Genomic DNA, 230686 nt, shown 5'->3' with positions numbered 1-230686 from the left:
CGCCGTCTTTGTCGTCGGAACCTTTGTTGCCGTTCGCTTTGCGTTCGTCAGTGGCCGACGCGCCGGGTTCACCGTCGTGGCGGTGGGCGTGATGCTCGCGTTCGGGCTGCTGTTTGGTCGTACCTCGGTTTCTGCCCCGCTCGCGATCGGCCCGTTCACCATCAATGCGCCCGTCGAAACAGCGATCGGCATCGCCAGCGTGCTGGGAAGCATGTGGTGGCTGGCGTGGCGTGCGCGCGATGAACGTCGGCGCGCGATCGCCCGCGCTGCGGCCGCCACCGGCATGCGCGGAGCGAAACAGAACACCGCAGCCCACGCACGTCGTACCGCGCTGGCGGCCACCATGGTCATCGTCGCGGTCGGCGCCGGTGCCGTGGCGACGCCATGGATGACGCAGTCGCACACGCGCGACGTGATTCGCTCGACGGTCGGCCCCGAGGTCGATATTGCGCAGGCCGAGACTCCGCTTGCCGGGTATCGCACCAATTTCACCAACGCCAATGTGTCGTCGGTGCTGTTCAGCTACACCACGACGGGTGAGGTGCCCAGCCGCATTCGCCTTGCCACCCTCGGCGCCTACGACGGCGAGTCGTATCGCGTCGATATTGACACCACGAACCTCTACCAGCGCGTGCCCTCCACGCTTGAAGGCGTGAGCGGAACCACGTCGACGGTGCGGTTCGAGATTGACGCGTTGCAGGGCATTTGGTTGCCAACCTTCGGTCAGTTGGAGAGCGTGCAGTTTCAGGGCGCCGATGGCCCCAGCCTTGCCGATGGGTTCTACTACAACGCCGCAGCGGGCACGGGCATCGTGACCGGCGGCGTGGGCGAGGGCGATTCGTATGTGATTACCGCGGCCGAGCCGGCGACGATGTCGCTCGTTGACGCGCGTTCGCCGGGTGCCAGTGCACAGGTCACTCCGCCGGAGAGCCTCATTACGTGGCTCGATGCGCAGGCCGTGCCCTCGACCGGTGCGGGGCTTGCCGAGGTCATCGACACGTTGCGCGCTCGCGGCTACCTGAGCCACGCGCTGCAGCTGCCGGAGGGTGAGACTGCCGAGTGGATGGCACTGATTCCTGACTATGCCGGGTTCCAGTCCAGCGCTGCCGGCCATTCGCTCGCGCGCATCGACGCGCTCTTCACGCAGTTGTTGGAGCACGAGTCGCAGGTTCAGGGCGATGAAGGTGCATCGATGGTTTCGGCCATCGGTGACGATGAGCAGTTTGCCGTTGCCACGGCGCTCATCGCCCAGCAGCTGGGATTTCCGGCGCGCGTTGTGATTGGTGTGCGCACCGCGAGCGACACGCTGCCGGCGTGCGACGGCGAGTGCCTCGCCTCCGACCTGTCGGTGTGGACCGAGGTGCAGGACGCATCGGGCGTGTGGATCGCGATTGACGTCACCCCGCAGCACACCGATGCCGTTGAGGTGGAGTCTCGCACGCAGCGCGACCCGGAGAACATTACCGACGTGCGCCCCGACGAGGTCACCGAGGTTGCCCCACCTGACCCCGAACAGCACGAGTCTGATGACTCGCCCCCGCAGCAGAACGACACCGTCGACACCGCTGTGGTCGGATCAGTGCTGCGCTGGGTGGGTGTTGGCGGTCTCGGGCTCATTCTGCTGCTCGCGCCCTTCCTCACCGTGTTGATTGCAAAGACGGCTCGCCGCCGCGAACGCGCCACCGCCGAAGACGGTGCCGGGCGGATCGCGGGCGGCTGGGAAGAGTACGTCGACACCGCCGTTGATGCCGGAATGGTTCCGCCGACGACCCACACACGCCATGAGCTTGCTGAGGAGTATGCGACGCCAGCCGGTGTGCTGCTGGCGGCGCAGGCCGACCACGCCCAATTCTCCAACACCGTCATCAGCGAGAATGAGTCGAATGAGTTTTGGGAGATCGTGATGGCCGAGCGTCGCGCGATCACTCAGAAAATGGGATGGTGGCGTCGGGTCCGTGCGGCCCTATCGTTGAAGTCATTCGTTCGTCAATTGACGAAGCCAGCTCGTCCAACACGGTCGCGTTCTGCGGAAAGGGGGAAGCGCTCGAGTTCTCGCGCGCAAAGCACCTCATGATGACCATCGACTATGGAGCCATCGTCACGATCTACCTCGTGACGCTGCTCATCGCGCTGGCACTGTACGTCTGGATCGCGCTGGCACTGTCGGCGATGTTCCGCAAGGCTGGCCAGCCGGCGAGCCGCGCGTGGATTCCGATTGCCAACATCTTTACGCTCGCGAAGATCAGCGGACGCCCGGAGTCGCCGTGGTTGCTGTTCGTGCCGCTCTACAACATTTACATCCTGTGGCTCATCGTCACCGCGGTGTCGAACCGGTTTGGTCGTTCGAACGGCTTCGGCTTTGTCGGGCTGTTCTTCTTCCCGATCTGGGCCTCCATTTTGGGATGGGGCTCGGCGCGCTGGATGGGCGTGCACCGCGAAAGCGCTGCTCCCGTTGATGGCGGGTACGCCTGGACCAACCCGCACCAAACCGACCCCGCGGCTACCGGCCACGACGCCGCCTACGGTGCGGATGCGGCAGCAAGCGCGTACGCGCAACAGTCGCAACAGTCGCAACAGTCGCACCTGTCGTGGCTCGATCAGAACCCGCCCGCTCCCGCGCAGAACACGTGGGATCCGTTCGCCCCGCTCGGCGTCTCCACGCCGCAGGCTGCTGACACCCGCGCGATTCCGACCGTTCCGCCGGCGCCACCGGCACCCTCGGCCTATGTTTCGGCGCCCCCCGCGCCGCCGATGCCGCAGGATGATGACCCGTGGGCGCCGCGCGCGACGCCACCGGTACCGCCGGCGCCGTCATCCGACAACCCGTTTGCCCCCGCAACGTCCGACGCGAGCGCGTTTGCTCCGCCGAGTTTTGCGGCCCCGCCCGTGCCGCCGCTGCCAGCGCCGCCCGTGGTTCCGGCCGACGCGAGCGCACTGCCGACTTCGCTGGGTAACCCCGGATCTACCCGCATGCGCGAAGACTCTGAGGTGGTGGCGCAAGCACGACGCGCTCAGGCGATGACTCCGCCGCCGCCGCTGCCGCCGCTTCCGGTTGCCGACGATTCGCCGGCGACGCCGATCGTGGTTCCGGGCGCGCGCAGCACGATTCCTGCACCGCCCGTGCCGCTCAGCGGCTCCGTACCCATCGTTGAGGGTGTGGCGTTTGAAGACTCGGAGTGGATGCAAAACAGCTTGAGCACCGGAATCGCGAATGTCGCGACGCCGGTGAGCGCGAGCAGCAGCGTCAGCACACTCGTTCCCGATTCGGCGGCGGGCGATGACCCGTGGGCGCCGCGACTGCGTCGCAGCGGGGCAGAAGACGAGCCGTCAGATAAGCAGAGCTGGGATTCTGCCGAGGTGTCGGCCGTGTCGGCGAGGTCGGCGATCGAATCTTCCGTCGAAGTTTCGGCCGTGGCGCCCGCCACGGAGGCGCCGCGCTCGGCCCTGGCTTCGGTTTCGGCGCAGCGTGCCGACGCCGGTGTTCCGTCGGACGAAGGCTTTGACGACCAGACCGTGGTGGCCTCCCGCCGTCGCGTGTACTGGAACCTCAACCTGCCCATCGGCACCAGCATCGCGCTCACCAGCGACTATGTGATTCTCGGCCGCAAGCCCGACGACGAACCTGCTTTCCCCTCCGCCCAGCTCATTTCTGTTGCCGACGGCACCCGCACCATTTCGAAGACGCACGCGGTACTCGCCATGGTCGATGGCGAGTGGACGATCACCGATCTCGGCTCGACCAACGGCGTCGTGCTGATCGATGAGGCAGGTGCAGAAAGCGAACTCACACCGCACGAGCCAGCTCGACTGACGACGCGCTTCTTGCTGGGTGACGCTGAACTGACCATTGAGGCGGCCAGCGAGTAAATGTCAGATTCTGTCGGCCCCCGCCGTCGCTCAACGCACCTGCCTGGCGACGCGACGCCCCCCGAGGCGGAGACGTTCGGCGACGACGTTGATGAGTCGACCGTGATGTCGAGCCGTCGCGGAACTGCCGCGGCTGACGCGGATGAAGTTGATGAGTCGACGGTGATGTCTAGTCGCCGCGGAACTGCCGCGTCTGAGCCGGATGAGGTTGATGAGTCCACGGTGATGTCGAGCCGTCGCGGAACTGTTGCGGCTGACGCGGATGAGTTTGATGAGTCGACCGTGATGTCGCGTCGCCGCGGAAAGCGCGCGGCGGCTGCTGCGACTCACGAGGTCGATGAGGCCGATGAGGCCCACGAGGCCTACGACGTCGATGAGTCGACCGTCATGTCGAGCCGTCGCTCCGCACCTGCACCTGACGCACCGGCGGCGCCTGACGCACCGACTGCAGCAGACGCACCCTCAGCGCCGCACGTCGCGCACTCCGAGCCAGAGGTTCCGCCCGCGCAAACGGTGGCCGAAGATCTCGAACCCACCGATCCGGGGCAGCGTCGCCAGTCGCACGAGGTCGATGAGGCCACCGCGATCAGCCCGCGTCGCCAGCGCACCGCGCCGCCGGTCGATGAGGCGACCGCCGTCAGCAAGCGCAAGAGCGGGCTCGAAGCGACAATTAAGTCGTTGCGCAAGCCGAAGATCAATCCGCCTGCCACGATCGAGACACTGTCGCTCGCGAGTCGTCGCACGACGCAGATTCTGGACGACGGCGGCCAGCCGGTTTCTCGCGAGGCCTTCACGCCAGAAGAGGCGATTCTTAAGGCTCCATATCGGCCGCGCAAACAGAGCGTCATCCCGGTGGTGCACCTTGACCGGCAGCTCGACACGCGGCCCCCGAAGCCGTTCGAAGAGAGCATGACGGCTCTCGCGCGCCAGCGTTCCGCGGCACGACGCCGCGTGCTGATGATGGCGCTTGTCGGGGGCGGAACCATGGTGCTGTCGGCGAGCGGAATTGTTGCTCTCCTGTTGCTGGGTTAGAGCCCACCCATTCACCGGAGTTCGGCGATTTTGGGGTGCTAGGGTTTTTCTGTTGGGCGAACAGGACGGTTCGGCATCGCAGAGCGCATGCGCGCCGCCGAAACCCGTCGCATCCGTCATCAGGGGAGGGGGCTCGGTGTTTTTTGTGAATCACACAGCGCGCGCTGAGCTACGCCCATGACGACGTTGATTCCCGACTCTGAGCAGCGCCGCATCGGTATTCGTGTCGGTGAGCATCGGCGCGACATCATCGCACCAGAGTCGATGCCGCTCATCGACGTGTTGCGAGCCAGCGGCGCCACGATACGCACCTCACAGCGCATCTATCGCGAGCGTTCCGGCGAATTCGTCGATCCGCGCAGTGTGCTTGGCGACCTCGACGACGGCGACATTGTTGCCATCGTTGACACCCGTGTCGGGGCACCCGTGCGGCGCACCCGTGGCGCCGATGATGCCACCGCGCAGAGCAACGCGATCTTCGCCTGGTGGTTGATGGCCATCGCGGGTCTCGTCGCCACCGCCATCTTCTTTGTCGCGCCAATGACGCAACCCACCGGCTGGCACTACCCGGTGTTTGTCGCGCTGGTCGGTGCCAGCGTCATCAGCGCCGTGTTCTACGTGCGCCGACGGCGCGTCGACACCGTTGCCCGCGGGGCGTTTGCGCTCGGACCCGCCGCGCTCCTGGCCGCATGGGCTGTGACCGTGTCGTCGCCCGCCGAATTCAGCCCGATCGTCACGCTCATCACCATCGCCGTGGTGCAGGCCATCTTCTTTTCGGTGATCGCTGTGCTCGCCCGCTACTCCGCGGAACGCGCGCAGCTGAGTTCGCTGGGTGCCGTGGCGGTTGGTGTCGCGCTGGTGCTTGCCGCCGTGCTCGTGCTGAATCTGCCGGGTGCGGTCGCGGCGTGCGTGATTTTGGGGGCGGCGCCGTTGCTGATGCGGGCGATTCCGACCACCATGATGCACGTTCCGCCAGGAATCTTTATCGATTTTGCCGAGCACCAGCAGTCCCGCTTTGCGGTGCGTGAGGTGATTCCCGCCGCCATCACCACCGTTGATGTGAAGCGCGTCACCGACCTCGTGATTCGTTCGTCGGCTCGCATGCAGGTCATCACGATGGCCGCGTGCGCGCTCATCGTGATGAGTGTGCCGGTGGTGGTGTTGCCGCTGGCAAGTGTGCCGCTTATCGAGTTCATCGGTCGGCTCGTGCTGATTGGCTGCGTCGTGCTGACGCTGGCCCTGGGCGCCCGCAAGTTTTCGTCTCGGGCGTTGAAGGCCGTGATGCGCGGCACCGCGTTTGTGGTCGCGTTGTTGACGATCGTTGTGGTGTTTGCGGGGCTGCCCGATGTGGCGCGCTGGAGCATTGCCATCGGGTGTCTGCTCGGATGCCTCGCAATTGCTGCGTCTGTCATCTTGCTGGCCCGAGGTGCTCGCAGCGTTTACTGGTCGCGATTTGCCGACATTGTGGAGGGGATGGCGCTGGTCTTCGCGCTTCCCGCCGCCTTCGTCGGCGCCGGTCTTATTCATGCCGTGCAGGGGGCGATGAACTAATGCAAGCTCAGGTGTGTTGGCAGTGTGGCTCGATGCTGCAGGCCGGAACGACCGTGTGTCCGGTGTGTGGCGTGCAACAGCGTCAGGCAACGGGTGCGCCCCTCGACATGCACGGGGGATACCCGGGCTATGCGACGCCCGCGAGTGGCCCGCAAATCGGTCAGCTCGCACAGCAGCCGTTGCCGGTCGCGCAGAGCGCACCTGCCTACGCGGGTTATGGTTCCGCGCCCAGCAGTTCCGTCGCGCCCAGCGGTTCTTCCGCACCCGGCGCCAACTCCAAGCCCAGCGCGCCCCGCGGCGCTTCGCGCATCACCTCGATGTATGCGTTGGGTAACGCCTTTGTTGGCACGCCCGCGAGCGTCGGAACGCGCGTGCTGTCGTTGGTGATTGACCTTGCGGTGATTGCGGTGGCGGGTGTCGGCGCGTGGCTCCTGTCTTCGTCGTGGCTGCTTGGCGTCATCGTCGGCGTCGAGGTGGCGATCATTTTCATGGTGATGCAGGCGCATATGGGCGCGAGCCTGGGCAAGCTACTCACCCGCACGCGGGTTTCGCGTGTCGATGAGCCGCAGTCGCCGGGGCTGGTGCGTTCGGGCGTGCGCTCGGCCATCACCGGTGTCGGTGCGCTGTTCGCCGCCATCGGCGCCATTGCCGTTGAGCTGACGGCCGCCGGCGATTCGACGGGCAAGCGCCGCACGATTGCCGATCGCGCCGCACGCACCGTTGTGGTGTCGATCCCCTCTGAACAGGCGCGCATTGAGGCCGAAGAGGTTGCCCAGGAGGCCGCCCAGTCGGAGTACTTGGCCACGCTCTCCTCGGCAGACGTTGGCGTTGAGCTCACGGCGGAGGATTCTGGCTCGACGGGCCGCCGCCGGCCAGCGACGACGGAGCAGCCGGAACCATTGGCCGCCTACCTGCCGCAGCAGTCGAGTGCGCGCGCCGCGCAATCGTTGTCGCCCGCGACGAGCCTCACGCCCGCGCCGAGTGCCGCGCCCACGCCGAGCGTTGAACCTACGCCGGGCATTGCGCCGGCCACACCCGTCGTCCCGGTGGAGGCGTCGCAGGCACCCGTCGCGCCTGTGGCGGCGCCGCAGCCCGAGACCGTGGTTCCGCAGCCTGCTGTCGCTCCCGCGCAGCCCGGCACCGCTCCCGCGCAGCCCGGCACCGTGGTTCCGCAGCCGACTGCGCCTCCCGGTCCGCGGCGCACGCCAGCGGCGGAGGACGCTGCCGCGCCCGGCCCGCGCCGCACCCCTGCGACGCCGGAAATGCCCGCACCGCCCGAGCCGAATGGCGACCTGCGTCAGCGCACGCGCCGTGCGAGCTATGTCGAGGGTTCTGATGCACCACCAGCGCCCACCAGTGGCGGCACCGTGCTGACGTTCGATTCTGGTCAGCGCGAAGTTGTCGCGGCGTTTAGCTCTGCCGTGCTGGGCCGCGCCCCCAGCGCGTCTGCCGCACAGATGATTGTCGTCAACGACACCTCGACCACGATTTCGAAGAACCACGCGCGGTGGGAGCAAGACCGCACGGGCTTCTGGGTGACCGATTTGGGCTCGACCAACGGCACCGAACTGATTTACGCCGACGGCCGCACCCAGGTGCTGACGCCCGGCGTGCGCACGTCTGCCGACGGCGTCTTGCGCATTCGCTTGGGTGATCGCACCTTTACGATGAGCCCGCTATCCGGAGGTTCCGCATGAGTCGTCCCTCGCGCCTGGCCCCGCCCCGCGTGCCCTCAGGCAAGGTCACGCTGGAGGCGCCGCCGGAACTGCAAGAAAAAGAGGGCGCCAGCGGCCTGATGACGTCGCTGCTGCCGATGCTCGGTAGCCTCGGTGCCGTCGTGATGGTGGTCACGATGAACCCGAAACCAACCGGATTCTTGACGGCTGGCGTGTTCTTGATGTCGGCGCTCGGCTTTGTTGCCGTGAATGGATGGCGTCAGCGTTCGCAGCGCAACAGTGAGGTTTTGGCTGCTCGTCGCGAGTATCTTGCCTATCTCGGTGAGTTGCGTGAAACCGTCCGCACTGCGGCCGACCAGCAGCGCCGCAACGGCAACTGGGTGTCACCAGATCCGTCGACGCTGACCTTCTTGGTTGAAGAGGGCGCTCGAGTGTGGGAGCGCTCTGCCGGTGACGACGACTACCTGCTGACGCGCATCGGAACCAATGATCAGCCGCTGTGCTTGGCGCTGGAGGCGCCGCCTCTGCCGTCGCTCGCGCAGCTTGACCCGGTGGCCGCCTCTGCGGCTCACCGGTTGATGCTGACGCACGAGATGCAGAAAGATCTGCCGGCAACCATCTCCCTCACCGACTACGCGCGCGTTGAAATCGTCGGCAACGACGAGGAGGCGGTGCGTTCGCTCGCTCGCTCCATGGTGATGAGTGTGGCAACTTTTCACGCCCCGGAAGACGTGCTGATCGCGGTGGTGACCGACCCCGCATACGCCGACCAGTGGGAATGGGTGAAGTGGCTGCCCCACGCCGCGTCGCCGCGGGTGCGTGACAAGGTGGGCCCCGCGCGCATGATCGTGTCGTCATTCGACGAGCTGCGCGACCTGTTGCCGAGCGAGGTGTCAGAGGCGCCGCGCTTTTCTCCCGAGGTTCGCCAGGGCCGTCACGTAATTGTGCTGGTTGACGGCGTTGCCATTTCGCATTCTGAGCCGCTCATTGGTTCCGACCCTCTCGCCGGCTTCACCGTTATTGAGATGCCCGCGATGTGGGAGACGCTGGAAGACCCGCGTCGCATGCGCCTCGCGTTTGCTTCGACGGGCAAAGATCGCGGTGTTGAGCTGGTACGCGTGCGCACCCGCTCCGAATTCGTGAACCCCGACGCGATGTCGATCGCGGAGGCGGAGGCGACCGCTCGCCGACTGCTGCCGCTGTACTCGGCGGAACCCGTGGGTGCGGGCGATGATCAGCGCATCGTTGGGCAGGCGGAGCTGACCGACCTGCTGCACATGCCGGATGTGCGTGAGATTGACTTTGACAAGGCGTGGGCGCGGCGCCCCAAGCGCGACCGCCTGCGCGTGCCCATTGGCCAGACCACGGAGGGCGCGCCGATCTACCTTGACCTCAAGGAGGCGGCCGAGCAGGGCATGGGCCCGCACGGTGTGCTGATCGGTGCCACCGGTTCGGGTAAGTCTGAGGTGTTGCGCACGCTGCTGTTGTCGCTTGTGCTGACGCACTCGCCGGAACAACTGAACCTCGTGCTCGTGGACTTTAAGGGTGGCGCGACGTTCTCTGGCATGGCCGATATGCCGCATGTGTCGGCCGTGATCACTAACCTCGGTAGCGAGGTTGGTCTCGTCGATCGCTTCCAGGATGCGCTGACCGGTGAGGTGGTGCGGCGACAGGAGTTGCTGCGCGCTGCCGGCAACTTCGCCAACGTCAACGATTACGAAAAGGCGCGCCGCAATGGCCGCACGGATCTGGCGCCACTGCCCGCGCTGCTGATCATCGCCGATGAGTTCTCGGAGCTGCTCGCGGCGAAGCCCGAGTTCGTGGAGAGCTTTATCAACATCGGCCGCGTGGGTCGTTCGTTGCAGATTCACCTGTTGCTTGCCTCGCAGCGTTTGGAGGAGGGAAAGCTGCGCGGATTGGACACCTACCTGTCGTACCGCGTTGGTTTGCGTACCTTCTCGGCCGCCGAGTCGCGCACCGTGCTCGGTGTTCCCGACGCGTACACGTTGCCGCAGGAACCAGGTGTCGGCTATCTGAAGTCGGATACCGAAACGATGACGCAGTTCCGCGCCGCGTACGTTTCTGGCCCGCCGAAGACGATCATGAAGCACGGCAAGCAGGAAGAGGAGGTGGTGCGTGACTATTCGCGCGACATCGCCCTGTTCACCGCTGGTGCACAGCCGTTGGACATCGATGAAGACAGTGACGACGCCGCGGTAATCGTGCCGCAGGGGCCGGCTGAAGAGCGCGCCACCATTGACATCGCGGTGGAGCGCATGACCGGCCGCGGCCCGCTCGCCCACAAGGTGTGGTTGCCGCCGCTGAAGGTTCCGGCGACGCTTGATCACCTGATGAGCGACCTGGCTGTAGACCCCAAGCTTGGACTCATCTCCCCGACCTGGCGTTCGCGAGGCGGCCTGACGGTTCCGCTGGGCATCGTCGATATTCCGTTGGAACAGCGCCGCGAGCAGCTCACCGTTTCGCTCGCCGGCGCGGGCGGAAACATGCTCATTGTCGGCGGACCGCTGAGCGGAAAGTCGACGCTGCTACGCACCCTGGTGGCGTCGCTCTCGCTGACCGCAACGCCGCTTGAAGTGCAGTTCTACGTGCTCGACTTTGGTGGCGGTAGCTTCATCGGCATGCGGGATCTGCCGCACGTTTCTGGTGTTGCCATGCGCACCGAAGAAGAAGCCGTGCGACGCGTGGTCGCCGAGGTTGAGGGCGTGCTGAACGCGCGTGAAGTGTACTTCCGCGACAACGGCATTGACTCTATGGATACGTATCGTCGTCGCCGCGCCGAGGGGCGGGTGGACGATGGCTTTGGTGACGTGTTCTTGCTCGTTGACGGCTGGGGAACGCTGCGCCAGGAGTTTGAGATTCTGGAACAGCGTCTGCAGGCGATCGCCGCGCGCGGCCTCGGTTTCGGTGTGCACATTGTGGTCACCGCGAACCGCTGGATGGAGATTCGTGCGGCGTTGAAGGATTCGATCCAGACGCGCGTTGAGTTGCGTTTGGGTGACCCGACAGACAGCGAGATCGACCGCAAGATCGCGGTGAACGTGCCGGCGAACTCGCCCGGTCAGGCGCTCACCTCGGCCAAGCTTCACGCCCTTACGGCGCTGCCGCGAATTGATGGCGATCAGCAGCCGGAGACGTTGGCTGACGGCATCGAGAATCTTGTGGCGCGCATGTCTGAGGCCTGGCAGGGACCGCGTGGCCCGAAGCTGCGTCTGCTGCCGACGATGATTTCGCTCGACGAGGTGCGTGCTCTTGCCCCCGCAGACGACCCGCGCATCCTCCTCGGCGTGGAAGAGACGCAGCTGGCGCCGTTTGGCTTGGATTTGCGCAACGAATCGCACCTGTTCTTGTACGGTGACTCCGACTCGGGCAAGTCGTCGTTCTTGCGTGCGATTGCTCACGAGATCATGCGCCTGTATCCGTCGGATAAGGCGAAGATCTTCATGGTCGACTACCGCCGCGCAAACCTTGGCGAGGTTCCGCCCGAGTATCTCGGCGCGTACCTGACCTCGCACGATATGGCGACCAGTGGCCTGCAAGAGCTGACCGCGTTCTTCCAGACGCGTATGCCTGGCCCCAACGTCACGCCGGAGGAGTTGCGAAACCGTTCGTGGTGGACGGGAGCAGAGGGCTTCATTCTCATCGACGACTACGACCTTGTAGCGACCAGTCAGGGCAACCCAGCCGCTGTGTTGCAGGGGCTACTTGCGCAGGCGAGCGACCTCGGCTTGCACGTCGTCGTTGCGCGTCGCTCTGGTGGTGCTAGTCGTGCCGCGTTCGACCCGATTTTGCAGCGCTTCGCCGACCTGGGCGTCACGGGCATTCTGCTGAGCGGTTCGCCGGAAGAGGGTGGGCTGATTGGCCGTGTGAAGCCGGTTCCGAGTGAGCCGGGTCGCGCGCAGGTGGTCAGCCGCGATGCCGGGCATTTCGCCGCCCAGCTGGCCTACGTGCCTGGTCAGAACGGCTAGGAGAAACTCGGCGCGCGGTTGGGGTGCCTGGGCAGTACCATTGGCAAAAAACCAAAGGATGCCCGTGAAACGCACTGTCCTGAAAGCGCTCGTCACTCACCGTCCGGATGCTTGCTTCGTCGACAAGTGATTCGGCCGCGAGCCGCCACGCTTCAATCGCGCTTGCGTCGAATTCATCGGCTGCAGCAGCATTCATCTGCGTATCGGCGTCTTCGTCCGCGTCGGCGCCGCGTGCCCGCAATGGCTGGCCATCCTCGTCGATTGGCTGGCCATCAAGATCGCGTCGAAGTTGAGGTGGCTCTCCGAGGCCGCTCATGATGGCGTTGAACTGGGTTGTGCTGAGCTTCATTGCTCGCGCGGCCCGTGTCAGCGGTTCATGCCACGGTCGGGATGTCGTCGAAGCGCCGGACCGCCGGTCTTCGCTGTTGGGAGCGTCATCAACGGACGGCTCGTCGCCCTCAGCGATAGCCTGCGCCTGGGCTACACGGTCGGCGTCACAAGTTTCGCTATCGGGCACCCCGGCCACGCCAGGGGCATCGATTACGGCCTCGGCCACGCGCACGAGTCGCGCCGCTTCGGCCTTGCTCACTCCCAGGTCGTCTTGGAGCAGCGTGACTGCCGAGCGATGCCCCTCTTTCGCGGCGAACCCGCGGTGGCCAAACTCGCGGCGCGAACGCCGCGCAACCAGTCCGGTCATGGTCTGCATCATTGCGGCCCATCGACGCTGAACCGCCACCATCTCGTCTTTCAGCGCCCGCAACCGGGTATCGCTCAGCGCACCGAGCTCGGCTTCAAACGCTTTCGATGAGGCAATCTCCTCGGCTTCACTCACGACGACGCTCGCTTCGCGCCCACTCAGTGTGGGGAGAAGATCTCGAAGTTCGTCGGTCAATGCCATGTTTAATTATCTCACGGTGGGTAGACATTAGTACAAATGTTCTATGATTTTCTAATGTTGACGCCCGTCGGTCATCCCGCAAACGACCGAGCTCGACGCGCCCCGCAACACCCAGAGGTCCCGCGCCAGGCACCCCGGCAAAGGATCAGCACAACGAACCCCCGCAACCCCCTACCCGCACCCGCAACCCCTACCCGCGGGCGCAAACTCGCAACCCCTACCCGCGGGCGCGGGCCCCGCGATTGCGGAACGCCACAACAGAGCCCACGAGCGCCAGCGAACCGAACGCGCAGACGCCGATCAGCACAACCCGGTCAAGGTCTACAGCGTGCTGGTTGCCTGGAGGCTCGACGGCGATCGGCGGTGCCGGTTCTGCCTCGCCTGAGGTGTCAAAGAAGGGTGACGCTGGGCCGCGCGTATCGGGGCCCGGAACCATCGTCAGCGCCTGAAAAGGTTGCACGACTCCCCAGCCAGAGACGTCGGATCGCTGGTCGGGGTTGCCGCGCAGCGCGGTCGCTGTCAACCGGTACGCCCACTGTTCCGGCGTCTCCTTGGGAAACTCCGCCGCGACAAGCGCTGCCGCCGCGCTGATGTATCCGGTGGCATAGCTGGTTGCCGGCGCATCGGCCGCGTACACGCAGTCACCCGTGTTCAACCCGAGCGTGAGAATGCTCTGCCCCGGCGCCGCAATATCAACGTGAGCGCCATGCACGCTGGCGTCGGTGACGGTGTTTCCAGGCACGGACGACGCCGTAACCCCCAGCGCCCCGGGAGACGCAGCCGGATACCGCAACTGCGTGGTTCCGCCGCTCGTCACATCGAGCGCGCCCTGCACATTGCCTGCGCTCGCCACGACGAGGCTACCCTTGGACGTCGCATACGCCACAGCCTGATCGATTTCGTCTGACGCCGACTCGTTCGAGATCGACACGTTGATAATCTGCGCGCCCGCATCGGCCGCCGCTCGGATTCCCGCAACAAGGCGGTCGGTGGTGAGCCCGTGGCCGGCCTCGGCAGTTTGCTCGTCCGTTGCGGCATACACCCGCACGGGCAAGATCTTCACATTCGGCGCGAGACCCGTGAGCGTTGACGCATCGCTCGGTCGCGCCGCAATCTGCCCCGCAATCGCGGTGCCGTGGCCGTACAGATCGGTCCACCCGTTCGGGTCTGTGCCGTCGTTTACCAGGTTGATGCCGGGCAAAAGTGCGCGCTGCAGTCGGGGGTCGGAACCATTGACACCAGAGTCGACGATGGCGACGGTTACGCCGGAACCACGACTCACGTCCCACGCGGAGGCTACCTGCATCGCGTTGAAGGTGGGCATGCCGGAGTCCAACAAGATGTACGACGGATTGCCCTCATGACATGAGCCCGCCTCGGCCATATCGCGAATGTTCGCGCCCACGCCAGTCGCCCCAGAAACGCCAGTCGCCCCAGAAGCCCCCACCACCCCAGAAACCCCAGAAACCCCAGAAACCCCCACCGCCGCAGACGCAGGCAGCGACAGCAGGCACAGCACGCCGACGACCGCGCCAGCAAGCCCTGCGCGAACTTTACTGCTCAGCGACATCAGTGCCCCTACTTCGTCGAGCCATCGCTGCGCGCTCCGGCCGCCGCCTGGGTGAGGTCGGGGCCGCCGTTGAACAGCTGAAGCCAGGGCGCAAGAGCGGTACCTGCGTCGCTCGAGCTGTATCCGAGCTTGGCAAGAATGCTTTCGTCGGCACCGGGAATGGCGTAGCTCGTCGCGGTCGAGTCGATGAGCAACGTGACCGCGCCCTCGTCTTGACCGAAGCCTGCCACGTTCACCAGAGCGCCCATTGACGGCTCAACGATGGTTTGAGGCGCGAGCTCGTCAGTATCTGCCACCGATGCCAGCACCGATTGCGCGGTTCCGTCATTGTCTGTCGTCAATGCGCACGGCGCCTCTTGCGCGGGCATCATCGTGAATGTTGCGCGCGGCCAGTCGGCCGAGGTTACCGGAGTTGAGGTATTTGGCATCGACGCGATTGCGGGGCCGTCGACCTCAAAGGTGCGCTCTGCCGAGTACGACGAACCGTGCTGGTACAGCGCAAATGCCAGCGGCGAGAGTTCGGCGAGCGACCCGTCGCGCAGCACAAGGTATCGCACCGATGCATCGGTCGTGGTTGTGAAGATCACATCGCCGACGCGCAACTCCGAGTCGGCGAGCTTCTCACCCGCACCACCCACCGTCAGCGGCGCGAGCGCATCGCCCTCCTCGAAGAGGTTCAGCCAGTTGGTTGTCACCACGTGTTGCGGGGCGGAACCAAGACCAACGTCGCGAAGAATGGCGTCGGCACTCGAGGCAGGCACCTCCATGCGCAGTCCGCCTGAGATCACCCAGATGCGGTCTTCAAACGTGACGACGGTGGCTTCGTCGAGTGCGGTTTGGCTGGCGATCGGCTGGGAGAGGATGCGGGTGTCGATTTGACCCGTTTCGTTGGCAACGCACGCAGTCCAGCCCGTGTTGACGAGCTTGCCCGGTGCGGGGATCGTATCGGGTGCGCCGGGAATGCCGATCGTGTCGCGCACCGGAATGCCCGTCAGCAATCCACCGCTCACCACGATCGGTTTGGCCGATGCATCAGGCTCCAGCAGGAGTCGAGCGCTCGCGATGTTCAGAATCGGCCACAGCTCATCGTCGACGGTCACGTAGCGTGAGCCAGTCGACTGATCGATGATCAGCTTGCCGTTGCCCCAGTCGGAGGGCAGACCCTTTTGCATCAGGCTGATAAACAGGCCGATCAGCAGCACGACGATCGACAGCGAGATACCCGCAACCACACCTCGCAACGGCTTTGCTGGTTCCAGTTCGCGCCCGCCAGGCGCTCCGCTGACGAACGCGGTCAGCAGGCGACGCCGGGAGAATCCTTGGGCGTCAAGCAGGTCGCTTTTGCTTGCCACGCGCTTACACCAGCCCCGAGGCGATCATGCCGAGCGGAAGAATGCCGGCCAGCGCGAGCACCTCTGCGGTGTCGGCGAGTCGGGCGAGGCGAAGGCGCGCGCGCGGCGAAAGCACGGTGATCACGATGGTGGCGCCGGCAACGCTTGCCAGAACGATCAGCATCACCGGAACCAGGTTGGGCTGCGAAAGCGCCGCCACCACACTCGTGACCGCGATGCCGAGAGCGCCGAGAATCAGCAGCACCAGCACGTGTGAGCGCGCGAAGCTCATGCGTGCGGGGAACATCAGGCCGACGAATGCGAAGGCGCATAGCAACACTGACCAGCCGTTGCCGGTGGCAACCAGCGGCGTCGCAATCAGCATCGCGAGGCCAAGCGCGCAGCGCAACGCCGTGAGTGACTGGTGACCGGTCGCGGTCTTCTTGTAGACCGTTTCGGTGTTGATGGGCACCGGGTCGGCGAAAACTTCGGCGTCGGTGTGCGGCGAAATCACCCGAATCTGCGTGGAGCCGAGCGCGAGCCAGGGGAGGGCGTTGGCGAGCACCGCCGTCACCGCCAGCATCACCGTGTATGAGGCGAACGCCGATGACGGCCACATGGCGGCCGCGACTCCGGCGAGCCCGATGGCGCCGCCCGTGATGAGCGGAACATATTGCACGCTGGGTCGGCTCGGGTTTAGTGCCAGCGCGGCCGCGCCGCCAAGCACCGCGCCGCCTCCGGCTGCGGCCATCGGCCAGCCCCAGAAGCTGGCGGAATCCGGAACCGCGAGGTACGCCGTGAGCGCGCCAAACGCCGCGGCGGCCAAGCCTAGTGAGCTACCCGCTTCGCCTTCTCCCATGCGTGAAACGAAGGCGCTCACGGCGAGAAGCAGCACAAACCCGCTGCCGCCGATGATGATGGGCAGCAGCTCGCCGCGCCCGCCGGTGAGCAGCAGTACGGCGCACACGGCAACGAAACTCAGGCTGATGGCGAGCGCCGTGCGGGCGTTGTCTTTCGCGCTCCACGGATGCTGCGCACCGGTGACATCGAGCACCGCTTCGACAATGTCGTCATAGACGCGCGGGGTTGCGACGAGTCCGCCGCGGCTGAGAGTGAGAACGTCTCCGCTCTCTACATCTTGATCCCCAGCGCTCATTGCGGGCTTCAACGGGGTTCCGTCTACGCGCTGCAGCACATACCCGGTGGTGGTGATGCGGGCATCAAGCAGGCCGAGGTTTCGCGCGAAAGTGGGCATGACCTCGATCAGCGGAACCTGACGCGGAATGGCAACATCAAGTCGCCGACCTTCGCCCACGATCGAAATGCGCAACAGGTCGGTCGGTGCGGTTTGCGCCTTAGCCACGCGGAGTCCCCTCTTCCCACGGCAATTCGCGCCATGCTGCGTGCGCGCGAACGTACCCTGCACCACAATACCTATCGTCTGCGCGGATGGCACCTCGCTTTCCCTCAGCTTTCGCGCGCCTCGGTTCGGCCTTGTCTGGGTTTGGTCCAGCTGAGCCTGGCCTGGCTAGGCCTGGGTCTGCTTCGCCGTGCTGCGCCTGGCCTGGGTCTGCTTCGCCGTGCCCCGCCCGGCCTGCCCGGCGTGCCCGGCCGTGCTTCGCCGTGCCCCGCTCGACGCGCCTGGCGTGCCCGGCGCCACGTGGGGGCAGGAGATTCACGCCGGGGAAGGAGATTTTGGCCGTGGTTTCCTTGTGCGGCGTTGATCTCCTGCTCTCGCGTCGGTTCCTGCGGCGCGCGACACCGGAACCACGGACATCGGAACCATGAAACGGCACACGGAACCACGAAACGGCACACGGAACCAGGAAGCGGCACACTGCACCAGGCACACGGAACCACGTCTCAGGCCACGGAACCACGCCTCGCGTAGCTGAATGGGAGCCGTGAAAGACGCTAGATGAGTGAACTCTAAGCAATAGGACTTGTCGGTTGTGCGTCGAGCAACGTATCGTTTTGCCTGTCAGACGACAAACAGCAATCGCACGCTGTTTGCCCGGGGATATTGAGGGGATGATCAAATGGTTGATCGCATTTCTGCTGAGGCGGGAGCGCTTGTTGCTGGTGCACAGGCCGCCGTCGAAGCCAAGCAAGACATTACGCAGCGCGTGAACGCAGTTCAGGCCGCAGCAAGCGCTACACGTAGCGCTTGGACCGGACCGGCCGCTCAGCGTTACTACTCGCTGATCGACAACTGGGAGATGGAAGCGAAGAAGATCGCAAACATTCTCGACCAGCTCGAAGACTCGCTGCGCAAGACGGCGGGCGATCAGGCTGCATCGGACGAGTCCTTCCAGGGCACGATCGGCAACCTGAACTCGATGATGGGCGGCGCGTCCTAACGGGCGTCCGGAGAATTAAGGAGAGATTCTGATGGATTCATTTTCCGTAAACCCCGCTGCTCTTGAGACGCTCGCGTCGGAGATCCGCACCAACGACCGTCGCATCGACGCAGCTCTTGCCGAGCTGAAGAGCAAGGTCGACAAGCTCAGCGCTGCTTGGGATGGTGACGCAAAGGCTGCGTACGCCAACGCTCAGGCACAGTGGACCAAGTCGATCACGGCGATGAACGTGCTTCTCGCTCGCATCTCGACCGAGACCACGAACATCCAGCAGGGCTACATGCAGCAAGACAAGGCTTCGGCTGGCCGCTTCGGCGCCTGACTCGTTGAGTCACCTTTTATCGGTGGGGCGGGCGCTGTTGCGTCCGCCCCACCGTGCGTCAGAAAAGATTGAGGGGATCTAACATGGCACACCACATTTCGTTTAACTCTGAGTCGGTCAAGCTCGCTATGACCAACCTTCTCTTGGAGATGGAAAGCGGCGGCGAGGGATCGCTGACCAACATGCAGTCGAACGTGCGGCGCTTTGTCGTTAACGGGCAGGAACAACAGAACGGCGGCATCGGGTCGCTCACGCAGCTCACCTCGAATCTCCGAACGTCGCTTGCCGCTCGTTCCGGTGACGCACGTGTGCTGTACAACGAGCTCGTGGAGGCACTCGACACGCTAGAACTGGTGATCTCCGACCTCAATGCTCGTGAAGACGACCAGTCGCAGCGTTCCGCGGTCATGCTCGAGAACGTTCAAGAGCTCATGCAGAGCACGGTGACGCCGCCGCCAAACAGCACCACTCCCACGTCGCCTGCAGGCAGCGGAACCAGTGGGCCGTCCTCAGATCAGCTGAAGGATGCTGGCTTCGGCAACGGCAGCGGAGACGCGTCAGCTTAATGACCGCTCAGCCCCAGCGGCGCTCTCACCACACCTGGTTAAGTGCGCTCACTCTGACCGTGGCGTTTGCCGCGGCGCTTGTCGTGCCGTCGATCACGGTTCCGGCGGAGCCCGCGCATGCTGCGATCGATCCGACCGGCTGGTGGTATCCGGCAATGGGCATCGCTGACGCGCACGCGCAAGGCTGGACCGGTGAAGGCGTAAACATCGCCGTCATCGAGGGACAAATCAACCCTGACGCCCCCGCGCTCGCCGGTGCGAAGCTCACCGTCAACGAAGAGTTCGTGTGCGGTGATAGCGTCGGCGTCACTGCGGAGACGACCGATTCCGCGCGTCATGGCGTTGGGGTGGTTCAGTTACTGGTGCGCCCGTTCGGCATTGATGGTGACACAGGTGGAATCGCGCCGGGGGCGAATATTCAGGTCTACGTCACGGGTAATGAGGAAGATGAGTGCACGTTCGATAGCGTGGGTGCTGATCAGCGCTCTGCGGTTGGCCGTGCTATCGTCGCGGCGGTTGACGCAGGTAATGACATCATCTCTATTTCGCGAGGCTTGACGAGTCCTGCTGAGGACTACGAAGCGCTCGCGTATGCACTCGCAAACGATGTCATCGTCGTTTCGTCCTCACCGAACGATGAGAACCAAGTCGATCTGACGTTCCCGGTCGGCGCAAACGGTGTGGTTTCTGTCGCCGCGGTCTCTGAGACGCTTGATCTTATGGTGCGTGACGACAATAGTGGCCCCGTGGTCACGCCGGAGATCACTGTTGTCGCGCCCGGGATCAACATCGGCAAGGTTGGTGATGTCGGTGATTGGTCGGGTCTGTCAACGGGCAATGGCTCCTCGTCTAGCGCGCCGTTGGTTGCCGGCGTGTTGGCGTTGGCGAAGCAGAAGTTTCCGACGGCGACCGGTAATCAGCTGATTCAGGCGCTGATTCATACGACGGCGAGTGCGCAGAATGGTCTGGGTCGCGACACCACGAACGGGTATGGGTACGGTTTCGTTTCGCTTGCTGGGATCTTGTCGTCTGATCCGTTGTCGTATCCGGATGAGAATCCGTTGATGGATAAGTCGGGTGGCTTGCCGTCGGCTGAGGATGTTGCGGCGGTGAACGAGCCGACGCCGACTCCGGAACCAGAGGAGACGGCGTCGCCGAAGCCGACGAAGACGGCGGCGGAAGTAGAAGAATCGTCGGCGCCTGAAGCTGCCGAAAACGGTGGGCCGGGCGTGTTGCCGTGGTTGCTCGGCGGCGGCATCATGCTCGCCGGTATTGCAGTAGTTGTGGTTTCTGTCATAAAGTTCCGGCGTCAGCCCGGACAGTCTGAAGGGGGACTGTAATGTCACAGGCAGGTTATTGGGAGCAGAAGCTCAAGGAATTATCAACGTGGCAAGCGGACGTGCGTCTCACGCACAACGCGCGAATCACGATCGCGCTGGAGCAGTTGTCAAAGGCGCTAACGAATGCCATGCCAGACGATCTCCAGGGTGATGTGCGGGTGGCCGCAGACACCGCGATGGACAACGTCAAGCTCAAGGCGAGCCAACTCGCCACGAAGCTGACCGTGGTTGACACCACGGTTGACTTGGCCAACACCACTCGCCGCACCATGGCGCAGAACGGGATGAACACCCTCGACAGCTACCCGGCCAAGATGGAGTGGTGGCAAGAAGCAGCAGTGCGCGGCGCCGTGGCGGGCGCGACGATAACTTTCGGACCGCTGTCATGGATCGCGAGCGACTACACGGCAGACTCGATCAACAACTACCTCGCAAACGCCCGTGAGGCCGAGGCTCAGAAGCAGGTCAAGTCGATCAGTGATGCGATGGACGCGGTCACCTTCGACAGCAGCCGCGAGAAAAGGCAGGATGACGACGATTCCCGCACTCCCAACACGCCAGGCGCCCCGCCCAACCAATCGTCGTATGACTCGATTCCTGGCGCGGGTTACAACCCGATGAACAACTCGTTCAACGGGCAGCTTGCGCAGCAGCCACAGATCGGCATTGGCGGCCCGATCGATAACAACAACACGTTGCCCCCGGTTGGCCCGCCACACCCGCCGATTGCTCTGCCTCCGACCGATCCGCCCACGGTGATTAGTTGCGGTCCGTGGCCGAAAGACCCGTGGGATCCAACAAATCCCCCCGTCCCCCCGTTTACGACATTCGACCCCACCAACCCGCCGATCGGCTGGACGCCGGACGACCCGACGGGCAGCGGCTCAACAACGTGGCCTCGCCCGACTGGTCCGGTCGGTAGCTTCGGCCCCGGCACTGGCTTCGGTGGTGCTGGCGGTATCGGTGGCGGCGGTGGCGCGGCCCTCGTGGGCGGCGCCGGCGGTGGCGTAGCGCTCGGTGGCGCAAAGCTCATGGCCGGAACCCGCACGGGCGCTGGCCTCGCAGGCAACCTCGGCGGCTCCACCGGAATGATGGGCGGTACCGGCACGGCCGGCGGCGCTGCCGGTCGCGGCGGTGCGGCCGCCGCATCGGCCGGACGCTCGGGCGGCATGATGGGTTCATCTGGCGCTGCTGGCGGCGCCAGCAATGGTTCCGGAACCAAGGGCGGTGCCGGGCGCTCAGGCTCCGGCATGATGGGTGGCTCGGGCCAGGGCGGCAGCTCCGACAACAAGAAGCGCCGCAACGGCATGGGTGGCATTGTCGCACCATCACTTGATGGCGACGATGAGGTCGGTGCACGTTCGCGGGCGGCAGAAGCCGGCGGTCGGGCACGCATCGAAGATCTCGGCGAGTAATTGCGCTCCGCCCCACCAATACCAGCGTTGTCGACGCCGGTACTCGCCATCCTCATGGTGGCGTGTATCGGTGTCGGCATGGCGTTGATGGTAGGCGTGTGGGCTGGGCACCTGCCGGCGGTCATCGGTAGTGCGCTTGCGGGTTGCTTCGCTATTGCAGGGTTCTTGCTTGCTCGCTCGCTCAGCGCGCAGGCGGCGCGAGGATGGGGCGATCATTGGCCCGGTTTCCAGCGCCGATGGGCCCGATTTGATCCAGAAATCTCCGTCCCAGGAGAAGCAGATCGGGTCGATGGCATTATCTGCCAGCTGAGCGGTTCAAGATGAGTAATTTCTCAGAAGAGTCTTCTGGCCGCGGCAGGCTTTGAACCGTATCGTTTTGTTTAGCGTTGAGGCCGGGGAAGATTGCTTTGATGTTTTGGCGAAGTCGGCTTTCACCCCGGGGAGTATCTCGACGCGCTTTTCACGGTTAGTTTCTGAGGGGGAAACAAATGCGGGAAAGAACTTTCTCCGTGCCGCTGAGGCAGGCGCAGGCATGCCATCTATCGTCGCGTTCAAAGAGAAAGGTGACGGGCTGACGTCATGCGCGGAACCATCATCCTTAATGCAGACGTCTTGCGTAGCCAGGGCAAGTCGCTGGCAGCACACGCCAGCGACCTTTCGTCGGCCGCCTCGCAAGCGCAGGTCAACATGCCGGCTTCGGCGTTTGGCTATCTGAACGCCTACCTTCCCGGCCCCTGCAACGCGCTGGCGTCGCGATCGGCCGATTTGCTCAATGCTGCTAGCGACCTGCTCGATGCCATGGGCAAGGGTGTTGACGGCGTGTTGAAGTCTTTCGAAAACATCGAGGCCGAGGCGGTCGCGATTCTCGACGGGTACGAGCCGTGAGCTCGGCGGGCGCGATCGCAGCCAGCCTGCGAAGTGAAACCTGGGCGAGCGGTGCGCCGCGCTCCGGCGGAGACCCATGTGCCAGCATTCCGGGTTTCTTCGGTATGGCATTGCAATACATCCAGCCGCTCAACGATTGGTTTGATGACCTGTTAGGCGACCCCGCGGCAGTTGCGGGTTTTGCGGCCGGGTGGCGTTCCGTTGAGGCGAATGCGCGCGCGGTCGGCAACAAGCTTGAGGGTGATAAAGCCAAGCTCGCCGAGCTCGATGGCAAGTCGATCCGCAAGCTGCGTGAGCGCTATGACGACCTCGAACCGATCGTCACCGACACCGCAGAGTGGAGCGGCGCAGCTGCCGCGGCCCTGCAGCTCGCATCGACCATCGTCACGGCGGTGCGTCAGTTCATCTGCGACTTCTTGATTCAGCTTGACCGCTTCTGGGACGAGCTGTTCTCCTGGAGCTGGAACCCGCTCGACAAGCTTGACGACCTCGAAAAGTTTGCCGATGCCGCGTTCGATCTGGTGCAGTCAGGTAGGCGCCTCATCGAGACCATGTTCAACGCGCTGGAACAATTGGGCACGCTGTTGCAGAAGCTCGCGCCGCTGGTGATGGAGGCGGCGGAGAAGATTCGGCTCATCCTCGCCGGCATCATCTCGCACGTTCCGCTGCTTGGTGGTTCCATCAGCGACATGTTGCAGCGGGACCCCGATGTCGAAGAGCTTGACCCCGCCAGCCTCAGCAGGGAGGGGGCCGACGCCTATCAAGACATGATGGACCGTGGCGAGATCAGCTCCCTCACCGATCTGCTTGAGCAGAACGGTCTGATCGACCAAATCAGCGGTGGCGAGTCCACCGCCATCAGCGTGCAGACAATTCGCCGGCCCGATGGTTCCGTCTACTACCTTGTCAATCTGCCCTCGACCCTCGACTGGGCGGGCCTGGGCCTTCACCCCGGTTTCGACGGCGGCCCCATCAACGACTGGGACGGCAACGTCGCCCAGGTGCTGCTCGACAACCCGATCCTGCGCACGCAGTACGAGCGCGCGGTGATGGAGGCGATGCGTGACGCAGGTGTGCCTGCGGGCGCCGACGTGGTGTGGTCCGGCTTCAGCCAGGGCGGAATCATGGCTGGCAACATGGGCAGCGACTCCAGTCACGGCTACAACACAGTGGGCATCGTGACCAACGGTTCACCGATCGATCACTTCGACATTCCCAACCACATTCCGGTGCTCCAGGTGCAGCACGCCCTTGACCCGGTTCCGGCTCTCGACGGGCAGTACGTGCCCGACTACGGTCCGAACGTTGACTGGGTCTATGGCAATGTCGTCACGGCTGACGGTGTTGGCTTCGCGCCGCACAACGCCGGAACATACACCGACACGTTGCAGGACTACATTGATAACGGCGGTCAGTTTCACAACGACTGGTCTTTCCTTAATGGTTCCATCGAAGAGACCTACGTTGGTCACACCGGCGAGGGCAATCACACCCAGCCCACGAGGAAGTAGCGTCATGTGCGGGTTGATTCGTGAAGATTGTGTAGACGCCAATGATGGATGACATTACGGAACAAGTTGCCGCGGCCCGCGAGCGGGTATACGGGCAGGTGGAGGCGGCACGAGCACGCCACAACGCGTTGCGCACGGCGATTAGCGAGGTGCGCGGGCTCACAGCAACCGTGAAGTCGCCGCGTGGCGAGGTCTCGGTTACAGCGGCCATGAGCGGCGCGGTTACCGAAGTGCGCGTGTTGCACGAAGACCTTGACGCGCGCACACTGAGTGCGATTCTCACGCAGACGGTTGCGGCAGCACAACAGGCGGTGCGCGATCAAGCTGCCGACCGGATGACCGAGGTGGCGGGGGCAGACTCCAACATCATCGCCGATCTGCGCACGCCGCTGGCACGAAACGGGGAGAGCTGATGTTTGCCGATCTACACATTGAGACTGGCCCAATGATCGACCTTGCTGTCGAGCTTGAGGCGAGTGCGAAGCGCGTGAGTGATGTGGCAGACAAGCTGCAAGATCGGCGCACCGATTTTTTACAAAGCACCGCTGGCGCCGCATCTGACGCGGGTGTCGCGCAGATGCAGGTCATGATCGATCAACTCTATATTCGCTCGGGCAAGCTCACCCGCAATGCGAAGGTCATGCGCAAGCTCGTCGCGCTGTACGAACAGACCGACCTCGCCGGTGCCCGATCGTTCGGCGCGTGAAGCGAATGAAGCGACGTCTGGCGCTCGCGGCAGCCGCCGGTGCTGCGGTTCTTGCGCTGTCGGCGTGCGCAGCTGGTTCCGGAACCACCCAAGCGGCCGCCGCGGCACAGCAGCTGGTCGTTGATTCGGGGGAGTTCGTCGAGGTCGATATTGCGCCGTCGACTAAGAAGAACTCGCGCGAGATTTTCGCTTGGGTGAAGGTTGACACGGCCGAACTCACAGCCGCTCAGCTCTCGACCGTCGTAAAGGCGCTCGGTACGGCGACCCGCGAAACGACGAATTGCACCCTCGTGATCGTCGGAGTGGTCAATGACGCGTGGGGTACCGACGCGTTTCTTCGGCCAGCGGCCGCCGAGCTCGGCCTATCGCAATACCTGACTGAGGGTGACTACCAGCTCAACCTGGGCTGCGACGTCGCTAGCCAGTTTGCGACCACGCACCCCTAGTTGATTTTCGGCCGAGGCCGCGACGACCACCGGTCAACCACGGGTTTTGGAACCACGAATGCGGTTTTTGGGGGAGTGCGTGGGTGCGACACGCAGAAGCGCCCTAACCGGTATCGTCCCCGTTTGACCAGGCGGTTAAAACACGCGTATCATTGATTGGGTGTGCGCTCGCGCGTGCCGTGCGCTGTGTCTCGATACAGGCAGGGCAAATGCGAAACCACACATCTCTGGGAACGGCTTGCAAACAGGCCACCCCCACGGCATATCCACCATGAAGACCGTGCAGACATTCTGCCCGGTTGGCGGATTAGCGTGAACCCCCTCGACACGAAACGTAAAACTTTCTCACTGCGGGGATGAGAACACGACGCTGTCACCGTGCAGCAAACAAGGAGAAGAAGTGCCAACTATTCAGCAGTTGGTTCGCAAGGGACGTACGCCGAAGGTCACCAAGACCAAGGCTCCCGCCCTGAAGGCGAACCCGCAGCAGCGCGGCGTGTGCACCCGTGTGTACACCACCACCCCGAAGAAGCCGAACTCGGCGATGCGCAAGGTCGCTCGTGTGAAGCTCTCCAACGGTACGGAAGTTACCGCGTACATCCCCGGTGAGGGCCACAACCTCCAGGAGCACTCGATGGTGCTCGTTCGTGGTGGTCGTGTTAAGGACCTCCCCGGTGTCCGTTACAAGATCGTCCGCGGTGCACTCGACACCCAGGCAGTCAAGAACCGTAAGCAGGCTCGTAGCCGCTACGGCGCGAAGAAGGGCTAAGGAATATGCCTCGTAAAGGTCCCGCGCCCAAGCGCCCCGTAGTAAACGACCCGGTATACGGTGCTCCGATTGTCACGTCGCTCGTGAACAAGATCCTCGTCGACGGCAAGAAGTCGCTCGCTGAGGCTATTGTCTACGGCGCCCTCTCGGGTGTCGAAGAGAAGAGCGGCCAGGACGCCGTTGCAACCCTCAAGAAGGCGCTCGACAACGTGCGCCCCACGCTTGAGGTTCGTAGCCGCCGCGTTGGTGGCTCGACGTACCAGGTTCCGGTTGAGGTCAAGCCGCACCGTGCAAACACCCTTGCACTGCGCTGGTTGGTTTCGTACGCGAAGGGTCGTCGTGAAAAGACGATGACCGAGCGCCTGCGCAACGAGATCCTCGACGCTGCGAACGGTCTGGGCGCCGCTGTGAAGCGTCGCGAAGACACGCACAAGATGGCTGAGTCGAACCGCGCGTTCGCTCACTACCGCTGGTAACCAGCACCTTCGCTTCACCCCCGGCTTCGCGCCGGGGGTGGGGCGAACCACATACGAACCTGACGTAAGGAAGAACCCGTGGCACAAGAGGTGCTCACTGACCTCAAGAAGGTCCGCAACATCGGCATCATGGCGCACATTGATGCTGGCAAGACGACGACGACCGAGCGCATCCTGTTCTACACGGGCGTCAACCACAAGATCGGTGAAACCCACGATGGTGGCGCGACCACCGACTGGATGGAGCAGGAGCAGGAGCGTGGCATCACGATCACCTCTGCTGCTGTGACGTGCTTCTGGAACGGCACGCAGATCAACATCATCGACACCCCCGGCCACGTTGACTTCACGGTTGAGGTGGAGCGTTCGCTCCGCGTTCTCGACGGTGCTGTTGCCGTGTTCGACGGCAAGGAGGGTGTCGAGCCCCAGTCTGAGACCGTTTGGCGTCAGGCTGACAAGTACGACGTTCCGCGTATCTGCTTCGTCAACAAGATGGACAAGCTGGGTGCTGACTTCTACTTCACCGTAGACACCATCATCAACCGCCTGAAGGCTACGCCGCTGGTTATCCAGCTGCCGATCGGCTCGGAGAGCGACTTCGTTGGTGTTGTCGACCTGGTCGAAATGCGCGCGCTCGTTTGGGCCGGTGACTCCAAGGGTGACGTCACCATGGGCGCCAAGTACGACGTTCAGGAAATCCCGGCAGAGCTCGCAGAGAAGGCAGCGGAGTACCGCGCCAAGCTCCTCGAGACCGTTGCCGAGTCTGACGACGAGCTGCTCGAGAAGTACTTCGGTGGCGAAGAGCTCACGACCGCTGAGATCAAGGCTGCGATCCGCAAGCTGACGATCTCCTCGACCGTCTACCCGGTGCTCTGTGGTTCTGCATTCAAGAACCGCGGTGTTCAGCCGATGCTGGACGCTGTTGTTGACTACCTCCCCTCGCCCCTCGACGTGCCTGCTGTTGAAGCACACGACCCGAAGGACGAAGAGATCGTTATCGAGCGCAAGCCCTCGAAGGACGAGCCGTTCGCGGCTCTGGCCTTCAAGATTGCTGTGCACCCGTTCTTCGGTCGTCTTACCTACGTGCGCGTCTACTCGGGTCAGCTTGACTCGGGTGCCCAGGTCATTAACTCGACCAAGGGCAAGAAGGAGCGCATCGGCAAGATCTTCCAGATGCACGCCAACAAGGAAATGCCCGTCGAGTCGATGACGGCTGGTCACATCTACGCTGTGATCGGTCTGAAGGACACCACGACCGGTGACACCCTGAGCGACATCGCTAACCAGGTTGTTCTCGAGTCGATGACCTTCCCCGAGCCCGTCATCGAGGTTGCTATCGAGCCCAAGACGAAGGCTGACCAGGAGAAGCTGGGTACCGCTATCCAGAAGCTCGCTGAAGAAGACCCGACGTTCCGCGTCGAGCAGATTCAGGAGACCGGTCAGACGCTCATCAAGGGTATGGGTGAGCTTCACCTTGACATCCTTGTTGACCGCATGAAGCGCGAGTTCAAGGTCGAGGCAAACGTTGGTAAGCCGCAGGTTGCTTACCGCGAGACGATCAAGAAGGCCGTCGAGAAGCACGACTACACCCACAAGAAGCAGACGGGTGGATCGGGTCAGTTCGCAAAGATCCAGTTCACCATCGAGCCGCTTGAGGTTGAGGGCGACAAGACGTACGAATTCGTCAACGCCGTCACCGGTGGTCGTATCCCGCGTGAGTACATCTCGCCGACCGACCAGGGCTTCCAGGACGCAATGAACGTGGGTGTCCTCGCGGGCTACCCCATGGTCGGCGTCAAGGCAACCCTCGTTGACGGTGCGTCGCACGATGTTGACTCGTCTGAAATGGCGTTCAAGATCGCTGGTTCCATGGGCTTCAAGGAAGCAGCACGTCGCGCAAACCCGGTGATCCTCGAGCCGATCATGGCTGTTGAGGTTCGTACTCCTGAGGAGTACATGGGTGACGTCATCGGTGACATCAACTCCCGTCGTGGCCAGATCGCCTCGATGGAAGACGCACAGGGTGTCAAGGTCATCCGTGCGCAGGTTCCGCTGTCCGAAATGTTCGGCTACATCGGTGACCTTCGCTCGAAGACCTCGGGTCGCGCTGTGTACTCCATGGAGTTCGCAAGCTACGCAGAAGTTCCGCGTGCTGTCGCCGACGAAATCGTTCAGAAGGCAAAGGGCGAGTAATTGCTCTTCGGGGGCGCGCCGACACCGTCGCGCCCCCGGTGCCCCTGGCATTTATAACTTCACAGAATCAGTAGGAGCTTTCCTACTACACTGAAACCATCCCCTGTAGACAACCGGTCGCAATCCAGTGCCCGGAAGATCTACACGAATGTCCTTAGGAGGACCTAGTGGCTAAGGCCAAATTCGAGCGGACCAAGCCGCACGTAAACATCGGAACCATCGGTCACGTTGACCACGGTAAGACCACGCTTTCGGCTGCAATCTCGAAGGTTCTGGCTGACAAGTACCCGTCGGCAACGAACGTTCAGCGCGACTTCGCGTCGATTGACTCGGCTCCGGAAGAGCGTCAGCGCGGTATCACGATCAACATCTCGCACATCGAGTACGAGACCCCGAAGCGTCACTACGCACACGTTGACGCTCCTGGTCACGCCGACTACGTGAAGAACATGATCACCGGTGCTGCTCAGATGGACGGCGCAATCCTCGTGGTTGCTGCTACCGACGGCCCGATGGCTCAGACGCGTGAGCACGTTCTGCTCGCCAAGCAGGTCGGCGTGCCGTACCTGATGGTTGCACTGAACAAGTCGGACATGGTTGAGGACGAGGAAATCCTCGAGCTCGTTGAGCTTGAGGTTCGCGAGCTCCTCTCGAGCCAGGGCTTCGACGGCGACAACGCTCCCGTTATCCGCGTTTCGGCACTCAAGGCACTCGAGGGTGACGAGAAGTGGGCTGAGGCAATCGTCGAGCTCATGCAGGCTGCTGACGACAACATCCCCGACCCCGAGCGTGACCGCGACAAGCCGTTCCTCATGCCGATCGAGGACGTCTTCACGATCACCGGTCGTGGAACCGTTGTCACGGGCCGTGCAGAGCGCGGTACCCTCGCGATCAACTCCGAAGTTGAGATCGTTGGTATCCGTCCGACCCAGAAGACGACCGTCACGGGTATCGAGATGTTCCACAAGCAGCTCGACGAGGCTTGGGCCGGCGAGAACTGTGGTCTGCTCCTCCGTGGTCTCAAGCGCGACGACGTCGAGCGTGGCCAGGTTGTTGTGAAGCCGGGCTCGGTTCTGCCGCACACCAACTTCGAGGGCACCGCCTACATCCTTTCGAAGGAAGAGGGTGGCCGCCACAACCCGTTCTACACGAACTACCGCCCGCAGTTCTACTTCCGTACCACGGACGTGACCGGCGTCATCTCGCTGCCCGAAGGCACCGAAATGGTTATGCCCGGTGACACCACCGACATGACGGTCGAGCTGATCCAGCCGATCGCTATGGAAGAGGGCCTCGGCTTCGCTATCCGTGAGGGTGGCCGCACCGTTGGTGCTGGTACCGTCACCAAGATCAACGCGTAATTTCGCTTAACTGATCTGCGAGGGCCCCTGGGAAACCAGGGGCCCTCGTGCGTTCCCACCGCCCGTTGAGCGAGCGCAGCGAGTCGAAACGCACACCACCCGCGCACACAACTCCAGCGAACTCCCACCGCACCCCGCATACGATTGAATCTGGCTCATCGAGAGGATCCCCATGTCTGACGCCATGACACAGATCCTGCGAGAGCCGCGCAACACGTCGCCCAACGCGCCTCGACCGCCCAAGAGCCACCTGCGCGCCTGGATTGCATGGCTGGGCCTCCTAGCCTACGGCGTCGTCGTTGCCGCTGTCACGATGAGCCCGACGCCCCTCGACAGCGGGTACCGTGGCGCCATCGACAAGGTATTGGCCGTGTTACATCGCAACGGCCTTCCCGAGAGTTTCGGCTACGCCGAGGTCGAGTTCGCCGCGAACATTCTGATGTTCGTCCCCCTCGGTTTCTTCATCGGGCTCGTACTGCCCCGTGTGGCCCTGTGGGCCGCCATCTTCATCGTGCCAGCGCTGTCGGGCGCAGTCGAGTTCATCCAAGGCCAGCTGCTCGCTGAGCGCTTCTCTACGTTCAACGACGTGATCGCCAACACGCTTGGTGGTTGGCTCGGCCTCCTCGCCGCGGTCGTCATCCGTGCCATCGTCCACGCGCGTGACAAGAAAGTCGTCGCTGGCGCTTTGCGGTCGGCAGGGCGTTGGCTTTAGACGTAGCGACGTTCGGGGTCCCGCAAGTGCGCGGGATCGCGTCCCTTCAGACTGTGAAAGCACCGGATACATGTTAGAAGCTGAGCGAAACTCCGCTACCGATTCCGGAGCCCCGCCGCGGTCGCGCCTCCGGGTCGCTCTTGCCAGCAGCCTAACTGCCGGTTGTAGCGCTCTGATCCTTGCGGTCGCGATGTGGCCGAAACCGGTCACCGAAGGACCCAGCAAAACGATCATCGAAAAGGTGCTGGCCGCGAGTCACGACGCCGGTGTTCCTAGCGGCTTTGGCTTTCAATCGCTCCAGTTTCTCGCCAACATCGGAATGTTCATCCCCTTCGGTTTCTTCCTCGCGCTTGCACTCACGCGCGGTCGGGTCTGGGGCGCCGCCAGTGCAACGCTGGCGTTCTCTGGTGCGATTGAGCTCACGCAAGAGTTATTCTTGCCGGACCGCGCCAGCGACCCATGGGATGTGGTTGCTAATACGTGTGGAGGGCTTATCGGGCTCGGACTAGCAGTGGTGCTCTGCCATATGGTCAAAGTTCGAGATCGTTGGGTGGTCGCGCGTGCTTTGTATTTCGACGCGCGCGGTGCGTAGTAGCCTGCGCTAGTGCGCAGTCGTTCCCGGTCGCAATACTGCCTTGAAGGTGCGGAACAGGATCTGGATGTCTTGCGCAAACGACCAGTTCTCTACGTAGTAGAGGTCGAGACGTATCGAGTCCTCCGCAGACAACGATGATCGGCCAGATACTTGCCAGAGGCCGCTCATGCCAGGCTTCACGAGTAGGCGACGCTCGGTCCCGTTGTTGTAGAGCTTTACCTCGTCGGATCGCTGAGGGCGCGGCCCCACGAGACTCATTTCTCCACGGAGAACATTGATGAGCTGCGGTAGCTCATCAATGGAGTGGCGCCGCATGAACGCTCCGGACTTGGTAATGCGCGGGTCATCGTTGATCTTGTGAAACGGCCTATCGTGGGTGCCCTGCAGATCGAGCAAGCCTTTTAGCTGGTCATCCGCGCCCACAACCATGGAGCGAAACTTCAGCATCGAAAACGTCGTGCCATGGCGGCCGACGCGATCCTGGCAGTAGAGGATGGGGCCAGGGCCTTCGCGTCGAATACGGTAGGCCGCATAGAACAGGATCGGCGAAACGAGGATGAGTGCGAGCCCCCCGCCAACAATGTCGAATGTTCGCTTTACAACGCGGCGATAGCCTTCGAGGCGGGGGAAGTCAACGTGCACCAACGGCAGTCCCGCGACCGGACGCGCATGAATTCGTGGCCCCGCGACATCGGTGAGGGCGGGGGCGACAACCCAGTTCATATTGTGATCCGCAACCGACCAACCCAGCCGGCGCATCGTGGCTGGGTCGAGTTCGTCGCTACCGGCCAAGATCAGGGTGTCGGCACCCGCGGTCGCCATCGCTTTCATGGTGTTTTGGAGGTTGCCAAGCACGGGCACATCATCAATGGTCTCCGGCATGCCGTTGGGCGTAATAGCCCCTGTGATGACATATCCGTACTCGCGGGCTCGGCGCATCGCCCGAACAACGTGTGCCACTTTCGCGCGTTCGCCGACGACTACAGCGCGGTAAACGTACGCCCCTCGGCTTTGGCGTTTGCGCAGCCATTGGCGCCAACCCCAGCGCCCGAGCAACAGGAATAACAAACCTACGGGGATTGCCAACACGAAGATCAATCGTGAGATTTCGATCCTGAAGAAGAACGCGATGGAAATGACGAGGGCGAAAAGAAATCCCGTTGCGCTCATCACTCGTCGATACTCGAGCACGCCGTCACCCACGATGTGACGGTCGCGAGATTCGAAGCCATCGAGGCAAAGAAGCCACAGAATTCCGATTATCCCCAGCGGGATGGCATAGGGAAGATCGGGCCCTCCGGGCCACGACAGATGCGCGTTTGGGACGAATACAAGAGCAAACGTAACAAGTGTGACTGCGACTATTGCGATATCGCCGTAGATAAGCCTCCCGGCATATCGCTGCGTCCACGTCGAATGGCGACGTGGGTTCTCTCGTTCTCCGACGTGATCAGGCACATCTTCTGACGGTGAAGGGGGCAAACTCATCTTTGACTTGCAAATCGATTAGTCGCGGCCATAGATGTCGCGAGTGTAGATCTTGTCTACTACGTCGACAAGTTCGTCGCTCGACCGATTTGCGATGATAACGTCTGCGCGCGTCTTGAACTCATCCAGGTCAGAGACTACCTCGGAGTTGAAAAACTCCGATTGCTCAAGGGTGGGCTCGTAGACGATGACCTCGATTCCCTTTGCTTTGATGCGCTTCATGATGCCCTGAATCGAGGACGTACGGAAGTTGTCCGAACCCGCCTTCATAACGAGACGGTAGACGCCGACAGTTTTTGGGGAGCGCGACAGGATGTCGTTCGCGACGAAGTCCTTGCGGGTTCCGTTTGCGGCGACGATTGCACTGATGAGATTCTGCGGTACTTCTTGGTAATTCGCCAGCAGCTGCTTCGTGTCCTTCGGCAGGCAATAACCCCCGTAACCAAATGACGGGTTGTTGTAGTGGGACCCAATGCGGGGGTCGAGGCCGACGCCCTCGATGATCTGCTGGGTGGAGAGACCGTTCATAGCCGCATACGTGTCGAGCTCGTTGAAGTATGCGACGCGCAGAGCAAGGTAGGTATTCGCGAAAAGCTTGATCGCTTCGGCTTCGGTAACGCCGGTGAGCAACACATCGATGTCTTCCTTGAGCGCGCCTTCAACGAGGAGATCTGCAAAGCGCTGGCCAATGGGGCCACGGTCGCCGACAACAATGCGCGACGGGTGCAAGTTGTCGTACAGCGCACGTCCCTCGCGAAGGAATTCTGGGGAGAAGATGATCGTTGCGTCCGGGTGCTCGTTGCGCAGTCGTTGAGTGAAACCGACAGGAATCGTCGATTTGATGACGATCGCAGTGGTGGGGTTCACCCCCAAAACCTTGCTTACAACTGCCTCAACTGATGACGTGTCGAAGAACTGGGTGACCTCGTCGTAGTTCGTCGGAGTCGCGACGACAACATAGTCGGCATCCTTGTATGCCGCGTCCGAATCAAGGGTTGCAGTCAGATTGAGTTCACGGTTGGTGAGGTACTCGCTCAACTCGGAATCGGCGATCGGGGAGACGCCGTTGTTGATGAGCTCCACTTTGTTCGCGTCAATATCGACAGCCACAACTTCGTTGTGTTGCGCGAGCACCACGGCATTTGACAGTCCTACATAGCCCGTACCCGCGATGGCGATCTTCATATAGCAAGGATACCGGTTGAACGTTCGGTCCTGAATTGCACGATCGCGTAAGCTCAATCTGGTGAAGCTCGAGCCTGTTGTGACCATCGTGATGCCCATCTTCAATGATGCGACGACGCTCGAAGCATCGATTGGGTCAGCGCTGGCTCAGTCGTACGAGAACATTGAGATTATCTGTGTAGATGACGCTTCGACTGATCAAAGTGACCAAGTCGTCGAGCAAGTCGTGGTGCGCGACCCAAGAGTTCGCCTGATACGTCAAGAACGCAACCTTTCCGCTTTCCAAGCACGCCGCGTTGGAATTGAGGCTGCGCGAGGGGAATATGTCTTGTTCCTCGATGGCGATGACGAACTCGATTCGCATGCAGTCGAATCTGCCTTGGCCTGTGCGGTTTCCTCTGGAGCGGACTTAGTCGGATTCGGTGTTGTTGTTGTCGAGAAGAACGGTACGACGGGTGGAGCTTACGAGGCCCGACTGCAGCCCATCCATCGACAACTAACTGGCTCAGCAGAAGTCTTGGCCGGTCTTTTCCCGGCTGGCAAGCCCGCTCAAGGGCAGCTCTGGCGATACATGTATAGCACGAATGTGTTGCGGCACGCATACTCTCTTCTGCCGAAAAATGTTGTGCTGCCACGTATCAACGACCTACCGCTTCTCTTCTTGGTGGCCTGCCTCGCGACTAGTTATGTGTCATTGCCCGCGCGGCTGTACCGATACCATTTCGGCAGAGGCGGGAGCGGGCAAGACGTAACTACCGCTGAGATGGCGTCCTTCTATGCATCAGCGATCGAATCGGTCGACAGCATTCAGGAGGCGATCGACCGGCTCTCGCAGACGCACCAGCATGCTTCGTTGCTTCGAGAAACGTACGAATCCATGCGGCTTTCGATTATCGGATACGTGATCAAATATTTCGTGGATCACTGCTCGGACACGATGCTTCCAGTCGCGTTGCAAGAGGTCTACGCACGTGCCGTGCCGAGTGACGTACTAAGGGCGGTTCAGCGCTTCTATCCTGGGGTGTTGCCATCACTGGCGAAGCACGGTGCGCTTGTACCGCTACAGCATCGTGCCGTGCGCCGTGTCCTCATCGTAACGGGAAGACTGTCGACAGGGGGTGTATCCGGTGTGGTGCTCTCGCAGGCAGAGATGCTTCGAGACGCTGGCTTCAAAGTCGCGGTGCTTACGAAAATCTCTGGGGGTGAGACGCTACAACGCGACGGAATCCGATTTCTCAGTCTCACCAAACGTGGGGAGAAGGCTCGGCTAGGCGAGTGGGCAGCCACGATCGACCTCATCAACCCTGACGTGATACTCGACCACCATGTCATGTATAGCCGAGACTGGCCGATTCTTGCGCTGCTCGCGCGCGCAGGCGGAATCCCTACCATCGGTTGGCTACACAATTTTGCGGCGCGGCCGATCTTTGACGCGAGCGGGATGTTCTCGATTCTGAAACAGAATCTTCAGTTTCTCGCGCAGGTCGTCGTGCTGTCACCCTTGGACGTTGTCTTCTGGAAGCTACAAGGCGTGGAGCGGGCCGTCTATCTCCCCAACCCGCCGTCCCCGTTGCTCCTTGACAGACTTCTCGATCGCGGTCCCGCGAAGTTGCGCTCGAACGAGCCCATTCGGCTCATTTGGTGGGGTCGACTGGAACAACGGACCAAGCGAGTTCGCGAGCTCATCACGGTCGCGACTGAGCTGGCTCGACTCGGTGTCGATTTTCGACTGTCGGTTGTTGGGCCGGACTGGACGGATTTGACCGCAGCCGCGTTCAATGCGGAAGTCAAGAAACATCGCTTGGACGACTTTGTCCTTGCCTGCGGGCCCAGAACCGGGTCCGAGCTGGCCGATGAGATTCATCGATCCGACCTATTCATCAATACGAGTATCATTGAGGGCTACCCGCTGACGTTGGTCGAAGCTCAGTCCGCCGGGTTACCGGTCGTCATGTACGACTTACCCTGGCTTGCGATCGCAGAGAATAACGATGGTCTCATCTCGGTGCCACAGGGCGATGCAACAGCTATGGCCCGTGAGATTGCTTTGATTGCGGGCGATGCAGGCCTCTACAGCAGGCTGTCTACGGCCGCGGTTACGGCAGCAAGTCATGCTCGAGAGCATGACTTCGGCAAGCTCTACACGCAACTAATTAGCGGGGAACTGCCTTCAGAGTATTCGCCCGAACCTTCGCTAGCCGCCGCCGCCGATCTCCTCCGGTTGACCTTGTTCTTTGCGGAGGCGTCCTCAGGCGCCTACCCCGAAGACCGAGGCTCCTCCAGTCCGCTAGCACTCGCCCGCACTAGCAAGACTCGGAAAATGTGGCAAGCAAGCGCTCCAGCCGGGAGCGTGCTGTTGCGAATGTTTCCGAGGCTCCGGCCTGTCGCCCACCGCGTGAAGCGGTGGTTAAGGGCAGAGTAGATCACCACATTCCAATACGAACCCATTGGGTCAGATGATGAGGGTTTCGCACCGTGAGCGCACGTCTGGGGCCACCGGAATCACACATACTGCCAAGATGATGGGTCAATTCGGTGGCGACCTCGCCGTTCCCCGTACGGTCTTACGGCCCGCCGTCGGTTACTCCATCAGCGGGAGCGCCCGTGTGCGCGGAGTAAGCGGTGCCCCTGCCGCGCCCGGTCGAAACGTAAACGTTCAGAAATTTGGGTCGAGCGCGGTTGGTTCAGGCAACGGCTCTACCGGTTCAGTCGGCTCGGGCTCGGGCTCGGGCTCGGGCTCGGGTTCGGGCTCCGGCGGAGCCTCGGATTCAGTTGGCTCGGGTTCCGGTTCGGGGGTAGGCTCGGGCTCCGGCGGCGTCGGACTGGGCACGACGGGGTCGACAGGGGAGGGGTCAGATAGCTCTGGAATCGTTGGCGTGTCGGTCTCGGTTTCCGACGCAAGAATTCTGGCTACCGTGACCGTTGAGGTCACCTGCTGCCCCGAAGCATCCTCCGCCACAAGCGTGTATGTCTGCGCTTCGTCCGAACACGAGAATGGCACCAACTGGTCGGACGCTGTCAGCGGCAAGTCTGCCGTCAAGTACTGCCCGCTACCGTCCTCTGTCGGCTGCGCACTTACGATGCCGATGCGTGTTGCACCGCTCACCTCCCAGTGTAGGCCGACCTCTACGGTCAGGTTAGTCGCCGCGCATGACACCGAGGGGGTATTTGCGCCGAAACTTGCGATCACAGGCAGAGAAGACGGCAGTGCAGTGGGAGAAGGCGTGGGAGATTCGGTTGCGCTGTGACGCAATTCCGAGAGTTCTGTGCGGTCGGCCTGGCTTCCTACCAAAGCCGTGGCGACGCCAATACCAACGCCGGCCACAACTGCACCGCCTGTCAGAGCAAGAGCGATAAGCTTTCGGCGTCTTTGCGTCTGCTTTGCTGCAATGTATCGCTCTCGCCGCGCCCTGTGGCGAGAGCTTTCGGTCGTGGTGGGGGTTGCAACGGCTACGGCCGCAGTGGGGAGCGGGACGCCTGCCTGACGGGACGCTTCCTTCTCAGCAATCTTTGAGTTGGCCGAGCTGGGTGTGGGCTTCTTCGCAGCGCCAACGGCAACACTGGTAGGGTCCTTGCTCCACTTCGTGTATTCGTTAATCACGTCAGTGGCTGCACCATCCGCGCGCAACTCGCCCTTGTGTACCCAAAGAGCGCGTTCGCAGGTGTCCTTCAATGATCCGGCCGAATGGCTCACGATCATGACGAGGCCGGCTGCATCGCGCAACTCTCTGATGCGTTCTTCGCTCTTTAACCTGAACCGTCGGTCGCCCACGGCAAGCGCCTCGTCAAGGAGAAGGATTGAATGCGCCTTGGCAGAGGCGATGGCAAATCGGAGTCGGGCCCCCATGCCAGACGAGTAAGTCCGCATTGGGTGGCTAATAAACTCGTTGAGCTCAGCGAAACTCGCGATGTCATTGACCTGGGCCGCCGCTTCTTCTGGGGTGAACCCCATCGCGAGTAACCCCAGCTTGATGTTGCTTTCGCCTGAGAGAGAAGGCATTAGCGCCGCATTGACGCCCAGCAATACAGGGCGGTCAGCGGCCCAAATCGTTCCATCCGAGGTCGGGATCAGCCCGCTCAGCGCCCGGAACAACGTGGACTTGCCCGATCCGTTGTGGCCCACGACGCCGATTGTTTCGCCTTCGGACGCGGTGAATGAAATTCCTCGCAGCGCGTGGACGGCGTTTACGCCACTGGTTTTTTCGCCAAACAGTTTGCCGCGCGCGCCTACTGGCTTCCCTGAGGAGTAGACGTTGTACGTCACGTGAGCGTCCTCGGCGACTAACATCCGTCGGCGACTTTCCGAGATTTCGCGCGGTGGAACCGGCAGTGTTTTAGTCACTTAGGCCGTACCTTGCTTCTGCTCTCCAGAAATAAATAGTCCCGAACATCAGTGCGAGAACCGCCCATACGGGGGCTGCGATCCACGCCACGGCTGGCGCCGAGTATGTGGTGAGCAAAACATCGCGAGCAAGTGACACAAAGTCATACGTTGGCAACCACTGCACGATCCCTAGCAGGACGGGATGACCTTCAAGAGCGCCCTCGACATTAAAGAAGATGCCCGTCGCATAAAAGAGTACCCGGGTGATAATCGGCACCACTTGCTGAACGTCGCGCACGTGAGCCGAGAGCCGCGCGACGATAAGCGCAACGCCCAGGTTGAAAATGGCCATGAGTACGAGAATCGGAACAAGAAGCAACCACGTCCACATTATTGGCTGCCCTAGTGCGATCAGTAGCACGTAGAGCAGAACGATGATCGGAACCATCTTCAGCGACTGCTCTATGACGACTGCGATTGGGAGGAGGATGCGCGGGAACCCCAGGCTCTGTACGAGTTTTGAATTGGAGGTGATCGCTTTTGAGCCGCTTCCAAAGCACCCGGTAAAGAATTCGAAAACGAACACGCCTATGACTAAATAGGGGAGAAAGTTGACAGGGCGGGCAGCCCCCGAAAGTACAAAGGTAAATATTGTCCCGTAGACGAGGACCATGGACAGAGGCTTCAGAATAAGCCAGAGGATGCCAAGTCGGTTCTGCATCAAGTCCGACGTCATCCGGGACGAGGCTAACCAGAAAGCGAAGGCCCGTCGACGCCAAGTCTCAGCAAGATAGGTTCCGAAGGCCGGTCGTTGCCCCACCTGGAAGAGACCAGCGGGTGCATTACGAGTGCTCGGGTTCACCACGCGTTCACCCTCCCGGATTTCGAAGTCAGGCTGACGTACCGCACCAGTCCACGATACCAGCCCGTGCTTGTGGTCCCGCGCCGCCGTACGTGACCACACACGCGGGCCTGCGATTGCGCCGACCGCTGGCGGCTAGGCAGGAATACTAATGGGTATGATGCAGAGATGGACGTCGATGCGAATAGTGATTTACTCGGCCGCGAACTGAGCATTGAGGTCGATGGTACAACGTTACGGTGTGCCCTTTCTGGGGCTCCAGTGGATGACGACGCCGTCTCCTGGACCCTTCATCGAGGTGATTTTCACCCGAGCCGGGCTTCTCAGCCTGTCGTGGCCGGCGCCGGTTGGACTGTTAAACTTCCGGACCGTACCAACGGCTATGCCGTTCGCGCGGTCGTTGACGGAGTCGTCTACCAGAGCAAGTGGACACAACTGTTCGGCTCAGATGCCAAGCTCCGATACGACGAGTGGCGGAAGAGTGCGCCGACGCCTAGTGACGCGGCCCCTCGGCCAATTCCATTGTTTCGGTATGAAAAACCGTTCGAAAACATTGGATTTGTCTGTCACCGTGGTGATCAAAGCGGGGATCTTGCAGAAGTTGCCGAGACGAATGCACTCGTGATCGAACATCATCAGAGTTCGAATTGGGGCAACCTCGCGTTACTGAGCGGCAGTGGTTCGTCCCGCGACAAACGCGGAACGCATTTTGTGTTCAGCGGCATTACGCGCGATTCGGATCGTTTGATCTTTGGCTCCGAAGACGTGAAGTCACAGGTCCCGGATATTCGTACGCTGGCGGACGGGCTCGGCGAATTCCATCTGCTTACCTGGGATGACGAACAGATTTACTTCGGTCATGACTACATCGGTCAAGGACATCTGTTCATTTATGAAGACGACAATATTGTCGCTGGCGCGAACGGTATCCACCTGCTGGCGTTGATGCTGCGGGCAGTGGGCGTTCCTCTGCGGCTGAACGATGATGTGGTCAAGCTCAAGTTCTTTTCCACTTCATATCCGTTTGAGTTCCACCAAGGGCGAAGGACAGACTTCGCGGGTGTAGAACGAATCTCCGTATATGAAAGTGCTCGAGTGGACGCGGGAGGCTTGTCCCTATCGAAGACGGAGATGTGGACAGACAATGCCGACGGTGAACTCAGCGATGCTCTCTACGAGGATTTGCTGGCCAAAGCGGTCGAAGAAATTACGGATAACGTTGCAATCGCGCTAAAGCACCCGAAGTTCGAAAACGTCGTTGCCGAGCTGTCGGCGGGCTTGGATTCTCGAATTATCTATTGCGCTCTGTCGCGCCTGCCTCGATCGGAAAAGGTTCGGATTAGCACTCGCACTGGGAAGGAAGAGCCGACCGCAGCTGCGATTAACGCACAATACGGCTTCGCGTGGGATGATTTGCCCCGGCGTTACTCATTTCATGGCGCGCCCGAAGACGGCGATTTTCCGCTCACATCGCACTCAGTGTTCATGGACGGCTACTACATCGAGTCGATGTTTAAGGTCCGGGCGGAATATGAGAAACCGACCTTGGTACTTACAGGGCACGGTGGCGAGGCTTTCTCGCGGGTGATGAGCATCGAAGGCTTCTTCGCCCGAGACTTTTCAGGCGAGATTCCTGGTCCCGTCGAAACTGAAGCCGAAATCGAATCCAACGTGATTCGTTTCATCGGAAACCACCAGGTCTGGTATGCGGCGGGTGATAGGTATTTCTCGGAGAGCCTTTCTGAGATGCTCGCCGAGTCTCCATCCGGATCGCTTGCAAAACGGTTCGCGGATACGTATGTGAGTGAGCGCAATCCATTTGTCGGCGGATCTGTTTATCGGGGGGCCATGTCTGGGCCTCAGTGGAGGCCCCTGCATAGCAAATCGCTGTACCGACTCCGCGCGCTTTGGTTTCAACGCAAGCAAGATTACCGCCTGCAATACGACCTGATTCGTGCACTTAACCCGCTGATCAGTGAAGTTCCGTACATGAAGCCCGTGGAAGATGCATACAAGGCTGAATTCCACAAGTACAGGCCGCCCTTCAAGCTCACGGAGCCGATCCAATTCGATGAGGATGTTTCCTCCGTTAGGGCAGCGAGGCGTTCAAGCGAAAGCGGCTCGGTATGGCTCCCGTCGAGGGAAGACTTCGACGCGACGCGGCGAAGCGTCGACGAGTATCAAGAGAGCGCGGAGAGCTTTCTGGCGCCCTTGAGGTACATCCTGGACTCGCACCCGGAGTACGAGGACATGGGCTTGCCGCTGTTCAGCTATATCGAACGCGTCGTCAACCGTACGAACCCGCGGGCGTTCTCCAAGCGGCACAACATCCGCAACAAACTTCACATTCTTATGCAAGAAATTTTGCTGTCTTCCAAGATGCCATAGCATGGTTTGAGGGAGATTGACCGAGTTGCAGTAACGCAATCGGTTCGCACGCGCGCTCATCGGGTGAGGAGTGAGACGACATGCAATCCTTGCGTTTCGCTCAGATTGTCCTCATCCCTAGCGCTACGAATTGGCACGAGCCGACTTGAACATGTCACTCGTGGGCAATTCGGTCACTGAGGGAGAAGAATTCATGGCTAATGGCGTGCCCAACGTGTCGATCATCGTTCCGCTTTTCAACGACGCGCAATGGGTCGGTCAGGCGATTGAAAGTTGCCTTGCTCAGACATCGCAAGATTTTGAGGTCATTTGTGTTGACGACGCTTCCACGGACGCGACGGCCGCCATTGTGCAACGGTTTACTGAAAAGAGTCCCCGCGTTCGCCTGATTGAGCAAGGCGTGAATCAGTCCGCGTTCCAGGCGCGGAAGGTCGGTATCGCCGCAGCTTCAGGTGAGTACGTCCTCTTTCTTGACGGCGATGACGAATTAGCGCCGACCGCAGTGGAGACTAGCTTTTCCGCTGCAACTTTGAATGATGCGGACATTGTCGGGTTCGGCATCGATGTTCTCACGGACGGGCAGAAGGTCACGCCACGATTCGAACGATCCCTCCAGCCCCCGCGGGCACCGTTGCACGGTGAGGCGATTCTTTCGACAATCATGGAACCCGAAAAGCCCGCCCAGGGGCACTTGTGGCGCTACCTGTGGCGGACTGATCTTCTCCGCGCGGCTTATGCGGAAACTCCACCTGACGCCCAGTTTTGGCGAGCCAATGATCTACCCATTACCTTCCTTGGTCTGGCCGCCGCGAACAAGTACGTTGGCATTGGCGATAGGTTGTACCGATACAATTTCCGTCGGGGCACCAGCGGTCAGCTTGTTTCCGGAATGGACAAGGTAGCGTTCTTCTTGAGCGCAATCGATTCCCTCGATTCCATCTCTGAAGCGGTGAAGCTTCGAGCCTCGTTGCCGGGCGGCACCTCAACGGTGGAAGTGGTCTACGACTCGGCGCGCCGATCGATCGTCGGAAATATTCTGCGCACCATTCGGGAAAGCACCGTGCCCGATCTTCGGGAGCCCAGTCTCGACTTGCTGCGGGCTCGCGTTGCGGATGATATTCAGCTCCTAAAGGCGTGCGCATCCTTCTATCCGCGAATGCTGAGTTCCGTATCGACGCTGTTGAGCGCTGATCCGTTGGAAGCCCGTCACGTGCAGAACGTGCTGATTACCACCGGAAATTTGCGGGCCGGTGGGGTACAGGGGGTTGTGGTCGCTCAGGCACGACTGTTGGCGAAAGCCGGGTACCGCGTGACGCTCGCTGTATTCGATAACGCGAAATCCGTCTACGCGCTCCCCGACGAAGTCGAAATCATCCATGTGCACGGCGACGATGTTGAACGGATTAGTCATTGGGCCGAGCTAATTCGTGAACGTGCGATCGACATGGTCGTTGACCATCACATTCTCTATAACCGCCGCTGGCCATACCTCGTACTCACCGCGCGTGCGCTTGGCGTGCCGACCATTGGGTGGCTCCACAACTTTGCCTTGCGCCCTGTCGCAGACATGAATGATGGAACATCATTCCTCCTGCAGAACTTGCCGCTTCTGTTCCAGACCGTAGTTCTCTCGAATACGGACGTGGCGTTCTGGAAGTCACAGGGTGTGGCGAACGTCACTTACCTCCCGAATCCCGCGTCATTAGTCGACTTGCGCGCAGCGGGGGAGCCCAAAACGCTAGAAGGCGAGCGCATCGAAATCGCGTGGTGGGGGCGACTGCAACAGTCCACGAAGCAAGTTCGCGATCTCATTGAAATTGCGGCGGAACTACAGGCGCTTTCCGTCGACTTTCACATGCGAATTATCGGACCGGATAGTGCCGACATATCTGCAGATGATCTTCGCGCGTTGGCCCGCAAACACGGCGTGCGGAACTCGGTGACACTTGTCGGGCCGTGTCAAGGCGATGCACTCGAACGAGAGATTGCACGCGCGCATGTCTTCATCTCTACGAGCGTGATCGAAGGCTACCCGCTAACACTGGTGGAGGCTCAAGCCCACGGGCTTCCCGTCGTCATGTACGAGCTCCCGTGGTTGGCGGCAGCCGTCGGAAACCATGGGATTGTCTCAGTTCCGCAAGGTGACAAGCGCCAGGTAGCCAGTGCAATCGCTCGTATGGCATCCGACCCCCAAGCCTATTCAGCGCTGTCTGGGGAGTCGCTTGCAGCAGCCGAACGAGCCCTCGGGCATGACTTCACCGATCTATATCGCAAGCTCTTTGCGAACGAGCTTCCGGCACAATACTCGCCTGAGCCCACGACGGAGGATCTTGCGCTCATCGTTCGATTGGCCGTAGCGTTCTCCGAGCGCAATGCGCGCGCTATGCAACGCCATGAGGCTCGGACCGCGCGTCAGATGAAAGAGCACTCGGTCGCCGCCAAAGAGCTTTCGAAAGCAAATCGCGAGGCGCGGGCCGCGCGCCGTCGAGCAGACGCCATTACTTCTGGGGCTTCTTTCCGCATCGGTCGTGCAATTACCTTCCTTCCGCGCGTAGTTCATCGCGCCTTACGGCGCTGACAGAGAAACGTAGTGATTCGACGCACCGCCAAACCCACCCGCACGTTTGTGTCCCTGACGGGGCCGGCGGGGAATATTGGCGATGCGTTGATTCGGCGCGGCACGCTGGAGTGGGCGAAGGGCACGTCTGACGAGCTCATCGCGTACGTCGGCGAAGCGCCCGATGTGTGGCTGAAGCAATTGGGTGTGCCCGACGGAACCAGGGTGCTGCGTGGCAAGAAGAGCGTCGCGAAGTGGCTGTGGTTGCTTGCCACATCTCGCCGCCGGCCGGTGCTCGTGCTGGAGGCGGGGGAGGTTCCGCTGCACAAGGGCAACGGCCTGCGCGAACTCGTGTTTCTCGCCGAAACGCTCATCGTTCGGCTGAAGCGCGGTGTCGTGGTGCGCCCGCCCCGCGGCATCCGCGGCGCCACGCAACCCTCCCTCTGGTTCCACTCGCTCGCAGCCAAAGCCACGCAGGTTGCCCTGTGGCGAGACGCCGTCAGCGCACGCCTCGTTGGCAGCACCACGGTCGTGCCCGACATCGGCTTCGCTGACGTTCGCGACGGGCGGCCCTGGGCCGAGCGCCACGAACTCCTCGTGAGCCTGCGCGGGGCGCGGCCTCTGCCGAACGCGGAATGGGTTGCTGCGGTGAAGACATTCGCAGCGGAACAACGACTCACGATTCGCACGGTCGTGCAGGTCCGCGAAGACGAAGAACGCTCGCGCGAGCTGGCCGACGCTCTGGGCGCCACCTTCGAGCCGTGGGAAGCCGACGCGGTCACGCAAGAGGCGACGCTCTGCGACCGTTACGACGCTGCCAAGCTCGTCATCAGCGACCGCATGCACGTGCTCGTGCTTGCGGCACTCGGCGGCGCGGTTCCGGTCGAACTCGTGCCGAACCCCACCGCGAAGATCACCCAAGCCTTCGCCGCCGTCGGGCTACACGGCATCACCGGCGACGCGACGAAAGCCGACATGCTGGCCTTCCTGGCCGCCCAGATCGGCCGTGCCGACGAGGTGCGCGAACGCATGGTCGCCGCGGCCGCACGGCTCGCCGACATCGAATCCTCGGTGCGCGACACAATCCGCCAGGCCCGCGCATGACCGCCCGGCGCATCCTCTTTCTCTCCCACAGCCACGCCTTCGGGCCGTTCCGCGTGGGCAGCCACCACTACGCACGCGCGCTCGCGGCAGACGGCGCCGAGGTCGTGCACCTCTCCACGCCGATCTCCCTTGCCCACCGCCTCACCGGCCGCATCTCGCGGGAAGCGCTCGCCGCGGTTCCGCGCGGGCCGCACCGCGACGGCGGCGTCACCCACCTGGTTCCGCGCACCCTGCTGCCGGTACCGTACGCGCGCTTCAGTGTGCGCCGCGAACTCGAGCGCCACGCTCTGCCGACACAGTTCGACGCGATCGTGCTGGACCAGCCACTGCTGTGGAATGACGCGTTGCGCGGCATGACCACCAGGCTGATCTACCGCCCCACGGACCTCTACCCCGAGGGCATCAAGCACACGCTGCAGCAGCGCATCCTCGCGGCATCAGACGGCGTCATTGCAACGTCGACGGAGGTGCTGCGGGGGCTCGGAACCCTGACCATTCCGTCCATCGTCATCAGCAACGGTGTCGACGTGAGTCACTTCACCGCGGAGAACCCACAGCCGCGAGACGCGGTCGCCGTCTACGTTGGCGCCCTCGACAACCGGTTCGATTGGGCACAGCTCGCCGCCTGGGCAACGCAGCATCCGACGGTGCGGTTCGCGATTGCCGGGCCGAGCGGAACGCCTCCGCTCCCGTTATCAGCGAACGTCGACCTGCTCGGGGCGGTCGCCTATGACGAGTTGCCCGCGCTCCTGCACAGCGCTCGCGTCGGGCTCCTCCCGCTATCGGATGACCCGCTCAACGCCGGCCGTAGCCCGATGAAGCTCTACGAATACCTCGCCGCGGGGCTCGCGGTCGTCACGCGAGAAACCCCGGTGTTGCGCGCGGACCCCGGCATTGGGCAGTTCACCTACGCCGATGCCGCCGGCGCGCAGACGGCGTTGCAGCACGCCCTCGACTCCGCCACACCGAACGCCGCCGGCATCGAACGCGCGGCCGCCGAATCGTGGGGCGTCAAGGCCGGAGTGCTGGGCGCGTTTATTTTTGGGGTATAGGCGGGTGTGAAGCGTTTCGACTCGCTTCGCTCGCTCAACGGCCGGTGGGGGTGGGGCGTTTCGTCTCGCTTCGCTCGCTTAACGGCCGGGGCTACGTTCGCTCAACGACCGGTGGGGGTGGGGCGTTTCGTCTCGCTTCGCTCGCTCAACGGCCGGGGCTTCGCTCGCTCAACGACCGGAGGGGGTGAGGGCGCGCTCGAGCTCGTCGGAGATGATGGCGGCCGTGCGATCCCAGTTGTACCGCCCGGTCGGGGGAGTGACCGGGCGCCGCGAACTCAACGCGCTCGCCATGGCTTCACCCCACGCGTGTGCGTCGTGCGCGTCGTCGAGCGCCCACCCGCGGTCACCCACAATCTCGGCAACCGACTCGCACCCGCGCCAGTGAATCACCGGCACACCGCACGCAATCGACTCGAGCGCCGGCAACCCGAAGCCTTCATCGGTCGACGGCATCACGGTCGCCGAGGCGCCCCGATACAGCTCCGCAAGCTGGTCATCATCAACACCCGATAACCAGTCAACGCGCTCCGCCACCCCGGCCACTTCGGCGCGTTCCCTCGCCGTCGCAATTTCTGGTTCCGGAACCACGGCACGCAAGCGCGCATCCGGAACCGTGGCAAGCGCCCGCAGCACGACACCCAGGTTCTTGTGGTGGCGGGTGTTGCCGACGTACATCAGGTACGGGTCACCCGCGACGGCTGGCGGGCCATCCGGGTGAAACGCCGCCGAGCAGCCGTTGCCCGCGTTCACGACGCGCACCGCGTCATCGCGCACCCACGCGCGAATGTCGCGCGCTGAGGTTTCTGACACCGTCAGCACCACGCCCGCCTTGCGCACAACGTGACGCACCGGGCCCGCGTAATACGCGATGAACTTGGCGCGGCCGGGCCACGGCGAACGTAACTGAATCAGGTCGTGAATGGTGACGATCTGCCGCGGCGCCCGCGCGAGCGCGCCATAGCCGGGGGAGTACACCAGATCGGTGGCGTCAAGCTTCGGGAGCGAGCGGAACGCATCAACCGGCGAATAAGGGCTGCCATCGAGCGCGAGCGGCTGAGCCTCCGGACGGAGCCGCGCCAGCACCTCGCGCGCATAGCGGCCGATCCCGTGCTCGCCGCGGTACCGATCATCAACGAACAGCCGACTCATGACGCCGCACCCGTGGTTCCGGCCGTCGTGGTTCCGGTCTGCGCACCAACCCACGCGGTGATGCGGCGCGTGAAGACGGATGTGTCAAACTCCCGTGCCCGGGCAATGCACGCCTGCGGGTCGGCGGCGATCGCGCGCTCCACGGCGGAGGCAAGCTCGCTCTGGCTCCAGTCGTGCACGAGCGCGCCTGTGACGCCATCGACCACGGTCTCCGCCGTGCCGCCGATCGCATTGGCGACGACAGGCGTGCCAGTGGCCATCGCCTCGACCGGCATGATGCCGAAGTCTTCGATCGCCGGAAAGACCAGGGCGAGGCTGCGGCGGTAGAGCTCGCCCAGCAGGGCGGTCGACGGGTTGTGTACGAACGTCACCTGTGCGTTCTTCTCCGCGGCGATCGAACGCAGACGCTCCTCATCCGGGCCGCCGCCGGCGAGCACGACCGGTAGCCCCGCGGCGATACCCGCGTCGATCACCCGATCCAGACGCTTGTACGGCACAAACCGCGAGACGCCGAGAAGAAACTCGCTCGGCAGCGACGCCGCGAGGGCGGCATCTGCGGGCGTGAGCTCGCCGGTTGTCGTGAACGCGGTGACGTCAACGGGCGGGTAGATCACGGTCGCTTCGCGCTCCCACGTGTGCGCAATGCGGTCGGCAATGAAGGCACTGTTCGCGGCAATCGCCTGCGGCTCCTGCGCACGCTTGCGATCGAGCGGCTTGAGCACGCGAGAGACGGCGCGGGCGGCGAACCCGGAACCACGGCCGTCGAGTTCGGGAGTCCAGACGTACCGCGCGGGAGTGTGCGCGTACACGAGCTTCGGAACCTCGCGGGCGGGGCCGGCGAACCGCGCCTGGTGCGCGAAGAGGTGGCTGCTGGCGAGCACCCAGTCAGCGTCACGAGCGGGCAGATGGCGCCACGCGAACGGCATGAACGGGAGGGCGGCCGCCTTGCTGCGGCGCAGCGGGGTACGTGCGAGCATCGTCTCCTCGACACCCGTGAACCGGCCGTTGCTGTCATTCCACAGGCAGAAGCGCTCGGCGTCGGGGAAAGCGTCGGAGAGAACCTCGAAGACGTTCTCCGACCCCCCATGAGGGGCAAGCCATTCGTGCACCAGAATGCCGGCCACGTTTGTACCTCCGCGCTCGCGGCGTTCGCCGTCGCGGCGCCGATCGCCGCAGATGCCCGCGGCTTCACTGATGCTAGCAGGGCGATTCGCGGCTCCTGGGGCGGGAATACTCAGATCTGTCACACCCTCGACGGCTATGATCGGGGCTTGACCCGAGGAGTTTCTCATTTCTGATCAAACCCCCCGCAGCCGCCGCGAAGCCCGGGAACAAGCAGCGCAGGCAGGCGCGGCAAACGCAACACCCGACGCCACCCCACCGACGAGCGACCCCGCCGCTGCTGCGCCCGCCGCGGCCGAGCCTCGAGTCTCGTCGCAAGACACGGTGCGCGCCGCGTACGACGCGATGCTGCAGCGCGATGGGCAGCCGGTTGCGGCAACGGAAGAAGACGTAGACGACGTGACAAGGCCCCTGATGATTTCGGAACCATCGAAAAAGGACGCAAAGGTTAAGAAGCGTCGCCGTGTGTGGCCGTGGATCGTCTTCCCGCTTCTGATCGTGCTCATCGCGGCGGGCGTTGGCACCTGGTTCCTGTTCCAGCAGGCCATGCAGGTGCGTGATGACCTCACCGAGATGAAGTCGGAACTGAAGGTCGTCGTCGACCAGGTCAAGGACGGCGATGTTGAGGGCGTCGCTGTCACGGCGGACAAGATCAAATCGCTTTCTGCCAGCGCCAACGAGACGGTCGATACCCCGCTCTGGGATCTTGCAGCCAAGGTTCCGTTCGTCGGCGCCAACATCCAGGCCGTTGCCGAGACGACGAAGGCCACTGACATCATCGTCAGTGAAGCCCTGCCGTCTGTGCTTGAGCTTCTGAAGACGTTCGATCTTTCTGGACTCGCGGTTGACGGCGGCATTGATCTGCAGCCGTTCCGCGATGTGCAACCCCTGCTGCCTGCGCTGTCTGAGACGTTTGCGAAGGCACAGGGACACCTCGACAAGATCGACCGTGACGCGATTCTGCCGTTTGTTGAAGACAACATCGGTCAGGTCGTTGACATGGTTGGCGAAGCGACCCCGCTGATCGAAGTGGGCAACAAGTACCTGCCGACCATTCTTCCGATGCTTGGCGACGGTGGCACTCGCACGTACGCCGTGATGTTCCAGAACAACGCTGAGATTCGTTCGACGGGCGGCAACCCAGGCAATGCGGCGATCCTCTCGATCACCGACGGCAAGGTGACGATGCGTGAAGACTGGGCGGTCGTGTCGTTTGCAGCGCTCGGCTACGGTGGCACGGGTCTGCCGTACATCGAGCCTGCAGAAAAGGCTGCGCTGTTCGAAAACGACACCACGCAGTACGTGCAGAACTACACGCGGTTCCCCGAGTTTGCCGACACCTCCAGTTACGTGCAGCAACTCTGGACAGCCGCAACGGGCGAGAACCTTGATGGAGTGATATCGCTTGACCCGGTCATGCTCTCGTACATGCTCACGGTCGCAGGCCCTGTTGATGTACCGGGCTATGACCGCCAGGTCACCGGCGAAAACGCCGTGCAGACGCTCATGAGCGACGCCTACGAAGATTTCGGAACGGGCGCGGAAGCGCAACTGTTCTTCGACGCCGCGGCCGGTGCCATTTTCGCCAAGGTCATGTCAGGCGACTGGGAACCGATGCCGATGTTCGACGCGTTTGGGCGCGGCACCGCTGAGCAGCGCGTATACATGTCGTTCGTCAACCCGAACGAGCAGGCAATGGCCGTCGAGTTCGGCACCGACGGCAAGATCTACACCGACACCACCACCACCGCACAGGTCGGCATCTACCTCAACGACGCGGCCTACTCGAAGCTCGAGTACTACCTCTCGACGTCGATGGATGTCGCTTGCGATCCGACAGCGCGCACCGTGACGACTTCGATCACGATGACCAACAGCATTCCGCATGGCGACTTCTCGAACTACACGCTCGGCGCTCGCAACGGTAACTTCGGGTTGCCCCGCACGACCATGATGCTCGACGTGCTCTCCTTCGCGCTTCCGGGTGGGCAGATCACCGCGACGAGCCCCGAGGGTAGTGACTACCCCGACATGGATCGCACCGGCAACTACAACGGCCTCGACGCCCGCAACATTTTCGCCACGGTCGCCATGGGGGAGACCGAAACCGTCTCGTTCACGTCGACGGTTCCGGAGGGCGTCAATGTGCCGCTGTCGGTGCGGTACAGCCCGACGGTGACGCAGACTCCCGTCACCATCCAGGAGTCGTGCATGGCAATGTTCCCCGGCACCGAGGTTCCGGCGCCATAAACCGCAACCGGGTGTTTACTGCGCGCGATTGATGCGCAAGAATGCTGTGGGGCGCGCGGTACTCGACCAGCGCGCAGACAACGTGAGGGGAGTCCCTATGGGTCTCGACGACATCGTCAACAAGGGCAAGGACCTGTTCGAAGAGAACAAGGACAAGGTCACCGACGCTCTCAAGAGCGAGCAGGCCGAAGACGTCAGCGACAAGGTGCTCGACGGCGTATCAGGTTTCGCGAAGAAGGTTTTGCCGGACTCGGTCGACGAAAAGATCGACGACGTTCGTGACAACATCGACAAGAGCATCGGCAACGAGTAATCACGCTGATGTGAGGTGCCCCCGGAGCCAACTCCGGGGGCACCTCCTTTTTTGCCCGTCCGCAGCGCGCACCCCGCGCCGCAGACGGGCATTCTTCGTGTTGCCATAGAGCAGGTTTTCGGTTGGCTGTGAGTGTGTTTTTCGTTACGCAGACGACGGCCACTTTATGCGGAGAAGATCGCTTCTCGTTGCGGGGATTTTTCGTGTTCGTCCCGGGGTTTTGCTACATGAGAACGGCCTCATGTGCGTTCTCATGCGGAGATCATCGCCGACCCCTTGTCGCCTTATTAGCGCGCTCGTACGTTCTGGGTGTCGCATGGGAATCCTGTGCATCGTCCCGGCGACCGTCGGCGATCCCCCACGCTGGCGAGCGGCAAGCGAAGGAATCTCCTCATGTCGAACTTGCGATCCCGGTGGTCAAAGCAAACGCGCCGGGCGACACACATTCCACTGGAACAACCGGGTGTCATGGATGTGCATCGACGCTGGTATGGCGCCGTCATCTCCGTGTTGCTCGCCGGTGGTCTGGTCGTCAGCGGCTTGACACCCGCCGCGGCAGAGGAAGTGGCCCCGCCGCCAACCTCCGCGCCCGCGGTAGAGGAGACCCCCACACCTTCGCCAACGGAAGCGGCGGATCCGCCTGCTCCGGAACCGTCACCCCCGGCGGTTCCAGAGCCGGAACCCGCTCCCTCGCTCACGACTGAACCTCCGGCTCCCGAGCCGACCGAATCTACGGCGCCCCCCGCACAGCCGGCGCCGACTCCTTCCGAGACCGCTGCGCCGGAACCGACCGAGACGACCGACCCGCAGGCGAAGCTCGCTGACCCTGGCGTATCGCTGATGGCGCTCCTCCCGGCCTGTGATGACGACGAAGTCAACTGTGGTCGACTCACGGTAACCCTGAACATCGTGGGCGGAACCGCCACTGCCGCAGACTGGGAGTTGCGCGCCACCGACACCTCGTCGAGCGATCACTACGTCATGGTCAATGGCGTGATGCAGTTCGTCGATCGCCCCGCTAACTACGCGATTACGGCAAACAGCCTCAACCCGGCCGCGACCGCCCCGTACACCAGCGCCCTGACATGTACCACGGCAGGCAACGGCGGACAGTCATCCCGCGTGGAATTCAATTCCGCGACCGGAGTGGTGTCATTCTTCGGCACGAGCGACAACCGGCGCACCTCGAACTGTACGTTCACCATGACGGCGCCGGTGGTTCCGATCTCCACCACCATCACCACCTACGTTGCCGGTGACCGCACCGGCCTTTCGGGCTTGACCGGGCTGGGTGGCGCAACGCTTGAACTCTGGACAGGCACCGCAAGCGGCCCCACCGCTGCTATCGCGCAGCCGTGGGCAACGTGTACTTCGGCGGGCGCCGACGGCGCATGTACCTTCACGGTGCCGGAGGCAAACACGACCTACGCCGGTCAGCAGTTCTGGATCGTGCAGAAGACCGCTCCGGCCGGTTGGCGAATCAACGCGACGATCGCAACCGGTGGTTCCGGAGCCACGCAGACGACGTACGCCGCCCGCACCGCACCGATCTCCACCACTCCGCAAGACTCCCGCGTTGACTTCATGATCGGCACCGGCGGGACCAACGTCTATGCCTCGGGCGGCACCTTCGTGATGTCGCGCACCAACGTTGCCGCCTCCCAGGCCTGCGGCGTTGACGTCGCTATTCTGTTTGACCTTTCTGGCTCGCTGAGCGGCCAGTTGGCCGATATCAAGGATGCCGGTGACGCGATGGTGACGGCGCTGGAAGGCACCAACTCCACGATCGGCGTTTACACCTTCGCCAACTCCGCCCCTGCTTCGGCGGGCGCCAATTTCCCGCAGACTCAGGTCTCGACAGCTGATGGCGCCGATGACGTTCGCGATCACATCAACACCTTCACCACCCCCAACGGCGCGACCAACTGGGACCGTGGATTGAGCCAAATTCCTGGTGGCACCTATGACATCGTCTTGGTGATCACCGACGGCAACCCGACTCGGTATGGCGACGGCGAAGGCCCCGGCAACAACACTCGCTTCCGCGAAGTTGAAAACGGCGTGCTCTCCGCAAACCAGCTGAAGGCCAACGGATCCCGCATCGTCGCAATCGGTGTTGGCGATGGCGTCAGCGGACCAGCAGACAACCTCATCGCAATCTCCGGCACCGCGTCAGGTAGCGACTACTTCCAGGCAGCGACGTTTGACGCCGCAGCCCAGGCTGTGCGCAACGCGGCCCTCGGCGACTGCCTCGGATCTCTCACGGTCGTGAAGCAGGTCGTGCCGCAGGGTAACGTCGGCGAAAACGTCACCGGTGCTACACCGGCCGGTGGCTGGACCTTCAACGCCTCCTCCCAAACGGCTGGCCTCAGCCTCAGCGCGGGTTCGGGCGTCACCGCACCGGCAACGGGCGCTGTGAACTTCCCGCTCACCTACACCGGCGGCCTCGGCACCGGAACAGTGCGAGTCAGCGAAGTTGTGCAGAACGGCTACGGCATCGTGACCCAGAGTGCGAAGAACGCGGTGTGTACCGCCACCTTCCTCAACGGCTCCACGTCATCCGTGCCGGTGACCAACCAGACCGTTGGTGCCGACCCCGGCTTCGACGTCGCGGTGCCGGCCAACGCCTCCGTCTCTTGTGTTGTCTACAACAAGCCGTCGCTGGTGAAGACCAGCATCACGGTCGACAAGGTCTGGGTGGTCAACGGTGTCGAATACACCAACCTCACCAACCCGCTGGCAGCTGAGGGCGTTAACGCGACGCTGCAGCTCGATGGCACCAACCAGGCATGGAACACGCCGCGCGGCAACATCACTGAGGGCACAAACGTGGCCATCAGCGAGACCGTGGCCGCTATGCCTGTCGGCCTCGCGCAGTGCACCTACGGCGGCGTTCAGATTGTGAACTCCGCAGGCGCCGTGGTCTCGTCGTCGGCAACCTACAACGCAACGCTTGCGGCGAATGCTGACCTCAATAAGTACAAGATCAAGAACACGGTGACGTGTGGTTCGCAACTGACACTGCAAAAGTCGGTGGCGAACGGAACGGCACAGCCCACGGCCTGGACGCTGACGGCATTTGAGTCGCCGCAGGCGCTTGACGGCCCGTCCGGTCCGACGGGCGTCACCGGACCGGTAACCCCGGGTGTGCGCTACGAGCTTGGTGAGTCCGGCCCGGCAGAGTACCGCCAGACCATCGCCCCCAACGTGGTCATCAACCCGCCATCGACCGGTACCTGGAACTGTGTACGTCTCGACGGCACCGGTGCTGTTGTTCCGGGCTTCGCTGACGGCCTCAACGGCGGCGTCGTTGTTCCGCTTGGCTACCACGTGCGATGCACGTCAACCAACCAGACCTCGTTCTTGGTGCTGCAAAAGAGCGTTGAGAACGACAACGGCGGAACAGCCGAGGCCGACGACTTCATGTTGACGGCGACGCCCGCCACCTACCCGGGGCTCGCAACGCCCGCGGCAGTCACCGGCGCCACCACTACGTCGGCAGCCAACACCATCAACGTTCGCCCCAACCACGTCTACACCCTGACGGAGTCCACCCTGCCGGGTTACGCCTTCGTCAAGCTGCAGCAGTTTGTGGGCGGCGCCTGGGTTGACGTCGTCGCCAACGCCGACCCTGCGGGCTACCCGCAGCAAGACGATGACGGCAACTGGCAGGTGACGGTGTCACCATTGGCGACGGGCACCTACCGCTTCGTCAACGACGATGTGGCCCCCAAGCTCACGCTGATCAAGAACGTGGTCAACCAGTGGGGTAGCAACGCGCAGGCCAGCGCCTGGACGCTGCACGCCAACTCGGTCGAAGGCAATGTCGAGGGCACATCGGGCACCAGCGCACAGATTGTGGCGGGTGTCGGATACGACCTCTCGGAGAGCGGAGGCGTCGCGGGCTTCACTCAGACCAACCTCGTCTGCTCCAGCGGCCTGCAAGGCACAACGGTAACCGCACAGGTGGGCGATGACATCACCTGTACCTTCACCAACACCGCGCAACCCGGCAAGCTGAAGCTCGTCAAGGTCGTCGACAACGCCACCGGTGGTTCCGCCGTCGCAACCGACTGGAACGGCAACCTGTGGGCCGAGCTCGGTGGAGCGCAGACCGCGTTCAACCACGAGCAGACAATCGACGTCAGCGCCGGCACCTACACCATCGGCGAAAACGATGTCGTCAGCGGCTACGCAATGAGCGGCCTGTCGTGTGAAGACAAGCCCACCTCGCTGGCTGACCGCACCGTGGCCGTCGCCAACGGCGAAACCGTCACCTGCACGATCACCAACAAGGCGAAGGCACCGACCATCACGCTCATCAAGGAGCTTGACACCGACCCGTGGGGCGGAACCGCAGACGTTGAAGACTGGACGCTGTCGGCTCTCACCGAGGGCGGCCAGGACGTCGTTGGAGTCACCGGAACCACGGGAGCGGCACAGGCAGGCGTCACGTATGAGCTGAGTGAGACCGACATCGCCGGCTACGAGCTGAGCACGCTCACCTGTACTGGTCTGCCGAACGTTTCGGCAGACTCGCCGACCTTCATGCTCACGCCGGGTCAAGACACGACGTGTACGTTCACGAACGAATCGCAGCCGGGTGAGCTCACGCTCATCAAGGAGGTCAACAACGCCAACGGTGGCGACGCTGAAGCCGCGGACTGGAACCAATTGCTGACGGCAACGCCCGCAGTCGGTGACGCGATGCTCTTCGACAGCGGCGAGACCATGCAGGTTGCCAACGGCACCTTCACCATCGGTGAGCTTGCCGGCCCTGCCGGCTACACGCTCACCGGAATCACGTGTAACGACGTTGCGCTCGACCTGAGCGACCCGACGGTAAGCGTGCCCAACGGTGGCGATGTGGAATGTATCCTCACCAACGCCTCGCAAGCGCCAACCGTGACGCTGATCAAGGTTGTCGACAACGAGATCTGGGGCGGTTCGGCCGTCAACACTGACTGGACGTTGACGGCGACCGCAGGCGACGATGACCCATCGCTTACCGGCCAGACTGGCGTTAATGGTCCGCTCAAGGCAGGCGTGGAATACACGCTCGATGAGAGCGACATTGACGGCTACGAGCTCACCTCGCTCAGCTGCACCGGCTTGAACACCACGGCCGACGCGCCGACGTTCACGCTGATGCCCGGTCAGTCGACGGTTTGTACGTTTACGAACACGTCGATGCCTGGTGGATTGAAGATCACCAAGATCGTCGACAACACCAACGGTGGTGACGCCGTGGCGGCCGACTGGAACCAGTCGTTGCACGCAACGTTCGGTGCCGATGCTCCAATCCCGTTTGACAGCGGTGAGACCATCGACGTCCCAACCGGTACCTACACGATCGGTGAGACGGAAGTAGTGCCTGGCTACGAACTGACCGGCATCACGTGTGATGGCGAGGAGCTCGACCTGAGCAACCCGACGGTCACTGTTCCGAACGGCGAACGCGTCGAATGTGAGGTTACCAACGCGTCGATCGCACCGAAGATCACGCTGATCAAGGAGGTTGACACCAGCGAATGGGGCGGCTCGGCTGACCCGAACGCGTGGCTGCTGTCGGCAACGGCAGGCGCTGATGACCCCGCGGTCTACGGAAATACCGGCATCACCGGCCCAATCAAGGCTGGCGTCGAGTACACCCTGGCGGAAGCAGGGGGAGTCAGCGGATTCGAGTTGACCGATCTCTCGTGCACCGATGGTGTCGAGGTCTCGGTTGATAACCCGACCTTCACCATGGAGCCCGGAGGCCTGACCACCTGTACCTTCACGAACTCGTCGAAGCCTGGCGAGCTCAAGCTGAACAAGGAGGTTGATCTCACCAACGGTGGCGACGCTGTCGCAACCGACTGGAACCAGATGTTGCAGGCTCAGTTGGGTGATGGTGCGGTTCTCGCCTTCGACCACGGTCAGAGCATGCAGGTTCCTGCTGGTTCGTACACGCTCACTGAGCTGCAAGATGTCGTCGGCTACGAGCTGACCGCCATCAGCTGCCTCGGTCAGGACACCACGAAGGCAGACCCGACGGTGGACGTGGCAAACGGCGCGATCGCCGAATGTACGTTTACCAACGCGTCGGTCGCTCCGCAGATCACGCTCGTCAAGGTGACCGAGTCGCCGTACGGCGAGCCGGCCGATGAGACGCAGTGGACGCTGTCGGCATCGACTGCCGGTGGCCCCAACGTTGAGGGCCCCACCGGAACCACGGGTGCGGCTAAGGCGCTCGCGGAGTACACCCTGACGGAAAACTCCCCGGTTGACGGCTACAAGCTGACGGCGCTGGTCTGTGAGGGCCAAGACGAAGTCACGCTGGACTCGCCGTACCTCACGCTCGCTGAAGGTGAAACGACAACCTGTACGTTCACCAACACCGAGCAGCCAGGAAGCCTCACGCTCTACAAGCAGGTCGACAACACCAACGGTGGTTCGGCCATCCCGAAGAGTTGGGACGGATTGCTTGAGGCCACCCTCGATGACGAAACGTTGGCATACGAGCACGGTCAGACCATGGAGGTCGCACCCGGTACCTACACCCTCACCGAGGGCGAAGGCCCGGAAGGCTACCTCTGGACCGATCTGAGCTGTACTGAAGTGTTGCGTCCGACGATCACCAGCACAGATGACGGCATCTCTGCAGCCATCTTTACGTCGATGGAGAATCCGTTCGTCGCAGTCGGTGCCGGAGAAATGTGGGAGTGCACGTTCACGAACGAGTCGCAGAAGCCGAAGCTGACGCTGGAGAAGGAGATCGACAACACCGGTGGCGGCCTTGCCAGCGCCGATGACTGGACTCTGACGGCGGCGACCGAAGGCGGAACGCTCATCAGCGGCACCGGAACCATCACCGATGACCCGATGGTGGCTGCGATCTCGGGCGAAGCCCAGGCAGAAGTAGCTATCGAGCTGGGTGAGATGGGTCCGAGCGGTTACACCGCGAGCGAATGGGCATGTCGTTACACAGAGAGCGGCGATGACGTCGCGCTCGACGACGACGCGCTCTGGCTCAACATCGGCGAGGATGCCACCTGCCGCATCGTCAACACGGCGATCCCGGCAACCGGCTACGTCTACAAGGAAGTCACGTCGACCGAGCAAAACGCGGACGGCACGTGGACGGTCGAATACAACATCACCGTGACGAACAACTCGGAGTACTCGGAGTACGAGTACAGCCTGTCTGATTCGCTGATGTTCGGCACCGGTATCGAGGTGCTCTCCGCAGCATGGAGCGGACGCGGCCTGGTTGACCAGCCGTTTGCCGACGACGGAACCGCGGTGCTGGCAACAGACGCGATCATCGCTCCGCCGGGTGGTACCGAGGTGTACACGGTCGTGGTGAACGCAGATGTGACGGCGGCATCGTACGGCGAAGAAACCAACTGGTGCGAGCCCGAGGGTGGCATGGCTGGCGGATTCTTGAACACCGCCTACCTGACCGACGACGCGGACGGCGGCGAATCCTCCGCCTGCTCCGAGCCGTTCACCCCGGAGATCGATAAGAGCACCGAGGCGGTCATCGACAACGGTGACGGCACCTACCGGATTGTGTACCTGCTGACGGTTTCGGCCCCCATGGCCCCCGACGGCGAGACCGTGTACTACGACCTCACCGACGAGCTGAACCTGCCTGACGGCGTAGAAATGGTCGGCGACGCAACCGCCGCGGCGATTGGCGAAACCCCAGAACCGACGAACCCCACGTTCGATGGCGAGGGAGTCTGGACCATCGTTGAAGGCGGCAGTGTTGGCACCGAGCCTCACGTCTACGAGGTGGAGCTAACCGTCAGCACGAGTGCTGAAGCCGTCGGCGGCGAACCCGTCTGCGGTGTCGAAGAAGAGGGTATCCCGGTGGGCAACACCGGAACCGTCATCTCCGGCGAATTCGAAGACGCAAGTAGTGTCTGCGATGTTGTGCACTACGACGATGTGTCGATCGAGAAGACTGCAGGGCTGGACGAAGGCCAGACCTCAGTTGAAGCTGGAGACGTCTTTGACTACGTGCTCACGGTGACCAACAACGGCAGCCGCGAAACGAATGATGTGATCGTCACAGACACGAGCATCAACGACCGCCTCGTCATCACGGACATCGCCGTCACCGACGGCTTCGGATGGGAGACGGTGCCCGGATACGACGACAATGACGTGGCTCTCATGATCTACGACCTTGGCGCCGGAGAATCGGTCACCATCACCGTCACGGTCATGTTCACGCTGCCCGAGGTGACTGAAGTGGAGTCTGGCGACCCGCTGACGGAACCGCCGGTTCCGATCGAGGAGTTCGTCAACGAAGCCTGCGTCGAAGCTGAGTCGGATCAGAACCCGGAGAATGACTGCGACACCGTGACCATCCCGGTACGCGACATCGCAGCCGTTGTGACCGCGGTCTGTGTTGGTGACGCTCCATTCCTTAACTGGATCCTGGTGAAGTCGGAGACGTTGCGCGAAGAAGACATCAACTTCTCGTGGACGCCGAACATGCCTGGCGAGCACGCCCCTGCCAGCGTGACGATGACCGAACCCGGCGGACAGCTGATGTGGTCTGACTCGATTGCGTGGCCCGGATCGGCGTTCACACCCTCGGGCGTGAGCATCGACTACCCCGGATGGCGTGTGCTGCAGGCCAGCGACTACGCACCCGGTGGCGGCTACTACATCCCCGGCACCGCGATCGTGATGACGGCTGAGGAAGAAGCGATGTGGGTCTTCAACGGTCTGATTCTTGACCCGAGCGAGCTGGATTACGCATGGCGTCTTGAAACCACGGTTGTCTTCTCCGTCAACCCGGAGCTGACCTTCAGCGCCACCTACCCGCAGGCTCTCCCCGACTGTGCAGTGGCCCGCCACTCCGAAGTCGTGGTCGAGAAGACGGCATCGGTGGAGAAGGCAATGCCGGGAGACACCATCTCCTACACGATCGCCGCTGAGAACGTGAGCGACGATTCGGCAGCCGAAGGCGTGATTATCACAGACGAGATTCCGGCAACCCTCAAGGTGACCGACATCTCGTGGCCGGGAGAGGGTGACGCCACCGTCTTCCCGAACTGGGAGTCGTGTGACATCGCGGGAGCCAACGCTCAGGGCTACGGCGGAACCATTACCTGCACCCTGTTCGGACCGCTGCAGCCGGCAGGCTTGGAGGGCGGAGTCTCCGCCGCTCCGACGCTGACCGTCAAGGCTACGGTCTCGGCATCGGCGCCTGCTGGCCAGATCACCAACGTGGCAATCGTGGATTACCACACCTTCGGTGACCCGGAAGATTCCGGCCGCGACAGCGACGACGCCGTCGTCACGATTGGTGCCGCGAACAAGCCGCTGCCGGCGACCGGTGGACCGGTGAATGGCGCCTGGGTGATTCTGGGCCTGCTGGGAGTACTCGGCGGATCGCTCCTGCTGATCAACCGCCGCCGACGCGGGGAGGTTCATGCTCAGGTATGACACGCACACCGCGCGACACCTCTGAGGCGCACGCCTCCCGGTGAAGCCTAACGGTGATGGGGAGGAGCCAAACGACTCCTCCCCATCACCGTTTCTGTGTTGCTCGGGGCTTGTTCTTGAGGTTTTCTGGGAGGTCTTTGTCTGTTGGCTGTGAGGTCTTCATGGCATACGGAGATGTGACCTGTGACTTGCGGAGGATAACGCGGCTCTTTGCGGAGATAGCACGACGGGGGTTCGGGGATATCGGCGGTATCGAGCTTTCTCTTCTGGTCTTTTGCGGAGATCGTCGCTAAGGCCCTTGTCTGCCCCATAGCGTCTGGGTGTCGGTTGGGGGCCGACTGTGTGGTTCCCGCGATGGCTAGTGACCTCCCGTGCTAGCGAGCAGCAAACGAAGGAACCCCTCATGTCGAATTCTCGATCGCGATGGTCCGCCAAGCGCACCCGTCGGGCGACCCACATTCCGATGAACCTGTGGAAGTCGCTGACCTCACACGCTGAGCTTGGTGAACCTCGATCGAGAGGCGCCAGCCGCCTCAGCGGCGGGCCGGTGCACAAGTGGGCCGCGATCATTGCCGTCGGTGTCGTCGTTTTCGGTGGCCTCACCGCGGTCGATGCGGTCAACGCTCCGCAGGCTGCCGCCGCGACAATCACAGTCCCGCCGGCAGAAAACGTGCAGGCGCGCATGGACGGCCACATCGGCTACACCGCGGCCTCACCGGGAGGAAGCGCGAACGCTGCGGCAGGGGACGACTATCGATACGGCTCCGCCGACAATGGCACGACGAGCGGTTCGATCGGCAACTCGGGTGGTTCTGCAGGTTCCAGCGGTTCTAACTACTCCAACGGCAACACGGCCTACCTCGGAGACGGGAACACCGTATGGTCTGCGCACGGTGACCAGCGAGGTTCCGGAGGTCAGCTGAACCTCTCGGGTCAGAGTGCGCTGGGATTCTCACCGCGCGGCATCAGCACCGTTCAAACCGGGGAAATCTTCAACCTGGGCCGCGTGTCTCACAAAAACAACCCGGTGACTGCTACCAACCAGTACTTCCGAGGTGACCTGGACATTCGCTTCCTCACCATGGATCTGTCCTACACCTGGCAGATGAACGAGACGCCGAACCAGTGCAATGGCAATAACTGTGCCGACGACTTCACTACCTTCCTCAACCAGCTTTCCCCGCAAACGTTCGTTCACACTGACGGGTTGACCTACACCCTCGTGGTTCAGGGCTTCGTGTCGCCGCAGGGGTCGAACAACACCTGCAACGCCACGGTGCCCAGCATCTCCGGCGTGATCAACCAGTTCCGCACGGTGGAGAATCAGACCACATACGGTTGCCTCTACGCCTCGATCGAGCAGGTACGCCAGGTGACGGTGAACAAGGTTGTCGCCTCCCCGTACACCACCGCCCCCGCGCGCACATTCGCTTTCACCAGCTCGTCGACGCTGGCGGGCTCGCCGTGGGCCTCTAACTTCTCGCTGACGGACGGCTCATCGGTTGTTCGCCCATACAACAGCGGTGAGAGCCTCACCATCACCGAGGGCGCGCAGGCAGATCCCTGGGCATTCACCAGCGTCGCGTGTGTTGACGGTACCGGATCCGCCATCCCGGGCATCACGGTAAGCGGTCAATCGATCACGATTCCGCGCGGCACCACTGCCACAACGGCAAATGCCTCCGACATCACCTGTACCTACACGAACACCTACACACCGCGCGCTACCGTCACCCTCGTCAAGCAGGTCACCTCAACCGGCCAACAGGCGCCGGTTGCTCAGCCCGCGCACTGGACGCTGAATGCACAGGGCCAGGGTATCGTGAGCAGCCAGCTCGTCACGGGCCCAGGTAACTCCGCAACCGTCACCAACCAGAGCGTGATCGCGGGCACCTACCGGCTCGGCGAGGTTGCTAACAACCCATCAACCACCGCCGGGTACGTGCAAAACGGGCCATGGACCTGCACCAACGGGGTGACGGTCAACGCGAACAGCGAGATCACGCTGACGCACGGCCAAAGCACGACCTGTACCGTGCGTAACCTGTTCCAGACTGGCACGCTGGAGATCACCAAGACGGTCACATCTCCCGCCAACGGTTACACGCAAGGAACGGCCAAGCCCTTCACCGCGCAGTACTCCTGCTCCGTGGCCGGCGGCACTCCCATCACCGGCCAGGTGACGATTAACCCGGCAGCCACCAACGGAAATGCCGGTGCGGTTGCGAGCATCCCGAACCTCCCGGCTGGCGCAAGCTGCACGGTAACCGAGCTGAACGCGCCCACGGGTACCTCCACCGACCTCACCAACGGTTCATACGTTTGGGGATCGCCGGTTGCGACCCCCGGCTCGACGGTGCTCATCACGGCCAATGCGGCCACCCGAGTAAACCTCACCAACCCGGTCACCCAGAACACCGGATCCCTCGTCATCAGCAAGCAGGTGACGCCGCGTGCTGGCGTGCCGAGCGCGGGCTACACCGGCGGCAACCGCACGTTCGCAATCAACTACTCATGTGTCATCGGTGGCGCGACCACTGCTTCCGGTGTACGCAACGTTGCAGCGGGTTCCAGCGTGACTGTCACCGGCATCCCGGCGACCTCGGTCTGTACCCTCAGCGAGACGCAGAGCGCCGCTGCCGGAGACTTTGCCGACGCTTCCTACCGCTGGGATGGCACGAGCTTTACGCAGCCCGCAATCATCCCCGCCAACGGCGAGTCCGCGGGCACGGTCGTGAACTACTTCACGCGAGACCTCGCGACCCTGACGATCGCCAAGACCGTTCAGGGTGACGGCTACACCGGCGGCGACTTCACCATCAACTACGCCTGCGGTCAGGGCGACAGCGCTGTCACCGGCAGCGTCGTTATCGCGCATGGCGAGTCTGAGCAGGTTCAGGTGCCGTCGGGCGTCGCCTGCACCGTCGTTGAGACGGCAGACCGCCCCGGCCTTGCGCCCGGGTACGTGTGGCAAGACGCCACCTACGCTGGCCTCACCAATGGTTCCGTCACCGCGACGATCGCACAGCCCGCAACCGTCACGGTCACGAACCCGACGGCCATCGGCTTTAACCGCATTTCGGTGACCAAGCAGATCGCGAACTACGCGGCCGACGTATCACCCGGAACCACGTTTGATGTCACCGTCGCCTGCAACCAGCCGGCGCAGGGCGAAGCAACCAACTACTCCGGCGTCTTCACCTTCACCACGCCGTTGGGTGGGGCACAGCAGACCCCTTACCTCCCGATCGGAACCTCGTGCACGGTCGTTGAGACAGCGTTGCCGAGTGGTAGCGATGACCTGCCAGGGGCCTCGTACTCCTGGTCGAGCACCCCGGTTTATGTGGGGCTCACCGATGGTGCCATTACGGTTCCGGCGTCGACGACGCCCGCGTCGGCCACGGTTATCAATGACGTCAACCGCGTGTACGGCGCACTGAACATCACCAAAGAGGTCGTAAACAACGCCTCGATCGGGTTGTCGGCTCCGTTTAGTGGAACCTGGGCCTGCACGTTCGGCGGCGAACCCCACGCAAGCGGCACCTGGACGGTCCCGGCCTCCGGTGGAGCGGCAACGCTCACCAGCACTGTCGGCAACCACGAGGCGTTGCTTGTCGGCAGCACCTGCAGCGTTGACGAAGCAGCCCCGGAAAACCCGGTGCCCGGCGACAACTCGTATGTCTGGGCGGTCACGCTGCCCGCAGACATCCTGCCGGTCACGGTTGAGGGCACCAGCGCGACCGTGACCAACACGATCACCCGCACCACCGGCTCGTTCTCGGTCGCAAAAAATGTGATCGGCGGAACCGCAGGCGAGCAGTTCGAAGCCGCCGACTTTACCTTCGACTACGTATGTGAGCCGCCCAGCGGCGCCGACATCACCGGAACCATCGGTGTCGCCGCAGGCGCCACCGGCGACGGACCGGACGGAGTTCCCGCAGGTTCGGTATGTACGGTCACGGAACGCACCGGTGCAGATTTGCCGGCGCCGATTGACCCGTACCGCTGGGACGGCGTGACGTTTGACGTCACGGGTGCGTCCGGAACGCCGGTGACCGATGGCATCACGTTCACCACGCCGGCAGATGGTGCGGCGGTTGCCGTTTCGGCAACAAACAGCATCTCGGCACGCACCGGCAGCGTGAGCGTCAACAAGACGGTCACCCAGCTCGATGGCGGCTTCGTTGGCGGCACGAGCGAGATCTTCCCGATGACGCTCACCTGCACCGACCCGGCAACGGGCAGCTCCGCGCAGTTCGGCGCCACGCAGACCATCGCGAACGATGGCACGGCAACGTGGAATGACATTCCCATCGGCCTCGTCTGCTCGGTGCAGGAGAGCGCGATCTTGGCTGGCGGACTGAAGGATGCCTCCTTCGCATGGGCGGCACCGGCCTACAGCCACCCCGATGGCGTGACGGTCCTCGAGAGCGACACCCCGACGATGACCGTCACCAACTCGATGGTGCGCGTCTACGGTGAAATCTCCGTCGCGAAGATCTTCGACGACGGCGGCTTCCCCGCGGTCGTCGCAGGCGACCGCACCTACAGCGGCGCATGGTCTTGCTCCTACGATGGCGGAACCGTTGCTGCCGGCACCTGGACCGGAACCGGCTCATCGGCTGGCACGGTTGCGACGCTTACCGCAACCACCGGATCGGCCACCGAAGTTCTGCTCACCTCGTCTTGCACGGTGACAGAAGACACGCTTTCAGCGCCGAGCGCGAGCGACAGCTCGTTCTACTGGCTGGACCCCGTGCTTCTGGGTGTGACCTCGGTCAATGAGACCCCGAGCGCGAACCAGATGACGGTCACAAACGAGCTGGCGCGCAACACCGGATCGGTGACAGTCGCCAAGACGCTGTCCGGCGCAGACGGCTACGTCGGCGACGGCTTCGCCGGGTTCCCGGTTGGCATCGCGTGTGCCCTCGACCCCGCCGACATCGACAACGAACTCGCCGTGAACCGCATGACGGGAACAGCAACCGTGCTCCCGGGCGCGGCAGCGGTCACCCTGATCAACGATGTTCCGCGTGGCTGGACCTGCGCGGTCAACGAGGGTGCGTTCTCCGGCGGCCTGTACGACGGTTCCTACGCCTGGGGCGATGAGACCATCACCGTTGACGGCGAGGAGACTACTTCACTCACGATTGCCGAGACGCCGCGCGCCGTTGTTGTTGACAACAACATCGTGCGCCTGACCGGCAGCATCGAGATCGAAAAGCAGATTGCGGCTGGCCTCGAGCACGCCGTCAGCGACGGAGCAGCCTTCAGCGGCGCATACTCGTGCATCTACGACGAGGGCACGCCGCGCGAGGAGACCTTCTCCGGAACCTGGTCGGTGACGGACGCGGGAGACGCGACGCTTGTGGGCGACACCGCCTTGCCGTTGGGCACGGTCTGCGACGTGACAGAAGAGACGCCGAACCCGGCCGACCTGGTCGACGTTTCATGGGCTTGGGGCACGCCGGTCGTTGCACCGCAGAGCGCAACGGTTACGGCAAACGGTCCGGCATCGTTCACCGTCACGAACACCCCGCAACGCGTGTACTCCACGGTGGAAATCACCAAGGAGCTCGTTGGACCGAGCACCGGGTTCGCTAACCCCGCACTTACAGTCGCTGGCACCTGGTCCTGCACCTACGGTGGCGCCGTTGTCGCGACTGGTCGCTGGACGGCCCCTGCCGCTGGCGGCGCTGCCACCCTTGACCCGGCGAACCCGCAGATTCCGCTCACGTCGCAGTGCGAATCGGCAGAAGACACCTTAGACACCACGGTCTTCGTCGATGAGTCCTACGTGTGGGGCGCACAGCCCGCGGTGCAGACAGCCGACGTGGTTGCTGGTGAGCCGGCAAGCATGACGTTTGTCAACACCGTCGAGCGCGTCTACGGTACCTTCGCCATCACGAAGCAGATCAACCGCGGTGCCGGTGTGAGCGACCTCGTTCCGTCGGCTGGTATCGAATACTCCGGCACCTACGCATGTTCGTACGGTGGGGTAGAAGAAGCACCCAAGCCGTGGACAATCGTCGGCACCGGAACCTTCACCGCCCCTGATGCGTACTACGTCGGCACCCAGTGCCGCATCGTAGACGAAAACGCACCATTGGCGCCGGTACCCGGCGACGCCTCCTACCAGTGGGCGGGTCACTCGTTCAGCAGCCCCGTCACCCTCGGGGCAAACCCCGCGGTAGCAACGGCGACGGTATGGAACTCGGTCATGCGAGTCACGGGCGAGTTCTCCGTGACGAAGGCCTTCCAGGGTGACGCATCCGGCCTGCTCGACGCCGATCCGTTCTACAGCTTCGAGTGGTCCTGCGTGGCAGACAACGGTGACGTGTTCCCGGCCGCGGGCGCCAACAACACCTTCGCGATCACCGCGGGAGGCACGTGGAGCCCGGCTGACGAAGACCTCACCATTCCTACCGGAAGCGAGTGCACCGTCACCGAAACCGGCGTGCCAGCGGTCACCGACCCGTCGTACACATGGTCTACCGCCATGTCGATCAGCGGCGCGACCGGCACAGGCAATGGTTCCACGATGGTGTTTGAGACTCCGGCAGACGCGGATGCTGCGGTGCTGGTAACGGCCACGAACACACTGTCGCGTGAAATGGGCAGCTACACGGTGCGTAAGGATGCCGACCCGGTGAGCGGAAGCACCGTGATGCCGGGCGACACCATCACCTACACGGTGACCGTCACCCCGGGCGCTGCTGGCTTCGTGGACGACGTTGTCGTGACCGATGATCTGAGCGCAGTGTTGCCATACGCAACCCTTGACGAGGCCACCATCACGGCCACGCAGGGTGCAACCGATGTTGTCGACAATTCGCTGGTGTGGACCGTGGGGCGCGTGAACGTTGGCGAGCCGCTGACTCTCACCTACCAGGTGACCGTCAACGCCGACCAGTGGGGCATCGAACTGCGCAACAGCGTGACCACGACGGGTGAGAACCCGCCGGAGGAGTGCGAGCAGTGCTCGACCGTGCATTACACGCCGGCGTGGGAGATCAGCAAGACGTCTGACCCGGCAAGCGGATCCGCCGTGGTTGCTGGCACCGTGATCACCTACACGCTGACGGCCGTGAACACCACGGCCAACGCGACGGTCACGGGCGCCACGGCGACCGACGATCTCGCCGGCGTGCTGGCGTACGCGGAGCTTGGCACGCTGCCAGACAGCCTCACCAATGACGGCGGCGTGCTGACGTGGGCAATTCCCACGCTCGCGCCGGGAGAGTCGACGAGTGTCAGCTACGCGGTGACCGTGCTGGATGGCTTCGACGGCGTGACCTTTAACAACGGTGTCGTGCCCGGCGACGGTGGCGAATGCGTCGAGAGCTGCACCACGACGCACCACACCCCGGCATGGACCCTCGCGAAGTCGAGCGATCCGGCCTCCGGAACCATGGTGCTTGCGGGCGAAGAGGTGACGTACACGCTGACCATCACCAACACGGGCCCGGTCGCAGTACCCGCCGCTTCCGCGCAAGATGACCTGAGCGACGTGCTTGCGCACGCCGATCTGGTTGAGCCGCTGCCCGCTGGTTTGACGCTGGACGGTACGACGCTGACCTGGAACGCCGGCGCGATTGCGGTCGACGGCTCGGTGTCGGTGAGCTACACGGTTGTCGTTCATGACGACGCTCGCGGCGTGACGCTGCGTAACGTTGTCGTGCCGACCGGCCCTGGTGGCGAGTGTGAGGGTTCTTGCACGACGGAGCACCCGGTTCCGGCGTGGTCGCTGACCAAGACGAGCGATCCGGCATCCGGAACGGCCGTGGTTCCTGGTCAAGAGGTCACCTACACGCTGACCGTGACCAACACCGGCCAGGTCGCCACTTCGGTGACGGCGCAGGATGACCTGACCGAGGTGCTGGCACACGCTGCCCTGGTGGGCGCGCTGCCTGACGAGCTGACGCTGGACGGCAACACCCTCACATGGGATGCCGGAACCGTTGCGGCCGGTGCTTCGGTGTCGGTGAGCTACACGGTCGTCGTCAACGACGACGCCCGTGGCGTGACGCTGCGCAACGTGGTGGTTCCCACCAGCCCCGGCGGCGAGTGTGTTGAGGCCTGCACGACGGAACACCCGGTTCCAGCGTGGACGCTGATGAAGACGAGCGACCCGGCTTCGGGATCAACCGTGCTGCCCGGCGACGAGGTTACCTACACCCTGACCATCACCAACCCTGGCCCCGTGCCGACGGTGGCGACCGCCGAAGACGACCTGAGCGCGGTTCTGGCTCACGCCGATATCGTTGGCGCCCTGCCTGATGAGTTGACGCTTGACGGCACGACGCTGACGTGGAATGCCGGAACCATTGAGGTTGGCGATTCGGTGTCGGTGAGCTACACGGTCGTCGTTCACGACGACGCCCGTGGCGTGACGCTACGCAACGTGGTGGTTCCGACGAGCCCCGGCGGTCAGTGTGTTGAGGCGTGCACGACGGAGCACCCGGTTCCGGCTTGGACGCTGACCAAGACGAGCGACCCGGCCTCCGGCTCGACCGTTGTGCCAGGTCAAGAGGTGACGTACACGCTGACGATCGAAAACACCGGCCCGACGGTGGTGGATTCGGCTACCGCCGAAGATGACCTGAGCGATGTGCTTGCGCATGCCGATCTGGTTGAGCCGCTGCCCGCTGGCTTGACGCTGGACGGAACGACGCTGACCTGGAACGCCGGCGCGATTGCGGTCGACGGCTCGGTGTCGGTGAGCTACACGGTTGTCGTTCACGATGACGCTCGTGGCGTGACGCTGCGTAACGTTGTGGTTCCGACGAGCCCTGGTGGCGAGTGTGAGGGTTCGTGCACGACGGAGCACCCGGTTCCGGCGTGGTCGCTGACCAAGACCAGCGACCCGGCCTCCGGTACTACCGTGTTGCCTGGCCAGGAGGTCACGTACACGCTGACGGTGACCAACACCGGTCCGGTCGCCATCACGTCGGCGACGGCAATCGATGACCTGGCCGCGGTGCTGGCGCATGCCGACATCGTGGGTGATCTGCCCGATGGCTTGACGCTGGACGGCACAACGCTCACGTGGACCACCGGCGAAGTCGGAGTCGACGAGTCGGTTTCGATCAGCTACACCGTGGCGGTTCACGATGACGCTCGCGGCGTGACGCTGCGTAACGTGGTCGTGCCGAGCGGCCCCGGCGGCGAGTGCGAGGGTTCGTGCACGACGGAGCACCCGGTTCCGGCGTGGTCGCTGACCAAGACCAGCGACCCGGCCTCGGGAACCACGGTGCTACCTGGCCAGGAGGTCACGTACACGCTGACCGTCACGAACACCGGCCCGGTCGCGACCACCGCGACCGCAGAAGACGACCTGACCGAGGTTCTGGCTCACGCCGACCTCATCGGCGATCTGCCGGATGGTGCAACGTTGGACGGTACGACCCTCACGTGGAACACCGGAACCATCGGTGCTGGTGAGTCGGTATCGATCAGCTACACCGTTGTTGTGCATGCTGATGCGCTCGGCGAAACCCTGCGCAACGTCGTGGTTCCGACCGGCCCTGGTGGCGAGTGTGAAGGCAGCTGCACGACGGAGCACCCGGTTCCGGCGTGGTCGCTGACTAAGACCAGCGACCCGGCATCCGGATCGTCTGTGCTCCCCGGCGACGAGGTGACCTACACGCTGACCATCGAGAACACCGGTCCAGTGGCTGTCGAAGCAACCGCTCAAGACGACCTCACGGAAGTCTTGGCGCACGCCGATCTGGTGAGCGAGTTGCCCGCGGGCCTCACGCTTGACGGCATGACGCTCACCTGGAATGCCGGAACCATCGGTGTCGGCGAGTCCGTCTCGGTCAGCTACACGGTGGTGGTTCACGCCGACGCACGCGGCGCCACGTTGCGCAACGTGGTCGTGCCCACCACCCCGGGTGGCGAGTGCGAGGTGTCCTGCACGACGGATCACTTGGTTCCGGCGTGGTCGTTGACGAAGTCGAGCGACCCCGCATCGGGTTCGTCCGTCAAGCCGGGCGAGCACATCACCTACACCCTGACCGCAACGAACATTGGCGAGGCGAACCTCACCGGCGCTCTTGCGATCGATGACCTGAGCGGTGTGCTCGAGCACGCAACCCTCGCTGGTGACCTGCCAGCCGGACTCACGCTCAGTGGTGAAACGCTGACCTGGCAGATTCCGGACCTCGCGCCCGGTGCTACCGCCTCCGTGAGCTACATCGTCACGGTGAAGGCAGACGCGAAGGGCGTGACGATCAAGAACGTCGTGACCCCGGGCGGCACGCCTGGCGGCGACTGCGTGGAGAGCTGCTCGACCGACCACGAGGTTCCGACGCCTCCGGTCAAGCCGCCGCTTCCCGCAACCGGTAGCGCGAACACGCTGCCGTGGGGTCTCGCCGGAGGGTTTGCACTCATGGTGGGAGCTGCGCTGATCTTCATGCGCCGCAACCGACGCGAAATGCAAGACTGAGATGTTGCCGATCAGTGAACGTCGACGCTGGGAGGTGCAGACGCTGCTGTGACGCAAAACGAGGGCGGGTCGCTCCCGCCCTCGTATCAGACGCCGCGCTGAAAATAGGCGTCTGATGCTGGCGGGGGAGAGCCTCGGAAGTCTCCCCCGCCACACCTCTTTCGCAACACCCGGGTTCCGGAACCTGTCCCTTGGTTCCGGAACTCTTCCATTTGCGCGCGGGAATGGCGACGGTTTCGCGCGGGAATGGCGACGGCGCGTGCCTCGTGCGGCCGCGCCGAAATAGGGGCGGAGACTGGGGATCGGCTGAGCGCGACACGCCCGGGTTTGCGGCATGGTTCCGCGTCTGGCAAACTAGGTAAGTTCCACATTTCGACGGCGCTATTTGCGTGCGTGCGAATCACCACCAGGGCTGTGCATAGGCGGCGCGAAAGCGCAGAGATCTAGGCCGCGGGTCGGAGAACATCACAAGCCAAAACTGAAGCCCTCCGGCATGCCGGAAGTTGACGTGAGGCGCCGGGGAGAAATCCCCGGTCTGACATCAAAATAGTGGTGCAGCATCGAGTCACGCGAGTGACGCGAAAGTGCCAGGCGCAGACACGATAGCTGCGCCCAGTGCGTCCAATGCCCGAGAGGTATGACGCGGAAAGAGAGAAACAGAGATGGCGGGACAAAAGATCCGCATCCGACTGAAGTCGTATGACCACGAGGTCATCGATTCGTCGGCTCGTAAGATCGTCGACACCGTGACCCGTGCGGGCGCGACCGTTGTGGGCCCCGTGCCCCTTCCGACGGAAAAGAACGTGGTGGCAGTCATCCGTTCACCGCACAAGTACAAGGACAGCCGCGAGCACTTCGAGATGCGCACCCACAAGCGCCTCATCGACATCATCGACCCGACGCCTAAGGCTGTCGACTCGCTGATGCGCCTCGACCTTCCTGCCGATGTCAACATCGAGATCAAGCTGTAAGGGCGGGTGTCAAGATGACTGATATCAACTCCAAGGTTTCCAAGGGTCTGCTGGGCACGAAGCTCGGCATGACGCAGGTTTGGAACGAAAACGGCAAGCTCATCCCGGTAACGGTTATTGAGCTCGCACCGAACGTGGTCACGCAGATCCGTACCCCCGAGCGCGACGGCTACAACGCCGTTCAGATCGCTTACGGTCAGATCGACCCGCGCAAGGTGAACAAGCCCCTCACGGCTCACTTCGAGGCAGCAGGCGTTACGCCCCGCCGCCACGTAACGGAGATCCGCACCGCTGACGCCGGCGACTACTCGCTCGGCCAGGAGCTCACGGTTGACGGAACCTTCGAAGCTGGCCAGCTCGTCGACGTTGTCGGCACGAGCAAGGGTAAGGGCACCGCCGGTGTCATGAAGCGCCACAACTTCGCTGGTGTTTCGGCTTCGCACGGTGCACACCGCAACCACCGTAAGCCCGGTTCTATCGGTGCTTCGTCGACCCCGTCGCGCGTCTTCAAGGGCATGCGCATGGCCGGTCGTATGGGTAACGAGCGTGTGACCGTTCTTAACCTCACGGTGCACTCCATCGACACCGAAAAGGGACTCATGCTCGTTAAGGGCGCTGTTCCCGGTGCACGTGGTCGCATCGTCTTCGTCCGCAACGCAGTGAAGGGTGCCTAATTATCATGGCTGACTCCACGCTTACGCTCGACGTTCAGGGTGCTGGTGGCAAGAAGGCCGGAACGGTCAACCTGCCCGCCGCTATCTTCGACGTCGCAACGAACGTCCCGCTGATCCACCAGGTTGTTGTTGCCCAGCAGGCAGCAGCTCGCCAGGGTACCCACTCGACCAAGCGTCGCGGTGAGGTTTCCGGTGCTGGTCGCAAGCCGTTCAAGCAGAAGGGTACGGGTAACGCTCGTCAGGGCTCGATCCGTGCACCGCACATGACCGGTGGTGGCATCGTCCACGGCCCGAAGCCGCGCGACTACTCGCAGCGCACCCCCAAGAAGATGATCGCTGCTGCCCTCCTGGGTGCAATCAGCGACCGTGTTCGTGGCGAGCGTCTGCACGTTATCGACTCCTTCGGCATCGAGGGCACGCCTTCGACCAAGAAGGCTGCAGCGCTTCTGAAGTCCTTCCCGGGCAAGAACGTTCTCGTTGTGCTCACGCGCGACGACGAGGCGAGCCTGCTCAGCGTTCGCAACCTTGCGAACCTGCACGTGCTCGCTGTTGACCAGCTGAACGCTTACGACGTGCTCGTCTCCGACGACATCGTCTTCACCAAGGCAGCCTTCGACGCGTTCGTCGCAGCGAAGACTGGCGCTGAGGAGGTTTCGGCATGACCGTAAACAAGGATCCGCGCGACATCATCTTCAAGCCGGTTGTCTCGGAGAAGTCCTACGGACTCATCGACGAGGGCAAGTACACCTTCGAGGTGGACCCCCGCGCTACGAAGACCGAGATCAAGCTCGCTATCGAGAAGATCTTCGACGTCAAGGTCGCGTCTGTTAACACCATCAACCGCGTCGGCAAGGTACGCCGCACCCGCTTCGGCATGGGCAAGCGCAAGGACACCAAGCGCGCCATTGTTGCTCTGAAGTCGGGCTCGATCGACATCTTCACGTCGGTCGGCTAAGCGGGAAGAGGACGAGAAAAATGGCTATTCGTAAGTACAAGCCCACGACTCCTGGTCGCCGCGGCTCGTCGGTTGCTGACTTCGCAGAAATCACGCGTTCCACGCCTGAGAAGTCGCTGCTGCGCCCGCTGTCCAAGACCGGTGGTCGTAACAACCAGGGTCGCATCACGACCCGTCACATCGGTGGTGGCCACAAGCGCCAGTACCGCGTTATCGACTTCCGTCGTAACGACAAGGACGGCGTTAACGCAACCGTTGCTCACATCGAGTACGACCCCAACCGCACGGCACGCATCGCGCTCCTGCACTACGTCGACGGAACCAAGCGCTACATCCTGGCTCCGAACAAGACCAAGCAGGGCGACATCATTGAGTCGGGCGCAAGCGCCGACATCAAGCCGGGCAACAACCTGCCGCTGAAGAACATCCCCACGGGTACCGTTATTCACGCAATCGAGCTTCGCCCCGGTGGCGGCGCAAAGATCGCACGTTCGGCTGGTGTCTCGGTTCGTCTGGTTGCAAAGGACGGCAACTTCGCGCAGCTGCGCATGCCGTCTGGCGAAATCCGTAACGTCGACGCTCGTTGCCGCGCAACGATCGGCGAGGTCGGCAACGCCGAGCAGTCGAACATCAACTGGGGTAAGGCTGGCCGCATGCGCTGGAAGGGCGTTCGCCCGACCGTTCGTGGTGTCGCTATGAACCCGGTTGATCACCCGCACGGTGGTGGTGAGGGTAAGACCTCTGGTGGTCGTCACCCCGTTTCCCCGTGGGGCCAGGCCGAGGGCCGCACCCGTCACGCAAACAAGGAAAGCGACAAGTACATCGTGCGTCGCCGTACCGCTGGCAAGAAGCGTAAGTAGGAGTCAATAAGATGCCACGCAGTCTGAAGAAGGGCCCCTTCGTCGACGAGCACCTGCTTCGCAAGGTCAGCTCGCAAAACGAAGCGGGAACGAAGAACGTCATCAAGACCTGGTCGCGCCGATCGATGATCGTGCCGTCCATGCTGGGACACACGATCGCCGTTCACGACGGTCGCAAGCACATCCCCGTATTTGTTACGGAGACGATGGTTGGCCACAAGCTGGGCGAATTCGCGCCCACCCGCACCTTCCGCGGCCACGTGAAGGACGACAAGAAGGGCCGCCGCCGCTAAGCGGTGGCGCAGAGGAGAAGAAATGGTGGAGTCCATCGCACGCGTGCGACACATCCGCGTGACCCCTCAGAAGGCTCGTCGCGTCGTTGCGCTTATCAAGGGAAAGCAGGCTGAAGAAGCCCTCGCCATCCTGAAGTTCGCGCAGCAGGCAGCTTCGGAGCCGATCTACAAGTTGGTTCACTCGGCCATCGCTAACGCCCGCGTTACCGCGGACAAGAACGGTGAGTCGCTGGACGAGGCTGATCTGTACGTGGTGAACGCATTCGTGGACGAGGGTACGACGCTCAAGCGTTTCCGCCCCCGTGCACAGGGTCGCGCATTCCAGATCAAGAAGCGCACGAGCCACATCACGGTCGTGCTCTCCACGCCGGAGACAGCAGACGCTGCTCCTGCGGCTAAGAAGAAGGCGAGCAAGTAATGGGACAGAAGGTTAACCCGTACGGCTTCCGCCTCGGTATTACGACGGACCACGTGTCACGTTGGTTCTCGGACTCGACGAAGCCCGGCCAGCGTTACGCTGACTACGTCGCCGAGGACATCAAGATCCGCCGCCTGCTGCAGACGCAGCTGGACCGTGCCGGTGTCAGCAACATCGAGATCGAGCGCACCCGTGACCGCGTTCGTGTGGACATCCACACGGCTCGCCCGGGTATCGTCATCGGTCGCCGTGGTGCTGAGGCTGAGCGCATTCGCGCTGACCTTGAGAAGCTCACCGGCAAGCAGATCCAGCTGAACATCCTCGAGGTTCGTAACCCCGAGGCTGACGCTCAGCTGGTTGCACAGGGCATCGCAGAGCAGCTCACCGCTCGCGTGGCATTCCGCCGCGCGATGCGTAAGGGCCTCCAGGGTGCTCAGCGTGCAGGCGCTAAGGGTATTCGTATCCAGGTTTCCGGCCGCCTCGGCGGTGCTGAGATGAGCCGTTCGGAGTTCTACCGCGAAGGTCGTGTGCCGCTGCACACGCTTCGTGCGAACATCGACTACGGCTTCTACGAGGCAAAGACCACCTTCGGCCGTATCGGCGTGAAGGTCTGGATCTACAAGGGCGACCTGACCAACAAGGAACTCGCGCGCGAGCAGGCTAACCAGAAGCCGTCCCGCGACCGTGGTGACCGCCCCCGTCGCGCCCCGCGCAACGCAGAGGCACCGGTCACGGAAGGAGCTTCGGCGTAATGCTTATCCCTCGTAAGGTTAAGTTCCGTAAGCAGCACCACCCCAAGCGTGATGGTGCAGCTACCGGTGGAACCAAGGTTTCGTTCGGTGAGTTCGGCATTCAGGCCCTGACTTCCGCATACGTAACCAACCGTCAGATCGAGTCCGCTCGTATCGCAATGACCCGTCACATCAAGCGTGGTGGAAAGGTGTGGATCAACATCTACCCCGACCGTCCGCTGACGAAGAAGCCCGCCGAAACCCGCATGGGTTCCGGTAAGGGTTCACCCGAGTGGTGGGTCGCAAACGTCAAGCCGGGTCGCGTCCTCTTCGAGGTCGCCGGCGTTAACGAGCAGCTTGCTCGTGAAGCCATGACCCGTGCCATCCACAAGCTGCCGCTCAAGGCACGCATCATCAAGCGCGAGGAAGGCGACGCATAATGGCGATCGGCACCAAGACGCTCGCTCCGAGCGAGCTGGACACGTTCGAAGACCAGCGCCTCCTCGAGGAGGTCCGTAAGGCCAAGGAAGAGCTGTTTAACCTGCGCTTCCAGTCGGCAACGGGCCAGCTCGAGAGCCACGGTCGCATCCGCGCCGTCAAGCGCGACATTGCACGCCTGTACACCGTGATCCGCGAGCGCGAGCTTGGCATTCGTGCCACGCCCGCACCCGTTGAGGCGGCTCCCAAGGCGAAGAAGGCTAAGGCGAAGAAGGCCGACGAGGCTGACGTCGCGAAGGAGGACGCAGAGTAATGGCTGCAAAGGACGAAGCCGTCAAGGCTGAGGCCGTTGAGCGCGGCGACCGCAAGGCTCGCCGTGGCTACGTTGTCAGCGACAAGATGGACAAGACCATCGTTGTAGAGGTTGAGGACCGCGTTAAGCACCCCCTCTACGGCAAGGTCATCCGTCGCACGTCGAAGGTTAAGGCTCACGATGAGACGAACAGCGCCGGCATCGGCGACCTCGTTCTCATCAACGAGACCCGTCCGTTGAGCGCTACCAAGCGGTGGCGTCTCGTCGAGATCCTCGAGAAGGCCAAGTAAGCCCGAGGGCTTCTTGGAATTAGGGAGTAACAAGTGATTCAGACTGAATCCCGCCTCAAGGTCGCCGACAACACCGGTGCGAAGGAATTGCTCACGATCCGTGTTCTCGGTGGCTCCAGCCGTCGTTACGCAGGTCTGGGTGACGTCATTGTCGCTACGGTCAAGGACGCAATCCCCGGCGGAAACGTGAAGAAGGGTGACGTCGTTAAGGCGGTCGTCGTCCGCACGAAGAAGCAGACGCGCCGTCAGGACGGCTCGTACATCAAGTTCGACGAGAACGCTGCCGTCATCCTGAAGAGCGACGGGGAGCCCCGCGGCACCCGTATCTTCGGTCCGGTCGGTCGTGAACTTCGTGACAAAAAGTTCATGAAGATCGTCTCGCTGGCACCGGAGGTTATCTGATCATGGCGAAGATCAAGAAGGGTGACCTCGTTCAGGTCATCACGGGCGCTAAGCCCGAGCGCGGCGGAGACCGCGGCAAGCAGGGCAAGGTACTTGACGTCCTTGTCGAGCAGAACCGCGTCATCGTTGAAGGTGTGAACTACATCACGAAGCACTCGCGTGTTGGTCAGTCGCAGCGCGGCACCAAGACCGGTGGCATCGAGACGATGGAAGCACCGATCCACATTTCGAACGTTGCCCTCGTTGACCCCTCGACGAAGAAGCCGACCAAGGTCGGTCACCGCGTTGAGGAGCAGACGAAGGATGGCGTCAAGCGCACGGTTCGCGTGCGTTACGCAAAGAAGAGCGGTAAGGACCTCTGATGAGCAACGCAACTGCTGCGACTGCTGGCAAGATCCAGCCGCGCCTCAAGCAGAAGTACAACGCCGAGATCAAGAAGGCGATGCAGGACGAATTCGGTTACGAAAACGTCATGCAGATCCCCGGACTGGTCAAGGTTGTCATCAACACCGGTGTCGGTGAAGCAGCTCGTGACTCCAAGGTCATCGATGGTGCTGTCGCCGACCTGACCGCAATCACCGGTCAGAAGCCGATCGTTACCAAGGCAAAGAAGTCCATCGCACAGTTCAAGCTGCGCGAGGGTCAGGCAATTGGTGCACACGTCACGCTTCGCGGCGACCGTGCATGGGAATTTGTCGACCGCCTGGTTTCGCTCGCACTGCCCCGTATCCGCGACTTCCGCGGTCTCTCGGGCAAGCAGTTCGACGGCAACGGTAACTACACGTTCGGTCTGCAGGAGCAGTCGGTCTTCCACGAGATCGACCAGGACAAGATCGACCGCGTTCGCGGTTTCGACATCACTGTCGTAACCACGGCGAAGACGGATGACGAGGGTCGCGCTCTGCTGCGTCACCTTGGATTCCCGTTCCGTGCTGACGACGCTCAGGCGTAATTAGCTCGGCGAAATCGCCAAAAATCACTCTCACCGGTTCCCCACGTGTCACAACGTGGGGAACCGGCATGAGAGGATAGATCTTTGGTATCCACCACCACAGGTCGGCTCGCGTGTAACGCGGCGTCGAAACCTGGTGAACAAAGGAAATAACAAATGACAATGACAGACCCGGTCGCAGATATGCTGACCCGTCTGCGCAACGCGAACTCGGCGCACCACGACACCGTGACCATGCCGTCGAGCAAGCTGAAGACGCACGTTGCCGAAATCCTCAAGCTTGAGGGTTACATCGCCAGCTGGGAGGTCTCCGACGCACGCGTTGGTAAGAACCTCACGCTGACGCTGAAGTACGGCCAGAACCGCGAGCGTTCGATCGCTGGCATCAAGCGCGTTTCGAAGCCCGGCCTCCGCGTTTACGCGAAGTCGACGGAGCTCCCCACGGTTCTGGGTGGCCTCGGTATCGCCATTCTGTCCACCTCCTCTGGCCTCCTCACGGACCGCCAGGCTGAGTCGAAGGGCGTGGGTGGGGAAGTCCTCGCCTACGTTTGGTGATCACTGATGTCGCGTATTGGACGTCTTCCCATCAACATCCCGGCCGGTGTGACCATTTCGGTTGACGGTTCGGCAGTCTCGGTCAAGGGCCCGAAGGGTGAGCTCGTTCTTAACGTTGCTAGCCCCATCGAGGTCAAGATCGAGGACAACCAGGTTGTGGTTACTCGCCCCGACGACGAGCGCGCTTCGCGTTCGCTGCACGGCCTGACCCGCACCCTCATCAACAACAACATCATCGGCGTCACCGAGGGTTACACCAAGGGCCTTGAGGTTGTCGGAACCGGTTACCGCGTTGCGCAGAAGGGCACCTCGGTTGAGTTCGCCCTTGGTTTTTCGCACCCGGTCGTCGTCGACGCACCCGAGGGCATCACGCTCACGGTTGAGGGCAACAACAAGCTCACCGTGACGGGTATCTCGAAGCAGGCCGTCGGTGAGGCTGCCGCGAACATTCGCAAGATCCGTAAGCCCGAGCCGTACAAGGGCAAGGGTGTGCGTTACGCAGGCGAGGTTGTTCGTCGCAAGGCCGGAAAGGCTGGTAAGTAACCATGGCTGTGAAGTCGAAGTCAGTCGCACGTGCACGTCGTCACGCGCGTCTTCGCAAGCACATCGTTGGTACGGCAGAGCGTCCGCGCCTCGTTGTGACCCGTTCGGCACGTCACGTGTTCGTTCAGATCGTCGACGACAGCAAGGGTCACACCCTTGTTTCGGCATCGACGCTCGAGACCGACCTTCGTGCAAACGACGGTGACAAGACCGCAAAGGCTCGTAAGGTTGGGGAACTCCTCGCCGAGCGCGCAAAGGCTGCCGGTATCGAGGCAGTTGTGTTCGACCGTGGCGGTAACCGCTACGCCGGCCGCGTTGCAGCAATTGCAGACGGCGCCCGCGAGGGAGGCTTGAACCTGTGAGCGAAAACAAGGAGAACGAAGTGGCTGAAGTCACTCAGGCAGCGACTGAGGTTGCAGCTGCTGAGGCGACGACCGAGCGTGAGCCCCGTGAGGCTCGCCGTGGTGGTCGCGAGCGTAACCCGAACCGCGACCGCGGTTCGCGTGACCGTGCCGAAAGCCAGTTCCTCGAGCGCGTCGTCACCATCAACCGCGTTTCGAAGGTCGTCAAGGGTGGTCGTCGCTTTAGCTTCACCGCTCTCGTCGTTGTCGGCGACGGTAACGGTGTTGTCGGCGTCGGATACGGCAAGGCACGCGAAGTTCCTCTCGCTATCTCGAAGGGTGTGGAAGACGCCAAGCGCAACTTCTTCCGCGTTCCTCGCGTAGCATCGTCGATCCCGCACCCGGTTCAGGGTGAGGCGGCAGCAGGCGTTGTTCTGCTCCGTCCGGCAGCAGCTGGTACCGGTGTTATCGCCGGTGGTCCGGTTCGCGCCGTACTCGAGTGCGCTGGCGTCCACGACGTTCTGTCGAAGTCGCTCGGTTCGTCGAACACGATCAACATCGTTCACGCAACGGTGGCAGCACTTAAGCAGCTGGAAGAGCCGCGTGCGGTTGCCGCTCGTCGTGGTCTTGACTACGACCAGGTGGTTCCGGCCAAGATCCTCAAGATCGAAGCACGCGCCGCTAAGGCTGCTGCGGAAGCAAAGGCAGGTGCCTGATGGCTGCGCGTCTCAAGGTAACCCAGATCAAGTCCAAGGTGAGCGAAAAGCAGAACCAGCGCGACACGCTGCGTTCGCTGGGTCTCAAGCGGATCGGCGACTCGGTCGTTCGTCCCGATGACTCCCAGACGCGCGGTTACGTACGTACCGTTGCTCACCTCGTCAAGGTTGAGGAGATCGACTAATGGCTGAAAAGAAGGACGAGACCGTAGAGACGGTCGAGGCCCCCGCCAAGAAGACGGCGGCTAAGAAGCCTGCCGCGAAGAAGCCGGCCGCTAAGGCCGAGGCTCCGGCCTCGCGCCCCGGCGTGCTCAAGGTTCACCACCTCCGTCCGGTTCCCGGAGCGCACAAGGCCAAGACCCGTGTGGGTCGCGGTGAGGGCTCGAAGGGTAAGACGGCTGGCCGTGGTACCAAGGGTACGAAGGCTCGTTACCAGGTCAAGGTCGGGTTCGAGGGTGGCCAGATGCCGCTCCACATGCGTACGCCTAAGCTGCGCGGCTTCAAGAACCCGTTCCGTGTTGAGTACCAGGTTGTAAACCTGGACAAGCTCACGGAGCTGTACCCCAACGGTGGCGACGTCACCATTGCTGACTTGGTCGCAAAGGGTGCTGTTCGCAAGAACGAAAAGGTGAAGGTCCTCGGCAACGGCGACATCACCGTTAAGCTGAATGTCCAGGTAGACAAGGTCTCGAGCTCGGCTGAGCAGAAGATCGTTGCTGCAGGTGGTTCGGTAGCCTAAGCCTTATGGCTTACGCTGAGTGACGGGCGGTCGGAGTCTCCGGACTCCGACCGCCCGCACTGCCACCGCCTTGCTCGTCAGGAGGAATGCTTTTGTTTAGCGCCATCGCGCGGATCTTCCGTACACCCGACCTTCGTCGGAAGATCGGTTTCACCCTGGCGGTCATCGCCATCTATCGCCTGGGCGCTCACGTCCCTGCGCCGTTTGTTGACTATCCAAACGTGCAGGACTGCATCGCTCTGAACTCCGGAACCACCGGAGAAGGCGGTCCGGTTCAACTCATGTCCATCGTGAACATGTTCTCCGGCGGGGCTCTGCTCCAGCTGTCGATCTTCGCGCTGGGTGTGATGCCGTACATCACGGCAACGATCATCACGCAGCTGTTGCGTGTGGTCATCCCTCACTTTGAGGCTCTCCACAAGGAGGGCCAGGCCGGCCAGTCGAAGCTGACGCAGTACACGCGTTACCTCACGATTGCCCTGGCTCTGCTGCAGTCGACGACGTTGATTACCGTCGCTCGTACTGGTCAGCTTTTCGGTAACGCTGGCGGTCCGTGTGCAGAGCTGCTCACGAACCAGGAGTGGTACGCCCAGCTGATGATGATCATCACGCTGACGGCCGGTACCGGTCTGATCATGTGGTTTGCCGAACTCGTCACCGAGCGCGGTATCGGCAACGGCATGTCGTTGCTCATCTTCACCTCCATTGCCGCCACCTTCCCCGGCGCCATGGGCATCATCTGGGCTACGCGTGGCTTCGAGGTCTTCCTCCTCGTCATCCTCGTCGGCATTCTGATCGTCGCGCTCGTCGTGTTCGTTGAGCAGTCGCAGCGCCGCATTCCGGTGCAGTACGCGAAGCGCATGGTGGGTCGTCGCACCGTCGGCGGAACCAACACGTACATTCCGATCAAGGTGAACATGGCCGGTGTTGTGCCCGTCATCTTCGCTTCGTCGCTGCTGTACATCCCCGCGCTGATCGCGCAGTTCAACCAGCCTGCGGCCGGTGAAGAGCCGGCACCGTGGGTGACGTTCATCGCGCAGTACCTCACCACGGGTGACTCGCCGCTGTACATGCTCGTGTACTTCCTGCTCATCGTTGGCTTCACCTACTTCTACGTTGCGATCACCTTCAACCCGGTTGAGGTTGCTGACAACATGAAGAAGTACGGCGGCTTCATCCCGGGTATCCGCGCAGGTCGCCCCACGGCTGAGTACCTTGAGTACGTCCTGACGCGCATCACCTTCCCTGGTTCCATCTACCTCGGCATCGTGGCTCTCATTCCGTTCATCGCCCTCGCGACGGTTGGCGCCAACCAGAACTTCCCGTTCGGTGGCGCGTCGATCCTGATCATGGTCGGTGTCGGTCTTGAAACCGTGAAGCAGATCGATGCTCAGCTGCAGCAGCGTCACTACGAAGGGCTCCTGCGATGACCACCGCCTCCGCACGTTTTCTGATCGTCGGCCCGCAAGGTTCCGGCAAGGGAACCCAGGGTGTTCGTATCGCCGAAGCCTTCGGTATTCCGGTGGTGTCGACGGGAGATATCTTCCGCGCGAACATCAAGAACGGAACCGAGCTCGGCAAGAAGGTGCAGGAGATCACCGCTCGCGGTGACCTGGTATCGGACGAGCTCACGGGTGACCTGGTTCGCGACCGCCTGTCAGAAGACGACGCGGCCTCCGGATTCCTTCTCGATGGCTACCCGCGCAACCGTGCGCAGGTCGGTCACCTGGATGAATTCCTCGGGGACCGTGACGAGGCACTGGACGCGGTTATCGAGCTCGCTGTTCCGCGTGAAGAGTCGATCGAACGCATCGCCCTTCGCGCCCAGCAGCAGGGTCGTGAAGACGACACCCCAGAAGCGATCGCTAAGCGCCTCGACATCTACGAGCGCGAGACCGCTCCGATTCTCGAGGTCTATGGCGTGCGTGGCATCGTCGACACTATCGACGGTGTTGGTTCGCTTGACGAGATCACTGAGCGCATTTTCGCGGCTCTCGCGGCTCGCGGGCTCACCGCAACCGCTAACGCTTAACTCGTGTTCCGTAAGTCGATTTACAAGTCGCCCGCTCAGGTGCGGGCGATGATCGAGCCTGGTCTCATCACCGCTGCCGCGCTGGACGCGGTGGCGGAGTTGATCCGCCCCGGTGTCACAACGCTTGAGCTGGATGCCGCAGCGGAGGCGGTGATTCGCCTCCGCGGTGCCGAACCAAACTTCATGCTGGTTCCGGGCTATTTCCACACCGTGTGCGCCTCGGTCAACGACCAGGTGGTGCACGGCATTCCGACCGAGCGGGTTTTGCAGGCTGGCGACATTGTGTCGATCGACTGCGGTGCTCAGTTCGACGGCTGGAACGGTGACTCGGCTCGCACGTTTATTGTTCCGGGCGATGCGAATGAGCAAGACGTGGCGGAACGGCGTGAGCTGAGCGAGGTCACCGAAGGTTCGCTGTGGGCTGGTATCGCCGCCATGGCGTCGGCGCAGCGCATCGGTGAAATCTCTGCGGCGATCGAGGACTACATCGTCGCTCGCCCGTTCTCACGCACCGGACAGACGTTCGGCATTTTGCGCGAGTACGTCGGTCACGGCATCGGCCGAAAGATGCACGAGGCGCCGACGGTGTTCAACTACCGCACGCCTGATCGTGGCGAGGTCGTTAAGCCCGGCCTGGTGCTTGCCATCGAACCGATGGTGACCAGCGGCTCTGAGACCACGTTTGTTGAAGACGACGAGTGGACCGTCACGACGGTTGACGGTTCGATGGGCTCGCACTGGGAGCACAGCGTTGCGGTGCATGAGAATGGTATTTGGGTGCTGACGGCTACCGATGGTGGTGCCGCGGGACTTGCTCCGTTTGGTATTACCCCTACACCGATTGGCTAGGAAAGACATGGCTAAGCCCCCCGTAAAGAAGACCAACTGGTTCGCCATCTGGACCAGCATTGGCGTGGTAGTGGCCGTTGCTGCGATCGCGATTGTCGTGGTGTTCAGCAACCAGGCGGCCAGCAAGCTGCCCGCCGAGAACATCCCGGCCGCCGTTGACGCTGAAACGGGTGCGGTCACGATCGGCGAGGGCGAAGACACCGTCTCGGTTTTCGTTGACTTCATGTGCCCGAACTGCAAGAACTTTGAGACCAATTTCGGTGGCGACCTGCGCGACCTGGCCAAGGACGACAAGATCTCCCTCGCCATTCACGCCGTGAGCATTCTCGATAACGCCTCGCAGGGCACGAAGTACTCCACCCGCGCCGCGAACGCGTTCTACTGCGTGGCAGAGGAAAAGCCCGAGCTCACGATGAGCTACATGGATGCACTGTTCGCAAAGCAGCCGAGCGAGCAAACCGTCGGGCTGTCGGATGACCGTCTCATCGAGCTGGCCTCCAACCTCGGTGTCGACATCAAGGCCTGCCAGACCGAGCAGACCTTCGCCGACTTCGTCACCAAGCAGACGCGCAACACCATGCCGCGCAACCCCCAAGACAACGGCCTCTACACGCCGACCGTGCTGATCAACGACGAGTACATTCAGCTCGGAACGTTGACCGAAACGTACTTCACCGACCTGTTCGCAAAGGCAGCCTCGGGCGAGTAAGTTCACGCACCTTCACGGGCGGGAGATGGATTACCATCTCCCGCCCGTTGCGTTTGCCCCGCGGTGCCATCGGTAGCGTGCGGGGGGTTTCGTGGTTTCGTGGCCTTTGCACGTGCTCCCGCGGGGTTCGAGGCCCTGCGACCTGTGCACGTGCTGCGACGTGGTTCCGTCGCTCGCTCGTGTGTGTTGGGTACGCGTGGGGGAAGGAGATTACGCCGGGGGCAGGAGTTTTGGCGCGGATTCTCCTTCTGCGGGCGCAATCTCCTTCTCTCGCGTAGGGGTGGGCCAGTTTTTGCGTTGGAACCAGGTCTCGCGCTCCGGTCACCCCACGGCCACGGGGTTCCGTGGTCCTGTTTGTTCCGCTGTCACGTGGTTCCGTCGCCCGCCCGCGTGTGCTGGGTACACGCGGCAGAAGGAGATTACGCCGGGGGCAGGAGTTTTGGCGCAGATTCTCCTTCTGCGGGCGTAATCTCCTGCCCTCGCGTAGGGGAGGGGTGGCCGGCCTGTCGTGCGCGGCGGCCAGCAGCTCGGGTGCGGGCGGCGTCCCGCGGGCGCGGTTGCACGGGAAGCCGCGTGCTCGTGCACGAAAAGTACGCACTGTCTGTTTTTAACCGGTAACCCATCTCGTAAATTTGTATACTTTCTTTACAAACTACGAACCGGGAGAGTCGTTTTGGGGAAGAATTTGGCGCGCCCGCTGCGCGTTGGCGGAATTGCCGCAGTCGTTGGCGTCGTGATGGTTGCCGGAGGTCTGGCGCAGAGTGCGATGGCCGCTCCGCTGCCGGACGGAATTGGTGCACCGCTGGCGGCGTGTGCGCCGGCTGGCGGATTTCCGTGGATTGATGGAACCACGCCGCCGCAGGCGCAGGTGCATGACACTAATGTGAACACGTTTGTCGGCGGCAATCTCTACACCGGCGGTTCGGCCGAGGCCGAGGGGCGCGTGGTCGTTGCCGGCGATATGACCGTCGAGTCGAAATCGTTCGTGGTCGGGATTGCGATTGGTTCTGATGTGCGTCCGAACCCGGGGGAGTTGATGTTGCAGGTCGGCGGAGACCTCGCCATCGCGGCGCCCTACTCGCTGCACATCGCCGACCTCGCGATCGAGGGCGGGCGGGTGCAGGTTGGTGGTGCGGCTAGCGGAACCATCAGTCAGGGCACAGCGACAACGACGACCGGGATGGGGCGAGACGCGGCCCTTGACCCGTATCAGCGCATGGCGACGCACCTGCACGATTGGTCGGACGCGCTTGCGCTGCTGGAAGACAACGGCACCGTTGACCCCAACAGCAACTGGACGCCGACTGTTTTCACCGGAACCGGCGCCGACGAGGTGCAGGTCTTCACGATTGCAGCTTCCGATCTGAATGCCGCCAAGCACATCACGTTCGCCAATATCCGGCCGCACACGCCCGTTCTGGTCAACGTCACCGGCGGGCCCGTTGCCTTCGACCCTGGTCACTGGGACTACAACTCGCGAATTGGGTTCGATATGCGTGCCGCGGGCGACGGCGACATTGCCGCATCCATCATGTGGAACTTCGCGGACGCCGAAGACGTCAAGCTCCTCGGATCGAGCCAGGTTCCGGGGTCAGTCCTCGCGCCCCACGCGCTGGCAACGCAGATCGCGGCGAGCACGAACGGCCGAATCTACGTCGGCGGCGACCTGACGCTAGACGGTGTCGGCAACGAGCTGCACTCCTACCCATGGGCAGGCACCTGCGCTGACGACGGAACCAGTGGTGAACCCGGCGACGGCGAAGGCGAAGGTGGCGGAACCGGTGGTGACGGCGAGGGCGAAGATGGCGACACTGGAACCGGTGGTGACGGTGAAGGCGAAGGTGGTGATACCGGAACCGGTGGTGACGGTGAGGGCAGTGAGCCCGAAGGTGGCTCCGACATTGATACCGGCGCTGAGATCCAGCCCGAACCCGAAATTGAGGTCGAGGTCGAACCCGGCACCGACACCGAAACCGAACCCGGCACCGACACCGAAACCGAAACCGGCGCCGGCGCGGATACTGAAACCGGCACCCACCCAAGTGGCGAAGCCAATGGTTCCGGCGGCGCAACCACCACCTCCGACGCAACCGAGAATCAGCTCGCGCGCACTGGTGGTTCCGTGTCTCCCGCACTGATCAGCGGCGGCCTCGCCGTGCTCTTCGCGGGAATCGCGACCATGCTGTTTGCGCGCGTGCGACGCTCGGCGTAGGGCCCGAATCGCGGGCGCCGAGGAAGACGCGCATCGAGACACACATCAAAGACACAGCTAGTCTGGGGGTCTCGGTTTGCCGAGATGCCCGGAGCACGTATAGTATAAATCTTTGGTGCCTTATGCCTTGATTTCGGCGTGTCTGAATCGGCGGGTGCCACAATCCACATCCACGCAGACCGACCGGTTTGCACATTGGTAGCGAGGCTATGGCTAAAAAAGACGGTGTCATTGAGATTGAAGGCACGATTTCCGAAGCTCTGCCCAACGCGATGTTCCGCGTTGAGCTGACCAACGGTCACAAAGTGCTTGCAACGATCTCCGGAAAGATGCGGCAGAACTACATCCGTATCATCCCCGAAGACCGTGTTGTCGTCGAGCTCAGCCCGTACGACCTCACCCGCGGTCGCATCGTTTATCGCTACCGCTAAACCGGTCGAGAAGTAACGCCTCGGGTTACCGAGGCGAAGACAGCGAAACAGGAAAAAATCATGAAGGTTAACCCCTCAGTCAAGCCCATTTGCGACCACTGCCGCGTGATCCGTCGTCACGGACGCGTCATGGTGATCTGCAAGAGCAACCCGCGTCACAAGCAGCGCCAGGGCTAAAACCCGCGCGGTTCGTTCCGCTTCACAACTAAATATTTGCCATAGGTAGCATCGGAACCCGTTCGCGGGGGACACCCCGGGTGGAGGCTCGGGAACGGATGTTGCCCCATACCTCCACATACTCCACAGGAGAACCGCATGGCACGTCTTGCCGGCGTTGACATCCCGCGCGACAAGCGCGTGGTGATCGCCCTCACGTACATCTACGGCATCGGCCGTACCCGCTCGGTCGAGATTCTCGCCGCGACCGGAATCGACGAGTCGATCCGCGTCAAGGACCTCTCGGACGACCAGCTTGTCACGCTCCGTGACTACATCGACGCAACCTACAAGGTGGAGGGTGACCTTCGCCGCGAGGTGGCAGCTGACATCCGCCGCAAGGTTGAGGTCGGATCCTACGAAGGTATCCGCCACCGTCGCGGCCTTCCGGTTCGCGGTCAGCGCACCAAGACCAACGCACGCACGCGCAAGGGTCCCAAGAAGACCGTCGCCGGCAAGAAGAAGGCCGGCCGCTAGGCCGCCCGGAAGGATTAGGAAAGAGCAATGGCTGCACCTAAGACTGCTGCGCGTAAGCCGCGTCGCAAGGAAAAGAAGAACATCGCGCTCGGTGTTGCACACATCAAGTCGACCTTCAACAACACGATCGTTTCGATCACCGACCCGTCCGGCGCTGTTATCAGCTGGGCATCGTCGGGTGGCGTGGGCTTCAAGGGCTCGCGTAAGTCGACCCCGTACGCTGCCGGCATGGCAGCTGAAGCGGCCGCTAAGGGCGCTCAGGAGCACGGTGTCAAGAAGGTTGACGTTCTCGTGAAGGGCCCGGGCTCGGGTCGCGAGACGGCAATCCGTTCGCTGCAGGCTGCAGGCCTCGAGGTCGGTTCGATCCAGGATGTGACGCCCCAGGCTCACAACGGATGCCGTCCGCCGAAGCGCCGCCGCGTCTGATGGTTTTTACCGCGCCAGCGTAATGCTGGCGCGGTTCCCATCCCGGCGCAAGCCGGTCAACTTAAAACCTCAACCGCAAGTGTCATATAGCGGGCACTTGATTGAAAGGAACACATAGTGCTTATTGCACAGCGTCCCACTCTCACCGAGGAGAAGATCGCGGAGTTCCGCAGCCGGTTCATCATTGAGCCGCTGGAGCCCGGATTCGGTTACACCATCGGAAACGCACTGCGCCGCAGCCTGCTTTCGTCCATCCCGGGCGCTGCAGTCACGAGCGTTCGTTTCGATGGTGTTTCGCACGAGTTCAGCACGATCCCTGGCGTGAAGGAAGATGTCACCGAGATCATCCTGAACATCAAGCAGCTGGTTCTCTCGAGCGAGCGCGACGAGCCCATCACGGCTTACCTGCGCAAGACGGGTGCGGGTGAAGTGACCGCCGCTGACATCTCGGCTCCGGCCGGTGTCGAGGTGCACAACCCCGAGCTGGTTATCGCGACGCTCAACGACACCGCGAAGTTCGAGCTGGAACTGACGATCGAGCGTGGCCGTGGCTACGTTTCGGCAACGCAGAACCGCAACGAGTTCGCTGAGGCTGGTCAGATTCCGATCGACTCGATCTACTCGCCGGTTCTCAAGGTTAGCTACCGTGTCGACGCCACCCGTGCGGGTGAGCGCACCGACTTCGACAAGCTGATCCTGGACGTCGAGGCAAAGCCGTCGATTGCTCCGCGTGACGCGGTTGCTTCGGCTGGTCGCACGCTCACCGAGCTGTTCGGTCTCGCACGCGAGCTGAACGTCGAGGCTGAGGGCATCGAGATCGGCCCCGCGCCGGTCGAGACCGTTCTGAGCAACGAGCTGTCGATGCCGATCGAAGACCTTGACCTGTCGGTTCGTTCCTACAACTGCCTGAAGCGCGAAGGCATCAACACGGTCTCGGAGCTTGTTGCTCTCAGCGAGACCCAGCTGATGAACATCCGTAACTTCGGTCAGAAGTCGGTTGACGAGGTTCGTGACAAGCTCACCTCGCTCGGTCTGTCGCTGAAGGACTCGGTGCCCGGTTTTGACGGCGCCCACTTCTACGACGGCTACGAAGACTAAGTCGAACGACTTCTTTTCAGAAATTTCCCTGGAGTAAAGAGATATGCCTAAGCCTGCAAAGGGACCCCGCCTCGGAGGCGGCCCCGCTCACGAGCGTCTGCTTCTTGCAAACCTCGCTGTTGCGCTGTTCACCCACCGCTCGATTCAGACGACCGAGACCAAGGCCAAGCGCCTGCGTCCGGTTGCTGAGCGCCTCGTCACGTTCGCAAAGCGTGGCGACCTGCACGCGCGTCGGCGCGTGCTGAGCATCCTCCGCAACCAGGACGCTACGCACGTCCTGTTCGCTGAGATCGCTCCGCTCGTTGCTGACCGCCCGGGTGGTTACACGCGCATCACCAAGATTGGCAACCGTAAGGGCGACAACGCTCCCATGGCTGTCATCGAGCTCGTTCTTGAGCCCGTCGCCAAGAAGGCCGCTGCAAAGCCGGCCAAGAAGGCAGCTGCTAAGCCTGCAAAGGAAGAAGCACCTGTCGAGGTCGTTGAAGAAACCGTCGAGGAGACCGTAGAGGCTCCCGTCGAGGTCGTCGAGACCGAGGCTGTCGAGACCGAGGCTGCTGATGCAGCCGAGGGCGACTCGAAGTAATTCGCTTCATCACGAGGCCCTTCTCCTTCGGGAGGAGGGCCTCGTGCGTTGTGCCGTGGTTCCGGAACCACGTGGTGCGCAGCGCCGCGGCGGCGGGGAGGGCGGACGATAGGCTGGGGCAATGAGTAAACCCCAGCCCTTGTCGCATCGCCTGTCGGCACCAGCCGAACTGCCGGTTGTTCAGCACCCCGACCTTGCGGTGGTGCGGGCGGCAACGATGGATGATCTTGACGCTCTTGTTACGCTGACTCACGCGGCCGAGGCCGTCGACCACCCGTCTTGGGCGTCGCCGCGCGAAGAGGTCGAGGACTTGCTCGTTGGCCCGAACCTCGATGCCGCGGTCGATACACTTATTGGCTTTGGCGCCGATGGCCGCGCGCTCGCCTTCGCTGGCGTGATGCCTGCGTCGAGTGCCGAGACACGCGTGCAGATTTACCTGAACGGAACCGTTCGTCCCGAGGTGCGGGGTAGGGGCATCGGAACCTCGATGCTTGCCTGGTCGAAGGCCCGCGCCTTGCAGCGCCTGGCGGCACGCGCGGAGGCTCTGCCGGGGTGGATCGGCATGTATGCGCAGGAGCGTACGGTCGACGCGATCGGAATTGGCGTCGACGCTGGGCTGACGATCGAGCGCTACTTTCACACCATGGAGCGCGACCTCGCGGCAGAAATTCCCGAAATCACCATCGCCGATGACGTAGAAATCGTGACGTTCACGCCCGAGCTTCGTGAGGCGACCCGGCTGGCGCGCAACGACTCGTTCCGAGACCATTGGGGCAGCCAGCCCACATCTGTTGACCGCTGGGAGCGGTTTGTCACGGGCGAAATTTTTCGCGAGGACCTCTCGGTAGTGGCCGTGGAACGCGGTACCTCGAATGTGGTTGGCTTCACGCTCAGCTCTGTGAACGAGGACGACACCGAGCTGCAGGGGTACCGCGCGGCATACATCGACCTAATCGGTGTGACGCGCGCTCGTCGCGGGCAGAAGCTTGCGCCGGCGCTGATCGCTGAGGCGCTGCGCCGGGCGCGCGCCGACGGGCTTGCCAAGGCGACCCTCGACGTCGACTCCTCAAGCCCGACCGGCGCCAACACCCTGTACGCGGGCATGGGATTCGTCGCGACCGACGTAGAGGTTGCGCTGGGTATGGAGCTTTAGGGGGCTCGGGCGCGGGTTCGTTGGTTCTGTGGGGTCCTGGGTTCCGCTGGTTCCGCTGGTTCCGCTGGTTCCGTGGTTCCGCCGCCGCTGAGGTCGTGATGCTCTTGCGGGGGCGCGAATGCCGTATTGCGGCGCGGTGTTGGGTGCTTCGCCGTGTCAGAATTGCACGGTGCACCTGCCGATGAGTACTGAGGCCGAATCGACGACAGCGATCGTGTCGTTGTTTTGGATCATGCTCGCCGTGTTCGCGGCGCCGTTGCTCTCGAGACTGCTGCGCGGATACGTGCCAGATGTGGTGTTGCTTCTCGGCTTTGGCCTGCTCATCGGGCAGCACGGGGTAGGGCTTGCTTCGACCGACGGTGGTGTGCAGCTGGTCAGCGAGCTGGGGCTTGGCCTATTGTTTTTGCTGGCAGGTTTCGAGATTCATCCGCGTTCGTTGGGCGGCAGGCAGGGCGCCTTTGCTTGGGCGACGTGGGGCGTCAGCTTTCTGCTCGCGCTCGCGCTTGCGCTTGTGGTGGGTTGGCAGTATGGCTTCACCAGCGCGATTGCCGTTGCGATTGCGCTCTCCTCGACGGCGCTGGGCACTCTTCTTCCCATTCTGAAGCAACTGGGAATCACCGAGACGAAGCTCGGCAAGGCGGTGCTGGCGAACGGCGCGGTTGGCGAGCTGGCGCCGGTGCTGGCGATGGCGGTTCTGCTGTCGAGTCACACCCCGTTGGCGTCTCTCGTCTTGCTGGGGATCTTCGGCGTCGCGGTGCTGTTGATGTGGTCGCTGCCGCGCAAACTTCTGGCCAAGGTGCCCGGGCTAGCGACCTTCTTGCAGTCATCGGCAGGCGGCACCGGGCAGTTGCTGGTGCGCGCGACACTGCTCATGTTGGTCGCGCTGATGGCGATCGCAGCGGTGTTCGAGCTTGATGTCGTGCTGGGGGCTTTTGCCGCGGGCATGGTGTTGCGGCAGGCGCAAACGAGTCTGGATTTTGACCTCGAGAAGAAGCTCGAGACCATCGGATACGGATTTCTCATCCCGGTCTTCTTTGTCGTTTCTGGCATGGCTATCGACGTCGCAAGCGTCGTGCGAAACCCCCTGCCGTGGATCGTCGCGGTCGTTGCGATCTGGCTGTGCCGCGGCGTTCCGATTCTGGTTTCAGAGCGCCTGTTCGACACCGGCAGCGGCCTCGACACCCCGCACGAGCGGCGTCAGCTCGCGCTGTTTGCGGCCACGGGCCTGCCGATTATTGTCGCCGTCACAAACATTGCGGTCGGCAACGATCTGATGAGCGAAGGACTCGCCTCTGCCCTCGTCGCCGCCGGCGCCACCACCGTGCTGCTGTTCCCGCTTGCCGCACGCCTGGTCGGCCTCCGCCACGCGCGCGTCGTCTGAGTAGCCGGATTTCCCGACGCTCGCGCCGCGCGCGAGGCTCGCACCGTTCCAAATGTCGGACTGATCCTGTCTTACTGCCGTCCTGCCGTCCTGCGCGCGGCGTGTCGCCCCAACCTGTTCGACATTTGGGAACGTCCGCGCCGGGCGGAACGCCGACCGGATCACCACACCGGAGCGCCGGGCACCGGAACGCCGGGCGCCGAAACGCCACACCACGCCAAACCACGAAACACCACACCCCACCGCGCGCGGGGCGGAACCATGGGCACCGATAGGCTGGATTCATGCGGATTCGCCTCGACATTGCGTACGACGGCACCCACTTTCGGGGCTGGGCGACTCAGCCGGGCCTGCGAACGGTGCAGGGCACACTGCAGGCCGCGTTGGAGCGCATCGCGGGCGGAACCATTCGGCTCGTTGTCGCCGGACGCACCGATGCGGGGGTGCACGCGTCTGGTCAAGTCGCCCACGTTGATCTGGACGACGAGCAGACCGAGCGCATCCTGCAGCGCCGAGTCGCCCCGGGTGATGACCCAATTGCGTTGCTGGCACGGCGGGTACGCGGCGTCATCGGTGCGTACAGTGATGTCGATGTGATCGCCGCATCGCGCGCGCCAGAAGGGTTTGACGCGCGTTTCTCCGCCGTGTGGCGTCGCTATGAGTACCGCCTGGCGGACGAGATTTCTGGCTACCATCCACTCACGCGCGCGTTCACCACGTTTCACAAGGCGAGCCTCGATGTCGATGCCATGAATGAGGCCGCATCCCGCCTCATCGGGCTGCACGACTTCGCCGCCTACTGCAAGCCGCGAGAAGAGGCCACCACGATTCGCACGCTGTTGGAGTTTGGTTGGCGGCGCGATGACGCGGGTGTGTTGGTTGCTCACCTCAGGGCCGATGCGTTCTGCCACTCGATGGTGCGCGCCCTCGTCGGTGCGTGCGCTGCGGTCGGGGAGGGGCGATTGCAGCCCGACGATGTTGTCACGCTGCGCGAAGCGGGCGAGCGCACGAGTGCGTTCAAAGTGCTTGCGCCTCGTGGCCTGACGCTGGCCGAGGTGGGGTATCCGGCCGACGACCTGCTTGGTACGCGCGCCGAGCAGACCCGCGCCCGTCGCGAGCTCGATTGAACAGTGGAACCACGGCACGAGTGCCACGGGCGGGCGTAGGCTGGCAGTGATGCGAGTCATTTCATACAACCTGCGAAAGCACCGCGCCGCCCTCGAGCTGCAGGAGCTCGTGACCGAGCGTGGCGTCGACGTGCTGTGCCTGCAGGAGTGTGACACTACCGACATTCCCGACCACATCGCGGGGCTGCAGCTCGCCGATGCGACGCGGCTCAACCGGCTCGGTCTCGCCGTCTATGCGCGGGAAAGTGCCTACCGCATTGGCGAGACCCTCACCCTGTCGCTCAAGAAATCGATCCACGACCGCGTGCTCCGCCCGGCCCACGAGCGCGTGCTCGGTGTGCGCCTGCACGACATTGACGACAACCGCGACTTCATCGTCGCCTCATTTCACGCGGCCCCGCTCACCGCACTCAATTCGCTCAGGCGGCACCAGATTCGAGTCGCGCTGCACGAACTCGGCCAGCTCGGCGACGGACTCCCGGTTCTCATGGTGGGCGACTACAACTACCCCGTCTTCAAAGAGAACCTGTCACAGCGCATGCGTGAGGCCGGGTACGAACTGTCGATGAGCGACAGCCGCACGTACACGCGGTACCGCTTCTTCAAGGGTTACTACGACTTCGCCACCTCCATTGGCTTTCAGATTGACGCCATCACCACGCTGCCGCAGGGTTCGAGCGACCACCTACCCATTCAGATCGACGCGAGCCTGCCGACCAACCCGACCAGCCCGACCAAGGTGGGCAACCCCGCGATCGTCTGAGTAACGCCCGGCACCGGTAACACCACGCCAACGTTCCCTCGTTGGATAGCCTCTATGTCTAACTCGCGCTAAGCTTGTGGCGGCGTCATTTGGGGGCACCGAAAAACCCGGGGGTTTATCCAAATGAGACGTTCAGCGCGCCCACTGTGGGCGTCTGTGGCGGCGCTCGTCGTCGCAGCATCAGTTATCGTTCTCCCGTCGTCAGCGACCGCTGTCACGGGAGATCCAAGCATCGCGACGACGCCGGCGGGCGTCACCAGCGTCGCGCCAACGCAAGGTAAGGCCCAGGGGTCTGGCCTCTGGGGGTATGTCGGCGATATCACCACCCGCTCGATCAGCAGTACCTTCACATACGGACTGAGTTTCAGCCCGATTGACGGCAGCCTGTGGATGACCGACAGCGCCAAGACTACTTACACCAGCAACTCCCTATTCTGTGCGTTTGCAGGCGGCACGGTGATGGGAAGCATCTGCTACGTGGGCGACTCTCGCGTGATGCACTATGACCTGAACATCGCCGATTGGGCCGCGGGCCAATACATGTCAGACGGGGCATATGCCGTTCCGGCGGCCGGCGTGAACGACGGCATCGGCGCCAACTTTGACGCTCTCGCCGACGCGCAGGTGCTTGATGGTTCGACGCTACCCAATGGCCAGTTCGTCGGCGCTCGCGGCGTCGCCGTGACCGAAGAAGGCGTCGCCTGGGTGCTCGATTCAGACCACTATGGCACCGCGATCAACCCGACAGGCAAGCCGGTTCGACTGCTCAACCCGGACGGAACCGAGTGCGCGTCGTTCGGCCAGGCATTGTCAGCGACAGCAGGCTGGGCAAATCGCAACGCGCCCGACGTTCTGGGTTACACGGTCGGTATTACCCGCCTGGAGAACGGCAACATGCTGGCGACAAGCCAAGTGCCAGAACTCCTGAAGGAGTACACCAGCGACGGCACGTTCGTGCGCAACATCTTCCTCAACCAGGCTACAGGCACGGCCTATCCCAGCGATGCCGGGTTCCGCTCGCCGTACGCCGTGACCGCCGACCCCACCACCGCCGCAAACGATGTTCTCGTCGGCTACATCGACCCGGGCTCGGGGCGAGGTTCGTTCATCGAGCGCATCGATCTCGACGCGTGCACGACCGAAGCAGTGGGTAACCCCGCGGGTAGCTCGCGCGACCGCTGTGCGGTGCTGCAGCGATTTGGCGTTGGAACCATGAACAACGGAAACGGCGACGACTCCACGTCGCGCGCCGTGACTTTTTCGATCGCGGTAGACCCAACCACCCAAGACGTCTACGTCGCCCAGCGCGATGGCCTGCTGAACGTTTTTGCTAGCGACGGAACCCCGAAGGGCAAGTTCAGCGCTTTTGGCCTCGGAACCAACAACGGGCAGATGCGCGTGGTGCGCGGCATCGCGTTTGATGAGCGTGGCTTCATGTATCTGACCGTCGACGAAGGGGCCCCTTCCACTCGAGTGCAGATCTTTGCGCGCACGCCAGACCCGGTTGCGGGCCTGACCGCTGCGTACGCCTCAGCGGCGAAGACTGACGTCACCCTGACGTGGGATGCGCTGCCGCTCGGTGTGACCCCAGACGCTCAGACCCCGTTGCGCGACTATGTCGTTGAAGCATCGACCGATGGTGGCGCGACGTGGGCTGTCATCTCGACGCCTGCCAGCACAGACGCCGCCGCAACGATCACGGGTCTTGACCCGGCGGCGAGTTACGAGTTCCGGGTTTCCGCATGGAACGAAGCGGGCAACGGCGACTGGATTGTCGCGGCGCCGGCAGAACCTGTTGCGGCGCTCACTCTGACCAAGCAGGGAAATGGCGCGTCTGCCCCCACCGCTGACGATGCGATCTCGGTGGCGGCCGACTCCACGGTGACTTTCACCTATGTTGTGGAGAACACCGGCAACGTGCCGGTGACCGGTGTCGAACTGTCGGATGACCAGTTGGGCGTCATTGCGCCGCCGGCTGGCTTTACCGGCACGCTCGCGCCAGGCGCCTCGGCAACCTTCACGGCAACGGGGCCCATTGCCGAGGGTGAATATGTCAACGTCGCGACGGTGACCTCGAACGAGACTGAAGACGTTCTGGCCGAATGGCACGGCTTCGGCGTGACCACCGGGCTCACGATTGTGAAGCAGGGCAACACGGTCGTCGCCACAACCGTCGATGACGCGGTGCATGTTCCGGCCCACTCCACCGTGACCTTCACCTACGTCGTCACCAACAACGGCAACGTTCCGGCAGTTGGCGTCGGCGTCGTTGATGACCAGCTGGGCGAGATTGCGGCACCCGATGGCTTCACCGGAACCCTTGAGCCGGGCGCTTCGGTGACCTTCACTGCCACCGGACCCGTTGCGGCGGGAGCGTACGTCAACGTCGCCACCGCTTCGTCGGAAGGTAACGAGGATGCTCTCACCGAATGGCACGGCGTAGGAGATGTTCCGGAACCACTGGTGAGCGCGATCGCGATCACTAAGCAGGGTAACGGCACGACGGCTCCGACTGCGGCCGATGCGGTGCCGGTCGCAGCCGGAGCTGAGGTGGTCTTCACCTATGTCGTCTCGAATACGGGCGAGACTCCGGTTGAGGGCGTGAGCGTTGTCGATGACCAGTTGGGCGCGATCGCGTGGCCGGCCGGGTTTGACGGCACCCTCGACATCGGAGAGTCGGTGACCTTCACAGCCAGCGGCGTGGTTCCGGCTGGCGCCTATGTAAACATCGCAACGGGCTCAGCCGTTGGCGTTGACAACGTGACGGCCCAGTGGCACGGCCTTGGTGAGACTCCGGTGACCCCGGAGCCGACAGCCGAGCCGACGCCGGAACCATCGACGCCGGCGCCGACAACGCCAGCGCCCACGACGGCGGCGCCGACAAGCGCGCCGACGCTTCCGACAACCGGATCAGACAGCGCGGCAACCTCGTTCATCGCGGGACTCGCGGGCGCTTTCCTGATCGGGGGAGCGGTCTTGTTCGGCATTCGTCGCCGACGCACAACCTAATCCGATAGCGAGCTGCAGCAGTGAATTCCCTCACCGCAGCAGCTCGTTTTGCTCGTGACCCCAAGATCGCGTAGTATTGACCTTTGGTGCATGCGACTGCTCGCGTGCCCACGAACGTGAGCCCTCCACCGATGTGTTCGTCAGGCTTCTGACAGAACCCTCCCGGAGTGGGATTCACGAACCTCTCCGTTCGATCCACAAGAAAGCAGCTCAATCATGACGCGCACTTTCACGCCGAAGGCTGGCGAAGCCCAGCGCGAGTGGCTGGTTATCGACGCGACTGACGTCGTTCTCGGTCGCCTCGCATCTCACGCAGCAACGCTCCTTCGCGGCAAGCACAAGGCCACCTTCGCTCCGCACATGGACATGGGTGACTTTGTCATCATCATCAACGCTGAAAAGGTCGCCCTGACCGGTCAGAAGCTCCAGAAGAAGATGGCCTACCGCCACTCGGGTTACCCGGGCGGTCTGACCGCTACGTCGTACGCCGTGCTTCTCGAGAAGCACCCGGTTCGTGCTGTGGAGAAGGCCGTTCGCGGCATGCTCCCCAAGAACACCCTGGGCCGCAACCAGCTCAGCAAGCTGAAGGTATACGCAGGTGCAGAGCACCCGCACGCCGCACAGCTGCCCAAGACGTACGTTTTCGACCAGGTCGCCCAGTAAGCGCCGATTGACTAAGGACACACTCGTGGCGAAAATCTCTGACTCCATCGAAACTCCGCAGGAATACTCGACCTCGACCCCCGTTGACGAGACCGCGGTCGCAGCAGTGCGCCCCGTTCTCACCGTCTCCGGTGGCGCTGTCGGTCGTCGCAAGCAGGCTATTGCCCGCGTGCGCATCGTTCCCGGCTCGGGCACCATCACGGTCAACGGCCGTACGCTCGAGGACTACTTCCCCAACAAGCTGCACCAGCAGCTGATCAACGACCCGTTCACCGCTCTGAACCTTCAGGGTGCATACGACGTCATCGCTCGCATTTCGGGCGGCGGCGACTCGGGCCAGGCCGGCGCACTGCGTCTCGGCATTGCTCGTGCACTGAACGAGGTTGACGTTGAGAACAACCGCGCGACCCTGAAGAAGGCCGGCTTCCTCTCCCGTGACGCTCGCGTCAAGGAGCGCAAGAAGGCTGGTCTCAAGAAGGCCCGCAAGGCTCCTCAGTACTCGAAGCGTTAATCGGCGCTCGGTACTATGCCGCTATTTGGCACCGATGGCGTGCGGGGGCTGGCAAACGGCTCCCTCACCGCTGATCTGGCGCTGTCCTTGGCCCAGGCGACTGCTGTCGTCCTGGGCCAAGGCCGTTCCGCCGAGGCTCGTCGGCAGGCAGGCAAACGCCTGACTGCCGTGATCGCCCGTGACCCGCGCGTTTCCGGTGAATTCATCGCCGCTGCTGTCGCCGCCGGTCTCGCCTCCTCCGGCGTCGATGTGCTCGACGCCGGCGTGATTCCGACGCCAGCGCTCGCCTTCCTGGTGGCCGACATGGACGCTGACTTCGGCGTCATGGTCTCGGCGTCACACAACCCCGCTCCCGACAACGGGATCAAGATCTTTGCGCACGGTGGTGTGAAGCTTCCCGATGAGGTTGAGGCTCGCATCGAGGCCGCGATGTCGGGCACGAAACTGCAGCCAACGGGTGCTGGTGTCGGTCGCATTCGCCGCTTCGCCGACGCAGAAGACCGTTACGTCGTGCACCTGCTGCAGTCGCTACCGCATCAGCTTGATGGCCTGCACGTCGTGCTCGATTGCGCGCACGGCGCTGCCGCCGGTGTATCACCGGAGACATTCCGTGATGCCGGTGCGCGCGTCACCGTGATTGGCGCCGACCCCGACGGCTTGAACATCAACGACGGTGTCGGATCGACGCACCTCGAGAACCTGGCAGACGCTGTTATTGCTCACGGCGCCGACGTTGGGATCGCTCACGACGGCGACGCCGATCGTTGCCTGGCGGTCGACGCCAACGGCAAGGTCGTTGACGGCGACCAGCTCATGGCTATCCTCGCCGCCTCCATGCATGAGCGCGGACTCCTCGCCGAAGACACGCTCGTCGCCACGGTGATGAGCAATCTTGGCCTGCACCGCGCCATGGCCGAGCGTGGCATCACCGTCAAGCAGACCGGCGTTGGCGACCGCTACGTTCTCGAAGAGATGAACCGCGGCGGCTACAGCCTCGGTGGCGAACAATCGGGTCACGTCATCATGGCGAAGTACGCGACAACCGGCGACGGCATTCTCACGGGGCTCCACATCGTTGCCGAAATGGCACGCCAGAAGAAGACCATGGCGGAGCTTGCGGGCATCATGAAAATTTACCCGCAGATCATGATCAACGTGCGCGGAGTCAACCGCGAGGGCGTGGCCGGCGACGAGGTCATCGCTGCCGCCGTTCGCGCCGTTGAAACTGAACTTGGCGACACCGGCCGCGTGCTGCTGCGCCCGTCGGGCACCGAGCCAATCGTGCGTGTCATGGTCGAAGCCGCCGACAAGGCAACGGCCACCGCACACGCGAGCAAGCTCGCCGCCGTGGTGAAAGAACAACTCGCGCTGGCCTAAGGGTTTCGCGTGTGAAGGGCTCGTGCTTCGGCACGGGCCCTTCGTCGTTGGCCGCACGGGGGCGGCAGTACGGGTGAGGGAACCACGGGGTGCGGGAATCACGGGTGCCGGAACCAGGTGATTCCTCGTCATGCCGCCCCGGGGTTCCGGAGCCGTGTTATTTCACGCCGTGCCGCCCCGTGGTTGCGGAAGCCCATGCGCGCCCGCGCGAGGTGACCGTTCTGCAGGATTTCGTTGCCAATTGCCTCGATTAGGGGCTTGTTTATCCTGCCGATCGTTTTGAATTCTGCAGAACGGTCACACGCAGCACCTTCAACAACCGTTATGCACGATGGGGTGTGACTGGTGGGGCTGGAGTGGCTGGTGCGGCACCTTTTGCGTGCGTACCCGTTTGAGTCGTGCGTAACGGTCGTTGGCAAGCGGGTTGCGGAACCGTGGGGGCGGAACCACGGGGCGGGTTTCGCGCGCTAGCCCCGCGCGGTGGGAGGGAAGCCTACGAGTTTAGGGCCGCCGGGTCCCAGGCATTGAGCTCGGTGAAGCGCAAGAGCACGCCTTCGCGGAGTGCCCAGGGCGACGCTTCGAGCTCGGAAACCTTGAGCGCCGTCATGGCCTCGTGCAACACGACAGCGCCGGCGACAATCTGGCGGGCGCGGTCGGGGGTGATGCCGGGCAACAGCTCGCGCGACGCGATCGGCAGCTTCGCGAGACGCGGAATCCACGACCCCAGCGCTGAACGCGACAGCGTCACACGGTCAGAACCTGCCCACCCCGAGTGCACGTCACCCGCGAGTCGTGCGAGCGAACGAATCGTCTTGGACGACCCCACCACGTGATCCGGTGTCGGCTGCTCCGCAAACACGAGCGCGGCCGGCTCCAACACGGCCCGAGCATGCTCGCGCAGACGCTCAACCGCGGCTTCACCGGGCGGGTCATCGGGCATGAAGTCAATCGTCATGCGGCCGGCACCGAGTGGCATCGACAACGCAATGTCGGGCACCTCTTCGCTACCGCACGCGAGCTCGAGCGAGCCGCCGCCGATGTCGAATCCGAGAATCTGGCCGGCCGACCAGCCGAACCAACGGCGCTGCGCCAAAAACGTCAGATGCGCTTCAGCCTCACCCTCAAGCACGGTGAGCGGCTGGCCGAGCGCCGCCTCAATCACCGCAATAACCGCCGGGCCGTTCGTCGCTTCACGCACCGCGCTGGTCGCGGTCGCCAGCACTTTGTCGACCTTCTCGGTCGCCACAATCTCGCGCGCACGCGTCACCGCATCAACGAGGGCCGTCACGCCTTCGGGGGAAATGGAACCATCGGCTTCCAGAAAGCGCATGAGGCGCACGACCGAGCGGTCGCTAGTGGCGCCGAGGGGTCGCCCGCCGGGGTGAACATCTGCAATCAGCAGATGCACCGTGTTGGAACCAATATCGATGACGCCGAGTCGCACCTAAAAACAGTAGCGCGCCGCGGGCATCTCGCCGACCCGAATCCCGACAGGTGGTTCCGCTTGCACCCCACCAGGTGGTTCCGCTCGCACCCTCCACGTGGTTCCGCTCGCACCCTCCACGTGGTTCCGCTCGCCCCGCACCACAGCTCACGCGCGCGAACCACGCCCGTGAAGGGCGATAACATGACGGAGTGTCTGATGAAGTTGCCGCCCCTGCAGCGCTGAGCCAATACCGCGACATCGATCGTGCGGATTGGGCGCGCCTGGCCGCCGGCATGACGCAGCCGCTCACCGAAACCGAGATCGTGCAGCTGCGCGGTATCGGTGACCGCCTCGACATTGATGAGGTGCGTGAGGTTTACCTTCCGCTGAGTCGGCTCCTCAGCCTGTACGCGAAGTCGACGAAACGCCTCGGTGAAGCGACGAGCGAATTTCTGCAGGAGGAAGACACTACGACGCCGTTTGTTGTCGCGGTTGCTGGTTCGGTTGCCGTCGGTAAGTCGACGATCGCGCGTCTGCTGCGCGAGCTGATGAGCCGCTGGTCAGACACCCCGCGCGTCGAACTCGTGACGACCGACGGTTTTCTCTACTCGAACGCTGAGCTCGGGCGCCGCGGTCTGATGGACCGCAAAGGTTTTCCCGAGTCATATGACCGCCGCGCGCTGATTGAGTTTCTCACCGAAGTGAAGTCGGGAGCCCCCGAGGCCCGCGCGCCGTTTTACTCGCACATGCGATACGACATCGTGCCCGACGCGCACGTCGTCGTACGCCGCCCCGACGTCGTCATCGTCGAAGGCCTCAACGTGCTGCAACCGGCCGCAACGCCCAACGGCGTTGCCGTGAGCGACCTCTTCGACTTCTCCGTCTTCGTCGACGCCGACGTCGAGCACATTCAGAAGTGGTACGTCGACCGGTTCCTCGCGCTGCGCAAGGGCTCATTCAGCAACCCGCACTCCTACTTCAACGTCTTCGCACACCTCACCGACGATGAGGCCGAAACGACGGCCATGGGCTACTGGAACGACATCAACATGCCCAACCTCGTCGAAAACGTCATGCCGACTAAGCACCGCGCGACCCTGGTCTTGCGCAAGGGTGCAGACCACTCGGTCGAGCGCGTCTCGCTGCGCAAGCTCTAGCCCTTCTTGTTACTGAAGCCGATGCTCGGTGCGCCACTGCGCGTGAGATGTGCGCGAGTTAGAACCAGGCAGTGAGAAATGACGGAACCACGGTTGAGGGATGGAACCACGGGGATCACGCGGGTGCGGAACCGCAGGGGGCACCGTGGCGCGAGTCTTAGGGAGTTGTTCCATTCGGCCGGTCATCGGCGCTTGTCTGACGCTTCGACGGATTTCGCCGCCGCCATACGCTCCGCAATCCTCACGCGGGGTTGACCTCGCGAATCGAGCCACGCTCGATGAGCCGGGCCGACAGAAACACATCGTGAACGTCGGTGTCTTGCGCGATGCGCTGAATCAACGTCTGTGCGGCGGCTTCGCCTAGCTCCCGGGCGGCCTGGCCGACCACGGTCACAGCCGGGTGCACCAGCAGCATCCAGTCCTGGTCGTCGAAGCCGACGAAAGACAAATCATCGGGAATGACGACGCCCAACTGCTTGAAGGCGCGGTAGCTGGCGTACGAGAGAATCGCATTGGTACCGTGGATCGCCGTGGCATGGTGATCTGTGCGAAGAAAGTCTGCGACGACCACGGCGGCCTGTTCGCGATCATAGGGCGCGGTCACGACGAGGCTCTCGTCGAAGGCAATATCGTGCGCCCGGAGTGCGCGAGCGTGGCCGACGAGACGTTGCATCGATGGGCGTAACAGCGACGTGGCGTGATCGTCGAGATCCAGCAGCTCAGTGATCTCACTCGCCGTCGCGCGGGCCTCGGTGACGATCGCGATATCGGAGTGGCCGGAGGTAATCAGCGCCTGGGTCGCCAGCTCCGTGGCGGCAGCATGATCCATGCTGACCAGAGGGATCGCACCCAGGTTGGGCAGGCGGCGATCGATCAGCACCAGCGGAAGCCCTTCAGAGCGCAGCTGCTCGATCGTGGGGGAGGCGTCGGTCAGCGCGGGAGCGACCGCGATGCCATCCACGCGCTTTTCTGCTAGCAGTTCGAGCGATCGCGCCTCAATGTCAGCGGTGTTATCGGTGCTCATCACGATGACTTCGAAGCCGGCTGAGCGTGCCGCGGCGCTGAATCCGCTGAGCACGGAGGAGAAGAACGGGTTGGCAACATCCGGAACCACGATGCCGATGGACTGTGTAGAGCCGGCTTTCATCGCCTTCGCCAGTTGGTTGGGGCGGTACCCCAACCGGGCCGCGGCATCCAGCACAGCCATTCGCGTGCGCGCACTGGCCGATCCGTTATTTGATAACACCCGTGCGGCTGCCGACTTGGATACGCCAGCAGCCTTGGCCACATCGATGATCGTCGCCGGCGACCCTTTTCGCGACATGGTGCTCCTCACTGTGATTCCCGTCATCGTATCGGTGGAGAGTGGCGGGTGGTTTGATCAGAAATTGGTATCGTTCCCGAAAACATATTGACACCGTTCCCAATTGCGTGCAAGATGATTCGAAACGAACCAGGGAACGTTCCCATTTTTGAAGGAGTATCAGTGTCAACCCAGGCAATCGAGGCAGTTCCGCTTCGCCCGAGTCCGGTAGATCTCGTTGAAACGTTTGACCGCATCCTCGCTCAGCGCGAGTCGATCGAAGCTGTGCTTCGCGATGCCTTCGACAAGGGCGCCAAGCGCGTCTACCTGGTCGGTAGCGGCGGCTCCTACCTCGCCAACTTCAACGCGGCATACCTGCTGGAGAAGCACCTCGCCGACGTCACCGTGCACCACATCACCAGTGGCGAGTTCCTCGCTCGCGAGCCGCTCGGCGTAAACGCCGACGCGATCGTGATCGCGGGATCCCACACCGGCGGAACCAAAGAGACAGTGGCTTCTGTTGAGTTCGCGAAGAAGCGTGGTGCGACAGTACTCGCATACTGCTCGAACGCCGACACCGCTCTGGGCGCCGCATCGCCGAACTTCTGGTCGTACGACTCGAAGACCACCACGGGTGACGCCAAGCAACTGTTCACCGCCGTGTTCGCTTACGCGGTGCTGAAGACCGCCGGCGCCGACCTCGACTTCGAAGCCATCGAGCGCAACTACGCAAAGCTTGGCCCCGCCATCAAGCAGATCCATGAGAAGGTCGACGCCGAATACGGTGAGCTTGCCAAGAAGTATCACACCGAGAACGTCACTTATGTCGTTGGATCCGGCCCCGGGCAGGCCGCGGCCTACAACCTCTCCATGTGCTACCTGATGGAGATGCAGTGGATGAACTCGGGCTTCTTCAACGCTGCTGAGTTCTTCCACGGTGCGGTTGAAATCGTCGAAGACGATGTTCCGGTGTTCGTGTTCCTCGGCGAAGACTCGACGCGTCCGCTCGCTGAACGCGTGCGCGACTTCGCGGTGCAGCGCTCCTCCAAGGTCGTCACCTTCGACTCCAAGGACTTCGAGCTCGAAGGCTTCGATGAGGAGTACCGCTACCTTGCCGCTCCGCACATTCTGTTCACGCTGACCGGTCGCCTCGCTGCACAGTACGCGATCCTGAACAACCACGACCTGTCCACCCGTCGATACATGGGCAAAGTCGCTTACTAACAATGAAGATTGCAACCATCGGTGACAATGTCATCGACCTCTACATCGCCGAAGGCACCAGCTTCGTCGGCGGCAACTGTGTGAACGTTGCCGTGTATGCAAAGCGGGCGGGTGCCGAGCAGGCGGCGTATTTCGGCGTCGTCGGAACCGATGAGCGCGGTGTCGACGTTCTGGCGGCTTTGGCCGCTGAGAACGTCGACACCAGCGGTGTCACCGTGCGTGACGGCGCCACCGCGTGGTGCAAAATTAAACGCACCGACGGAGACCGGTCGTTCATTGAATCCGACAAGGGAGTGAGCCTATTTCGGGTTGACGATGATCTGCTGCGCAAGGTCCACGGCTTTGACGTCGCGCACATGGCCTACTCGGGTCGGATGGAGGATGACGTCAAATACGTAAGTTCCGTGGTTCCGGTCTCCTTCGATTTTTCGGACCGTCACAGCGCCGAATACATCTCGGAGATCGCGCCCCACGTGACCTACGCGACTTTCTCCGGCGGCGACCTCGCCCTCGAGCAGTGCGAAGCCCTCGCGTACACCGCCCTGAACGCGGGCGCGAAGAACGTTCTCGTCTCGCGCGGGGCAGCCGGGGCGCTCTTCTGGAGCGGCCAGCAGGCGCCCGTTGCTGTTCCCGGCCTGCCTATTGACGTCGTTGACACTCTGGGTGCCGGTGACACCCTCATCGCGACGTTCTTGGTCGGTCAGTTCGCTGGCCTCACGGTCGAGGAATCGCTCGTTCGCGCGACGAAACACGCAGCGGCGACGTGCCGCACCGACGGCGGTTTCGGCCGCCCCATCCCGCTTTACACCCCCATCAAGACACATAACTAATAACAGAAATGAGTTGAAATGAGTAAGAACAGCACTCGCATGTCCGTCGCCGTTGCCGGTCTCGCCGCTGCCGCACTCGCCGTCTCAGGTTGTTCGTCAGATTCGTCTTCGGGCGATGGCGGAACCACGGGTGACGGCAACCAGGTACTCACGGTTCTGCACAAGTGGCCCGAGGGCGCGCACGCTGAATACTTTGAGAAGATCATTGCGGATTTCGAAGCTGAAACCGGAATTACTGTCGAAGCGACCGCCGTGCAGGACGACCCGTACAAGGAACGCATCCGTGTGCTGACCGGGTCGAACTCGCTGCCCGACGTGTTCTTCGTCTGGCCCGGGGCCTTCGGCGAGCAGTTCTTCGACGCCGGCCTGGTGGAAGATCTCACCGAACCGATGAGCGACGGCTGGGCCGACTCGCTCGTCGCTCCCGCCATCGATGCCTACACGCACGAGGGCAAGATCTACGCGGTTCCGGTCAGCATGTCTGGCAAGTTCTTCACCTACAACACCGCCATGTTCGCTGATGCCGGTATCGAGGTTCCGCAGACCTACGACGACCTCATCCAGGCGTGCGGGGCGTTCCAGGCAGAGGGCATCACGCCCATCTCGATGGGCAACAACGCCATGTGGCCCGGCGTGCACTACCTGACCACGCTGATCGGCAAGTACGTGCCGCAAGACGAGATGCTGAAAGACTTCGACCCGGCAACGGCGACGTTCACCGACCCGGGCTACGTGAAGGCGATTGAGACGCTCACCGAGCTCGCTGACAAGTGCTTCACTCCCGGCGCGAACGGCATCAGCAACGACAGCGCGAAGGCCGAGATTCAGACCGGCGTTGTACCGATGTACTACGGCGAGAGCAACATCTTCTCGATGTTCCGTGAGTCCAACGGGGCGACCGCCGAGGTTGCTGCCGACTGGGACTTCTTTGCCTTCCCTGACATCGAAGGTGCAGCCGGCGACCAGGACTCCCTGACCGGTGCTCCCGACGGCTTCGTCATCAACTCCAAGAGCGAGAACAAGGAAGCCGCAGAGAAGTTCCTGCGCTACATCACCACGAAGGAATCGGGTGCGCTGCTGCTGGAGATGCGTGACCGTCCGTCGGCCGTGATCGGTGCTGAAGAGGGCGTCGCCGACGTGCTTCCGCAGCTCGAGCGCGCACTGACGGTGCTGGATGAAACCGACACGTTCAACATCTGGCTCGACACCGCCACTGACCCGCAGGTCGGCGCCGCATGGCTCGCCGCAGGACAAGCCGCCATCGATGGTTCCGTCTCTCCCGAAGACATCATCGCGTCGGTGAAGGCTGCATCAGATTCGGTGAAGTAATACCCCCACTGTGCCGGGCGGGAGCCCCCCTCCCGCCCGGCATCAAACGACAGGACCGCTTATGCACACGCGTCGATATCGCTTAGCTGGATTGCTATGGACATTGCCGGCGCTCATCGCTGTGGTGGGGATTCTGATCTATCCCCTCGTGCAGAACGTGAGACTCAGCTTTCACACGTGGAGCGTTTTTGCTCCCGACGAGGTCTTCATCGGCCTCGAAAACTACGTGCGTGCGGTCGCCGACCCGGTGTTCTGGACAGCGCTTCTCAATAACGTCGCCTACGCCATCGTCTCGCTCATCTTTCAGATCGGCGTGGCACTCGCACTTGCGGCCGTGCTCGATCAGTTCATTGCGCGCCGCTTTCAAGGTTTCTTTCGTAGCGTCTACTTCTTGCCTGCGACGCTGTCGATCACGATTACGAGCGTGCTGTTCACGTTCATCTACCACCCCGAAGTCGGCATTCTGAACAGTGCCTTGGACTTCCTCGGGCTGGAGGGGCTTAAGCACGTGTGGCTCGGGGATCCGACCACGGCAATGGGTGCCGTGATCGCGATGAGTCAGTGGCAATGGACCGGATACAACGCGATCCTGTTGCTCGTGGCTATTCAGCGTATTCCGCGGGAGTACTACGAAGCCTCGTCGCTCGATGGCGCGGGCCGCATCCGGCAATTCTTCACCATCACGGTTCCGCTTTCTCGCGACATGATCACGGTGCTGTCCATCACCGTCATTAGCAACGCGTTCCTTGTGTTTAACGAGGTCACGGTGATGACGAACGGCGGGCCGAATAACTCGACGCAGGTGCTCGGAACCTTGATATACCAAAATGCGTTCCGCAATGACGACATGGGCTATGCCGCAGCCCTCGGAACGGTCGTGCTGATCGTCACCGTGGTGATCGGCATCGTCCAAGTCATTCTCTCCGGACGAAAGCAGGTGACGTACTAATGACGACCACAACCACCATCACGCTCGCTGATGCCACCGATCGTCAGCGTCGCGACGCGAAAGACAAGAAGCGCGCCGCCGCCAGCGGCCGCACATTCAGCCGCATCAGCAACGGTGTCGTCTGGCTGGTACTGATTGTCATCGTGATCGGAACCCTCTATCCCCTCGTGTGGATGGTGATGAGCGGTTTCAAATCCAGCGCCGAGATCTTTGCGTCGCCCTGGTCGCTGCCCAGCGGCCTCGACCCGCGTGCCTACGTCGAAGCGTGGGACAAGGGCATTCTCGAGTTCGTGCTCAACAGCGTTATTGTCACCGGCGTCAGCCTGGTGCTGATCGTCGCGCTCGCGGCCATGGCGGCATACGGCCTCACGAAGTTCCGCTTTCGCGGAGCGAAGCTGTTCACGTACATCCTGCTCGGCGGGCTGATGGTGTCGCCGACGATGATCATGATTCCGCTGTTTCAGATGCTGCAGGCGCTCAACCTGTACAACACGCACGCGGGCCTCATCATCGTCTACGTCGCCTACCGGTTGCCGTTCATGATCTTCCTCATTCGGGCGTACATGAGCACGCTCGACGACGGTGTGCTGGAGGCGGCGATCGTCGACGGCGCGAGCCAGATTCAGGTGTTCGTGCGGATCGTGCTGCCCATGTGTATGCCCGTGCTCGTCAGCGCCGGCCTCGTGCACTTCCTCTGGGCCTGGAACGAGTTCCCGTTCGCGCTGATCTTCTTGAATGACACCTCACTCAAGACCCTGCCGGTCGGTCTGCTCGACTTTAAGAGCGCGCTGCAGACAGACTGGCCGGTGCTATTCGCCGGGCTCGTGTTGGCCGCGTTGCCCGTGGTCGTCGCGTTCTTGATTGGCCAACGCCAGTTCATCCGCGGCCTCTCCGCCGGAATGGGCAAGTAACCCACCATGCGCAGCGGCCCATTTCGGGCCTTTACGTACTTGAAATCTGTACCCCTGGTTCCGCCATCTCGTGCTGAGGGCCCAGGGGTACAGTCGCGGCGGAACATCGGGCGAGCGATGAAATGTCGGCTCGGATTCCCGCACCCCGCCCCCGCGCGCCGCGGCGGCTGTGTTCTCGCTGTGCGCGGTGCTTCGACTGCGCAGGAGGGGGAGAGCGAAACCGTAGGATAGATCGCATGTGTGGAATCGTTGGATATGTGGGTGCGCGCGACAGCCAACCCATTTTGTTGGCCGGCCTCGCCCGGCTTGAATATCGCGGGTATGACAGCGCCGGAGTGGCCGTCATCGACGCGGAGGGGCACCTCGGCATGCGCAAGCGTGCTGGCAAGCTCCAGGTTTTGAAAGACAACCTTGCGGCAGCCCCGCTCCCGGAGGGAACCACCGGCATCGGCCACACCCGTTGGGCGACGCACGGCGGACCCACCGATGAGAACGCCCACCCGCACCTCGCCGACGACGACAAGCTTGCGCTCATCCACAACGGCATCATCGAGAACTTTGCCGAGCTGAAGGCGGAGTTGGCTGCCGAGGGCTACACCTTCCGCAGCGAGACCGATTCTGAGGTTGCCGCCGTGCTCCTCGGCCGTGAATTCGACAAGACCGGCGATTTGCGTCAAGCATTCCAGGGTGTTGTCGCGCGTCTCGAAGGCGCCTTCACCATCCTCGCGGCGCACCAAGATGTTCCGGGCCTTGTTGTCGGCGCGCGCCGCAACTCGCCCCTCGTGATCGGTCTCGGCGACGGCGAAAACTTCCTCGGCTCCGATGTCGCGGCGTTTGTTGAATACACCCGCCGCGCCCTGGCGATCGGTCAAGATCAGATCGTCGCCATCGAGCCGCACCAGGTCACCGTCACCGACTTTGACGGCAACCCCGTCGAGGTCGAAGAGTTCGAGGTTTCGTGGGACGCTGCCGCCGCCGAAAAGGGTGGCTGGTCATCGTTCATGGCGAAGGAAGTTTCCGAAGAGCCGGAAGCTGTCGCCAACACCCTTCGTGGCCGCCTGAGCGGCGGCGCGGTCGTCATTCCTGAGCTGGACGGGCTCGATGAGCTGTTCATCGGAATCGACCGCATCATCGTGACGGCATGCGGAACCGCGTCATACGCGGGTGCCGTCGGCAAGTATGTGTTGGAGCGTTGGGCAGGTGTTCCCGTCGACGTTGAGCTCGCGCACGAGTTCCGTTACCGCGACCCGGTCATCGGCGCCAACACCCTCGTCGTTTCCATCAGCCAGTCCGGTGAGACCATGGACACGCTGATGGCCGTCAAGTATGCACGCGAGCGCGGTGCCAAGACGCTGTCGATTTGCAACACGCAGGGCGCCACGATTCCGCGCGAGTCTGACGCCATCGTCTACACACACGCTGGCCCCGAAGTTGCCGTGGCGTCTACCAAGGCTTTTGTCGCGCAGATCACCGCGCTGCAGCTGCTCGCGCTGCACATTGGCCGCGTGCGCGGTTACTTGAGCGCGCAGGAGAGCGTCACGAGCGTCGCCGAGCTGGAGGCTCTGCCCGCGAAGATTCAGCGCATCCTTGACGAGGAGCAGCCGCACGTTGAGCAGCTCGGTCGTTGGATGGCCGACACCCGCTCGGTGCTCTTCCTTGGCCGCAACGTTGGCTACCCGATCGCCCTGGAAGGCGCTCTCAAGCTCAAAGAGATTTCGTACATCCACGCCGAGGGGTTCGCGGCTGGCGAGCTCAAGCACGGCCCGATCGCCCTCATCGAGCCGGGTCAGCCCGTCTTCGTGATCGTGCCGTCGCCGCGTGAATCAGCGCTCATTCACTCCAAGGTGATCTCCAACATCCAGGAGATTCGCGCACGTGGCGCACGCGTCATCGTGATTGCCGAAGAGGGCGATGCCGCCGTGCTGCCGTACGCCGACGAGGTGCTTCGCATCCCCGTCGCTGGCCCGATGTTTGAGCCGGTGCTTGCCGTGGTTCCGCTGCACATCTTCGCGATGGCGCTCGCAACGGCAAAGGGGCTGGATGTTGACCAGCCGCGCAACCTGGCAAAGTCGGTCACGGTCGAATAATCGTGATCATCGGAATCGGCGTCGACCTGGTTGACATTGCGCGCTTTGCGGAGACGATTGAGAAGACTCCCAAGCTGCGCGAACGCCTCTTCACGCCGGCCGAGCGCGAGAAACCAGCGCGGTCTCTCGCCGCTCGGTATGCCGCCAAGGAGGCGCTAATCAAGGCGCTCGGCGGATCCGACGGGGTGTACTGGTCTGAGATTGACGTGGTGCAAGACGCTGAGGGCAAGCCTTCTTTTGCCCTCAGCGGCTCCACCGCCGCGACGGTCGTTAACCGCGGAATTACGGGGCTTCACGTCTCGATGTCGCACGACGGCGGCATGGCAACGGCCTACGTTATCGCCGAGTCCACCCGAACAGGGGGAACCTTTAATGTCCGCAATGCCTGACGGCACCGCCCGCGAGGCATTGATCGACGTGGGCGCGATCGCGGCCAACACGCGACGATTCGCGCGCGTTACCGAGACCGAAGTCTTGGCCGTGGTGAAGGCAGACGCGTATGGTCACGGCGCTGTGCGCGCGGCTCGTGCGGCGATTGACGGCGGCGCAACGCGCCTGGGCACGGCCGACATAAACGAGGCGCTGGAGCTACGCCGCGCCGGAATCATGGCACCCATCCTGTCGTGGTTGCACGCGCCCGGAGCCAGCTTTGCCGAGGCCGCCGCGGCACATGTCGCTCTCGGCATATCTTCGATGGATCAATTGCAGGCGGCAGCGGCCGCCGCCACCGCAGACCGCCCAACCCGCATTCATCTCAAGCTGGAGACAGGCCTGAGCCGAAACGGCATTGCTCCGGAGGATTGGAACCACGTTGTGGCGGAAGCCGCGCGGTGGGAACGACTCGGCAAGGTCGCAATCGAGGGCATCTTTTCCCACGTCTCCAATACCTCGATCGCCGATGACCAGCAGGCGCTTGACCGCTTTAATGAGGGCGTGGCGATTGCCGCGTCACTCGGCGTTCACCCCGAAATTCGTCACCTCGCCGCCACCAGCGCCGCGCTCGCGCTGCCGGCTGCGCGACTCGATGCGGTGCGCATCGGTGTCGGCCTCTACGGGCTCTCACCTTTCGATGACCGTACTTCGGCAGAGCTCGGCCTGCGCCCGGCGATGACGCTGCGCGCCGCGGTTGCCAACGTGCGCCGTGTTCCTGCGGGCACCGGCCTCTCCTACGGCTACACGCACCGCACCACCCGTGAAACGACCCTCGCCCTGGTTCCGCTCGGCTACGCCGATGGCATTCCTCGCAGCTCGTCAAACCGCGGAACCGTTGCTATCGCGGGCAAGACGTTCACCGTCTCAGGGCGCGTTGCGATGGATCAATTTATCGTCGATGTGGGGGATCACCCGGTCAGCACTGGCGATGAAGTGATTGTGTTTGGCGATCCGACGCTCGGCGTTCCGTCGGCTGAGGACTGGGCCGAGGCCAGCGACACAATCAACTATGAGATCGTCACCCGCATTGGTCCGAGGGTGACGCGTCGATCGGTGTCGTCATGACCGTCGTCACCGGCACCCACAGCATCGAGACCGTCGATGCCATGCACGAGCTTGGTATCGCCTTCGGTCGCATCCTGGTCGCCGGCGACCTCGTCGTGATGACGGGCCCGCTGGGCGCGGGCAAGACCACGCTGACGCGAGGTATTGCTGAGGGTCTGGGCGTTCGCGGCCCGGTGCAGAGCCCGACCTTTGTGCTTGCCCGTACTCACCCGTCGTTGGTGGGAGGTGCGCCGCTCGTGCATGTTGATGCGTATCGCCTCGGCTCTGCGATGGAGCTTGACGATCTCGACATCGACTTTGACTCTTCCGTCGTCATCGTCGAATGGGGCCGCGGCATGGTCGATGGCCTCAGCGAACAGTGCTGGGATGTCGAGATCGCGCGGCCCGTTGGGGTCGATGACGATGTCGCCGTCGAAGACCTGGATGGCGACGCCGCCCGCATCGTCACCATTACTCGCCAGCCGTAGGCCCTGCTTCCTGACGCAATCGCCGCTGAAAGGCAACGTCAGCCGACTGGGGTTGCGTCAGCCGTCAGACAGCTAGCGCGGGATACCCTGGAAGCATGATTCTTGCCGTCGACACCTCCCTCGGGTCAGCCGTTGCCGTCGTCACCCTCGACGGCACCGTGGTTGCTGAGGCGGCAAGCGAAAACCACTTGGGCCACGCCGAAGTCATTGGCACGCTGATTCAAGACGCCCTCGCCGCTGCCGACAACCCTGAAATCACGCACGTTGCCGCCGGAATGGGCCCCGGCCCCTTCACCGGTCTTCGCATTGGCATCGCGGCCGCGCGGGCCTTCGCGCTCGCCCGCGACGCGCACCTGGTTCCGGTCGTCAGCCACGACGCCCTCGCGCTCGCCGCGCTTGATGGCGATGCCGCCGTGCCCTTCATCGTCGAAACCGATGCCCGCCGCCGCGAGCTCGCATGGACAACCTACGGCGGCCTTGACGCCGACGGATTGCCCCTGCGAATCACGGAACCAGCACTCGTCGCGCGTGCAGAAGCGGACGATACGCTCACGGCGGGGCCGCGCATGGTCGCCACCGAACTCTCTGGCGGCGCGTTGGGCCGCGTCGCTGCGGCTGCCGTCGCGGCCGTTCGCTCCGTCGGACCCGACGATGCGTTGTACCTGCGTTCACCCGATGTCGCCACGCCCCGAGTGCAGGCGTGATGGCGCACGCGGATGCCGCCGACGCCGTCTCGTTTCGCGAGGCTGTGGTGGCAGATTTGACCGCGATCATGGCGTTGGAACATGAGAGTTTTCCCTCCGACGCCTGGAGCGAGAACATGATGGCCGAGGAGCTTGCGTCACCGCACGGCCGATACCTGGTGGTGGAGCGCGGCGACGATCTGCTCGGCTACGGTGGCGTGCGTGTGGTGCAGGGTTCGCACGAGGGGGACATTCAGACGATCGCGATCGCCGAGTCCGCTCGTGGCTTGGGGCTTGGTCGAACGCTGCTTCGCACCCTGCTTGACGCCGGGCTTGACCGCGGAGCGCGGGAGATTTTCTTGGAGGTGCGGGCAGACAATGATGTGGCGCACGCACTGTATGTATCTGAAGGTTTTGTCGAGTTGGGGCGCAGGCCGCGCTATTACCAACCCGATGACGTCGACGCGATTGTGATGCGTCGCCACTTGCCACCGAAGGAGAACGCGTGACTGCCGCGTCGCCCCTGATTCTGGGGATCGAAACGAGCTGCGACGAAACCGGTATCGGTATCGTGCGCGGCCGCACCCTGCTCAGCAACACGATCGCCTCGAGCATGGACGAACACGCACGCTACGGCGGCGTGGTTCCGGAGGTCGCCGCGCGCGCCCACCTTGAGGCCCTGCAAGCGGCGATCGAGGCTGCCCTCGCCGAGGCGGGCGTCGGACTCCACGATCTCGACGCCGTCGCCGTGACCAGCGGCCCCGGGCTCGCCGGCGCGCTCATGGTGGGTGTCGGTGCGGCGAAGGCGCTCGCGGTGGGGCTCGACAAGCCGCTCTACGCCGTCAACCACCTCGTCGGCCACATTGCCGCCGACATTCTGGACGCCGACGCCGAGCCGCTGGAATATCCGACGGTTGCGCTACTCGTCTCCGGCGGTCATACCTCGTTGCTGCTGGTTCGCGACCTCACCACCGACGTTGAACTGCTCGGCGAGACCGTCGATGATGCCGCCGGCGAGGCGTTCGACAAAGTCGCACGCCTGCTCGGTTTGCCCTACCCCGGTGGCCCACAAATCGACCGGGCTGCCGTTGGTGGCGACCCCAACGCCATTCGCTTTCCGCGCGGACTTTCCCGCGCTTCCGACATGGCGAAGCACCGCTACGACTTCTCCTTCTCCGGGCTGAAGACAGCCGTTGCCCGTTGGATGGAACAACAAAAAGCGCAGGGCAATGAGTATTCACCCGCCGACGTGGCAGCCTCGTTCCGCGAGGCCGTCGTCGACGTGCTGGTGACCAAGGCGCTCGACGCCTGCGCCCAGTATGGCGTGCCGCGGCTGCTGCTGGGTGGTGGCGTCATCGCCAACAAGCGGTTGCGTGAGGTCGCTATCGAACGTGCCGCAAAGGCCGGTGTGACGGTGCGGATTCCGCAGCTGTCGCTCTGCACCGATAACGGCGCGATGATCGCGGCACTTGCGGCCGAGCTTGTGATGAGCGGCCGCCAGCCCTCGACGCTCGCGTTCGGCGCCGACTCCACACTGCCCGTCACCGAAATTCAGGTTGCCGAGTCGGTGGGTGTTGCCGACGTTCAGGTTGCCGACGTTCAGGTTGCCGAGTCGGCATGACCGGATCCCTCCGCCGCGACCACAAAGCCTCGTCAAACGACGCGGCTGCCGCCGTCACGCCGTCAGCTTCGGCAGACGGTGATGAGGCGCGCGACGCCGGAACCATTGCGGAGGTCGCGGAGGCTGGTGCCGCTGCGGAGGCGGTCGAGGCTGAGGCCGTTGCGGAGGTTGAGGCTGTTGCGGAGCTCGAAACCGTTGCCGAGGTCGGGGGCTCAGATGTGGCCGATGACTCGACAGGCGCGGACGCAGACGCAGGCGCGGACGCAGATACAGACGCAGACGCAGACGCAGACGCCGGCACTGCCGCTGATGAGCTGGAACCGACGACCGACGTGCAGTGGGCACCGGCTGCACCCCTTCGTAAGGGGTATGGCGGCTCGGCTGTGTCGTTCGCCCTCGCGGGACTCGCGACGTCATTCTTTGTCGGGTGGGCGTTTCCGCTCGCGCTAATTGGTATCGCGCTGGGCATCGTCGCCGTGCGAAAGCCTGAGGAGAGCAGCCGGCTCGGCGCATGGGGAATCGCGCTCGGTGTGCTGGCGACGATCTATAGCGCGGGATGGCTGTGGTGGGCAGGCACTCAACTGCACTGGTTTGGCTAGCCCGAGATTTCGCTAACTCCTAGACGCGGTCGGCGAGAATCGCGACGCGTTTGGTGCCGGATCGGGTGAGAATCAACGTCGCCGCCTGCGAGCCCTTGAGGTTCAGCTTCTTGCGGAAGACGGCGGGATCGATATCCATGCCGCGCTTCTTAATTTCGAGCGTGCCGATATCGTGACCTCGCAAAGCTTTAGCGAGGGTTTTGACGTCGGCCGGAAGCACTTCTCGCACCCGGAATGACGACACGAACGGGCTCGTCAATGGCGTGTCTGAGGTGAGGTAGGCGATGCCATCGGCCACCGGGCCAGCTTGGAGCGAGCGGGCAACGTCGCCGACGAGGCGCGCGCGAATCACGGCGCCGTCCGGCTCGTGCACGAACGCACCGAGCTCGCGCGGCTCTTCATCGATCGCATCGGCCGGCGCGGTGAGCTCGTGGGCCCCGGAACCGCGCACCACGAGTGCCGCACGTCGCACGCCGTCGCGAGCCAAGGTTCCGGTCCACACCACAAGCTCCACAACATCACCGTCGACACTCACCCACTGGGTTTCGGCGTTCTCGGGCAGGCTGTCGCGATCGTGCGCGGGGCCGAGCTTCACGCCGATGGGCAGGCCATCGGCAAGCCCGAAAACCCAATCGAGGTTCGGGGAGTAGTCGGCGGCAGTGACGCGCTTGGTCTCGCTGTGACCCTTGGTGCGCCGCGCCGGATCCAGCCACGCGGCGTCCATGCCGGTGAGATCGACCTCTTCGGCGAGGCTGTGGCGCACCTCGACGCTGTCGCCGAAGGGTGCGAGATTGTGTGCCGTGATACCCGCGGTGACCGCGTCGGCGTCGACTGCAAGCACTCGCAGACCCGCGCCCGCAAACGCGAGCGCGTCGGCGCCGATCCCACATCCCAAATCGGCCACGGATCGCGCACCTGCGGCGACAAAACGTTGCGCGTGGCGGGCGGCGACCGGCATGCGCGTCGCCTGCTCGAGCCCTGCCTGGGTAAACAGCATGCGGCTGGCGAACGGCCCAAACTTCGCCTCGGCGCGCGTGCGCAGCCGGGCTTGCGTGACGACGGCGGCGGTGAGATCGGGGGAGTGCCCGGCCGCACGCATGCGAGTGACTGCCTTCATCGCGTCATCGCTGGAGCTAATCGGCCCCACCGCGTCAATGAGATCGAGCGACTCGTGCGAAAGCAACGTGACGAGTTCAGACATCTCCATCCCGCCAGCCTAGTTCGCCCCGCCACTTGCGCCGTGGTTCCGGCTTGCGTGGTTCTGCTTCGGGGCGCTGTTCTCGTGGTGGTGCTCGCGTGGTGGTGCTTCGGGTGCCGTCCTCCTGGTTCCGGCTTTCGGGGTGGTGGCGTTCCCAAATGTCGGACGTAATGCGCGACACGCCGGTCAAAGGGCGCATATGCCCCTGCCGCCGCCAACTTCTCCGACATTCGGGAAGCGCGGCACGGAACCATGGCGGCGGAACAAGGGGCGCGGAACCTGGGCTGCGGAACCACGTGGCTCGGAACTTGCTCGCCGCGGCACTCGCACCGTGGTTCCGTCTTTCGGGGTGGTGGCGTTGCCAAATGTCGGAAGAAACGCGCGACACTCCGACCAAAAGGCGCTTTCGCCCCCGCCCCCGCCAACCTCTCCGACATTTGGGAGGTGCGCCGACTGAACCATCGCTGTAGAGCCAGGGCCGCGGAACCAGGGCGGCGGAACCAGGGTCGCGGAACCAGGGCGGCGGAACAAGGGGCGCGGAACCTGGGCTGCGGAACCACGTGGCTCGGAACTTGTCCGCGGCGACACTCGCACCGTGGTTCCGCCTTTCGGGTCACGGCGTTGCCAAATGTCGGAGGAAACGCGCGACACTCCGACCAAAAGGCGCTTTCGCCCCTGCCCCCGCCAACTTCTCCGACATTTGGGGAGTGCGTCGACTGAAGCAGGTGGCTCGGGCCGTGCACGAGGGCCACGGCGGGCGGTGTGACATTCCGCCCAAAGCGATCATGGCGTCGAAGTTGGCACTCGCGTTGCATGAGTGCCAATTGCGGACGTAGACTGGCGTTAGCACTCACCTGGTGTGGGTGCCAATAATCTTGATTCGCCAGAAGGAAGAGGTAAACCGTGTCGGTTTCCATCAAGCCGCTCGAGGACCGCATCGTCATCAAGCAGGTTGAGGCAGAGCAGACCACGGCTAGCGGCCTGGTCATCCCTGACACCGCGAAGGAGAAGCCCCAGGAGGGCGAGGTCGTCGCAGTTGGCCCCGGTCGTATCGACGACAACGGCAACCGCGTGCCCCTCGACGTCGCCGTTGGCGACCGCGTTCTCTACAGCAAGTACGGCGGCACCGAGGTGAAGTTCGGCGCCGAGGAGTACCTCGTGCTGTCGACCCGCGACGTGCTCGCGATCGTCGTTCGCTAAGCGCACTTCGTCAGAAGTTTTAGGGCCCGTGTGATTCGTCACACGGGCCCTTTGCTGTGCCGCGGGCGTCGCGGCGCGCGGAACCACAGAAGGCGTCGCGACGCGCGGAACCAGGGTGTCCGTCGCGGCGCGCGAAACCACGGCATTCGCAGCCCGCGGAACCACGGCGTCCGTCGGCCGCCCCGCGACTGCGGAACCACGGCATTCGCCGCCTGGCGGCAGTGTCGGCGACCAGCGGTAGCCTGAGCAAGTGCGTACTAATGACCTGCGGGAGCGCAAGCTCGGATTCGGATTCGGTCTTGCGGCGTACCTGTTGTGGGGGTTTCTGCCGCTGTACTTTCTGACGCTCGCGCCGACCGGTCCGTGGGAGATCGTCGCGATGCGCATCTTCTTCTCGCTCGCGTTTTGTGTCATCCTCATCGCGGTCACCCGCTCGTGGGGGCGGCTGCGCGCGATCTTTGCCAGCCCGCGCACCGTGTGGCTGACCGTCATCGCGGGCATCTTGATCTACGTCAACTGGCAAGTGTTCGTGCTGGCGACCCTCACCGGGCACATCGTCGAGACCTCACTCGGCTACTTCATCAACCCCATCGTCACCATTCTGCTTGGCGTTTTCGTTTTGCGAGAGCGACTGCGCCCCCTCCAGTGGGCGGCGATCGCGCTGGTCGCCGTTGCCGTCACGATAATTGTGATCGGCCTCGGTTCGTTCCCGTGGATCGCGCTTGCGCTGGCGGGCAGCTTCGGCCTCTACGGCCTCATCAAGAAGCAGATCGGCCCGCGCGTCGACGCCGTCAGCGGCCTTACCCTCGAATCGCTCTGGCTGGTTCCGATCGCCGCCGCGCAGCTCATCTGGGTGGGCGGAACCGTGGGAATTACGTTCGGAAACATCAGCACCATGCACACGCTGCTGCTGATGTTCGCGGGTATTGCTACGGCCGTTCCGCTCCTGCTGTTTGCTGCGGCAACCCGGCGCACCACCCTCACCGTCATCGGTATTTTGCAATTCATCACGCCGCTCATGCAGTTCGCGACCGGCGTGTGGATCATGGGGGAGCCCATGCCGGTGGAACGGTGGATCGGATTCGGCGTGGTGTGGATGGCGCTCGCACTCTTCGTCGCCGATTCGCTCATCGCCGCGCGTCGAGGTCGTGCGACGGAACCGGTGGTGGCGATCACGCCGTAGCGCGCGTTACCGGGCGGATATCGGGTTGTGACCAAATTGCGATCTTCGGTCAAAACGTTAGCGCACTGAGACATTGTTAATGCTTCTGAACTCGTAGTGTGGTGACACCGACCTGCACAAGGCGAGGTCAGATGAACGTAAGGAAGCGTTTATGTACGGAACCCTGAAGGCCCGCAAGGGCAAGGTGTTCGCTGGAGTGGCGCTCGCTGCTGCCAGTGCACTCGTACTTGCTGGTTGCAGCACTGGTGGTGGCGGCGAAGACCCGACGACCGACCCCACAACCGACTCCACAAGCTCCGCACCCTCGGGTGAGGCATTGACCCTCAAGCTCGGCTCTCTCTTGCCGCAGACCGGTTCGCTGTCATTCCTCGGCCCGCCCATGGAATCGGGCGTTCTCCTCGCTGTTGAGGAGGTCAACGCGGCCGACGCTGGCATCACGATCGACTACACCGCAGTTGATGAGGGTGACACGAAGACGAAGGCCTTCGAAACCAGCATCGAGAGCCTGCGCGGTAAGGGCATCACCGCCCTCATCGGTGCAGCCTCGTCCGGTGTCTCCAAGCTCATCCTTGACGGAAACGTTGAGGCGGGCATCATGCAGATTTCGCCGTCGAACACGTCGCCCGACTTCACTGACTGGAACGACAACGGCCTGTACTTCCGCACCGCCCCCAGCGACCTGCTGCAGGGTGAAGTTCTCGGCAACCTGATCGCTGATGATGGTCACGCCACGCTCGCCGTGCTTTACCAGAACGACGCATATGGTTCCGGTCTTGACGCCGCCATCACCGAGACCTTCGAAGGTGCCGGTGGCGAGGTCGTTGAGCACCAGACGTTCAACGTCGGTGACACGCAGTTCGACGCTCAGATTCAGGCTGTTGTTGCAGCCAACCCTGACGCGGTCGCAATTGTTTCGTACGAAGAGTTCAAGGCGCTCGCGCCGGCACTCGTTTCGGCCGGTATCACCGCTGACCAGATGTACCTGGTTGACGGCAACCTGTCGAACTACGGACCCGACATGTCGATCGACCTGACCGGCGCTAAGGGCACCCGCCCCGGCCCGAAGCTGGAAGACGACTTCACCGACCGCCTGCAGGCTGCATGGACGGCCGCTGGCAACAGCGAGGTCAACGACTTCACGTACGCCGCTGAGGCATACGACGGCGTCATCCTGACCGCTCTGGCAGCACTTGCTGCTGGCTCGACCGACGGCGCCGACATGGCTGCCAAGATGGCTGAGATCTCGGGCGGAACCGGTGACGGCGAGAAGTGCACCGAGTTCGCCGCGTGCGCAGCTCTCATCGCTGAAGGCAAGACGATCGACTACGACGGTTACTCCGGAGACGTCACGTTCGACGAGAACGGTGACCCGAAGGGCGCTGCAATCGGTACCTACGAGTACCTGGCAGACAACATGACCACCCGTATCGACTAATTAGATACAGCGCAGGGGAGGGGCCCACCGGGCTCCTCCCCTTTCGCATACCCCCGCGCCCGCCATCCCGTGGTTCCGCGCCCCGCCGGCTCTTGGGACCCTTTGGTTCCGCGCCCCGCCGGCTCTTGGGGCCCTTGGGTTCCGCGCCCCGCCCCGTGAGCGTCGTGGTTCCGTGCCCCCGAGTGCCGCGGCGTGGTTCCGTGCCTCCCGAGCGCCGCGTCGTGGTTCCATGCGCCTTGTTCCTGTTCTGCACGAGTAAACGCGCGGCGGGGCCCGAATTTGCGGCGTGTCGCGGGGATCGCGCGATCTCATCGTGCACAACAGGATTCAGATCGTGCATAACAGGGTGTGAGGCCCGCCCCGTGAGCGTCAGCGCCTCCAGCCCCCGGGCGTCAGCGCCTCCGTGCCCCCGTTCCCCGGGCGCGGCATCGTGGCTCCGTGCCTCTTGTTCCTGTTCTGCACGAGTAAACGCGCGGCGGGGCCCGAATTCGCGGCGTGTCGCGGGGATCGCGCGATCTCATCGTGCACAACAGGATTCAGATCGTGCATAACAGGGTGTGAGGCCCGCCCCCGAAGCGTTGGAACCACGGGGAAGCGTTGGAACCACGGGGAAGCGTTGGAACCACGGGGAAGGGCCGCCACAACTCAAGCCCGACACAACTCAAGCCCGACCGACGCAAGCCCGCCACGACGCGAGGCCGACAAAAAAGGAACCGGACTCCCATCGGAGTCCGGTTCCTTGTTAAGGGGCCTGTGGCGCGCTAGGCGGCTTCGGTTCCCAGGGTTCCGAGGTAGAGGCCGATGACCTTCGGATCGTTCAGCAGGGCGCGGCCGGTGCCCTCGTAGGCGTCGCGACCCTGGTCAAGAACGTAGCCGCGGTCGCAGATCTGCAGGCAGCGGCGTGCGTTTTGTTCCACCATGATGGTCGTCACGCCGGCCTTGTTGATCTCCGAGACGCGCAAGAACGCGTCGTCCTGGCGCACGGGGCTGAGGCCGGCGCTCGGCTCGTCGAGCAACAGCACGCTCGGGTCCATCATCAGGGCGCGGCACATGGCAACCATCTGACGCTCACCGCCGGAGAGCGATCCCGCGCGTTGGTTGAGGCGCCCGCCGAGCTCCGCGAAAATGCTCGAAACGAATTCGAGACGCTCCGCGTATTTCTTTGGCGCCTGATACACACCCATCTGCAGGTTTTCGGCGATCGTCAACGACGGAAAGACGTTGTTCGTCTGCGGCACAAACGCCACGCCGCGGCGCACGAGCTTGTCGGCCTTGAGGCCGACAATGCTCTCACCGTTGACGGTGATTTCGCCCTCACGCACCTTCAGCATGCCGAAGATGGCTTTCAACAGCGTCGACTTACCGGCTCCGTTCGGGCCGATGATGCCGATCAACTCGCCGCGGCGCGCGATCAGGTTGGCACCGTTGAGAATGTTGATGCCTGGCAGGTAGCCAGCATGAACATTCGTCATCTCGACAACGATGTCATCGCTCATTTCGACTCCTTCGTGTCAATCGTGGGGATGCGACCGGTCACAACGCCGAGGTCTACGTCTTGGTGGGCGCCGAGGTAGGCGTCAATAACGGCCTGGTCTTCCATCACCGTCTCCGGCGGACCCTCGGCCACAATCTTGCCCTCGGCCATCACCACCACCCAGTCGGCAATGTGGCGCACCATGTGCATGTCGTGCTCAACGAACAGCACGGTCATGCCGCGATCCTTGAGGTCAAGCACGTGGTCAAGCAGTGACTGCGTGAGCGCGGGGTTCACGCCAGCCATCGGCTCATCCAGCATCACCAGCGTCGGGTCATTCATCAGCGCACGCGCCATGTCGAGCAGCTTGCGCTGGCCGCCAGAGAGCGAAGCCGCGAAGTCTTGTTCCTTCGCGTCGAGCTTGAAGCGCTTGAGCAGATCGCGCGCCTTGGCCGTGATCTCCGTCTCCTGCTTGCCCCAGGTCCACGGCATCAGCGCCGCCCAGAACCGCTCACCGCGCTGGTTTTTGGCGCCGAGCTTCATGTTCTCCAGCACCGACAGCAGCGATAGCGCCTTGGTGAGCTGGAACGTGCGCACCTGACCCATCCGGGCCACCTTGAACGACGGAACGCCCGCAAGGTTGTGGCCGTCGTATGTCCAGGAGCCGGTGTTGGGCTTATCGAAACCGCACAGCAGGTTAAACAGCGTGGTCTTTCCCGCGCCGTTTGGTCCGATGAGGGCGGTGATCGCGTGGCGCGGAATCTCCAGGTGGTTCACGTCAACGGCCGTCACGCCACCGAAGTTTCGGGTGACGTTGTCGACGATCAGGATCGGGTCAACCTTGGGAATACCGGGCGTTCCTGGGCCCTTCGCAAGCCCGGTCGACTTGATGCGCTTGCCAGGAATCGTCGCCGATTCACCCGCTGCACGGTCGGCCACGAGATCTTCCGCCACCAACACCTTGTCTTCGGCCACCAATTCTTCGGCGGCCTCCGCTGTGGCAGGAAACGGAACCTCGACGCTCGCCTCGGCACCGGCGGCGGCGCCCGATTCGAGCGGCTCCACGCCCTCGACTTCTAGTACGCCTTCGACTTCCAGCACGCTTTCTACTTCCGGCACCACTGGTTCCGAGTTTTCCCCCGCGGCTTCGGGAATCTGATTATTTGACAAAGGTCATCTCCCTCTTGTCTCCGAGGATTCCTTGTGGGCGGAAGATCACGATGAGCATCAGCGCGACACCCATCATGAACTGCACGACGGCCGCACTCTGACCGGTGCTGAGGGGGAGTCCGATGTGCGGAATAACCGAACCAAGGAACGCATAAACCACCCAGAACAGCACGGCACCGAGGGTCGGGCCGAATACCGTGGCGGCACCACCGAGCAGCAGGATCGTCCACAGGTTGAACGTCATATCGGTCACGTACGACCCGGGTGTCACCGCCGACGGCAGCGCGTAGATGATGCCACCCATGGCACCCATCACGCCACCGATGATGAGGGCCTGCATCTTGTAGGAGAAGACGTTCTTGCCGAGCGAGCGCACGGCATCTTCGTCTTCACGGATTCCCTTGATAACGCGGCCCCACGGGCTACGCATCAGCAAGAAGACCGTCACGATGCACAGCGCCAGCAGGATCAGGCCAAACAGGATGATCCACCAACGGGCGTTGGTGTAGGTCCAGGTCCAAAAGCCCCATGTGTCAGAGGTGTCGCCGCCGGCGAGCACCCAGGGGTTCGCGGCCTGGAAGCCAGTGTTGTAGCCGTCAAGGCCGTCGTTGGAACCAGTGATCGGGTCGAACGCGGCGGTGTTGAGCATGAGGCGCACGATTTCGGCGGCAGCGATTGTCACGATGGCGAGGTAGTCGGCTCGCAATCGCAACGTCGGAATACCGAGGATGAGCGCGAAGATCACCGCGGCGATCAAACCAAGCGCCATCGCACCAAACCACGGAAGGCCGAAGGTGAGCACACCGATCGCGTAGCCGTAGGCGCCGAGCGCCATGAACGCCGCCATACCGAAGTTCAGCAGACCGGTGTAACCGAAGTGAACCGACAGACCCGTTGCCGCGATCGCAAACGCGATGGTGGTGGGGGAGAGCAAGAAGCGGAGTGAGTCCGCCAGGACAGCCATGAAGTCCATGTCAACCCAACCTTTCCTTGCGTCCCAGCAAGCCTTGTGGCCTCACCAGGAGAATGACGATCAGCGCGAGCAGGGCGCCAGCGAACTTGAGATCAGACGGAATGAACAGCGGCGATACCTCCACGACGACACCGATGATGATCGAGCCGACGAGGGCGCCGAAAGCCGTTCCCAAGCCGCCCAACGTGATGGCGGCGAAGATGAGCAACAGCATGCTGGTTCCCATGTCGAACTTCACGCCGCGAATGTAATACGCCCACAGCACGCCAGCGAGGGCGGCGAGGCCACCGGCGATCATCCATACCATGCGAACGACCGACTCAACGTTGATGCCCGAGGCCGATGCCAGCGACGGGTTGTCGCTGATGGCGCGCGTGGCCTTGCCGAGCCGGGTGCGGGTGAGGAAGTACGCGACGCCAAGAATGACGACGATACTCACGCCCGCGATGATCAGGTTGATGTACGTGGTCTTGATGGGGCCGATCGCGAACTCCATCGCGTTCTGACCCGGAACCTCGTACACGTTGCCCTTGATCAAGATTTGGTAGAAGGAGCGCAGCGCGATGGCGAGACCGATGCTCACCACGAGCAGCTGCACGATACCCAGGCCCTTGCGCCGCAGGGGGCGCCATAGGCCCGCGTCTAACGCGAAGCCCAGCGCAACGCCGGCGATCACCGCCGCCGCAATACCGATCCACAGCGGGGCGTTCCAGATGGTCGAGAGGATCATCATGACGATGGCGCCCCATGACACCATCTCGCCGTGTGCAAAGTTCGACAGCCCCGTGGTTCCGTAGATCAGAGCCGCACCCATCGCCGCCAGCGCCAGCATCAGGCCAAACACGACGCCGCGGAAAATGCTGCCCCACAGCTGATCGATGAACGAGGTGGTCTCACGCACGCCCTCGCCCAAGAAGAGGTTGACCGTCTTCTTGCCGGTGAGGTCGAACGTCACTGTTTGCGATGCCGACTCGCCCTCAACGATCACGCCTTCTGGGAGCGTGGTTTCGTCAACCGTGAGCGTGTATTCCGCGTTTTCCGGAACGAACAGCTCCCAGCGGCCCTTCTCATTCGTGACGGTTTCGGCGCTGAAGCCGTTGCCCTCAATCGTGACGGTGACGCACGGCAGCGGCTCGTCGTTGAACTTAATGAATCCGCTGAAACGCCAGTCGGTGCTTTCTTGCTCCTCGGGTGGGTCACACGTGACGGCTGCGGTCGCCGTCGGCACGGTGACGGTGCTTGCTGTCGCCGAGACGGTGGGGGCAATGATCACCAATCCGGCGATCAAGACTCCTAACAGCAGGGTAAGTACGCGCCACCGCTGGCGGTACTGCGTTCGGGTTAATGAAGGGGACACACAACCTCCGCTTGTTGTTGGGATCTCCAGCAATCGCGAGCACTCCGATCAGCATTGATTCGGGTGGAATGTGAGCATATTGGGAAAACGCCGAGAACGGGGAAGAAAAGTCAAGTCGTTGCCACGCTGTGACCAGAGGTGTGACAGCGAACGGAACCTCGATTTCGCGTCAGTAGTGGGGTTGCGCAACCGTGAGGGGGTGTTGCGGGCCGGTGTGCGTTGTGACGGCTCGGGCGTGTCGGCGACGTCTCCGACTGGAATAAATTGCGCCGCCGTCGAATTACACTATTTACACGGGAGATCCACCCGTCCAAGGCCGTTGACGTCCCTCGCCCCGCGATAACCGCGCCACACGCGCAGGAGGAGCCCATCCATGCAACAGAATGATCCCTTCGGCTTTACCGGCCTGACCTACGACGACGTTCTGCTGCTACCTGGCCCGACAGATGTTATTCCGAGCGACGCTGACACGTCATCTCGCTTCACGAAGCGAATCACGGTTGCCACGCCGCTCGCATCTGCCGCGATGGACACGGTCACCGAGGCTCGAATGGCAATCGCCATCGCACGCCAGGGTGGCATCGGCATTCTGCACCGCAATATGTCGATCGAAGACCAGGCAGCTCACGTCGACCGCGTAAAGCGCAGTGAATCGGGCATGATCAGTGACCCGATCACCACGACGCCAGACGCCACGATCGAAGAAGTTGACGCCACGTGCGCCAAGTACCGCATCTCAGGTCTGCCCGTCGTTGACGAAGACGGCCGCCTCGTCGGTATCGTCACCAACCGCGACATGCGCTTTGTGACCGGTGCTGAGCGCAAGACAACCCTCGCCAAAGACGTGATGACGAGCGAGAACCTCATCACCGCTCCCGTCGGGATTCCCGCCGAAGAGATCATCGCACTGTTCGCGAAGAACCGTGTCGAGAAGCTTCCTCTCCTGGATGATGACGGCAAGCTCGCCGGCCTCATCACCATCAAAGACTTCGACAAGAGCGAGAAGTACCCGCTCGCCACGAAAGACGACCAGGGCCGTCTGCGCGTCGGCGCCGCCATCGGCTTCTTCGGTGACGCATGGCAGCGTGCCGAGGCGGTTCGCGACGCCGGTGTCGACGTTATTGTCGTCGACACGGCCAACGGCCACTCCTACGGCGTGATCGACATCATCACGCGCCTCAAGGCTGACCCAACATTTGCTCACATCGACATCGTCGGCGGCAACATCGCGACGCGCGAGGGTGCTCAGGCGCTCATCGACGCGGGTGCAGACGCCGTCAAGGTCGGCGTTGGCCCCGGATCCATCTGCACCACGCGCGTCGTCGCCGGTGTGGGCGTTCCGCAGGTCACCGCGATCTGGGAAGCCTTCCAGGCAGCCCGTGAGGCTGGCGTTCCGGTGATCGCCGATGGCGGTCTGCAGTACTCGGGTGACATTGCGAAGGCTCTCGTTGCGGGCGCCGACACCGTGATGATTGGCTCGCTCTTCGCCGGAACCGACGAGTCGCCGGGCGAAATCGTCTTCGTCAACGGCAAGCAGTTCAAGCAGTATCGCGGCATGGGCTCGCTGGGCGCGATGCAGACCCGCGGCAAGAAGACCTCGTACTCGAAGGACCGCTACTTCCAGGCCGATGTGCCCAGCGACGACAAGCTGATTCCTGAGGGAATCGAGGGCCAAGTTGCCTACCGCGGCCCGGCATCGGCGGTTGCCTACCAGCTCGTCGGTGGCCTGCGTCAGTCGATGTTCTACGTCGGTGCCCGCACCATCGAAGAGCTCAAGGCCAAGGGTAAGTTCGTGCGCATCACGGCTGCCGGACTCAAGGAGTCACACCCGCACGACGTTCAGATCGTCGTCGAGGCCCCCAACTACCGCAAGTAGTTTCTCTGAAACGGAACCTCCCCCCGCGCCGCGGAGGGAGGTTCCGTTTTTGTGCCGGCCCCGAGGTCCCGGTCTTTGCCGCGAACGCCCTCGAGGTTCCGTCTTCTGTGGGACGTGCCCCGAGGTTCCGGTCTTTGCCGCGGCGTTATGCATCACGAAATTCGTGTATTCGGCCCCATTTGCCCCACCAGCCACACTGGCACCACACGGTGATGCATAACGTCACTGGCGGCGGGAGGTTCCGTCGCGCATGCACGGGAGCTTGAGGCGAATGAAAACTCCGAAGAGGCGTATCCGACCGCACGGTACCGCTATTCTGAAAGGCTCGCCTGTTGCGGGCGAGAGGAATTGATCCGTGGGATTCATTGACATCAACGCCGTGTCCTACACGCTGCCCGATGGGCGGCCGCTGCTCGACGACATCACGTTTCGCGTTGGCGAGGGCAAGACGACTGCACTCATTGGTGAGAACGGTGCCGGCAAGACGACGCTGCTGCGCATTGTTCGTGGCGACCTCAAACCCGATGCTGGCGCGGTTTCCATCAACGGTGGCCTCGGGGTGATGGACCAGTTCATCGGGCACGCGCGCGACGCCGACCCCGCAAACCCGCCAACGGTCCACACCCTGCTGGTCGACGTTGCTCCGGACCGAGTTCGCCGCGCCGCGCGAGCGCTGGAAGCAACCGAGAACGCGCTCATCGACGATGACAGTGAGCGGAACCAAATGGCGTACGCGACGGCGATCGCCGAGTATGCGGATGCGGGCGGCTACGAGTATGAAACGGTGTGGGACCGCGTCGCAACGGCGGCGCTCGGGGCCGGATATGAGCGGGTGAAATACCGCGAACTGTCGACCCTTTCTGGCGGCGAACAGAAGCGGCTTGCGCTCGAAGCGTTGCTTGCCGGACCCGACGAGGTGCTGCTACTCGACGAACCAGACAACTACCTCGATGTTCCGGGCAAACGATGGCTGGAAGAACGCCTGCGTGAAACGAAGAAGACCGTGCTGCTGGTTTCGCACGACCGCGAGTTGCTTGCGCGCGCGGCCGACCGCATCGCAACCCTCGAGGTTGGGCCGGCGGGTGCGACCGCGTGGATTCACGGCGGCGGGTTCAACACCTATCACGCCGCCCGCGATGCCCGCATGGAACGCCTCGAAGAGTTGCGCCGCCGCTGGGATGAGCAGCATCTCAAGCTCAAGCAGCTCGTCGTCGCCCTGCGCGAGGCCGCGAAGCGAAGCGACGAGCTCACCAGCCGCTACCGCGCCGCCCAAACCCGGCTGGCGAAATTTGAGGCGGCCGGCCCGCCGCAGGAGAAGCCGCGCGAACAGAATCTCGACATGCGACTGCGTGGTGCCCGCACTGGCAAGCGCTCCGTCGTTGCCACCGATCTCGAACTCACCGGCCTCATGAAGCCGTTCACGACTGAGGTCTGGTTCGGCGATCGCGTCGGCGTTCTCGGCTCCAATGGTTCCGGCAAGTCGCACTTTCTGCGGCTGTTGGCGCGCGGCGGAACCGACCCCGACGGCACTCTCGGACACGTCACGACCGCGGGTCAGCGCGCCGCAGAAGTCGCGCACACCGGGCGTGCGGTGCTCGGCGCGCGCGTGGTTCCTGGCTGGTTTGCGCAAACGCACCAGCACCCGGAGTTTGTCGGGCGCACGCTGCTCGACATTTTGCATCGGGGCGAGGATGACCGTGCGGGTATGGCGCGCGACGCGGCAAGCTCCGCGCTCAGCCGCTACGGCCTCGCCCTGCAGGCCGAGCAGAACTTCGAGCAGCTCTCCGGCGGTCAGCAGGCGCGGTTTCAGGTGCTGCTGCTGGAGTTGGGCGGTGCAACCCTGCTACTGCTTGACGAGCCCACCGATAACCTCGACCTGGTCTCTGCCGAAGAGCTGCAAGATGCGCTCGCGCGGTTTGACGGAACCGTACTGGCCGTGACGCACGACCGGTGGTTCGCGCGGTCGTTCGACCGGTTCTTAATTTTCCGTTCAGACGGAACCGTCGAAGAGTCGGCGACTCCGGTTTGGGATGAGAAGAGAGTGGAACGCGCGCGCTAGCTTTCGCGTGCGGTCGCGGGGGCGGTCGACGTTGCGCTCGCGGGTTCGCTTGGTTGCGCGCTCGCGGCGGTGAGCGCCGTGGCGCGGTGTTGTGGGGTGTGGCTTCGGCTGAGGGCGATCGCCACCCCCGCGATCACCAACGCCATGCCTGCCGCTTGGCTCAGACCAAACGGTTCGCCGGCGATCAGCACACCCAGCACCACCCCCGACACCGGGTTGAGAAGCCCGATCGCGCCGACGGCCGCGGCTGGCAGATGCCGCAGGCCGGTGAACCAAGCGAAATAGGCGAGAGCAGTGCACACCACACTGATGTAGGCGAATCCCGCGATCTCGCTGCCGGTGAGCATGGGTGGCGGCCCTTCAAAGACCACCGCCAACACCACAATCACGACGGAACCGGTCATCAGCTGCCACGACGCCAACGTGACCGGGGCGATGCCGCCTCCCCATCGCGCGGTCAGTGCGAATCCGAGCGTTGACGCCGTCATCGCTCCCAGCGAGGCCAGCACGCCCCACGGGTTGATTTCGCTGAACGACGCACCCACCATGATCGCAACGCCCGCGATGCCGGTGACCGCGCCCGCGACGGGCATCAGCTTTGGCCGCTGACCCAGCAGTGCCCAGCCAAACAGCAGCATTCCCACCGCCGACGTCGACATCAGCGTCGCCGCCACGCCCGACGGCAGCGTGGTTCCGGCCACGTAGATCAGCGCGAAGAAGCCGCCAACGGTCAAAAATCCGAGCACAAACGAGCGCCAAATCCACTGCCCGCGCGGTAGCTTGCGCGAGACGAGTAGCAGAATGATCGCGGCGGGCACGGCGCGAAAGACGGAACCCCACAGCGGCGAATCGGGCGGCAACAGTTGGCGCGTGGTGACGTAGACGCTGCCCCAGGCGAGGGGTGCGATGGCGGTGAGGAGGATCCACCGAAGTCGAGATTTCGCTTCCATGGAAGACATATTACTTCCTGGGAAGATATAATGGGGTTATGTCGGAGAAATTCACTTCGCAACAACCGGATCAGGTCGATGCGATCGTCGCCGCCTGGCGCCGCGAACGCCCGGATACAGACCCCTCGCCGCAGGGGATCGTCGGTCGGCTACATCGCATCGCCGGGCTGCTTGACGACGCGCTCGACGAGAACTTCCGCCACTTCGACCTCTCGCAGGGCGAATTCGACGTGCTCGCCACACTTCGTCGCGCTGGCGCCCCGTACGAGCGCACCGCCGGTGAACTCGCCGAACACACCATGATCACCACAGGCGGCCTCTCCAAGCGCATTGACCGCCTCGAAGCACGCGGACTCATTATCCGCACCATTGACAGCGTCGACACCCGACGCCGCAATATTCGGCTCAGCAGCGAGGGGTTGGCGTTGGTCGATGAGGCATTCACCGCGCACCTGGCTCTTGAGCATCGGCTGATCCAGGGCATCGCCGACCCTGAGGCTTTCGCCGCCACGCTGCGCGCCTGGGGCAACGCCCTGCGCGCCGCCCCGCAGTCGTAACCAGCAACTGTGCCCGCGGGGGTTGGTTCCGGGCCGATGGATTTTCGACGTGCGTTTCCGCGCCCCGGGGTTTGGTTCCGGCCTCCGGCCGGCGCCCCTGGTTCCGGCCTCGGGCCCGCGCCCCTGGGAGTTGGTTCCGGCACCCGCGCCAGCGTCCGGGCCCCGCCCCCCTTGTGGAAGTGCGCCCTCCTGTTCTGCACGATCAGAATCCTGTTCTGCACGATCAGATCGAGCGTTTCGCGCGACACGCCGTGGTTTCGCGCTCATCTGCGTGTTTACTCGTGCAGAACAGGGTGAAGGGCGCGGATCCAGGCAGCGGACCTTGGGGGTCTCGCGCACCCGCTGGTTCCGCGCCCCGGGGTTGGTTCCGGCACCCGCGCCAGCGTCCGGGCCCCGCGCCCCCTTGTGGGAGTGCACCCTCCTGTTCTGCACGATCAGAATCCTGTTCTGCACGATCAGATCGAGCGTTTCGCGCGACACGCCGTGGTTTCGCGCTCATCTGCGTGTTTACTCGTGCAGAACAGGGTGAAGGGCGCGGATCGGGCAGCGGAGCCATGGAGGGCAGCGGAGCCATGGAACTCGGCGGAACCTGGAGCCCGACCCCGGAACCACGCCACCCACCGGAACCCCGAGCCCGTCGGAACCATTGAGGATGTCGGAACCACGAGGTAACGTGCGGGCATGTGCCGCAACATTCACACGCTTCACAACTTTGAGCCCGCCGCGACGTCCGATGAGGTGCATGCCGCGGCGCTGCAATATGTGCGCAAGATCGCCGGAACCACCAAGCCGTCGCAGGCAAATCAGGCGGCGTTCGACCGCGCCGTGGCGGAGATCGCTCACGCCACCCGTCATCTGCTTGAAGACCTGGTCGCTGTTCGGCCACCAAAGAACCGAGAGGAGGAAGCGGCCAAGGCTCGCGCTCGCGCGCAGGTGTCTGGTCGCTACGACCGGGCCGCTTCGTAGTGTGCTGTGGGCGGCTTTCGACGCCGTGCCGTCGCAAGGGTAGGCTGAGGGGGTGACCATGGAGATCGAGCTCGGACGCGGTAAGCGCGCTCGCCGGGCATACACGTTCGATGACATCGCCGTCGTACCCTCACGACGCACCCGCAACCCGGAGGATGTGTCGACGGCCTGGTCCATCGACGCTTACCAGTTTGAGACCCCGGTCATCGGTGCACCGATGGACTCTGTTGTGAGCCCGAAGACCGCGATCGAGCTCGGACGCCTCGGCGCCCTCGGTGTGCTTGATCTCGAGGGTCTGTGGACGCGATACGAAAACCCGGAACCACTGCTCGCCGAGATCGCATCGCTCGACGGCGATGACGTGGTGCGCCGCATGCAAGAGGTGTACGCCGAGCCCATCAAGCCCGAGCTCATCACCGCGCGCCTCGGCGAAATCCGCGAGGCGGGTGTCACGGTGGCCGGCTCACTCTCCCCGCAGCGCACCGCGGAGCTCTACGAAACCGTTGTCGCCGCGGGCGTTGACCTGTTCGTGATTCGCGGAACCACGGTGTCGGCTGAGCACGTCTCCTCCAGCGCCGAGCCCCTCAATTTGAAGAAGTTCATCTACGACCTTGATGTTCCGGTCATCGTCGGAGGCGCTTCTACCTACACCGCAGCCCTGCACCTGATGCGAACCGGCGCCGCCGGCGTGCTGGTCGGTTTTGGTGGCGGAGCCGCCTCCACGACGCGCGCCACGCTCGGCATCCACGCGCCGATGGCCACCGCCGTCTCCGACGTCGCAGCCGCACGCCGCGACTACATGGATGAGTCTGGCGGCCGCTACGTTCACGTCATCGCCGATGGTGGCGTCGGAACCTCGGGAGACATCGTGAAGGCCCTCGCCATGGGCGCGGACGCCGTCATGCTGGGTGTCGCGCTCGCGCGCGCAACCGACGCTCCTGGTTCCGGTTACCACTGGGGCCCCGAGGCACACCACCCGTCGCTGCCGCGCGGCAAGCGCGTACAGGTAGAGCAGATTGGCACGCTCGAAGAGGTGCTGTACGGGCCGACGCCGGTCGTTGACGGCACCGCAAACCTGATGGGTGCGCTGAAGAAGTCGATGGCCACCACCGGCTACAGCGACCTCAAAGAGTTTCAGCGCGTTGAGGTTGTGCTCGCGCCCTACCTCGCTCAGTAAATGACCGCAGTCGAGGCGCCGCTGTTTCCGCCGACGCTCCGCGAGGTGCTGCTGCGCCCGCGGTGGCTGGGCGTGCTCGGGCTCGCGCTGATCGTCGCCGGAGTGTTTGCCTGGCTGGGGCAGTGGCAGCTCGACATGGCCGTTGATGAAGACCCCGTGCCCATCGAGGTCACCGAAGAAATCAAGCCGATCGCTGACGTGGTGACGCCGGGGCAATACTTGCCGGAACCATTCGTCGGCCACCGGGTTGAGGTTGCGGGATCCTTCGTCGCCGACGACTTTCTGGTGGTTTCATCGCGCCACAATGACGGCGTCGAGGGGTACTGGGTAACCGGGCAGCTACGTATCGCCGACACCGAGGTTCCGACCTCTCTCGCCGTTGCTGTCGGATGGACCGAGAGCCGCGCGGAAGCAGACGCGGTGGCCGCCGAGCTCAACGCTGCGCCGCCGCAAGACGTGGCGCTGACCGGCCGCATCATTTCTGACGAGGGCATCATGCCTCCGCGGGCAAGCCAGCCCATCACCGAAATGGCGCGCATGTCGCCCGCGCAGCTGCTGGGCTTCTGGCATGACGCCGATGGGTTGGCGATGTACCGCCCGTATTTGGCATCGGAAAGCGCGATGGGTTCGCTCGACACGATCATTGCGTTGCCGCCGACGGAGGAGAGCTCAGTCAACTGGCTGAACATCTTCTACGCGATCGAGTGGATCGTGTTTGCGGGCTTCGCATTCTTCATGTGGTACCGCCTCGCGAAAGACGCATGGGAAAAAGAAGTCGAGCAGTTTGAAGAAGACCACCCCGACCTCGCGACAGCGTAGGCAAGCCGCGAGTTTCAGGCTCGTTTCGGCGCGTACAGGCGTGGCCAGTGGCTCAGAGCGCACCGGTTAGGATAGAAGACATGGCCGCCCCGAAACTCGCCTCGTTCCCGGCGATTCGCGGTGCACTGAAGTTTTACCAGATTGCGTCTGTCATCACGGGTGTCTTTCTGCTGTTGCTGTGCGCCGAGATGATCCTGAAGTACACGCCGATTCACCTTGAGCTTTTCCTCGGTGGCAAGGGCGGTTTCTTGTGGCTCGCGCCCGTCGTTGAGACCGCGAATGGGCTCGAATCTACCGGCGACGGCATCAACCTGTCGCTCGTCATTCTGGTCGTACACGGCTGGTTCTATGTCGTGTATCTCTTCGCTTGCTTCCGCGTGTGGAGCATGATGCGTTGGGCCTTCCCGCGCTTCTTGCTGCTGGCGCTCGGCGGCATTGTTCCGCTCTTGAGCTTCTTCCTTGAAGTTCGCACCGCGCGTGACGTGCGCGCCTATCTGGCGCAGCGCGAGGCCGACGCGGCAGAATCAGATCCAACTCCTCAGCCATTAACGGAGGCAAAGTGACCGAGACTCCTGAGACCGTGCAACGCCCGGTCCTGGTCGTCGACTTCGGTGCCCAGTACGCGCAATTGATTGCGCGACGGGTTCGCGAGGCGGGTGTGTACAGCGAAATCGTGCCGCACACGGCGACCGCTGCTGACATCCAGGCGAAGAACCCCGTCGGAATCATCCTCTCGGGTGGTCCGTCTTCGGTGTACGAAGAGGGCGCCCCGCGTCTTGACCCTGGCGTATTTGACCTCGGCGTTCCGACGCTCGGCATTTGCTACGGGTTCCAGATCATGGCTCAGACCCTCGGCGGAGAGGTCGCTGCGACCGGTCTGCGCGAGTACGGCGCGACAAATGCCGTGACCTCCACAGACTCGGTACTGCTTGATGGCATTCCGGCCGAGCAGAACGTGTGGATGAGCCACGGCGACTCGGTCGCCAAGGCGCCCGAGGGCTTCACGGTCAACGCATCGACCGCCGGTGCACCCGTCGCGGCGTTCAGCAACGATGAGCGCAAGTTCTATGGCGTGCAGTGGCACCCCGAGGTCAAGCACTCCGCCCACGGACAGCAGGTCATCGAGAACTTCCTGCACCGCGCTGCGGGCCTGGCCAACGACTGGAACAGCGGCAACGTTATCGCTGAGCAGGTGGAGCGCATTCGCGCCCAGGTTGGCAACGCTCGCGTGCTTTCTGCCCTCTCTGGCGGCGTCGACTCCGCCGTCTCGACCGCACTCGTACACAAGGCTGTCGGCGACCAGCTCGTTGCCGTCTTCGTTGACCACGGGCTGCTGCGCAAGGGTGAGCGCGAGCAGGTGGAGAAGGACTACGTCGCCTCCACCGGTGTGCGCCTGGTCACCGTTGACGCGCGCCAGCAGTTCTTGGACGCTCTCGCCGGAGTCACCGACCCCGAGACCAAGCGCAAGATCATTGGTCGCGAATTCATCCGTTCGTTCGAAGCCGTGCAGCGTCAACTCGTTGACGAGGCGAAAGAGGCGGGCGAGCCGATCAAGTTCCTCGTGCAGGGCACGCTGTACCCCGACGTGGTTGAGTCGGGCGGCGGCGCGGGCACGGCCAACATCAAGAGCCACCACAACGTCGGCGGCCTGCCAGAAGACATGCAGTTCGAGCTCGTTGAGCCGCTGCGCACCCTGTTCAAAGACGAGGTACGCCAGATCGGTCGCGACCTGGGTCTGCCCGAAGTGATCGTTGCGCGCCAGCCGTTCCCCGGCCCCGGCCTCGGCATTCGCATCATCGGTGAAGTCACGCAGGATCGCCTCGATCTGCTGCGCGACGCCGACGCGATTGCGCGTGAAGAGCTCACCGCCGCGGGCCTGGACAACGAGATCTGGCAGTGCCCCGTGGTATTGCTCGCCGATGTGCGTTCCGTTGGCGTGCAGGGCGATGGCCGCACCTACGGCCACCCGATCGTGTTGCGCCCGGTGTCGAGTGAAGACGCCATGACGGCCGACTGGTCGCGATTGCCGTACGACGTGCTGTCGAAGATCTCCAACCGCATCACCAACGAAGTGCGCGACGTGAACCGCGTCGTGCTCGATGTCACCTCCAAGCCCCCGGGAACCATCGAGTGGGAGTAAGTTTCACGAAGCACGGCGACTCATGACTGAGGCGCCGTGCTTCGTGCTGGCCTCCAGACTGATCCCTGATCAGGATGGAGGCTTTGCTCGTGCCGTGATGCGTCGTGCCTACGACTTGCACAGCGAAGGCATTGACGTCACCGTGCTGACCGTCGACCCCGGTGCGACCGCCGATCATGCCGAGCAACGCGCCGAGTGGGTGCGCCGCGGCGAACTGCACGACGCCGAGCGCATGCGAAACCTGTTTGACGATGCGCGCGCCGACGCGTCGTGGCTGCGGAACGCTGCGACCGGAACCACGGTGCCGGCCGCAGTGGACTACACGGATTTTTTCGACGCCGCAGGGGTGCGCGTCTTGTCGTTGCCGATCATCGCCGGCGACCCGCGTTGGCACGCCAGCGACGCCCCCGTCATCGTCTACGACGCAGCGGGGGAGCCGATCGGCAGTGTTGCTGGTTTTGGCGGCCTATACCGCGCTTGGCTCGGCCACGTGGTTCCACCCGACGGCGTCGTGATTGTGGAGGCCAGGCAACTCGGTGAGCTGCTCGCGACGTGGCAGTCGCCAGCGCGAATCATTCACACGGTCCACACCAACCACTTGGAGCCGCCGTACACGCCAGATGCGCCCGTGAACGCGCTGTGGACGAACTGGTTTGCCATCGCCGATCTGTTTGACACCGTGGTGTGGCCCACCGAGGCCCAGGCGGCCGATGTGCGCGCACGCTTCGGCACCGCGCGCGCCGACGTCGTGGTGCCGAATGGTGTCGATTCTGGTGCGTTGGGTGTGGGTTCTGCCTCAGCAGTGGGGGAGTCTGCGTCGGTTGGTGGGGTTGCGTCGACGGGAGGCGCCGCTCGTCGCGCGGTCATGGTGAACCGTCTTGCACCGGGAAAGCGCGTTGATCACGCTATCCGGGCGTGGGCTGCGGTGATCCGCGACGTGCCCGAGGCTCGGTTAGATATCTTTGGCGACGGACCCGAGCGGGAGCGTCTCGCGGCACTCATTATCGAGCTGGGCCTCAGCGAATCCGTCACATTGCACGGTCATGTCGCTGACCCGGCCGAGTGTTACCGCGACGCGGATTTCTTGTTGCTGACTACCGCGTTTGAGGGCCAGGGGCTGGTCGTGGGCGAGGCGCTCGCCGCCGGTGTGCCCGTCATCAGCTACGACGTCGCCTACGGACCGCGTGATGTGCTGCAGCGCGGCGGCGGGATGCTCGTGCCCTCGGGCGATGAGCCGGCCCTGCTCGCGGCGATACTCGACGTGCTGCATGATTCGGCGCTGCACGCCCAACTCGTTGCCGAAGCACCCTCCGCCGTCGCCCCGCTTGAGCGACGGGCCGTGAGTCGGCAGTGGGCCGACCTCGTGCGCTCTGTCGCCTCGCGCCCCACCCGCCGCTGATCCGCGGTGGCCGACACCGGTTCCGCACCCCGTGGGTCCGTGGATCTGCACTCATGCCGGTGATTGGTGGTTCCGCGCGCCACGGCTCCGCCCTCGCCACACGCGGGAGAAGGAGATTACGCCGGCAGCAGGAGGATTCGCGTGAGGTTTCCTTCTCTCGCGTTGATCTCCTTCCCTCGCGTTTCGCGTGGGCGCCGGAACCGCGGCGCACATGGCTGCCGGCCCCCCCCCGTGGTTCCGCTTTCCACACGCGGGAGTAGGAGATTACGCCGGCGGTAGGAGAATCGGGCTGAGGTTTCCTTCCCTCGCGTTTATCTCCTCCCCTCGCGTTGCGCGGGAGCACCGGAACCAGGGCGCATATGGGCGGCGGAACCCCACGGTTCCGCCGCCGTGGTTCCGCTCCGCACACGCGGGAGAAGGAGATTACGCCGGCGGTAGGAGAATCGGGCTGAGGTTTCCTTCTCTCGCGTTGATCTCCTTCCCTCGCGTCGCGCTTGAGCGCCGGAACCAGGGCACACGATGCCGGAACCGCGGAACCAGGGCGCACGCGACAACGGAACCGCGGAACCACGGCACGCGGGGCCAGCAGATCCCACGCGCATGTCCCCAGAAACGACGAAAGGGCCGCCCGTAGGCGACCCTTTCGTGCGGAGATGTTACTCGCTACCGCGCACGATGGCGATAATGCGGAGGATCTCGACGTAAAGCCAGACCACCGTCACCATGATGCCGAAGGCACCCATCCAGGCGAACTGGCGGGGTGCGCCGTTCTTGACGCCCTGCTGGATGTTGTCGAAGTCGAGAACCAGCGAGTACGCCGCCATCAGCACAACGAACACACCGATGATGACGCCGAGCGGAATGCCGAAGATCAGCGCGCCGCGCATGCCCCACGGGTTCTGCACGACGCCGGTCCACATCAGCACGAGGTTGAGCAGCGAGAAGACCAGGTAACCGATCATCGCGATCATGAAGATCTTGGTCGCCTTCTTCGAAGCGCGGATCTTTCCGCTTGCGAAGAGCGCCAGCGTGACACCAACAACCGAGACGGTCGCGAGCGTCGCCTGCACGACGATGCCGGGGTACAGGCCCTCGAAGAAGGCCGAGATGCCACCGATGAACAAGCCTTCAAGGGCCGCGTAAACCAGGATCAGACCCGGGCGAACCTTCTTGCGTGACGAGAAGATGATCACCATCGAGAGCACGAAGGCGCCAAGAGCACCGACAGCCCACGGGATGATCGAGTATGAGGTCGCACGTGCCGGGTCGAAGGTGCCGCCGAGCGTCCACACCCAGCCGACAACCGCCGTGATCAGCAGCACGGCGAACAGGCCGGCCGTCTTCATCACGGTGTCTTCCACCGTCATGCGGTCAGTCTCGAGCGCGCCAGCGGAAGGAGCGGCGTACATGCCCTCCATCTGTGCCTGGTAGGCGGCCTGCTGTGCGGCGTGCTGAGCCGAAGACCACTGGGCCTGGTTCTGCGCCTGCTGCGGGTTCTGTGCGTTCGGGGGCGTCAGCGGCTGGCCGTATTGCGGCTGGCCATACTGGGGCTGACCGTACTGGTTGGTCTGCGCGCCGTATGCGGGGCTCGGTGCGCCCTTCGGCGCGTAGCCGGGGTAAGTCTGAGCGGCGCGCGAGTCCTGAGAGAACGCGTCGCTGTTGAAGACGGGGTTTCTGAGGGCCATGTGTGACTCACGCTCCGTAACTATGCTGCACAGCATTTGCTGTTTCCAACAGACTAGTAGTCGAACCGCGTGATTTCGCGTGATCTAAGCAACTTCTCGGTATTCGTTCGCTCTCAGCGACTATGCTTCACGGGTGCCTCGCCCCACCCCGCTCGTCATCGGTCATCGGGGTGCCCCCGGCTATCGTCCAGAGCACACACGCTCCTCGTATGACCTCGCTCTCGCGATGGGTGTGGACGCGGTTGAGCCCGATCTGGTGATGACAAAAGACGGCGTCATCGTGGTGCGGCATGAGAACGAGATTTCCGGAACCACGGATGTTGCGTTTCACCCGGAGTTCGCTGATCGCAAGACCACCAAGAAGATCGATGGCATCGATCTCACCGGCTGGTTTACCGAGGATTTCACGTGGGATGAGCTGGCGACGCTGCGCTCGCGGGAGCGGTTGCCCAAGATTCGGCCGAACAGTGCCACGTTTGACGGCCAGCAGGGCATTCTGCGGCTGAGCGATCTGCTCGAGATTGTGGAACGCGCCTCGCTCGAACAGGGGCGACGCATCGGTGTGGTGCTGGAGATCAAACACGCCACCTACTTCGAATCGATCGGTCTCGCCCACGCTGACCTGCTGCCGGCCGAGCTGCGCGCCGCCGGATGGGATCAGGGCAAGCTCCCCATTTGGATCGAGAGCTTTGAGCAAACCGTGCTCATGCAGCTGCGTGATTCCGGCATCAAGGCCAGCTACATCTACCTGTTGGAGAGTAAGGGCACCGCGTTTGACCTGGTCGCCAGGCAGGGCGAGCGCGCCATTGGCTATGCCGCGCAGTTCAGCCCGCGAGGCCTTGACCGATTGGCCGCCGAGGTAGACGGCATCAGCGTGGACAAACGCGTGATTCTCGCCCCCGATCGGTTGGGGCGCTCCGCCGGGCCGTCGTCGGTCGTCGCCGATGCGCACGAGCGGGGCTTGCGCGTGTTCACCTGGACGGTGCGGCCAGAAAATCAGTTCTTGATTCGACAGTTTCGCTCCTCGTCAGACAAGAGCGCGTATGGCCACTACGAAGACGAGTGGGCCATTATCCGTGACTCCGGTGTCGATGGCGTGTTCGTCGACCACGCCGACCTTGGCGTCAACTTCTTCCGCGCCCGCTAACGTCCGTCGCCGCACCCGCTAGCGCCTGGTATCAACAGCGCGCCCGTCGGCGGGCAGAGAAAAGCGGGGGTGCGGTCCCGAACGCACCCCCGCTTGCGGCTCGCTAGAGGCGAGCCCGGCGCGCAGCGAAAGTCTTCTGCGCGTGTCTTACCAGTGCCACCAACGCCGTCACGACGGCGAGGGCGGCAAGCACAAGCACGGCGTAGATGCCGAGCGTAAACGGGGTGAACGTCATGACCCACGACGTCAGGTTCGCTGAGCCGTTCGTGAGCACAAACATCAAGCCGCCGCCAGCGATCGCAGCGAGCAACAGACCCCAGATGATCCCCGCCCAGCGCGTGCGTGGTTCCGCCACCCCGAGCGGAACCAGGGCATGCGCAGCTGACGAAGCGAGCGCTGTCGCCGCCTTCTCGCTGGTCTCCTCAGGTGCAGGCATTTCGCTCGCGTCAGGCATTAGCGCCTCGGTCGGGGCGGCGTCGAGGGTGAGTTCAGGTGCGGCGGGGATGGCGGCCTCGTTCGTCATGTCGTCGTCCTTCATTTCTTCACCGTGATCTTCGGATCGATATGGGTGGAAACATCACCGTTGCTCCAGTCGGGAAGCACCACGATTTCTACCCAGCCGTTGGTCTGCTCGAGGGTGATTTTCTGAGTCGAAGAGGGAAGGTCTTCACGGTAGGTGTCGATGTCGACCGCATACATCTCCACGCCATCGCGCGCGGTGGGGGCAATGTCTTGGCCGCCGTACTCGCCCGTCGCCTTCTCAATAGACACGCTGACATGGGAGCCGGGGCTGAGGGCGGCTTCAAACTCAAGGTCGATGCCGGCCTCCACGAAGATGACGGTGTAACCCTCGCCTTTGTTGATGTTCAGCGGAGTTTGGCGTGGCTCGGAGGGGCTCGCATAGACCGTGAGCGCGCCAAACGGCTGGTTGACCTCGGGCATGGTTCCGGCGAACACACTCGCGCCATCCCACACCACATCTCCCGGCCGTGTACCGACGACGGAAGCGCCACCAACGGCAAGGGCTGCCACCGTTGCGAGGGCTAGAAAGCCGCTACGGCGCCGCATGGCGCCGGCCAGCACCATGCCCAATCCGAGTACGACGCCACCGCTGAAAGCGCCCAATGCCAGCGATTCGGCGAAGCCGTGTGGCATCCAGGTGAGAATCACCACGCAGGCAACGACGGCGGCAAGGCCGATGATTCCGAGGTTGTAGCCCACGCTGGCGCGGGGATTGGTGGCGCGACGCTCGGCCCGTCGGGCGCTCAACTGCCTGAGGAAGGCACCACGCTGATCGGCGTTCTCCCGCTCGGCCCGCTGCTTTGCTGACGCGTCGTCTTGCTGTGAGACCAAGAAAGCCTCGCGATCGCGCTGGGCCTGAGCGTGCTGCTCTCGCCACTGGGCGAACTCATCGGGGTCGGTTGGCGCGGTGGCACCTGCGTCGCGAGCGTCGGCCTGCGGTTCTGCACCGCCAGCGGACGTCGCAACCCATGGTTCCGCGTCGGAGCCGATAGCAGATCCGGGCGTCGCACTCATGCCGGCGACGCTGGGTGCTAAAGCGGCGGGCATCGAGACACCGTCCGCGGAGCCAGCGTTAACCATTGCGGTCGTGCCAACCGCGGCGGCGTCGCGTGTTCCCCGTCGGCGGCGCGCGGCAGCGACGATGAGAACGGCCGCGATGAGCGCAAGTACGACGGCGCCAATCGCGAGCATCGTCGGCCCCCAGGGCGCGTACGAAAAGCCCACGTCGTACGCGGTGCCGGAATAGTAGGTCGTGCCACCGGAATCGGAGACGAAGATCGCCGGTTGCGTGAGAGCCTGCCAGGCGCGAGCGGCGAGCGTGTTGAACGGAATGAGGGCAAACAAGAAGGTCGCCAGAATGCCGATCATTTGCGGCTGAAAGCGGCCACGGCACAGCAGCTGCAGTGGAATTGCGCCGCTTTCATCTGGCAGCACGAGCCACAGGATCGCGTACAGCAGCACGGCGGGAAAGCCCAACAGCGTAATCACGACGAAGATGCCGCGAATGAGGGCAACGTCAATGCCGGTGCGACCGGCGATGCCGGCCGCGACGCCGCCAAACCAGCCGCGGGTGCGGACGATGCCGGCGTCACGAATCCAGCCGAAAAACGCGCTCTCTGGCGGCGCTGGCGCAGGCATCGGAACCGGTGAGCTTGCGGCTATCGCATCTCGCGTTGGCTCGGCCGCGGGGCGGTCGGTTGGCGTTGTCATGTATTTACTGTGCGTCACCGGTGAATGTCGTCGCTATGGGGGAACCCCCTGACGCATCCCTGGATTCGGAGAACTTCGTCGATCCGACCGCGGCGGGGTGCTTGACTTGGGTTATGACATCCCTCCCGCTCGCACCGCGCGTTCCGTTGCGGCGCCCGCGCGCGAGCATGGCGACGGGTGTGTCTGCAGGGCTCGCCGCCCACCTGGGTTGGAGCGTCGCGGTCGTGCGGTTGCTGTTTGCCCTCACATCTCTCATGTTGGGCGCGGGAATTCTGCTGTATCTGTGGTTGTGGATCTTTGTTCCGCTCGCAGACGAGCCCAGCGACGCCGTTCCCACTCGGTCGGCGCCTGTCGCCTGGATCAGCATTGGCATCGCCTGCGTCGCGACACTGTTCGCGGGGTGGGGGATGATCATGGGAACCTCGGGACTGACGTACGCCGGGTCTCCCGAATGGGTCGCGCTGACCGCCATCGCGCAGGTGTCGTGCGTGATCGCGGGACTCTGGGCCGGGTTCTTGGATGTGCAGGATCCGTTGCGCGGCCCGCGTCACGTCGTGGCTGTGCGCGCTAGCGCCACCGGCATTTTGCTCGCACTGATCGTGATGTACGGCTTGCTGATCGTGATGTACGGCTTTGATTTTGCGGTGCGCGGATCGAGCGTGCTGGTATTCATCACCGCGCTGTGTGCGGTGATCGCGCTCGCGGCGGTCTACGCGCCCGCCCTGGTGATCTCGCTTCGCGGTGCCACCCATGAGCGCATTCGTCGCATCCGCGAAGAGCAACGTAGCGAAATGGCCGCGCACCTGCACGACTCCGTGCTGCAAACGCTGGCCCTCATTCAAAACCGTGCTGGCGCCTCAAGCGAGGCCGCCCGACTTGCTCGCGCGCAGGAGCGAGAATTGCGCAGTTGGCTTTATGACGGTGACGATCCGGCCGATAGCGACCTGCCCACCGACCTGCGCGACTACGCCGCGGCGCTCGAGCTTGACTATCCTGTGGTCATTGATGTGGTTGCCGCCGGAGCCTCAACCGAGCGTGCCAGCGGTGAGGTTGCCGCTGCCGCCCGGGAGGCGATTCTGAACGCCGCACGCCATGCACCCGGCCCGATCTCGGTCTACATCGAGGGCAGCGAACGCGCCGTAGACGTTTTCGTGCGCGATCGCGGTGGCGGGTTCGATCTCGCGGCCGTGCCGAGCGACCGTCTCGGCGTGCGGCAATCGATCATCGGTCGCATGCGCCGCGCCGGCGGCGATGCCCGCATCGTTCGCCGCGAAACCGGCACCGAAATTCACCTCAAGCTTGACTATGCGCGAGCCACCCAACGAAGCCAGGAGATGTCATGACGACGCCACTGCGCATTGTGATTATTGATGACCACTCGATCTTCCGCTCGGGTCTGCGCGCCGACCTCGATGACACCGTCGATGTTGTTGGAGAAGCAGCCGACGTGCCAAGCGCCGTCGCCATGATCGCCGAAACCAAGCCAGACGTGGTGCTTCTTGACGTGCACCTTCCCGGCGCCGACGGCGAATTTGGTTCCGGCGGCGAAGCCGTATTGCGCGAGGCGCTGCCGCTTGCCCCAGACACCCGCTACCTCGCGCTGAGCGTCTCCGACGCGGCAGAAGACGTGGTGCGTGTGATTCGTGCCGGAGCGCGGGGCTACATCACCAAGGGTGCGTCGGGGGCCGAAGTGAGCGCGGGCGTTCGCGCCGTTGCCGCCGGAGATGCGGTGTTTTCTCCGCGGCTGGCCGGCTTCGTGCTCGATGCCTTCGGTGCGGTCACCGGTGAGATTGCGGCTCGGCCCGATGAGCTTGACCGCCTCTCCGCTCGCGAGCAGGAGGTGATGCGCCTGATTGCCCGCGGCTACTCCTACAAAGAGGTCGCCGCCGACCTTTTCATTTCGGTCAAGACCGTCGAGACCCATGTGTCTGCGGTGCTGCGCAAATTGCAACTCTCCTCGCGCCACGAACTCACGGCTTGGGCCTCGGCACGCCGCCTGCTCTGAGGCGGTGGTGATGCTCGTGGCATTTGACCAGCCGCAACCTCGCTAAGATTTGGTCATGACACTGGCCGATCGACGCGGACGACGAGCAGTTCTCATCGCGTTGGCGTTGGCGGTGTTGGCGGCCATCGCGGTGGTGCTCAGCGAGGCACTGCTACGGGTGAATCCAGACGCTGTTCTGGTGCCCGAGCGTGCCGACCGCGAAGAACTGATGGCCTGGCTTGCTCGTGGCCTCTTCGCGCTGGGCGTTATCTGGCTGGGCATCGGAATCCTTGCGGCCCGCACGAGCCTGGTTCGTCGCCCCGGCGCGGCTGCGGCACGCGCGACCTGGCTGTCGTTCTCACGCCCATGGCGTGCGCGCGAATCCATGCTTGGCTTGCTCGCATTTGACCGCTGGCTGCTGGTCATCGTTCCCTCCGGAATGCTGATTGCAACGCACCTCATCATTGCGTCGTTTCTTTCTGTTCTCCCCGCGCTCATCGCGAGCGCGGGGTGGTTTGTTTTTGGGCTGATTCTCATCGTGTTGGTGTGGCCGCGCTCCTCGTGGCCGGTGGTGACGGCGATCTCCGGAACGGCCGTGGTGTGGAGTCTCATCATGCTCGCCGGGGTCGCAATCGCGGGGCCCGGAACCTTCTGGCTGATGCTGTGGGACACGCCCTGGCTGCGTTTCATCGTGCTGACGATCATGTTGGCGGTGCTGGCCTGGGCATTTATTGCGGCGGGCGGCGCCATGGCGCCGCAAATCGGATCGCTCGGCGCCGTGGGTGCCGTGACGGCGGGAGTGGGCGGAACCATTGCCCTGCTTTCGCTGATTATGGGCGCGTTGGGGCCGGTGTGGTTGGGTGCCCAGTGGCAAGATGACGCCGTCGAAGTGGTTGCCCAACCGTCGGTGGTCTGGATCAATTTGGCGGTGGGAGTCGCCCTGTTTGTGGCCGGACTTGCCCTCACCCTCTACACGCGCCGCCAGCGCTCGCTCTCGTCTGCTCGCGCACGGCGGTGATGTCGGTGCTCCGGCTTAAACTGGAGAGATCATGACCGATTCTGTGCAGCCCATCATCGTCGGCCGTGGCGCCGAGCCCTCTGCGGCCGGAGATCCGCTTCTTGACGGGCTTAATGCACCGCAAGCGGAGGCGGTGACCTACCGCGGCCCGGCGCTGCTGATCGTCGCCGGTGCGGGTTCCGGCAAGACGCGCGTGCTCACGCATCGCATTGCGTCACTGTTGCGCTCGCGCGAGGCCTGGCCGAGCCAGATTCTCGCCATTACCTTCACGAATAAGGCCGCAGCCGAAATGCGCGAGCGCGTCGGTCACATCGTTGGCGACGTCGCCAAGGGCATGTGGATTTCGACGTTCCACTCGGCCTGCGTGCGCATTCTGCGACGTGAGGCGCAACAGTTTGGGTTTACGTCCTCGTTCACGATCTACGATTCGGGTGACTCGCGGGCGCTCCTCAAGCGTCTGGTCAAAGAGCATGAGGCTGACGCTTATGGGCTGACGCCAGCGGCGGTGCAATCGCGCATCTCCAAACTGAAGAACGAGCTTGAAGATGCCGACTCGTTTGTGCGTTCCGCCAACATGAATGATCCGGTGGAGCGAAAGTTCGCCGACGTTTTTCGCGACTATCAGCGCTCGCTGCAGAAGGCCAACGCGTTCGACTTTGACGACCTGATTGGGCAGACCGTCTACCTGTTTCGCGCCTTCCCTCATGTCGCAGACGTGTACCGACGCCGATTCCGTCACATCCTTGTCGACGAGTATCAAGACACCAACCACGCCCAGTACTCGCTCATCCGTGAGCTCACCAAGCCCGTCGTCGGCGGGGCCGCAGAGCCATATGCCGCTGGCGGCATGATGATCTTCGAGGCGGATCAGGCTCCCGAGTTGGAGGGCGCCTCCCTCACGGTCGTCGGCGACTCCGATCAGTCGATCTACGCGTTCCGTGGTGCCGATATTCGCAATATCAGTGAGTTTGAGCACGACTATCCGGGCGCCAAGGTGGTGCTGCTGGAGCAGAACTACCGTTCCACCCAAAACATTTTGGGCGCGGCCAACGCCGTGATCCGCAACAACTTTGACCGCAAAGACAAGAAGCTGTGGACAGACAGCGGCGACGGCGAAAAGATCGTTGGCTTCACCGGCTACTCGCAGCATGACGAAGCACAGTTCGTCGCTGACGAAATCGAGACTCTGCGTCGCAGCGGCATGCCATACAGCGAGATGGCGGTGTTCTATCGCACCAACTCACAGTCGCGCGCGCTAGAAGAAATCTTCATCCGCTCGGCGCTGCCATACAAGATCATGGGCGGAACCAAGTTCTACGATCGCGCCGAGATCAAAGACGCGTTGGCCTACCTTGTCGCCGTGGTAAATCCCGCCGACGATCAGTCGGTTCGCCGCATTCTCAACAAGCCGAAGCGCGGCATTGGCGATGTCAGCGAGACGACCATCGCAACCTACGCGGCCGAGCACAACATTTCCTTCCGTGATGCATTGGCGAATTCCGAGTCCCTCGGCTTCGGCCCCAAGATCCAGAACGCCATCGCCCAGTTGGATGCGGTTCTCACCGAGGCAGCCAACATCATGGTTCCGCCCTCTGGCGAGGTTCCGCCGCCGACGGCTGTCGCCGACGGCCTGCAGGTGCTGCTGCAGAAGAGCGGCTACCTCGACGCGCTGCGTATGAGCAAAGACCCACAAGACGAGGCGCGCGTCGAAAACCTCGACGAGTTGGTCGCGGTCACCCGCGAATTTGCCCGGAACAACCCCGAAGGCACGCTGAGCGACTTTCTCACGGAGGTTGCGCTGGTCTCAGACGCCGATGACCTTGACGATGAGTCTGGCGTCGTGTCGCTGATGACCATGCACACGGCCAAGGGCCTGGAGTTCGACGCCGTGTTTGTGACGGGTGTTGAAGAAGATCTCATTCCGCACCGTATTTCTGCGGGGGAGCCGGGCGGGCCCCAGGAGGAGCGTCGACTGTTCTATGTTGGCGTCACCCGCGCCCGTAAGCGCCTGTTTCTCACGCTCGCGATGACCCGGGCACAGTTTGGTGAGGTGTCTGTCGCGATGCCGAGCCGGTTCTTGCAGGAGATTCCCGCTGAGCTGATCGACTGGCGGCAATCGCCCGGCGACGTTAACTCCCGTGGTGGCACCCAGTCACGCGCGCTCAACGCGCGCCGCCCCTCCGGCGGGTTCGGCGTGCAGCCCCTCGCCCCCGGGCGTTCGGGCGGATTCGGCCCGAAAACCACCTCGCTTGAGAAGTTTCCGAATCGCATTCCGTCGAAGGTGCGCGACAACGGCGACCTAGAACTCGCGCCCGGCGACCGCATCCGTCATGACGACTTTGGCGAAGGTCGCGTCGACCTGGTGACGGGTGAGGGCGCCAAGCGCATTGCGCACGTGCGCTTTGACGCCGTCGGGGCTAAGAAGCTGTTGATCAAGATCGCCCCGATCGAAAAGCTCTAGTCCGCGCTGGCCTCGGCAGGTGGCGGAACCGGTGCTTGCGTGGTTCCGCTTGGCCGCGGTACACCAGGGGCGCCGGGACCGCCGGGCGGGCCGCCTGGGGCGCCGCGTTGCTGCATCATGCGGATGTTCAGTGTCTGGTGCGCCAGGCGACGAAGCGCCAGAATCACGGGTTCGTACATGGCGGTTCCCATGACGGCAAAGCTCACGATGTCTTTGGGGTTCATGGTTGCCAATGGCTGAAGTTCGCGCTGAGCCATCGTCATCGCGATCTGGCCGTAGAAGGCGATATCTTCTGGCTCCCAAAAGAGGTTCGCGTCTTTCACCGCTTGAATGGCGCTGTTGAGCTGCTTGACGCCCGCCGAGCGGGTGTCGTAGATGTAATCGAGGGCGCTCAGCGCCTCGCGTGCCCGGGGATACTCGCCGTCGGGCGCATCGTCCACATAGGGTGGCAGGGCGCCAATGGCGCGGCTGAGCGTCTCAGATGGGTCAGGCAGTGGGGCATCAACGAGTTGCAGAATCTCTTTTACCTGCGACATCGGCAGGGAGCGCACTTCGGTCAATGCCGAAATCAACCGGATGCGCTTGACATGGTCTTCCGAGTACTCGGCGCGGGTGGCGTTGACGTGAACGCCCCGGGGCAGAACGCCTTCGCGCAGGTAGAACTTGATCGTGGCGATCGAAACTCCGGTGACCTCGGAGAGTGCAGAAAGTTGCATGAATCTCCTTCATCGGTAGTGCGGGCGCGGCGCTAACTTCACAATGATAGGGCCGCAGAACGTTGCATCCAGTTTAGTTCGCTGTTATGCCGAACCGTAGATAGCAATGATATCCATGACGTTGTACTATAGAAGCACACCGCCAGGGACGGTGACAATCGCATAGCGAACAGTGATGTGTGGGGGGAGCGCTCGGTTGGGGCCGAGCACCACACTGATGTTGAGACTGAGATCTCGTTTCGTTCGGCGCTAGGCGATATCGTCGCGGGGTCGCGGGTGCTTGTGTTATCGAACACGCACTCGCGGCTCCGGGTGAACATTCACTTCACATTCTTGGCGGAGCGCCAACCTCGTCGATTGAGCACGTTAGGCTGACCCAATGGCACTGTTTTCTCGCCGCAAGAATGACTCGTCCGATCTGACACCGGCAGCCGAGGCTGTTTCGGAGGGCACTGCAGCCCCCGCAGGTGAAGAGGTGCCCACCGCGGCAGATACCGACGTCGCTCCGGTCTCCGAGGTTCCGGCAGCAGACGTTCCGCAGGTCAATATCAGCATGACCTCGTTTGGCGGGCTGGGCTCTGCTCCGACGCCGGCGCCTCCCGCAACGTTGCGCCCCGAAAAGCCAGAAGAAGTCGTGCTCCCGCTCGCGCCCAGCGATCCGCCAACCAACCTTGAGACGATCTCTGGTCTCCGTGACAACGGCGTGCTTCGCGATGCCCTTGCCGCCCTCGGTGAGACTCCGACGGGCGCCGAACTACTGGGGGTGACGCGCCAGCTTATGCAGGGTCACGTCTACTTGCGCGTGCGCGGAGACGCGCGTGCGCAGATCGAGGCGGGCGAGGCATTGCAGCTGGGTATTGTGAGCGATGGTGACCGTCAGTTCATGCTCGCGTACAGCTCTGGCCGCTCGCTGCGCGATGCATTCCAGAAAGACAATGACGCGAACACCAGCGCCTTCGCACAACCGGCGCACGCCGTCATCAACAACGTGCTCAAGGGCAACCTTGCTGGTCTGATTATTGATAACGAATCGGCTCCCGCACGCGCCGTCATTCCGGTGGATGTGCTGACGCGCGCCATGTCGCACGTCGAAGAAGACATGAAGCTGAAGACGATTCTGTGCGAGCCCCGCACCGAAGACACCAAGCAGAAGGTGCTCGACGCGTTGCGTGACGCTCGCCTGTGGGTGGCGGTCGGTGTCGCCAGTGAGAAAGACGGCGAGAAGCAGTACGGCATCGCCGAGGCTCACACGCGTGATGGTCGCCGCCTGTTGCAGCTGTTCACCCACCCGCTTGAGGTGGTGGCGCTGCAGCGAACCGAACAGCCCATGCCCTTCGGTTTCGACAAGCTCAAGAGCGCTTTCCTGGAGCACGGCAACCTCGCCGGCGTTGTTATTGACCCGGCAGGGCCGAGCATCCGCCTGACGCGTGATGAACTGGCGACCGTTCTCGCCGAAGCATAACCCGATCGTCCGGCGCGCCGCGGCGGCGTGTTTCTTGCGCCCTCTCGCGCGTTGGAGTGCGACGGCATAGGGTCATCGCATGGTGAGCGAACGTGTGCTGATGCAGGTTCCGGGCCCGGGCGGGGTGCGCGAGATCTCGTTGTCGAGCCCGAATCGCGTGGTATTTCCCGAGGCGGGAGTCACCAAGCACGAGCTTGCCGAGTATCTGGTCGCCGTGGCGGAACCATTTCTGGCGGCAAACGGCAACCGCCCGGTTTCGCTGGAGCGGTTTGGCGGCGACGTTGATGGCGAGGGATTTTTCTCGAAGAATCCGCCGCGCGGCGCCCCAGAGTATGTCGACAGCGTGGAGGTCACCTACAACTCGGGTCGGCACCACCCGCAGCTGGTGCTCACGGAGATCGCGGCCGCGGTGTGGGCAGTGCAGATGAACACCGTCGTCTTTCATCCGTGGGCGTCGCTCGCGAACAACACGGACAATCCGGTTGAGCTTCGCATTGACTTTGACCCGCAGCCGGGCACCGATCTTGCCGATGCCATCGTCGCCGCGCACGCGATGCGTGAGGTGCTTCGCGAAGTAAGTCTGGTGAGTTTCATCAAGACCAGCGGCAATCGCGGCCTGCACCTGTTTGCGCCCATCGAGCCGACCCATGAGTTCTTAGATGTGCGGCACGCGGTCATCGCCGCATGCCGCGAACTGGAGCGCCGGTTGCCCGATCTGGTGACCACGCGCTGGTTTAAGGAGGAGCGCGGCGAGTGCATTTTCTTGGACTACAACCAGGCAAACCGCGACCGCACCATGGCTGGTGCCTACAGCGCGCGGGCGTTGCCGACAGCCACCGTGTCAACCCCGATCACCTGGGAAGAGCTCGACACCGTAGATCCGTTCGCATTCACGGTCCGCACCGTTCCTGACCGGCTCACGACCCTGGGCGATCCGTGGGCGGGATTCGCCGAGAAGCGCGGAACCATTGATGAGCTGTTGCGATGGTGGCAACGAGATCTGGACAACGGCCTGGGTGAACTTTCGTTTCCGCCCGATTTTCCCAAGATGCCGGGCGAGCCGCCCCGCGTGCAGCCGTCGCGCGCCAAGAAGAGTGCTGAGTAGCGGCTGAATGGTGCGCGACGCGCCGCCGCGGCCACTGGTCGGCCTCACGTCGGCACGCGTACAGTGTGAGTCACAACACGAAAGGTGCCATCATGAGCGTCGTGACGATCATTCACGCAGGAGGCCTCGCGGCCACGGGCGGAGCCGCCATGCCGTGGTGGCTTTGGGTGATTGCGGGCGCGCTCGTTGTACTGGGCATCGTCTTTGTGTTGCTCCGCCGCCGGGGCGCCAACGAGGCCGATGAGGCTGCCGCCCCGATCATCGTCGCCGCCGACCCGGCAACCGGGCAGGGCGTTGGAACCACGACCACCATTGGGGTGGTGGGTGCTGGCGACGAAGCGAAGGGCGAGTTGTTCAAACCCGCTGATACGCCTCCGGCCGAGCCTGCAGACGGTGCGGCCGATTCGGGCACGTCGCAGGCTGACGGTGGCGTAGCCGACCCCGACGCGAAGCAGTGACCCGCTCAAGCTGCGACTGCGATACCGGGCGGCGATACGCCGACTGTTGCGAGCCGTTCCATACCGTGGCAGCACACGCTGGCACTCCCGTGGAGCTGATGCGCTCGCGATACTCGGCGTTTGCGCGTGGCCTCAATGATTACCTCGTCGCGACGTGGCACCCCGGAACGCTCCCCGGCGAGATCGTCACAGACCCCTCGGTTCAGTGGACGGCGCTAGAAATCATCGACGCGCCCGAACCCACGCCGCGCCGCGGAATCGTCGAGTTCGTCGCTCACTATCGCGAGGGCGGACGCGACGCTCAGCTGCATGAGCGCAGCCGCTTCGTGTTTCAATCCGCCCGCTGGTGGTACCTCGATGGCGAGCACAGTTCGTCGTAGCTGACGAGGCGGGAGCATCGATCTGATGCCCCCCGTGTGCCGCTAGTCGCGCGATTTGCGGTATGCCGCGAAGGCGCCGATTCCGCCCGCGATCGCGCCGAACAAGACGCCACCGATCGGCCAGATGATCCACGCCTGATCCCACGCGTCGCCGATCAAGCCCCACGCCAGGAAGATCGTGGTGAGCAGCGGCCAGTAGATCGCGGCGATCACGCCAATGATGCCGGTGCCGTCGTCTTCTTCTGTGGTTCCGCTCTTCGTCAGTGCCTCCAGTGTGGCTGCCGCCCAATTGGAGGGCAGGAAGATCAAGAGGCCAGCCGCCACCATCACGAGCGTGAGGGCAACCCCAACCCCCGAGAACACGTTGGATTGATCGGTGAAGGCGAGGCTGAAAACAATGGGGGGCAGGGCTGCGAGCACAAACAGTGCGATGGCAATCTGCAGGCGTCGCGAGCGCTGCGGTGCTTCTGCCTCGGCAAGTGAACGTGCCCACAGCTCGACGCCGGGTGATCGGCGAAACGCTCCCGAGGTGATGTTGCTAAACGGTGCCAGTTGTTGTGACCGCTTGACGATGAGCAGTATGCCGGCCAGCGCCATGACGAGCAACACGATGAGCCCGATGAGTGAGCCGGTGTTCGTGGTGAACGGCGCCCGCGGTGCAGTGCCGAGACTTGACAGCATGACGAGGGTTGCGGGGGAGGCCACCAGCAACGCCACGCCCTGGGCGAGCTGCGGTTCTGTGCGCTGGCGTTCAGCGGCGTAAAGCGTCGCCTCCTGTTGGGTGATCGGCGAAACGTGAGGGTGCGCTGCGGCATCGGCAGTCTCGCTGGCGACGGGGGCGATTTCGGTGGTGATGCCGAGCACCGGGGCGAGTTCGTCGAGGTTGCCAAACTCCGTGATGACGCGACCGACCGCCTCGTTCTCCGATAGCCCCGACTCGATGTATCCGTTATAGGCGTCTTCCATCATCCCGTGCAATTCTGCCTTCGCCTCCCGCAGGCGTGGCGATGCCGGGTAGGCCGTAAACATGGTGTCCAAATATGCCGAAATGACGTTCATGATTCCTTCCCTTCAAGGAAACGGTCGACAACTTTCTTGGTGAGGTTCCACTCGGCGATCTTCTGCTCGAGGTGGGCGCGACCCTCATCGCTGATTTGGTAGTACGTGCGTGGCTTTCCCGACTCCGAGATGCCGGGAAACGAGGTCACCAGTCCCGTCGCTTCGAGCCGCTTCACAGCCGAATAGAGCGTGGTCTGTTTGATCGCATAGTCCGCGCCCGTCACGCTGCTGATCTGCTGCGCGATTTCATACGGGTAAGAAGCCTCTGATCGCAGCAGCGAGAGAATCATGAGGTCGATATAGCCGCGGATCGCGTCGGCGCTGATCATGTCATCCCCTTTCGATTCGATGCTGTTACGCCGCCAAACGTACTATGTCTGACGTAGTACGTCAAGGGAAGTATTACGGGGCCTTAAACTCAAAGAGTGACCGCTCCCCGTTTTCAGCCCATCTCCGCGCGTGGTTCCGTCTGGGGGCTGATTTCGTCGTCCTGGTTTGCCGTCGTTGCGGTGCTCATCATCGTGATTGCGGTCGGGCGGACCAATCCGACGGCCGCGATGTGGGTGATTTTGGTGAGCCTGCTGATTCTGCTCGTGGCCGCCGCCTTTGCTGCGGGTTCCGAAATTTCGGTGACGGCAGATGAGGTTATTGTTCGGCGGCGTTTGCGCGGAGAGTGGCGCACTCCGGCCGCCCAGCTCAGCACGATTGAGGAACATATTCCGATGCGTCCGCGGGCGCGCTCCCTCGCAGGCTGGGTGTTTCGTACCGCCACCGGCGAGAAAACGACGATCGAAATGGCGATGTTTGCCCCAAGCGATCGGCGCCGACTGCGCGCGACATTCGCCGACGTGCTGGTATCGCCCGATTTAGGACGGCCCACCCGCGACCGATGAGCGCGTTGCGCCGCGTACCCTTGATAGGTGGCCGTTGCGAAAGTTCTCCTCTACTACCAGTTCACCCCGATCGCTGACCCCGATGCCGTTCGGCTGTGGCAGCGCGATCTGTGCGAGCTGCTGGGTCTGCGTGGACGCATTCTGATCTCGAAGGATGGCATCAACGGAACCGTTGGTGGCGACATCGCGGCGGTCAAGAAATACTGGCGCAAGACCCGCGATTATCCCGGCTTCAAAGACATCGACTTCAAGTGGTCGGAGGGCACCGGGCTTGATGAGCACGGAATGTCGCTGGACTTTCCGCGGCTATCGGTCAAGGTGCGCGACGAGATCGTGAGCTTCGGCGCGCCGGGGGAGTTGCAGGTCGATGAAAACGGTGTCGTCGGCGGTGGTACGCACCTCACGCCGGGCGCGCTGCACAAGCTTGTCGCCGAGCGCGGCGACGATGTCGTGTTTTTTGACGGGCGCAATGCCTTTGAAGCAGCAATCGGCAAATTCAAGAACGCCATTGTTCCGGATGTCGAAACCACCCGCGACTTCGTCGCGGAACTCGACTCTGGCAAGTACGACGATCTCAAGGGCAAGCCGATCGTCACTTACTGCACCGGCGGTATTCGCTGTGAGGTGCTGTCGAGCCTGATGGTCTCGCGTGGGTTCGGTGAGGTCTACCAACTTGACGGCGGCATCGTTCGCTACGGCGAAAGCTTCGGCAATGCGGGTCTGTGGGAGGGATCGCTCTACGTCTTTGACGGGCGCGAGACGGTCACCTTTGGCTCCAAGGCGACCGTGATTTCAACGTGCTCGACGTGTGGTGAACCGGATGCGAACATGGTGAACTGCGCCGATGAGTCCTGCCGCAATCGTGTGGTGCAGTGCGCGTCATGTTCCACGCGCGGCATTGCTGCGCTCTGCCAGCGGCACGCCGAGGCGGCCCTGGCGTAGCGGTCGCCGGAACACGCTCGTGCCTGCGTGAGCCCCGTCGCGAAACTTTTCTGCGCGAATCTGGAATATATGCGTTTGCATTGAAGTTGTCTTCTCTGATGCCCATCGCAACCGGTAGGCACAGGAAAGGATTCTCAAGCATGACGATCAAGATCGGCCTCCTCGTCGGTAGCCTCGCCTCCGATTCGATCAACCGCCAGCTCGCCAACGCGCTGACCAAGCTCGCACCCGCCGAGCTGGAAATTGTCGACATCGACTACTCGAAGCTCGCCCTGTACTCGCACGACGCCGATGCGAACTACCCGGCCGAGGCTCTGGATTTCAAGGCCAGTCTGGCTGACGTCGACGGAATCCTGGTGGTCACGCCCGAGTACAACCGGTCTATCCCCGGTGCGCTGAAGAACGCCCTCGACTGGGCAAGCCGTCCGTGGGGCCAGAACGTCGTTGCCGGCAAGCCGTCTGCAATGATCGGCGCATCGATCGGTGCGATCGGCACCGCCGTCGCACAGTCGCACCTGCGCACCGTGCTCTCGTTCCTGGACTCAGATGTGATGGCTCAGCCCGAGGGCTACCTCACCATCACGCCGGGCTTCTTCACCGCAGACGGTGAAATCGCCGATGCATCGACCTCGTCGTTCCTGCACAGCTGGATGCAGGCGTTCGCCAAGCACGTTTCGCGCAACGCGGCCTAACTCCCGCTTGTGAACAGTCTGCCGCGGCCCCTGGGGGCTGCGGCAGCCTCGTATCGTAAACCGGAGGAAGGGGGCGCCGTGCGTACCGTTGATGTCGTTGTCATTGGCGCAGGCCAGGCAGGGCTCTCAGCCGGCTATCACTTGCGGCGACGCGGGTTTGTTCCGCTCGATCGTGCGGCGCCTGCAGGCCAGACCTTCGTGATTCTCGATGCCGATCACGCCCCGGGCGGCGCGTGGCAACATCGGTGGCGCTCGCTTCGCATGGCCACCGTGAACGGCATCTACGAGCTGCCCGGCATGCCGGTTCCGCCCGCCGATCCCGAGCTGCCCGCGCGTGACGTGCTGCCACCGTACTTCGCGGCGTACGAACAAGAGTTTGGTCTGGATGTTCAACGCCCCGTCACCGTTCGACGCGTGACGCGCGACGGTGACGACCCGCACGGGCGCCTTCTCGTGCAAACCGATGGCGAGACGTACGCGGCTCGGTTCGTGATTAACGCGACGGGCACGTGGAACCAGCCATATGTTCCGTTTGTTCACGGTGCCGCCACCTTCGCCGGACGACAACTGCACGTGCACGACTACGTCTCGCGCGACGAGTTTGCCGGCAAGCGGGTCGCGATCGTTGGCGCTGGCGTCTCCGGCGTGCAATTGCTCGACGAAATCGCCGATGTCGCGAGTGAGGTGCTGTGGTTTACCCGCGCCGAACCGGTCTGGCTCGATGCCAGCGCGTTTGACACCGCAACCAGGGTTGCGGCCATCGCGGGCGTCGAAGAGCGTGTGAGGCAGGGGCGACCGCCTGGCAGTGTCGTGTCGGTGACCGGAATGCTGTGGGGGCCGTGGGCACAGAGTGCTGAGCGCAAGGGCGTGCTGCACGCGCGACCCATGTTTATCGCCATTGAACCGCGCGGCGTTCGCACTCCACACGGTGTGCTTCACGAGGTTGATGTGATCCTGTGGGCCACCGGGTTTCGTGCCGCCATCGGGCACCTCTCACCGCTGCGGCTGCGCACGCCCGAGGGCGGCATTTGTGTTGCCAACGGCCGCTCGATTGACGAGCCGCGCCTCTTTCTGATCGGCTACGGCCCCAGCCAATCAACAGTCGGCGCGAATCGCGCCGGGCGCGATGCCGTGCGTGCCATTGTGGGTCGCGCGCCCGGCAAGGCCTCAACAGACGCCGACGCTATCGTCGGCGCGACAGTGTGACGGTGAATTTCGGGGTGCGATCGAGTTGCTCGGTCGGGCCCACAATCCGCTCGAGCGCGCCGCGATGACGCAGGTGCGAGTTATAGACGACCGCGAGTGATCCGCCGGGCCGGAGCATGCGGGCGGCCGCGCGGAACATGCGGTGCGACATCTCTTCATCGACCGCAGCGCCATCGTGAAACGGCGGGTTAAACAGCACGAGGTCGACCGTGCCGTCGGCGATGGCGGCGCCCGCATCGTCCTGCGTCACGGTGACGCGGTCGCCCACGCCGGCATCGGCCGCGGTGAGGGCCGTCGAGGCAACAGCCGCCCAAGAACGGTCGGTCGCGGTAACGCGCGCCGCAGGCAACCGCAGCGCCGCCGTGGTGGCCAGCACACCGGTTCCGCAACCCAAATCAACAACGTGCTGCGCCGCGCCGTCGTGCGTGGCGATAATCGCCTGCCAGCAATCAAGTAACGCGCGGGTGCCGATATCGAGGGTCGCGCCGGCGAATGCGCCGCCGTGCGCATAAACCGCGAACGGGAGCCCGGCGACCGTTGCACGGCGCGGATAGGGGAGAGGTGCGACGGGGTGGGGTTCGCGTGCGCGCAGGGCGCGTGATTTTTGGCGGCCGCGGCTGGCAGAGACCGAGCGGAACCATGACTCCAGCGCCGCGTTCATGCCGCGGCTCATGTGTTTGTCGCGCCCGGCGAGTGTCATTACGACCCCTGGCGCTGCCGCGGTAGCCGCGAGCGACGCGATTTCGGTGAGCTCGGCGAGAGATTTTGGCAGGAGCCCGACGACGAGGTCGGCGTTCTCGAAGAGGGTGCCGTCCAGTGGTGCGCGGGTGAATCCGACGGCGGGTTCGTCCTGCGGCGTCACGTCATTAAAGGCTCGCACCACGGCGGCGGGAAATTGCGCGACCACGGCCTCGGCGAGATCGTCGCCGCCGATGACGGCGATCACCGATGCGTTCGGTTTTAGTTCGAGCGCATCGTCAAGGGCGAGAGCGGCAACCGGGGCGAGCGGCGTGACCGGCGAAGGCGACATGGTTCCATGCTGTCACGAACAGATCAGCCGAGCTGTGCGCTCACGCGTCTCGCTACCTCGGCGGCGGGCATGGAGCGTGGGAATACCGCGACCACCAGATCGTCGTCTTGCGGGTCAGCGTCGGTGCCGAGAACGCCGAAACGTCGCATCGCGTTGTCGAGGTGCTGTCGCAGCGTCGCGGGTGCGACCTTGCGTCCGCGCAGCATTTGGCGCAGCACGTGGTTGTGCACGGCAGCAATGAGTGCCGAGTAGCTGACGGCATCAACCGGGTCGATCTCTGGCAGCTGTTCGCGCAGATACTCGTCAAAGAGTCGCTCATAACGAAACACCGCGACGATTTCACGTTCGCGAAGCGCGGGAATTTGGCGCACCAGTTGATAGCGGCGCCGCGCGACGTCGGCATTGTCGCTGAAGTAGCGAAACACCAGCATCGCCCCCTCGCAGACGGTCGCCCACGGGTCATCGTGCGTCTGGTCAAGGAACGCACGAAGCACTTCAAGCAGTCGTTCGTGATCGGCAAAAATCACGTCATCTTTGCCGCCAAACTGGCGAAAGAAGGTGGACCGCGATACTCCTGCCGCCTTCGCGATCTGCTCAACGGAGGTTTGCTCGAAGCCCTGCTCGGCAAACAGATCGAGCGCCGCGGCGATCACGCGGGTGGTTGCTGCCTGGGTATCGCGCTCGCTCATCGGCTCAGCATATCGCCGGGCTCAGCCCAGCGGGTTTTGGGCACGAATCTCATTCAGCATGCCGAGCGGCAGAGCGAACGCGCCCTTGTCCAGGTTGACGAGCAACGCGAGTTGCGGGTTCATGCCACCCACGATTGCGCGACCAGACATCGGAACCGCGAAGGTTGCGACATCGCGGGTCTGTTGCAGCGCAAACTCGGTGGCAGCCACCACCAAAAAGTCGGTTTCGTCGAAGTTGATGGTGACCGGACTGATCTCGCCGTCAGCTGGGTCGTCCGTTGACGGCACGAAGATGGTGGCACTCAGGAACGTATCTACGAGCTCATCGTGAGAAATGGTTCCGGCTTCGGCCTGCGCAACGAGAGCAGCAAGGTCAGGGGATGATGCGTCAGTCATGATGCTTCGATTGTCTCATCACCGATTGAATGACACAGATTGTTCGCTCAGGCGATTCGCCCCAATCGTCCGGAGCGCAATAGCTCGCCCCAAACCTTGACGGTCGCCTCGGTGGTGCGGTCGTTCACGACCAGCAACGCGCCTTCGCCAACGCAGGTAACAGATGCCCCCGCAACCGGCGCTGTGGCATCAAAGACGGTGTCAGCAAGCCACGCGACATAACCCCACACCGGAAACCCCACATGGCGCGGAGCGGTTGCTTCGGCCCGCATCAGCGACATATCGCGCAGCGAAGCGGCGGACGCGCCCCAGGTGTCCCCCATAGTGGCCGTTACGGTTAACGCGTGCGCGAGCAGAGGCTCGACATAACGTGCGCCCTGCGCGACCAGCAAGGCGCTACTGACCGGAACTCCCGATGTGGTCGAGATGGATGACGACGTGATTTTCAGCGCGGCATGATCGGGAGCGGTCGTCGCCTCGGAAAGCTCGCCAAGAGTGAAGGCGGGCTGGTAGCCGAGGTGTGAGAGATCGTCGCCCGCGTCGTTGGTGAGCGGCTGTGCGCGCACAGCGGCCTCGACGTCGGCGTCGTCAACGACAATGCCGTCTGACGACAGGGGGGCACGCCATGCGCCGCCGAGTTCGCGAAGCATGACCAGCGATGCTGCGGTGCGGGTTGCGACGGCCCTGGCATCTTCTGCGCGCGGACCCCACTGCGCCAGCACGTTGAATCGTTGCGGAGAGGTTTCAGTCACGTGCTCATTATCCTGTCGTGTGAACCGTAATCGGTGGGATGAGGCCCGCTTCCAAGAATCGCTCGAACGCGGCCTCTGCTACGCTCGCGTCCTTGAACACCCATTCAAGCTCACCGTCGCCAATTCCGAGCACTTGGCGGGAAGCCTGTTCGACGAATCGATCGAGTGCCTTGTCTCTAGCCCCGACTGTGGTCTCATCTAGCCCCGACTGTGGTCTCATCTAGCCGCGATGGTGGTGCTCAACGCCGTTGTGTTTATGGCTTCACGAGTGGCTCCGAGTGGGCGTCCAACGTGGTTGGGTGACGCAATGTTCAAAAATTCCCACGTTCAGGAACCAGTAGTAGGCTTGATGACTGGTCGATATCTCGATATCGAGAGACTTTCATCAACCGTCGCCCACGAAGGAAGCACAGTGGATCTGTACGAGTACCAGGCACGTGACCTTTTCGAGAAGTACGAGGTGCCGGTTCTCGCCGGTATCGTCGCGGACACTCCCGAAGAGGCCAAGGCCGCCGCCGAGAAGATCGGCGGAGTTGTTGTTGTTAAGGCCCAGGTCAAGACCGGTGGTCGTGGCAAGGCTGGCGGCGTCAAGGTCGCCAAGACGCCGGAAGAGGCGTACGAGGCTGCCAAGGCAATCCTCGGCCTGGATATTAAGGGTCACGTCGTCAAGCGCGTCATGATCGCGCAGGGTGCTCGCATCGCGAAGGAGTTCTACTTCTCCGTGTTGCTTGACCGCGCTAACCGCTCCTACCTGAGCCTGTGCTCGGTAGAGGGCGGCATGGAGATCGAGGTTCTCGCAGTCGAGAAGCCCGAGGCGCTCGCACGCATCGAGGTCAACCCGCTCCGCGGCATCGACAAGGAGAAGGCTGTCGAGATCGCGACGGCTGCAAACTTCCCGGCAGAGCTCATTGAGAAGGTTTCGGACGTCTTTGTCAAGCTCTACAACGTGTACAAGGGTGAAGACGCGACGCTGGTTGAGGTCAACCCGCTCGTGCTGACCGAAGAGGGCGATGTGATTGCGCTCGACGGTAAGGTCACGTTGGACGACAACGCATCTGAGGTTCGTCACCCCGAGCACGAGCTGCTCGAAGACAAGGACGCCGCTGACCCGCTTGAGGCCAAGGCAAAGGCTGCTGGCCTGAACTACGTCAAGCTCGACGGTGAGGTCGGAATCATCGGAAACGGTGCCGGTCTCGTTATGTCGACTCTCGACGTTGTTGCGTACGCAGGCGAGAACCACGGCGGCGTCAAGCCCGCCAACTTCCTTGACATCGGTGGCGGCGCGTCGGCAACGATCATGGCTGCCGGCCTTGACGTGATTCTCGGCGACGAGCAGGTCAAGAGCGTCTTCGTGAACGTCTTCGGTGGCATCACCTCGTGTGTTGCTGTTGCAGAAGGCATCGTGAAGGCCCTCGAGATGCTCGGTGACACGGCTTCGAAGCCGCTCGTCGTTCGCCTCGATGGCAACCAGGTTGAAGAGGGTCGCGCGATTCTCGCCGCCGCCAACCACCCGCTCGTCACTCTTGCCGCAGGCATGGATGAGGGCGCTGACAAGGCCGCGGCTCTCGCGAACGCCTGAACCGGACTGAAGGAAAAAGGGACTTAAGAACATGTCGATCTTCCTGAACAAGGATTCCAAGGTCATCGTGCAGGGCATCACCGGCGGTGAGGGCACCAAGCACACCGCCCTGATGCTGAAGGCTGGCACGCAGGTCGTCGGTGGCGTCAACGCTCGCAAGGCTGGTACCACTGTCGAGCACATTGACGCTGCGGGCAACCCGGTATCGCTGCCGGTTTTCGGCACCGTTGAAGAGGCCATGAAGGAGACCGGCGCTGACGTGTCGATCGCTTTCGTTCCGGCCGCCTTCACAAAGGCCGCCATGGTTGAAGCTATTGACGCAGAGATTCCGCTGCTTGTCGTGATCACCGAGGGCGTTCCCGTCGGTGACTCGGCTGAGGCGTGGGCTTACGCGATCGAAAAGGGCAACAAGACCCGCATCATCGGCCCGAACTGCCCCGGCATCATCACGCCGGGTGAGGCGCTTGTTGGCATCACGCCGGCAAACATCACGGGCAAGGGCCCGATCGGTCTCGTGTCGAAGTCGGGCACGTTGACCTACCAGATGATGTTCGAGCTGCGCGACCTCGGCTTCTCGACCGCTATCGGTATTGGTGGCGACCCCATCATCGGAACCACGCACATCGACGCGCTTGCCGCATTCGAGGCTGACCCCGAGACCAAGGCCATCGTCATGATCGGTGAGATCGGTGGTGACGCTGAAGAGCGTGCCGCTGACTACATCAAGGCGAACGTCACCAAGCCCGTTGTCGGCTATGTTGCTGGCTTCACGGCGCCCGAGGGCAAGACCATGGGCCACGCCGGCGCGATCGTCTCCGGCTCGGCTGGCACCGCACAGGCTAAGAAGGAAGCTCTCGAAGCCGCAGGCGTCAAGGTCGGCAAGACCCCGTCTGAGGCTGCTGAGCTGATGCGAGCCATTATCGCTTCGCTGTAATAAGCACCAGAAAAGACCGCCCTCGGATTCGTCCGGGGGCGGCCTTTTCTTATGTGCCGGCACTGCGTTTCGTGCGAAAGTTGCGTGACGCAACGCCTGCGGCGCTGCGCTGAATCGAACGAGACGGCGGCGCGATAGTCCAAGAAAGATGGGGTTCTCACCACATGGTGAGAACCCCATCTTTTGCAGTGAAGAGACCTAGGCGAACAGCGCCTCGATCGGGCCGCGCGCGAAGAACACCACGAAACCGGCCGAGACGATCCACATCAGCGGGTGAATCGTCTTGACCTTGCCAGACAGCGCGTTCACAACCACCCAGGCGACGAAGCCCGCGCCGATACCGTTGGCGATCGAGTACGTCAGCGGCATGGTTGCCACGGTGATAAACACCGGCAACAGCACGCGGAAGTCGCTCAGGTCGATGTTCTTGATCTGGCCCATCATCATCGCTCCCACGATGACGAGAGCGGCCGCAGCGACCGACCCCGGAACAAGACCCGTGATCGGCGTGAAGAACATTGCGATGATGAACAGAGCGCCGGTCACCACGTTGGCAAGACCGGTGCGGGCGCCCTCGCCGATGCCTGAAGACGACTCAACGAAAACGGTGTTCGAGCTGGTGGAGCTCAGACCACCGGCGATCGCGCCGACACCTTCGACGACAAGCGCCGACTTGATGCGGGGGAAGTCGCCCTTCTTGTCGGCAAGGCCTGCCTCTGTTGCCAGGCCTGTCATGGTTCCCATCGCGTCAAAGAAGTTCGAGAACAGCAGCGTGAAGACGAGCATCACGATGGCGATCAGCGACACCTTGGTGAAGTCGAACGAGAAGTCGACGGCGCCGATGAGGCTGAGATCGGGCAGACCGACAAAGCCGGTGAAGTTGAACAGGCCCTCCTGCGGGTTGATCAGGTTGACGATGCCTGCGATAACGGAACCACCGATCAAGCCGAGCAGCAGGGCGCCCTTGACCTTGAGTGCGACGAGCGCGCCCGTGATCAGCACGGTGATGATGAACAGCAGCGTGCTGATGGAGGCGATGGAACCACCCTGGCCCAGCTCAACGGGCGGCGAGGGCAGGGTGGTCGAGGTGGAGAAGCCGGCGTTGACGAAGCCAATGAAGGCGATGAAGAAGCCGATGGCGACCGTAATGGCGATCTTCAGCTGCATCGGAACCGCGTCGAAAATCATCTTTCGAAGGCCCGTTGCTGCCAACAGCACGATGAGCGCACCGTTGATCGCGACGAGCGCCATCGCCTCCGGCCAGGTGACGTGGCCGACCACCGAGAATGCGACGAACGCGTTAATGCCGAGACCCGCGGCAAACGCGAACGGCAGGCGCGTGACGAGGCCGAACAGAATCGTCATGACGCCCGCGGTGAGCGCGGTTGCCGCGCCAACAGCCTCGTACGGCAGCTCGTTTCCGGCGATGTCGGGCTTGCCCGAAAGGATGATGGGGTTCAGGATAACGATGTACGCCATCGTCACGAAGGTGACGAGGCCACCACGAACTTCGGTGCCAACGGTCGAGCCGCGCTCCGAGATGTGGAAGAAACGGTCAAGACCTGATTTCGGTTCAGTAGGCGTAGCAGTCGCCATGAAATCTCCTGGGCAGGGTAGGGGAATGGGCGTGGCGCAGTCCCGGAAAGGAAAAACATGCCACTCACAGGAACTTACCAGCCAGGAACCTCGGATTGGGCGCGAGCGCAGGCTGAAGCGTTCGAATCCTCAGGGGGCACGCAACGCGGTGACTTCGACGGCATGCCGATCATTGTGCTGACGACGGTCGGTGCGAAATCCGGGGCGCTACGAAAAACGCCGCTGATGCGCGTTGAGCACGATGGTTCCTACGCTGTGATTGCATCCCTCGGCGGCGCGCCAAAGAATCCGTCTTGGTATCACAACATTCGCGCGAACCCTCATGTCGAATTGCAAGACGGTGGCGACAAGGCCGACTATCTGGCGCGCGAGCTTTCTGGTGCCGAGCGCGAAGAGTGGTGGGCGCGGGCGTGCGAGGCATTTCCGCCCTACGCCGGCTACCAGCGCAAGACCGACCGCGTGATTCCGGTTGTGTTGCTGGAACGCATGACTCCGGCAATGAACGACGAGTCGTAACACGCGAAATTTCGCCGTCACAGCGCGGGATCAGGAGCAGCGCGGGCGCTGCCGGTAGGGTCAAAAGGCCATGCATCGCCTCCTCATTGCCCTCCTTGCCGCCTTCGACGCCGCTGTGGCCGCGGCCGTGGGGCTTGCAGCCGTGCTGGCACCGCTCACGGTCATGTGGGCGCTGTCGCTGGGCGCGACATATTGGGAGGGCTTGTGGCCGGCGACGGCCACGATTTGGCAGTTGGGCCACCACGTTCCGCAGGCCATCGAGCTGGCTCCGGAATATCTGATCGCGTCGGGCATCCCCGCGGAGGCGTCGTCGTTCATCATCTCGCTCGCACCCCTCGCATTCTTGGCTTTCACGGTCTGGTCTGGCGCCCGCTCCGGCATCCGCGCGGCTCGCGCAGGCGGCTGGATCACGGGCGTCGTTTCCGGCGCCGTCATCTTCACTCTCGCGGCCGTGGTGGTTGAAATCACCTCGAACAACCCCATCGCCACGTCGGAGCCGCTGGCCGCGATCCTGTACCCGGCGCTCGCTTTCGCCATTCCGCTGCTCGTCGGCGCCGTGGTGCGAGCCTGGATTGACGGCGATGACGGCCCCATCGATGCGCTCCACGACCGTGTCGATCAGCTGCCGACCGCCTGGGCCGAGGTTCCGGCGCTCGTGGTGCGCGGCACCGCGGTGGTGCTCCTTGGTTTTGTCGCGGTTTCGGCGCTGGCCGTCGTCGTCAGCGTCATCGCGCGCGGCGGAGAGGTCATTGCGCTATATCAGGCCTCGGGCGTTGACGCGATGGGCGCGACCATCATGGCGCTCGCAACGTTCGCGTACCTGCCCACCCTGATGGCGTGGGCTCTCGCCTGGATCGCGGGCCCGGGCATCATTCTGGGCACCGGCGCCTCGGTATCACCCGCCGCAACGCACCTGGGCGTGCTGCCGGGCCTGCCTCCGTTTGGACTGGTTCCGGAGTTCTCCCACACCTTCCTCCTCGCGGTCGTGCTGCTGCCGATCGGCATCGGTGTGCTCTCGGGCTTCATCATGCGCTCGCGCTATGCGGCTGTGCTGGGCGAGGAGGAACCATACCCGCCGCGCATCGTGCTCGCCGTGGTTCCGGCGGCGATCGCTGCCGGTATCGCCGCCGCAGTTTTCGCGCTTGCGAGCGGATCACTTGGCCCTGGTCGAATGGCCGACTTCGGGCCGCAGATTGGTCTGGCAACGCTCGCGCTGTTCGTCGAAGTGGGTATCGGTGCCGCCGTGATGCTGTTGCTGCCGCGGGGCGAAGATGAGGACTGGGAATCGCTGCCCGAAGAGCCCGCGCTGGCAGAAGAGGCGGAGACATTGGCGCAACCGGTGGCGTCTGACTCAGAGACAAAGCCGATCGGCGGCGCGGTCTAGACTAGTCGGGTGCTAACGGTCGCCGTACTTATCTCGGGCACAGGATCGAATCTGCGCGCTCTGCTTGAGGCAGCCAGCGCCGCCGACTATCCCGCTCGCATCATTGTCGTCGGCGCCGACCGTGAAGCCGACGGGCTCGCGCATGCAGAAGCCTTCGGCATTCCCAGTTTTGTCGTGCCGTGGCAAGGCAAGGAGCGTCGCGCCGAATGGGGCAGCGAACTCGCCGACCAGCTCACCGTCTGGAATCCTGACCTGATTGTGCTCTCCGGCCTCATGCGGCTCCTGCCCGCAGCCGTCGTCAGCCGATTCGCGCCCAACATCATCAACACGCATCCCGCCTACCTTCCGGAGTTCCCGGGGGCACATGGCGTGCGTGACGCCATCGAGGCACAGGTTTCACAAACCGGTGCGAGCGTCATTGTGGTCGATGAGGGCGTTGATTCTGGCCCGATTCTTGCCCAGGAGCGCATCGCGATTGTTCCTGGCGATGACGAGCACACCCTGCACGAACGAATTAAGCCCGTCGAGCGGCGCCTGCTGATCGACGTGGTCCGTGACATCGCGAACGGAGCCATTGACTTGGCGGCGCATCGCGAACCAACCCCGCACTCCTGAGAGGACGCACCCATGGCTGGACCCCGCCACGACTCTGCCGAATACCGTGAACGAGATGTTGTTCCGGTTCGCCGAGCACTCGTCTCGGTTAGCGACAAGGCGGGTCTGCTCGACCTGGCCGCGGCGCTGGCAGAATCCGGCGTTGAGATCGTCTCGACGGGCTCGACGGCCCAGACGATTCGCGATGCCGGTCACGCCGTGACCGATGTGTCAAGCGTCACGGGGTTTCCGGAGTCGCTTGACGGCCGAGTAAAGACGCTGCACCCGAGCGTGCACGCGGGTCTGCTGGCAGATCTGCGTCTCGAAGATCACGAGCGTCAGCTCGGCGAGATGGGTATCGCGCCTTTCGAACTGGTTGTCGTCAACCTGTACCCGTTTGTGGAGACGGTCGCCTCCGGCGCGCAGGGTGACGAGGTGGTGGAGCAGATCGATATCGGTGGCCCCGCCATGGTGCGAGCGTCTGCGAAGAACTTCGCAAACGTCGCCATCGTCGTCTCACCCGCGTCATATGGTTCCGTTATCGAAGCCGTCAAGAACGGCGGAACCACGCTGGTGCAGCGCCGGGAGTTGGCGGCTCGTGCGTTTGCGCACACCGCGAAGTACGACACGGCTGTTGCGGCGTGGTTCTCAGAAGAACTGCTGACCGACGGATACGAGCTGCCCGCGCACCTGACCATTCAGGCTGAGCGTATGGCGACGCTGCGCTATGGCGAGAACTCGCACCAGCGCGCCGCGATCTACACCCGTCAGGGTGGGCACGGCATCGCGCAGGCGCAGCAGTTGCAGGGCAAAGAAATGTCGTACAACAACTATGTTGATGCCGATGCTGCGCTGCGCGCCGCGTTTGACATGGTCAAGCCCGCCGTGGCGATCATCAAGCACGCGAACCCCTGCGGCATCGCGGTGACGGCGCCCAACGCGCTTGACCCGATTGCCTCCGCGCACCTTCGCGCCCACGAGTGCGACCCGGTGTCGGCGTACGGTGGCGTTATCGCCGCCAACGGCAAGGTCACGCTCAAGATGGCGGAGAACCTGCAAGACATCTTCACCGAGGTCATCGTCGCGCCGAGCTACGAGCCCGAGGCGCTGAACCTGTTTAGCAAGAAGAAGAACCTGCGCGTGCTGCAGTTGCCGCAAGACTGGCAGCAGGAGCGCATGGATGTGCGCCTGGTTTCTGGTGGCCTGCTGCTGCAAGACGCCGACCGCTTCCCCGACAACATCGCATCGGTCGCCAACGACTGGCAGCTGGTCACCGGTGAGCGCCCCGACGACGCCACGATGGAAAACCTCATCTTCGCGTGGAAGGCGTGCCGCGCCGTCAAGAGCAACGCCATCGTGCTGGCAAAGGGATCGGCCACCGTCGGAATCGGCATGGGGCAGGTCAACCGCGTTGACTCGTGCCGCCTCGCCGTCGAGCGCGCCGGCGACCGCGTCGTTGGTTCCGTTGCGGCCTCTGACGCCTTCTTCCCGTTCGCCGACGGGCCGCAGGTGTTGATCGACGCCGGTGTTTCTGCGATCGTGCAGCCCGGTGGCTCCGTTCGCGACGACGAGGTTATCGCCGCCGCACGTGCCGCCAACGTGACCATGTTCTTCACCGGCGAGCGTCACTTCTTCCACTGAGCTCACCCGTCGTGCGGGCGTCTGGCGTTGTCGCCGGGCGCCCGCTTTCGCGTTGAGGGGGGTGTGTGGGCGCGGCGCGCGGGGGCGGAACCATCGAGCGCGACGGGTGGGAAACTCGGGCAACTGTCGTGTCTGATTTCCGCTAGTCGACGTCGGTGCCGCATGGCAGAGTGGAGGCATGACGAACGTAGCCTCCTTCGATGAGCGATACCGCGCGATTAGCTCGCGCGATGCTCGGTTTGACGGCCAGTTCGTCACCGCGGTGCGCACCACCGGCATTTACTGCCGACCGTCGTGCCCCGCGCGAACCCCCAAGGAGGCCAACGTCACGTTTTATCCGACGTCGGCCGCCGCTCACGAGGCGGGCTATCGGGCGTGCAAGCGGTGCCTGCCGGAGGCTGCGCCGGGCTCTCCGGTATGGGACGTACGTTCTGACACGGCAGGGCGTGCCATGCGGCTCATCGCCGACGGGGTGATCGAGCGCGAGGGGGTCGATGGGCTCGCGCATAGGCTCGGGTATTCGAGCCGCCACCTTGGTCGGGTGCTGACCGCCGAGCTTGGTGCTGGTCCGCTCGCGCTCGCACGAGCGCATCGTGCCCACACCGCGCGCGCGCTTCTCGTTGGCACCGACCTGACGGTCACCGACGTGGCGTTCTCTGCCGGATTCGCCAGCGTCAGGCAGTTTAACGACACCATTCGCGAGGTGTTCGACATGACTCCGGGCGCCTTGCGGGCCCGGCGCCGGGAACACGCCGACACGACGCCCGGCCTCATTGAGTTGGCGTTGCCATATCGGGAGCCGTTCGACGCCGCCGGCTTGTTCGAGTGGATGGCGGCGCGTGCCATCGTCGGCACCGAAGAGGCGAACGCGTCATCGTACAGCCGGGTCATTGCCCTGCCCGGCGGCCCCGCGTGGATGCGATTGACCCTGTCTGGCTCTCGCCTCGCGCTTGCGGCCCGGCTCACTTCGATCTCGGACCTGCGGGTGCTGATCGCACGGGTTCGTCGCCTGTTTGATCTTGATGCCGACCCGCTCGCCATCGACGAAGCTCTCGCCGTGGTTCCGGCGGCAGCGCCTCTGGTCGCGGCGTGCCCTGGTATTCGGGTGCCCGGAGCGATGAGTGCGGAGGAGATGCTGATTCGGGCGATGATCGGGCAGCAGATTTCCGTTCCGGCAGCACGCACACACCTCACTCGGCTCACCGAAGAGCTGGGCGAACTCACCGACGTCGGTCCGCAATCCGCGCGGCTGTTTCCGTCTATGCGAGCGATTGCCGATCACGGCACCTCGGTATTGCGTGGGCCGGCGGCGCGCACGCGCGCGATTGTGGAGACCGCTCGCCGGCTCGCTGATGGTGAATTGACGCTCAGCCGCGGTGATGACTCCCACGAGCAACGCGCCGCACTGCTCGCCCTGCCCGGCGTTGGCCCGTGGACGGCTGACTATGTGCGCATGCGCGTGGTCGGTGACCCTGACATCACGCTGCCGGGCGACGTCGCGGTGCGTGCCGGAGCGCGCGCAATCGGCGCACCAGACGAGCCGCGCGCATTCGCCGCCTGGGCGGAACAATTCGCACCCTGGCGTTCGTATCTCACCGCCCACCTGTGGCGCGCTTCCGCGACGCGGCCCGCGACCCTCACACCAACATCGACACCGTCCGACTCACCGAAAGATGCATGAGCATGAGCGCTACGATCCAATTTCTTGACACCCCCGACGGCACCTTCGGCATTCTCACTCGCGATGGTTCCGTCATCGCCTCCGGCTGGACCGAAAGCGCCGAGCACCTGCTCGCGCGCCTCGCGGAGAAGAATCGGCCGACCAGCGTGGTCGACGGTGACACGGGCCAGGCGGCCGACGCGGTTCGCGCGTTCTATGGCGGCGATCTGGCAGCAATCATGGCGGTGCCGGTGACGCAGAGCGGAACCACGCTGCAGCACGCCGGATGGCAGGCGTTGCGCACCATCGCGCCGGGCACCCCTCTTACCTACAGCGAGTTCGCCGTACACCTCGGCTCGCCCTCGGCGGTGCGTGCGGCCGCATCGATCTGCGCGCGCAATGCCCCCGCGCTATTTGTTCCGTGCCACCGCGTACTGCGCAGCGACGGAACTATGGGCGGATTTGCGTGGGGCGTCGCCGTCAAGGAGTCGCTGCTGGCGCGGGAGGCTGCGGCGGCCTAACAAGGAGAGATGAGATCGGGCGGTGCTCAAGCCACCCGATCTCACTGGGACGAAAGCGGATCCGCGGGGAATGGGTGGTGCCCGCGTGAGGTTGCACCGGGAGTGACGGCGCTGCTGCCGAAATTGCTTCTTGCGCTCAGCGAACTCACAGCTATATTCTGGAGGGCTGTTGTGTCAACCGACACAATATCCCTGAGGTCGAGGAGGCCACCATGCACACGAATGTCATCGACGCCACCGTTGCTCAGCGCCCTGGCCTCTTTCGCTTCACGCACTAGTGGCGTAACGAACCGAAGCTTCACTCGCTAGCGATAGCGTAGGCCTAGCCCCTCCTGAGGCTTGATCAGGATCGCGAGTCGCTCTCGCCACGCGCTTTGCGCGCCCCGTTTCCGTGTTTTTTAGTTTCTCAATCCCACAAGGATCATGACTTCTTCCGCGCCCTCCGTAAAGAGTTCTTTGTCGACCCCGCGCGCACTGTTGCGCCTCAAACCCTTTGTCCGCCCGATCTTCGGCAGGCTCATGCTCGGTGGCCTGAGCGCCCTCGGCGGCGCTGTCATCGCGCTGATGATTCCGGTTCTGCTGGAGTCTGTCATCCGCGGCCCTATCGCTGACGGTGAGACCTTCGCCATTATCTGGGCGGCCGCGGCCGTCCTGTTGCTCGCCCTGGGCGAAGCACTGATGGTGTGGCTGCGGCGCTATTTTGTGCTCACCCCGTCGATGACGGTCGAGTACGACATGCGCATGTCGTTCTACTCGCGCCTGCAGCGCTTGCCCGTCTCGTTCCACGACCGGTGGGGATCGGGGCAGCTGCTCAGCCGCATGATGCAAGACATCGGCCTGATCCGTCGCTGGCTTGCCTTCGGTCTCATTCTGCTGGTCGTCAACGTGCTGACGATCATCATCGGAGCCGTGCTGTTGTTCCGCTGGCACTGGCTACTCGGAACCATTTTCTTGGTGTCCGGCATTCCGCTGTGGATTCAGGGGTACGTCTTCGAGAAGAAGTATGGCGCGCTGTCGCGCTTGAGCCAAGACCAGGCTGGCGACCTGGCGACCCAGGTCGAAGAGAGCGTGCACGGTATTCGCGTGCTCAAGGCTTTTGGCCGCGGCAAGCATGCGTTGCGTAAGTTCGCGAGCCAGGCGGAGAGCCTGCGTGAAACCGAGATCAACAAGGCCAAGGCTGACGGATCGATCTGGTTCTGGCTGGTGATGATTCCCGACGTGGCGTTTGCGCTCAGCCTGCTTGCTGGAGTGTGGCTTTTCTCGCAGGGGCAGATCGAAGACGTCGCTCAGCTGTTCGCGTTCTTCGCGATGGCGACGGTGCTGCGGTGGCCGATCGAATCGATTGGCTTCTTGTTCTCCTTCATGATCGACGCCCGCACCGCAACAGACCGCGTGTTCGAGGTGTTTGACGAGATCGACACCATCACTGACCCCGCGAAGCCCGTCGACATGCCGACCTCGCGCGGCGAGCTAGTGTTTGAGAACGTGCACTTCCGCTACCAAGACGCGGGCAAGACCGAGCACGACCTGCTCAACGGCATCGACCTGGCCCTCGAGCCTGGCGAAACGATGGCGCTGGTGGGGCTCACCGGCTCTGGTAAGACCACGCTCACCACGCTGCCGACGCGTCTGTACGACGTGACGGCCGGACGCGTGCTGCTTGACGGCGTCGACGTGCGTGATTTGCGACTCAAAGATCTACGCCGTCACATTGCGATGGCGTTCGAAGATGCCACGCTGTTCTCCGCCTCCGTGCGGGAGAACGTGTTGCTTGGTCGTGCCGAGCTTGACCCGCACAGCCCCGAGGCCGAGCGCGTCATGCGTCAGGCGCTGGACATTGCGCAGGCGGCATTTGTCGATGAGCTGCCCGAGGGCGTCGAAACGATCATTGGCGAAGAGGGCATGAGCCTGTCTGGTGGGCAGCGTCAGCGCCTCGCGCTCGCGCGCGCGGTTGCCGCCGCGCCTGCCGTGTTGGTGCTGGATGACCCGCTGAGCGCGCTCGATGTTGACACCGAGGCGCTCGTGGAGGCGGCACTGCGAGAAGTGCTGCAAACCACCACCGCGCTGATCGTGGCACACCGCCCCTCGACGGTGGCGTTGGCTGACCGCGTTGCGCTCCTGGAAGCCGGACGCGTCACGGCCGTCGGCACGCACGCGCAGCTGATGGCGTCAAGCGAACACTATCGACACGTGATTTCTAGTTTGGAAGACGAAGAAGCCCGCGCGCGGGAGACGGAGGTGAACCTGTGAGTACCGTCGTCGGAACCCAGGGTGAAGAACGCCTGGACTATACGAAGGCTGAGAGCAAGGCGATTCGTCGCCGCTCCCTGAAGCTGCTCGCCTCCCTGGTGAGCCCGCTGAAGTGGTGGCTGGTGCTTGCCGCGCTCGTGCTCGTCGTCTCCACGGCGTTCCGCGTTGCCGCCCCGGCGCTGATCGCCTACGGCATCGACGTGGCGTTGCCGCTCGCTGTCAACGAAAACGAGTGGATGCCCACGTGGGCAGCATCGATCGGGCTCATCGTCGCCGGTGTTGGCGGCGGCGCATTGATCGCGGCATATGCGGTGCTGGCGGCCAAGCTCACGCAGGCTGTCATGCTGGATTTGCGTAAGCGCATCTTCCTGCACACCCAGCGATTGAGCCTCGAATTTCACGAGTCGTACACGTCTGGTCGCATTATTTCGCGCCAGACCAGCGACCTGGAGTCGATTCGCGAACTGCTCGACGGCGGCCTGAACCAGCTCGTCTCCGGTGTGCTGTATGGCGGATTCACGCTGGCGGCGCTGTTCTTGATCGATTGGCAGTCAGGCATTGTGCTGCTGGTGATGTTCCTGCCGCTGTACTTCTTGATGCGGTGGTTCTACTCGCGTTCACAGCTGATCTACCGCGAATCGCGCGTGGTTTCGGCGAAGGTCATCGTGCAGTTTGTTGAGACGATGACCGGCATTCGCGCCGTGAAGGCCTTCCGTAAGGAACCCTCCAACGACGCGAAGTTTGCCGAAGTCGGCGGCCAGTACCGTGACGTGAACCTCCGCTCCATGAAGCTGTACGGCACGTTTGACCCCGGCATGATGGCGATCTCCGCCGTAGCGTTGGCACTTGTTGTGCTGTGGGGTGGCCTGCGTATTCCGATGGGAACGCTGGAGGTCGGTGTGCTGCTGGCGGCCGTGCTGTATGTGCGCAACTTCTTCAGCCCGCTGCAAGAGGTCGCGATGTTCTTGAACTCGTACCAGTCGGCAACCGCCGCGCTCGAAAAGGTATCTGGTGTGCTCGAAGAGCAACCCACGGTTCCAGATCCCACCCAGCCCGTTGACCTGTGGGAGGCCCGCGGAGACCTCACCTTCGACAAGGTCACCTTCGGATACTCGCGCGAGCGCACCATTTTGCCGAACTTCTCGCTGGAGATTCCGGCGGGTCAGACGGTGGCGCTGGTCGGAACCACGGGTGCGGGCAAGACGACGCTCGCGAAGCTGGTGTCGCGCTTTTACGACCCATCTGAAGGTTCCGTTCGCCTCGACGGCGTCGACCTGCGGGCGATGCACCCGAAGGATCTGCGCCGAGCCATCGTGATGGTGACGCAGGAGGCGTATCTGTTCAGCGGCACCGTGGCTGACAACATCGCGTTGGGTAAGCCGGAGGCGTCGTTTGCGGAGATCAAGGCAGCCGCGGATGCGGTTGGCGCCTCGGCCTTCATCGAAGCGTTGCCCGACGGCTACAACACCGATGTCAACAAGCGTGGCGGTCGCGTCTCGGCGGGTCAGCGACAACTGATCTCGTTCGCGCGGGCGTTCTTGGCGAACCCAGCGGTGCTGATTCTCGATGAGGCAACGGCCTCGCTCGATATTCCGTCTGAGCGGCAGATTCAAGAGGCGTTGCAGACGCTGCTGGCCGATCGCACGGCAATCATTATCGCGCACCGGTTGTCGACGGTCGCGATCGCCGACCGCGTCTTGGTGATGGAGCACGGCCAGATCATCGAGGATGACGCGCCAGCAGTGTTGATTGCGGGCGCCGGAAAGTTCGCGAAGCTCCACGCCGCGTGGCGCAACAGCCTGGTCTAACGTTGTACCTCGGTGGGGGCTTGAGTCTTCGGACTCAAGCCCCCACTGCTTTGGTGTCGGAGGGGCTTATCGGGGGCTGTCTTGGGGTGGTGGTCTGTCTCGTGCGGGGTGTCGTGTCTCGTTCTGTGGTGATTTGTCTCGCGCGCTGTCCATGGTTCCGCGGTCTATCTGCGACGGGAGAGAAGGAGATTCACGCGGGGGAAGGAGGCTTTCAGCCTGATCTCCGTCTGCCGGCGTAATCTCCTGCTGTCGCGTGGGTGTGACCCCCTGCTGCCGCATGGGTTAGTGCTCTGTCTCTCTCGCGCTATCGGGATCTGTCTCGCGCGCTGTCTCGCGCGCTGTCTCGCGCGCTGTCGATGGTTCCGGGCTCCGTCCGCAACGCGGGGGAAGGAGATTCACGCGGGGGAAGGAGATTTTCAGCCTGGTCTCCGTCTGCCGGCGTAATCTCCTGCTGCCGGGTGGGTGCGACGCCCGTGAATCGCCTACGCAGTTGCCAGACGGAACCATCACAGCTTGGGCGAGCGGCGGGGTAGCGGGCGTACGGGGCGCGACAGAGTCTCTGGGTGCGGCGGTGCCGAGGCGGGGCGGAGTCACCGGTGCGTCGCGAGCGCGGAACTGGAGGGCGCGAGCGCGGAACCGCGGGGCGCGAGCGCGGAACCGAAGGGCGCGAGCACGGAACCGAGGGGCGCTGCGGAGCGAACCCGGCGATGGGCGCGGTGAGGAATCTACGCAGCCCGGCGCGGACGAAGGTGAAGCCCGGCCGCCATCGCGCGAAGGACGGTACGTTCTGTTGCAGGCCAGTGATGAATCACCTGGGCGTAGGTAAACCGCAGCACGGTGTATCCGCGCAGGGTTAGTTCGGCGTCGAGCGCGGCATCGCGGGCGCGCTCTGGTGCCGCAGCATGATGCTCCTGGCCGTCGAGTTGAACCACCAGCCATTCGCCGATGAGTCCATCGACCGGCCGCCCGGCGATCCACGCCTGCTGCACAACCTGAACTCCGCGGCGACGTATTCGTGTCACGAAACGGGTCTCCAGCCCAGAGTCCGGCAATCCTGTGCATTCTGCGGCAAGCTGCGCGGCGCGCGTGTTCTTCCATGGAATGAGGGCCAACGAAGCAGGATCGAGCTCTTCTTGACGAATGGCCGACTCCCACACGGCAAGTGCATCGTCCATCGGCAAACACATTGCAACGTGACGAAGTGCGTCAATCGAAGGCTCGACCAGATCGTACGCTCCGAAAGGTGTGAGCGGCTCGTCCCAGTGGCGAACGCACCCATCATCTGCGCGCGACCTGTCAGTGGCGTGAGGCGGCAGGCTCAGATGCGGTTTGATCGAGACGCCGTCAGGGATCCACCACCCGCGAATCAAGGCGACCGACAGGCATGCGAGCCGGGCACCTCTCGATGCGGCCAGTACAAGCTCCGCCGTCGCGTCAGCCTGCACCAGCCACTGCCGTCTCACGACCCGAACGCTCCCGTCGAGAATCGCGCGGCGAATGGTTCCGTCTGTTGCGCCGCGGCGCAACGCGTCACGCCGATGCGCGACGCCGCCCCGCGCGGCAATCCAAGCCATCAGATCCATGCATCCACCCTGGCGGCGCGTGGTTGTGTGTTGGACGAGTCCAGCCCAATTGTGGACAATCGAGACCGGTTTCGCGTGTGTGGAGAGTTGAGCCGCCCACGCGAGGGAAGGAGATTCACGTGGGTGACGGAGTATTTCGGCCAGATCTCCTGCTGCCGGCGTAATCTCCCGCTGCCACGTGGCTCGTGGTTCCGCAGCGCGCGGAACTAGGGGGCGGGGCCAGCGGGTTTGTGGGTAGCCGATGCCCGCCTCGCGTGCGTGGCGCGCGGGTTCGTTAACGCGAGGGAAGGAGATTCACGTGGGAGACGGAGTGCTTCGGCCAGATCTCCTTCCGTCGGCGTAATCTCCTGCTGCCGCGTGGCTCGTGGTTCCGAAGCGCGCGGAACCACGGGCTGTGTGAGCGCGGTTTCGTTAACGCGAGGGAAGGAGATTCACGTGGGAGGCGGAGCATTTCGGCCTGATCTCCTTCCGTCAGCGTAATCTCCTGCTGCCGCGTGGCTCGTGGTTCCGCAGCGCGCGGAACCACGGGCTGTGTGAGGCGGGTTCGTTAACGCGAGGGAAGGAGATTCACGTGGGGGACGGAGTATTTCGGCCTGATCTCCTTCCGTCGGCGTAATCTCCTGCTGCCGCGTGTCCCATGGTTCCGCAGCGCACGGAACCAGGACAGCGCGCGGAACCAGGGCAGAGCGCGTAACCAGGAGAGCGCACGGAACCAGCGGAGCCCACGGAACCAGGGGGATTGGGCGGGGGAATTGGGCCGGTAACGGGGTGATATTGGGTCAGGGCCGCCGTCATGACATAGACTCTCGCCGTGTCTATTGCAGCTCTTCAGAATCAATTGTCAACGCCGGCGGGTTTCGCAGCCGCGGTGAAGCAGCCCAAGGGTCTTCTGACCGGTGCCATTGCGTCTCTCGTGGTCGCGGCTGCCGGTATCGGTATGAACCTGTTCCAGCTCGGCTCCGCGTCGAACTGGAACTGGATGCTCATCGAGCGCTACTTCCTCTCGCCCGACGCCGTCACGTTCGAGGGTCGCCGCTCTGCGGTGTCCGAGTTTTGGCGCTACCTCTACGTGTGGGCGCCGCTCGTGCTGATCCCACTCGGCATCGTTTTGCTCGTCATCTACTTCGCGACGAAGAAGAGTGCCGGCGCAAAGTTGTTTGCCGAGTTCCAGCAGCGTGGTTGGGTTGGCGTTCAGCGCTCGCTGGGCCTCAACGCCATGAACGGCAACAAGCCGGCTCCGCTCGTGCTGATCGGCCGCGCCGACGCGCCGGCTGGCACGGTTGATGAGCAGGCCATGCACTTCGGCGGTTGGGTTGCCTCACTCGACAAGAAGTCGCTCAAGCAGCTCAGCGGTCAGGCGACCAAAGCCGGTGCTATCAAGGGTGTCTCGGCTTCTGCCGTACACGCCAACCTCCCGGCCGACATGGTCGTTGCCGCCACGCAGAAGGATGGCGAGCTGGTTGTCGTCATTCCTCCCGCATCAGGCGCCACCAAGGGCTTCAAGGTGTTGCCGATCAAGGGTCAGTCAACGAACTAACGAACAGCAAGAAGGCGGTGAGGACTCGAGTCCTCACCGCCTTCTTTTCGTTGTGCGGCTTTAGGGGGCGCTGATCTGCGCGACAACCTCGCCGTAGTCGGTTTCACCGGTGGGAGCGAAGCCCACCGACTCAAAGAATCGCTCGGGGCCGCCTTCGCCGGCTTCATACATCACGGTGACGTGGTCAAAGCCCTTCTCTGCGGCGACCTTACGAAGCTCGCCAACAATGAAGCGGCCGATACCGCGTCGCTGGGTGTCGGCGTCGACGTTGATACGCCAGAGAACGCTACGGAAGTGCTCTTCCATGGCGTCCGGGTCAAAGTTTGCGCTCACGAAGGCGACGACGTCGTCGCCATCGAGTACAACGCGCTGCCAGGTGGTCTGGGGGTTAACGACGGTGGCTGCGATGCCATAAGAAATTGGGGCGAGAAACGCCTCCTGGCCTGGTTTGAGGCCCAGCTTGTTAACGGCGACGATGGTGGCCGCACTGAGTTCTACGAGTCGGAGGTCGGTCATGGGGACAGGCTAACGCCTATTCGCGCGACATTGCCAAGAATTCACCGGAAAGTGTGAGCAAAGCATCGGCGACGCGTGAGTAAACCGCTGGTGTGCATACAAATCTGCGAATACTCCAGATGTGAAGAAATTCACGTTTCTGTACCGAATTTCTTCGTAAAAAAGTCAGGGCCGCCCTTCGAAAACGAAGAGCGGCCCTGAGAAAAACCGTGCTTAGTCGTGCACCCAAACTTCGGTGTCGATGGGGGTCCAGTCCCACAGCCACTTCGCATTGGCCTCGCTGAGGTTCATGCAACCGTGGCTCATCTTGTTGCCGAAGTTGCTGTGCCACCACGTGCCGTGGAACGCCTCGTCGCCGTGGTAGTACATGACCCACTTGACGTCTTTGGTGCAGTAGTCATAGCCGGGCACGCAACCCATGTCTTGCATGACAACGTGCGAGTTGATGCGGAACGTGCCGCGCGTTGACTCGTGCTCGCCGAGGCCCGAAGACGTGAGCATGACGCGCACAATCTCGTCGTTCTCCCATACGTACACGGTCTGCTCGCTGACGTCGACCTCAATCCAGCGCTCCAGCGTGGTCTGCTTTGGCTCGACGGTCGTGACGGTCAGCGCGTAGTGACCGTTGCCCGCTTCGAGCTGCGTGGCAAACTCGCCCGCGATCTTCGAAACGTCGCCGATCGTGCGGCCCTGCACGCCTTCCTTCGTGTAAATCGAATCCGGCAGCTGGTTGCCCTGGCGGTCAACGAGCTTGACGCCGTCAACAGCCGGACGATCGACCTTCTCGGGGAGCGTCGCGGTGAACTTCGAAATCTCGGCTTCGTTTGCCGTGATCGTCAGGTCACCCTCGTCGTTAACGGAGGGCGTGATCCAGGTTGCCGCGGTGGCTGCATCGACCGGAACCGTGCGCTCGTCTGCGACGTAGAAGCCGATATCCGACGTCAACGCATTGACCTCGTCAGCGGCGGCTTGCGCCTCTTCAGTCGTGAGCGCTGCGGGCATTGGCGCGGTGGTGACCTCGATTGTGGCGGTGGCGCTGTCAGACGCGACGGCTTCTTCGAGGGCGGCGCGCACGGTGTCAAGCGGAACCCCCTTGCCGTCTACCGCGGGGGTAACGGTGTAGGCGCCGGTGGTCTTGTTGAGCACGAGCTCGGCATCAACCGGGTCAACGTAGGAGTCTGGCAGCGCTTCGCGGAGTGCGGCGAGCGCCTTGTCGGCGTCGATTTCAATCGGCGTCGGTGAGGCTTCGCTGCCCCAGCTGCCGACCTTCCACGCTGGTGCGGCGTCGAAAGCTTGCTTGGCCACGGACTCGGCGTCGATGGTCGCGCCCAGATCGGCGCCCGTCAGGGTTACCGGTCCGTTCGCGGTCTCGAGCGTGACGGTAGCGTCGGCGACTCGCGCCGTGATTGCGTTGGCTGCTGCCGACTGCGTCAAGCCGCCGACCGGAACACCCGCCGCGCTCACTCCGGGCGCGATCAGCGTCATCGATGCGACCACGAGACCAGTCACGACACCCGCGGCCGGAATGGCGATCCACGGCCAGCGGCGCTTGCGCTTCTTCTTCGGCTGGTCGTTCGCGGGTGCCCAGGCATAAACCTGCCCGTCGCTACCAACGGTCTGAGCGGGAGCCTCTGCCGCAACGGTCGCCTCTGCGGCCGCAACCTCGGACGCCGCCGCGGCAGTTCCGATTACCGCAGTCGGCTCGGCGTCTGCAACCTCGGCTACGACAGTCGCCGTCGCGTCATCAACGACAAGGTCATCATCAACAACGTCATAATCTTCAACAACGTCAGCCTCAACGACATCAACGACCTCAGCATCGTCGACAACCTCGACGGCTGCGTCGTCGGCACTCGCGTCGGTAGCGGATTCTGCGACGACGGCATCGCCATCGGCTGCGTCGTCGGTGAGATTCTCCGGCGCGCTGTCGTTCTCGTCGTGAGCGTTGGCCATTGCGGGCCCCCTTCTTCTGTCCCCGGCCTCCATGGTAATTGAGGTGGATGGGAGAAAAGGCGGGATCGGATCACGGTTCTGTCGCGATTGCCTGGCGAGTTCCTGCACACCACGAACTGCCGGCAGGCAAGGCGCGAGCGGCGCCGTTTGGCTGGCGCCGTCGACGTGCCCCTACACTGGCGCCGTGACCCTCAACCTCGCCACCCTCAGTCCGTCTCTCGCGCGCCAGGGCCGTACTCGCGTCTACCGCAATGTCGCCGTTCATGGCCGAGACGGCGGGCGCGATGTTGTGATCGAGGGGCGACGCATCGTCGCCATTGGCGCCTACCCAGACGGCGATTTTCCGCCCGGAACCATTGAGATCGACGCATCGGGGCTCGCTCTTTCGCCGGGTCGTGTTGGCGACGGAACCATCGCCTCCGGCACGACGACGCGCATCGTCGCCTCCCTGGTTCCGACGGCCCGCCTCGATGATGCGAGCGGCGAAGCCCAGAACGTGGCGTTGGTTGCACCATCGACGGCCGGACCAGACTTTGCGAGGCTGCTGCCGACGCACCTGCAACGCCTGGAGGAGTGGGGCATCTCGTATCGTCCGCTCGATGGGCCGCGCCCAGCGCAGCGCACGCCCGGGGTGCCGGGTGTGCCACGCACACGCGCGGAGCGCGAAAGGATCATCGCGGAGCTTGTCGCGGACGTGAGGCAGAAGTAACGAATCCATAACAGGGATCGGTTTTTTGCTCCCGCCCCTTGCATTCAGGTTTGTTCGTAAGGTCTACTAACAAACATCATGATGGCATCGGACGCGCAAGGTAGCGCAACCCCACAGGCAGCTCCCGCGACGGGCGTCGCGCAGTTTCCCACTGCGCGTTCGGCACGTTCGCGCGGCAAGGTTCTCCCCGAACATGCCCGCAGCCACAACCGTTCTCTGGTGCTGCAGACGCTGTTCCATGACGGCGCAATGAGCCGTGCGGACCTCTCGCGTGAGACCGGGCTGACCCGTGTCACGATCTCAGACCTCGTTGCCGAATTGATCGACGATGGCATCGTCACCGAGAAGGGGCTTCGCGAGGGGAGCCGGCCGGGCAAGCCCGCGACCCTGGTCGACATCGACCGAGAAGGCCACCAGATCATCAGCATCGATCTGTCTGAGCCTGACTTCTTCCGCGGTGCCGTGATGACCCTCGACGGCGACATCGTGGTTCGCGTTGACCGCAAGACATCGCGGGAAATCACCGGCGAAGCCGCCCTCGATGTGACCGCTGACCTCGCCCGCGAGTTGGTCGCCAGCGCCACCGCACCGCTCCTGGGTATCGGCATCGGTACCCCTGGTATCGTCGACCTCAACGGCGTCGTGCTCACCGCGCCCAACTTCGGCTGGCGCAACGCGCCGATGTGCGAGCGCGTTCGTGACGCCGTCGGGCTGCCCGTTGTCGTTGCGAACGACGCGAACGTCGCCGTGCTCGCCGAGCAGACCTTTGGCGGAGCAACGGCAGACACCCTGCTGATTCGCGTCGGCCTCGGTGTCGGCTCTGGGCTGCTGGCGGCAGGTCAGGCCATGATCGGCGGGCACTTTGCCGCTGGTGAAATCGGCCACGTCACGGTCGCCACCGATGGTGGCCCGCTCTGCGCGTGCGGCAAGGTGGGCTGTCTCGAAGCGTGGCTCGCTGTTCCGGCGCTGATCGACCGCATCGCCGCCACCGGCGACCGCGACGGCGTACTGCGCGACGCGGGCGAACGCCTCGGCATTGCGCTCGCTCCCGTGATCGGTGTTCTCGATCTTTCCGAGATCGTTATTGCCGGCCCAGAAGATTTGCTCGGCGGAATCTTGATCGAGACCGCGCGCGAGACAATCCGCGCCCGCACCCTCGCTCAGGTTCACGACAACATTCAGCTTCGAATGTCGGAACAAGGGGCAGACATTGTTTTGCGCGGCGCCGCGGTAACGGTGCTCGCGACTCAACTTGGAGTGTCGTAAGACATTCCTTTCGGGCGTCACGCCCACCCACCCGCCAAGAAACAAAGGACAAACTATGAACCGGAAGCTCGCAGCGGTAGCCACATTTGGCATTGCCGCTCTCGCGCTTGCGGGTTGCTCCAGCGCTGCCAACGACGGCGGCAACGGCGGCGACGGAGGCTCGGCCGAAACGGGCGAACTTACCGTCTGGATCATCGGTAGCGACACCCCCGATGCCGCACGCGAGTACCTCAAGACCACGTTCGAAGCGGAGAACGAGGGCTGGACCCTCGCGATCGAAGAGAAGACGTGGGCTGACACCAACGACGCCTATGTCGCAGCGCTCGGCTCGAGCGATGCTCCCGACGTCGTCGAGGTTGGCAACACCCAGGCTCAGGGCTTCATCGACCAGGGTCTGTTCCTCGACATCACGAGCGAGAAGGAAGCACTCGGTGGCGACGCCATGCTGCAGAGCTTCGTCGAGCTCGGCACCGCAGATGACGCACTGTACGCGGTTCCGTACTACGCCGGATCGCGCATCGTCTTCTACTCGCCCGAGGTATTCACGGGCGAGGCTCCGGCAACGCTCGACGAGTATGTTGCTGCCGGTAAGGCCATGAAGACCGACACGCGCTCGGGCATTTGGGCACCGGGCAAGGACTGGTACAACGCACTTGCGTTTGTCTGGGCAAACGGCGGCGAAGTTGCCGTGCAGGATGGCGACACGTGGGATGCACAGTTCTCTTCTCCCGAGTCCATCAAGGGTCTTGAGATGTTGCAAGACGTCTACCTGAACGCGAACGTCGCTCCGGCCGACTCCAACGAGCAGGACCCGCAGGTTCCGTTCTGCGCTGGCGAGACCGGATTCCTCTCGGCTCCGTCGTGGGTTAAGTGGTCGATCCTGGCTGCCGCTGACGCCGAGAACCCGGGCTGCCCCGACACCTACGGTAAGGACCTCAAGGCCATGCCGCTTCCCGGCATGAAGGCTGGCGAGGCTGCACCGGTGTTTGCCGGTGGTTCCTCGATCGCCGTTGCCTTCAAGTCGGACGCACAGGAGAAGGCGAAGGCTGCCGTCGCCATCATGCTGTCGGACGGCTACCAGAAGATCATGGCCGAGAACGGTCTGATCCCGGCGCTGACGACGCAGGCGCAGTTCCTGCCGGACGACGAGATCACCAAGGCATCTGCTGAGGCAACGGCCGCATCGCGCGCCGTTCCTGCTAGCGCAAACTGGGCTGGCGTTGAGGCTTCCCTTGTTATCCCCGACACGCTCGTCAAGATCGCCCAGGGTGGCGACGTGAAGACGCTGGCCGAGGAGCTCGACAAGAAGATCGAAGAGATCCTCAACAAGTAGTAACAAGCTGGAGGGGCTCCGGGGATCATCCACACACAACCGGAGCCCCTTCCTTTTTGCCAGGAAGGACTGCGCATGAGCGCCACCGTGACACGCGATGATGAAGCGTTGAACGAGAAGCCCGTCGCTCGCGACGGCGATACTCCCGAGCTGCAGGCTGCCCGGGATGCCGAGGAGCGTGCCCGCAAGCGCACCCTCCGCGAAGCGCTCGGCGGATGGGGTCTGCTGACGCCCGCGCTGATCGTGCTGGGCGTGCTGGTGGGTTACCCCGCCGTGCTGATGGTGATTCAGTCCTTCACCAATCTGACCACGAAGAACAAGGTGCAGGGCACCTGGCCCGACTTCGTTGGTTTCGAAAACTACGTCGACATTCTGACCCAGAGCGACTTTCCGATGGTGCTGCTTCGCAGCCTCGGGCTCATGGTCGTCATCACCGCCTGCATCATGCTGCTGGGCACGCTCATTGCGGTGCTCATGACCAAGCTGTCCCGCTGGGCGCGCATCCTGGTTTCGGTCGGCCTGCTGTTGGCGTGGTCGATGCCGCCGCTGGCGTCAACCGTCGTCTGGGGCTGGATCTTTGACACCCAGTACGGCGTTTTCAACTGGGCGCTGAACACCATCACGGGCAGTAGCAACTTCACGAATCACTCGTGGCTCGCAAACCCCTGGACCTTCATGGCCATTGTCGTGATCGTCGTGGTGTGGATGGGTGTGCCCTTTGTTGTCTTCACGCTGTACGCCGCCCTCGGCCAGGTTCCTGGTGAGGTGTTGGAGGCTGCCGCATTGGATGGAACCACGGGGCTGCGCCGGTTCCGCTTCATCGTCTTCCCGTACCTGCGCAGCGTCTTCACCGTGGTGCTCGTGCTGCAGGTGATTTGGAACCTCAACATCTTTACGCAGGTGTACGCGCTGCAGAGCCGTGGTGGCACGGCGAGCGAAACGAACGTGCTCGGCACGTACCTTTATCGGCTGGGTGCCGGTGACTACGGAATGACGAGCGCCATCGGAGTGATCATGGTGCTCATTCTGCTCACCCTCTCCATCGGCTACATCCGCAACTCTTTGAAGGAGGAGGAGCAGTGAGCACCCTCACCGAATCCCTCGTCGTCTCCGGCGCCAGCGCTCCCGCGCGGCGCAAGTCATCACCGCGCAAGCTCTTTACCCGCACCGGGCTCAACGTTTTCGCCGTGATCGTCTTCGTGTGCAGCATCTTCCCGGTCTACTGGATGGTCAACATGTCGTTGACACCGTCGAACAAGATCATTAGCCGCACGCCGAGCCTGTTTCCGGTGGACTTCACGACGCGCAACTACGAGACGGCGTGGAACCGGCCGGCAGCGCCCGGGCAGACGGACTTTCCGAATGCACTGATGACGACAACACTGGTCACCCTCGGGGTGCTGGTGGCGACCCTCATCATCGCGTTTGTCGCCTCGATCGCGCTGGCGCGGTTCCGCTTTAAGGGCCGCAAGACCTTCATCGTCTCGATTCTGATCATTCAGATGATTCCCGGTGCGGCGATGATGTTCACGATCTTCGGCATCATTGACGACTGGCGCCTGCTCAACACCATGCTGGGCCTGGGCGTTGTCTACCTGGCGGCGGTGCTTCCCTTCACTATCTGGACCCTGCGCGGATTCGTTGCCGGCGTTCCGATCGAGCTTGAAGAGGCCGCCATGATCGATGGCTGCACTCGCGCGCAAGCGTTTTGGAAGGTCACCTTCCCGCTGCTGGCTCCCGGGCTCGTCTCGACCGGAATCTTCGCCTTCATTCAGTCGTGGAATGAGTTTGTGATGGCACTGCTCATCATGAAGGGCCAAAACCTCACCCTCGTGCCGTGGCTGTACTCGTTCCAGTCGGCCACCGAGGCAACCAACTGGGGTGCTGTCATGGCCGCCTCCACGCTCATCTCGCTGCCCGTTGTCGTGTTCTTCCTCTTCGTGCAGGGACGCATGACCGGAGGACTGGTGTCGGGAGCAGTGAAGGGCTAATGAAGGTAGGACTCGACGTCGGCGGCACGAAAGTGCACGCCGTAGCGGTCGGGGACGACAATACGATCGTCGCGGAGGCGCGCCTCGCGACCCGCACCGGCGCCGAAGGCGTGGTGGCATCCATTGTTGATGCCATCACCCAGGTGGTGCCCGACGGCTTCGTTGCTTCGTCCATCGGCATTGGGATTCCCGGGCAAATTGTTCCGGGCACGGCCCGCGTGCAGCACGCCGTCAATCTCGGCATCACCGATCTTGATCTGGGCGCGGCTCTTGCCCCCTTTACCGCAGCACCCATTCGCATTGAGAACGATGTGAAGGCTGCGACGCTGGGCGCTCACGCGCTGCGCGGCGGCGGTGACGCCATGGCGTACCTGAACATCGGAACCGGTGTTGCCGCCGGGCTCATGCTGTACGGCTCGCTTCACCGCGGTGGCCACGGCATTGCGGGCGAGATCGGTCACATGAGTATTGATCCGGCGGGACCGCGGTGCCGGTGCGGGCAGTTTGGCTGCATCGAGGCGCTGTGTGGCGGCGGTGCGGTGGCGGAACGCTGGAGTCGGCCCGGCGCGCTTCCCATTCGCGACATTTACGACGCAGCCGATCTCGGTGATGCCGAAGCGCTGGCGCTTCGCGCCGGGATCGCGCAGGGCATTGCTGCCGCCGTGCGACTGCTTGTGCTCTCCAACGATGTCGATGCCGTGGTGATTGGCGGTGGCGTCACCGCCGTGGGCGACCGATTGTTCACCGATGTGCGCGCGATCTTCGAGCGCGAGGCCGAACTGAGCCCGTTTCTTCGGTCGCTGCGGTTCGATGACAGAATGGAACCGCTACCGGCGGCGTCGCCCGCGGCGGCGCTTGGTGCCGCACTTGTCGGGGTAGCCGAACTTCCTGAAGGAGCATTGGCACATGGCTGAAGTCGTTATTGTCGCGGATCGTGAGGCTGCCGGCCGCCTGGTCGCCGATGAGATTGCCGGTCTCGTCCGCGCCAACCCGCAGGCCGTCTTGGGCTTGGCGACCGGCTCGACGCCGCTGCCGGTCTACGAGGCCCTGCGCACTGCGCTGGCCGACGTCGACGTCTCTCAGGTTCGCGGGTTCGCCCTTGATGAGTATGTCGGCATCGACCCTGCTCACCACGAGAGCTACCGCAGCGTCATCACTCGCGAAGTGGTCGAGCCGTTGGGGCTCACACCTCAGAACATCAACGTGCCCAGCGGTGCCGTTGACGGCATCGAGCACGCCGGTGCTGACTACGAGGCGAAAATCGATGCCGCAGGCGGAATCGACCTGCAGATTCTCGGTATTGGCACCGACGGTCACATTGGCTTTAACGAGCCCGGCTCATCGTTTGCATCGCGCACACGGGTGAAGACCCTCACCGAGCAGACGCGATCCGATAACGCGCGCTTCTTCGCGAGCAAAGACGAGGTTCCGATGCACTGCATCACGCAAGGACTCGGAACCATCTTGCGCGCCCGACACCTGGTGCTGCTGGCCTTCGGCGAAGGAAAGGCTGACGCCGTGGCGGCAGCGGTCGAAGGCGCCGTCAGCGCCTCGATGCCGGCTTCGGCCATTCAGCTGCACGAACACGTGACCGTTGTGGTTGATGAGGCCGCGGCGAGCAAGCTGAGCCGCGCGGACTACTACCGCTACACCTACGCCAACAAGCCGGCGTGGCAGGGCATCTAGTCTGAGGCAGCCAACGCACGAACGACAGGCGCTTCTCCCCAAACCAGGGGGAGGAGCGCCTGAATGCTGAGGGGCGCGATGGTGAGCGCGGCAAGGTCGTCGAGCGTAAGCCAGCGGGCCTCGGCGATCTCTGCGGCCGCCGTGATGGGGGTGCTGTCGGCGAGATGCAGGGCGAAGCAATCGGCCACCACATCGAAGCCGGCCTCGTTCGCGGCCGGCGTGCGATGAACCCCGAGCGGGGTGAGCTCGGCCGCCGCGACCGTGATGCCGAGCTCTTCGGCGAGTTCGCGCACGGCCGTCTCGCGGGGCGATTCGCCGGGCTCAGGCTTGCCGCCTGGCTGCATGAACGCGGCGGTGCCATACTTTCGCACCATCAACGCGCGCTGTGCTGAATCGGTGATCAGTACGGCGCTGACGCGGATAACGTTGCTCACGGCGCGAACACTTTTCCGGGGTTGAGAATGCCCAACGGGTCAAATGCGCTGACGATACGTTGCTGCAGATGCCACTGCGCATCGCCGAGCTCGGCTTTCAACCACCGGCTTTTGAGCACACCAACGCCGTGCTCGCCGGTGAGAGTGCCACCCAATCGCAGCGCGGAGGTGAAGAGGTCATCGGCCGCCTCCCAAATGAAGGGCGGAACCTCGGGGCCGTCAAAGACGAAGTTGGGGTGCAGATTGCCGTCGGCGGCGTGCGCGACGGTGGGAATGGTGATGTCGTAGGCATGCTCGATGCGGGCGATCTCATCGAACATGTCGGCCAGCCGGGAGCGTGGCACCGAGACGTCTTCGATCAGCGTGGTTCCGAGCGTCTCCATCGCGGGGTGCATGGATCGGCGGATGCGCAGCAACTCCGCGCCCTCGGCGGCATCATCGGTCATCGCGACAACGGCGCCCGCCGCGGTCAGCACTGCGGCAATCGCGCCAGCCTCTGCTCGGGAGGTTGCACCATCGGTTTGGATGGTGAGTTGGGACTGACCGGCCGCGGGCGCCTCAAGCTCCAGAAGCCGGTGCACAGCCTCGAGCGAGGTGGCATCCATCAGCTCCATGATGGCTGGCTGCAAGCCCGCCGCGGTCACGGCCGCTGCCCCAGCCGCCGCGTCACGAACCGTTGCAAACAGTGCGGTCAGCGTGCACGTGGTTCCGCCCACCAGCCGCCGTAGCTTGAGCGTTGCGCCGACGATGACGCCGAGTCGCCCTTCGGAACCAATGAGTAGGGCTGTGAGGTCGAGGCCGGCGACGCCTTTGACAGTGCGGTGACCGCAGTGCAGGAGAGTGCCGTCGGCGAGCACCACGTCAACGCCGAGCACGGCATCACGCACCACGCCGTACTTGGCGCACAGCAGGCCGCCGGCACCGGTCGCGATATTTCCGCCGACGGTTGAGATTTCGCGGCTCGCTGGGTCGGGCGCCCACCACAATCCGTGTGGGCGGAGGGCGTCGTTCAGCTGAGCGTTGATGATGCCGGGCTCGACGACGGCGGTGAGGTCGTCGGCGTTGATTTCGACCAGGCGGGTCATGCGGGTTAGTGAGAGGCTGATTTCTCCGGCACCGGTGTTCGCGCCGCCCGCCAGCCCGGTACCCGCGCCACGCGGAACCACGGGTGTGCGAGTTTCGGTGGCGATGCGCATGATCGCTTGCACGTCGGCAACCGACTCCGGGTAGACGACGGCGAGGGGCAGCCCTGCGGACGCATGACCCGACTTGTCGGCGCGCACGTTCTCACGTGCGACAGAGGAGACGTCGACTCGGCCATCCAGCTCGCGCTGCAACCGTTCGACGACCGTGGTCATGCGATGTTACGGCGGCCCGCGACCAGCCCCGATGCGACGGCTACGACACCGAAGGCGATGCCAACGATGGCCTGACCCATGTCCCACCACGCGAGCGTTGCGGCAACGAAAACCAGAAGTTCGACGAGCGCGCGAACATAGGGGTGCACGTGAAAGACGGCCTTCGGTGAGACGAATAGTGCCCACACGACGATCGCCAGCGCCGGCGCGCCGATACCGGCGACGAGGTTCCAGGGGAAGGCGAAGCCTAGGAATCCCCACAGCGCGAGGGTTGCGAATGCTGCCAACTCCACGACGAAGCGAATGATGTCGATGACAGAGATCGCGGGGCGATTGCCATTCGTGGTGGAGGTTTCAGCCATGCCACCAGTTTACCCGGGGTTGAGCAGGGCTTCCCACTCGGCACCGGTGTGCGTCTCAGACTGCTCCTGGGCGCCGTCGAGATAGCGGAAGAAGATCTCGGCATCTTGGATTGGTGACAGTGAGGCAATCCAGAAGTTTGCGGTTCCGCCGACGACTCGTGCCGAGGAGTACTGGTTTCCGTTAACGAACACGCCGACGTCACGACCGTCGGTGCCGCCAATGCTCACCCACGCGAAGTAGTCGTCGTATTGATCCCATCCGCGCAGCATGGGCGGGTCTTCGGGCTCCGGCGTCGGTGTGGGTGTCGGTGTCGGATCGGGTGTGGGAGTCGGATCGGGTGTGGGAGTCGGATCGGGTGTGGGAGTCGGCTCAGGCGTCGGCGTCGGCGTCGGCGTCGGTTCTGGTGCGATGGTGGGCTCGGGAGTCGGCGTTGGCTCAAGGGTCGGCGGCGGGGTCGGTCGCAGCGTTGGCTCCGTGGTCGGCTCGGGAGACGGTTTTGCCGTCGGCTCCGGGGACGGAACCAACGAGGGCTGCGGTGACGGCTCCTCCGTTGCGGGGATGCTCGGTTCTGGCTGCGGCGCAGTAGTCGCTGCCGGTGCGGGATCGAGCGGCGTGATCACGACAGGTGCCGCTGGCGCGGAAGTGCGAGGGGGTGCCGGAACGAGGGTTGGCGGGAGCGCGCTCGGTGACGGCGATGGCTCAAGCGTCAGCGCGGGAGCAGGAGCAGGCGGGGCTGAAACCACAACATCCGGCATGACCTGCGCCGTGTCGGTCAGTGAGTTCTGGGCGGAATCGTCGGCCGCCACGGGTTGCGGTGCCGAGCCAGAAACCGTCACGCCGACGATCGCGGCACCCGCGATGAGCGCGCCGGCGGCGGCGACCGACAACACGCCAACCAGCCCACCGGTTCCGACCGCTCCGCCGACACCTGAGGAGCCACCGGCTGCACCGGCGCCTGCACCCGCTGCGCCTGCTGCCGCAGTAGCGGAACCAACGGCCGTGCCCACGACTGACTCGGTGACGCCACCCGGCATGACGGGCGATGCTCCGGCAGCAAGAGCCACCAGCGTCAAGCCGCCGCCCTGCAGCGTCGCAAGGTACGAGGCCGCACCCGTCGCGCCCAGCGTGAGAGGCAGTAGCACCAGAGCGAGACGCGAGGATACGTGCTCGGCCTCACCGGCGACAATCGCGCAGCGCGCGCACTCACCAAGGTGGGCTTCGATTTTCGCCTTGTCGCGCGTGCTCGCGGAACCACGAGAGTATGCGCCGAGGCGTTCGATGGTCCACTGGCACATGGAACCGTCGTCAAGGGTCTTCAGATGTGCGGTAACCCACGCTTCGCGCAGGCCCTCACGAGCGCGCAGGGCGAGTTGAGCGACGGCGGTCGCTTTCATGCCCAAAAGTGGCGCAGCCTGCGACGGCTTTAGCTGCTCGATCTCGGTGTACCAGAGCACCTCCTGCCAACGGGTGGGGAGGCTGCGAAATGCAGTGTGCGTCAGACTGCGATCAAGCGCCGCTTCAGTTTCTGCGTCGGTGGTCGAGGGATCAGCCACCACGTCAAGGTCATCGATAGACGACTCTTGGCGTGCTCGACCCCACGAGGCCGCGGTATTGCGGATGCTGGTGAACAGGTAGGCGCGAAATGCGCCCTGCGGGCCGCCGCCTCGCTGGATGGCTTGGTAGATGCGGGTGAATGACTCCTGCACGAGGTCATCTGCGTCGATGGAGGAAGTAACCGCTCGGGCGGCGCCGAGGCCCGCGCCATAGTGGCGAGTCCAGAGCTCACCGTAGGCGGCGGTGTCGCCATCGCGTGCGCGGTCGACAAGCGTCGCGTCGGGGACGATGTCTCCGTCGGGCGCGTCTGAGAATGCAGATGTCACGGGCACTTTGTCTGTCGGTTGGGTGGATCAGATTCGGGTCGATCCACAATCATCTATTCTTCCGTACATCGGGCGTGCCGCCAAGAAAAGTGCCCAGAATCTGCGGTTCTTGGAGCAACTCTTCGGGTTTCACAGCGAATTGCGCCAACTTTTCTGATTTCGCGTTATGAACCATACAAATCGCCGTCTCATATATTGCCTCGCGTTTTTTCGCGGGGTCGGAGGGCCGGGCGCTGGGGGTGTTCGGCTCTCCGTATGACGCCACAGCAGCGTCCTGTGGGGCCGCGCCCTGGGCGGCCCCACAGTCAAAAAACCTGGGTCGAAAAAGAAACTCAAAAAAGTTTTTGATTTCGCGTTATGAAATGCGGATGGGCCCGTCTTAAAGGGTGAGACACCGTATGCGTACTTCGGGGGAAGGATGCAGCAGTCGGTGCTCAGCATCGGGGGCAGTTCCCGGGGAGAACTGAAAAGAGGGGGCTCGACATACCGAGCCCCCTCTTCTTTTCATCCACCGTGGTTCCGCTCGCCTAAGCGAGATGGCGGCCGACTCTGGTTCAGACGCGAACGGCGTCTGACCACACGGCGCGAACGTTAAGGTCGCGATCAAGCAGCACGGCGTCGGCAGCAAAGCCCGGGCGAACCCGGCCGTAGCGATCCGCAACGCCGATCGCCTCCGCCGGTGCGCGAGTCAGCGCATCGATCGCAGTGGCCACCGCAACGCCCACCTCGACGACGTTTTGCAACGCAACATCTTGGGTGAGGGTGGAACCAGCAATAGAGTCGCCGTGCGTGAGGCGGGCAACGCCATCGATCACCGTGACCTCAAGGTTGCCGAGCACATACGATCCGTCACCAGAACCGGCGGCGGCCATCGCATCGGTGATGAGTACGACTCGGCCGGGAGCGCTCGCGAAGATCATGCGGATCAGATCGAGGTCGACGTGCACGCCGTCGGCAATGATCTCCAGGTACACCCGGGGGTCGGCAACAGCGGCAACGATCGGCCCCGGCGCGCGGTGATGAATGCCGGGCATCGCGTTAAACGCGTGCGTGATGAGGGTAGCGCCAGCATCGCAGGCGTCGCGCGTGATGTCAGCGTCGGCGTTAGTGTGGCCAATCGCGGCAACAATTCCGCCGGCGACAAGAGCGCGAATGGCATCCAGCCCGCCGTCGAGCTCTGGCGCGATCGTGATTTGGCGAACGACGCCGTCCGTCTCGGCAACGATGCGTTCGATCACTGCGGCGGCGGGTGTCTGAAGCAATGACTCCTCGTGGGCGCCCTTGTGGCCTCGATCGAGAAAAGGGCCTTCCAGGTGCACTCCGAGAATGTCGGTGCGCTCCCGCATGCATTCGGCGACCGTTGCGGTGCGCTGCAAAAGCGTGTCAATATCTGCCGTCACCAGTGAAATTACCGCTCGCGTGGTTCCGTGCATGCGATGCATGTCGCGGGCGGCAATGATCGAGGCGGCACCGTCATCGAACGAGCGGCCAGCGCCGCCGTGGCCGTGGATATCGATGAAGCCCGGTGCGAGGACTGCGCCGGCGCCGGCCAGCTCCTGCGCGTCGATGACCGTGGTTCCGGTCTCGATGATGTCGCGCCAACTATCGCCGGTACCTGAGGCCAGCACGCCCTCGGTGGCAAGCAAAACCCACGCGTCGGGTTGCAATTCACTGGCGTCGGCGAGCGTCGCCGAGTGGATGAGCGTCGTTACGCCGTGACCCACGTAATCTCCTCGGAATCGTGAAAGGTGATGCGTTCAGACTGCCACGCTTGCGGGTGGGACGCGATTCTGCCGCGGAACGACTCCCACGTGCGCAGCGGTGAAAGCTGCGGGCTCCACGCGATTTCGGCGATCGCGGCCGCGCGGGGAAAGGCGAGCGAGAACACGTCGTCAATGGTGCGGGCAGATTCGCTCCACATGGGCGCTTCAACGCCGAGGATCGCCTCCGGTGCGACGCCTGAGATGACGTCGGTCGGCTCCCACGAATACGCGGCTTCAACTGCGGTGGGGCCATTCGCCCAGACGAGTCCGATTGGGTAGTCGGCGGTGGGTTTCATGTCGAGGTAGCTGACGTCGGCGGGGGAGAGGATGAGCGCGCCGCCCTTGGCAACAAACGCCCGCGCCTCCTCGGCGTAACCAGGCTGGGGCTCAACGAATCCCCAATACTGTCCGATGGTTCCGGGGGCGAGATCTGCGGCCTTGCCCGCCTCGTGCCACGCGATGGCGGTCTTCCCGGTCGCCTGCACGGCGCGAGAGGCCATCGCGATGAAACTCGCGAAGTCCTCCTCCGTGGTTCCGAGCGATTCGTCGCCGCCCAGGTGAATGAACGGCCCCGGGGTGGCAGAAGCGATCTCGCGGAAGATGTCGCTGACAAAGGCGTCGGTTGCCGGGTCATTGATCTTGAGGCTGGAAAAGCCAACGCCCCATCCGGTGTACGTCGTGCCGTGCACGGGCAGGTCGTCACCGAAAAGCTTCGCGGTCTCGATGACCGAGTCCATGATCACGGTGTCTTTGGTGAACTCGGGGTAGGCGAGCGTCACCGCGTGGGTGTGCCCAGGCATGTCGACTTCGGGAACGATCGTCATATGGCGCGAGGCTGCGTAACTGACGATTTCTTCGTAATCGGCGGCGGTGTAATACCCGCCGGGGTCACCCAGCGCCGAGCTAGCAGATGCCTTTTCTGTGAGCTCGGGGTAGGCGTCGCTGTGCAGCCGCCACCCCTGATCATCGGTCAGGTGTAGATGCAACACGTTGAACTTGTAGGCGCTCATCGCATCGATGTAGCGCTTCACGTCGTCGACGCCGAAGAAGTGGCGGGCAACGTCCAGCATCACGCCACGGTAGGCGTAGCGAGGCTCGTCGGCAATCACAGCTCCGGTCACGTACCAGCCGTCTTCATCCTGCGCGAGGAGCTGCCGCAGCGTTTGCATCGCCCAGAAGGCGCCGGCTGTTGCGGATGCGGAGATCGAGACGAGTCCGCCGCTGGTGTCGATGCGGTAGGCGTCGGCGGAACCAGGAGCGTCGGTTGAAGCGGGGGCGTCGGTTTCGAGCGCGAAGACGATATCGCCGTCGATGCCGTCGGCACCTTCTGCGACGGCCAATTCCAGACCGGTGCGCGTGGCGATCGCATTCGCCAGCTCCTGCGCCTCGCGCTGAAGTTCAGCCGGTGCCAGCACCCGGCTCTGCGCGCTCAACCGCACGGCGGGCGCCGAATCGAAGGAGACCGGAAGCGGAACCAGGGGCGGCGTCGTCGCAGCGAAAGTCATGTAAGGAAACCTAACAAAATGCGCAATGGCAGACAAGTGAGGATGACCAGGTATGCTCAATTTCGTCGCGACTGGCGTTCAGGTGGGCGACCACCGGGGAGCGAACACAACCTTCGACCGCACGCCTGGGCCGATGTGTACATCCCTCAATTCCTTCGTGGAGGTAACGCCGTGACCGAATCATTCTTCAACGCTCCGCTGAGCGAGGTCGACCCCGAGATCGCAGAGGTGCTGGAGCGCGAACTGGTTCGCCAGCGCTCGTACCTGGAGATGATCGCATCCGAGAACATTGTTCCGGTCGCCATTCTGCAGTCGCAGGGATCCGTGCTCACCAACAAGTACGCGGAGGGCTACCCCGGTCGTCGCTACTACGGTGGCTGCGAAGAGGTTGACGTTGCAGAAGAACTCGCGATCGCTCGCGCGAAGAGCCTGTTTGGCGCGCAGTTCGCCAACGTTCAGCCGCACTCCGGTGCAACCGCGAACGCCGCCGTGTTGCACGCCATTGCGCGCCCCGGCGACACGCTGCTTGGCCTCGCCCTCGACCAGGGCGGCCACCTCACCCACGGCATGAAGATCAACTTCTCCGGCCGTCTCTACGACATCGTCGCATACGGCGTTGACGAAGAAACGTCGCTCATCGACATGGACGAGGTTCGTCGCCTGGCGCTCGAGCACAAGCCCAAGGTCATCATCGCCGGATGGTCGGCATATCCCCGTCAGCTTGACTTCGCGAAGTTCCGCGAGATCGCGGACGAGGTTGGCGCCTACCTGTGGGTTGACATGGCTCACTTCGCCGGACTCGTTGCCGCAGGCGTTCACCCCAACCCGGTGCCCTACGCACACGTCGTTTCTTCGACGGTGCACAAGACGATCGGCGGCCCGCGCTCGGGCTTCATTCTCACGAATGACGAAGACCTCGCCAAGAAGATCAACACGGCAGTTTTCCCGGGCCAGCAGGGCGGCCCGCTGATGCACGTCATCGCCGCCAAGGCAACCGCCTTTAAGCTTGCCGCCACCGACGAGTTCAAGGATCGCCAGGAGCGCACCCTCCGCGGTGCGGCGATTCTCGCCGACCGCCTCACGCAGCCGGATGTCGCCGCCGCGGGTATCTCGGTGCGCTCGGGCGGAACCGATGTGCACCTGGTGCTTGTTGACCTGCGTAACGCCGAGATCGACGGCAAGCAGGCCGAAGACCTTCTCGACGAGATTCACATCACCGTCAACCGCAACGCGGTTCCGAACGACCCGCGCCCGCCGATGGTCACCTCGGGTCTGCGCATCGGCACGCCGGCATTGGCAACGCGTGGATTCGGCGACGCCGAATTTACCGAGGTCGCCGACGTGATCGCCCTGGCGTTGCAGCCGGGTGCCGACCTCGAGGCGCTGCGCGCGCGCGTTGACGCGCTCGCGGCAGCCTTCCCGCTGTACCCCGACCTGCAGCAGTAAGCATGGTTGCGCAGATTCTTGACGGCAAGGCCACGGCCCTGTCGATCAAGGCGGAACTTGGCGAGCGCGTAGCCGCGCTCGCGGCCCGTGGCGTGGTTCCGGGTATCGCGACCGTGCTCGTCGGTGCCGACCCCGCCTCGCAGCTCTACGTGGGTATGAAGCACCGCCAGTCGGAGGCGATCGGGATGAACTCGATCGCCCGCGAACTGCCTGCCGATGCCACCCAGGCCGAGGTCGAGGCGGTGATTGACGAGCTCAACGCCGACGAATCGTGCCACGGATACATCGTGCAGCTGCCGTTGCCGAAGCACCTCAACACCGATGCGATTCTCGCGCGTATTGACCCGGCCAAAGACGCCGACGGTCTGCATCCGACCAACCTTGGGCGGCTGGTGCTGAACGTCAACAACCCGATTGACACGCCCATGCCGTGCACGCCGCGCGGCGTGATCGAGCTGCTCGAGCGCAACGGCTACGACCTCAACGGCAAGCACGTTGTGGTGGTTGGTCGCGGCGTGACGATCGGTCGGCCCATGGGGCTGCTGCTCACCCGCCGCGATGTCAACGCCACCGTGACGCAGGTGCACACCGGCACGCCAGACATGACGCCGTTCCTGCGTCAGGCTGACGTGATTGTGGCGGGAGCGGGCGTCAAGCACCTCATCCGCGCGAGTGACGTTAAGCCCGGCGCTGCCGTGCTCGATGTTGGAGTGACGCGCGAGTTTGACCCGGAGTTTGACCGCGACCGGGTGTTCGGCGACGTTCACCCCGATGTGGCTGAGGTTGCCGGATTCATCTCCCCGAACCCCGGCGGAGTCGGCCCGATGACGGTCGCGCTCCTGATGACCAACGTGGTCGAGGCCGCCGAGCGCGCCAGCGCCTAGCGTCTCATTTTGTACGGAACGGCCGCACCTGATGGTGCGGCCGCTCCGTCGTTTGGCGCGGCGCGCGCCCTGGTCTCCTGCGCTAGTTCGTGGTTCCGCGGTGCCGTGGTTCCGTGGTTCCGTGGTTCCGCGGTCTCGCGCCCACCTGGTTCCATGGTTCCGCCGCCCAGGCGGCGCGTACCAAATGTCGGACCGGATGGGGCGACGCGCCGGTGGATGCCCCAAAAACGGGGGCTCCGGAACCACGGGTCCGACATTTGGGAACGGAACGAGGTGTGAGATGGCAGCGGACCGATCGACCGAACCGATCTGAGGCCCTTTCGCCCCTGATAAACGAAGTTCTCCGCAATGCCGGCGCAGCGCAGAGGCGCCGGCCCAAATGTCGGACCGGATGGGGCGACGCGCCGGTGGATGCCCGGAAAACGGGGGTTCCGGAACCACGTGTCCGACATTTGGGAACGGAACGACGCGCGACGCGGCAATAGAACGGCGCGGCTACGCAGGCACGCGCCGACGCGCCGACGCGCCGACGCCCGACCCGCCGACGCGCCGACACCCGCCCACCCCACCCTTACCCGAAACCCGAAAGCCCGGGGGAGGGGAACCCTTTAGTTCGGGGCGGGGACGGCGATGGGCGCGGGGATTGCCCGTGATGACAGCAGCGCGCCGATTTGGTCGGCAACCTGCAGCACGGCGGAGATGTGGTCGCGAATGTCGCCGAGTTGTTCGCGCTTGTGTTCGCCGATGCTGACCGAGCCGATGGCTCGCCCACCGACGAAGACGGGCGCGGCGACCGCGCGGGTGTTGATGTCGTATTCGCCGGCGGAGTACGCCCATCCGCGTTCGGCAACGGCCACCATTTCGGCCTCGATGGCCGTGGCATCGTCGGCCGTGAGGTCGTTGAATTTGGCGAGCGGAACCGTATACATCAGCGCTTGGCGGGCTGACGCTGAGAGCGTGGCGAAGTAGGCGCGGGCGGTCGCTCCGGCGTGCGCGGGGTAGAGCTCGCCAATCATGGAGTGATCCCCCGACCATCACTTCCCCCGCAACACCACAGAAAGAGCAGTTACATGAAGAAGATGTATCGCGCCGCGACCGTCGTCGCCGCGTTTGCGCTCGCGCTGAGCGTCGCCGGGTGCGCCCCGAACGCCAACTCGAATTCCAACTCGAATGGCTCAAGCACCGGTGACAACAGCTCCGACCAGCAGTCACTGACCATCGCCTACTCCGAGGGCGGCAAGACCCTGAACCCCGCTGAGGCCAACGATGGCACCAGCGACACCCTCGTGCTCGCCGCCTACGACCAGCTGGTGACCTACGGAACCAAAGAACAAGACGGCAAGCAGGTCTCTGACACCGCAACGATTGTTCCGATGATCGCGTCCGAATGGACGGTTGATGACACCAACACCGTCTACACCTTCACGATTCGTGACGACATCACGTTCCACAGCGGCAAGCAGCTGACCAAGACCGACGTTGTGCGCAGCTTTGAGCACATTGCCGACTCGTCTTCGGCTAGCTTCCTCTATGGCATGGCCGGTATCTCGACCGTCGAAGAGGGCGAGGGCGACACCGTCGTCATCACGCTGACCGCGCCCAACCACCTGTTCTTGCAGATCCTGCCGATGTACTCGTTCTCGATGCTCGACATGGATGAGGTTGACAAGAACGGCGGCGTCGAGTGGCTGTCCACCCACACCGCAGGTTCTGGGGCGCCTGCTGAGCGAGCCGCTGATGGAACACGAGTCGCTGTCTCGTTCGGAGCAGATGGTTCGCGTTGGCGACATGTTGGAGCGCGTCGGCCTTGAGGCTGCTTTTGCGAACCGCTACCCGCACGAATTCTCGGGTGGTCAGCGTCAGCGCATCGGTATCGCCCGCGCCCTGATGCTGAGCCCGCGCCTCGTGGTGTGTGACGAGCCGGTTTCTGCTCTCGACGTCTCGGTGCAGGCTCAGGTGCTCAACCTGATGAAAGATCTGCAGGATGAGTTGGGACTCAGCTACCTGTTCATCTCGCACGACATCGCCGTCGTTGAGTTCATGGCCGACGACATGATCGTCATGAAGCATGGCAAGGTCGTTGAGGCAGGAGATGCGAAGCAGATCATCGATGACCCGCAGGATCCTTACACCCGCGCGCTGATCGCTGCGGTGCCGATTCCTGACCCCACCGCCTATGTCGACCGCGCCGAGCGGCGCGCCGTCATCGCCGCGGGTGTCGGCCAGGCATCGTGAGCACGCTGGCGCTCATCACGATTGGTCAGGCGCCCCGGGTAGACATTTGGCCAGACATTGCGCCGCTCCTTGACGCGCACACCGTGATTGAGCACGGCGCCCTCGATGAGTTGAGTGCCGAGGAGATTGCGCGGCTTGCCCCCAACGGCAACGAAGAGCGCGTCGTCTCCCGGCTGCGTGACGGGTCATCGGCGACCATGAGCGAGCATGCGCTGGCGCCGCTCGTGCAGTCGGCCATCGACCGAGCTGTCGCGAGCGGCGCCCAGGCGGTGCTGATCATGTGCACCGGCAACGTACCCAGCGTCACCGCGCCGGTTCCGCTCTACACGGCGGAGAAACTCGCCCGAGCCGGCATGGCTGGCCTGGCAGACGCGCGGCGACTCGGTGTCGTGGTTCCGGAACCAGAACAGCGGCAGGTGATTCAGCAGCGCTGGGCTGCGGCCTTCGGCATTGATGCCTCGATTGCCGCTGCGAACCCGTACGCGGGGGAGGCGGAGGCCTTGGCCGCCGCCGCGCAACAGCTTGCTGCCGACGGCGCTGAGATCGTGTTTTTAGATTGCGTGGGATACACGCAGGCGATGGCTGACGAGGTTTCGCGAATCGCCGGGGTGCCGGTGTTGACGGCGCGTTCGCTGGCGGTGCGTCTGTTGGCCGCCGTCGCGTAGGGCTCGAAAAAATTTGCGGCCGCTGCCCGGGGAGGGCGCGGCCGCAATCGCGTTGTGGCGCCGGTTATAGATCGTCCATCATGCGACGCTGTTCTGGGGTGAGGCCGTCTTTCAGCTCCTCACGCGCAGCGCGCGTTGCTGGTGATTCCGGGGCGGGAGGCGCAGGCTGTGCCTTGTCGTCGTTGTCATTGATGGCGGTCTGTGCCTTGTCGTAAAGGTTACCCGCGACCTTTTCAATGCGGTCGTCGATCATGTCGTAGATAAACCACGCCACCAGCAGGAGAAGCGGGGGGAGCACGTAGCCTTCGAAGAAGCCCCACGTGGCGACACCGGAGAGTGCCCGCACCAAGATCCACGCGACGAGTGCGACCACGAAGACGATGCCGTACTCGATGACCTTTTGCATCGCGCGGTTTCGGGATCCGCCTGACTTCGCGGCAGCGTTCTGCAAGAACTTTGTCATCACCGGCTTCACCCAAATGGTGGCCGCCGTGAGAATCACGCCGCCCCACAGCGCGCTGCCAAACCCGACGTATACCCGCGGGATAATCACGCCGATGAGCAACAACACTGCGACGTTGAACACGAACAGTGACGCGAACCGAACGATCCAGGTTTTCATGGCTCCATGATGGCAGGAGCACCGTGCAATCGCTAGATCCTGTCGTGCGCTGGCCGCTCCCGTTGTCTCAGACAATATTCAGAAATGGGTAGGGTCGAAGAACACACGTAACAAAGGAGTTGCTATGCACACAACGCAAACGCGCCCAGAAAAACGCAGTTTCATGAGCCCGATCAACCGGTTCTTGGAGCGATGGATCCCCTCGGCTCTCACCTTCGCGATCATCCTGACGATCATCGTCGCGATCCTTGCGATGACCCTCACCCAGTCCAGCCCCGTCGACGTTCTCGTGGGTTGGGGCAATGGCCTCTCTGGCCTGCTGGCCTTCATGACGCAAATGTGTCTAGTGCTGCTGCTGGGCTTCATGCTGGCCAACACGCGCCCCGTGCGCAAACTTCTGCGCCGTGCCGCCCTGGTTCCAAAGACTGCTGCTGCCGCCTACGTTTTCGTTTTCATTGTTGCCGCTATCGCGAGCCTCATCACGTGGGGCCTTGGCCTCATTGTCGGCACGCTGCTGGCTCGCGAGATTGCCGTTCAGGCACGCGAACGCGGCATGAAGGTGCACTTTCCGTTGCTGGTGGCTGCCGGATACTCCGGTTTTGTCGTCTGGCACATGGGCTACTCCGGTTCTGGCCCGCTGACGGCGGCGACGCCCGATTCGTTCCTTGCGCCGAGCCTCGGCGGCAAGATTCTTCCCATTACCGAGACGACGTTCTCAACGTGGAACATGCTCACCGCGCTCGCAGTCATCATCGTGGTGGCGGTGCTGATGTACCTCATTCGCCCCCGCGCTAACGACACTATTTTCGAGCTGCCTCAGCAGATTGGTTCCGAAAGTCTCAGCGAGGCGGACGACACCGTCACGACGCCAGCCGATCGCATTGATGCGTCGCGCATTCTCACGCTGGTACTGGGCGCTGCCCTCACCGCGTACCTCATTGTGCACTTCGTGCAGGGTGGCAGCCTCACCCTCGACATCGTGAACTGGTCGTTCTTGGCGCTCATTCTGCTGCTCGTGCGCAACCCGTTTGAACTGATCCACCTCACCAAGCAGGCGGCCTCCAACGTCGGCGAAATCCTGCTGCAGTTTCCGCTGTATGCCGGCATTCTCGGCATCATGGCAAGCTCCGGCTTGATTCAGCTGTTCTCCGACGCCTTCGTCTCGATCGCGAATCCCACCACGTTCGGCGCGCTGGCCTTTCTTTCGGCCGGTATCGTCAACTTCTTCGTACCCTCCGGCGGCGGCCAGTTCGCCGTGCAGGGGCCCATCATGCTCGATGCCGCCAACCAGCTCGGTGTTGACCCCTCGATCGCCATCATGGCCATCGCGTACGGCGATCAGTGGACCAACATGATCCAGCCGTTCTGGGCGCTGCCCGTGCTCGCCATCGCCGGGCTCAAGATGCGCGACATTTTGGGCTACACGTTCGTCACGCTGATTGGTGCGGGCGTGGTGATGGCCGTCGCCCTCACCATTGTGAGCGTCATGTAGTCGCAGAAACCGAAGAGGGCGGCCGCCGGAGTGATCCGGCGGCCGCCCTTCTTCGTGAGCGCTTAGTAGCTCGCGCGGTCGTCGGCCGTCGCGCCGACAAAACGGGCCGCCAGGGCTTCGGAACCACGGGCAAGAATCGAGACATCGGCGGCAACGGCGACGAACGCCGCGCCATCGGTGATGTATTGCTCGGCTGCCGCCGGATCAAACGCGTTGACCCCCACGTACTTGCCGGCGGCGCGCACCGCGGCAAACGTTTCCGTCACCGCGGCGATAACCTCGGGGTGCGCCTGCTGCCCGAGTACACCCATTGACGCGGCAAGGTCGGAGGGCCCAACGAAGACGCCGTCGACTCCCTCGACCGCCGCAATTTCTGCGGCATTGTGCACGGCCTCGGCCGACTCCACCTGCACAAACAGTGACACGTGTTCGTTCGCGTTCGCGAGATAGCCGTCAACGCGGTTCCACCGCGCAGAACGCGACAGCGCCGAGCCAACCCCCCGCATGCCGTGCGGCGGATACCGCACCGCAGCCACCACCGCGCGTGCCTGTTCCGCCGTATTCACCATCGGCACCAGCACATTCTGGGCGCCGATATCGAGCACCTGCTTGAGCATCACCGCATCGCCGGAGGGCACCCGCACCAGCGGGCTCACCGGATACGGTGCGACGGCCTGCAACTGCTGCAGCACCGAGTCGAGCGAGTTCGACGAGTGCTCCATATCAATCAGCAGCCAGTCAACCCCCGAACCCGCCAGAATCTCGGCCACCAGCGGTGATCCAGAAACGGCCCACAGCCCGATCAGTGAGCGATCACCCGCGTCAGCGAGTGCATCGGCAAACGTCGGGCCTAGACGAAGCGGCATGTGATGGTTCCCATCGGTCCGTAGTCGGCCAGCACGCTATCGCCCTTCGATACCCACATCGGGCGGGTGAACGAGCCTGCCAGAATGATCTCGCCAGCCTCAAGCCGGCTGCCGTGCTGGTGAAACTTGTTTGCCAGCCACGCGACCCCGGTTGCCGGGTGGTTGAGCACGCCGGCCGCGACCCCGGTCTCTTCAATCGTCTCGTTGCGATACAGCAGCGCCGACACCCAACGCAGATCGATCGCGTCTGGCGCCATCGGGTTGCCGCCGATCACTATGCCGCCGTACGCGGCATTGTCTGAGATGGTGTCGACGATCGTGCGCCCCTCCAACTCAATGTGGGAGTTCAGCACTTCGAGCGCCGGAACCACATATTCCGTTGCGCGCATGACATCGAACATCGTGCAGTTGGGGCCTTCGAGCGGCGCCTTCAACACAAACGCGAGTTCGACTTCGATCCGCACATTCGAAAACGAGTCAAACGGAATCTGCGCGCCATTCTCGTACACCGTGTCATCAAACATCACGCCGTAGTCAGGCTCAGTAATACCGGTCGCCTGCTGCATCGCGCGCGACGTGAGCCCAATCTTGCGCCCCACCAGCCGCCGGCCCGCGGCGATGTTCTTGTCTCGCCAGACGCCCTGGATGGCGTACGAGTCTTCGACCGTCGCGTGCGGGTACCGCGCCGTAATGCGCCTAATCACCGCATGGTTGCGGTCAGCCTCCGCCAGCTCTTCGGCGATCGCCTCAATCTCATCCTGCGACAACATGCTTCAATCCTTCTGGTTCCATCCCCACACCTCAAGCATGCGGTGTGCGGATGCTGCTGAGCCTACGGGTTCGGGTCTTGTGTGCGTTGCGGTTCCGCGATTTGTTTGTCGGGGCGTTGCGCTTGCCGCGGATTCTTTTCCGCTTCGCCTCCAGCTGCGGGCCTGCGGCCCTCCGCCGCCAGACCCAACCAGCGAAGCGGAAAAGAATCCGCTCCCGCTCCACTCTTCCCACATCTGGGCAAGGACTCGTGCTGGCAACTTAAACCCACGCGTGAGGTGAGCGGAGCGGGAGCAGTTCGTTTTTCCCCGTCGTTGGCGGGTCTGGCAGGCGCGGGCCGCAGGCCCGTGCCCGGAGACGTCGGGGAAAAACGAACTGCGGAAGCGCAGCGGACCCTATACAGCGGACCCTATGCAACGGACCCGCTTTGCGGAGCGAGAGTTAGAGCTGGTTGCCCAGCTTGTATTCGCCCTGCTTCCATTCGGGCATTTCGCCTTCGTCGGTGGCTCGGGTGTAGCTGAAGCCGTCGGCGCCAATGGTGACTGCCATTTCAGACGAGTCGGTGCGGGCGATGACGGGCTGGGGGTTGCCGTCGAGGTCGAGCACGAGGGAGCCGTCTGTGTACCAGGAGGGTACGACGGGGTTTCCCCACCAGTCGCGGCGCTGGTTGTCGTGAACGTCCCACGTGACGACCGGGTTGTCGGGGTCGCCGGTGTAGTAGTCCTGCGTGTAGACCTCGACCCGGTGGCCGTCGGGGTCACGGAGGTAGAGATAGAACGCGTTGGAGACGCCGTGGCGGCCGGGGCCGCGCTCGATGGAGTCAGAGCGGCGGAGTGCGCCCAGCTTGTCGCAGATCGCGAGAATGTTGTGCTTCTCGTGGGTGGCGAAGCAGACGTGGTGCATGCGGGGGCCGTCACCACCGGTCATCGCGGTGTCGTGCACGGTGGGCTTGCGGCGCATCCAGGCGGCGTAGACGGTTCCGTCTTCGTCTTGGATGTCTTCGGTCACCCGGAAGCCCAGGTCTTGCATGTACTTGACGGCGCGCGGAACATCGGGAGTGATCTGGTTGAAGTGGTCCAGCCGCACCAGCTCACCCGGAATGTGCAGGTCGTAGCGCCACGACATGCGCTCCTGGTGGTCGGACTGGAAGAAGAACTCGTACGGGAAGCCGAGCGGGTCGATAACGCGCACGGAGTCGCCGATGCCGTCGACGAATCCGTTGGGTTCGCGGCGCACCTCGCAGCCGAGCTCGGTGAAGAACGCGACGGCGGCATCGAGATCTTCCGGGGTGCGCACTCGGTAGGAGAAGACACGCACCGCGGCAACATCGCCCTTGCGGAGGATGAGGTTGTGGTGGATGAACTCTTCGGTGGAGCGGAGGTAGATCGCCTCGTCGTTCTCCTTGGTGACGTAGAGGCCAAGAATGTCGACGTAGAACTGGCGGGAGGCCGCCAGGTCGGTGACGATCAGCTCCATGTATGCGCAGCGCAGAATGTCAGGGGGTGAAGCCTGCGGGGTGGCGATCGGGTTGTCGGTGGCGATCGGGGCCTCTTGCGAAACCCAGAAACCAGACGAAGTGAGCGTCATGTTGTCGCGGTGAGTCATGTCAGAGCGTCCTTGCTTTGCTTTAGTTCTTGCCGAAGGTGGGGTTGTGGGGCTCGCCGAGCGTGATGTGCACGGCCTGCTGGTCGGTGTAGAAGTCGATCGAGCGGTAGCCACCTTCGTGACCGAGGCCCGAGGCCTTGACACCGCCGAACGGAGTGCGGAGGTCTCGCACGTTATTGCTGTTAAGCCACACCATTCCGGCTTCAATCGACTGCGCGAAGTTGTGCGCACGCTTCAGGTCGCTCGTCCAGACGTAGGCGGCGAGACCGTACTTGGTGTCGTTTGCCAGCGCGAGTGCTTCTTCGTCGGTGTCGAACGGGGTGATGGCGACGACCGGGCCGAAGATCTCCTCCTGGAAGATTCGCGCGTCGGGTGCGACGTCGGCGAAGACGGTGGGTGCGACGTAGTTTCCGGTGGGGAAGCCCTCGGGGCGGCCACCGCCGGCGACCAGGCGGCCCTCGGTCTTGCCGAGTTCCACGTAGCTCATCACCTTTTCGTAGTGTTCCGGGTGCACCAGCGCGCCGACCTCGGTGGTCGGGTCTTGCGGGTCACCCACCTTGATGCGCTTGGCCTGTGCGGCGTAGCGTTCCACGAACTCGTCGTAGATGTCGCGCTGGACGAGAATGCGCGAGCCCGCGGTGCAGCGTTCACCGTTGAGGGAGAACACGCCAAAGATGCACGCGTCAATGGCGACGTCGAGGTCGGCGTCGGCGAAGACGATGGCCGGGCTCTTGCCGCCCAGTTCCATCGACAGCCCCTTGAGATAGGGAGCGGCGTTGCCGAAGATGATCTGACCGGTGCGGCTTTCGCCGGTGAAGGAGATGAGCGGAACCTCGGGGTGCTTGACGAGGGCGTCGCCAGCATCTTCGCCGAGACCGTTGACCAGGTTGAAGACACCCTGGGGCAGGCCCGCCTCTTCGAAGATGCCTGCCCACAGCGAGGCCGAAAGCGGCGTAAACTCCGCGGGCTTGAGCACGACGGTGTTTCCGGTTGCGAGCGCCGGGCCCAGCTTCCACGACTCGAGCATGAACGGCGTGTTCCACGGCGTGATGAGGCCGGCGACACCGATCGGCTTGCGGTTGACGTAGTTCATCTGCTTGCCAGGAACCTTGAAAGCGTTGTCGTGTTGAGCAACGATCAGGTCGGCGAAGAAGCGGAAGTTCTCGGCGGCACGGCGGGCCTGACCGAGGGCCTGAGTGATCGGCAGGCCGGAGTCAAAGCTCTCAAGCTCGGCGAGGCGCTGGTCGCGCGACTCGACGATGTCGGCGATCTTGTGCAGCACGCGCGAGCGCTCGCGGGGGAGCATCTTCGGCCACGGGCCCTCGGTGAAGGCGCGGCGGGCAGCGGCGACAGCCTTGTCGATGTCTGCCTTCTTGCCGGCTGCGGCCTGCAGGTAGGTCTCGTTGGTTACCGGGTCGAGCACGTCGAACGTGTCGCCGTCTTCGGAGTCGACGAACTGACCGTCGATGTAGTGCTGAATGCGTGCCGGCAGGTCGGCCGGAATGTGACGTTCGGTCATGGTTTCCTCAGTTTTTCGGTGTCAGTCCGCGGGCTTCGCGGTATGCCTGCAGGGTGTGCCAGCGGTGCGCCCTGGCAACGTCTTCAATCTCGCGCGGGTCAGCGCCGGCGCGGATCAAGCGGATGATGTCGCCGTGCTCGGCGACGGAGTGGCGTGCGCGTCCAGGAACAAACGCGAAGGTGGAGTCGCGCAGTCCAGCAAGCCGCGCCCAGTCGCGCTGCACGAGCTCGACCAGGTGCGCGTTCGGACACACCTCGAAAAGGGTGGCGTGAAACTGCTGGTTCAGAATCGTGAAGGTGTGGGGATCAAAGTGATCGAGCAGCGCCTCCATACGTTCGTTGATCGCGGCAGCGCGAGCAAGTGTGGCCTCATCGAGCAACGGCGCGCTGAGCGCCGTGGCTGCGCCTTCGATAATGCCCAGCGACTCCATCGTGTTGACGTAGTCGGTGGCGTTCACGAGGGTCACCTTCGCGCCCACATTGCGTTCGAACGTGACGAGTCCTTCGGCCTCGAGGCGACGGATCGCTTCGCGCACCGGAACCACGCTCATCTCGAGCTGGTCGGCAATGGTTCCGAGAACCAAGCGGTAGCCGGGGCCGTATTCTTGGCGGCCAATGCGCTCGCGGATCCACTCGTACGCGCGCTCCGATTTGGAGCCGGTGGTGCGAGCTTCGGTCACGGCGAGATCAGTTGGCATGCTCGGCCTCGTAGCGTGCACGCCATTCGGCATTCATCGGGAAGAGTCCGTCGACGGGGTGGCCCGCGGCGACCTGCTGGGCGATCCAACCGTCTTCGTCTTCCTGCGCGAGCGCCTCGGTGACGACGTCTTCGACCAGGGCCGGCGGGATCACAATCACGCCGTCGTTGTCGCCGACGATAATGTCACCGGGCTGCACCGTGGTTCCGCCGCACGCAATGGTGATGTCGTGATCAAACGGAACGTGCTTGCGGCCGAGCACCGCGGGGTGTGCGCCGTTCGAGTAGATCGGAAGGCCGACCGCCTGCACGGCGTCGTAGTCGCGCACGCCACCGTCGGTGACGATACCGGCAGCCTTCGCTGCGTTCGCACGGATTGCGAGAATGTCGCCGAGTGTTCCTGAACCCTTCTCGCCGCGCGCCTCGATCACCAGAACTTCGCCCTCGCGCACCGCATCAAACGCGCGCTTTTGGGCGTTGAATCCGCCGCCGAGCGCCTTGAAGAGGTCTTCGCGGTTGGGGACGAAGCGCAACGTCTTTGCGGTTCCGACCAGCTTCGCATCAGGGTGCATGGGTCGCACGCCGTCGATTGTCACGTTGTTGAGCCCGCGCTTGCGCAGCTGCGCCGAGAGCCCAGCAACCGGGGTGCGCATCAGCTTGTCGTACAGTTCCGCGCTCAACGCTGGCTGTGGTTCCGCGAGCCCGGCGGCCTCGCGAGAGCCCCACGCTTCTTCACGCTGAAGATCATTGACTGCAGGCAGTGACCCGAGGGATGCATCGAACTCGATTTCACCCTGCGTGACGGTGGTGACGAGCTTGCCGCTGGTGAGGTCGGTGCCGGGAACATCGATTTCAATTTCCACGACATCGCCCGGAACCACGACGGAAGAGCCGGCGGGAGTGCCGGTGAGAATGACATCACCGCGCTCGAGCGTGAAGTGCTGCGACAGGTCGGCGATGAGCTGCGTCAGCGGGAAGAACATTCCTGCGGAGTTGTCGTCTTGCGCGATGGTTCCGTTCACCCAGGCGCGCACCCGAATGTTCGTCGGGTCGACAGATCGGGCATCGATGAGCTGTGCGCCGATGGGGGTGTAGCCGTCGCCGCCCTTGTTGCGCACGTTCGAGCCCTTGTCGTTGGCGCGCAGGTCGTACAGGCCGAAGTCGTTGGCAGCGGTGATCCAGCCGACGGCATCCCACGCGGTGTCGCGGGTGAGGTGGCGCGCGTCGGTACCGATCACGACGGCGATCTCAGCCTCGAAGGCGAGAAGTTCGGTGCCGGCGGGGCGAACGATGTCGCTTCCGGAGGTGGCAACCGATGACGACGGTTTGAAGAAATAGGAGGGGTGAGCCGGCTTTCGTCCGCGCTGTGCTGCACGGGATTCGTAGGCCAAGTGCACGGCGATGATCTTGCCGGGGCGAACGGGCAGGGCGGCGAATCGGGGGTCGTGATTCGTCATGGCTGGTGCTCCTTCTGCTCGGACTCGGCGGGCGGGGCGAAATCGCTATTGCGAAAACTCACCCTTGAGTCATATCTGAAATCGTATATCATCATCTCAAGCCCGGCAATGGTTTTCCGATGTTCACATGCCGGCCACATGACAAAGGAGTCTCTTATGAGTGCAGACAATGGTTCAGCACTGACACCCACCGGAACCATATCCAGCGCCGCCGACCGCCGCCGCGTCGTATTCGCAACTGTCGTCGGTACCGCCATCGAGTGGTACGACTTCTTCACGTACGCCGGTGCCACGGCGCTGGTGTTTGTTCCGCTGTTCTTCGCTGGCGCTGGTGAGCAATTCGCCGGCGTGGTTGCATTCCTCGGTGTGGGACTCAGCTTCTTGTTCCGCCCGCTCGGCGCCTTCTTGGCCGGTCACTACGGTGACAAGCTCGGCCGCCGCAAGGTGCTCATGATCACCCTGATCGGTATGGGTGCCGCCACCACCCTGATCGGTGTGCTGCCGACGTACGCACAGATCGGTATCGCTGCTCCCATCCTCCTGCTGACGCTGCGCGTGCTGCAGGGAATCTCCGCGGGTGGCGAATGGGGTGGCGCTGTGCTCATGGCTGTCGAGCACGCGCCGAAGGACAAGCGTGGTCTGTTCGGTGCCGCACCGCAGATTGGTGTTCCGCTCGGCCTGCTGCTGTCATCCGGTGTGATGGCAACGACGCGTGCGATCGCCGGAGAAGAGGGCTTCCTGGAGTGGGGCTGGCGTGTGCCGTTCCTGCTGTCGGTCGTGCTGATCGGTGTTGGCTACTGGATTCGCCGCGGCGTCGAAGAGAGCCCGGTCTTTGCTGAAATCGCCGAGCGTGCCGGGCAAACCCGCACGCCGATTATGCAACTGCTGAAGAAGCACCTGGTGTTGGTGCTCATCGCCGCTCTCGTGTTCGCCGGTAACAACGCTGTCGGCTACATGACGACGGGTGGGTACATCCAGCGCTACACCACCGACCCCACCGGAACCGTCAAGGCAGACGCCACCATCATTCTCTGGATCGTCGCTGCCTCCGCCGTCTCGTGGCTCATCTTCACCTGGATCGCCGGTTGGCTCTCCGACAAGATCGGTCGCCGCACGACGTACATCATCGGCTGGATCGTGCAGCTCGCGGGTGTGTTTGCCCTGTTCCCGCTGGTGAACACTGGTTCGCTCCTGAACATCGCGCTCGCCCTGATTTTCCTCACCGTTGGTCTGGGTCTGACCTACGGCCCGCAGGCAGCCTTCTACACCGAGTTGTTCCCCGCGTCGATCCGATTCTCGGGCGTCTCGATCTCTTACGCGATCGGTGCCATCCTCGGTGGAGCCTTTGCGCCGACGATTGCTGAGGCGATCGTGAAGACGACCGGATCGACCGAGAATGTCACCTGGTACCTGGCCGGCATGACCGTGATTGGTCTTGTTGCCACGCTCCTGCTGAAGGATCGTGCACGAATTCCCCTCGGGCCCGATCATGAAGAAGAGCAGTCGGTGAGCCCCGTTTACGGTCTCTCCAAGGTCTAAGTCTCTCAACGAAAGAGGGGCCCGGCGCATGAGCGCCGGGCCCCTCTTTCGTTGAGACCCGACGTTACTGCTCCGGGGTGGTCTGACGTGTCGGCGTGGACGGGGTGACGGGGGAGTTCATCGCCAGCAAGGCGGCAAAAACGGCCCACAGGATTGCCAGCGGCATGGCGGTGTCTTTGCCGTTCCACGTGCTGGACTGCCACATGGCAAACCACTCAGAGCCGATCACGATGAATCCGATGAACCAGATGGCAAGCCCCACCGCGTACGCAGCGTAGCCCCACGTGCGCGCCCGATCGTACGTGGCGTGGTCGGCGTTCCGGTGACGCAGCAACATGACGCCACCGACGAGGCCGAGCGCAGCGAACGTTGCCTCCGCGACAATAATGCCGATGTACCCAACCGTCCAGACCCACGGTTCGGTGATGGCGCGCCACATCAGGGCATTGCCCTCAAACGTCGTATCCATCGACAGGACGTGCTTGACGAACTGATAGTTCGAGTCGTAGTCCATGATGTTCCCCATGAAGACGAACAGTCCGTAGAGGCCAGCACAGAAAACAGTGAACGCCTGTAGGAGGCGCAGTGGATGGTTCATGGGGCTACCTTTCGCGTGAACACCAGATCGAGATAGGGATGCGGCACAGACTCAAAAGTGATCGCCTGCACGAACAACCATCCGGCTTTCGCGCGCACGCGAATTGCCTCTTGGTAATCGACGTCATAACGGAGCCCGGCGCGAGTGCGCGCCACCGGAATGCGTTCAAACTCGTACTCTTGCATGAGCGACCTCCTGTGAGGCCACCATGGCAGGGGGAGGGGGTCGCGTCAAGAACCCCCGTCGTGACTAGCGGGTGTTCTCCGACACGATGGTTGGAGAGGTGTTCACCCGAATGATCTCCTCCTGATACGGCGCGATGATCGTTCCGGAGATTCGGCAGTCGAGCATCAAGAACTTGCGTTCACTCGGATCGATCGCCGCCCACTCGGCCAGCTGGTCCAGGTCGCTGAGCTTGCGAACAACGATGCCCTCGGCGCCGACAGCTTCAGCCAGGCCAGCGAAGTTCACTTCGGGGATGAGCATCGGCCCGGTGGCGAGACCCTTGAGGCCATAGAGGTTGACCTCGGCGCCATAGGCCGCGTCGTTCCACACCACAGCGATGCCGTTGCCAGCCGCGGCACGCACCGCCGACTCCAGGTCGGCGAGTGCCATCAGGCCGCCGCCATCGCCGGAGTTGAGGACGATCGTGGCGTCGGGCTTGGCGCGGGTGGCGCCGACCACACTGGGGAAGCCCATTCCGATGGACTGATATGCCGTTCCGATCATCATGTGGCGATCAGGAGAGGCGACGGGCCAGTACATGTTGCCCCAGCCCAGGAAGTGACCGCCGTCGGTCACGACAACTCGGTCTTCGGGCAGCAACTCGGCCAGACGAATCGCGAGCGAGCGCGGGTCCAGGCGGCCGTCGACAGCCTGCGCGTCACCAGGCTCGCGTTCCAGCGCGGCGGCAATGTCAACTTGCTCGCGCCATGGCTCACCGGTGCGTTCTCCGAGTTGCGCGGTGATGGCGCGGGCGACAATGGCTGCGTCGCCGCGGATGAATGAACCAACGTGCGGGTGGGTGGCTGCCGGGGCCGTGTCGACCTGGATCACCGTGGTCCCGGGGGCGAAGAGCTCGCCGAAGCGCATCGTGAACTGATTGAGCCCGGCGCCGAAGACAACGGCGACATCGGCTTCGCGGATCAGGTCCATAGCGCCCTCAGCGCCGAACCCGCCGGTGACACCGAGGTCGTACTGCTGCTCAGGAAAAATGCCGCGACCCAGCGCGGTCGATGAGGTCAGGGCGCCAGTCGCTGCAGCCAGCTCACCCAACGCATCGCCAGCATCCGCAAGCCAGGCGCCAACGCCGGCGAGCAGGTAGGGCTTCTTCGCGGCGGTGAGGGCGGCGGCGGCATCGTTGATGTGTGCGTGCATGACTTCGCCCTGCACGGTGATTGCCGCGGGCGTGCGCAGCTCGGGAAGCGGCGGAACCTCGCCAGCCTCAGTCGCGGAAACGTCGTAGGGGAGTGCCAGCACGACGGGAACCCGAAAGTTGAGGGCGTGTTCGATGGCAATGATCGTGGTCGCGGCAGCATCGGTGCGGCCGACGGTGTAGGTGCGAGCACCAACCGCCGCGGCTAGCGCGATCTGATCGACATCCCACGGCCGGGGTCCGCTGGTGGGCTCATCGCCGACAACGAGAACGAGGGGGATACGCGCCTGTGCGGCCTCAGCGAGACCGGTCAACGTGTTGGTGAAGCCGGCGCCGTAGGTTGCGGTGGCAACGGCCAGCCCGCCTCCGGCGCGATAGTAAGCGTCGGCGGCAACCACGCCGCCCATCTCGTGACGAACGGCGGTGAAGGTGACGGAGCCGGAGCGCTCCAGGGCATCCAAGAAATAGGCATTGCCATTGCCCATAACGCCGAAGATGTGGTCAGTGTGGGCGGCTAAAGCGTGCGCAACGTGCGCAGAAACGGTAGACATACTGCTCCTGAGACAGAGACGGAAAAAGGTGAACTGATCCGTATGTGTCTCGCGCGAGCGTCTGCGGTGGCGTCGGCTGAGTGCCCTTTTTTCGAGCACCGGGGCTCAGAGCCCGGACCCTTTCACTATAGAGGACGACCCTGCCGTCGGCACGAGCCCGCCGTTGGAACCAGCGCGGCTATGAGGAAAGCGCCCAGCTATGCCGAAGGGCGCGGAATCAATCCGCGCCCTTCGAGAAAAGTGGTGTTACTTGGTCCAGACGACCGGCTCGTCCTTGAAGTCGCTGTCGTACGGCTCAAACGTTGCGCCGCCGATGTCGCCGGTGTCGGGGCCAGCCACGATGTAGCAGAACGTCTGCGGCGTGCCCTCGTCAAAGGTGGCGTCCAGCGATGCGGTGTTGCACGGCTCGAAGTCACCGATGATCGAAACGGGTGACATCGAACGGCCGTCGGCGTCGATGCCGCCCATGTCGCCGTAGAGCGACTGGTAGGCCAGCGGTGCGCCAGCCAGGTCAACCTTCTTGGCCTCTACCGTGATGTAGTACGGCGTGTAGCCCTCGAGCTTTGCCTGGAAATCAGCGCCAACGACGGCGAAATCGTCGATCGTTCCGGCGGTGATGCTCTTCACCGTAATGCTTACGGGCTGCGTTGCACCCTCAGCTTCGCCCCACGGAACGACAGCCTCTTCGCCAACAGCAACCGTGGTTCCGGGCGTTGCGACATCGCCAGACTCAGCCTCGCCCGCGTCTTCAGACTCTTCGGGTTCGGTGGTCTTTTCGGGCTTCTGCGTCTCGGAGGTCGAACTTTCGACGGGCTTCTCGGTCTTTTCGGTCTCGGTCGCGGTAGAGCTGCAACCGGCGAGGCCGAGAACGAGTGCGAGTGCCGCGATGGACGCGGCGGCAGGCTTGTTGATTGCCATGTGTTTCCCCCTCAGGAATTCACGAAATGAACACCTCCACCCTGGCCAAGAATTCTGAACACTGACTGCATGTTTGGTTACAGTGCGGCCACGGAAGCCCCGCCAACCGCGTAATTTCGCGGGAGCGGCGACCGGTGAGAAACCTCTCATGGCACAGATCGACGCCCCTCGCCACAACCGTTCCGCACGCAATCGTGTGACTGGTGTGACTGAAGTGATGGGTGGGGCATATTTTCCGTGCACACCGATTTGGGTCGTGCATAACGGTTGTCGGCTATCGAGCGGTGACGGAACGGCGGTGCCGGAACGGCGGGGCGGCGGAACGGCGGAACGGCGGTGCCGGAACGGCGGGGCGGCGGGGAGTGTGGCGAGTGCGGGGAAAGAATTGCGGTTCTTTACGGGGTATCAAAAGAGATAAACCTCGGTTCCTGATTCTGGCTGAAAACGTCTGGCCGCGAAATTACGCTGGTAGGGCGGGTGCATATCTTGGTGCCTGCCCACTCCCGACCGCGAACCGGTTGTACTGCAAGGACGCGCATGAACGATTTCGACGCCCACCAGATGTCTTGGAACAGCAACGAAGAGCTGGCCGAGCGGATGATCCCGCATATCGGTGCCCTGCACCGTGATCGCGGCGTGGTCACCTCCATTCACGGTCAGCGACTGATGGGACTGTCAACGACGGGCATCATCGAAGCACACGAGAAGGCGAGCCAGCTCGGCCACAGCGACCTGGCGCTTGACGAGACCCTTGCCGTGCTGGAGAAAATCCGCGAGCTTTCGCCGCACACCGCATCGATCGACGTCGCTCGGTTGGTCAGCGAGCGTCCCGCTGACGCCGAGCTGGAAGGCTACCTGCGCGAGCAGCTGGCCGAGGTGCTCAACGGTTCCGAGCCCGCGCCCGAGCGCGACGTCGTGCTCTACGGTTTCGGCCGCATCGGTCGTCTGCTTGCGCGCATCCTGATCTCCCACGCGGGCGGTGGAACGGGCCTGCGGTTGCGCGCCATTGTCGTGCGCAAGGGCGCCGACAACGACATCGCGAAGCGCGCATCGCTGCTTGCTCGCGACTCGGTGCACGGGCCGTTCGAAGGTTCCGTCACCGTCGACGAAGAGAAGAACCAGATCATCGCCAACGGCGTACGTGTGCAGGTCATCTATGCTAATGACCCCGCCAGCATTGACTACACCGCGTTCGGCATCGACAACGCCATCGTCGTGGACAACACGGGTCGCTGGCGTGATGAAGAGGGCCTCAGCCAGCACCTCCAGTCGACCGGTGTTTCGCGCGTCTTGCTGACCGCGCCCGGTAAGGGCGCGATCAAGAACATCGTGCACGGCATCAATGACTCCTCCATCACCGAGGACGACAGCATTGTGTCCGCCGCGTCCTGCACGACGAACGCCATCACCCCGGTGCTGGCAGCCATTGACGAGGCCTACGGCATCGTGCAGGGGCATGTCGAGACGGTGCACTCGTTCACGAACGACCAGAACCTGATCGACAACTTCCACAAGGGCGACCGTCGCGGTCGCTCGGCTGTGCTCAACATGGTCATCACCGAGACCGGTGCAGCGAAGGCCGTGTCGAAGGCGCTGCCCCAGCTGGAAGGCAAGCTGACGGGTTCCGCTATTCGCGTGCCCACCCCGGACGTTTCGCTCGCCGTGCTGCATCTCACCCTGGAGCGCCCGGCCGACCGCGACCAGGCAAACGACTACTTGCGCCGCGTTTCGCTGCACTCGAAGCTGCGCCAGCAGATCGACTACGTTGAGTCGGCCGAGATCGTCTCCACCGACTTCGTAGGGTCGCACCGCGCCGGCATCGTCGACGGCCTTGCGACCATCGCGAATGACAAGACCATGATTCTTTACGTCTGGTACGACAACGAATACGGCTACTCGCGTCAGGTGATCCGCGTGCTCGAGCGCATGGCGGGCACACACCCGGTGGTGCTGCCGCACCGTCGCGACGTACGACTCGAGGGCTAAGCCCGTGTGTGAAGCCCCTGATCTGTTGAGATCAGGGGCTTCATGCGTTGACAGCGGCAACGCGAAAACGGCGCGGCTGGCGGAACCATTGCCGAGTGTCGGCGCCGGCGCCTAGGGTGGCGTCATGACGGATGTGTTGCGGCGCCGGCTCGACTCCCACCTGCTGGGTGACGCGCGCGGTGCGTCACTCGTTGATACGGCGCGGCACATGATGGCGATTCAGTCGCAAGAGCTGTGGGGCGGAAAGTTCGCGCTGTCGGTTCGCACATCAGGCGCCCCGACAGCGCGCGATGTTGATGCGGCTTTTGACCGCGGTGAGCTGGTGCGTACGTGGCCCTTTCGCGGAACCTTGCATGTGCTGGCCGCAGACGATGTGGAGTTCGCCCTGACGGTCGCGCGCGACCGCGTTGTTGCGCGTACGACAGCGCCGCACCGCGACGCGCTCTCACTGGAGCTCGACGACTATTCGCGAGCAGAGCGGATCGTGCGCACAGCGCTCGCATCGGGGCCGCTGAGTCGTGGCGAAGTCTTTGACGCCATGCAGTTGTCGGGGCTTGACCCGGCAGGCAACCGCGGCACCCACCTGATCGTCGCAATCGCTCTGCGCGGCGTTGTGCATTGGGGGCCCCCCATCGCGCACGAGACCGGCAGTGCGACCCAACAACTTCTGCGCCTGAACGATGACCTGCCGGCGCAAGCACCGGTTCCGAGCGATCGCGATGCCGAACTGTATCGCCGCTACTTGCGTGGCCACGCCCCCGCCACACCGGAAGACTTCGCTTGGTGGAGTGGGCTCACGCTTATGCAGGCGCGCGCGGCGGCCGCTGCGATCGCCGACGATGTGGATCTCGATGACGAGGGGCGGCAGAGCCTCCGTGCGCCGGTGGTGGGCGTCGTCCGTGCAACGCCGCAGCGCGAGCACCTACTGCCCTCGTTCGATGAGTACTACATGTCGTATCGCGATCGGTCGCTCACGTGTGACCCCAGGTTCATGGTGACGGTCGGGCCGACCAAGAACGGTCGCGTTGAGCCGATTCTGGTGCGCGACGGGGAAGTCATTGCCACGTGGAAGCGCGACGGCGCCGTCGTTGCCAACGCCCCACACGAGGTCGACTCGGCCACCGCCCTCACCCGCTATCGCGAGCACATCAGCTAGCGGTTCTGCGGTGAACGCGTCCCTGGTGTATCAACGCCAGCCGGTCACCCGGTGGCGCAGGCGAGTTCCATCTCACCCGCTGTCAGCACGTGTTGATACGTGACGTCGGGGTGAAGACGCTCGGCGACGTCGATCACATCACCCCAGTCGTCCGGGGTGCCGCCACGGCCGCGGTCAATCACGAGGCAATCCGGCGCGGGGTTGGTGTTGCCGAGCCAGAACACCTCGTGGTCATCAACGAGGTACGACATGATGCCGATGTCGGTCTCGACGGTAGCGCCGGCGGGAATGCTCGCGCTGATGGCGGCGGCATCGGTCGCACGGTCGGGGGTTTCCCACGCGCCGGGGCGCAGGGGGTCGGCCAAGGGAAGCTGAGGCAGGAGCATGGCGGCAACCGTCACAGCCACCGCAACGGCGTGCTTCGAGTATTGACGCAGCCACGCCCATTCGCTCGCCGATGCACGACGAGCGCCATCGAGCACGATAGCGAAGGCGATCGGCATCAGCACCGTGCTGTAATGCCATTCGGGGCCCCAATAACCATGGTTGGTCGACAGAAAACGCCAGGCGAGTGTCGGTGCCATGACCAGGGTGAGGGGAGAGAGCACGAGAAGCCCCGCGGTGGTCGCGAGTAACAGAAGCACCGTGTGGGTCTTTGATCCGTGGAACCACGTGTCGGGGTTGGCGAGGAAACCGCCGGGAGAGGCGTTTGATCCGTAGGCCCACGCACCGTCCGGGTTCAGCAACGGGAGGACAACGAAGATGGCGAGCGCAAACCAGACGAGGCCCCACAGAGCAAGCCACAGCCCGCGGGTAGAGCGCTCGAGATAGGCGATCACGAGACCAATCATCAGCACCGTGAGGCCGAGGTCTTCCTTGACGAACACAAGCGGCGCCGCCCAAAACACGGCCGCGCGATACCGTTTTTCAACGATCGCACCCATCGCACCCGTCAGCAGCGGAACCGCGAGCGCGATCTCGTGAAACTGTGCTTCGGTGGCATACTGCAGCCCCCAGCTGAGGCCGAAAGCGAGCCCGAGTAACACCCCGCTGACGCGCGAATTCAGCACCCGGGAGGCGGTCGCGACAAACATCCCCGCGGCGGCGCCGAAACACAGCGCCTGAATGACCAGCAGAGTGAACGCATAGGGGAAGAGCGCGAAGATCGGTGTGAGCAGCGCGAGGAGCGGGTGAAAGTGATCACCGAGGAGATTGAACCCATCGCCCTTCACCGAAACGATCGGCGCTTCACCGTGCGAATAGCGTTGCAGAAGCTGCGTGAAGATGCTGAGATCCCACGACTTCACCGCAATCTGGCTCCACTGCCACGAGGAGTACCAGACATACGCCGCCGTCACGAACGCTGCAACCGCGAGCGGGGCGATCCATGGCGAAGCTCGGCTCATCGTCGTGCTGGCGCTACTGCGCGAAGGGGCGGATCGCGGAGCGCTGTCAGTCGCGGTCATGGGAGAAATCTAGCCGTTGTGCCGATCCAAGAACTCGTACACCTCGCTGTCGTCGACGCCCGGGAAGGCGCCGCGGGGGAGCGGGGAGAAGATGTGGGTGTGCACCCGCGCGCTCGGCCAGGCCTTGCCCTGCCAACGCGTGGTGAGATCAGGGTTCGCCCGTCGGCAGCAGGATTCATCCGGGCACGTTGACACGGCGCGTGACTGTGTCTCGCGGCCGCGGAAATACTTCGCGTCATCGAACGGCACGCCGACCGTGATCGAGAAGTCTCCATCTTTGGAGGATCCGGTCTGTGTCGAGCACCAGAAGGTTCCGGCCGGGGTATCGGTGTACTGGTAGTGCTCGATGGTGCGGTTGGTTTGCTCAAACGCGGTCCGTGCCGAGAACTTGCGACACACAATCTGTCCTTCAACCGACCCGGTGACATCTTCGGGCAACGGCAGGCCGTCGTTCTCGTAAACGCGAGAGATCGCTCCGGAACCATCAACGCGCAAAAAGTGTAGCTGAATGTCGAGATGCGTTGTTGCGAGGTTGGTCAAACGCAGGCCCGCTGCTTCGTGCGTCACACCGAAAGCGTCGCGGAAGTCTTCGACGGCGAGGTTGCGGTCTTTCTTCGCCTGCTGCAGGAACGCCGCCGCGGCGGTCTCTGGCATCAGGCAGCAGGCGGCGTAGTAGTTAATTTCGAGCCGCTGCTTCATGAAATCGGCATAGTCGGTCGGCGGTTTATGCCCGAGCAAACGATGCGCCATGGCCTGCAAAGCCATGGATCGCAGCCCGTGGCCACCCGGGATTGACGCCGGGGGCAAATAGATGCGGCCGTTCTCGATGTCGGTGATCGAACGCGTTGACTCGGGGAGATCGGAGACGTAGATCAGCTCAAAGCCGAGCTGTTCGGCCATCAGGCTCACCGATCGGTGGCTGAGAGCGCCCGAGACGTGGCCGGCGAGTTTGAGTTGCTTCTCGGCGAGCTTTTCGATCTCGGGAAGATAGTTGTTCTTGTCGCGCATGCGCAGGCGCTGTTCGGTGTTGGCGCGGCGAGCTTCTTCTGGCGTCGCGATCGCTTCGCGCTCGCGACGGTGAAGCTCCTGATGCAGGCCCAGAACAGCCTCAATGGTCTCGTCGCTCATCGACTTTGACACGCGTACGGCAGGAATCCCGAGCTGACGGAACACCGCCGAGGTCTGTGCCTTCTCGAGTTCAATCTCCAGCGCGGCTCGCCGGTTGGGTGGCTCTCCGGAAATGAGGTCGGTGACGGCTGTCTCGGTGGCCTGCGCGATTGCCTGAAGGAGCGAGAGCTTCGGCTCACGCTTTCCGTTTTCGATCAGGCTCAGCTGGGATCCGGCGACGCCGACCTTGGCGCCGAGCTCATCGAGAGTGAGCCCCATTTCGAGCCGGTGATGGCGAATTCGGTGGCCCAGGGTCGAGAGTTCAATGGCGGATGGCATGTCTTGAGTATATGTAAAGAACCACGATTCTTTCACCTCAGTTTCGCCGAAAGTACCGGAGCTCGTCACGCATTCTTGAGTGAGGAGTTACATTCCGCAACCAAGGAGAAGTTTTATGGCTCTTGCTGAAGCCTTCGGAGCTCGCCCGCCGCGTGGAGCGCACGTTGCGCCCGTACGGTCGTTCGGACAGCGACCCGAGTATTCGGGCAAAGCCTTCGCAGACCTGGTTGCGTGGGTCGACGAGACCGCAGCACTCCTCAAGCCAGACAACATCTTCTGGGTCGATGGTTCCGCTGAAGAGAACCAGTACCTGCTTGACCTTCAGGTGAGCGAAGGTCGCTTGATCAAGCTGAACGAAGATCTGCGCCCCGGCTCATACCTGGCCCGCTCGCACCCGAGCGATGTTGCCCGCACCGAGGGCCGTACCTTCATCGCCTCCGAGCGCGAAGAAGATGCCGGCCCCACCAACAACTGGGCTGACCCCGCTGAGATGCGCGAAAAGATGACCGGTCTTTTCGACGGCGCCATGCGCGGGCGCACCATGTACGTGGTTCCGTTCTCCATGGGTCCCGTCGGCGGACCGCTGTCGCAGATTGGCGTTCAGGTCACCGACTCCACCTACGCTGTTGTATCGATCGAGATCATGACGCGCGTTGGCGACGACGTTGTTCGTGAGATCGCGAACGGCCAGGAATGGGTACGCACGATTCACTCGGTTGGTGCGCCGCTCGAGCCTGGCCAGCAGGACGAAGCGTGGCCGTGCAACGACGACAAATACATCGTGCATTACCCCGAGGCTCTTGAAGTGCATTCGTACGGTTCGGGGTACGGCGGAAACGCGATTCTCGCCAAGAAGTGCTTCGCGCTGCGTATCGCTTCGGTGCTGGGTCGTGACAACGGCTGGCTCGCCGAGCACATGCTGTTGATTCGGGTGGTAAACCCGGAGGGCAAGAAGTTCCACGTTGCTGCGGCATTCCCCTCGGCGTGCGGCAAGACCAACCTGGCGATGCTCCGCCCGACGATTCCCGGCTACACGGTGGAGACGCTCGGCGACGACATCTCGTGGTTGCGCCCGGGGAACGACGGACGGCTCTGGGCCATCAACCCGGAGGCTGGATTCTTCGGTGTTGCACCCGGAACCGGTGAATCGACGAACGTCACCGCCGTCGAGACGCTGTGGGGAAACACCATCTTCACGAACGTCGCTCTGCGCCCAGACGGTGACGTCTGGTGGGAGGGCCTGACGGACGAGGCTCCGGAAGCACTCACCGACTGGCAGGGCAACCCGTGGACTCCCGACATGGAGCACCCGGCCGCGCACCCGAACTCCCGCTTTACGGTTTCGGCTGCGCAATGCCCGCAGATCTCTGAGGACTGGGATGCGCCGCAGGGCGTTCCGCTCGATGTCATCCTCTTCGGCGGTCGTCGCGCGACGAACGTGCCGCTCGTGGTGGAGGCAACCGACTGGACGCACGGCGTCTTCCTGGGCTCCACCATTTCCTCCGAGCGCACCGCCGCGGCCGAGGGTCTGGTTGGCGAACTGCGACGCGATCCCTTCGCGATGCTGCCCTTCTGCGGGTACAACATGGCGGACTACTTCGGACACTGGCTGAAGGTCGGCGCCTCGCTTCGCTTTGACCGTGCTCCGCGCATCTTCCAGGTGAACTGGTTCCGCAAGGGCGCCGACGGTCGGTTCCTGTGGCCCGGCTTTGGCGACAACTCCCGCGTGATCGACTGGATCATTCGACGCATCGAGGGTCAGGTCGACGCTGTTGACAGCCCAATCGGTCGCCTTCCCAAGACGGCTGATCTGAACCTCGAGGGCATTGAGGTTTCTGACCAGGATCTGGCTGAACTGTTTGACGTGAATGCGGCGTCGTGGGCTCACGAGGCTGATCTCACCGAGACGTTCTACGACACGTTTGACGGTCGCGTGCCCGCCGCGCTGACCGATGAGCTCAACGCTTTGCGCACCCGCTTGGAGGCCGCTTCCGCATAAAGACTCGTGCAGGTGTCTCACCCTTGCTCCGGTGATGAGACATCCGCACGGAAATACGTGGCACGGAACTCGCCTTGCTCCGGTTGCAGTTCGAAGCCACGGGAACGATTCGCGTCGGTGGGTCGCCTTGCTCCGGTTAGGCCCACCGACGCGAATATCTTTTACGGCGGCGGTGCGCCGCTCGACGGCGAACGCGGGTGCGGGATCGAAACTCGCCATACCGAGCGCGCACGAACGTCGTCGCGTCAATGTCGGAGGGAGTTGGTAAGTTCTTCCTCGTGCCAGAAGCAGTTATTTCAGCGCGGAATCTGCGCAAGACCTATGCCGTGAAGGGTAAACCGGAGTTCGTCGCGGTCGATGACCTCACGTTTGACGTTGCCCCCGGTGAATCGTTTGGCCTGCTTGGCCCGAACGGTGCCGGAAAATCCACCACGATGAAGATGATCGGCGCCGTGTCGACCCGCACAGACGGCGACTTGAGCATCCTGGGTCTTGATCCCAACCAGTACGGGCCAGAGATTCGCTCGCGCCTGGGCGTGGTTCCGCAAGCCGACAACCTCGACGCCGAATTGAACGTGCGCGAAAACCTCTACATGTATGGCCGCTACTTTGGGTTCTCGGGTGCCGACTGCCGGCGTAAAGCCGAAGAGCTCCTCGCTTTTGCGCAGCTCGAAGACAAGGCCAAGGCCAAGGTTGACCATCTGTCGGGCGGTATGAAGCGACGGCTCACGATCGCGCGTGGACTCATCAACGACCCGCGCATTCTGCTCCTCGACGAGCCGACAACGGGGCTCGATCCGCAGGCGCGTCACGTGCTGTGGGATCGCCTTTTTCGTCTCAAAGAGCGCGGAACCACGCTGGTGCTGACAACGCACTATATGGACGAGGCGGAGCAATTGTGCGATCGACTCATCGTTGTCGACAAGGGCAAGATCATGGCTGAAGGCTCACCCGCGTCGTTAATTCGTGAATACTCCAGTCGTGAGGTGCTGGAGGTGCGATTTGGGTCAGACAAGAACAGTGAGATCGCGGAGCACTTGCAGGGGGTCGGTGATCGCGTCGATGTCCTTCCTGATCGCATTCTGATCTATACCAATGACGGTGACGCTGCTCTGAACCGCATTGTCGAGTTGGGTCATCACCCCCTCACCTCCCTCGTGCGTCGTTCCAGCCTGGAAGACGTCTTTCTGCGCCTCACCGGACGATCGCTGATCGAATGAGCACCACGAATATTCAGCATCCGAGTCTCGACGCCTTGCGGGCGGAGGCCATCACGGCCGCGCGCAAACCGCGAGCATGGGGATGGTTCTACGCGTTCGAACACATGGTTCGAGCGATGCGCGCATACGGGTGGACGATCGTCGCTGGTGCACTCGGTCAGCCGCTGCTGTACCTGTTCGGTTTAGCCCTCGGCTTGGCCGCATTGATCTCGACACCCGTTGTCGATGGCGATGTCTCGGTGCGCTACCTCGTCTTCGTTGCCCCCGCACTCATCGCAGCGGCAGCGATCGCGGTGGCAACCGAAGAGATGACCTATCCCGTCATGAGCGGGTTCAAATGGCGCCGCTATTTCTACGGGTTCTCCGCATCTCCCATTTCCAGTGCCCAGATCGCAACCGGTGTGGCGCTTGCCCCCGCCGCGCGCATGCTGGCGGCCGTGGTTCCGTACTACCTGATCGTGTGGCTCTTCGGCGGCGTCGAAACCCCGGCGACCGGGTGGCTGGCCATTGGCGCCGGGGTTCTGGCCGGGCTCGCCTTTGGTACGCCGCTGATGGCTTACGCGGCGAGCATTGAAGACGACAAGGGGCAGTTTGCGCTCGTACAGCGCTTCATCTTCATGCCCATGTTCTTGTTCTCCGGAACCTTTTATCCGCTGGCCAACCTGGACTGGTGGCTCGCGTGGATCGGTTGGATCTCACCGCTGTGGCACGCCTCAGAGCTCGGGCGCATGGCGATGTATGGCAAGCCGGTGAGCGATGCCATGATGTGGCTCCACATCGCTTATCTCGTGGTGTTGGCCGTGGGCGGTTACCTCATTGCGCGCCGCATGTTTGCACGGAGGCTGGCGAAATGACGACGACAACGCACAGCCCAACCGCGCGGCGCGCGGGCGGCGTACGCGCGCTCTGGGCCGGAAACCCGTTTGCCGTTGTTCAGCGCGGGCTCGTCGCCGCGCGATCATCGAGTTGGGCGGTGGTGCTCTCCGGCTTCTTCGAACCGGTCTTCTACCTGGCCTCGATGGGCATCGGGTTGGGCAGCATGATCGGCTTGATTACCCTCGCCGACGGAACCGAGGTCAGCTATGCCGCATTCATCGCTCCCGCATTGCTTGCGGTGAGTGCGATGAACGGAGCGATCTATGACTCCACATGGAATGTCTTCTTCAAACTGAACTACGGCAAGCTCTACGAGGGCATGTTGTCAACCTCGCTGGGGCCGCTGGATGTGGCGCTCGGGGAGATCATGTACGCGATGCTCCGCGGCTTGGTCTACGCGAGCGGGTTCCTCATCATCATGCAGGTCGCCGGGCTCAACCTGTCATGGACGGCCGTGCTCGCCCTGCCCGCCGTGCTGTTGATTGCGTTCGGCTTCGCTAGCCTCGGCATGGCCGTCACGAGCTATATGAAGACCTTCCAGCACATGGACTGGATCAACATGGTGCTGTTGCCGATGTTCTTGTTCTCGGCAACGCTGTTTCCGATCACGAACTACCCACAGTGGGTCCAGGGCGTCATTCAGGCGTTCCCGCTGTGGCACGGCGTCGAGTTGATCCGTGGGCTCACCACCGGTGCACTTCATCTCGGCATGATCTGGCATGTCGTGTACTACCTTGTCATGATCGCCATCGGGCTGGTCTTCACGACGAAGCGGCTGCGCGCGCTTTTCCTCGACTAGAAACGCATACAGAAGGCGGGCTGGCACGTCTCGTGCCAGCCCGCCTTCTTTGTTGCTTACGGAGCGGGGTGTGAGGCGGAGGCCTCACCCGCGTCGCCGGTGTAGTCGGAGTCTTTCGTCTCACGCATGAGCAGCGCCGCGATGAGTGTGAGCACCGCCATCGCCGAGAGGTAGATGCCGACAAGCCACGGGTTGCCCCCACCGGTGCTCAGCAGCGCGAGCGCGATGATGGGCGCGAGGGCCGCACCCAGAATCGATGACACGTTGTACGCAATCGCCGAGCCCGTGTAACGGACGTTCGTCGGGAACAGTTCCGGCAGCAGGGCGCCCATCGGACCAAACGTGAGTCCCATGAGCGTAAAGCCGATGATGAGGAAAGCCAGCGTCATCCAGTACGTCCCCTCGCCCACGGGATTCTCCCGCGGCATCAGGAAGAACGAGAACGTGAGTCCGAACAGCACGATTGCCGAGGTGACCCAAATGAGGGTCTTGCGACGGCCGAAGCGATCGGCGAGTGGGCCCGCCACCATTGTGAAGATGCCGAAGAAGACGACGCCGATGATCTGCATGATCACGAAGTCGGTGTACGCAAATCCTTGACCAGGAACGAAGGTGGCCGGGTCGCCGCCCTCGGGGAGCGTTTGTGGTTTGGTTCCGAAGGTCAATGTGAAGTTCGTCATCAGGTAGAACAGCACGTAGGTGGCAAGCATCAAGAAGGTGCCCAGAATCATCTGCCACCAGTAGGTGCGGAACGCCTCCAAGACCGGCAGCTTACGGATCGTTCCCTTGGCCTCGGCCTTCTTGAACGCATCAGACTCGACGAGCTTGAGGCGTACCCAGAGTCCGACGATCACCATGACGGCGCTGAACCAGAACGGCACGCGCCAGCCCCACTCCAGGAATGCGTCGGACTTCTGCGACGGGTCATCGGCCGGCATCGCGAAGTTGATGAGCAAGAACAAGCCGTTGGCGATGATGAAGCCCAGCGGCGCACCCAGCTGCGGGAAGGTTCCGTACCATGCGCGCTTGCCCGCGGGAGCATTCTCTGTCGCGACCAGCGCCGCGCCTGACCATTCGCCGCCGAGTGCAAATCCCTGGGCGAGGCGCAGAACCAGCAGCAGGGCGGGAGCCCAGAAGCCGATCTGGTTGATTGTTGGCAGGCAGCCGATCAGGAAGGTTGCAATTCCCATCGTGAGCAGCGAGGCGACCAACGTTGCCTTGCGACCGTATTTGTCGCCGAAGTGACCGAAGATGACGGCGCCGATCGGGCGCGCAACCATCGCTGCGCCGAAGACCGCGAACGACGCGAGCAGGGAGGCGGTGGGGTCACTACTGGGAAAGAACAGGACGGGAAAGACCAAAACGGCCGCCGTCGCATACGCGTAGAAGTCGTAGAACTCGATAGTTGTTCCGACCAGGCTCGCGGTAATGACGCGGGAGCGAGAATTCGCAGGTTGTGTGGATGTCGTCGACATGATTCCTCTTCGAATGGCTAGATCGTGTCAGCGTCGGACACGGTGGTGAAGGGGAACCTCAGGCGCAGGGATGGTCGGCCTGGCGGCTCAACACTGCGTCACCTCATCGCCGGTTTGGTGCCCGACAACGAAACAACCCTACTCCTGTCAGGCGCGAGCGCCTGACAGGAGGGGCGATCACTCGGCGTCGGTGCTCGGCGGCGTTGCCGCCATAGCTGCTTCGAGGCGTCCGTCGGCAATGATATGCCCCATGCGGTCACGCTTCGTTTCGAGGTATACGTGGTTGTTTGGCCCCACGCCGACGACGAGCGGAACCTGTTCCACGACCGTCAGACCAAGATCAGTGAGCTGAGCCACCTTGTTGGAGTTGTTCGTGAGGAGACGCACGTTCTGCACGCCCAAATCTTGCAGCATGGCGGCGGCCGCACCGTAGTCGCGCGCGTCGGCAGGCAAGCCGAGTGCGAGGTTTGCGTCGAGAGTGTCCAGACCCATTTCTTGCAGGCTGTATGCGCGCAGCTTGTTGATCAGGCCAATACCGCGACCCTCATGACCGCGCATGTAAATCACGACGCCGCCCGCGTCGTTAATCGCCTGCAGCGCCGCATCGAGCTGCGGGCCACATTCGCACTTTTGCGACCCAAATGCTTCACCCGTCAGGCACTCCGAGTGCACACGCACGAGCGCGGTGTCGCTGAGCTCGCCAGACACGATGGCGAGATGATCCATGCCCGTCACGTGATCTTTGAACGCGAGGAAGCGGAAGGTGCCGTGATTGGTCGGAACCGTGGCCTCGGCCCGCAACGATACCCGGCGGGGTCGGGGAGCCGGCTCGCTACCGTCGGTCGCGTGCTGTCGTCGGTAAGCGACAAGATCGGCGATTGAAACGATCGGCCAATCGCGCTCGTCAGAGAGGGCGAGGAGTTCGTCTGGGCGCAGGGTCTGGCCGTCTCTAGCCACCAACTCGGCCAGCGCGCCGACCGGGGTCAGACCCGCGAGCTTGAGGAGATCAACTGTTGCTTCTGTGTGGCCGGCACGAGCGGTGACGCCACCCTCCGCTGCGATCAGCGGCACCAGGTACCAAGGGCGGTGCTCCAGAGCGCTATCGGTCGCCGCAATTGCGCGCAGCGCTTCGGCACGAATTTCAGCGTCGGCTCCGGCTGCTGGAGCAAGCGACGGCGACGTCGGGGTGAGCTGCAATACGGCAGCATGTTGCGGGCATACCGGCAGACCGATCAAGCCGCCCATCCAGTGGCCCATGCTGGCCAGCGTCTCGGTCGTTGCCGTCTCGGCTGCCAGCACGACGCTGCCCTCAGACTCGCGCAGTTCGTCGTCAATGACGATGACGGGCGTGCCAGCACGAAGAGCATGAAGGGCGTCAGAAATGGGGGACAGGCTCACAGCGAGCCTCCTTTGAAGCGAAGGGAGGGCAAGGATGCGGGTTTGGTGGTGGGATTGCTAACCGGAACCATCAGCACTCGCCTCACGGGTCACACGTATCAGAATATCCTCGCCCAGAATTGTCACCTCGGGGCGGTGAAACCGCATGATGTCGGCGATCGTGCCAATTCCGATCTCATCAAGCGCGAGATGGGGACCGCCGAGGAGCGCGGGGGCGACATAGACCAGCAGTTCATCGACGAGGCCAGCGCGTAAGAAAGCGCTGGCAACGGTGGGACCGCCCTCGATGAAAACGGAGTGAATGCCGCGTTCGTGCAGGTCGGCAACAATTTTGGCCGGGTCGTGTTCGCGCACGTGAATCATCTCGCGCGGGTGCTGGCGCACGCGCGCGGAGGGCGGAACCTCGCGGTGGCCGACAACGACGGGCTGTGGTTGAGTGGGGAGCAGGTCGTCACCATCGCGCGCCGTCAACGCGGTATCGTCAGCCAAGATGGTTCCGATGCCCGCGACAATGGCGTCCGCGGCGGCGCGGCGGCGATGCACGTCGGCGCGGGCGGCGGCGCCGGTAATCCACTGGCTGGTTCCGTCGGCTGCGGCAGCACGACCATCGAGGGTCTGCGCCCACTTCACCGTCACGAACGGGCGAGCGAGCCGGGTGCGCGTGAGCCAAGACGCGATCAGCGCGCGTGCCTCACCTTCACGGAGGCCCTTCACCACGTCGACGCCAGCGGCACGCAGCCGGTCGGCGCCGCCCCCGGAGACAGCCCCGGGGTCACTCGTAGCGTAGACAACGCGTGCGATTCCGGCATCGATCAGCGCGAGTGCGCAGGGGCCGGTGCGCCCGGTGTGGTTGCAGGGCTCAAGCGTGACGACGGCTGTCGCCCCGCGAGCCTGGCCAGCGTCGAGCTGAGAGAGCGCGTCTACCTCCGCGTGTGCGGTTCCGCTACCGCGATGATAACCGGTGGCGAGCACCGCCCCATCGGCGGCCAGAATAACCGCTCCAACCTGGGGGTTGACCCCGCGTGGGCCCTCGGCGGCGAGTGCGAGCGCCTGCGCCATTGCGGCGTCTTCTGCGGCGGAAAAGTTCACTGTTCCTCGTCTAGGTGGCTCTGGGCGTGCGGCGGGGGCATTCATCGACGCTTCCCTGCTGAGTGTATGCAACGATGCGGTCGCTGGCGTATTCCCGAACGACCCGCCCTGTTTTGCGGGTCACGACGAACGGCGCTCGGCGTCGCTGGCTCGCAGCAGAGCAGCCGCCGATGCCTCATCAATGATGAGGTCGGTGATCATGCCAGCGGCGAGCGCTCCGAGCAGACTGACAACTTTCGCGGAACCCGCGACAATACAGACGCGCCGCGGAGTGCGCCGGAGCACCCGAAAGTCGGGACCGGTTGCTCGGGCGTTGAGCGTAATGTCCTGTGTCGATCCGTCTGCACGGTAGAACACCGTCGCGATATCACCGACGACCTTATCGTCGGTGAGCGACTGGTAGTCAGCGCGGTCCAGGTACTCCCCGTGATACACGTGCGAGGGAACTTCGGCAAACGGTGATCCCACGCTGAATACGGCAAGGTCGAGTCGCGTCTGTAGACGAAGTATTCGCTGGGTGGTTCGTTCTCGCCAAAAGGCTTGCCGGGTCAGTGGGTCATCGAAAAACGCAGGGACAGGGAACTGCTCGACTCGTGCCTCGAAAGCATCGGCAAAACGTCTGAGCATGTCGGAGGAGTAGGCGAGTCCTTCTCCGCCGATGTTTCCAGAACCGTTAAGCTGCACGAACACGGTGCCCTCGGTGGGTTGTGGCACGAGCGCTCGCGATACGGCGTTCAAAGTTGAGCCCCAGGCGAGACCTACTTTTTGGTGCGATTCGACCAGACTTCCGAGTAAACGTGCTGAGACGACGGCCACACGGCGTAAACGTTCGATATCGCTGGTCGACGGGCTCACCGGGACGATGTGCACGGCGGTATCGAAGCGTTCTGTGATGCGAACAGCGATCTTCGCTGGTGCCTCATCGGGATCGTGCAAAGAAATGCGAACCAATCCGGAGTCGCGAGCGTGGGCGAGGAGGCGCGATACCGACGAACGTGACACGCGCAGTTCCGCGGCAATCGCCTTCATCGTCAGGCTTTGAACGTAGTAGAGGTGCGCAGCGCGGAGTGCATCGCTTTGACGGTCGCTATACATCGAATCCGACACGGTGGCCACAACCTTTCCAAGAATTGAACATATGTGCAGGTGGCTTGCAAGGCCGTTCACCACTGCCGAGAATTCTAGGACGAAAGCTGTTGGACCGGGGAGGTCGTTAACGTGGCAAACAAGGAACAGGGACCGCGCGATTCGGTGCGTTCCATTGCAGAACAACCCCAGGCATCTGTGTTGATCATCGGTGGCGGAATCAACGGTGCCGGCATCTTCCGCGATCTGGCGATGCAGGGTGTTCCGGTCGTGCTGGTTGAACGCGGCGACTTCGTTTCGGGCG

General features: G+C 63.3%; 197 protein-coding genes and 1 riboswitch (2 of these 198 cut by a window edge). Of the genes, 141 read left to right on the top strand and 56 right to left on the bottom strand.

The features are described 5' to 3' along the window. The 6 genes from FVP60_RS05080 to eccCa form a co-directional block, all read left to right on the top strand. A protein-coding gene (locus tag FVP60_RS05080; protein ID WP_147825140.1) for a transglutaminase-like domain-containing protein crosses the window boundary here: on the top strand, nt 1-2074 show its 3' portion. 371 nt of this gene lie to the left of the window's left edge; 2074 of the gene's 2445 nt are visible here — the last part of the coding sequence; the start codon falls outside the window, past its left edge; its stop codon occupies nt 2072-2074. Continuing rightward, on the top strand, nt 2074-3867 hold the full coding sequence (locus tag FVP60_RS05075; protein WP_187240567.1) for a DUF5684 domain-containing protein: 1794 nt from the start codon (nt 2074-2076) through the stop codon (nt 3865-3867). The genes FVP60_RS05080 and FVP60_RS05075 overlap by 1 nt, the downstream gene beginning before the upstream one ends. Beyond that, complete coding sequence (locus FVP60_RS05070; RefSeq protein WP_147825138.1) at nt 3868-4899, top strand: hypothetical protein; 1032 nt, start codon at nt 3868-3870, stop codon at nt 4897-4899. It abuts the gene before it with no gap. 177 nt (nt 4900-5076) lie between these two features. Further along, complete coding sequence (locus FVP60_RS12985; RefSeq protein ID WP_187240566.1) at nt 5077-6450, top strand: hypothetical protein; 1374 nt, start codon at nt 5077-5079, stop codon at nt 6448-6450. Between the two features lie 32 nt (nt 6451-6482). After that, nucleotides 6483-8147, top strand: a complete 1665-nt coding sequence (locus FVP60_RS05065; RefSeq protein ID WP_187240565.1) for an RDD family protein — start codon at nt 6483-6485, stop codon at nt 8145-8147. After that, entirely contained in the window at nt 8144-12112 is a 3969-nt protein-coding gene (eccCa, locus tag FVP60_RS05060) for a type VII secretion protein EccCa (protein ID WP_147825136.1), read from the top strand. The genes FVP60_RS05065 and eccCa overlap by 4 nt, the downstream gene beginning before the upstream one ends. Here the strand turns inward: eccCa and FVP60_RS05055 are convergent. The 4 genes from FVP60_RS05055 to eccD form a co-directional block, all read right to left on the bottom strand. Beyond that, nucleotides 12051-13010 carry a hypothetical protein gene (locus tag FVP60_RS05055; protein ID WP_147825135.1) on the bottom strand — a complete coding sequence of 320 codons (960 nt, stop codon included), beginning with the start codon at nt 13008-13010 and terminating at the stop codon, nt 12051-12053. The genes eccCa and FVP60_RS05055 overlap by 62 nt on opposite strands. A 217-nt stretch (nt 13011-13227) precedes the next feature. Further along, complete coding sequence (locus FVP60_RS05050) at nt 13228-14580, bottom strand: S8 family serine peptidase (RefSeq protein WP_187240564.1); 1353 nt, start codon at nt 14578-14580, stop codon at nt 13228-13230. An 8-nt stretch (nt 14581-14588) separates the two neighbouring features. Continuing rightward, nucleotides 14589-15932: a type VII secretion protein EccB gene (eccB, locus tag FVP60_RS05040; protein ID WP_147825132.1), complete on the bottom strand. Its 1344-nt coding sequence runs from the start codon at nt 15930-15932 to the stop codon at nt 14589-14591. Nucleotides 15933-15936: 4 nt separating this feature from the next. Further along, the gene (gene eccD, locus FVP60_RS05035) at nt 15937-17274 is read right to left on the bottom strand and encodes a type VII secretion integral membrane protein EccD (RefSeq protein ID WP_147825131.1); all 1338 of its coding nucleotides are present in this window, start codon (nt 17272-17274) and stop codon (nt 15937-15939) included. A gap of 676 nt (nt 17275-17950) precedes the next feature. Here eccD and FVP60_RS05030 point away from each other — a divergent pair. The 16 genes from FVP60_RS05030 (at nt 17951) to FVP60_RS04955 (ending at nt 31565) form a co-directional block, all read left to right on the top strand. After that, on the top strand, nt 17951-18271 hold the full coding sequence (locus FVP60_RS05030; RefSeq protein WP_147825130.1) for a WXG100 family type VII secretion target: 321 nt from the start codon (nt 17951-17953) through the stop codon (nt 18269-18271). Nucleotides 18272-18302: 31 nt separating this feature from the next. Then, complete coding sequence (locus FVP60_RS05025) at nt 18303-18593, top strand: WXG100 family type VII secretion target (protein ID WP_147825129.1); 291 nt, start codon at nt 18303-18305, stop codon at nt 18591-18593. Between the two features lie 83 nt (nt 18594-18676). Next, on the top strand, nt 18677-19159 hold the full coding sequence (locus FVP60_RS05020; RefSeq protein WP_147825128.1) for a hypothetical protein: 483 nt from the start codon (nt 18677-18679) through the stop codon (nt 19157-19159). Next, nucleotides 19159-20499 (top strand): S8 family peptidase, encoded by a 1341-nt coding sequence (locus FVP60_RS05015; RefSeq protein ID WP_147825127.1) that lies wholly within the window; start codon nt 19159-19161, stop codon nt 20497-20499. The genes FVP60_RS05020 and FVP60_RS05015 overlap by 1 nt, the downstream gene beginning before the upstream one ends. Continuing rightward, nucleotides 20499-21914, top strand: a complete 1416-nt coding sequence (locus tag FVP60_RS05010) for a hypothetical protein (protein WP_147825126.1) — start codon at nt 20499-20501, stop codon at nt 21912-21914. Before FVP60_RS05015 ends, FVP60_RS05010 begins: the two co-directional genes overlap by 1 nt. 579 nt (nt 21915-22493) lie before the next feature. Further along, nucleotides 22494-22799 carry a hypothetical protein gene (locus FVP60_RS05005; protein ID WP_147825125.1) on the top strand — a complete coding sequence of 102 codons (306 nt, stop codon included), beginning with the start codon at nt 22494-22496 and terminating at the stop codon, nt 22797-22799. Continuing rightward, complete coding sequence (locus FVP60_RS05000; protein ID WP_147825124.1) at nt 22796-24310, top strand: hypothetical protein; 1515 nt, start codon at nt 22796-22798, stop codon at nt 24308-24310. The genes FVP60_RS05005 and FVP60_RS05000 overlap by 4 nt, the downstream gene beginning before the upstream one ends. Nucleotides 24311-24354: 44 nt before the next feature. Beyond that, entirely contained in the window at nt 24355-24723 is a 369-nt protein-coding gene (locus tag FVP60_RS04995) for a YbaB/EbfC family nucleoid-associated protein (RefSeq protein ID WP_187240563.1), read from the top strand. A gap of 32 nt (nt 24724-24755) precedes the next feature. After that, nucleotides 24756-25016: a hypothetical protein gene (locus tag FVP60_RS04990; RefSeq protein ID WP_147825122.1), complete on the top strand. Its 261-nt coding sequence runs from the start codon at nt 24756-24758 to the stop codon at nt 25014-25016. Next, on the top strand, nt 25013-25462 hold the full coding sequence (locus FVP60_RS04985; RefSeq protein WP_147825121.1) for a hypothetical protein: 450 nt from the start codon (nt 25013-25015) through the stop codon (nt 25460-25462). Before FVP60_RS04990 ends, FVP60_RS04985 begins: the two co-directional genes overlap by 4 nt. Nucleotides 25463-25862: 400 nt before the next feature. Further along, the gene (rpsL, locus tag FVP60_RS04980) at nt 25863-26231 is read left to right on the top strand and encodes a 30S ribosomal protein S12 (protein ID WP_040162881.1); all 369 of its coding nucleotides are present in this window, start codon (nt 25863-25865) and stop codon (nt 26229-26231) included. A gap of 5 nt (nt 26232-26236) precedes the next feature. Further along, nucleotides 26237-26707 (top strand): 30S ribosomal protein S7, encoded by a 471-nt coding sequence (gene rpsG / locus FVP60_RS04975; RefSeq protein ID WP_147825120.1) that lies wholly within the window; start codon nt 26237-26239, stop codon nt 26705-26707. 78 nt (nt 26708-26785) lie between these two features. After that, nucleotides 26786-28900 (top strand): elongation factor G, encoded by a 2115-nt coding sequence (fusA, locus tag FVP60_RS04970; protein ID WP_147825119.1) that lies wholly within the window; start codon nt 26786-26788, stop codon nt 28898-28900. Nucleotides 28901-29067: 167 nt separating this feature from the next. Further along, nucleotides 29068-30261 (top strand): elongation factor Tu, encoded by a 1194-nt coding sequence (tuf, locus tag FVP60_RS04965; protein ID WP_147825118.1) that lies wholly within the window; start codon nt 29068-29070, stop codon nt 30259-30261. Between the two features lie 172 nt (nt 30262-30433). Next, nucleotides 30434-30973, top strand: a complete 540-nt coding sequence (locus FVP60_RS04960; protein WP_147825117.1) for a VanZ family protein — start codon at nt 30434-30436, stop codon at nt 30971-30973. Nucleotides 30974-31163: 190 nt separating this feature from the next. Continuing rightward, nucleotides 31164-31565 (top strand): VanZ family protein, encoded by a 402-nt coding sequence (locus FVP60_RS04955; RefSeq protein ID WP_187240562.1) that lies wholly within the window; start codon nt 31164-31166, stop codon nt 31563-31565. Between the two features lie 9 nt (nt 31566-31574). Here FVP60_RS04955 and FVP60_RS04950 read toward each other — a convergent pair whose 3' ends face one another. Next, nucleotides 31575-33026 (bottom strand): sugar transferase, encoded by a 1452-nt coding sequence (locus tag FVP60_RS04950; RefSeq protein WP_246132459.1) that lies wholly within the window; start codon nt 33024-33026, stop codon nt 31575-31577. Between the two features lie 48 nt (nt 33027-33074). Next, nucleotides 33075-34241, bottom strand: coding sequence for a nucleotide sugar dehydrogenase (locus FVP60_RS04945; protein WP_147825114.1), 1167 nt, complete (start codon nt 34239-34241; stop codon nt 33075-33077). A gap of 61 nt (nt 34242-34302) precedes the next feature. On the opposite strand from FVP60_RS04945, the gene FVP60_RS04940 reads away from it, so the two are divergent. Continuing rightward, entirely contained in the window at nt 34303-36663 is a 2361-nt protein-coding gene (locus FVP60_RS04940) for a glycosyltransferase (protein WP_147825113.1), read from the top strand. Nucleotides 36664-36897: 234 nt separating this feature from the next. Here the strand turns inward: FVP60_RS04940 and FVP60_RS13125 are convergent, their stop codons facing one another. Together FVP60_RS13125 and FVP60_RS04925 are read right to left on the bottom strand one after the other, a co-directional pair. Further along, entirely contained in the window at nt 36898-38505 is a 1608-nt protein-coding gene (locus tag FVP60_RS13125; protein WP_246132458.1) for an ABC transporter ATP-binding protein, read from the bottom strand. Between the two features lie 70 nt (nt 38506-38575). Beyond that, nucleotides 38576-39385 carry an ABC transporter permease gene (locus tag FVP60_RS04925; RefSeq protein WP_281289118.1) on the bottom strand — a complete coding sequence of 270 codons (810 nt, stop codon included), beginning with the start codon at nt 39383-39385 and terminating at the stop codon, nt 38576-38578. Between the two features lie 210 nt (nt 39386-39595). Here FVP60_RS04925 and FVP60_RS04920 point away from each other — a divergent pair, with 210 nt between their 5' ends. The 4 genes from FVP60_RS04920 (at nt 39596) to FVP60_RS04905 (ending at nt 46528) form a co-directional block, all read left to right on the top strand. Next, a complete protein-coding gene (locus FVP60_RS04920) occupies nt 39596-41815 on the top strand; it encodes a hypothetical protein (RefSeq protein WP_147825111.1) in 2220 nt (739 codons plus the stop codon). A gap of 193 nt (nt 41816-42008) precedes the next feature. Beyond that, nucleotides 42009-44393, top strand: coding sequence for a glycosyltransferase (locus FVP60_RS04915; protein WP_187240561.1), 2385 nt, complete (start codon nt 42009-42011; stop codon nt 44391-44393). 12 nt (nt 44394-44405) lie between these two features. Next, nucleotides 44406-45476, top strand: coding sequence for a polysaccharide pyruvyl transferase family protein (locus tag FVP60_RS04910; RefSeq protein ID WP_147825109.1), 1071 nt, complete (start codon nt 44406-44408; stop codon nt 45474-45476). After that, nucleotides 45473-46528, top strand: a complete 1056-nt coding sequence (locus tag FVP60_RS04905) for a glycosyltransferase (protein WP_147825108.1) — start codon at nt 45473-45475, stop codon at nt 46526-46528. Before FVP60_RS04910 ends, FVP60_RS04905 begins: the two co-directional genes overlap by 4 nt. Nucleotides 46529-46696: 168 nt before the next feature. Here the strand turns inward: FVP60_RS04905 and FVP60_RS04900 are convergent, their stop codons facing one another. Next, nucleotides 46697-47677, bottom strand: a complete 981-nt coding sequence (locus tag FVP60_RS04900; RefSeq protein WP_147825107.1) for a glycosyltransferase family 4 protein — start codon at nt 47675-47677, stop codon at nt 46697-46699. Next, on the bottom strand, nt 47674-48801 hold the full coding sequence (locus FVP60_RS04895; RefSeq protein WP_147825106.1) for a glycosyltransferase: 1128 nt from the start codon (nt 48799-48801) through the stop codon (nt 47674-47676). Before FVP60_RS04895 ends, FVP60_RS04900 begins: the two co-directional genes overlap by 4 nt. Nucleotides 48802-49123: 322 nt before the next feature. Between FVP60_RS04895 and FVP60_RS04890 the strand changes: the two genes are divergently transcribed. The 43 genes from FVP60_RS04890 to glmM all read left to right on the top strand — a co-directional run bounded on the left by FVP60_RS04890 (nt 49124) and on the right by glmM (nt 100467). After that, the gene (locus FVP60_RS04890; protein WP_147825105.1) at nt 49124-51049 is read left to right on the top strand and encodes a DUF4012 domain-containing protein; all 1926 of its coding nucleotides are present in this window, start codon (nt 49124-49126) and stop codon (nt 51047-51049) included. A gap of 97 nt (nt 51050-51146) precedes the next feature. Continuing rightward, nucleotides 51147-51362, top strand: coding sequence for an Rv0909 family putative TA system antitoxin (locus FVP60_RS04885; RefSeq protein WP_147825104.1), 216 nt, complete (start codon nt 51147-51149; stop codon nt 51360-51362). Nucleotides 51363-51755: 393 nt separating this feature from the next. Further along, on the top strand, nt 51756-60809 hold the full coding sequence (locus FVP60_RS04880) for a prealbumin-like fold domain-containing protein (protein WP_147825103.1): 9054 nt from the start codon (nt 51756-51758) through the stop codon (nt 60807-60809). Between the two features lie 403 nt (nt 60810-61212). After that, entirely contained in the window at nt 61213-71259 is a 10047-nt protein-coding gene (locus FVP60_RS04875; RefSeq protein WP_147825102.1) for a DUF7927 domain-containing protein, read from the top strand. Nucleotides 71260-71921: 662 nt separating this feature from the next. Beyond that, complete coding sequence (gene rpsJ / locus FVP60_RS04870) at nt 71922-72230, top strand: 30S ribosomal protein S10 (RefSeq protein WP_040162964.1); 309 nt, start codon at nt 71922-71924, stop codon at nt 72228-72230. Between the two features lie 14 nt (nt 72231-72244). Then, nucleotides 72245-72904 carry a 50S ribosomal protein L3 gene (gene rplC, locus FVP60_RS04865; protein WP_147825101.1) on the top strand — a complete coding sequence of 220 codons (660 nt, stop codon included), beginning with the start codon at nt 72245-72247 and terminating at the stop codon, nt 72902-72904. Nucleotides 72905-72909: 5 nt separating this feature from the next. Then, nucleotides 72910-73566, top strand: a complete 657-nt coding sequence (gene rplD / locus FVP60_RS04860; protein WP_147825100.1) for a 50S ribosomal protein L4 — start codon at nt 72910-72912, stop codon at nt 73564-73566. Further along, nucleotides 73563-73859 (top strand): 50S ribosomal protein L23, encoded by a 297-nt coding sequence (rplW, locus tag FVP60_RS04855; protein ID WP_147825099.1) that lies wholly within the window; start codon nt 73563-73565, stop codon nt 73857-73859. Before rplD ends, rplW begins: the two co-directional genes overlap by 4 nt. Nucleotides 73860-73879: 20 nt before the next feature. Continuing rightward, nucleotides 73880-74719, top strand: a complete 840-nt coding sequence (gene rplB / locus FVP60_RS04850; protein ID WP_147825098.1) for a 50S ribosomal protein L2 — start codon at nt 73880-73882, stop codon at nt 74717-74719. A gap of 11 nt (nt 74720-74730) precedes the next feature. After that, nucleotides 74731-75012: a 30S ribosomal protein S19 gene (gene rpsS / locus FVP60_RS04845; protein ID WP_147825097.1), complete on the top strand. Its 282-nt coding sequence runs from the start codon at nt 74731-74733 to the stop codon at nt 75010-75012. 22 nt (nt 75013-75034) lie between these two features. Further along, on the top strand, nt 75035-75430 hold the full coding sequence (gene rplV / locus FVP60_RS04840; RefSeq protein ID WP_147825096.1) for a 50S ribosomal protein L22: 396 nt from the start codon (nt 75035-75037) through the stop codon (nt 75428-75430). After that, nucleotides 75430-76182 (top strand): 30S ribosomal protein S3, encoded by a 753-nt coding sequence (rpsC, locus tag FVP60_RS04835; protein ID WP_147825095.1) that lies wholly within the window; start codon nt 75430-75432, stop codon nt 76180-76182. Before rplV ends, rpsC begins: the two co-directional genes overlap by 1 nt. After that, nucleotides 76182-76601 (top strand): 50S ribosomal protein L16, encoded by a 420-nt coding sequence (gene rplP / locus FVP60_RS04830; RefSeq protein WP_147825094.1) that lies wholly within the window; start codon nt 76182-76184, stop codon nt 76599-76601. The genes rpsC and rplP overlap by 1 nt, the downstream gene beginning before the upstream one ends. Continuing rightward, nucleotides 76601-76912 (top strand): 50S ribosomal protein L29, encoded by a 312-nt coding sequence (rpmC, locus tag FVP60_RS13285; RefSeq protein WP_147825093.1) that lies wholly within the window; start codon nt 76601-76603, stop codon nt 76910-76912. The genes rplP and rpmC overlap by 1 nt, the downstream gene beginning before the upstream one ends. Next, nucleotides 76912-77202, top strand: coding sequence for a 30S ribosomal protein S17 (gene rpsQ / locus FVP60_RS04820; RefSeq protein ID WP_147825092.1), 291 nt, complete (start codon nt 76912-76914; stop codon nt 77200-77202). Before rpmC ends, rpsQ begins: the two co-directional genes overlap by 1 nt. A gap of 33 nt (nt 77203-77235) precedes the next feature. Then, on the top strand, nt 77236-77604 hold the full coding sequence (rplN, locus tag FVP60_RS04815) for a 50S ribosomal protein L14 (protein WP_147825091.1): 369 nt from the start codon (nt 77236-77238) through the stop codon (nt 77602-77604). A gap of 2 nt (nt 77605-77606) precedes the next feature. Beyond that, complete coding sequence (rplX, locus tag FVP60_RS04810) at nt 77607-77966, top strand: 50S ribosomal protein L24 (protein WP_147825090.1); 360 nt, start codon at nt 77607-77609, stop codon at nt 77964-77966. After that, nucleotides 77966-78556, top strand: a complete 591-nt coding sequence (rplE, locus tag FVP60_RS04805) for a 50S ribosomal protein L5 (RefSeq protein WP_147825089.1) — start codon at nt 77966-77968, stop codon at nt 78554-78556. Before rplX ends, rplE begins: the two co-directional genes overlap by 1 nt. 156 nt (nt 78557-78712) lie before the next feature. Beyond that, on the top strand, nt 78713-79111 hold the full coding sequence (rpsH, locus tag FVP60_RS04800) for a 30S ribosomal protein S8 (protein ID WP_147825088.1): 399 nt from the start codon (nt 78713-78715) through the stop codon (nt 79109-79111). 6 nt (nt 79112-79117) lie between these two features. After that, complete coding sequence (gene rplF / locus FVP60_RS04795) at nt 79118-79654, top strand: 50S ribosomal protein L6 (RefSeq protein WP_147825087.1); 537 nt, start codon at nt 79118-79120, stop codon at nt 79652-79654. A 2-nt stretch (nt 79655-79656) separates the two neighbouring features. Then, nucleotides 79657-80016: a 50S ribosomal protein L18 gene (gene rplR / locus FVP60_RS04790; protein WP_147825086.1), complete on the top strand. Its 360-nt coding sequence runs from the start codon at nt 79657-79659 to the stop codon at nt 80014-80016. Beyond that, nucleotides 80013-80711 carry a 30S ribosomal protein S5 gene (gene rpsE / locus FVP60_RS04785; RefSeq protein WP_147825085.1) on the top strand — a complete coding sequence of 233 codons (699 nt, stop codon included), beginning with the start codon at nt 80013-80015 and terminating at the stop codon, nt 80709-80711. The genes rplR and rpsE overlap by 4 nt, the downstream gene beginning before the upstream one ends. Next, the gene (gene rpmD, locus FVP60_RS04780; RefSeq protein WP_147825084.1) at nt 80711-80896 is read left to right on the top strand and encodes a 50S ribosomal protein L30; all 186 of its coding nucleotides are present in this window, start codon (nt 80711-80713) and stop codon (nt 80894-80896) included. The genes rpsE and rpmD overlap by 1 nt, the downstream gene beginning before the upstream one ends. Further along, the gene (gene rplO / locus FVP60_RS04775) at nt 80896-81450 is read left to right on the top strand and encodes a 50S ribosomal protein L15 (protein WP_147825083.1); all 555 of its coding nucleotides are present in this window, start codon (nt 80896-80898) and stop codon (nt 81448-81450) included. The genes rpmD and rplO overlap by 1 nt, the downstream gene beginning before the upstream one ends. A 92-nt stretch (nt 81451-81542) precedes the next feature. Next, the gene (secY, locus tag FVP60_RS04770; protein WP_147825514.1) at nt 81543-82880 is read left to right on the top strand and encodes a preprotein translocase subunit SecY; all 1338 of its coding nucleotides are present in this window, start codon (nt 81543-81545) and stop codon (nt 82878-82880) included. Further along, a complete protein-coding gene (locus tag FVP60_RS04765; protein ID WP_147825082.1) occupies nt 82877-83482 on the top strand; it encodes an adenylate kinase in 606 nt (201 codons plus the stop codon). The genes secY and FVP60_RS04765 overlap by 4 nt, the downstream gene beginning before the upstream one ends. A 3-nt stretch (nt 83483-83485) precedes the next feature. Then, the gene (map, locus tag FVP60_RS04760) at nt 83486-84331 is read left to right on the top strand and encodes a type I methionyl aminopeptidase (RefSeq protein ID WP_147825081.1); all 846 of its coding nucleotides are present in this window, start codon (nt 83486-83488) and stop codon (nt 84329-84331) included. A gap of 7 nt (nt 84332-84338) precedes the next feature. Further along, nucleotides 84339-85040, top strand: a complete 702-nt coding sequence (locus FVP60_RS04755; protein ID WP_187240560.1) for a DsbA family protein — start codon at nt 84339-84341, stop codon at nt 85038-85040. A gap of 685 nt (nt 85041-85725) precedes the next feature. Beyond that, a complete protein-coding gene (locus tag FVP60_RS04750) occupies nt 85726-87252 on the top strand; it encodes a choice-of-anchor A family protein (RefSeq protein ID WP_147825079.1) in 1527 nt (508 codons plus the stop codon). Nucleotides 87253-87461: 209 nt separating this feature from the next. Next, the gene (infA, locus tag FVP60_RS04745) at nt 87462-87683 is read left to right on the top strand and encodes a translation initiation factor IF-1 (protein WP_116648310.1); all 222 of its coding nucleotides are present in this window, start codon (nt 87462-87464) and stop codon (nt 87681-87683) included. Between the two features lie 60 nt (nt 87684-87743). Continuing rightward, nucleotides 87744-87860, top strand: a complete 117-nt coding sequence (gene rpmJ / locus FVP60_RS04740) for a 50S ribosomal protein L36 (protein WP_071644008.1) — start codon at nt 87744-87746, stop codon at nt 87858-87860. A gap of 138 nt (nt 87861-87998) precedes the next feature. Then, entirely contained in the window at nt 87999-88376 is a 378-nt protein-coding gene (gene rpsM / locus FVP60_RS04735) for a 30S ribosomal protein S13 (RefSeq protein ID WP_147825078.1), read from the top strand. A 27-nt stretch (nt 88377-88403) separates the two neighbouring features. After that, nucleotides 88404-88802, top strand: coding sequence for a 30S ribosomal protein S11 (rpsK, locus tag FVP60_RS04730; RefSeq protein WP_147825077.1), 399 nt, complete (start codon nt 88404-88406; stop codon nt 88800-88802). A 117-nt stretch (nt 88803-88919) separates the two neighbouring features. Beyond that, on the top strand, nt 88920-89900 hold the full coding sequence (locus FVP60_RS04725) for a DNA-directed RNA polymerase subunit alpha (RefSeq protein WP_147825076.1): 981 nt from the start codon (nt 88920-88922) through the stop codon (nt 89898-89900). 43 nt (nt 89901-89943) lie between these two features. Continuing rightward, the gene (rplQ, locus tag FVP60_RS04720) at nt 89944-90483 is read left to right on the top strand and encodes a 50S ribosomal protein L17 (protein WP_147825075.1); all 540 of its coding nucleotides are present in this window, start codon (nt 89944-89946) and stop codon (nt 90481-90483) included. A gap of 121 nt (nt 90484-90604) precedes the next feature. Next, the gene (locus tag FVP60_RS04715; RefSeq protein WP_147825074.1) at nt 90605-91636 is read left to right on the top strand and encodes a GNAT family N-acetyltransferase; all 1032 of its coding nucleotides are present in this window, start codon (nt 90605-90607) and stop codon (nt 91634-91636) included. 181 nt (nt 91637-91817) lie between these two features. Then, entirely contained in the window at nt 91818-93017 is a 1200-nt protein-coding gene (locus tag FVP60_RS04710) for a cation:proton antiporter (protein ID WP_147825073.1), read from the top strand. Between the two features lie 284 nt (nt 93018-93301). Beyond that, entirely contained in the window at nt 93302-94144 is an 843-nt protein-coding gene (truA, locus tag FVP60_RS04705) for a tRNA pseudouridine(38-40) synthase TruA (RefSeq protein WP_147825072.1), read from the top strand. Nucleotides 94145-94193: 49 nt separating this feature from the next. After that, nucleotides 94194-94907: an endonuclease/exonuclease/phosphatase family protein gene (locus FVP60_RS04700; RefSeq protein WP_187240559.1), complete on the top strand. Its 714-nt coding sequence runs from the start codon at nt 94194-94196 to the stop codon at nt 94905-94907. 123 nt (nt 94908-95030) lie between these two features. Beyond that, nucleotides 95031-97916: a DUF7507 domain-containing protein gene (locus FVP60_RS04695; protein WP_147825070.1), complete on the top strand. Its 2886-nt coding sequence runs from the start codon at nt 95031-95033 to the stop codon at nt 97914-97916. 216 nt (nt 97917-98132) lie between these two features. Then, a complete protein-coding gene (rplM, locus tag FVP60_RS04690; RefSeq protein WP_147825069.1) occupies nt 98133-98579 on the top strand; it encodes a 50S ribosomal protein L13 in 447 nt (148 codons plus the stop codon). Nucleotides 98580-98604: 25 nt separating this feature from the next. Continuing rightward, nucleotides 98605-99090 (top strand): 30S ribosomal protein S9, encoded by a 486-nt coding sequence (rpsI, locus tag FVP60_RS04685; RefSeq protein ID WP_147825068.1) that lies wholly within the window; start codon nt 98605-98607, stop codon nt 99088-99090. A 15-nt stretch (nt 99091-99105) separates the two neighbouring features. After that, nucleotides 99106-100467, top strand: coding sequence for a phosphoglucosamine mutase (gene glmM / locus FVP60_RS04680; protein WP_147825067.1), 1362 nt, complete (start codon nt 99106-99108; stop codon nt 100465-100467). 493 nt (nt 100468-100960) lie between these two features. Here the strand turns inward: glmM and FVP60_RS04675 are convergent, their stop codons facing one another. Then, nucleotides 100961-101911, bottom strand: a complete 951-nt coding sequence (locus tag FVP60_RS04675; protein ID WP_147825066.1) for a Ppx/GppA phosphatase family protein — start codon at nt 101909-101911, stop codon at nt 100961-100963. Between the two features lie 191 nt (nt 101912-102102). On the opposite strand from FVP60_RS04675, the gene coaA reads away from it, so the two are divergent. Next, on the top strand, nt 102103-103050 hold the full coding sequence (gene coaA / locus FVP60_RS04670) for a type I pantothenate kinase (RefSeq protein WP_147825065.1): 948 nt from the start codon (nt 102103-102105) through the stop codon (nt 103048-103050). Between the two features lie 241 nt (nt 103051-103291). Here the strand turns inward: coaA and FVP60_RS04665 are convergent, their stop codons facing one another. Continuing rightward, nucleotides 103292-104374, bottom strand: coding sequence for a LacI family DNA-binding transcriptional regulator (locus tag FVP60_RS04665; protein ID WP_187240558.1), 1083 nt, complete (start codon nt 104372-104374; stop codon nt 103292-103294). Between the two features lie 162 nt (nt 104375-104536). On the opposite strand from FVP60_RS04665, the gene FVP60_RS04660 reads away from it, so the two are divergent. From FVP60_RS04660 to FVP60_RS04600, 13 genes are all read left to right on the top strand, one after another. Further along, nucleotides 104537-105577: an SIS domain-containing protein gene (locus tag FVP60_RS04660; protein ID WP_187240557.1), complete on the top strand. Its 1041-nt coding sequence runs from the start codon at nt 104537-104539 to the stop codon at nt 105575-105577. Nucleotides 105578-105579: 2 nt separating this feature from the next. Continuing rightward, nucleotides 105580-106407 (top strand): PfkB family carbohydrate kinase, encoded by an 828-nt coding sequence (locus FVP60_RS04655; RefSeq protein ID WP_147825062.1) that lies wholly within the window; start codon nt 105580-105582, stop codon nt 106405-106407. Nucleotides 106408-106425: 18 nt separating this feature from the next. Next, the gene (locus FVP60_RS04650; RefSeq protein ID WP_147825061.1) at nt 106426-107736 is read left to right on the top strand and encodes an ABC transporter substrate-binding protein; all 1311 of its coding nucleotides are present in this window, start codon (nt 106426-106428) and stop codon (nt 107734-107736) included. Between the two features lie 61 nt (nt 107737-107797). Next, nucleotides 107798-108685, top strand: coding sequence for a carbohydrate ABC transporter permease (locus FVP60_RS04645; protein ID WP_147825060.1), 888 nt, complete (start codon nt 107798-107800; stop codon nt 108683-108685). Continuing rightward, nucleotides 108685-109596, top strand: a complete 912-nt coding sequence (locus tag FVP60_RS04640) for a carbohydrate ABC transporter permease (protein ID WP_147825059.1) — start codon at nt 108685-108687, stop codon at nt 109594-109596. The genes FVP60_RS04645 and FVP60_RS04640 overlap by 1 nt, the downstream gene beginning before the upstream one ends. 236 nt (nt 109597-109832) lie before the next feature. Further along, a complete protein-coding gene (gene glmS, locus FVP60_RS04635; protein WP_147825058.1) occupies nt 109833-111683 on the top strand; it encodes a glutamine--fructose-6-phosphate transaminase (isomerizing) in 1851 nt (616 codons plus the stop codon). A 2-nt stretch (nt 111684-111685) separates the two neighbouring features. Then, nucleotides 111686-112072 (top strand): holo-ACP synthase, encoded by a 387-nt coding sequence (locus FVP60_RS04630; RefSeq protein ID WP_147825057.1) that lies wholly within the window; start codon nt 111686-111688, stop codon nt 112070-112072. After that, on the top strand, nt 112056-113180 hold the full coding sequence (alr, locus tag FVP60_RS04625; RefSeq protein ID WP_187240556.1) for an alanine racemase: 1125 nt from the start codon (nt 112056-112058) through the stop codon (nt 113178-113180). Before FVP60_RS04630 ends, alr begins: the two co-directional genes overlap by 17 nt. Further along, nucleotides 113177-113647 (top strand): tRNA (adenosine(37)-N6)-threonylcarbamoyltransferase complex ATPase subunit type 1 TsaE, encoded by a 471-nt coding sequence (tsaE, locus tag FVP60_RS04620; RefSeq protein WP_147825055.1) that lies wholly within the window; start codon nt 113177-113179, stop codon nt 113645-113647. The genes alr and tsaE overlap by 4 nt, the downstream gene beginning before the upstream one ends. Nucleotides 113648-113742: 95 nt before the next feature. Continuing rightward, complete coding sequence (tsaB, locus tag FVP60_RS04615) at nt 113743-114351, top strand: tRNA (adenosine(37)-N6)-threonylcarbamoyltransferase complex dimerization subunit type 1 TsaB (protein WP_147825054.1); 609 nt, start codon at nt 113743-113745, stop codon at nt 114349-114351. Then, on the top strand, nt 114351-114839 hold the full coding sequence (gene rimI, locus FVP60_RS04610) for a ribosomal protein S18-alanine N-acetyltransferase (protein WP_147825513.1): 489 nt from the start codon (nt 114351-114353) through the stop codon (nt 114837-114839). The genes tsaB and rimI overlap by 1 nt, the downstream gene beginning before the upstream one ends. Continuing rightward, a complete protein-coding gene (gene tsaD, locus FVP60_RS04605; protein ID WP_147825053.1) occupies nt 114836-115951 on the top strand; it encodes a tRNA (adenosine(37)-N6)-threonylcarbamoyltransferase complex transferase subunit TsaD in 1116 nt (371 codons plus the stop codon). Before rimI ends, tsaD begins: the two co-directional genes overlap by 4 nt. Then, the gene (locus FVP60_RS04600) at nt 115948-116550 is read left to right on the top strand and encodes a hypothetical protein (RefSeq protein ID WP_147825052.1); all 603 of its coding nucleotides are present in this window, start codon (nt 115948-115950) and stop codon (nt 116548-116550) included. The genes tsaD and FVP60_RS04600 overlap by 4 nt, the downstream gene beginning before the upstream one ends. Nucleotides 116551-116569: 19 nt before the next feature. On the opposite strand, the gene FVP60_RS04595 is transcribed toward FVP60_RS04600, so the two are convergent. Further along, nucleotides 116570-117757: a class I SAM-dependent methyltransferase gene (locus tag FVP60_RS04595; protein ID WP_147825051.1), complete on the bottom strand. Its 1188-nt coding sequence runs from the start codon at nt 117755-117757 to the stop codon at nt 116570-116572. Nucleotides 117758-118651: 894 nt separating this feature from the next. Here FVP60_RS04595 and groES point away from each other — a divergent pair. The 3 genes from groES (at nt 118652) to FVP60_RS04580 (ending at nt 121566) form a co-directional block, all read left to right on the top strand. Beyond that, a complete protein-coding gene (gene groES, locus FVP60_RS04590) occupies nt 118652-118948 on the top strand; it encodes a co-chaperone GroES (RefSeq protein ID WP_147825050.1) in 297 nt (98 codons plus the stop codon). Nucleotides 118949-119198: 250 nt separating this feature from the next. Next, complete coding sequence (rarD, locus tag FVP60_RS04585) at nt 119199-120131, top strand: EamA family transporter RarD (RefSeq protein WP_147825049.1); 933 nt, start codon at nt 119199-119201, stop codon at nt 120129-120131. Nucleotides 120132-120282: 151 nt separating this feature from the next. Continuing rightward, the gene (locus tag FVP60_RS04580) at nt 120283-121566 is read left to right on the top strand and encodes an ABC transporter substrate-binding protein (protein WP_147825048.1); all 1284 of its coding nucleotides are present in this window, start codon (nt 120283-120285) and stop codon (nt 121564-121566) included. A gap of 761 nt (nt 121567-122327) precedes the next feature. Here FVP60_RS04580 and FVP60_RS04575 read toward each other — a convergent pair. From FVP60_RS04575 to FVP60_RS04560, 4 genes are all read right to left on the bottom strand, one after another. Next, nucleotides 122328-123062 (bottom strand): ABC transporter ATP-binding protein, encoded by a 735-nt coding sequence (locus tag FVP60_RS04575; RefSeq protein ID WP_147825047.1) that lies wholly within the window; start codon nt 123060-123062, stop codon nt 122328-122330. After that, nucleotides 123059-123946 (bottom strand): ABC transporter ATP-binding protein, encoded by an 888-nt coding sequence (locus FVP60_RS04570; protein WP_147825512.1) that lies wholly within the window; start codon nt 123944-123946, stop codon nt 123059-123061. Before FVP60_RS04570 ends, FVP60_RS04575 begins: the two co-directional genes overlap by 4 nt. A 253-nt stretch (nt 123947-124199) precedes the next feature. Further along, a complete protein-coding gene (locus tag FVP60_RS04565; RefSeq protein ID WP_147825046.1) occupies nt 124200-125183 on the bottom strand; it encodes a branched-chain amino acid ABC transporter permease in 984 nt (327 codons plus the stop codon). A 1-nt stretch (nt 125184) separates the two neighbouring features. Next, on the bottom strand, nt 125185-126540 hold the full coding sequence (locus FVP60_RS04560) for a branched-chain amino acid ABC transporter permease (RefSeq protein ID WP_246132457.1): 1356 nt from the start codon (nt 126538-126540) through the stop codon (nt 125185-125187). A 373-nt stretch (nt 126541-126913) separates the two neighbouring features. Between FVP60_RS04560 and guaB the strand changes: the two genes are divergently transcribed. After that, a complete protein-coding gene (gene guaB / locus FVP60_RS04555; RefSeq protein ID WP_147825045.1) occupies nt 126914-128416 on the top strand; it encodes an IMP dehydrogenase in 1503 nt (500 codons plus the stop codon). Between the two features lie 355 nt (nt 128417-128771). Next, the gene (locus FVP60_RS04550) at nt 128772-130475 is read left to right on the top strand and encodes an ABC-F family ATP-binding cassette domain-containing protein (RefSeq protein ID WP_147825044.1); all 1704 of its coding nucleotides are present in this window, start codon (nt 128772-128774) and stop codon (nt 130473-130475) included. Here the strand turns inward: FVP60_RS04550 and FVP60_RS04545 are convergent. Continuing rightward, nucleotides 130472-131425, bottom strand: a complete 954-nt coding sequence (locus FVP60_RS04545) for a DMT family transporter (protein WP_147825043.1) — start codon at nt 131423-131425, stop codon at nt 130472-130474. The two genes, FVP60_RS04550 and FVP60_RS04545, sit on opposite strands and share 4 nt — an antisense overlap. Before the next feature lie 38 nt (nt 131426-131463). Here FVP60_RS04545 and FVP60_RS04540 point away from each other — a divergent pair, with 38 nt between their 5' ends. The 7 genes from FVP60_RS04540 to FVP60_RS04510 all read left to right on the top strand — a co-directional run bounded on the left by FVP60_RS04540 (nt 131464) and on the right by FVP60_RS04510 (nt 138483). Then, a complete protein-coding gene (locus FVP60_RS04540) occupies nt 131464-131982 on the top strand; it encodes a MarR family winged helix-turn-helix transcriptional regulator (protein ID WP_147825042.1) in 519 nt (172 codons plus the stop codon). A 681-nt stretch (nt 131983-132663) separates the two neighbouring features. Next, complete coding sequence (locus tag FVP60_RS04535) at nt 132664-132948, top strand: DUF2277 domain-containing protein (RefSeq protein ID WP_147825041.1); 285 nt, start codon at nt 132664-132666, stop codon at nt 132946-132948. Between the two features lie 58 nt (nt 132949-133006). Further along, nucleotides 133007-134125 (top strand): GuaB3 family IMP dehydrogenase-related protein, encoded by a 1119-nt coding sequence (locus FVP60_RS04530; protein ID WP_147825510.1) that lies wholly within the window; start codon nt 133007-133009, stop codon nt 134123-134125. Next, nucleotides 134126-134944, top strand: a complete 819-nt coding sequence (locus FVP60_RS04525) for an SURF1 family protein (RefSeq protein WP_147825040.1) — start codon at nt 134126-134128, stop codon at nt 134942-134944. Nucleotides 134945-135024: 80 nt separating this feature from the next. Further along, the gene (locus tag FVP60_RS04520; protein ID WP_147825039.1) at nt 135025-135507 is read left to right on the top strand and encodes a DUF3817 domain-containing protein; all 483 of its coding nucleotides are present in this window, start codon (nt 135025-135027) and stop codon (nt 135505-135507) included. Continuing rightward, the gene (guaA, locus tag FVP60_RS04515; protein ID WP_147825038.1) at nt 135504-137084 is read left to right on the top strand and encodes a glutamine-hydrolyzing GMP synthase; all 1581 of its coding nucleotides are present in this window, start codon (nt 135504-135506) and stop codon (nt 137082-137084) included. Before FVP60_RS04520 ends, guaA begins: the two co-directional genes overlap by 4 nt. 22 nt (nt 137085-137106) lie before the next feature. Next, complete coding sequence (locus FVP60_RS04510; RefSeq protein ID WP_187240555.1) at nt 137107-138483, top strand: glycosyltransferase; 1377 nt, start codon at nt 137107-137109, stop codon at nt 138481-138483. Between the two features lie 656 nt (nt 138484-139139). Here FVP60_RS04510 and FVP60_RS04505 read toward each other — a convergent pair. Beyond that, nucleotides 139140-140168: a Bax inhibitor-1/YccA family protein gene (locus FVP60_RS04505; RefSeq protein WP_147825036.1), complete on the bottom strand. Its 1029-nt coding sequence runs from the start codon at nt 140166-140168 to the stop codon at nt 139140-139142. A 133-nt stretch (nt 140169-140301) separates the two neighbouring features. On the opposite strand from FVP60_RS04505, the gene FVP60_RS04500 reads away from it, so the two are divergent. Continuing rightward, nucleotides 140302-141315: a glycerophosphodiester phosphodiesterase family protein gene (locus FVP60_RS04500; RefSeq protein ID WP_147825035.1), complete on the top strand. Its 1014-nt coding sequence runs from the start codon at nt 140302-140304 to the stop codon at nt 141313-141315. Between the two features lie 103 nt (nt 141316-141418). Here the strand turns inward: FVP60_RS04500 and FVP60_RS04495 are convergent, their stop codons facing one another. Together FVP60_RS04495 and FVP60_RS04490 are read right to left on the bottom strand one after the other, a co-directional pair. Beyond that, entirely contained in the window at nt 141419-141853 is a 435-nt protein-coding gene (locus FVP60_RS04495; protein WP_147825034.1) for a hypothetical protein, read from the bottom strand. Further along, entirely contained in the window at nt 141850-143547 is a 1698-nt protein-coding gene (locus FVP60_RS04490; RefSeq protein WP_147825033.1) for a PspC domain-containing protein, read from the bottom strand. The genes FVP60_RS04495 and FVP60_RS04490 overlap by 4 nt, the downstream gene beginning before the upstream one ends. Before the next feature lie 113 nt (nt 143548-143660). On the opposite strand from FVP60_RS04490, the gene FVP60_RS04485 reads away from it, so the two are divergent. The 4 genes from FVP60_RS04485 to FVP60_RS04470 are packed head-to-tail and all read left to right on the top strand — an operon-like array spanning nt 143661 to nt 149010. After that, nucleotides 143661-144890, top strand: coding sequence for an ATP-binding protein (locus FVP60_RS04485; RefSeq protein WP_147825032.1), 1230 nt, complete (start codon nt 143661-143663; stop codon nt 144888-144890). After that, on the top strand, nt 144887-145552 hold the full coding sequence (locus FVP60_RS04480) for a LuxR C-terminal-related transcriptional regulator (protein ID WP_147825031.1): 666 nt from the start codon (nt 144887-144889) through the stop codon (nt 145550-145552). Before FVP60_RS04485 ends, FVP60_RS04480 begins: the two co-directional genes overlap by 4 nt. Before the next feature lie 55 nt (nt 145553-145607). Then, entirely contained in the window at nt 145608-146549 is a 942-nt protein-coding gene (locus FVP60_RS04475) for a hypothetical protein (RefSeq protein WP_147825030.1), read from the top strand. Between the two features lie 31 nt (nt 146550-146580). Beyond that, nucleotides 146581-149010, top strand: coding sequence for an ATP-dependent helicase (locus tag FVP60_RS04470; RefSeq protein ID WP_147825029.1), 2430 nt, complete (start codon nt 146581-146583; stop codon nt 149008-149010). On the opposite strand, the gene FVP60_RS04465 is transcribed toward FVP60_RS04470, so the two are convergent. Then, nucleotides 149007-149726 (bottom strand): MerR family transcriptional regulator, encoded by a 720-nt coding sequence (locus FVP60_RS04465; RefSeq protein ID WP_147825028.1) that lies wholly within the window; start codon nt 149724-149726, stop codon nt 149007-149009. The two genes, FVP60_RS04470 and FVP60_RS04465, sit on opposite strands and share 4 nt — an antisense overlap. A gap of 379 nt (nt 149727-150105) precedes the next feature. On the opposite strand from FVP60_RS04465, the gene FVP60_RS04460 reads away from it, so the two are divergent. The 4 genes from FVP60_RS04460 to FVP60_RS04445 all read left to right on the top strand — a co-directional run bounded on the left by FVP60_RS04460 (nt 150106) and on the right by FVP60_RS04445 (nt 153131). Beyond that, nucleotides 150106-151188 carry an SseB family protein gene (locus FVP60_RS04460; protein WP_147825027.1) on the top strand — a complete coding sequence of 361 codons (1083 nt, stop codon included), beginning with the start codon at nt 150106-150108 and terminating at the stop codon, nt 151186-151188. A 79-nt stretch (nt 151189-151267) separates the two neighbouring features. Continuing rightward, nucleotides 151268-152293: a non-homologous end-joining DNA ligase gene (gene ligD / locus FVP60_RS04455; protein ID WP_147825026.1), complete on the top strand. Its 1026-nt coding sequence runs from the start codon at nt 151268-151270 to the stop codon at nt 152291-152293. Nucleotides 152294-152385: 92 nt separating this feature from the next. Beyond that, nucleotides 152386-152751 carry an LPXTG cell wall anchor domain-containing protein gene (locus FVP60_RS04450; RefSeq protein ID WP_147825025.1) on the top strand — a complete coding sequence of 122 codons (366 nt, stop codon included), beginning with the start codon at nt 152386-152388 and terminating at the stop codon, nt 152749-152751. Between the two features lie 65 nt (nt 152752-152816). Next, nucleotides 152817-153131, top strand: a complete 315-nt coding sequence (locus tag FVP60_RS04445; protein WP_246132456.1) for a YchJ family protein — start codon at nt 152817-152819, stop codon at nt 153129-153131. Nucleotides 153132-153173: 42 nt separating this feature from the next. Here FVP60_RS04445 and FVP60_RS04440 read toward each other — a convergent pair whose 3' ends face one another. Continuing rightward, nucleotides 153174-154190, bottom strand: coding sequence for a permease prefix domain 1-containing protein (locus FVP60_RS04440; protein ID WP_147825023.1), 1017 nt, complete (start codon nt 154188-154190; stop codon nt 153174-153176). Continuing rightward, nucleotides 154187-154519: a PadR family transcriptional regulator gene (locus FVP60_RS04435; protein WP_147825022.1), complete on the bottom strand. Its 333-nt coding sequence runs from the start codon at nt 154517-154519 to the stop codon at nt 154187-154189. Before FVP60_RS04435 ends, FVP60_RS04440 begins: the two co-directional genes overlap by 4 nt. A 96-nt stretch (nt 154520-154615) precedes the next feature. Between FVP60_RS04435 and FVP60_RS04430 the strand changes: the two genes are divergently transcribed. From FVP60_RS04430 to FVP60_RS04415, 4 genes are all read left to right on the top strand, one after another. Beyond that, nucleotides 154616-155083, top strand: coding sequence for a hypothetical protein (locus FVP60_RS04430; RefSeq protein WP_147825021.1), 468 nt, complete (start codon nt 154616-154618; stop codon nt 155081-155083). Between the two features lie 27 nt (nt 155084-155110). Beyond that, a complete protein-coding gene (gene trhO / locus FVP60_RS04425; protein WP_147825020.1) occupies nt 155111-156025 on the top strand; it encodes an oxygen-dependent tRNA uridine(34) hydroxylase TrhO in 915 nt (304 codons plus the stop codon). Between the two features lie 140 nt (nt 156026-156165). Then, nucleotides 156166-156717 (top strand): NADPH-dependent FMN reductase, encoded by a 552-nt coding sequence (locus FVP60_RS04420; protein ID WP_147825019.1) that lies wholly within the window; start codon nt 156166-156168, stop codon nt 156715-156717. A 78-nt stretch (nt 156718-156795) separates the two neighbouring features. Beyond that, entirely contained in the window at nt 156796-157923 is a 1128-nt protein-coding gene (locus FVP60_RS04415) for an NAD(P)-binding domain-containing protein (RefSeq protein ID WP_147825018.1), read from the top strand. Here the strand turns inward: FVP60_RS04415 and FVP60_RS04410 are convergent. Genes FVP60_RS04410 through FVP60_RS04395 form a run of 4 tightly spaced genes read right to left on the bottom strand, consistent with a single transcriptional unit; the run spans nt 157901 to nt 160790 of the window. Next, complete coding sequence (locus tag FVP60_RS04410) at nt 157901-158953, bottom strand: class I SAM-dependent methyltransferase (protein ID WP_147825017.1); 1053 nt, start codon at nt 158951-158953, stop codon at nt 157901-157903. The two genes, FVP60_RS04415 and FVP60_RS04410, sit on opposite strands and share 23 nt — an antisense overlap. 23 nt (nt 158954-158976) lie before the next feature. Continuing rightward, nucleotides 158977-159642, bottom strand: coding sequence for a TetR/AcrR family transcriptional regulator (locus tag FVP60_RS04405; protein WP_147825016.1), 666 nt, complete (start codon nt 159640-159642; stop codon nt 158977-158979). Nucleotides 159643-159663: 21 nt separating this feature from the next. After that, nucleotides 159664-160038, bottom strand: a complete 375-nt coding sequence (locus FVP60_RS04400; protein WP_147825015.1) for an SseB family protein — start codon at nt 160036-160038, stop codon at nt 159664-159666. A gap of 47 nt (nt 160039-160085) precedes the next feature. Beyond that, on the bottom strand, nt 160086-160790 hold the full coding sequence (locus tag FVP60_RS04395) for a hypothetical protein (RefSeq protein WP_147825014.1): 705 nt from the start codon (nt 160788-160790) through the stop codon (nt 160086-160088). Between the two features lie 412 nt (nt 160791-161202). Here FVP60_RS04395 and sucC point away from each other — a divergent pair, with 412 nt between their 5' ends. Both sucC and sucD read left to right on the top strand, forming a co-directional pair. Next, nucleotides 161203-162369: an ADP-forming succinate--CoA ligase subunit beta gene (gene sucC, locus FVP60_RS04390; protein ID WP_147825013.1), complete on the top strand. Its 1167-nt coding sequence runs from the start codon at nt 161203-161205 to the stop codon at nt 162367-162369. Nucleotides 162370-162400: 31 nt separating this feature from the next. Next, a complete protein-coding gene (gene sucD / locus FVP60_RS04385; RefSeq protein WP_147825012.1) occupies nt 162401-163303 on the top strand; it encodes a succinate--CoA ligase subunit alpha in 903 nt (300 codons plus the stop codon). 198 nt (nt 163304-163501) lie between these two features. Here sucD and FVP60_RS04380 read toward each other — a convergent pair whose 3' ends face one another. Further along, nucleotides 163502-164899 carry an NCS2 family permease gene (locus FVP60_RS04380; RefSeq protein WP_147825011.1) on the bottom strand — a complete coding sequence of 466 codons (1398 nt, stop codon included), beginning with the start codon at nt 164897-164899 and terminating at the stop codon, nt 163502-163504. A 57-nt stretch (nt 164900-164956) separates the two neighbouring features. Between FVP60_RS04380 and FVP60_RS04375 the strand changes: the two genes are divergently transcribed. From FVP60_RS04375 to FVP60_RS04340, 8 genes are all read left to right on the top strand, one after another. Continuing rightward, nucleotides 164957-165415, top strand: a complete 459-nt coding sequence (locus FVP60_RS04375; RefSeq protein ID WP_147825010.1) for a nitroreductase family deazaflavin-dependent oxidoreductase — start codon at nt 164957-164959, stop codon at nt 165413-165415. A 70-nt stretch (nt 165416-165485) separates the two neighbouring features. Continuing rightward, nucleotides 165486-166799 (top strand): cell division protein PerM, encoded by a 1314-nt coding sequence (locus tag FVP60_RS04370; RefSeq protein WP_147825009.1) that lies wholly within the window; start codon nt 165486-165488, stop codon nt 166797-166799. A gap of 9 nt (nt 166800-166808) precedes the next feature. Then, entirely contained in the window at nt 166809-167414 is a 606-nt protein-coding gene (gene purN / locus FVP60_RS04365; RefSeq protein WP_147825008.1) for a phosphoribosylglycinamide formyltransferase, read from the top strand. A gap of 12 nt (nt 167415-167426) precedes the next feature. Then, a complete protein-coding gene (gene purH / locus FVP60_RS04360; RefSeq protein ID WP_147825007.1) occupies nt 167427-169034 on the top strand; it encodes a bifunctional phosphoribosylaminoimidazolecarboxamide formyltransferase/IMP cyclohydrolase in 1608 nt (535 codons plus the stop codon). A 178-nt stretch (nt 169035-169212) separates the two neighbouring features. Further along, the gene (locus FVP60_RS04355) at nt 169213-170715 is read left to right on the top strand and encodes a DNA-3-methyladenine glycosylase 2 family protein (protein WP_147825006.1); all 1503 of its coding nucleotides are present in this window, start codon (nt 169213-169215) and stop codon (nt 170713-170715) included. A 2-nt stretch (nt 170716-170717) separates the two neighbouring features. After that, a complete protein-coding gene (locus FVP60_RS04350; RefSeq protein ID WP_147825005.1) occupies nt 170718-171215 on the top strand; it encodes a methylated-DNA--[protein]-cysteine S-methyltransferase in 498 nt (165 codons plus the stop codon). Between the two features lie 423 nt (nt 171216-171638). Then, entirely contained in the window at nt 171639-173465 is a 1827-nt protein-coding gene (locus tag FVP60_RS04345; protein WP_147825004.1) for an ABC transporter ATP-binding protein, read from the top strand. Then, entirely contained in the window at nt 173462-175273 is a 1812-nt protein-coding gene (locus FVP60_RS04340; protein ID WP_147825003.1) for an ABC transporter ATP-binding protein, read from the top strand. The genes FVP60_RS04345 and FVP60_RS04340 overlap by 4 nt, the downstream gene beginning before the upstream one ends. A gap of 725 nt (nt 175274-175998) precedes the next feature. Here the strand turns inward: FVP60_RS04340 and FVP60_RS04335 are convergent. Next, nucleotides 175999-176856, bottom strand: a complete 858-nt coding sequence (locus tag FVP60_RS04335) for an endonuclease domain-containing protein (RefSeq protein WP_147825002.1) — start codon at nt 176854-176856, stop codon at nt 175999-176001. A gap of 811 nt (nt 176857-177667) precedes the next feature. Between FVP60_RS04335 and FVP60_RS04330 the strand changes: the two genes are divergently transcribed. Next, nucleotides 177668-178393, top strand: a complete 726-nt coding sequence (locus FVP60_RS04330) for a hypothetical protein (protein WP_147825001.1) — start codon at nt 177668-177670, stop codon at nt 178391-178393. Nucleotides 178394-178453: 60 nt separating this feature from the next. Here FVP60_RS04330 and FVP60_RS04325 read toward each other — a convergent pair whose 3' ends face one another. Both FVP60_RS04325 and FVP60_RS04320 read right to left on the bottom strand, forming a co-directional pair. Further along, nucleotides 178454-178909: a GNAT family N-acetyltransferase gene (locus FVP60_RS04325; protein ID WP_147825000.1), complete on the bottom strand. Its 456-nt coding sequence runs from the start codon at nt 178907-178909 to the stop codon at nt 178454-178456. Between the two features lie 213 nt (nt 178910-179122). Next, on the bottom strand, nt 179123-180862 hold the full coding sequence (locus FVP60_RS04320) for a L,D-transpeptidase family protein (RefSeq protein ID WP_147824999.1): 1740 nt from the start codon (nt 180860-180862) through the stop codon (nt 179123-179125). Between the two features lie 184 nt (nt 180863-181046). On the opposite strand from FVP60_RS04320, the gene FVP60_RS12980 reads away from it, so the two are divergent. From FVP60_RS12980 to nagB, 7 genes are all read left to right on the top strand, one after another. Continuing rightward, a complete protein-coding gene (locus FVP60_RS12980; RefSeq protein ID WP_187240554.1) occupies nt 181047-181571 on the top strand; it encodes an amidohydrolase family protein in 525 nt (174 codons plus the stop codon). Nucleotides 181572-181649: 78 nt separating this feature from the next. Continuing rightward, complete coding sequence (locus FVP60_RS04310) at nt 181650-182837, top strand: ROK family transcriptional regulator (protein ID WP_147824998.1); 1188 nt, start codon at nt 181650-181652, stop codon at nt 182835-182837. 55 nt (nt 182838-182892) lie between these two features. Next, a complete protein-coding gene (locus tag FVP60_RS04305) occupies nt 182893-184170 on the top strand; it encodes an extracellular solute-binding protein (RefSeq protein ID WP_147824997.1) in 1278 nt (425 codons plus the stop codon). Between the two features lie 75 nt (nt 184171-184245). Further along, nucleotides 184246-185253, top strand: coding sequence for a carbohydrate ABC transporter permease (locus FVP60_RS04300; RefSeq protein ID WP_147824996.1), 1008 nt, complete (start codon nt 184246-184248; stop codon nt 185251-185253). Beyond that, on the top strand, nt 185250-186161 hold the full coding sequence (locus tag FVP60_RS04295) for a carbohydrate ABC transporter permease (RefSeq protein ID WP_147824995.1): 912 nt from the start codon (nt 185250-185252) through the stop codon (nt 186159-186161). The genes FVP60_RS04300 and FVP60_RS04295 overlap by 4 nt, the downstream gene beginning before the upstream one ends. Then, complete coding sequence (locus tag FVP60_RS04290) at nt 186161-187075, top strand: ROK family protein (RefSeq protein ID WP_147824994.1); 915 nt, start codon at nt 186161-186163, stop codon at nt 187073-187075. The genes FVP60_RS04295 and FVP60_RS04290 overlap by 1 nt, the downstream gene beginning before the upstream one ends. After that, on the top strand, nt 187068-187847 hold the full coding sequence (gene nagB, locus FVP60_RS04285) for a glucosamine-6-phosphate deaminase (protein WP_147824993.1): 780 nt from the start codon (nt 187068-187070) through the stop codon (nt 187845-187847). The genes FVP60_RS04290 and nagB overlap by 8 nt, the downstream gene beginning before the upstream one ends. On the opposite strand, the gene FVP60_RS04280 is transcribed toward nagB, so the two are convergent. The 6 genes from FVP60_RS04280 to FVP60_RS04255 all read right to left on the bottom strand — a co-directional run bounded on the left by FVP60_RS04280 (nt 187844) and on the right by FVP60_RS04255 (nt 195150). After that, complete coding sequence (locus tag FVP60_RS04280) at nt 187844-188281, bottom strand: NUDIX hydrolase (protein ID WP_147824992.1); 438 nt, start codon at nt 188279-188281, stop codon at nt 187844-187846. The genes nagB and FVP60_RS04280 overlap by 4 nt on opposite strands. Beyond that, complete coding sequence (locus FVP60_RS04275; protein ID WP_147824991.1) at nt 188278-189639, bottom strand: FAD-binding oxidoreductase; 1362 nt, start codon at nt 189637-189639, stop codon at nt 188278-188280. Before FVP60_RS04275 ends, FVP60_RS04280 begins: the two co-directional genes overlap by 4 nt. Next, nucleotides 189636-190001, bottom strand: a complete 366-nt coding sequence (locus tag FVP60_RS04270; protein WP_147824990.1) for a YrdB family protein — start codon at nt 189999-190001, stop codon at nt 189636-189638. The genes FVP60_RS04275 and FVP60_RS04270 overlap by 4 nt, the downstream gene beginning before the upstream one ends. 9 nt (nt 190002-190010) lie before the next feature. Beyond that, nucleotides 190011-191882, bottom strand: coding sequence for a sigma-70 family RNA polymerase sigma factor (locus tag FVP60_RS04265; protein ID WP_187240553.1), 1872 nt, complete (start codon nt 191880-191882; stop codon nt 190011-190013). A 554-nt stretch (nt 191883-192436) separates the two neighbouring features. Next, a complete protein-coding gene (nagA, locus tag FVP60_RS04260) occupies nt 192437-193606 on the bottom strand; it encodes an N-acetylglucosamine-6-phosphate deacetylase (protein WP_147824988.1) in 1170 nt (389 codons plus the stop codon). After that, entirely contained in the window at nt 193591-195150 is a 1560-nt protein-coding gene (locus tag FVP60_RS04255) for a family 20 glycosylhydrolase (RefSeq protein ID WP_147824987.1), read from the bottom strand. Before FVP60_RS04255 ends, nagA begins: the two co-directional genes overlap by 16 nt. 57 nt (nt 195151-195207) lie before the next feature. Continuing rightward, nucleotides 195208-195288: riboswitch (ZMP/ZTP riboswitch) on the top strand. 33 nt (nt 195289-195321) lie between these two features. Between FVP60_RS04255 and glyA the strand changes: the two genes are divergently transcribed. Together glyA and FVP60_RS04245 are read left to right on the top strand one after the other, a co-directional pair. Further along, a complete protein-coding gene (glyA, locus tag FVP60_RS04250) occupies nt 195322-196596 on the top strand; it encodes a serine hydroxymethyltransferase (protein WP_147824986.1) in 1275 nt (424 codons plus the stop codon). Between the two features lie 2 nt (nt 196597-196598). Continuing rightward, nucleotides 196599-197480: a bifunctional methylenetetrahydrofolate dehydrogenase/methenyltetrahydrofolate cyclohydrolase gene (locus FVP60_RS04245; protein WP_147824985.1), complete on the top strand. Its 882-nt coding sequence runs from the start codon at nt 196599-196601 to the stop codon at nt 197478-197480. Nucleotides 197481-198088: 608 nt separating this feature from the next. Here FVP60_RS04245 and FVP60_RS04240 read toward each other — a convergent pair. After that, complete coding sequence (locus FVP60_RS04240; RefSeq protein ID WP_147824984.1) at nt 198089-198496, bottom strand: IclR family transcriptional regulator domain-containing protein; 408 nt, start codon at nt 198494-198496, stop codon at nt 198089-198091. A 54-nt stretch (nt 198497-198550) separates the two neighbouring features. Between FVP60_RS04240 and FVP60_RS13200 the strand changes: the two genes are divergently transcribed. The 3 genes from FVP60_RS13200 to FVP60_RS04225 are packed head-to-tail and all read left to right on the top strand — an operon-like array spanning nt 198551 to nt 200380. Next, on the top strand, nt 198551-199291 hold the full coding sequence (locus FVP60_RS13200) for an ABC transporter substrate-binding protein (protein WP_147824983.1): 741 nt from the start codon (nt 198551-198553) through the stop codon (nt 199289-199291). Further along, entirely contained in the window at nt 199269-199715 is a 447-nt protein-coding gene (locus FVP60_RS04230) for an ATP-binding cassette domain-containing protein (protein WP_246132455.1), read from the top strand. Before FVP60_RS13200 ends, FVP60_RS04230 begins: the two co-directional genes overlap by 23 nt. Then, nucleotides 199712-200380, top strand: coding sequence for an AroM family protein (locus FVP60_RS04225; RefSeq protein ID WP_187240552.1), 669 nt, complete (start codon nt 199712-199714; stop codon nt 200378-200380). The genes FVP60_RS04230 and FVP60_RS04225 overlap by 4 nt, the downstream gene beginning before the upstream one ends. Nucleotides 200381-200444: 64 nt before the next feature. Here the strand turns inward: FVP60_RS04225 and FVP60_RS04220 are convergent, their stop codons facing one another. Next, nucleotides 200445-201002: a hypothetical protein gene (locus FVP60_RS04220; protein WP_147824980.1), complete on the bottom strand. Its 558-nt coding sequence runs from the start codon at nt 201000-201002 to the stop codon at nt 200445-200447. A gap of 163 nt (nt 201003-201165) precedes the next feature. Between FVP60_RS04220 and FVP60_RS04215 the strand changes: the two genes are divergently transcribed. Beyond that, entirely contained in the window at nt 201166-202494 is a 1329-nt protein-coding gene (locus FVP60_RS04215) for a short-chain fatty acid transporter (protein ID WP_147824979.1), read from the top strand. Nucleotides 202495-202556: 62 nt separating this feature from the next. On the opposite strand, the gene FVP60_RS04210 is transcribed toward FVP60_RS04215, so the two are convergent. The 6 genes from FVP60_RS04210 to FVP60_RS04185 form a co-directional block, all read right to left on the bottom strand. Then, a complete protein-coding gene (locus FVP60_RS04210; RefSeq protein ID WP_147824978.1) occupies nt 202557-203360 on the bottom strand; it encodes an HpcH/HpaI aldolase family protein in 804 nt (267 codons plus the stop codon). Beyond that, the gene (gene hpaH, locus FVP60_RS04205) at nt 203345-204130 is read right to left on the bottom strand and encodes a 2-oxo-hept-4-ene-1,7-dioate hydratase (RefSeq protein WP_147824977.1); all 786 of its coding nucleotides are present in this window, start codon (nt 204128-204130) and stop codon (nt 203345-203347) included. Before hpaH ends, FVP60_RS04210 begins: the two co-directional genes overlap by 16 nt. Before the next feature lie 439 nt (nt 204131-204569). After that, the gene (gene hpaD, locus FVP60_RS04200; RefSeq protein WP_147824976.1) at nt 204570-205733 is read right to left on the bottom strand and encodes a 3,4-dihydroxyphenylacetate 2,3-dioxygenase; all 1164 of its coding nucleotides are present in this window, start codon (nt 205731-205733) and stop codon (nt 204570-204572) included. Nucleotides 205734-205755: 22 nt separating this feature from the next. Next, on the bottom strand, nt 205756-207252 hold the full coding sequence (gene hpaE, locus FVP60_RS04195) for a 5-carboxymethyl-2-hydroxymuconate semialdehyde dehydrogenase (protein WP_147824975.1): 1497 nt from the start codon (nt 207250-207252) through the stop codon (nt 205756-205758). Nucleotides 207253-207259: 7 nt separating this feature from the next. Next, the gene (locus tag FVP60_RS04190; protein WP_147824974.1) at nt 207260-207949 is read right to left on the bottom strand and encodes a GntR family transcriptional regulator; all 690 of its coding nucleotides are present in this window, start codon (nt 207947-207949) and stop codon (nt 207260-207262) included. Then, on the bottom strand, nt 207939-209405 hold the full coding sequence (locus FVP60_RS04185) for a fumarylacetoacetate hydrolase family protein (RefSeq protein ID WP_147824973.1): 1467 nt from the start codon (nt 209403-209405) through the stop codon (nt 207939-207941). The genes FVP60_RS04190 and FVP60_RS04185 overlap by 11 nt, the downstream gene beginning before the upstream one ends. A 156-nt stretch (nt 209406-209561) precedes the next feature. On the opposite strand from FVP60_RS04185, the gene FVP60_RS04180 reads away from it, so the two are divergent. After that, nucleotides 209562-210944: an MFS transporter gene (locus FVP60_RS04180; protein WP_147824972.1), complete on the top strand. Its 1383-nt coding sequence runs from the start codon at nt 209562-209564 to the stop codon at nt 210942-210944. Nucleotides 210945-211008: 64 nt separating this feature from the next. On the opposite strand, the gene FVP60_RS04175 is transcribed toward FVP60_RS04180, so the two are convergent. The 4 genes from FVP60_RS04175 to FVP60_RS04160 all read right to left on the bottom strand — a co-directional run bounded on the left by FVP60_RS04175 (nt 211009) and on the right by FVP60_RS04160 (nt 214386). Next, nucleotides 211009-211542: a DUF2165 family protein gene (locus FVP60_RS04175; protein WP_147824971.1), complete on the bottom strand. Its 534-nt coding sequence runs from the start codon at nt 211540-211542 to the stop codon at nt 211009-211011. Then, nucleotides 211539-211727 carry a DUF4177 domain-containing protein gene (locus FVP60_RS04170; RefSeq protein WP_147824970.1) on the bottom strand — a complete coding sequence of 63 codons (189 nt, stop codon included), beginning with the start codon at nt 211725-211727 and terminating at the stop codon, nt 211539-211541. The genes FVP60_RS04175 and FVP60_RS04170 overlap by 4 nt, the downstream gene beginning before the upstream one ends. 64 nt (nt 211728-211791) lie before the next feature. Next, a complete protein-coding gene (locus FVP60_RS04165) occupies nt 211792-213468 on the bottom strand; it encodes a thiamine pyrophosphate-binding protein (RefSeq protein ID WP_147824969.1) in 1677 nt (558 codons plus the stop codon). A gap of 246 nt (nt 213469-213714) precedes the next feature. Then, nucleotides 213715-214386: a hypothetical protein gene (locus tag FVP60_RS04160; RefSeq protein ID WP_147824968.1), complete on the bottom strand. Its 672-nt coding sequence runs from the start codon at nt 214384-214386 to the stop codon at nt 213715-213717. A gap of 537 nt (nt 214387-214923) precedes the next feature. Here FVP60_RS04160 and FVP60_RS04155 point away from each other — a divergent pair. Both FVP60_RS04155 and FVP60_RS04150 read left to right on the top strand, forming a co-directional pair. Further along, nucleotides 214924-216372 carry a glyceraldehyde-3-phosphate dehydrogenase gene (locus tag FVP60_RS04155; RefSeq protein WP_147824967.1) on the top strand — a complete coding sequence of 483 codons (1449 nt, stop codon included), beginning with the start codon at nt 214924-214926 and terminating at the stop codon, nt 216370-216372. A gap of 124 nt (nt 216373-216496) precedes the next feature. Beyond that, nucleotides 216497-217528 carry a DNA glycosylase AlkZ-like family protein gene (locus FVP60_RS04150; protein ID WP_147824966.1) on the top strand — a complete coding sequence of 344 codons (1032 nt, stop codon included), beginning with the start codon at nt 216497-216499 and terminating at the stop codon, nt 217526-217528. Nucleotides 217529-217572: 44 nt separating this feature from the next. On the opposite strand, the gene FVP60_RS04145 is transcribed toward FVP60_RS04150, so the two are convergent. Next, the gene (locus FVP60_RS04145) at nt 217573-218994 is read right to left on the bottom strand and encodes a DUF2079 domain-containing protein (RefSeq protein ID WP_147824965.1); all 1422 of its coding nucleotides are present in this window, start codon (nt 218992-218994) and stop codon (nt 217573-217575) included. A 9-nt stretch (nt 218995-219003) separates the two neighbouring features. Beyond that, the gene (locus FVP60_RS04140) at nt 219004-220440 is read right to left on the bottom strand and encodes a helix-turn-helix domain-containing protein (RefSeq protein WP_147824964.1); all 1437 of its coding nucleotides are present in this window, start codon (nt 220438-220440) and stop codon (nt 219004-219006) included. A 115-nt stretch (nt 220441-220555) separates the two neighbouring features. Here FVP60_RS04140 and FVP60_RS04135 point away from each other — a divergent pair, with 115 nt between their 5' ends. The 4 genes from FVP60_RS04135 to FVP60_RS04120 all read left to right on the top strand — a co-directional run bounded on the left by FVP60_RS04135 (nt 220556) and on the right by FVP60_RS04120 (nt 225334). Further along, nucleotides 220556-222439: a phosphoenolpyruvate carboxykinase (GTP) gene (locus FVP60_RS04135; RefSeq protein ID WP_147824963.1), complete on the top strand. Its 1884-nt coding sequence runs from the start codon at nt 220556-220558 to the stop codon at nt 222437-222439. A gap of 278 nt (nt 222440-222717) precedes the next feature. Further along, nucleotides 222718-223659, top strand: coding sequence for an ABC transporter ATP-binding protein (locus FVP60_RS04130; RefSeq protein ID WP_147825509.1), 942 nt, complete (start codon nt 222718-222720; stop codon nt 223657-223659). Next, nucleotides 223656-224513 carry an ABC transporter permease gene (locus tag FVP60_RS04125; RefSeq protein WP_147824962.1) on the top strand — a complete coding sequence of 286 codons (858 nt, stop codon included), beginning with the start codon at nt 223656-223658 and terminating at the stop codon, nt 224511-224513. The genes FVP60_RS04130 and FVP60_RS04125 overlap by 4 nt, the downstream gene beginning before the upstream one ends. After that, nucleotides 224510-225334: an ABC transporter permease gene (locus FVP60_RS04120; protein WP_147824961.1), complete on the top strand. Its 825-nt coding sequence runs from the start codon at nt 224510-224512 to the stop codon at nt 225332-225334. Before FVP60_RS04125 ends, FVP60_RS04120 begins: the two co-directional genes overlap by 4 nt. A 56-nt stretch (nt 225335-225390) precedes the next feature. On the opposite strand, the gene FVP60_RS04115 is transcribed toward FVP60_RS04120, so the two are convergent. From FVP60_RS04115 to FVP60_RS04100, 4 genes are all read right to left on the bottom strand, one after another. Continuing rightward, nucleotides 225391-226809 carry an MFS transporter gene (locus tag FVP60_RS04115; RefSeq protein WP_147824960.1) on the bottom strand — a complete coding sequence of 473 codons (1419 nt, stop codon included), beginning with the start codon at nt 226807-226809 and terminating at the stop codon, nt 225391-225393. Nucleotides 226810-226986: 177 nt separating this feature from the next. Beyond that, the gene (gene ribA, locus FVP60_RS04110) at nt 226987-228207 is read right to left on the bottom strand and encodes a GTP cyclohydrolase II (protein ID WP_147824959.1); all 1221 of its coding nucleotides are present in this window, start codon (nt 228205-228207) and stop codon (nt 226987-226989) included. Nucleotides 228208-228264: 57 nt separating this feature from the next. Then, nucleotides 228265-229266, bottom strand: a complete 1002-nt coding sequence (ribD, locus tag FVP60_RS04105; RefSeq protein WP_147825508.1) for a bifunctional diaminohydroxyphosphoribosylaminopyrimidine deaminase/5-amino-6-(5-phosphoribosylamino)uracil reductase RibD — start codon at nt 229264-229266, stop codon at nt 228265-228267. 150 nt (nt 229267-229416) lie between these two features. Further along, entirely contained in the window at nt 229417-230403 is a 987-nt protein-coding gene (locus FVP60_RS04100; RefSeq protein ID WP_342779432.1) for a sugar-binding transcriptional regulator, read from the bottom strand. Nucleotides 230404-230514: 111 nt separating this feature from the next. Here FVP60_RS04100 and FVP60_RS04095 point away from each other — a divergent pair, with 111 nt between their 5' ends. Then, nucleotides 230515-230686, top strand: partial view of a glycerol-3-phosphate dehydrogenase/oxidase gene (locus FVP60_RS04095; RefSeq protein WP_281289104.1) — the 5' portion only. The gene runs 1550 nt beyond the window's last position; only the first 172 of its 1722 coding nucleotides appear in the window; its start codon is at nt 230515-230517; the stop codon falls past the right edge of the window.

This window comes from Microbacterium mitrae (assembly GCF_008017445.1).
Taxonomy (GTDB): domain Bacteria; phylum Actinomycetota; class Actinomycetes; order Actinomycetales; family Microbacteriaceae; genus Microbacterium; species Microbacterium mitrae.
This window is presented reverse-complemented; position numbering and strand designations above follow the sequence as displayed.

Excerpts from the sequence above, each read along its gene's own strand:
- FVP60_RS04180 (WP_147824972.1), top strand. The coding sequence starts at position 209,562 with ATGAGTGCAGACAATGGTTCAGCACTGACACCCACCGGAACCATATCC.
- FVP60_RS04170 (WP_147824970.1), bottom strand. The coding sequence starts at position 211,727 with ATGCAAGAGTACGAGTTTGAACGCATTCCGGTGGCGCGCACTCGCGCC.
- FVP60_RS05030 (WP_147825130.1), top strand. The coding sequence starts at position 17,951 with ATGGTTGATCGCATTTCTGCTGAGGCGGGAGCGCTTGTTGCTGGTGCA.
- sucD (WP_147825012.1), top strand. The coding sequence starts at position 162,401 with ATGTCGATCTTCCTGAACAAGGATTCCAAGGTCATCGTGCAGGGCATC.
- FVP60_RS04600 (WP_147825052.1), top strand. The coding sequence starts at position 115,948 with ATGACCGGATCCCTCCGCCGCGACCACAAAGCCTCGTCAAACGACGCG.
- ribD (WP_147825508.1), bottom strand. The coding sequence starts at position 229,266 with ATGGCGCAGGCGCTCGCACTCGCCGCCGAGGGCCCACGCGGGGTCAAC.
- hpaD (WP_147824976.1), bottom strand. The coding sequence starts at position 205,733 with ATGACTCACCGCGACAACATGACGCTCACTTCGTCTGGTTTCTGGGTT.
- FVP60_RS04945 (WP_147825114.1), bottom strand. The coding sequence starts at position 34,241 with ATGAAGATCGCCATCGCGGGTACGGGCTATGTAGGACTGTCAAATGCC.
- FVP60_RS04305 (WP_147824997.1), top strand. The coding sequence starts at position 182,893 with ATGAACCGGAAGCTCGCAGCGGTAGCCACATTTGGCATTGCCGCTCTC.
- FVP60_RS04650 (WP_147825061.1), top strand. The coding sequence starts at position 106,426 with ATGAGTAAGAACAGCACTCGCATGTCCGTCGCCGTTGCCGGTCTCGCC.
- FVP60_RS04240 (WP_147824984.1), bottom strand. The coding sequence starts at position 198,496 with ATGATTGGCGAGCTCTACCCCGCGCACGCCGGAGCGACCGCCCGCGCC.
- FVP60_RS04160 (WP_147824968.1), bottom strand. The coding sequence starts at position 214,386 with ATGGCAATCAACAAGCCTGCCGCCGCGTCCATCGCGGCACTCGCACTC.
- FVP60_RS04290 (WP_147824994.1), top strand. The coding sequence starts at position 186,161 with ATGAAGGTAGGACTCGACGTCGGCGGCACGAAAGTGCACGCCGTAGCG.
- FVP60_RS05010 (WP_147825126.1), top strand. The coding sequence starts at position 20,499 with ATGTCACAGGCAGGTTATTGGGAGCAGAAGCTCAAGGAATTATCAACG.
- FVP60_RS04480 (WP_147825031.1), top strand. The coding sequence starts at position 144,887 with ATGACGACGCCACTGCGCATTGTGATTATTGATGACCACTCGATCTTC.
- FVP60_RS04485 (WP_147825032.1), top strand. The coding sequence starts at position 143,661 with ATGACATCCCTCCCGCTCGCACCGCGCGTTCCGTTGCGGCGCCCGCGC.
- FVP60_RS04410 (WP_147825017.1), bottom strand. The coding sequence starts at position 158,953 with ATGTCGCCTTCGCCGGTCACGCCGCTCGCCCCGGTTGCCGCTCTCGCC.
- rpmD (WP_147825084.1), top strand. The coding sequence starts at position 80,711 with ATGGCTGCGCGTCTCAAGGTAACCCAGATCAAGTCCAAGGTGAGCGAA.
- hpaE (WP_147824975.1), bottom strand. The coding sequence starts at position 207,252 with ATGACCGAACGTCACATTCCGGCCGACCTGCCGGCACGCATTCAGCAC.
- FVP60_RS04665 (WP_187240558.1), bottom strand. The coding sequence starts at position 104,374 with ATGTCGCGAAAAGGGTCGCCGGCGACGATCATCGATGTGGCCAAGGCT.
- FVP60_RS04545 (WP_147825043.1), bottom strand. The coding sequence starts at position 131,425 with ATGGAAGCGAAATCTCGACTTCGGTGGATCCTCCTCACCGCCATCGCA.
- FVP60_RS04355 (WP_147825006.1), top strand. The coding sequence starts at position 169,213 with ATGACGAACGTAGCCTCCTTCGATGAGCGATACCGCGCGATTAGCTCG.
- FVP60_RS04915 (WP_187240561.1), top strand. The coding sequence starts at position 42,009 with ATGGCTAATGGCGTGCCCAACGTGTCGATCATCGTTCCGCTTTTCAAC.
- FVP60_RS04345 (WP_147825004.1), top strand. The coding sequence starts at position 171,639 with ATGACTTCTTCCGCGCCCTCCGTAAAGAGTTCTTTGTCGACCCCGCGC.
- FVP60_RS04220 (WP_147824980.1), bottom strand. The coding sequence starts at position 201,002 with ATGAAAACCTGGATCGTTCGGTTCGCGTCACTGTTCGTGTTCAACGTC.
- rplW (WP_147825099.1), top strand. The coding sequence starts at position 73,563 with ATGACCGTAAACAAGGATCCGCGCGACATCATCTTCAAGCCGGTTGTC.
- FVP60_RS04905 (WP_147825108.1), top strand. The coding sequence starts at position 45,473 with ATGACCGCCCGGCGCATCCTCTTTCTCTCCCACAGCCACGCCTTCGGG.
- rplD (WP_147825100.1), top strand. The coding sequence starts at position 72,910 with ATGGCTGACTCCACGCTTACGCTCGACGTTCAGGGTGCTGGTGGCAAG.
- FVP60_RS04450 (WP_147825025.1), top strand. The coding sequence starts at position 152,386 with ATGAGCGTCGTGACGATCATTCACGCAGGAGGCCTCGCGGCCACGGGC.
- glmS (WP_147825058.1), top strand. The coding sequence starts at position 109,833 with ATGTGTGGAATCGTTGGATATGTGGGTGCGCGCGACAGCCAACCCATT.
- FVP60_RS04245 (WP_147824985.1), top strand. The coding sequence starts at position 196,599 with ATGGTTGCGCAGATTCTTGACGGCAAGGCCACGGCCCTGTCGATCAAG.
- FVP60_RS04595 (WP_147825051.1), bottom strand. The coding sequence starts at position 117,757 with ATGGAGATGTCTGAACTCGTCACGTTGCTTTCGCACGAGTCGCTCGAT.
- FVP60_RS04150 (WP_147824966.1), top strand. The coding sequence starts at position 216,497 with ATGACGGATGTGTTGCGGCGCCGGCTCGACTCCCACCTGCTGGGTGAC.
- FVP60_RS05015 (WP_147825127.1), top strand. The coding sequence starts at position 19,159 with ATGACCGCTCAGCCCCAGCGGCGCTCTCACCACACCTGGTTAAGTGCG.
- FVP60_RS04440 (WP_147825023.1), bottom strand. The coding sequence starts at position 154,190 with ATGAACGTCATTTCGGCATATTTGGACACCATGTTTACGGCCTACCCG.
- FVP60_RS04185 (WP_147824973.1), bottom strand. The coding sequence starts at position 209,405 with ATGACGAATCACGACCCCCGATTCGCCGCCCTGCCCGTTCGCCCCGGC.
- rplR (WP_147825086.1), top strand. The coding sequence starts at position 79,657 with ATGGCTGTGAAGTCGAAGTCAGTCGCACGTGCACGTCGTCACGCGCGT.
- purH (WP_147825007.1), top strand. The coding sequence starts at position 167,427 with ATGGCTGGACCCCGCCACGACTCTGCCGAATACCGTGAACGAGATGTT.
- FVP60_RS04230 (WP_246132455.1), top strand. The coding sequence starts at position 199,269 with ATGTTGGAGCGCGTCGGCCTTGAGGCTGCTTTTGCGAACCGCTACCCG.
- FVP60_RS04510 (WP_187240555.1), top strand. The coding sequence starts at position 137,107 with ATGACTGAGGCGCCGTGCTTCGTGCTGGCCTCCAGACTGATCCCTGAT.
- rpsG (WP_147825120.1), top strand. The coding sequence starts at position 26,237 with ATGCCTCGTAAAGGTCCCGCGCCCAAGCGCCCCGTAGTAAACGACCCG.
- FVP60_RS04325 (WP_147825000.1), bottom strand. The coding sequence starts at position 178,909 with ATGACCGACCTCCGACTCGTAGAACTCAGTGCGGCCACCATCGTCGCC.
- FVP60_RS05070 (WP_147825138.1), top strand. The coding sequence starts at position 3,868 with ATGTCAGATTCTGTCGGCCCCCGCCGTCGCTCAACGCACCTGCCTGGC.
- FVP60_RS04990 (WP_147825122.1), top strand. The coding sequence starts at position 24,756 with ATGATCGACCTTGCTGTCGAGCTTGAGGCGAGTGCGAAGCGCGTGAGT.
- FVP60_RS04960 (WP_147825117.1), top strand. The coding sequence starts at position 30,434 with ATGTCTGACGCCATGACACAGATCCTGCGAGAGCCGCGCAACACGTCG.
- FVP60_RS04350 (WP_147825005.1), top strand. The coding sequence starts at position 170,718 with ATGAGCGCTACGATCCAATTTCTTGACACCCCCGACGGCACCTTCGGC.
- FVP60_RS04310 (WP_147824998.1), top strand. The coding sequence starts at position 181,650 with ATGATGGCATCGGACGCGCAAGGTAGCGCAACCCCACAGGCAGCTCCC.
- FVP60_RS04540 (WP_147825042.1), top strand. The coding sequence starts at position 131,464 with ATGTCGGAGAAATTCACTTCGCAACAACCGGATCAGGTCGATGCGATC.
- ligD (WP_147825026.1), top strand. The coding sequence starts at position 151,268 with ATGGTGAGCGAACGTGTGCTGATGCAGGTTCCGGGCCCGGGCGGGGTG.
- FVP60_RS04190 (WP_147824974.1), bottom strand. The coding sequence starts at position 207,949 with ATGCCAACTGATCTCGCCGTGACCGAAGCTCGCACCACCGGCTCCAAA.
- FVP60_RS05075 (WP_187240567.1), top strand. The coding sequence starts at position 2,074 with ATGACCATCGACTATGGAGCCATCGTCACGATCTACCTCGTGACGCTG.
- FVP60_RS04165 (WP_147824969.1), bottom strand. The coding sequence starts at position 213,468 with ATGTCTACCGTTTCTGCGCACGTTGCGCACGCTTTAGCCGCCCACACT.
- FVP60_RS04655 (WP_147825062.1), top strand. The coding sequence starts at position 105,580 with ATGAAGATTGCAACCATCGGTGACAATGTCATCGACCTCTACATCGCC.
- alr (WP_187240556.1), top strand. The coding sequence starts at position 112,056 with ATGTCCGCAATGCCTGACGGCACCGCCCGCGAGGCATTGATCGACGTG.
- FVP60_RS04535 (WP_147825041.1), top strand. The coding sequence starts at position 132,664 with ATGTGCCGCAACATTCACACGCTTCACAACTTTGAGCCCGCCGCGACG.
- rpsK (WP_147825077.1), top strand. The coding sequence starts at position 88,404 with ATGGCTGCACCTAAGACTGCTGCGCGTAAGCCGCGTCGCAAGGAAAAG.
- rplE (WP_147825089.1), top strand. The coding sequence starts at position 77,966 with ATGAGCAACGCAACTGCTGCGACTGCTGGCAAGATCCAGCCGCGCCTC.
- rplM (WP_147825069.1), top strand. The coding sequence starts at position 98,133 with ATGACGCGCACTTTCACGCCGAAGGCTGGCGAAGCCCAGCGCGAGTGG.
- tsaE (WP_147825055.1), top strand. The coding sequence starts at position 113,177 with ATGACCGTCGTCACCGGCACCCACAGCATCGAGACCGTCGATGCCATG.
- rplP (WP_147825094.1), top strand. The coding sequence starts at position 76,182 with ATGCTTATCCCTCGTAAGGTTAAGTTCCGTAAGCAGCACCACCCCAAG.
- rplO (WP_147825083.1), top strand. The coding sequence starts at position 80,896 with ATGGCTGAAAAGAAGGACGAGACCGTAGAGACGGTCGAGGCCCCCGCC.
- rplV (WP_147825096.1), top strand. The coding sequence starts at position 75,035 with ATGGTGGAGTCCATCGCACGCGTGCGACACATCCGCGTGACCCCTCAG.
- FVP60_RS04995 (WP_187240563.1), top strand. The coding sequence starts at position 24,355 with ATGGATGACATTACGGAACAAGTTGCCGCGGCCCGCGAGCGGGTATAC.
- FVP60_RS04375 (WP_147825010.1), top strand. The coding sequence starts at position 164,957 with ATGCCACTCACAGGAACTTACCAGCCAGGAACCTCGGATTGGGCGCGA.
- rpsC (WP_147825095.1), top strand. The coding sequence starts at position 75,430 with ATGGGACAGAAGGTTAACCCGTACGGCTTCCGCCTCGGTATTACGACG.
- FVP60_RS04420 (WP_147825019.1), top strand. The coding sequence starts at position 156,166 with ATGACGATCAAGATCGGCCTCCTCGTCGGTAGCCTCGCCTCCGATTCG.
- rplX (WP_147825090.1), top strand. The coding sequence starts at position 77,607 with ATGGCGAAGATCAAGAAGGGTGACCTCGTTCAGGTCATCACGGGCGCT.
- FVP60_RS04370 (WP_147825009.1), top strand. The coding sequence starts at position 165,486 with ATGCATCGCCTCCTCATTGCCCTCCTTGCCGCCTTCGACGCCGCTGTG.
- FVP60_RS04575 (WP_147825047.1), bottom strand. The coding sequence starts at position 123,062 with ATGAGCGATGACATCGTTGTCGAGATGACGAATGTTCATGCTGGCTAC.
- rpsM (WP_147825078.1), top strand. The coding sequence starts at position 87,999 with ATGGCACGTCTTGCCGGCGTTGACATCCCGCGCGACAAGCGCGTGGTG.
- nagB (WP_147824993.1), top strand. The coding sequence starts at position 187,068 with ATGGCTGAAGTCGTTATTGTCGCGGATCGTGAGGCTGCCGGCCGCCTG.
- infA (WP_116648310.1), top strand. The coding sequence starts at position 87,462 with ATGGCTAAAAAAGACGGTGTCATTGAGATTGAAGGCACGATTTCCGAA.
- FVP60_RS13200 (WP_147824983.1), top strand. The coding sequence starts at position 198,551 with ATGAAGAAGATGTATCGCGCCGCGACCGTCGTCGCCGCGTTTGCGCTC.
- FVP60_RS04565 (WP_147825046.1), bottom strand. The coding sequence starts at position 125,183 with ATGGACTTCATGGCTGTCCTGGCGGACTCACTCCGCTTCTTGCTCTCC.
- FVP60_RS04300 (WP_147824996.1), top strand. The coding sequence starts at position 184,246 with ATGAGCGCCACCGTGACACGCGATGATGAAGCGTTGAACGAGAAGCCC.
- FVP60_RS04380 (WP_147825011.1), bottom strand. The coding sequence starts at position 164,899 with ATGGCGACTGCTACGCCTACTGAACCGAAATCAGGTCTTGACCGTTTC.
- FVP60_RS04115 (WP_147824960.1), bottom strand. The coding sequence starts at position 226,809 with ATGTCGACGACATCCACACAACCTGCGAATTCTCGCTCCCGCGTCATT.
- FVP60_RS04140 (WP_147824964.1), bottom strand. The coding sequence starts at position 220,440 with ATGCCATCCGCCATTGAACTCTCGACCCTGGGCCACCGAATTCGCCAT.
- rplC (WP_147825101.1), top strand. The coding sequence starts at position 72,245 with ATGACTGATATCAACTCCAAGGTTTCCAAGGGTCTGCTGGGCACGAAG.
- FVP60_RS05050 (WP_187240564.1), bottom strand. The coding sequence starts at position 14,580 with ATGTCGCTGAGCAGTAAAGTTCGCGCAGGGCTTGCTGGCGCGGTCGTC.
- FVP60_RS04695 (WP_147825070.1), top strand. The coding sequence starts at position 95,031 with ATGAGACGTTCAGCGCGCCCACTGTGGGCGTCTGTGGCGGCGCTCGTC.
- rplB (WP_147825098.1), top strand. The coding sequence starts at position 73,880 with ATGGCTATTCGTAAGTACAAGCCCACGACTCCTGGTCGCCGCGGCTCG.
- FVP60_RS04920 (WP_147825111.1), top strand. The coding sequence starts at position 39,596 with ATGGACGTCGATGCGAATAGTGATTTACTCGGCCGCGAACTGAGCATT.
- eccCa (WP_147825136.1), top strand. The coding sequence starts at position 8,144 with ATGAGTCGTCCCTCGCGCCTGGCCCCGCCCCGCGTGCCCTCAGGCAAG.
- FVP60_RS04715 (WP_147825074.1), top strand. The coding sequence starts at position 90,605 with ATGAGTAAACCCCAGCCCTTGTCGCATCGCCTGTCGGCACCAGCCGAA.
- FVP60_RS04900 (WP_147825107.1), bottom strand. The coding sequence starts at position 47,677 with ATGAGTCGGCTGTTCGTTGATGATCGGTACCGCGGCGAGCACGGGATC.
- truA (WP_147825072.1), top strand. The coding sequence starts at position 93,302 with ATGCGGATTCGCCTCGACATTGCGTACGACGGCACCCACTTTCGGGGC.
- FVP60_RS04495 (WP_147825034.1), bottom strand. The coding sequence starts at position 141,853 with ATGAAGGACGACGACATGACGAACGAGGCCGCCATCCCCGCCGCACCT.
- FVP60_RS04490 (WP_147825033.1), bottom strand. The coding sequence starts at position 143,547 with ATGACAACGCCAACCGACCGCCCCGCGGCCGAGCCAACGCGAGATGCG.
- FVP60_RS04460 (WP_147825027.1), top strand. The coding sequence starts at position 150,106 with ATGGCACTGTTTTCTCGCCGCAAGAATGACTCGTCCGATCTGACACCG.
- FVP60_RS04135 (WP_147824963.1), top strand. The coding sequence starts at position 220,556 with ATGGCTCTTGCTGAAGCCTTCGGAGCTCGCCCGCCGCGTGGAGCGCAC.
- rplQ (WP_147825075.1), top strand. The coding sequence starts at position 89,944 with ATGCCTAAGCCTGCAAAGGGACCCCGCCTCGGAGGCGGCCCCGCTCAC.
- FVP60_RS05005 (WP_147825125.1), top strand. The coding sequence starts at position 22,494 with ATGCGCGGAACCATCATCCTTAATGCAGACGTCTTGCGTAGCCAGGGC.
- tsaB (WP_147825054.1), top strand. The coding sequence starts at position 113,743 with ATGATTCTTGCCGTCGACACCTCCCTCGGGTCAGCCGTTGCCGTCGTC.
- FVP60_RS04645 (WP_147825060.1), top strand. The coding sequence starts at position 107,798 with ATGCACACGCGTCGATATCGCTTAGCTGGATTGCTATGGACATTGCCG.
- guaB (WP_147825045.1), top strand. The coding sequence starts at position 126,914 with ATGCAACAGAATGATCCCTTCGGCTTTACCGGCCTGACCTACGACGAC.
- FVP60_RS04875 (WP_147825102.1), top strand. The coding sequence starts at position 61,213 with ATGTCGAATTCTCGATCGCGATGGTCCGCCAAGCGCACCCGTCGGGCG.
- FVP60_RS04405 (WP_147825016.1), bottom strand. The coding sequence starts at position 159,642 with ATGAGCGAGCGCGATACCCAGGCAGCAACCACCCGCGTGATCGCCGCG.
- FVP60_RS04215 (WP_147824979.1), top strand. The coding sequence starts at position 201,166 with ATGAGCCCGATCAACCGGTTCTTGGAGCGATGGATCCCCTCGGCTCTC.
- FVP60_RS04210 (WP_147824978.1), bottom strand. The coding sequence starts at position 203,360 with ATGCCGCTTCGTCTAGGCCCGACGTTTGCCGATGCACTCGCTGACGCG.
- FVP60_RS04465 (WP_147825028.1), bottom strand. The coding sequence starts at position 149,726 with ATGCAACTTTCTGCACTCTCCGAGGTCACCGGAGTTTCGATCGCCACG.
- FVP60_RS04955 (WP_187240562.1), top strand. The coding sequence starts at position 31,164 with ATGTGGCCGAAACCGGTCACCGAAGGACCCAGCAAAACGATCATCGAA.
- rpsS (WP_147825097.1), top strand. The coding sequence starts at position 74,731 with ATGCCACGCAGTCTGAAGAAGGGCCCCTTCGTCGACGAGCACCTGCTT.
- FVP60_RS04530 (WP_147825510.1), top strand. The coding sequence starts at position 133,007 with ATGGAGATCGAGCTCGGACGCGGTAAGCGCGCTCGCCGGGCATACACG.
- FVP60_RS04270 (WP_147824990.1), bottom strand. The coding sequence starts at position 190,001 with ATGGCTGAAACCTCCACCACGAATGGCAATCGCCCCGCGATCTCTGTC.
- FVP60_RS04525 (WP_147825040.1), top strand. The coding sequence starts at position 134,126 with ATGACCGCAGTCGAGGCGCCGCTGTTTCCGCCGACGCTCCGCGAGGTG.
- FVP60_RS04505 (WP_147825036.1), bottom strand. The coding sequence starts at position 140,168 with ATGGCCCTCAGAAACCCCGTCTTCAACAGCGACGCGTTCTCTCAGGAC.
- FVP60_RS04470 (WP_147825029.1), top strand. The coding sequence starts at position 146,581 with ATGACCGATTCTGTGCAGCCCATCATCGTCGGCCGTGGCGCCGAGCCC.
- glmM (WP_147825067.1), top strand. The coding sequence starts at position 99,106 with ATGCCGCTATTTGGCACCGATGGCGTGCGGGGGCTGGCAAACGGCTCC.
- FVP60_RS05020 (WP_147825128.1), top strand. The coding sequence starts at position 18,677 with ATGGCACACCACATTTCGTTTAACTCTGAGTCGGTCAAGCTCGCTATG.
- FVP60_RS04880 (WP_147825103.1), top strand. The coding sequence starts at position 51,756 with ATGTCGAACTTGCGATCCCGGTGGTCAAAGCAAACGCGCCGGGCGACA.
- FVP60_RS04155 (WP_147824967.1), top strand. The coding sequence starts at position 214,924 with ATGAACGATTTCGACGCCCACCAGATGTCTTGGAACAGCAACGAAGAG.
- FVP60_RS04175 (WP_147824971.1), bottom strand. The coding sequence starts at position 211,542 with ATGAACCATCCACTGCGCCTCCTACAGGCGTTCACTGTTTTCTGTGCT.
- FVP60_RS04885 (WP_147825104.1), top strand. The coding sequence starts at position 51,147 with ATGGGTCTCGACGACATCGTCAACAAGGGCAAGGACCTGTTCGAAGAG.
- FVP60_RS04400 (WP_147825015.1), bottom strand. The coding sequence starts at position 160,038 with ATGACTGACGCATCATCCCCTGACCTTGCTGCTCTCGTTGCGCAGGCC.
- FVP60_RS04520 (WP_147825039.1), top strand. The coding sequence starts at position 135,025 with ATGGCCGCCCCGAAACTCGCCTCGTTCCCGGCGATTCGCGGTGCACTG.
- FVP60_RS04255 (WP_147824987.1), bottom strand. The coding sequence starts at position 195,150 with ATGACTTTCGCTGCGACGACGCCGCCCCTGGTTCCGCTTCCGGTCTCC.
- FVP60_RS04145 (WP_147824965.1), bottom strand. The coding sequence starts at position 218,994 with ATGACCGCGACTGACAGCGCTCCGCGATCCGCCCCTTCGCGCAGTAGC.
- FVP60_RS04475 (WP_147825030.1), top strand. The coding sequence starts at position 145,608 with ATGACACTGGCCGATCGACGCGGACGACGAGCAGTTCTCATCGCGTTG.
- FVP60_RS05025 (WP_147825129.1), top strand. The coding sequence starts at position 18,303 with ATGGATTCATTTTCCGTAAACCCCGCTGCTCTTGAGACGCTCGCGTCG.
- FVP60_RS04700 (WP_187240559.1), top strand. The coding sequence starts at position 94,194 with ATGCGAGTCATTTCATACAACCTGCGAAAGCACCGCGCCGCCCTCGAG.
- rplF (WP_147825087.1), top strand. The coding sequence starts at position 79,118 with ATGTCGCGTATTGGACGTCTTCCCATCAACATCCCGGCCGGTGTGACC.
- rimI (WP_147825513.1), top strand. The coding sequence starts at position 114,351 with ATGGCGCACGCGGATGCCGCCGACGCCGTCTCGTTTCGCGAGGCTGTG.
- FVP60_RS05065 (WP_187240565.1), top strand. The coding sequence starts at position 6,483 with ATGCTGCAGGCCGGAACGACCGTGTGTCCGGTGTGTGGCGTGCAACAG.
- FVP60_RS04640 (WP_147825059.1), top strand. The coding sequence starts at position 108,685 with ATGACGACCACAACCACCATCACGCTCGCTGATGCCACCGATCGTCAG.
- FVP60_RS04120 (WP_147824961.1), top strand. The coding sequence starts at position 224,510 with ATGACGACGACAACGCACAGCCCAACCGCGCGGCGCGCGGGCGGCGTA.
- FVP60_RS04275 (WP_147824991.1), bottom strand. The coding sequence starts at position 189,639 with ATGACCACGGTCGTCGAACGGTTGCAGCGCGAGCTGGATGGCCGAGTC.
- FVP60_RS04580 (WP_147825048.1), top strand. The coding sequence starts at position 120,283 with ATGTACGGAACCCTGAAGGCCCGCAAGGGCAAGGTGTTCGCTGGAGTG.
- rpmC (WP_147825093.1), top strand. The coding sequence starts at position 76,601 with ATGGCGATCGGCACCAAGACGCTCGCTCCGAGCGAGCTGGACACGTTC.
- rpmJ (WP_071644008.1), top strand. The coding sequence starts at position 87,744 with ATGAAGGTTAACCCCTCAGTCAAGCCCATTTGCGACCACTGCCGCGTG.
- FVP60_RS04710 (WP_147825073.1), top strand. The coding sequence starts at position 91,818 with ATGAGTACTGAGGCCGAATCGACGACAGCGATCGTGTCGTTGTTTTGG.
- FVP60_RS04335 (WP_147825002.1), bottom strand. The coding sequence starts at position 176,856 with ATGGATCTGATGGCTTGGATTGCCGCGCGGGGCGGCGTCGCGCATCGG.
- rpsJ (WP_040162964.1), top strand. The coding sequence starts at position 71,922 with ATGGCGGGACAAAAGATCCGCATCCGACTGAAGTCGTATGACCACGAG.
- FVP60_RS05055 (WP_147825135.1), bottom strand. The coding sequence starts at position 13,010 with ATGGCATTGACCGACGAACTTCGAGATCTTCTCCCCACACTGAGTGGG.
- FVP60_RS04125 (WP_147824962.1), top strand. The coding sequence starts at position 223,656 with ATGAGCACCACGAATATTCAGCATCCGAGTCTCGACGCCTTGCGGGCG.
- hpaH (WP_147824977.1), bottom strand. The coding sequence starts at position 204,130 with ATGTTGTCGCAGGATGAGATTGAGGCGATCGCCGAAGAGCTGGCGGAG.
- rpsH (WP_147825088.1), top strand. The coding sequence starts at position 78,713 with ATGACAATGACAGACCCGGTCGCAGATATGCTGACCCGTCTGCGCAAC.
- FVP60_RS04755 (WP_187240560.1), top strand. The coding sequence starts at position 84,339 with ATGGCTAAGCCCCCCGTAAAGAAGACCAACTGGTTCGCCATCTGGACC.
- FVP60_RS04765 (WP_147825082.1), top strand. The coding sequence starts at position 82,877 with ATGACCACCGCCTCCGCACGTTTTCTGATCGTCGGCCCGCAAGGTTCC.
- rpsQ (WP_147825092.1), top strand. The coding sequence starts at position 76,912 with ATGGCTGCAAAGGACGAAGCCGTCAAGGCTGAGGCCGTTGAGCGCGGC.
- FVP60_RS04320 (WP_147824999.1), bottom strand. The coding sequence starts at position 180,862 with ATGGCCAACGCTCACGACGAGAACGACAGCGCGCCGGAGAATCTCACC.
- FVP60_RS12985 (WP_187240566.1), top strand. The coding sequence starts at position 5,077 with ATGACGACGTTGATTCCCGACTCTGAGCAGCGCCGCATCGGTATTCGT.
- FVP60_RS04435 (WP_147825022.1), bottom strand. The coding sequence starts at position 154,519 with ATGATCAGCGCCGACGCGATCCGCGGCTATATCGACCTCATGATTCTC.